Origin of the sequence: Sphingobacterium sp. UT-1RO-CII-1 (assembly GCF_026711005.1) — a bacterium.
Lineage (GTDB): Bacteria > Bacteroidota > Bacteroidia > Sphingobacteriales > Sphingobacteriaceae > Sphingobacterium.
The window spans coordinates 576,714-807,399 of sequence record NZ_JAPPVJ010000001.1 but is presented as its reverse complement, the minus strand read 5'-3'; the positions used below and the strand labels follow the sequence as shown (position 1 = coordinate 807,399).

Annotated in this window: 184 protein-coding genes, 3 tRNA genes and 1 riboswitch (2 of these 188 only partly in view); of the genes, 120 read left to right on the top strand and 67 right to left on the bottom strand. The window is 38.3% G+C overall.

Features of this window, described 5'->3' with window-relative positions; genetic code table 11:
* Nucleotides 1-876: the 3' portion of an ABC transporter permease gene (locus ORI89_RS03260; protein ID WP_268228993.1), read on the top strand. The gene continues 1,491 nt to the left of window position 1, outside the view; only the last 876 of its 2,367 coding nucleotides appear in the window; its start codon lies beyond the left edge, outside the window; its stop codon occupies nucleotides 874-876.
* Between the two features lie 56 nt (nucleotides 877-932).
* On the opposite strand, the gene ORI89_RS03255 is transcribed toward ORI89_RS03260, so the two are convergent.
* From ORI89_RS03255 to ORI89_RS03185, 15 genes are all read right to left on the bottom strand, one after another.
* Nucleotides 933-2,585, bottom strand: a complete 1,653-nt coding sequence (locus tag ORI89_RS03255; protein ID WP_268228992.1) for a hypothetical protein — start codon at nucleotides 2,583-2,585, stop codon at nucleotides 933-935.
* A gap of 35 nt (nucleotides 2,586-2,620) precedes the next feature.
* The gene (locus tag ORI89_RS03250) at nucleotides 2,621-2,800 is read right to left on the bottom strand and encodes a hypothetical protein (protein ID WP_268228991.1); all 180 of its coding nucleotides are present in this window, start codon (nucleotides 2,798-2,800) and stop codon (nucleotides 2,621-2,623) included.
* Between the two features lie 288 nt (nucleotides 2,801-3,088).
* Nucleotides 3,089-4,525, bottom strand: a complete 1,437-nt coding sequence (locus tag ORI89_RS03245) for a sulfatase-like hydrolase/transferase (RefSeq protein ID WP_268228990.1) — start codon at nucleotides 4,523-4,525, stop codon at nucleotides 3,089-3,091.
* A 4-nt stretch (nucleotides 4,526-4,529) separates the two neighbouring features.
* Complete coding sequence (locus ORI89_RS03240; protein ID WP_268228989.1) at nucleotides 4,530-6,995, bottom strand: glycoside hydrolase family 95 protein; 2,466 nt, start codon at nucleotides 6,993-6,995, stop codon at nucleotides 4,530-4,532.
* A 63-nt stretch (nucleotides 6,996-7,058) separates the two neighbouring features.
* Nucleotides 7,059-8,711, bottom strand: a complete 1,653-nt coding sequence (locus tag ORI89_RS03235) for a RagB/SusD family nutrient uptake outer membrane protein (protein WP_268228988.1) — start codon at nucleotides 8,709-8,711, stop codon at nucleotides 7,059-7,061.
* Nucleotides 8,712-8,716: 5 nt separating this feature from the next.
* On the bottom strand, nucleotides 8,717-11,797 hold the full coding sequence (locus tag ORI89_RS03230) for a SusC/RagA family TonB-linked outer membrane protein (protein ID WP_268228987.1): 3,081 nt from the start codon (nucleotides 11,795-11,797) through the stop codon (nucleotides 8,717-8,719).
* An 18-nt stretch (nucleotides 11,798-11,815) separates the two neighbouring features.
* Nucleotides 11,816-13,138, bottom strand: a complete 1,323-nt coding sequence (locus tag ORI89_RS03225; protein ID WP_268228986.1) for a FecR family protein — start codon at nucleotides 13,136-13,138, stop codon at nucleotides 11,816-11,818.
* Nucleotides 13,139-13,201: 63 nt separating this feature from the next.
* Nucleotides 13,202-13,759 (bottom strand): RNA polymerase sigma factor, encoded by a 558-nt coding sequence (locus ORI89_RS03220; protein WP_268228985.1) that lies wholly within the window; start codon nucleotides 13,757-13,759, stop codon nucleotides 13,202-13,204.
* 308 nt (nucleotides 13,760-14,067) lie between these two features.
* On the bottom strand, nucleotides 14,068-15,336 hold the full coding sequence (locus tag ORI89_RS03215) for a YeiH family protein (RefSeq protein ID WP_268228984.1): 1,269 nt from the start codon (nucleotides 15,334-15,336) through the stop codon (nucleotides 14,068-14,070).
* A gap of 43 nt (nucleotides 15,337-15,379) precedes the next feature.
* The gene (locus ORI89_RS03210; RefSeq protein ID WP_268228983.1) at nucleotides 15,380-16,186 is read right to left on the bottom strand and encodes a sulfite exporter TauE/SafE family protein; all 807 of its coding nucleotides are present in this window, start codon (nucleotides 16,184-16,186) and stop codon (nucleotides 15,380-15,382) included.
* 27 nt (nucleotides 16,187-16,213) lie between these two features.
* Complete coding sequence (locus tag ORI89_RS03205) at nucleotides 16,214-17,143, bottom strand: LysR substrate-binding domain-containing protein (RefSeq protein WP_268228982.1); 930 nt, start codon at nucleotides 17,141-17,143, stop codon at nucleotides 16,214-16,216.
* A 29-nt stretch (nucleotides 17,144-17,172) separates the two neighbouring features.
* Nucleotides 17,173-18,108, bottom strand: a complete 936-nt coding sequence (locus ORI89_RS03200) for a molybdate ABC transporter substrate-binding protein (RefSeq protein ID WP_268228981.1) — start codon at nucleotides 18,106-18,108, stop codon at nucleotides 17,173-17,175.
* Nucleotides 18,109-18,205: 97 nt separating this feature from the next.
* A complete protein-coding gene (locus ORI89_RS03195) occupies nucleotides 18,206-18,670 on the bottom strand; it encodes a DsrE family protein (protein ID WP_268228980.1) in 465 nt (154 codons plus the stop codon).
* A 26-nt stretch (nucleotides 18,671-18,696) separates the two neighbouring features.
* The gene (locus ORI89_RS03190) at nucleotides 18,697-19,719 is read right to left on the bottom strand and encodes a c-type cytochrome (RefSeq protein ID WP_268228979.1); all 1,023 of its coding nucleotides are present in this window, start codon (nucleotides 19,717-19,719) and stop codon (nucleotides 18,697-18,699) included.
* A gap of 225 nt (nucleotides 19,720-19,944) precedes the next feature.
* Nucleotides 19,945-20,997, bottom strand: coding sequence for an acyloxyacyl hydrolase (locus tag ORI89_RS03185; RefSeq protein ID WP_268228978.1), 1,053 nt, complete (start codon nucleotides 20,995-20,997; stop codon nucleotides 19,945-19,947).
* Nucleotides 20,998-21,396: 399 nt separating this feature from the next.
* On the opposite strand from ORI89_RS03185, the gene ORI89_RS03180 reads away from it, so the two are divergent.
* From ORI89_RS03180 to ORI89_RS03165, 4 genes are all read left to right on the top strand, one after another.
* Nucleotides 21,397-22,623 carry a glycosyltransferase gene (locus ORI89_RS03180; RefSeq protein ID WP_268228977.1) on the top strand — a complete coding sequence of 409 codons (1,227 nt, stop codon included), beginning with the start codon at nucleotides 21,397-21,399 and terminating at the stop codon, nucleotides 22,621-22,623.
* Between the two features lie 160 nt (nucleotides 22,624-22,783).
* Nucleotides 22,784-24,508: a GMC oxidoreductase gene (locus ORI89_RS03175; RefSeq protein ID WP_268228976.1), complete on the top strand. Its 1,725-nt coding sequence runs from the start codon at nucleotides 22,784-22,786 to the stop codon at nucleotides 24,506-24,508.
* Nucleotides 24,509-24,583: 75 nt separating this feature from the next.
* On the top strand, nucleotides 24,584-25,216 hold the full coding sequence (locus tag ORI89_RS03170; RefSeq protein ID WP_268228975.1) for a gluconate 2-dehydrogenase subunit 3 family protein: 633 nt from the start codon (nucleotides 24,584-24,586) through the stop codon (nucleotides 25,214-25,216).
* A 188-nt stretch (nucleotides 25,217-25,404) separates the two neighbouring features.
* Nucleotides 25,405-26,574, top strand: coding sequence for a dicarboxylate/amino acid:cation symporter (locus ORI89_RS03165; RefSeq protein ID WP_268228974.1), 1,170 nt, complete (start codon nucleotides 25,405-25,407; stop codon nucleotides 26,572-26,574).
* Nucleotides 26,575-26,654: 80 nt separating this feature from the next.
* Here the strand turns inward: ORI89_RS03165 and ORI89_RS03160 are convergent, their stop codons facing one another.
* Entirely contained in the window at nucleotides 26,655-27,692 is a 1,038-nt protein-coding gene (locus ORI89_RS03160; RefSeq protein WP_326494299.1) for an LLM class flavin-dependent oxidoreductase, read from the bottom strand.
* Nucleotides 27,693-27,783: 91 nt separating this feature from the next.
* Nucleotides 27,784-28,365: a tRNA-(ms[2]io[6]A)-hydroxylase gene (locus ORI89_RS03155; RefSeq protein WP_268229124.1), complete on the bottom strand. Its 582-nt coding sequence runs from the start codon at nucleotides 28,363-28,365 to the stop codon at nucleotides 27,784-27,786.
* Nucleotides 28,366-28,541: 176 nt separating this feature from the next.
* Here ORI89_RS03155 and rlmN point away from each other — a divergent pair, with 176 nt between their 5' ends.
* A complete protein-coding gene (gene rlmN / locus ORI89_RS03150; protein WP_268228973.1) occupies nucleotides 28,542-29,606 on the top strand; it encodes a 23S rRNA (adenine(2503)-C(2))-methyltransferase RlmN in 1,065 nt (354 codons plus the stop codon).
* Nucleotides 29,607-29,712: 106 nt separating this feature from the next.
* Entirely contained in the window at nucleotides 29,713-30,405 is a 693-nt protein-coding gene (locus ORI89_RS03145; protein ID WP_268228972.1) for a ComF family protein, read from the top strand.
* A gap of 132 nt (nucleotides 30,406-30,537) precedes the next feature.
* Here the strand turns inward: ORI89_RS03145 and ORI89_RS03140 are convergent, their stop codons facing one another.
* A complete protein-coding gene (locus ORI89_RS03140) occupies nucleotides 30,538-30,912 on the bottom strand; it encodes a VanZ family protein (RefSeq protein ID WP_268228971.1) in 375 nt (124 codons plus the stop codon).
* Nucleotides 30,913-31,093: 181 nt separating this feature from the next.
* Here ORI89_RS03140 and ORI89_RS03135 point away from each other — a divergent pair, with 181 nt between their 5' ends.
* The 3 genes from ORI89_RS03135 to ORI89_RS03125 all read left to right on the top strand — a co-directional run bounded on the left by ORI89_RS03135 (nucleotide 31,094) and on the right by ORI89_RS03125 (nucleotide 35,623).
* On the top strand, nucleotides 31,094-31,426 hold the full coding sequence (locus ORI89_RS03135; protein WP_268228970.1) for a PadR family transcriptional regulator: 333 nt from the start codon (nucleotides 31,094-31,096) through the stop codon (nucleotides 31,424-31,426).
* A 34-nt stretch (nucleotides 31,427-31,460) separates the two neighbouring features.
* Complete coding sequence (locus ORI89_RS03130) at nucleotides 31,461-33,137, top strand: PspC domain-containing protein (protein ID WP_268228969.1); 1,677 nt, start codon at nucleotides 31,461-31,463, stop codon at nucleotides 33,135-33,137.
* 65 nt (nucleotides 33,138-33,202) lie between these two features.
* The gene (locus tag ORI89_RS03125; protein ID WP_268228968.1) at nucleotides 33,203-35,623 is read left to right on the top strand and encodes an outer membrane beta-barrel family protein; all 2,421 of its coding nucleotides are present in this window, start codon (nucleotides 33,203-33,205) and stop codon (nucleotides 35,621-35,623) included.
* Nucleotides 35,624-35,702: 79 nt separating this feature from the next.
* Here the strand turns inward: ORI89_RS03125 and uxaC are convergent, their stop codons facing one another.
* Nucleotides 35,703-37,106, bottom strand: coding sequence for a glucuronate isomerase (gene uxaC / locus ORI89_RS03120; protein WP_268228967.1), 1,404 nt, complete (start codon nucleotides 37,104-37,106; stop codon nucleotides 35,703-35,705).
* A 410-nt stretch (nucleotides 37,107-37,516) separates the two neighbouring features.
* Here uxaC and ORI89_RS03115 point away from each other — a divergent pair, with 410 nt between their 5' ends.
* Nucleotides 37,517-38,389 (top strand): SMP-30/gluconolactonase/LRE family protein, encoded by an 873-nt coding sequence (locus tag ORI89_RS03115; RefSeq protein ID WP_268228966.1) that lies wholly within the window; start codon nucleotides 37,517-37,519, stop codon nucleotides 38,387-38,389.
* Between the two features lie 117 nt (nucleotides 38,390-38,506).
* Complete coding sequence (locus ORI89_RS03110) at nucleotides 38,507-39,808, top strand: UDP-N-acetylmuramoyl-tripeptide--D-alanyl-D-alanine ligase (protein ID WP_268228965.1); 1,302 nt, start codon at nucleotides 38,507-38,509, stop codon at nucleotides 39,806-39,808.
* Between the two features lie 81 nt (nucleotides 39,809-39,889).
* Here the strand turns inward: ORI89_RS03110 and ORI89_RS03105 are convergent, their stop codons facing one another.
* The 6 genes from ORI89_RS03105 to xseA all read right to left on the bottom strand — a co-directional run bounded on the left by ORI89_RS03105 (nucleotide 39,890) and on the right by xseA (nucleotide 47,262).
* Nucleotides 39,890-40,339, bottom strand: coding sequence for an RrF2 family transcriptional regulator (locus tag ORI89_RS03105; protein WP_268228964.1), 450 nt, complete (start codon nucleotides 40,337-40,339; stop codon nucleotides 39,890-39,892).
* Nucleotides 40,340-40,400: 61 nt separating this feature from the next.
* Complete coding sequence (gene pafA / locus ORI89_RS03100; RefSeq protein WP_268228963.1) at nucleotides 40,401-42,041, bottom strand: alkaline phosphatase PafA; 1,641 nt, start codon at nucleotides 42,039-42,041, stop codon at nucleotides 40,401-40,403.
* Nucleotides 42,042-42,054: 13 nt separating this feature from the next.
* Complete coding sequence (gene uvrA / locus ORI89_RS03095; protein ID WP_268228962.1) at nucleotides 42,055-44,868, bottom strand: excinuclease ABC subunit UvrA; 2,814 nt, start codon at nucleotides 44,866-44,868, stop codon at nucleotides 42,055-42,057.
* An 84-nt stretch (nucleotides 44,869-44,952) separates the two neighbouring features.
* Nucleotides 44,953-45,687 (bottom strand): YoaK family protein, encoded by a 735-nt coding sequence (locus ORI89_RS03090; RefSeq protein WP_268228961.1) that lies wholly within the window; start codon nucleotides 45,685-45,687, stop codon nucleotides 44,953-44,955.
* 76 nt (nucleotides 45,688-45,763) lie between these two features.
* Nucleotides 45,764-46,000: an exodeoxyribonuclease VII small subunit gene (gene xseB / locus ORI89_RS03085; protein WP_268228960.1), complete on the bottom strand. Its 237-nt coding sequence runs from the start codon at nucleotides 45,998-46,000 to the stop codon at nucleotides 45,764-45,766.
* The gene (gene xseA, locus ORI89_RS03080) at nucleotides 45,997-47,262 is read right to left on the bottom strand and encodes an exodeoxyribonuclease VII large subunit (RefSeq protein ID WP_268228959.1); all 1,266 of its coding nucleotides are present in this window, start codon (nucleotides 47,260-47,262) and stop codon (nucleotides 45,997-45,999) included. Before xseA ends, xseB begins: the two co-directional genes overlap by 4 nt.
* 69 nt (nucleotides 47,263-47,331) lie before the next feature.
* Between xseA and ORI89_RS03075 the strand changes: the two genes are divergently transcribed.
* On the top strand, nucleotides 47,332-49,089 hold the full coding sequence (locus ORI89_RS03075; protein ID WP_268228958.1) for a serine hydrolase domain-containing protein: 1,758 nt from the start codon (nucleotides 47,332-47,334) through the stop codon (nucleotides 49,087-49,089).
* On the opposite strand, the gene radA is transcribed toward ORI89_RS03075, so the two are convergent.
* Complete coding sequence (radA, locus tag ORI89_RS03070) at nucleotides 49,086-50,471, bottom strand: DNA repair protein RadA (RefSeq protein ID WP_268228957.1); 1,386 nt, start codon at nucleotides 50,469-50,471, stop codon at nucleotides 49,086-49,088. The genes ORI89_RS03075 and radA overlap by 4 nt on opposite strands.
* Nucleotides 50,472-50,555: 84 nt before the next feature.
* On the opposite strand from radA, the gene ORI89_RS03065 reads away from it, so the two are divergent.
* The 10 genes from ORI89_RS03065 (at nucleotide 50,556) to ORI89_RS03020 (ending at nucleotide 63,146) form a co-directional block, all read left to right on the top strand.
* Nucleotides 50,556-51,056, top strand: coding sequence for an RNA polymerase sigma factor (locus ORI89_RS03065; protein ID WP_268228956.1), 501 nt, complete (start codon nucleotides 50,556-50,558; stop codon nucleotides 51,054-51,056).
* Nucleotides 51,056-51,664 carry a hypothetical protein gene (locus ORI89_RS03060; RefSeq protein ID WP_268228955.1) on the top strand — a complete coding sequence of 203 codons (609 nt, stop codon included), beginning with the start codon at nucleotides 51,056-51,058 and terminating at the stop codon, nucleotides 51,662-51,664. The genes ORI89_RS03065 and ORI89_RS03060 overlap by 1 nt, the downstream gene beginning before the upstream one ends.
* Nucleotides 51,665-51,864: 200 nt before the next feature.
* Nucleotides 51,865-53,292 (top strand): L-serine ammonia-lyase, encoded by a 1,428-nt coding sequence (locus ORI89_RS03055; protein WP_268228954.1) that lies wholly within the window; start codon nucleotides 51,865-51,867, stop codon nucleotides 53,290-53,292.
* Nucleotides 53,293-53,346: 54 nt separating this feature from the next.
* Nucleotides 53,347-54,186: an MBL fold metallo-hydrolase gene (locus ORI89_RS03050; RefSeq protein WP_268228953.1), complete on the top strand. Its 840-nt coding sequence runs from the start codon at nucleotides 53,347-53,349 to the stop codon at nucleotides 54,184-54,186.
* 176 nt (nucleotides 54,187-54,362) lie between these two features.
* The gene (locus ORI89_RS03045; RefSeq protein WP_268228952.1) at nucleotides 54,363-54,806 is read left to right on the top strand and encodes a hypothetical protein; all 444 of its coding nucleotides are present in this window, start codon (nucleotides 54,363-54,365) and stop codon (nucleotides 54,804-54,806) included.
* Between the two features lie 67 nt (nucleotides 54,807-54,873).
* Nucleotides 54,874-56,154, top strand: coding sequence for a replication-associated recombination protein A (locus ORI89_RS03040; RefSeq protein ID WP_268228951.1), 1,281 nt, complete (start codon nucleotides 54,874-54,876; stop codon nucleotides 56,152-56,154).
* Between the two features lie 313 nt (nucleotides 56,155-56,467).
* Nucleotides 56,468-59,227 (top strand): DUF1553 domain-containing protein, encoded by a 2,760-nt coding sequence (locus ORI89_RS03035; RefSeq protein ID WP_268228950.1) that lies wholly within the window; start codon nucleotides 56,468-56,470, stop codon nucleotides 59,225-59,227.
* A gap of 11 nt (nucleotides 59,228-59,238) precedes the next feature.
* Complete coding sequence (locus ORI89_RS03030) at nucleotides 59,239-60,735, top strand: DUF1501 domain-containing protein (protein WP_268228949.1); 1,497 nt, start codon at nucleotides 59,239-59,241, stop codon at nucleotides 60,733-60,735.
* 94 nt (nucleotides 60,736-60,829) lie between these two features.
* Nucleotides 60,830-61,705, top strand: a complete 876-nt coding sequence (locus tag ORI89_RS03025; RefSeq protein WP_268228948.1) for a sugar phosphate isomerase/epimerase family protein — start codon at nucleotides 60,830-60,832, stop codon at nucleotides 61,703-61,705.
* Nucleotides 61,706-61,709: 4 nt separating this feature from the next.
* A complete protein-coding gene (locus tag ORI89_RS03020; protein WP_268228947.1) occupies nucleotides 61,710-63,146 on the top strand; it encodes a c-type cytochrome domain-containing protein in 1,437 nt (478 codons plus the stop codon).
* Between the two features lie 394 nt (nucleotides 63,147-63,540).
* On the opposite strand, the gene ORI89_RS03015 is transcribed toward ORI89_RS03020, so the two are convergent.
* Nucleotides 63,541-65,670 carry a carboxy terminal-processing peptidase gene (locus ORI89_RS03015; RefSeq protein ID WP_268228946.1) on the bottom strand — a complete coding sequence of 710 codons (2,130 nt, stop codon included), beginning with the start codon at nucleotides 65,668-65,670 and terminating at the stop codon, nucleotides 63,541-63,543.
* A 403-nt stretch (nucleotides 65,671-66,073) separates the two neighbouring features.
* Between ORI89_RS03015 and ORI89_RS03010 the strand changes: the two genes are divergently transcribed.
* The 6 genes from ORI89_RS03010 to ORI89_RS02985 all read left to right on the top strand — a co-directional run bounded on the left by ORI89_RS03010 (nucleotide 66,074) and on the right by ORI89_RS02985 (nucleotide 71,221).
* A complete protein-coding gene (locus ORI89_RS03010) occupies nucleotides 66,074-67,177 on the top strand; it encodes a tetratricopeptide repeat protein (protein WP_268228945.1) in 1,104 nt (367 codons plus the stop codon).
* A gap of 119 nt (nucleotides 67,178-67,296) precedes the next feature.
* The gene (gene hflX, locus ORI89_RS03005) at nucleotides 67,297-68,487 is read left to right on the top strand and encodes a GTPase HflX (RefSeq protein WP_268228944.1); all 1,191 of its coding nucleotides are present in this window, start codon (nucleotides 67,297-67,299) and stop codon (nucleotides 68,485-68,487) included.
* A gap of 50 nt (nucleotides 68,488-68,537) precedes the next feature.
* Nucleotides 68,538-69,260, top strand: coding sequence for a lipoyl(octanoyl) transferase LipB (gene lipB, locus ORI89_RS03000; protein WP_268228943.1), 723 nt, complete (start codon nucleotides 68,538-68,540; stop codon nucleotides 69,258-69,260).
* A gap of 69 nt (nucleotides 69,261-69,329) precedes the next feature.
* Nucleotides 69,330-69,683, top strand: a complete 354-nt coding sequence (locus ORI89_RS02995; protein WP_268228942.1) for a hypothetical protein — start codon at nucleotides 69,330-69,332, stop codon at nucleotides 69,681-69,683.
* 2 nt (nucleotides 69,684-69,685) lie between these two features.
* Entirely contained in the window at nucleotides 69,686-70,453 is a 768-nt protein-coding gene (locus tag ORI89_RS02990) for a peptidylprolyl isomerase (RefSeq protein WP_268228941.1), read from the top strand.
* Nucleotides 70,454-71,221 carry an exodeoxyribonuclease III gene (locus ORI89_RS02985; protein WP_268228940.1) on the top strand — a complete coding sequence of 256 codons (768 nt, stop codon included), beginning with the start codon at nucleotides 70,454-70,456 and terminating at the stop codon, nucleotides 71,219-71,221.
* Between the two features lie 65 nt (nucleotides 71,222-71,286).
* On the opposite strand, the gene ORI89_RS02980 is transcribed toward ORI89_RS02985, so the two are convergent.
* Nucleotides 71,287-73,419 (bottom strand): ATP-binding response regulator, encoded by a 2,133-nt coding sequence (locus tag ORI89_RS02980; RefSeq protein WP_268228939.1) that lies wholly within the window; start codon nucleotides 73,417-73,419, stop codon nucleotides 71,287-71,289.
* A gap of 511 nt (nucleotides 73,420-73,930) precedes the next feature.
* Between ORI89_RS02980 and ORI89_RS02975 the strand changes: the two genes are divergently transcribed.
* The 3 genes from ORI89_RS02975 to ORI89_RS02965 all read left to right on the top strand — a co-directional run bounded on the left by ORI89_RS02975 (nucleotide 73,931) and on the right by ORI89_RS02965 (nucleotide 77,646).
* On the top strand, nucleotides 73,931-75,229 hold the full coding sequence (locus ORI89_RS02975) for a cryptochrome/photolyase family protein (protein ID WP_268228938.1): 1,299 nt from the start codon (nucleotides 73,931-73,933) through the stop codon (nucleotides 75,227-75,229).
* A 462-nt stretch (nucleotides 75,230-75,691) separates the two neighbouring features.
* Entirely contained in the window at nucleotides 75,692-75,874 is a 183-nt protein-coding gene (locus ORI89_RS02970) for a hypothetical protein (protein WP_268228937.1), read from the top strand.
* Between the two features lie 35 nt (nucleotides 75,875-75,909).
* The gene (locus tag ORI89_RS02965; RefSeq protein WP_268228936.1) at nucleotides 75,910-77,646 is read left to right on the top strand and encodes a hypothetical protein; all 1,737 of its coding nucleotides are present in this window, start codon (nucleotides 75,910-75,912) and stop codon (nucleotides 77,644-77,646) included.
* A 110-nt stretch (nucleotides 77,647-77,756) separates the two neighbouring features.
* Here ORI89_RS02965 and ORI89_RS02960 read toward each other — a convergent pair whose 3' ends face one another.
* From ORI89_RS02960 to ORI89_RS02945, 4 genes are all read right to left on the bottom strand, one after another.
* On the bottom strand, nucleotides 77,757-79,757 hold the full coding sequence (locus ORI89_RS02960) for a hypothetical protein (RefSeq protein ID WP_268228935.1): 2,001 nt from the start codon (nucleotides 79,755-79,757) through the stop codon (nucleotides 77,757-77,759).
* 309 nt (nucleotides 79,758-80,066) lie between these two features.
* Nucleotides 80,067-82,061 (bottom strand): hypothetical protein, encoded by a 1,995-nt coding sequence (locus ORI89_RS02955; protein ID WP_268228934.1) that lies wholly within the window; start codon nucleotides 82,059-82,061, stop codon nucleotides 80,067-80,069.
* Between the two features lie 10 nt (nucleotides 82,062-82,071).
* Nucleotides 82,072-82,263: a hypothetical protein gene (locus tag ORI89_RS02950; protein ID WP_268228933.1), complete on the bottom strand. Its 192-nt coding sequence runs from the start codon at nucleotides 82,261-82,263 to the stop codon at nucleotides 82,072-82,074.
* Nucleotides 82,264-82,778: 515 nt separating this feature from the next.
* On the bottom strand, nucleotides 82,779-84,608 hold the full coding sequence (locus ORI89_RS02945) for an alpha-L-fucosidase (RefSeq protein ID WP_268228932.1): 1,830 nt from the start codon (nucleotides 84,606-84,608) through the stop codon (nucleotides 82,779-82,781).
* A 400-nt stretch (nucleotides 84,609-85,008) separates the two neighbouring features.
* Between ORI89_RS02945 and ORI89_RS02940 the strand changes: the two genes are divergently transcribed.
* From ORI89_RS02940 to ORI89_RS02890, 11 genes are all read left to right on the top strand, one after another.
* The gene (locus tag ORI89_RS02940) at nucleotides 85,009-85,602 is read left to right on the top strand and encodes an RNA polymerase sigma factor (protein WP_268228931.1); all 594 of its coding nucleotides are present in this window, start codon (nucleotides 85,009-85,011) and stop codon (nucleotides 85,600-85,602) included.
* A 50-nt stretch (nucleotides 85,603-85,652) separates the two neighbouring features.
* Nucleotides 85,653-86,801, top strand: a complete 1,149-nt coding sequence (locus ORI89_RS02935; RefSeq protein WP_268228930.1) for a FecR family protein — start codon at nucleotides 85,653-85,655, stop codon at nucleotides 86,799-86,801.
* 175 nt (nucleotides 86,802-86,976) lie between these two features.
* Nucleotides 86,977-90,291 carry a TonB-dependent receptor gene (locus ORI89_RS02930; protein WP_268228929.1) on the top strand — a complete coding sequence of 1,105 codons (3,315 nt, stop codon included), beginning with the start codon at nucleotides 86,977-86,979 and terminating at the stop codon, nucleotides 90,289-90,291.
* Between the two features lie 21 nt (nucleotides 90,292-90,312).
* Nucleotides 90,313-91,968 (top strand): RagB/SusD family nutrient uptake outer membrane protein, encoded by a 1,656-nt coding sequence (locus tag ORI89_RS02925; protein WP_268228928.1) that lies wholly within the window; start codon nucleotides 90,313-90,315, stop codon nucleotides 91,966-91,968.
* 79 nt (nucleotides 91,969-92,047) lie between these two features.
* A complete protein-coding gene (locus ORI89_RS02920; protein WP_268228927.1) occupies nucleotides 92,048-93,583 on the top strand; it encodes a sulfatase family protein in 1,536 nt (511 codons plus the stop codon).
* 61 nt (nucleotides 93,584-93,644) lie between these two features.
* A complete protein-coding gene (locus ORI89_RS02915; protein WP_268228926.1) occupies nucleotides 93,645-95,171 on the top strand; it encodes a sulfatase family protein in 1,527 nt (508 codons plus the stop codon).
* A 345-nt stretch (nucleotides 95,172-95,516) separates the two neighbouring features.
* Nucleotides 95,517-96,770, top strand: a complete 1,254-nt coding sequence (locus tag ORI89_RS02910; RefSeq protein WP_268228925.1) for an outer membrane protein assembly factor BamB family protein — start codon at nucleotides 95,517-95,519, stop codon at nucleotides 96,768-96,770.
* Between the two features lie 216 nt (nucleotides 96,771-96,986).
* Nucleotides 96,987-97,169: a hypothetical protein gene (locus tag ORI89_RS02905; RefSeq protein WP_268228924.1), complete on the top strand. Its 183-nt coding sequence runs from the start codon at nucleotides 96,987-96,989 to the stop codon at nucleotides 97,167-97,169.
* A 322-nt stretch (nucleotides 97,170-97,491) separates the two neighbouring features.
* Nucleotides 97,492-98,442, top strand: a complete 951-nt coding sequence (locus tag ORI89_RS02900) for an Rpn family recombination-promoting nuclease/putative transposase (protein WP_268228923.1) — start codon at nucleotides 97,492-97,494, stop codon at nucleotides 98,440-98,442.
* 319 nt (nucleotides 98,443-98,761) lie between these two features.
* Nucleotides 98,762-99,517, top strand: coding sequence for a hypothetical protein (locus tag ORI89_RS02895; protein WP_268228922.1), 756 nt, complete (start codon nucleotides 98,762-98,764; stop codon nucleotides 99,515-99,517).
* Nucleotides 99,518-99,592: 75 nt separating this feature from the next.
* On the top strand, nucleotides 99,593-99,772 hold the full coding sequence (locus tag ORI89_RS02890) for a hypothetical protein (protein WP_268228921.1): 180 nt from the start codon (nucleotides 99,593-99,595) through the stop codon (nucleotides 99,770-99,772).
* A gap of 121 nt (nucleotides 99,773-99,893) precedes the next feature.
* Here the strand turns inward: ORI89_RS02890 and ORI89_RS02885 are convergent, their stop codons facing one another.
* The 10 genes from ORI89_RS02885 to ORI89_RS02840 form a co-directional block, all read right to left on the bottom strand.
* Nucleotides 99,894-100,565, bottom strand: coding sequence for a hypothetical protein (locus ORI89_RS02885; RefSeq protein ID WP_268228920.1), 672 nt, complete (start codon nucleotides 100,563-100,565; stop codon nucleotides 99,894-99,896).
* A 260-nt stretch (nucleotides 100,566-100,825) separates the two neighbouring features.
* On the bottom strand, nucleotides 100,826-101,323 hold the full coding sequence (locus ORI89_RS02880; protein WP_268228919.1) for a cupin domain-containing protein: 498 nt from the start codon (nucleotides 101,321-101,323) through the stop codon (nucleotides 100,826-100,828).
* 10 nt (nucleotides 101,324-101,333) lie between these two features.
* On the bottom strand, nucleotides 101,334-102,395 hold the full coding sequence (locus ORI89_RS02875) for an alpha/beta hydrolase (protein ID WP_268228918.1): 1,062 nt from the start codon (nucleotides 102,393-102,395) through the stop codon (nucleotides 101,334-101,336).
* 3 nt (nucleotides 102,396-102,398) lie between these two features.
* Nucleotides 102,399-103,130 carry a carboxymuconolactone decarboxylase family protein gene (locus ORI89_RS02870; protein WP_268228917.1) on the bottom strand — a complete coding sequence of 244 codons (732 nt, stop codon included), beginning with the start codon at nucleotides 103,128-103,130 and terminating at the stop codon, nucleotides 102,399-102,401.
* Nucleotides 103,131-103,151: 21 nt separating this feature from the next.
* Complete coding sequence (locus ORI89_RS02865; protein WP_268228916.1) at nucleotides 103,152-103,595, bottom strand: nuclear transport factor 2 family protein; 444 nt, start codon at nucleotides 103,593-103,595, stop codon at nucleotides 103,152-103,154.
* A gap of 31 nt (nucleotides 103,596-103,626) precedes the next feature.
* Entirely contained in the window at nucleotides 103,627-104,742 is a 1,116-nt protein-coding gene (locus ORI89_RS02860; protein ID WP_268228915.1) for an alpha/beta hydrolase, read from the bottom strand.
* A 42-nt stretch (nucleotides 104,743-104,784) separates the two neighbouring features.
* On the bottom strand, nucleotides 104,785-105,234 hold the full coding sequence (locus tag ORI89_RS02855) for a cupin domain-containing protein (protein ID WP_268228914.1): 450 nt from the start codon (nucleotides 105,232-105,234) through the stop codon (nucleotides 104,785-104,787).
* A gap of 1 nt (nucleotide 105,235) precedes the next feature.
* Nucleotides 105,236-105,682, bottom strand: a complete 447-nt coding sequence (locus ORI89_RS02850; protein ID WP_268228913.1) for a helix-turn-helix domain-containing protein — start codon at nucleotides 105,680-105,682, stop codon at nucleotides 105,236-105,238.
* A 114-nt stretch (nucleotides 105,683-105,796) separates the two neighbouring features.
* Nucleotides 105,797-106,558, bottom strand: a complete 762-nt coding sequence (locus tag ORI89_RS02845) for a LytR/AlgR family response regulator transcription factor (RefSeq protein WP_268228912.1) — start codon at nucleotides 106,556-106,558, stop codon at nucleotides 105,797-105,799.
* Nucleotides 106,555-107,580: a sensor histidine kinase gene (locus ORI89_RS02840; protein ID WP_268228911.1), complete on the bottom strand. Its 1,026-nt coding sequence runs from the start codon at nucleotides 107,578-107,580 to the stop codon at nucleotides 106,555-106,557. The genes ORI89_RS02845 and ORI89_RS02840 overlap by 4 nt, the downstream gene beginning before the upstream one ends.
* A 282-nt stretch (nucleotides 107,581-107,862) precedes the next feature.
* On the opposite strand from ORI89_RS02840, the gene ORI89_RS02835 reads away from it, so the two are divergent.
* From ORI89_RS02835 to ORI89_RS02820, 4 genes are all read left to right on the top strand, one after another.
* The gene (locus tag ORI89_RS02835; RefSeq protein WP_268228910.1) at nucleotides 107,863-108,357 is read left to right on the top strand and encodes a hypothetical protein; all 495 of its coding nucleotides are present in this window, start codon (nucleotides 107,863-107,865) and stop codon (nucleotides 108,355-108,357) included.
* A gap of 43 nt (nucleotides 108,358-108,400) precedes the next feature.
* Complete coding sequence (locus ORI89_RS02830; protein ID WP_268228909.1) at nucleotides 108,401-109,651, top strand: DUF418 domain-containing protein; 1,251 nt, start codon at nucleotides 108,401-108,403, stop codon at nucleotides 109,649-109,651.
* 217 nt (nucleotides 109,652-109,868) lie between these two features.
* Entirely contained in the window at nucleotides 109,869-110,096 is a 228-nt protein-coding gene (locus ORI89_RS02825) for a hypothetical protein (RefSeq protein WP_268228908.1), read from the top strand.
* A gap of 209 nt (nucleotides 110,097-110,305) precedes the next feature.
* Nucleotides 110,306-111,274 (top strand): hypothetical protein, encoded by a 969-nt coding sequence (locus ORI89_RS02820; RefSeq protein ID WP_268228907.1) that lies wholly within the window; start codon nucleotides 110,306-110,308, stop codon nucleotides 111,272-111,274.
* A 291-nt stretch (nucleotides 111,275-111,565) separates the two neighbouring features.
* On the opposite strand, the gene ORI89_RS02815 is transcribed toward ORI89_RS02820, so the two are convergent.
* From ORI89_RS02815 to ORI89_RS02800, 4 genes are all read right to left on the bottom strand, one after another.
* Entirely contained in the window at nucleotides 111,566-112,111 is a 546-nt protein-coding gene (locus ORI89_RS02815; protein ID WP_268228906.1) for a PIN domain-containing protein, read from the bottom strand.
* Nucleotide 112,112: 1 nt separating this feature from the next.
* Nucleotides 112,113-112,463 (bottom strand): STAS-like domain-containing protein, encoded by a 351-nt coding sequence (locus ORI89_RS02810; protein WP_268228905.1) that lies wholly within the window; start codon nucleotides 112,461-112,463, stop codon nucleotides 112,113-112,115.
* A 5-nt stretch (nucleotides 112,464-112,468) separates the two neighbouring features.
* Entirely contained in the window at nucleotides 112,469-113,323 is an 855-nt protein-coding gene (locus tag ORI89_RS02805; RefSeq protein WP_268228904.1) for an ATP-binding protein, read from the bottom strand.
* A 177-nt stretch (nucleotides 113,324-113,500) separates the two neighbouring features.
* The gene (locus tag ORI89_RS02800) at nucleotides 113,501-113,836 is read right to left on the bottom strand and encodes a hypothetical protein (protein WP_268228903.1); all 336 of its coding nucleotides are present in this window, start codon (nucleotides 113,834-113,836) and stop codon (nucleotides 113,501-113,503) included.
* A gap of 636 nt (nucleotides 113,837-114,472) precedes the next feature.
* On the opposite strand from ORI89_RS02800, the gene ORI89_RS02795 reads away from it, so the two are divergent.
* The 3 genes from ORI89_RS02795 to ORI89_RS02785 are packed head-to-tail and all read left to right on the top strand — an operon-like array spanning nucleotide 114,473 to nucleotide 120,585.
* Nucleotides 114,473-117,979, top strand: a complete 3,507-nt coding sequence (locus tag ORI89_RS02795) for a SusC/RagA family TonB-linked outer membrane protein (RefSeq protein ID WP_268228902.1) — start codon at nucleotides 114,473-114,475, stop codon at nucleotides 117,977-117,979.
* A 4-nt stretch (nucleotides 117,980-117,983) separates the two neighbouring features.
* Nucleotides 117,984-119,339 carry a RagB/SusD family nutrient uptake outer membrane protein gene (locus ORI89_RS02790; RefSeq protein WP_268228901.1) on the top strand — a complete coding sequence of 452 codons (1,356 nt, stop codon included), beginning with the start codon at nucleotides 117,984-117,986 and terminating at the stop codon, nucleotides 119,337-119,339.
* A 4-nt stretch (nucleotides 119,340-119,343) separates the two neighbouring features.
* Nucleotides 119,344-120,585 carry a TlpA family protein disulfide reductase gene (locus tag ORI89_RS02785; RefSeq protein WP_268228900.1) on the top strand — a complete coding sequence of 414 codons (1,242 nt, stop codon included), beginning with the start codon at nucleotides 119,344-119,346 and terminating at the stop codon, nucleotides 120,583-120,585.
* 70 nt (nucleotides 120,586-120,655) lie between these two features.
* On the opposite strand, the gene ORI89_RS02780 is transcribed toward ORI89_RS02785, so the two are convergent.
* Both ORI89_RS02780 and ORI89_RS02775 read right to left on the bottom strand, forming a co-directional pair.
* Nucleotides 120,656-120,877 (bottom strand): hypothetical protein, encoded by a 222-nt coding sequence (locus ORI89_RS02780; protein ID WP_268228899.1) that lies wholly within the window; start codon nucleotides 120,875-120,877, stop codon nucleotides 120,656-120,658.
* Between the two features lie 443 nt (nucleotides 120,878-121,320).
* Nucleotides 121,321-121,764 carry a hypothetical protein gene (locus tag ORI89_RS02775; protein WP_268228898.1) on the bottom strand — a complete coding sequence of 148 codons (444 nt, stop codon included), beginning with the start codon at nucleotides 121,762-121,764 and terminating at the stop codon, nucleotides 121,321-121,323.
* 262 nt (nucleotides 121,765-122,026) lie between these two features.
* Here ORI89_RS02775 and ORI89_RS02770 point away from each other — a divergent pair, with 262 nt between their 5' ends.
* The 5 genes from ORI89_RS02770 (at nucleotide 122,027) to ORI89_RS02750 (ending at nucleotide 125,474) form a co-directional block, all read left to right on the top strand.
* Nucleotides 122,027-123,157, top strand: a complete 1,131-nt coding sequence (locus ORI89_RS02770; protein WP_268228897.1) for a hypothetical protein — start codon at nucleotides 122,027-122,029, stop codon at nucleotides 123,155-123,157.
* Between the two features lie 600 nt (nucleotides 123,158-123,757).
* On the top strand, nucleotides 123,758-124,516 hold the full coding sequence (locus tag ORI89_RS02765; RefSeq protein ID WP_268228896.1) for a hypothetical protein: 759 nt from the start codon (nucleotides 123,758-123,760) through the stop codon (nucleotides 124,514-124,516).
* Nucleotides 124,517-124,613: 97 nt separating this feature from the next.
* Nucleotides 124,614-125,018 carry a DUF5675 family protein gene (locus tag ORI89_RS02760; RefSeq protein ID WP_268228895.1) on the top strand — a complete coding sequence of 135 codons (405 nt, stop codon included), beginning with the start codon at nucleotides 124,614-124,616 and terminating at the stop codon, nucleotides 125,016-125,018.
* Between the two features lie 119 nt (nucleotides 125,019-125,137).
* Nucleotides 125,138-125,314 (top strand): hypothetical protein, encoded by a 177-nt coding sequence (locus ORI89_RS02755; RefSeq protein WP_268228894.1) that lies wholly within the window; start codon nucleotides 125,138-125,140, stop codon nucleotides 125,312-125,314.
* Nucleotides 125,301-125,474, top strand: coding sequence for a hypothetical protein (locus ORI89_RS02750; RefSeq protein WP_268228893.1), 174 nt, complete (start codon nucleotides 125,301-125,303; stop codon nucleotides 125,472-125,474). The genes ORI89_RS02755 and ORI89_RS02750 overlap by 14 nt, the downstream gene beginning before the upstream one ends.
* 359 nt (nucleotides 125,475-125,833) lie before the next feature.
* Here the strand turns inward: ORI89_RS02750 and ORI89_RS02745 are convergent, their stop codons facing one another.
* On the bottom strand, nucleotides 125,834-126,340 hold the full coding sequence (locus tag ORI89_RS02745; protein ID WP_268228892.1) for a hypothetical protein: 507 nt from the start codon (nucleotides 126,338-126,340) through the stop codon (nucleotides 125,834-125,836).
* A 979-nt stretch (nucleotides 126,341-127,319) separates the two neighbouring features.
* Here ORI89_RS02745 and ORI89_RS02740 point away from each other — a divergent pair.
* Genes ORI89_RS02740 through ORI89_RS02725 form a run of 4 tightly spaced genes read left to right on the top strand, consistent with a single transcriptional unit; the run spans nucleotide 127,320 to nucleotide 134,682 of the window.
* Nucleotides 127,320-128,657 (top strand): IPT/TIG domain-containing protein, encoded by a 1,338-nt coding sequence (locus ORI89_RS02740; RefSeq protein WP_268228891.1) that lies wholly within the window; start codon nucleotides 127,320-127,322, stop codon nucleotides 128,655-128,657.
* 18 nt (nucleotides 128,658-128,675) lie between these two features.
* Entirely contained in the window at nucleotides 128,676-131,759 is a 3,084-nt protein-coding gene (locus tag ORI89_RS02735; protein WP_268228890.1) for a SusC/RagA family TonB-linked outer membrane protein, read from the top strand.
* A gap of 9 nt (nucleotides 131,760-131,768) precedes the next feature.
* Complete coding sequence (locus tag ORI89_RS02730) at nucleotides 131,769-133,784, top strand: RagB/SusD family nutrient uptake outer membrane protein (protein ID WP_268228889.1); 2,016 nt, start codon at nucleotides 131,769-131,771, stop codon at nucleotides 133,782-133,784.
* Nucleotides 133,785-133,797: 13 nt separating this feature from the next.
* On the top strand, nucleotides 133,798-134,682 hold the full coding sequence (locus ORI89_RS02725; RefSeq protein WP_268228888.1) for a DUF1735 domain-containing protein: 885 nt from the start codon (nucleotides 133,798-133,800) through the stop codon (nucleotides 134,680-134,682).
* Nucleotides 134,683-135,256: 574 nt separating this feature from the next.
* Here ORI89_RS02725 and ORI89_RS02720 read toward each other — a convergent pair.
* Nucleotides 135,257-138,319 (bottom strand): amino acid adenylation domain-containing protein, encoded by a 3,063-nt coding sequence (locus ORI89_RS02720; RefSeq protein WP_268228887.1) that lies wholly within the window; start codon nucleotides 138,317-138,319, stop codon nucleotides 135,257-135,259.
* A gap of 698 nt (nucleotides 138,320-139,017) precedes the next feature.
* On the opposite strand from ORI89_RS02720, the gene ORI89_RS02715 reads away from it, so the two are divergent.
* The 26 genes from ORI89_RS02715 to ORI89_RS02590 all read left to right on the top strand — a co-directional run bounded on the left by ORI89_RS02715 (nucleotide 139,018) and on the right by ORI89_RS02590 (nucleotide 166,453).
* Entirely contained in the window at nucleotides 139,018-139,200 is a 183-nt protein-coding gene (locus tag ORI89_RS02715) for an IS630 transposase-related protein (protein ID WP_268228886.1), read from the top strand.
* A 505-nt stretch (nucleotides 139,201-139,705) separates the two neighbouring features.
* A complete protein-coding gene (locus ORI89_RS02710; RefSeq protein ID WP_268228885.1) occupies nucleotides 139,706-140,926 on the top strand; it encodes an OmpA family protein in 1,221 nt (406 codons plus the stop codon).
* A 247-nt stretch (nucleotides 140,927-141,173) separates the two neighbouring features.
* Nucleotides 141,174-142,106 carry a DUF5106 domain-containing protein gene (locus tag ORI89_RS02705; protein WP_268228884.1) on the top strand — a complete coding sequence of 311 codons (933 nt, stop codon included), beginning with the start codon at nucleotides 141,174-141,176 and terminating at the stop codon, nucleotides 142,104-142,106.
* A 38-nt stretch (nucleotides 142,107-142,144) separates the two neighbouring features.
* The gene (locus tag ORI89_RS02700; RefSeq protein ID WP_268228883.1) at nucleotides 142,145-143,299 is read left to right on the top strand and encodes an MraY family glycosyltransferase; all 1,155 of its coding nucleotides are present in this window, start codon (nucleotides 142,145-142,147) and stop codon (nucleotides 143,297-143,299) included.
* The gene (locus tag ORI89_RS02695; protein WP_268228882.1) at nucleotides 143,296-144,270 is read left to right on the top strand and encodes an NAD-dependent epimerase/dehydratase family protein; all 975 of its coding nucleotides are present in this window, start codon (nucleotides 143,296-143,298) and stop codon (nucleotides 144,268-144,270) included. Before ORI89_RS02700 ends, ORI89_RS02695 begins: the two co-directional genes overlap by 4 nt.
* A gap of 12 nt (nucleotides 144,271-144,282) precedes the next feature.
* Entirely contained in the window at nucleotides 144,283-145,179 is an 897-nt protein-coding gene (locus ORI89_RS02690) for a polysaccharide pyruvyl transferase family protein (RefSeq protein ID WP_268228881.1), read from the top strand.
* Between the two features lie 9 nt (nucleotides 145,180-145,188).
* Nucleotides 145,189-146,709, top strand: a complete 1,521-nt coding sequence (locus ORI89_RS02685) for a lipopolysaccharide biosynthesis protein (protein WP_268228880.1) — start codon at nucleotides 145,189-145,191, stop codon at nucleotides 146,707-146,709.
* A gap of 45 nt (nucleotides 146,710-146,754) precedes the next feature.
* Complete coding sequence (locus tag ORI89_RS02680; protein WP_268228879.1) at nucleotides 146,755-147,750, top strand: glycosyltransferase family 2 protein; 996 nt, start codon at nucleotides 146,755-146,757, stop codon at nucleotides 147,748-147,750.
* Nucleotides 147,751-147,780: 30 nt separating this feature from the next.
* Nucleotides 147,781-148,203 carry an adenylyltransferase/cytidyltransferase family protein gene (locus ORI89_RS02675; RefSeq protein WP_268228878.1) on the top strand — a complete coding sequence of 141 codons (423 nt, stop codon included), beginning with the start codon at nucleotides 147,781-147,783 and terminating at the stop codon, nucleotides 148,201-148,203.
* A gap of 2 nt (nucleotides 148,204-148,205) precedes the next feature.
* Nucleotides 148,206-148,640, top strand: a complete 435-nt coding sequence (locus tag ORI89_RS02670) for an HIT family protein (RefSeq protein WP_268228877.1) — start codon at nucleotides 148,206-148,208, stop codon at nucleotides 148,638-148,640.
* 45 nt (nucleotides 148,641-148,685) lie between these two features.
* Entirely contained in the window at nucleotides 148,686-149,570 is an 885-nt protein-coding gene (locus ORI89_RS02665) for a LicD family protein (RefSeq protein ID WP_268228876.1), read from the top strand.
* Nucleotides 149,571-149,573: 3 nt separating this feature from the next.
* Nucleotides 149,574-150,524 (top strand): glycosyltransferase family 8 protein, encoded by a 951-nt coding sequence (locus ORI89_RS02660; protein ID WP_268228875.1) that lies wholly within the window; start codon nucleotides 149,574-149,576, stop codon nucleotides 150,522-150,524.
* 22 nt (nucleotides 150,525-150,546) lie between these two features.
* Nucleotides 150,547-151,434, top strand: coding sequence for a beta-1,6-N-acetylglucosaminyltransferase (locus tag ORI89_RS02655; RefSeq protein ID WP_268228874.1), 888 nt, complete (start codon nucleotides 150,547-150,549; stop codon nucleotides 151,432-151,434).
* Nucleotides 151,424-152,404, top strand: coding sequence for a glycosyltransferase family 2 protein (locus ORI89_RS02650; RefSeq protein ID WP_268228873.1), 981 nt, complete (start codon nucleotides 151,424-151,426; stop codon nucleotides 152,402-152,404). The genes ORI89_RS02655 and ORI89_RS02650 overlap by 11 nt, the downstream gene beginning before the upstream one ends.
* 6 nt (nucleotides 152,405-152,410) lie before the next feature.
* Nucleotides 152,411-153,655, top strand: a complete 1,245-nt coding sequence (locus ORI89_RS02645) for a hypothetical protein (protein ID WP_268228872.1) — start codon at nucleotides 152,411-152,413, stop codon at nucleotides 153,653-153,655.
* Nucleotides 153,652-154,785: a glycosyltransferase family 4 protein gene (locus tag ORI89_RS02640; RefSeq protein ID WP_268228871.1), complete on the top strand. Its 1,134-nt coding sequence runs from the start codon at nucleotides 153,652-153,654 to the stop codon at nucleotides 154,783-154,785. The genes ORI89_RS02645 and ORI89_RS02640 overlap by 4 nt, the downstream gene beginning before the upstream one ends.
* Entirely contained in the window at nucleotides 154,785-155,918 is a 1,134-nt protein-coding gene (locus ORI89_RS02635; protein ID WP_268228870.1) for a glycosyltransferase, read from the top strand. Before ORI89_RS02640 ends, ORI89_RS02635 begins: the two co-directional genes overlap by 1 nt.
* Nucleotides 155,896-157,011 (top strand): glycosyltransferase, encoded by a 1,116-nt coding sequence (locus ORI89_RS02630; protein WP_268228869.1) that lies wholly within the window; start codon nucleotides 155,896-155,898, stop codon nucleotides 157,009-157,011. The genes ORI89_RS02635 and ORI89_RS02630 overlap by 23 nt, the downstream gene beginning before the upstream one ends.
* Nucleotides 157,012-157,022: 11 nt before the next feature.
* The gene (locus ORI89_RS02625; RefSeq protein WP_268228868.1) at nucleotides 157,023-157,487 is read left to right on the top strand and encodes a S24/S26 family peptidase; all 465 of its coding nucleotides are present in this window, start codon (nucleotides 157,023-157,025) and stop codon (nucleotides 157,485-157,487) included.
* Nucleotides 157,484-157,753: a PqqD family protein gene (locus tag ORI89_RS02620; protein ID WP_268228867.1), complete on the top strand. Its 270-nt coding sequence runs from the start codon at nucleotides 157,484-157,486 to the stop codon at nucleotides 157,751-157,753. Before ORI89_RS02625 ends, ORI89_RS02620 begins: the two co-directional genes overlap by 4 nt.
* Nucleotides 157,754-157,759: 6 nt before the next feature.
* Complete coding sequence (locus ORI89_RS02615) at nucleotides 157,760-158,860, top strand: nucleotidyltransferase domain-containing protein (protein WP_268228866.1); 1,101 nt, start codon at nucleotides 157,760-157,762, stop codon at nucleotides 158,858-158,860.
* 1 nt (nucleotide 158,861) lies between these two features.
* On the top strand, nucleotides 158,862-160,484 hold the full coding sequence (locus ORI89_RS02610) for an ABC transporter ATP-binding protein (RefSeq protein WP_268228865.1): 1,623 nt from the start codon (nucleotides 158,862-158,864) through the stop codon (nucleotides 160,482-160,484).
* Between the two features lie 4 nt (nucleotides 160,485-160,488).
* A complete protein-coding gene (locus tag ORI89_RS02605; RefSeq protein ID WP_268228864.1) occupies nucleotides 160,489-161,448 on the top strand; it encodes a hypothetical protein in 960 nt (319 codons plus the stop codon).
* Nucleotides 161,445-162,239 carry a polysaccharide biosynthesis/export family protein gene (locus ORI89_RS02600; RefSeq protein WP_268228863.1) on the top strand — a complete coding sequence of 265 codons (795 nt, stop codon included), beginning with the start codon at nucleotides 161,445-161,447 and terminating at the stop codon, nucleotides 162,237-162,239. The genes ORI89_RS02605 and ORI89_RS02600 overlap by 4 nt, the downstream gene beginning before the upstream one ends.
* Before the next feature lie 9 nt (nucleotides 162,240-162,248).
* Complete coding sequence (locus tag ORI89_RS02595; RefSeq protein ID WP_268228862.1) at nucleotides 162,249-164,624, top strand: GumC family protein; 2,376 nt, start codon at nucleotides 162,249-162,251, stop codon at nucleotides 164,622-164,624.
* Between the two features lie 344 nt (nucleotides 164,625-164,968).
* Nucleotides 164,969-166,453 (top strand): helix-turn-helix transcriptional regulator, encoded by a 1,485-nt coding sequence (locus ORI89_RS02590; protein ID WP_268228861.1) that lies wholly within the window; start codon nucleotides 164,969-164,971, stop codon nucleotides 166,451-166,453.
* Nucleotides 166,454-166,461: 8 nt separating this feature from the next.
* Here ORI89_RS02590 and ORI89_RS02585 read toward each other — a convergent pair whose 3' ends face one another.
* Both ORI89_RS02585 and recG read right to left on the bottom strand, forming a co-directional pair.
* The gene (locus ORI89_RS02585) at nucleotides 166,462-166,881 is read right to left on the bottom strand and encodes a 6-pyruvoyl trahydropterin synthase family protein (RefSeq protein ID WP_268228860.1); all 420 of its coding nucleotides are present in this window, start codon (nucleotides 166,879-166,881) and stop codon (nucleotides 166,462-166,464) included.
* A 123-nt stretch (nucleotides 166,882-167,004) separates the two neighbouring features.
* On the bottom strand, nucleotides 167,005-169,110 hold the full coding sequence (gene recG / locus ORI89_RS02580) for an ATP-dependent DNA helicase RecG (RefSeq protein WP_268228859.1): 2,106 nt from the start codon (nucleotides 169,108-169,110) through the stop codon (nucleotides 167,005-167,007).
* Nucleotides 169,111-169,287: 177 nt separating this feature from the next.
* Here recG and ORI89_RS02575 point away from each other — a divergent pair, with 177 nt between their 5' ends.
* Nucleotides 169,288-170,040 carry a tyrosine-protein phosphatase gene (locus tag ORI89_RS02575; protein ID WP_268228858.1) on the top strand — a complete coding sequence of 251 codons (753 nt, stop codon included), beginning with the start codon at nucleotides 169,288-169,290 and terminating at the stop codon, nucleotides 170,038-170,040.
* Nucleotides 170,041-170,259: 219 nt separating this feature from the next.
* Here the strand turns inward: ORI89_RS02575 and ORI89_RS02570 are convergent, their stop codons facing one another.
* The 3 genes from ORI89_RS02570 to ORI89_RS02560 all read right to left on the bottom strand — a co-directional run bounded on the left by ORI89_RS02570 (nucleotide 170,260) and on the right by ORI89_RS02560 (nucleotide 172,300).
* Nucleotides 170,260-171,177, bottom strand: a complete 918-nt coding sequence (locus tag ORI89_RS02570) for an EamA family transporter (protein WP_268228857.1) — start codon at nucleotides 171,175-171,177, stop codon at nucleotides 170,260-170,262.
* A 3-nt stretch (nucleotides 171,178-171,180) separates the two neighbouring features.
* Nucleotides 171,181-171,567: a RidA family protein gene (locus ORI89_RS02565; protein ID WP_268228856.1), complete on the bottom strand. Its 387-nt coding sequence runs from the start codon at nucleotides 171,565-171,567 to the stop codon at nucleotides 171,181-171,183.
* A gap of 274 nt (nucleotides 171,568-171,841) precedes the next feature.
* The gene (locus ORI89_RS02560; RefSeq protein ID WP_268228855.1) at nucleotides 171,842-172,300 is read right to left on the bottom strand and encodes an Lrp/AsnC family transcriptional regulator; all 459 of its coding nucleotides are present in this window, start codon (nucleotides 172,298-172,300) and stop codon (nucleotides 171,842-171,844) included.
* 228 nt (nucleotides 172,301-172,528) lie between these two features.
* Here ORI89_RS02560 and ORI89_RS02555 point away from each other — a divergent pair, with 228 nt between their 5' ends.
* Nucleotides 172,529-173,584 (top strand): PLP-dependent cysteine synthase family protein, encoded by a 1,056-nt coding sequence (locus ORI89_RS02555; RefSeq protein WP_268228854.1) that lies wholly within the window; start codon nucleotides 172,529-172,531, stop codon nucleotides 173,582-173,584.
* Between the two features lie 54 nt (nucleotides 173,585-173,638).
* Here ORI89_RS02555 and ORI89_RS02550 read toward each other — a convergent pair whose 3' ends face one another.
* Nucleotides 173,639-174,358 (bottom strand): 3-keto-disaccharide hydrolase, encoded by a 720-nt coding sequence (locus ORI89_RS02550; RefSeq protein WP_268228853.1) that lies wholly within the window; start codon nucleotides 174,356-174,358, stop codon nucleotides 173,639-173,641.
* A gap of 93 nt (nucleotides 174,359-174,451) precedes the next feature.
* Here ORI89_RS02550 and ORI89_RS02545 point away from each other — a divergent pair, with 93 nt between their 5' ends.
* Nucleotides 174,452-175,288 (top strand): UDP-2,3-diacylglucosamine diphosphatase, encoded by an 837-nt coding sequence (locus ORI89_RS02545; protein WP_268228852.1) that lies wholly within the window; start codon nucleotides 174,452-174,454, stop codon nucleotides 175,286-175,288.
* On the opposite strand, the gene ORI89_RS02540 is transcribed toward ORI89_RS02545, so the two are convergent.
* Nucleotides 175,285-175,806 (bottom strand): NADPH-dependent FMN reductase, encoded by a 522-nt coding sequence (locus tag ORI89_RS02540; RefSeq protein ID WP_268228851.1) that lies wholly within the window; start codon nucleotides 175,804-175,806, stop codon nucleotides 175,285-175,287. The two genes, ORI89_RS02545 and ORI89_RS02540, sit on opposite strands and share 4 nt — an antisense overlap.
* Before the next feature lie 216 nt (nucleotides 175,807-176,022).
* On the opposite strand from ORI89_RS02540, the gene ORI89_RS02535 reads away from it, so the two are divergent.
* From ORI89_RS02535 to lepB, 5 genes are all read left to right on the top strand, one after another.
* Nucleotides 176,023-176,820: a ParA family protein gene (locus tag ORI89_RS02535; protein ID WP_268228850.1), complete on the top strand. Its 798-nt coding sequence runs from the start codon at nucleotides 176,023-176,025 to the stop codon at nucleotides 176,818-176,820.
* 1 nt (nucleotide 176,821) lies between these two features.
* Nucleotides 176,822-177,736, top strand: a complete 915-nt coding sequence (locus tag ORI89_RS02530) for a ParB/RepB/Spo0J family partition protein (protein WP_268228849.1) — start codon at nucleotides 176,822-176,824, stop codon at nucleotides 177,734-177,736.
* Nucleotides 177,736-178,518 carry a DUF5683 domain-containing protein gene (locus ORI89_RS02525; protein ID WP_268228848.1) on the top strand — a complete coding sequence of 261 codons (783 nt, stop codon included), beginning with the start codon at nucleotides 177,736-177,738 and terminating at the stop codon, nucleotides 178,516-178,518. Before ORI89_RS02530 ends, ORI89_RS02525 begins: the two co-directional genes overlap by 1 nt.
* A 190-nt stretch (nucleotides 178,519-178,708) precedes the next feature.
* Complete coding sequence (gene dapB, locus ORI89_RS02520; RefSeq protein WP_268228847.1) at nucleotides 178,709-179,452, top strand: 4-hydroxy-tetrahydrodipicolinate reductase; 744 nt, start codon at nucleotides 178,709-178,711, stop codon at nucleotides 179,450-179,452.
* Between the two features lie 53 nt (nucleotides 179,453-179,505).
* Complete coding sequence (gene lepB, locus ORI89_RS02515) at nucleotides 179,506-181,005, top strand: signal peptidase I (RefSeq protein WP_268228846.1); 1,500 nt, start codon at nucleotides 179,506-179,508, stop codon at nucleotides 181,003-181,005.
* Nucleotides 181,006-181,065: 60 nt separating this feature from the next.
* Here the strand turns inward: lepB and ORI89_RS02510 are convergent, their stop codons facing one another.
* A complete protein-coding gene (locus ORI89_RS02510) occupies nucleotides 181,066-181,785 on the bottom strand; it encodes a pyridoxine 5'-phosphate synthase (RefSeq protein WP_268228845.1) in 720 nt (239 codons plus the stop codon).
* 111 nt (nucleotides 181,786-181,896) lie between these two features.
* Between ORI89_RS02510 and cdaA the strand changes: the two genes are divergently transcribed.
* From cdaA to ORI89_RS02495, 3 genes are all read left to right on the top strand, one after another.
* Entirely contained in the window at nucleotides 181,897-182,691 is a 795-nt protein-coding gene (cdaA, locus tag ORI89_RS02505) for a diadenylate cyclase CdaA (protein ID WP_268228844.1), read from the top strand.
* Between the two features lie 118 nt (nucleotides 182,692-182,809).
* Complete coding sequence (locus ORI89_RS02500; protein WP_268228843.1) at nucleotides 182,810-183,724, top strand: DUF1338 domain-containing protein; 915 nt, start codon at nucleotides 182,810-182,812, stop codon at nucleotides 183,722-183,724.
* Nucleotides 183,725-183,732: 8 nt separating this feature from the next.
* The gene (locus ORI89_RS02495; protein ID WP_268228842.1) at nucleotides 183,733-186,648 is read left to right on the top strand and encodes an FAD-binding and (Fe-S)-binding domain-containing protein; all 2,916 of its coding nucleotides are present in this window, start codon (nucleotides 183,733-183,735) and stop codon (nucleotides 186,646-186,648) included.
* A gap of 35 nt (nucleotides 186,649-186,683) precedes the next feature.
* On the opposite strand, the gene ORI89_RS02490 is transcribed toward ORI89_RS02495, so the two are convergent.
* From ORI89_RS02490 to ORI89_RS02470, 5 genes are all read right to left on the bottom strand, one after another.
* The gene (locus tag ORI89_RS02490; protein ID WP_268228841.1) at nucleotides 186,684-187,526 is read right to left on the bottom strand and encodes a DUF2911 domain-containing protein; all 843 of its coding nucleotides are present in this window, start codon (nucleotides 187,524-187,526) and stop codon (nucleotides 186,684-186,686) included.
* Nucleotides 187,527-187,727: 201 nt separating this feature from the next.
* Nucleotides 187,728-189,008 carry a sugar MFS transporter gene (locus tag ORI89_RS02485; protein WP_268228840.1) on the bottom strand — a complete coding sequence of 427 codons (1,281 nt, stop codon included), beginning with the start codon at nucleotides 189,006-189,008 and terminating at the stop codon, nucleotides 187,728-187,730.
* Nucleotides 189,009-189,240: 232 nt separating this feature from the next.
* Nucleotides 189,241-189,666 (bottom strand): hotdog fold thioesterase, encoded by a 426-nt coding sequence (locus tag ORI89_RS02480; RefSeq protein ID WP_268228839.1) that lies wholly within the window; start codon nucleotides 189,664-189,666, stop codon nucleotides 189,241-189,243.
* Nucleotide 189,667: 1 nt separating this feature from the next.
* The gene (locus ORI89_RS02475; protein WP_268228838.1) at nucleotides 189,668-190,189 is read right to left on the bottom strand and encodes a DinB family protein; all 522 of its coding nucleotides are present in this window, start codon (nucleotides 190,187-190,189) and stop codon (nucleotides 189,668-189,670) included.
* On the bottom strand, nucleotides 190,170-191,411 hold the full coding sequence (locus ORI89_RS02470) for a sensor histidine kinase (protein ID WP_268228837.1): 1,242 nt from the start codon (nucleotides 191,409-191,411) through the stop codon (nucleotides 190,170-190,172). Before ORI89_RS02470 ends, ORI89_RS02475 begins: the two co-directional genes overlap by 20 nt.
* Nucleotides 191,412-191,606: 195 nt before the next feature.
* On the opposite strand from ORI89_RS02470, the gene gltX reads away from it, so the two are divergent.
* The 7 genes from gltX (at nucleotide 191,607) to ORI89_RS02435 (ending at nucleotide 202,131) form a co-directional block, all read left to right on the top strand.
* Nucleotides 191,607-193,124, top strand: a complete 1,518-nt coding sequence (gltX, locus tag ORI89_RS02465) for a glutamate--tRNA ligase (RefSeq protein WP_268228836.1) — start codon at nucleotides 191,607-191,609, stop codon at nucleotides 193,122-193,124.
* Nucleotides 193,125-193,491: 367 nt separating this feature from the next.
* The gene (locus tag ORI89_RS02460; protein ID WP_268228835.1) at nucleotides 193,492-194,877 is read left to right on the top strand and encodes a 3-keto-disaccharide hydrolase; all 1,386 of its coding nucleotides are present in this window, start codon (nucleotides 193,492-193,494) and stop codon (nucleotides 194,875-194,877) included.
* Nucleotides 194,878-194,904: 27 nt separating this feature from the next.
* The gene (locus tag ORI89_RS02455) at nucleotides 194,905-196,320 is read left to right on the top strand and encodes a Gfo/Idh/MocA family oxidoreductase (protein WP_268228834.1); all 1,416 of its coding nucleotides are present in this window, start codon (nucleotides 194,905-194,907) and stop codon (nucleotides 196,318-196,320) included.
* A gap of 123 nt (nucleotides 196,321-196,443) precedes the next feature.
* Nucleotides 196,444-197,292 carry a sugar phosphate isomerase/epimerase family protein gene (locus tag ORI89_RS02450; RefSeq protein WP_268228833.1) on the top strand — a complete coding sequence of 283 codons (849 nt, stop codon included), beginning with the start codon at nucleotides 196,444-196,446 and terminating at the stop codon, nucleotides 197,290-197,292.
* Between the two features lie 455 nt (nucleotides 197,293-197,747).
* Nucleotides 197,748-200,279 carry a DUF5686 family protein gene (locus tag ORI89_RS02445; RefSeq protein WP_268228832.1) on the top strand — a complete coding sequence of 844 codons (2,532 nt, stop codon included), beginning with the start codon at nucleotides 197,748-197,750 and terminating at the stop codon, nucleotides 200,277-200,279.
* A gap of 8 nt (nucleotides 200,280-200,287) precedes the next feature.
* On the top strand, nucleotides 200,288-201,055 hold the full coding sequence (locus ORI89_RS02440; protein ID WP_268228831.1) for an enoyl-CoA hydratase-related protein: 768 nt from the start codon (nucleotides 200,288-200,290) through the stop codon (nucleotides 201,053-201,055).
* A 17-nt stretch (nucleotides 201,056-201,072) separates the two neighbouring features.
* Entirely contained in the window at nucleotides 201,073-202,131 is a 1,059-nt protein-coding gene (locus tag ORI89_RS02435; protein ID WP_268228830.1) for an AI-2E family transporter, read from the top strand.
* On the opposite strand, the gene ORI89_RS02430 is transcribed toward ORI89_RS02435, so the two are convergent.
* Complete coding sequence (locus ORI89_RS02430) at nucleotides 202,128-202,763, bottom strand: 4'-phosphopantetheinyl transferase family protein (RefSeq protein WP_268228829.1); 636 nt, start codon at nucleotides 202,761-202,763, stop codon at nucleotides 202,128-202,130. The two genes, ORI89_RS02435 and ORI89_RS02430, sit on opposite strands and share 4 nt — an antisense overlap.
* A gap of 147 nt (nucleotides 202,764-202,910) precedes the next feature.
* On the opposite strand from ORI89_RS02430, the gene prfB reads away from it, so the two are divergent.
* Nucleotides 202,911-203,994, top strand: a protein-coding gene (gene prfB, locus ORI89_RS02425) for a peptide chain release factor 2 (RefSeq protein WP_268228828.1) whose coding sequence is annotated in 2 segments (ribosomal slippage) — nucleotides 202,911-202,970 and nucleotides 202,972-203,994 — 1,083 coding nt in all. Because the reading frame shifts where the segments join, the coding sequence is not laid out codon by codon here.
* A 49-nt stretch (nucleotides 203,995-204,043) separates the two neighbouring features.
* Here prfB and dcd read toward each other — a convergent pair.
* Nucleotides 204,044-204,580 (bottom strand): dCTP deaminase, encoded by a 537-nt coding sequence (gene dcd / locus ORI89_RS02420; protein WP_268228827.1) that lies wholly within the window; start codon nucleotides 204,578-204,580, stop codon nucleotides 204,044-204,046.
* 315 nt (nucleotides 204,581-204,895) lie between these two features.
* On the opposite strand from dcd, the gene pgi reads away from it, so the two are divergent.
* A complete protein-coding gene (gene pgi / locus ORI89_RS02415) occupies nucleotides 204,896-206,542 on the top strand; it encodes a glucose-6-phosphate isomerase (protein WP_268228826.1) in 1,647 nt (548 codons plus the stop codon).
* 59 nt (nucleotides 206,543-206,601) lie between these two features.
* On the opposite strand, the gene ORI89_RS02410 is transcribed toward pgi, so the two are convergent.
* A complete protein-coding gene (locus ORI89_RS02410; RefSeq protein ID WP_268228825.1) occupies nucleotides 206,602-208,203 on the bottom strand; it encodes a M20/M25/M40 family metallo-hydrolase in 1,602 nt (533 codons plus the stop codon).
* Nucleotides 208,204-208,420: 217 nt separating this feature from the next.
* Here ORI89_RS02410 and ORI89_RS02405 point away from each other — a divergent pair, with 217 nt between their 5' ends.
* The 9 genes from ORI89_RS02405 (at nucleotide 208,421) to ORI89_RS02365 (ending at nucleotide 217,294) form a co-directional block, all read left to right on the top strand.
* Nucleotides 208,421-210,061 (top strand): glycoside hydrolase family 10 protein, encoded by a 1,641-nt coding sequence (locus tag ORI89_RS02405; RefSeq protein WP_268228824.1) that lies wholly within the window; start codon nucleotides 208,421-208,423, stop codon nucleotides 210,059-210,061.
* Between the two features lie 107 nt (nucleotides 210,062-210,168).
* Entirely contained in the window at nucleotides 210,169-211,383 is a 1,215-nt protein-coding gene (locus tag ORI89_RS02400; RefSeq protein ID WP_268228823.1) for an exo-beta-N-acetylmuramidase NamZ family protein, read from the top strand.
* Nucleotides 211,384-211,435: 52 nt separating this feature from the next.
* Nucleotides 211,436-212,242, top strand: coding sequence for an N-acetylmuramic acid 6-phosphate etherase (murQ, locus tag ORI89_RS02395; RefSeq protein ID WP_268228822.1), 807 nt, complete (start codon nucleotides 211,436-211,438; stop codon nucleotides 212,240-212,242).
* Nucleotides 212,243-212,263: 21 nt separating this feature from the next.
* On the top strand, nucleotides 212,264-213,751 hold the full coding sequence (locus tag ORI89_RS02390) for a sodium:solute symporter (RefSeq protein WP_268228821.1): 1,488 nt from the start codon (nucleotides 212,264-212,266) through the stop codon (nucleotides 213,749-213,751).
* Nucleotides 213,752-213,826: 75 nt separating this feature from the next.
* Nucleotides 213,827-213,901 (top strand) — tRNA-Val (locus ORI89_RS02385).
* A 206-nt stretch (nucleotides 213,902-214,107) separates the two neighbouring features.
* Nucleotides 214,108-214,923, top strand: coding sequence for a purine-nucleoside phosphorylase (locus ORI89_RS02380; protein ID WP_268228820.1), 816 nt, complete (start codon nucleotides 214,108-214,110; stop codon nucleotides 214,921-214,923).
* Nucleotides 214,924-214,972: 49 nt separating this feature from the next.
* Complete coding sequence (locus ORI89_RS02375; RefSeq protein WP_268228819.1) at nucleotides 214,973-216,973, top strand: putative porin; 2,001 nt, start codon at nucleotides 214,973-214,975, stop codon at nucleotides 216,971-216,973.
* 161 nt (nucleotides 216,974-217,134) lie between these two features.
* A tRNA-Val gene (locus ORI89_RS02370) sits at nucleotides 217,135-217,212 on the top strand.
* Between the two features lie 7 nt (nucleotides 217,213-217,219).
* Nucleotides 217,220-217,294, top strand: a tRNA-Val gene (locus tag ORI89_RS02365).
* Nucleotides 217,295-217,429: 135 nt separating this feature from the next.
* Here the strand turns inward: ORI89_RS02365 and ORI89_RS02360 are convergent.
* On the bottom strand, nucleotides 217,430-218,605 hold the full coding sequence (locus ORI89_RS02360) for an alpha-hydroxy acid oxidase (protein ID WP_268228818.1): 1,176 nt from the start codon (nucleotides 218,603-218,605) through the stop codon (nucleotides 217,430-217,432).
* Nucleotides 218,606-218,767: 162 nt separating this feature from the next.
* Nucleotides 218,768-218,870, top strand: a riboswitch (SAM riboswitch).
* 71 nt (nucleotides 218,871-218,941) lie between these two features.
* On the opposite strand from ORI89_RS02360, the gene metE reads away from it, so the two are divergent.
* The 6 genes from metE to ORI89_RS02330 form a co-directional block, all read left to right on the top strand.
* Nucleotides 218,942-221,254 (top strand): 5-methyltetrahydropteroyltriglutamate--homocysteine S-methyltransferase, encoded by a 2,313-nt coding sequence (gene metE, locus ORI89_RS02355; RefSeq protein ID WP_268228817.1) that lies wholly within the window; start codon nucleotides 218,942-218,944, stop codon nucleotides 221,252-221,254.
* A gap of 276 nt (nucleotides 221,255-221,530) precedes the next feature.
* On the top strand, nucleotides 221,531-221,707 hold the full coding sequence (locus tag ORI89_RS02350) for a hypothetical protein (RefSeq protein ID WP_268228816.1): 177 nt from the start codon (nucleotides 221,531-221,533) through the stop codon (nucleotides 221,705-221,707).
* Between the two features lie 149 nt (nucleotides 221,708-221,856).
* Complete coding sequence (locus tag ORI89_RS02345) at nucleotides 221,857-222,189, top strand: hypothetical protein (RefSeq protein WP_268228815.1); 333 nt, start codon at nucleotides 221,857-221,859, stop codon at nucleotides 222,187-222,189.
* 121 nt (nucleotides 222,190-222,310) lie between these two features.
* Nucleotides 222,311-223,414 (top strand): efflux RND transporter periplasmic adaptor subunit, encoded by a 1,104-nt coding sequence (locus ORI89_RS02340; RefSeq protein WP_268228814.1) that lies wholly within the window; start codon nucleotides 222,311-222,313, stop codon nucleotides 223,412-223,414.
* A gap of 19 nt (nucleotides 223,415-223,433) precedes the next feature.
* Entirely contained in the window at nucleotides 223,434-228,002 is a 4,569-nt protein-coding gene (locus tag ORI89_RS02335) for an efflux RND transporter permease subunit (protein ID WP_268228813.1), read from the top strand.
* 409 nt (nucleotides 228,003-228,411) lie between these two features.
* A protein-coding gene (locus ORI89_RS02330) for a DUF6797 domain-containing protein (protein ID WP_268228812.1) crosses the window boundary here: on the top strand, nucleotides 228,412-230,686 show its 5' portion. 497 nt of this gene lie beyond the right edge of the window; the window shows 2,275 of its 2,772 coding nt (coding positions 1-2,275); its start codon is at nucleotides 228,412-228,414; its stop codon lies off the right edge, out of view.

Sequence of the window (230,686 nt, the reverse complement as noted above, 5' to 3'; positions counted from 1 at the left end):
TGGAGTAGTAGCTGGGGCTTTGGTTGGGAAGGAAAATCTGTAGATGACAAGACTATATTTGATATGATTTCGGCAGATGACCAATTTGTGCACACTGCGGGATTGAAGCTGGTAGATGGGCGAGATTTTGATTTGGGTAAATATCCTACCGATTCGTTGGGTATACTTCTTAACGAATCTGCGGTTAAAGCGATGGGTTTTACAGATCCGATAGGGAAACGTATCCAGCAACATGGACAGGATTGGCATGTGATAGGGGTATTTGAAGATTTTATATTGAATTCTCCTTTCGAGAAAATTCCTCCCATGGTAGTTTTGGGCGCAAAGGGTTGGTTTAATATTATGCACATTAAGTTTAACCCTTCTGTGAATACGAAAGAGGGATTAAAAGAAACAGAAGCTATCTTCAAACGATACAATCCGCAGTATCCTTTTGAATATACTTTTGTAGATGAAGCTTACGCACAAAAATTTAAAGATACGCAGCGACATGGTGTATTGGCTGGTTTATTTACAGGAGTTTCTATTATTGTGTCTTGCTTGGGACTTTTTGCTTTATCTGCGTATATGGCGGAAAATCGTAAAAAAGAAATCGGTGTGCGCAAAGTATTGGGTGCGTCGGCTTTTTCAGTTGTTAAGTTATTTTCTCGTGAATTTGTTGTGCTAGTGCTTGTCGCATGTATTTTAGCTTTCCCTATCTCTTATTGGCTATCTGATCGTTTCTTCTTACAAATGTACGTCTATCGTATATCTGTAGGGTGGGGTGTTTTCATGCTATCAGGCGTAGGCATATTGTTATTAGCAATTGTAACCGTGAGTAGCCAAGCTATAAAAGCAGCTTTGTCTAATCCAGTTAATTCGCTAAGAGATGAATAGTTGCTTATTGCCAACAAAAGGTTCTTTAAAAAAACTTTTTGTTGGCAATAAGCTTCTTAAGCTTTGTTCCGTACACAGCGGATTTGCATGGCAGAGTTAGGGTTGATCGACGCTGCAATTTCGGCGGTATTGATATTATTTCCAAATTGCATCATTTTATAAGTGTTAGGCGAATTACTCTGGGTTGCTAAATAGTAACCGTTTGTACCGCGCTGTGAAACACTTGTGGCGTGCGCGTTATATGAACCTGCAAACGAAAAAAACATGTATAAGTTATAGGCGACTCCAGGATGTTCATATGTGTCAATATACATTCCTGTATTTGTGCCAGGGCCATCGTATGGACCTATATACCTTTTTCGAGGATTGAAATAACTACTCGATTGTACAAGAGACCTGTATTCTGCATCTTTGGGCAGTCTCCAAGCCCCCAATGGGAATACTTTTGCACAAGGATCTCCTGATTCGCCATTGGCGTTTACTGGATTGTTAGCGTTAGCGTTAGTGCCATCAAGTAGCTTAGGACGGTCATAACCGGGAAACCAATAGTCGCCATAGTCGCCACTTGTTTGAGCGAAGCTGTATATTCCGGTTGATGCGTCGTATTTTAAATTTCCGAGGGCCCAAGTGACGTCTCCGTAGTCAATATCTATATCACCGTCGGGTGTGAATTCTTTTACATTTAATGTTAAGGTATAGCGACCGCCCGGTATAATTTTAAGATCAGTTATGGGGGGGATGTGTGTACTGGTTTCGCCATCGATCGTAATGCTTGTAATGAGCAGGCTTCCGCCTCCATCGGAAGTTTGATCAGGAGCCGTGATGATAGTTGTGGCTTCAGTAGTGCGATCGTTGTTTGTATTGACAAAATTTACAGTTGCACCCGAAGCTGATATAATTCCATTATCATAGTCTGGAATTGAGCCGTCAACTTCAATGTCTACATTATTTAAATGGGGCCTCATGATAGCGCTGATGTCACTTATAGTTCCAGGTACAGCACTGCTTAAATTTATAATAGTTTTTATTTGACTAAATTGGTGTTTAAGGACAATATTTAAGGTCGTTAAACCTTCTGGATAGCTACTAGCAGGTTTTATATAGTACATGAAGTGCTGGTTGCCATTAACATTCTCAAACTTTGCACTGTTGAAATTTCCACTTGGCATGATATCATCTAAATCTGCGGTTGATGATGTACCTACAGAATAAGCGACGAATGTGTAGTTCTCGCCTGTAGGCACTCTAAAAGAATCATCGCTTGTTAATGTGCCACCTACCGAATAATCTTTATATTCAATAAAATTGCCCGAAGAATTATAGGCGAGTAGTCTATATTTTGTGCCTGTTGGGAGGTCTGACTGTGTATCACCTACTGCCTGAATTTTATTTTTAGGTGCAGTAGATGAAAATTTTTCAAACTCTAACGTATGTGCATTTGATTTCTCGCGGGTTAAAGTGGCAACTATTCTGTATTTGCTATTCAGTGGGACTTCTACGTGTTGGATATTGGGTAGAGCTGTTAGCGAATGATATTTGCTGGAAGTGGATAGTTTATTTTGGACTTTATTATCGATGTTTACTGCTTGTGTACCGGCAAACTTTATTTTAATTGTAGCCATACCGTCTCCGTAGTTTTCACTGTTTTTTGAGCAGGAGAACAAGAGTATAGAGATCATAATAAGGAATAAGTGATTTATTTTTGACATATATATGCTATATAAATGGTTGTGAAAAACTTAATCTACCAATCGACGTCTTCCATGACGTCACCTAATTCTTCCCATTGTTGTTTAACCTCTGATTGGTCGTTAACGGGTTGGACGGATGATACAGCAAAATTCTCTTCTGCTTCGATGTGCTCAACATGTAGAGTTGGTTTGATATATGGTTTTTTAGCGTTTAAGTTTAAACTAGGATTCATCTTTTTGTTGTGTATTCTTCTAATTAGTTACAAATTGTTATTTTATTTTGAGTATTAAATAAGACCTACTCAAAAGTGTACATGATATTATACAAATAGCTTGTTAGTTGCGGAGGAGTATGAGCAAAATCTATGCCGAGGAGTGAGTAATTTGATGTGCCTCAGTGCTTTATTTTTTTTAGTGCTGAGTTTAAGTATTTAGTGCTAAAAGCGACTGTAAAGCCGCTTTTAGCATTTTTAAAACCAACAGATGTATAATTATTCTGAGTTAACTTACAGGTTTTGACTTTATTTAAGTGTAGAATTAGAGCTGTTTAAAAGTAAAGGGTCGTGTAATATTTGCTGTTGCTTGGCTAGCCTTTTTTTCATATCGCTAACGATAGTATTGTATTCGGGTTTATCTGCTAAATTATTTTTTTCAAATGGATCTTTTTGTACGTCAAAAAGTAAGGTTGTATTAATTTTAGGATAGAATATTAGCTTGTAGCTGTCTGTAAGAACCATACGTTGTAAATCCATGTAACAGCCATATATTTCGTGGTAATGACTGTTTTGTGATTGATTTTTTAGAATATCAAGAAAGCTGTTGTAAAAAACATGTTTCGGCTTGTTTATATTTAACAGTTCAAGAGTTGTGGGCATAATGTCCTGTATATAGATCTGTTGGTTTTTAATGATTCCGGGAGGAATACCAGGACCATGAAGAACCATAGGTACCCGCAGACTATGATCGTACATGTTCTGCTTACCCATTAATCCGTGACTTCCAACAGCAAGGCCATGATCAGATGTAAGGATGATTAACGTGTTTTCAAAAAGTTCTGAGTTTTTTAAGGCTTGTGTTATTTTTCCGATCTGTGCGTCGAGATGAGTAATTAGAGCATAATATTCTTGAATATGTTTTTTTACTGCATACTGGGTTCTTGGCCAGGGAGCAAGCCGTTCATCTCGGAGATTTGTTCCACAGCCGATGTCTTCTTTATAAGGATAGTCGGTTAAGAAATTTTCGGGGATACTTATTGACTCGATTGGGTATAGATTAATATATTCTTCTGGAGCTTGCCGTGGGTCATGAGGTGCATTAAAAGCTAAATACATGAAAAAAGGAGAACGTTCTTTAGCGGCTTTGTCAATAAACCAGATGGCATCATCAGCTAAAACTTCACTCCAATGTTTTCCTCCGTTCCAATAACCACCATTGCTAGTGTCCCAAGGTAGCCAGGCAACATCGTTTTCAGATTGTGGCCGATTGTATCCGGCAGGACTGTCGGAAGCCATTCCCGGACGTAGATTGCCTACATAATCAAAAGATTGCGCTATATCAGCATTAATGTGCCATTTGCCAGTCATATAAGTTTTATAGCCTGCTTCTCGAAGTTGTTGACTCCAAAGATCCTTTGTTTTTACCAAGGAGTCTAGCTTAGGTTCTTTGCTTTTTGCATCCCAAACAGATAAACCGGTCAATAACATCGTCCGGCTAGCTACACAAACTGCGCCATGCCAAGCACCCATATTATAAGCATGTGAAAATGTCGTGCCTCCCTGGACCAATTCGTCCATATGGGGCGTGATAATATGCGTATTGCCAAGTGCTCTTATGGTATTATAGCTTTGATCATCAGTAAGAATAAATAGAATATTTGGCTTTTCTTTTTTCTCGAGAGCTTCTGCATTGGAAATAAAAAGAAATATAGAAATAATTGTTGCTGAAATAATTTTTTGCATCTTCTTATAAGCTTACTATTTTATAGGTTTTACCTTTTTCTGTAGAAAATTGATATTGATCGGTTATTATGTTTTTGACTGTTTTTGCTCCAATAATTTTAACAGTATTAGGTAAAACGACCGTACATTCTTTACCTCCATGAGATATGAGTTCAGCTTCTTTAAATTGCCCATTTTCCCAGTAAATATTGAGTTCAAAGTTTCCTCTTGCTTTGATACCCTTTATAGGACCTGTTTGCCAAGCTGTAGGGAGAGCAGGTAATATTCGAATAAAGCCTTCGTGACTTTGCATAAGCATTTCTACTATTCCAGCTGATATGCCAAAGTTTGCGTCAATTTGGAAGGGGGGATGCCCACTGAATAGGTTTGTATAGATGCCCCCGCCTGCGCGTCTTTGGACATTTTTCTTAGCTTCAGGCTCGATAAAAGCGAAAGATTTATTTAATATACTGTAGGCGCGGTTGCCATCATTCATTCTGGCCCACCAATTCATTTTCCAGGCCATGCTCCAGCCTGTACTAATGTCGCCACGATGTTCTAAAGTTTGCTTGGCAGCCTTAAAGAGTTCGTTGTTTTCGCCCGTAGTAATTTGTGTTCCCGGGAATAAGCCAAATAAATGCGATATGTGACGGTGAGAATCTTTAGGGTCGTCAAGATCTTGGGCCCATTCTTGAAGCTGGCCGTATTGTCCAACTTTAAAAGGGTATAAGCGGGACATGGAGTTTCTGACTTGATCTTGGAAAGTGCTGTCATAGTCAAGCTGTTGAGCAGCTGATAGAACAGCTTTGAAAAGCTCTCTTACGATGGATATGTCCATTGTTGTAGCTTTGCCTATACTGTACTTTTGTCCGTTAAAGTTATAAACATTTTCAGGAGACGTGGATGGGGCTGTGACTAAAAATCCTGATTGGGGATCTTCGACAAGCCAATTTAACATAAATTGGGCTGCTCCTTTCATAAGCGGATATGCTTTTTCACGTAAGAAAACGCGATCCTGTGTATATTGAAAATGCTCCCATAAATGTAAGCTTAACCAAGCTCCTCCCATTTGCCAGCAGAAAGCGCCAGGATAGTAGGTTTTGTCAGCTTCGAAATGTCCCACAGGTGATGTTTTGGCCCATAGGTCGGAATTATGATGTGCGACCCACCCTTCGTGTATGCCGTAATTTACTTTAGCTGTTTCAGCTCCATTAGTCGCTAATTCCTCTATAAATGAAAGTAAAGGCTGGTGACATTCAGAGAGGTTGGTGTTCTCTGCTAACCAATAGTTCATTTCAGTATTAATGTTAATGGTGTAATTACTTCCCCAAGGCGGCTGGACTTGGTCGTTCCATAAGCCCTGCAGGTTGGCGGGCCTGCTACCAGGTCGAGAACTGGATATTAGTAAGTAACGGCCATACTGAAAGTAAAGAGCTTGTAGGTGTAAATCTGTAGGGTCTTCTGCAAAGCCTTTCATACGCTGATCGGTCATAAGCTTTGATTTTGCAAGATCGCCTTCTAGCTGGAAGCTTACACGATCAAATAGGTGACGAAAATCTTTTGTGTGATCGGCAGTTAGTTTTTTGATGTCAGCTTTATAGGCATAAGTCATTTTCTGTTTTGCTTCTTTTGAAGCGTCTTTGCCAGCCGTTTTTGGCGATTGGTTGAAGCGGTTGAAGCTGGTGCTTTCCGTTAAATATAACGTTACTTCGTCCGCATTGATAACTTGTAGGTAATCTTCGCCCATATTAACTTTCCCACCTTTGTTTTTTATAGCTAAACGTGCTTCAAAATCTAGTCCTTTATTATCGTCATAAACAATTTGTTCAGTAAAATATGTGCGGTGCGCTACGTAGGAAGGTGCTTGTCCTTTAAGAATAAGCTCTTTCCCGTCGGTAAAGCTGTTAGCTTTTAATTTACTACTTAGCCTAGATTTAAAACTGATTTTTCCTTTTTGGTCTGCCTTAAGGTGTATAATTAAAGCTTTAGCTGGGTGGCTTACGAATGCTGTTCTTGTATATTGTACATTATTGATGCTATAGGTTGTTGTTTGTATAGCCTGTTGAATATCCAATGATCGTATATAGTTTTTGACCTGTTGTTCTGTATGATCAAAATCTAACCATAGGTCGCCTAAAGGGAGGTAGCGTGCAGAATATGGCCCCTGCATTTTTCTCCAAGTTTTTTCTGCCTCGGCATATTGATCCTCAAATATTTGCTTTCGCAATATAGGTAATAGAGTAGCGGCTTCTGGATTATTTCCGGGATTAGGGTAGCCCGACCATAGGGTATGATCATTTAACTGAAACCTTTCTTGATGTACGCCTCCAAAAGCCATGGCACCTGTTTGACCGTTTCCAAGAGGTAGGGCTTCTTCCCAATATTCGGCTGGCTGTGCATATTTGAGCTTTAGATCAATGCTGGTCTGCGCTTTAAGATTTAAAACTTGAAGAATAAAAAAACAGATAAAAATAACAGGAACTGATCGCATAGTACCTAATAAATTAAGATTTAAAAATGGAGTCCGATCATGTTATTGATCGGACTTTTAATATTAATGATAACCCGGGTTTTGATCAAGCACTTTCTCAGAGTTTGTCTCAATTTCACGTGTCGGAATAGGCCAAAGATTCTGATAGTCACCAATATTATTTCCGGTAATGGGGTTATGAGCTTTTACTCTTTCTACTAGCTTGTCTAATCTTAAGAGTGTAAACACTCTGGACTCTTCCCAATATAATTCTCTTGCCCGTTCGTCGAGAATAAAGTCAATAGAAATATCTGCGGCTTGAGCCATATAATCGGCTTTTGCCCGTATTCTTAGTTTATTTATATCATCTGCGGCTTTTTGCTGTTCGTTATTTCCTAGATATGCTTCTGCGCGTAACAAGTAGGTTTCGGCAAGACGAAAAATGTAAGAATCAGAAAAAGATGCTGCAGCCCCTGAATTTACGATTCCATTTTCAGTATCTATAATAAATTCTGAGGGGACAGTATTTATGGGTACATATTTTGTGAAATATACACTCCACCATCTGTTTAATGTATTGTTGAAGTTTTTAATAGCGCCGGACTCAACGATACCCTGTCCGTAATATGACGACTGCGGATTACTTGCTTTAATATCACGCATAATATTATTGGGCGAGTTGCGCATATCCTCCCAGTATTTGTCTTTCCATATCGTTTCGCGCATGTAATCTGTTGTGGAGAACCAGCCGATTGGACGTCCGCCCAGCTCCACGGTAGGGCCTAAGAACAGAGGTTTGTTATCTGCGCCTTGCAATTGTGAATAAAAGGGATTTATAGCCCAAGGAACGAGATTATGGCTGTTGCCTCCACCTGGTTTTTGGTATTCAAATTGATCAACCCAAAGACCTTCGTAATTGCCCATTTTTCTGTTTTGGTTGTTGCGTTGGAATAGGTCAAAATAGACATCCCCATCTTCCTGCGCTTTGTTGCCAAAACGTTCGGTCATTAAATGAAAATTCGGGTTGTTTATTACATTCGTGGCAGCTTCAATTGCTTTAGGCCATTCTTTTAAGCTAATGTAAACCTCAGAGAGTAGGTGGCTGGCGACTGCCTTAGAAATACGCCCTTCTTTTTTTATTTCTGTAATTTCAGGGAGGTTGGTTTGAGCAAAATTTAAGTCTTCGACACATTGGCGTAGCACTTCTTCTTTAGTTACACGTTCAAAATCGCGCTTTGAGGTGCTGATTTCTTGTAATACCAAAGGAACGCCTCCGTAGAAGCCAACTAAATAGCGGTAAGCAAATGCGCGGAAAAATTGCGCTTCTGCTCGAGCAATTTGTTTGTACTTATCTGAGACTTGAATTCCAGGAGTTTCTAAGCGGGAAATAATTACATTGGCATTAAAGATCATTTTGTAAAGCTTTTGCCACATAGCTAAAGCTTCTCCTGTCTCTGGAGTTAATTTATCTCTGTATTGATTGAGATCTTGGTTTGCTGCGATAGCTGAGTACGCAAGATCCGATGGATAGTGTAGTGCTCGACCTTCTGTAGAGGTGACGTTATAGAAACCACTGGTTTGTGCGTATAAATAGGTGATTGCCGATTCAAAGTCGTTTTCGTTATTGAAAGAGTTTGATGGTGAATAGAAACTATAAGGTGTTTCTTTCAGCCATTTATCTTCATTGCAACCCGCTAAGCTCAAAAATAGGGCTGATATTATTATAATTTTTTTCATAATTTTTACAGTTCAAAGTTTAATCCTACAGTATAGCTTTTCATAAGAGGTCGGTCAACAGCTATACCGATACCGAGTTCAGGGTCAAGACCATCCCATTTTGTGATCGTGAGTAAGTTTTTGCCACTCACAAATACCCGTGCTTTAGAAACACCGAGTCTATTAGATAGGCGGTCATTGAGTTTATAAGAGAGTGAAAGATCTTGAAGGCGAACAAAATTGCGTTGCATAATGGGTTGCCCGCCATAACTTGAACCTACGTCAAGTCTGCGATATTTGGCGTCTGGATTATGTGGTGTCCAGTAGTCCCAGCCCATAGCATTAGCATAAGACAATTGATCTCGTTTTGAAAAATTATGCTGATTTTCCGGTGCTGATTTTCCGTAATAATATTTACTTCCGCCTTGAATGCTGTTTACAAATAAGTATAAAGAGAAGTCTTTGTATTTAAAGGTAGAACCAAAGCCTAATCGGTAAGCTGGATCCCCATAACCTAATATTTTTCGGTCGTCAGCTGCTGAAATGATGTTATCACCATTTAAGTCGTTTAACTTGTAGGTTCCAGGGAAGAAACCGGTTGGAATTCGGCCAGCATCTTGATCTTCTAACTGCCACATTCCGATAACTTCATAGCCGTAAATAACGTTTTGTGGGTGTCCGATAAATAAATTGTTAGCTGTTAGATCATCCTCTCGACCGTCGCCGTTCATATCTCTCCCAAGAATAGAAACAATACTATTTCTATAGGCAGAGAAGTTGACCGAGGCGTCCCAAGTGAAGTCTTTATTTTCAATTACTTTTCCATTTAAGGTAAATTCAAAACCATGGTTTTTAACTTTACCAATATTTGTCATAATGTTGCCAAATCCAGTAAGGTAAGGTAGTTGTATAGAATAAAGGATATCTTTTGTGTTATTCTTGTAATATTCGAAATTTCCTGAAATTCTAGAGTTCAGCAAGGAGAAATCTAAACCTAAGTTAATACCGGTGGTTGATTCCCAGCTTAATTGATCATTGGCTAGCGAATTTATAAATTGACCAAGGGCAGGTGTACCGCCATCTCCCCAAACGCGGGAAGGCTCAGACTTGATTCGGGCTAATGTTTGGTATCTTGAAACTGCGCGTCTGGCCGTAGTGCCGTAAGAGCCCCTTAGTTTAAAGTAGTTGATAATGTCTTTGGCCGGAAAAAAATCTTCATCACTTACTACCCAACCTAACGCTAATGAAGGGAAAACACCTATTTTTTTGCTAGAACCAAAGCCGGAGAATCCATCTCTCCGGACTGTCCCTGTAAGCATATATTTGTCTTTAAAGCTGTAGAACAATCTGCCCATCATATAAAGACTGTTTTCGATTTCTCTAGAAGAGGTAACTATACGCTGGTCGGCACTACCTCCTTCTAGGTAGTGGTAGCCTAAGATGTCATTCTCAAAGTTCTCTGCTCCTGCATAAGTATTGTCGAGCATTCTTTTCTCGACGCCGTATACACCAGTAAAATCTATTCGGTGACTTGTGCCAAATTTGTTTGAATAGGAGAAGATATTATCTAAACTCCAATCATAGCCTATATTGTTCTCTTTACTGCCAGCACCTGTAAAGTTAGCTCCCCACGGGTTGAACTGGTTGGTATGTACCGTCCGGTAGTTGTGGGAGTAATTGACACGGTAGTTAAAACCTTTTAATTGTTTTATTTTAATATCGGCATGAAAGTTTCCGAATAGGTTAATTTGACGGTAATCGTAGTCAATCTGAGACTCTAAATATGGGTTTAAGCTTAAAGCATCTGGTTGCAATACATATTCATTGTTGCTATCATATACAGGTGCAAAAGGCTGCATATGATATATGTTTCCGTAGGAGGGCACTTTTGACGGGCGGTTTGTAGAGGCCATGAAGGATTCGGTACCTATATTTAACCAATCTGTTATGGTGAAGTCGAGGTTCGCACGAACATCATAGCGTTTGTACCGATCGTTTTTAATAAATCCGTCTTGATCTGTTAATCCGCTGGAAATGAAGTAGCCAGCATTGTCGTTTCTACCAGAAATACTCAAATTATGATTGTTAAGAGAACCGTTTCCTGTAAAAGCTTCATACCAATTGTTGTCTGTACCATTAAGATAACCTTCGCGCATTGCTGCGGTTTTTAAGCTGTTTTCGATATCAAATTTTGGATTCTCATTGATATAATCTGGGGCCAAATAGTATTGATCCCAAAAGACATCTTTTAGGAATGACCTATACGCCTCGCCTTGTAATGGTTTCATTTCTTTTGCCGGTGTTTCGATAGCGTATTGGCCATGGTAAGAAATAACAGGTTTTCCTGTGTTTACGCCCTTTTTTGTTGTAATTAAAAACACACCATTAGACGCCTGAGAGCCATAAATGGATGCGGCACTGGCATCCTTTAAAATTTCAACAGATTCAATGTTGGATGGGTTTATATCTGCAATACTCCCTCTATAAATGATACCATCTACTACGATTAGTGGAGCGTTTTCTCCAGCGTCGGTGGATAAGGTATTTTGACCTCTGATACTTACTGATGGCGTTCCGCCGGCAGAGTTTGTTGCTCCTATATTAAGTCCTGGTACAGCGCCTTTTAATGATTGTAAAACGTTTGTATTCGCTAAATCTCCTTGCTTTTCTAAGTCTACTTTTGTGACGGCGCCTGTAAGGTCTCGTTTTCTGGCGGTACCATAGCCGACGACTACAACTTCATCTAAACTGTTATCTTCTGCAATCATTTTGATCATAATGGAGTTGTTTTCCCCATCTTTGAGTATAAAATCCCTTATGGTTTGCGCATTATAACCTATATGTGAAAAGTTGAATACATAGGGCTGGTTTGTTTTTAGCTGACTAAAGATAAAGAGACCATTACTGTCGGTAGAAACCGTAGTTTTTTGTGTAGAGTCTAGTTTATTGACCGCAGTGACAGTAACGCCTGTTAGGGGTGCCATAAATTGGTCTAAAACTGTTCCTGTTACTTTGCTTGCTTGTTGAGCATAGGCTTTGTCAAGCAGAAAAAATAGCAATAGGAATCCAACTCCATAAATTCGGAGCGTTTTCATTTTCGTGTTCATAATTGTTATTTTAAGCTTTTACTGTGAATTTGTGTTAGTGGTGACTCTAAACGCATTGGACGTCTCCGAAAGTTTAAGTCCGTTCATTTGGGTTATTAATAATAAAAATTTAGATAAATCATTGTCAGGAGATACTTCTCCTGTAAAGAATTTGTTTTCAATGTCTTTTGGATCGAAAAGTATTTTTGTTTGATATCTGTGTTCTAGTATTGTAAATAGCTGCTTTAATGAAACTTGATTAAAGAAGATCTGTTCATTATAGGGGAGAATATCTTCAGGGTCTGTATCTATTGTTTCGCTTGTAGGTTTAGTTAATTCTTGATTTTTAAAGATGTTAATATCTGTGGGGTTAATTTTAATATCCAAACCGTTTATTCTAGTTATAGTCTGTAAAATACTTTCAAGAGACTCTTCTTCAGTGAACGTGCCGGTAAAGTATTTATCGTGAATATCTGTGTCTAAATATTTGATACGTATATTATACTCACTTTCTATCTGAGAGAATATTTCGGTCAAAGAGCTCTTAAAGAAAGTAAACGAGATTATATGTTTTGCTTTATTTATTTGAGGAGTAGGAACGATTGGGGCTTCTTTTTTCGTGTTTATTTTACCTACAAGGATGTGCGCAGTACGAACATCTACAAAGCATTGTTCTCCTGGTGTAAGGGTGATTTCTTTCATGTTTGTGCGCGGAAGGGTTGACTGAACAAGAACTTTACCTTCAAATAACTTTATGTTAATTTTTGGGTGTGAATAATCCACTAAAAACTCTGTTCCTAACGCTGTCGTTGAAATCATTCCAGAATGAACAACAAAGGGATGCAAGCTGTCTTTTGCAACTTTAAATATAGCCTTGCCTGTCAGGTGTATGTTTCTGTTATTTTTGAAATTCTCGACGTATGTGATTTGAGATTTGGGGTGAAGTATAACTTCTGAGCCATCAATTAAACAGTAATATTGAGTATGGTCTGAGGTGTTTGCTAATGTGCTATGCTTTATGCTCGTATGTGTAGTTTTAACTATTTTGTCTGAAGGAGAAAACTCGTTTAGTTTGATAAATAAACTGATGCCTAGTAGCATGATAATACTGGCAGCCCAGTAAATTATTGAGATTTTTTTAAAAGTATAAACAGGTTTAGTTTCTTTAGCTACAGTATTCCATATGTTGGCTTTTATAGCTTTATTAGTAGAGTTTTTTGGGTCAATAGCATCCCATTCGCTCTCACTTAGGACGAGATCAAGTAATTTTGCATCATCCTGAAGTATTTTGAACGCTTCAGATGCTTCGGCAACATTACACTGGTTACGGAAAAACTTATTTATTAACGCTATTTTATCCATTTTTTATGGTTCTCTGATAGCATGTACGTGACGAAAGTAAATTTCCCCTATTCACTCAAAAAATTATTTTATTAAATGTTCACCTAAAACGATGCATATAGATGCGCTCAGGATCTTGCGGAGCTGAATGTTTGCTTTTAGTAGTTGATTATCAACTGTTTTTACGGATATTCCTAAGTATTCTGCGATTTCTTTATAAGAGTAACCATAGATATGCTTGAGTTCAAATATTTGTTTTCTTTTTTTAGGAAGACTTTCTATGGCTTTTTCGAGGTCGTATTTTAGTGAGTATATACTTTCCGCATCGCTTGGATGTGGAACGTCATATGTTTCATCAATGCCGATTAGGTATTCTCTTTTTCTGGCTTCTTGACGTAGCCAATCGATATAAATCTGTCTACTTTTTCTAAACAGCTGTTTATCTAAAGGGATATCTTCAGATAAAGAGTCTTTATATCTCCAAAGTTTAATAAAAACTTGTTGGGTTAGTTCTATGGCATGATCAATATCTTTTGTGCGTGTAAGTAAGTAATAATAAACTTTATCCCAATGGGTATCAAATATCGCACTAAAGGTATCGTGACAACCATTTTGCAGAGATTTAATGTTGCTGACTTCCATTTTAGAAATGAATTAAAACTTATACGGTCATAATTTAGTTGCTTTATATTTTTTTAAATAAAACAATCTGCTATTCAAGCTAGGCAAGGTATAAAAAAAACAATTGAGTGAGAAAACAATTTACGAAAACGATTGAAAAAGTAGCGGGGGTACTTTTAATTACTAGCACAGCTTTAAGTTGTCTGGCTAATTAATGGGCGCTTTGACGAAGAAATATTTAATAGTAAGTTTTTTGTAGGGTGTTCATACAAAAGAGGGTTATCACCTATATGACAACCCTCTGCTTATTTTTAATTACTATCATTTCTTTACATACTTCCAAATAACCATAGGGCAATAAAGAGCGTTATTATTACATTGAATAATTGTGCTACTGTGAAAGCTAAAAAGGGCTTTAAACTATTGTTACTTATAAGATCTTTAAAGTTGGTTTCCATGCCAATACTTGTAAAAGCCAATGCAAACCAAACAACCTGGATTTCTTTGATTCCACTTTTAGCAGTACTGACGACCTCAGGAGCTAGGAAAAAAGAGAAAATAACAGATGCTGCTATAAAACCCAAAACAAATTTTGGGAAACGTTCCCAAATAATTCTGAGACTTGGTTTTTCGATATGGCTTCCTTTAGGTGCACCCCGATAGGTCCAGTAAATCGAGATTGCCAAGGCAGCAACACCTAGAAGCACATTTTGAGAAAATTTGACAATTGTGCTTATTTCAAGTGCTTTATCACCCACTAAGCTGCCGGATGCTACCACAGCACCAGAGGTGTCTATGCTACCTCCAAGCCATGCTCCTGTAACCTCTTGCGAAAGCCCCATTGCTTTAGCTAGATAGGGCATCCCTAGCATCATTGGAATTGCAGTTATCAGTACCATAGAGACCACATATGACAGTTTTTTTGAGTCTCCTTTAATAGCTCCAGAAGTTGCTATGGCAGCAGATACACCACATATAGAAACAGCACTTGAAATCATCATTGTAAGTTCTTCGTCTATTTTCCATTTTTTACATAGCCAAAATGCAAAATACCAAACCGAAAGAACCACGATCAGCGATTGGACAAGACCAAGTGTGCCTGCTTGAACTATATCCGAAAATATGACGCTGGTGCCTAATAGAACTAGTCCGATTTTTACGAAAACTTCTGCTTGAAGAGAATTACGGAGCCAAGCAGGTAATTTAAAGAAATTGCCTAAGATTAGACCTAGTAATAAGCTGAATATAACCGCTTCTAAACCTATGTCCTTAAGAAATGTATTGCCCGAAATGAATAAGGCGCAGACAGTTAGGATAAAGACTATAGGAAAACTTTTGGCGGCATGTATGATGGGCTTGCCCATGAGTATATTCCCGAAAATAACGATCGTATAAACTAGTAAAAACTGTTGAATAATATTAGAAAGGTTGTTGATGGATAAGATTCGTGAAAAATCATTTAACCCTTCCCATGTATATGTAGGAATAGTGATTGGGAAGCCTGAAACGGCTAACCCGATTAAGATAAAACCAAGGATGACTACAGTCCAATCTTCGGTGATTTGTAACTTAAAATTTGATGTTTTTGGTGTATTCATTTAGGTGCTTATTGTTAACAATTGAAAAAATAAAGAGTGTTATTTACATAATTTTTAAAATGGTTTCTTCAGCAATGATGCAAAAAGCAGTTAAGCCAATAAACCAGCCCAAAGCTACTTTTAATTTTTCAGCATTTACTCTTTTTGATAATAAAGAGCCAAGTATAACGCCTATTGATGCGACAGCTGTAATAGGAATAATTAATGACCAATCAACGTGATGAGAGAAATAATCGCTTATGAAGCCAACGATAGACTGGATGGCTATAATAGCCAACGAAGTGCCTACAGCTTGTTTTATATCTAGTTTGCAGAAAACTATGAGTGCAGGAATGATGAGAAAGCCGCCTCCTACACCAATCATTGCGCTAAGAAACCCTACAACTATGCCGTTAATTGTTAGTAATATATTTTGATTAGAATTGTTGTTGATGTTTGAGTTTTGATGATGTTTTGCTCGATGACTTACAATACGATAAGAAGATGTGAGCATAATAAGTGCCAAAAGACACATGAGAAAAGTGTCTTTTGTAAATAGCATATTGCCTATACGAAAAAGAATATCTGGGATAATCGGTGCAATAAATATTTTAGTTATTACCACTGAAATTAGCGAGGGAATCCCGAAGTCGATAGCGGCTTTTTTATTAAAAAAACCTTGATTTATGTAAGATAATGAGCCAATTAGGCTGATGGATCCAACAATGAATAATGAGTATGTTGTTGCTGTGGAAACATCGATACGAAATAAATACACGAGGATGGGTAGGGTAAGGATACTTCCTCCTGCTCCCATTAAACCAAAAAGAATACCGATTATTACCCATAGAAATAGGCCTATTAATTCCATAATGATAAGTGCGTATAGCGTGATAGATCAGCCGTCCGAATGGAAAAGTCCATTTTTGGAAAAATGCTGATATGCAAATTTTCTAAAAGCTTCTGGTAGGTGCCCGATGACACCATGTGGACGAACAAAATAGAAGTTTCTCTCCATGTTAAAGTTCTCTACTTCGACAATTTCAAGTTCGCCACTTTTTAATTCTTTAGCAATAGCATGAATAGAGAGAAACGAGAAACAGTCTGTTTTTAATAAAAAGTTTTTTATACTTTCTGTACTGGCTAAATATACCTTCGCGTAAAGTCCTCTCCAATCGATACCGGCTTCAGTAAAAGCTTTGTAAATAACTTCATTTGTTCCCGATCCCTGTTCCCTAAAGATATATTCAAATTCTAGGAGGTCTTCTGGTAAAACACTATCCTTCCCAATTATTTTGGGGTTGCCGGCTCGTGTAACCAATACTACTTCGTCTTTAACAAAGGTTTCGTATTTCATGGATAAATTATCCGATAAGCCCTCTACAACTCCTAGATCAATAGTTTGATCTAGGAGTAAATCTTCTATTTGTCTAGAGTTCCCGTGGAGCACTTTTATACCTATGTTTGGAAAGCTTAGGTGAAACGATGCTAATATTTCAGGTAATATAAAGTGCGATAATGTCGTACTGGCCCCTAATCTCAGTTCGCCGGAAAGTACGCCATCTAGCATGGCTAGCTCGCAATTTAAATCCTCATAAACTGACGTCAGTCTAGTAGCATGGTTGAGAAGCAAACGCCCTGCTTTAGTAAGAATTAAAGTATGGCCCCTTCGCTCAAATAGGTTGCGCCCTGCTTGTATTTCTAACTCTTGAATGTTTTTACTAACAGCAGGTTGGGAGACATTCATCTCCTTTGCCGCCCTTGTAAAATTAAGATGTCGTGCAGCCGATATAAAAACTAATATTTTGAAATCAACATTTATCATCATCAATTTTACTAAAAATTATGAATAGGTTGCTAATCAATTTCAAACCCATATTTTTTATAAATTGCTTTGGCTTCGTCAGAAATGAGGTATTCTATAAATAAGTCAGCAGCCTCTGGTCTTGGTGCATTTTTTAGTCTACCTGCCCGATATGTCGATTTGATATTATGCTCCTGAGGAACTTCTACTTCTTCAACTGGGTTGCCGATCATTTTTTGATAGACGACTTCCGAAGTCCATACGGGGGCAACGTCACTATTTCCAAGGAGTATTCTTAAGGGGCTCTCCCTGTGGTGTATACGTGTTAAGAACGTAGATCCGTCCGTTACTTTTTTTTGCATTACGGTCTGATGTAAGGCTTCTCCGCCTGCTTTTTTGTAAGCTACTTCTATCTGCCGGCCAATGCCTTCCCATACAGGATTAGGCATGCTAACTCTTACTTTCTTACTTTGTAGATCAGCTAAGCTTTTTATTTTTTTTGGATTTCCTTTTGGAACCATTAAGCTGAGTTTGTTATAAGCATAAGTTTCTATACGACTAAAGCGATTCGCCATAGAGTCTATTCGGGATTTACCTGCTGTATATACATCAGGTTTGTGTGTGATTCTTAAATTCCCTATAGTCAATGACTCGCCTTCAATTTGTTTGGCTAGTATACCTGGAGGCAATGTTTCTGCAAAAATGCGTTCTATGTGTGGATGCCTTTTTTTAAATCCTTCTAATAGGTCATCGATACACATGAATTGGTTGCCCGCAAAGAACACAACTAACTGGGGATCGACTATATCTCCGTATAAATCAGGTACGTTGTTAATACCCTTAATGGTAAACTCAACTGACGATTTGGGTGGAGTGTTCCAGGGAGGATCATATCTATGTAGGTCCTGTTGTGCCTTTATATTTGTTGTTGTACTCACAGTAATGAAAAGTAATACTATGGTATATCTTAAGCCGCTGACTATTTTCATATGTATATAATTATTTGTGTATTATTTATGTACATGCTATTTCACGGTTATGTCTACTTGTGTATACATTGAAATATGCATGTTTTATGGTATTAAGTTATGGTTTTACAATAGACCAGCCTTCACCAGCTCTGATGACTAACTCCCCATTTCCGGTTGGCACGTAAGCTAAAAAGTCATAGAGTTCGCTTTTTTCGATTTTACGCTCTTTAAGAGTGTTTAAACATTGGGCAACAAGTACTCCTTGTTCAACTAGCCCTCTGATACCCTCTTCATATCCACTGTCTTTTTTAAATGCAGCCGTTCCTCCTGAAAAAGCAACAAGTTCGACTTGGACTTTGCCTTTAAGTCTAGGGTCATTTAATAGATTGTTAATGTTACGGATTGTTTTTTTGATGATTTCATCAGAACCTTGGTCCATCTGGTAGATAACCTTGTAAAGAGGCGCAGTCGCTGTTGCTCCTGTGAATGTTTTATTCCTTTGCAATGCGTCTTGGGCATTCGCTTTTATTGTGGAAAGAGATAATGTAATTAGTGTTAAAAAGATTAATGAGTATTTCATATGTATATAATTTAAAGTGTTACTTGTTAAAAGTTAAATGGACCTATTTTGTGTTGTTCTTGTGATATTTCGTCAGCATAAGGTGGATAAGGGCTGTCTTTTGGTTTTTTAGATAAATCGGGGTAGTCCAATTCTTTATTTGCTTTAACTGGTCTGCTGTGACTGTTTATATAAGCTGCAACATCATAGGCTTCTTCATCGGTAAGTAAAGGAGCGTCATGGGTTACACCTAAAGGCATATTTCCTTTTATAAATTTTGCAGCTGTTAATAGGCGAGCCATGCCTGCGCCATCATTGTAAGTGTCTTCCCCCCACAATGGTGGGTACATATAGCCTCCTTCTTTGTTGCCTACAGTGCCTGCCAGACCTTGACCGTCAGTTGCATGGCAAGAAGCACAGGAATTCTTATAAATCAACCCTCCATTTTTTAAATCAGCAGCACGGTCAGGTATGTTAAAGTCAACAAAGCCTTGGCCTTTAATGCGTTTTCCGACAACAACGTCTTTGCTTAAGTGCTTGATGTATGCCATCATCGCTCGCATTTCGGTGCTGTTAACATCAATGGATTTTCCGTTCATACTGCGTTCTAAGCAACCGTTGATACGTTCTTCTAATGACTCTACTTTGTTTTCGCGCCCGATATATATAGGAAACAAACCACTTAATCCTATATATGGTGCGGCGAAAGCTTTTGTGCCACCGTTAAGATGGCAGCTTGAACAAGCTAGTTTATTACCTGTTATTGCTTTTTCTGTATTGGGGCCTATCAATGCGTACGTTTCGGTAATAAGACGATGTCCTAAAGCGGCCATTTCGCCTTCCGGACTATCATCAAAAGGAGCAATTTCAAAATTATCTGGAATAGATGTAAGAATTGGTGAGCTGTCTTCTGTTGCAATCTCACTGTTCGGTTGTTCACCTGCAGTTAGATGAAGGTATAACGGTAGAAAAGCTAATGATAGAAGGCAGACTACAGTTAATAATTTAATATAGCTTAACGTCTTTTTAAGCTCGGATAACGGATTGTTGTTTATTTGTGGTTGTTTCATAGAACAAACTTCTAAAAAAAAGTGATGACATCAGAATGACAATTTTTTATTAACTATAACTTTTAGTTATAGCAAGAAGGTTGTTTAACAACTTTATGTTAGGGTGATTTTGGTCTAATTATGTTGATTGTCTGGATGAGTGATGTTTTATTATTGACCATATGTTTGTAACAGCTTTATCTTATAATCTATAAATAGCCTATGATTTTGAAATAGTTGAGATAGTTAATGGAATATGGAAGGATATTTATTATTAAATCTGTAGCCGAAGCCTAGCATTAAAAAGTTGGGCTCTTTGAAGTCCTTTAAGCTGTATCCTATATTAATAAATGCATTTCGGCTGATAGCAGTTTTTAGATTAACAATCTGGTAAGAACTGTTTAGGTCTCCTTTTCCATATAGGATATTGTATCCATGGCCCAGCCCTAAATTAAAATAGGGCATTGCGTATTCAAGCCTAACCGACAGCCCAGCAGCTAACTGTTGAGAGATCGGAGGTTTTATAAACTCTTGTTCTGTGCCGATAATGTAGTCTTTAGCATAAACGTTGGCGCTTCCGTCATGTACTAGGTCGAGCGCTGCGCCTAGACGAATTTTGTAACCTACATTGTACATAGGGTTGAAACTTCCTCCTAAAACCATGTAGTGGTCGGGAGAGGCTATTGCTTGGTCGAGATAGTTTACTCCTTTACGGCGCCATGAGCCAAATAAAGTTATATCATAACTCACATGACGATTGAAAAGAGGAGTAGTATTGTTGCTTGTTGTTTGTATCGTGGTGGCATACCTATTAAGATTATATGTTAAACCAAGCTTGGCATCCAACATATTCATCCCAGCATTTGGATACTCGGTATTACCGTTTGAAAAATGGGTGACACCAAGGCCTGTAAGTAGATCTATTTTTTTTGAGAGAGTCCAGTTGAAGTACAATTTCGCATTTAGATAGGCATTAATTTTTGACCCTATCAGATGATTGAGATGATTTGTACTATAATGATACGGACGCCAGCCAGTAGATATACCGAAGTTCCACTCATAGTTTAAAGATATGCTGTGATTGAAACGTACTATCTGTGCACCTTGAAATAAATAGATAGCAGTTGGATTGCCTAATTCTGCTTTATTGCCAAAGTTGTAGTGCCCTAGTCCTACTCCTTGATAGGAGCCTTTATATATTTTATTGATATTACTTTCAGGGTTAAACTGAAGAGCGTACTTCAAATGTCCTGAAAAGGCATTATTTATCTTTTTGTTTGCGAAATTTTCCCCACGCATGAAAGGGACATTTTTTAATGTAAACCCTGTTTGAAATTCTGCTTCTATGCGGTGTATAAATTTTTTATCAGAACTGATAGTGTCGGTGAGTGTTAGATCGAGATCGTCTATATGATTAATTGTCGCGCTGAGATGTTTTGTAAATAGTATCAGGCAAAAAGTTATAGCTATACACTTTATGAAGGTACATTGTAAATAATGCATGGGAAAAGACCTGATTTATTGTGTTTTCGAAAACCGCTGTAGGTGTTTAAATAGAATGAGTTTATTCATGGTGTTTTAAAAAAAATAATTCATAAAATAGTCGTTAATTTTTGTATAGTATTCTCAAAAATAGTAAACTTTTTGAGAATGAGGAGAGTGTTGCTATTAAGCAGTTGAATTTTGTATTTTTGAGACATGCTTAAAGTGCTTTTTATAGGTTTAGTGTGGCCAGAACCTACTTCTTCTGCTGCGGGGACAAGAATTCTTCAATTGGTGCGTATGTTTCAGGAGGCAAACTTCAATGTGCATTTTGTTTCCGCTGCAGGTCGCTCTCCCCATAGTTATCCATTGCATAGAGATGGAGTGCAGGAGAAGGCTATTTTACTTAATGACAGGAGTTTTGATGATTATTTAAAAAAGCTGCAGCCCGAGATTGTTGTTTATGATCGTTTTATTGTAGAAGAACAATTTGGTTGGAGGATTCGGGAGTATTGCCCAGAAGCATTAACTATCTTGGACACGGAAGATTTGCATTTTTTAAGAAAGGCAAGGGAGGAAGCTATAAAAAAGGATCAAGCATTAGACTGTTTTAATGACTTGGCTAAAAGAGAATTAGCTTCTTTATATAGAACTGATCTTTCTTTGTTGATCAGTAAAGCAGAGATTGATATTTTAGTCGAGCGTTTTGCTATACCTGAAGGTCAGTTGTATTATTTACCTTTTCTAGAGCGTAGGGTAGAAGATGTAGATGTAGATGCTTGGAATACCTTTGACCAACGTGAACATATTATGTTTATTGGTAATTTCCTCCATGAACCGAATTGGAATACGGTACAATTCCTTAAAACAAAAATATGGCCTTTGCTTAGAAAAGAACTTCCAAATGTTGAATTACATATTTATGGAGCATATGCTACGCAGAAGGTTTATCAGTTGCATCAGCCTAAAGAGCGTTTTTTTATTAAAGACAGAGCAGAAGATGTGTTGTCGACTATGTCTTTATATCGTTTGTTAGTGGCACCTATTCGATTTGGGGCAGGTATAAAAGGAAAGTTTATAGATGCGATGCGATCTGGAACTCCTTCTGTTACAACAAGTATGGGGGCAGAATCTATGACCTTGGAGGGACGTTGGGGGGGCGTTATAGAAGATGATATTGCCAAGTTTGTGCAGCAGACAGTTCTATTATATCAAAATGAAAAAATGTGGAAAGAGTCGCAACGCGAAGGACAAAGATTATTAAACGATAGGTTTGACAAAGAATTATATGAAAGCGATTTTATAGAGCATTTGTCGTATATGAAAGCACACTTAGATTCTTTTCGGTCTAAAAACTATATAGGTCAGATATTATCCAGTCAGCAGTTTAATAGCACGAAGTATATGGCTTTGTGGATTGAAGAAAAAAATAGAAATCGGTAAACCTATAGCGATACATTCTGTGTAAAGTATCAAAAAAGATACAATACCGTTTTGTTAGAGAGATAATAATAAGTTTTATATTTAGTTGCCTAATTAAGACCTAGGTTGAAAATATTGTAAACAAATAAGAGCCGATAATCTAATTATCAGGAGAGAGATTATGTCAGAATATCAAATTAAAGAGAGTCCAGAAGTGTATGATGCGATTATTGTGGGGTCAGGTGCAGGAGGAGGAATGGCGGGATACATTATGGCAGAAGCCGGATTGAAAGTATTAATGTTGGAGGCGGGTCCCTTTTATGACCCAGCAGTAGACTCGCTGCAGTTAAGATGGCCATGGGAATCTCCTCGGCGAGGCGCTTCTACTACAAGACCTTTTGGTGATTTTGATGCGGCTTACGGTGGTTGGCAATTGGAAGGAGAGCCTTATACAAAAGTGGCTGGTACTGAGTTTGATTGGTTCCGCGCAAGGATGTTAGGAGGACGTACAAATCATTGGGGGCGAATATCGCTGAGAATGGGGCCGGACGACTTTAAGCCAACCGATGGGATGACGGAGGAATGGCCAATAGGCTATGAGGATGTTAAACCTTTTTACGACCGTGTTGATCGTATGATTGGTATATATGGAACTGTTGAGGGGATTAGAAACGAACCTGATGGTATTTTTATGAAACCACCTAAACCAAGGCTGAATGAATTGTACATTGCAAAAGGAGCAAAAAAAGCTGGGGTTCCTGTAATAGCAGGACGAGGAGCGGTCTTAACAGAGGCTTCTTCTGAAATTAAAGGGAGGGGTGTGTGTTTTTATTGTGGACAATGTGGAAGAGCTTGTAAGGTCTATGGTGACTTTTCGTCATCATCTTGTTTAGTCATACCGGCAATGAAAACAGGCAATCTAAAACTTATTGATAATGCGATGGTTAGAGAAGTGCTAACTAACGATGAAGGAATGGCAACAGGTGTTTCTTATGTGGATACTAAAACTTTACAGGAGTATAGTGTGCGGGGCAAAACAGTTATCTTAGGAGCAAGTGCTTGCGAAAGTGCACGAATAATGCTGAATTCTAAATCAGCCGCGCATCCCGGAGGCGTTGGCAACTCTTCTGGTTTGGTTGGACGTTATTTGCATGACTCTACAGGAGCTGGAGTGGGGGCCGTTATTCCACAACTGCTCGATCGTAAGAGGTATAATGAAGATGGTACCGGATCTGTACATATTTATTCACCATGGTGGGAAGATAATAAAAAACTGAATTTTCCGAGAGGTTATCATATAGAATATTCGGGAGGTTTGGGAATGCCTTCTTATGGTTCGCTGAATTGGGTGCCAAGTGTAAATGGTCATATTGGAGGACAGAAGGAGAGAGGTGGTTATGGTAAGGAATTAAAAGAAGATTACCGTAAATTTTATGGTGCTAATATATACTTATCAGGTAGAGGAACAGCGCTAGCGAGAAAAGATAATTACTGTGAGATTGACCCCTCCCGAGTGGATAAATATGGGATTCCTGTTTTAAGGTTTCATTATAAATGGCATAACGAGGAAATATTGCAAGCCAAACATATGCAAGAAACATTCCAGTCAATTATACATGAAATGGGGGCTGTTGTGACCTCTACTATACATGGTCCTGATACTATGTACGGGTTGGAAGCGCCAGGGAAAATTATACATGAAGGAGGAACAACCCGAATGGGAAATGATCCTAAAAGTTCCGTATTAAATAAATGGGGGCAGGCACATGATTGTAAAAACTTATATGTCGTTGATGCCGGTCCATTTGTACAGCAAGGAGATAAAAATTTGACATGGACTATATTGGCTCTGTCAATGCGTACGACAGAGTATATATTGGAAGAAAAGAAAAAATTAAATAGCTAAAACAAGTGTAAAATAGAGCTTGGGACTCTTAAATTAGTGAAGAGGAATAGGCTCACGGAGTAAATATACACACATATGAATAGAAGAGAATCGCTTAGAGCCCTTGGGTTGATAGCTGCAGGGACAGGTGTGTTGGCAACAGCATGTAAGACTGGTAATGATAAAGTAGAAACAGTAGAGCTTGGAGATAAACTTGCAGGGGTAGAAGATTGGGAGCATGAGCGCAATGCGAAGTTGTATGCAGAGAAGTTTTTTACTGATCATGAAATGGCGACTATAACTGTATTGGCTGATATAATTATTCCTAAAGATGATATCTCGGCTAGTGCTTCCGAAGCTGGAGTGCCAGATTTCATTGAATTTATAGTAAAGGATCTGCCTGATAATAAGGTGCCGATGCGCGGAGGGTTAAAGTGGATGGATTTGCAAGCACATAAAAGATATGACAATGTCTTTATTAAGTGTAATGTAGAGCAACAATTGGCTATTGTAGATGATATTGCTTATCCTGATAAAGTGAAGCCAGGTATGGAGCAAGGAGTTGCATTTTTTTCTTTGATGAGGAATTTAACTTCTTCAGGATTCTACACAAGTGAGATAGGGGTTAAAGATATTGGATATGTAGGAAATAAACCCGGTGTATGGACTGGTGTTCCAGAAGACGTATTGAAGGAGCATGGTTTTGATACAGAAGCATTTTTTGGATAATATATCCTCAACAGATTTATAAGATAGAGTAGTAAACTAATTTATTCAAAATGTTTTTAAGAGAACAGGTCACTTACTAATAATGTAAGTGACCTGTTCTCTTAAAAAACTTAGTTCCTAGGATATTTTAAGCAAGGTTTAGTCTATATATGTTCTTGTATTCTGGTCAAAAAATGTAATTTAGCTGGATGAAAAAAATTACCAATAACCTATTATTTCGCGTTATTGTGGCAATTGTTTTAGGCGTGGGATTGGGCACAATCATGCCTGATTGGCTAGGGCGCTTTTTTGCAACATTTAACGGCATTTTTGATCAGCTTCTAAAGTTTTTAATTCCTTTGATTATAGTGGGACTTATTGTTCCGGCTATTGCGAAGTTAGGTGATGCAGCAGGGAAGCTTTTGTTAGCTACTGTAGGTATTGCTTATGGCTCAACACTATTTGCCGGATTGTCTACTTACGGCATTAGTATGTCTGTTTTTCCTAAGCTATTGGAAAGTCAGATTAATGAGCCAATTAAAGAGAGTTCTAGTGCTGCTTTTGAGCCTTATTTTTCAATAGAGTTTCTTCCATTTTTTGATGTAATGCCTGCTTTGGTTTTTGCTTTTTTAGTAGGGATTGGGCTTGCAAGATTAGGAACTTCAACACTAGGTCAGGTTGCTGAAGATTTTGGTAATATTATATCGTTTTTGATTGAAAAACTAATAATCCCTTTATTACCACTTTTTATTTTTGGTATTTTCTTAGATATGACTCACGCAGGTAAGGTGACAGCTATATTGCATGTTTTTCTTAAAATAATTGGAGTTATTTTTCTTATGCATATCCTACTTCTAGTATTTCAGTTTATTATTGCAGGCGCCTTTGCTAAGAAAAACCCATTTAAATTATTAGGAACCATGATGCCTGCGTATTTTACGGCTTTAGGTACGCAGTCATCAGCTGCAACCATTCCCGTAACGTTGGCACAGGCAAAGAAAGCAGGTGTCCATGACGAGATCGCTGATTTTAGTGTTCCGCTTTGTGCGACTATACATTTAGCAGGTAGCACGCTTAAAATTGTTGCCTGTGTTATAGCGCTTATGTTGATGCAAGGAATGAGTGTTGAGTTCGTGCCTATGTTAGGATTTATAGCTATGCTCGGGGTTACAATGATTGCTGCTCCCGGAGTGCCAGGGGGGGCAATTATGGCGGCTATCGGTATTATTTCTTCTATGTTAGGTTTTGATGCAGAGAATCAGGCTTTGATGATTTCTTTATATATCGCAATGGATAGTTTTGGAACTGCTTGTAACGTGACTGGTGATGGTGCTATCGCTATTGTATTGAGCTCAATCTTTAAAAAGGTAGAAGAATAGGTGTTTGAAAAACAACTTTATTTTAAAAGACAAATGGAGGCCTACAGCTAATAAGTGGCCTCCATTTGTCTTTTAAAAGATTAATCTGCTAATGCTTTTTTTATTTGTGGGGCTATTTTTGTTCCATAAATTTCAATAGCCTTCATCATATCTTTATGATCCGGGCTACCCATGTCCATATGCGCAGAAAAGCGAGTTAAGCCAAACATCTCTATAATGTGTAATATCTTATCCGCAGATTCATTAGCATCACCTACCACGAGGTGTCCATGAATAGATCTGCCGAAATCATACTGTGCACGCTGATATGGCGGCCATCCACGTGAAACACCTATGCGGTTCATTTGAGCTTCATATATAGGGTAGTGTTTATCAGTAAGCTCTTTCGTGTTTTCACCGAAGAAAGAATGTATATGAACACCAACCTGTAGGTCTTTTATGTCATGTCCATGGTCTACCCAAGCTTGTTCATAGACTTCAAAAAGAGGTCTGAAATTTTCTGTCGTACCACCAATGATTGCGAACATAACTGGCAACCCTAGTTTTGCTGCACGAATAACAGAGGAGGTTGTGCCGCCAACAGCTACCCATATCGGCATAGACTTATTTACCGGACGCGGGAATATCTCTTGATTGATTAACGGTCTACGGAATTTGCCTGACCATGTAATAGTATCCATCTTATTTAAACGGGTAAGTAAATCCAGCTTTTCATCGAAAAGTTCTGCATAATCTTTTAGGTCATATCCAAATAATGGAAAAGATTCAATAAAAGACCCTCTTCCTGCCATAATTTCGGCGCGACCATTAGAAAGTATATCCACTGTAGTGAAGTCTTGAAATAACTTTACAGGGTCAGCAGAGCTTAATACAGAAACTGCACTACCTAATTTAATGTTTTTCGTAACAGTAGAGGCTGCTGCTAGTATGATTTCAGGCGAAGCCACAGCATAATCTGCTCGATGGTGTTCACCCATGCCAAAGAAATCTAAACCAACTTCGTCCATTAATTTAATTTCTTCGATAATTTCCCGCATACGTACAGCTGCAGGTTGTATTTGCCCTGTAGTCGGATCTACCTGTAGATCACCGAACATACCAATACCTAATTCTATCATATTTTTTTCCTTTCTATCACAAAGATATATTGTGTGAGATGATCGTACATTGATCTACATCAAGAAGTAATAAAAAAGTATATTGTTTTAATTAGCCGTGGATATATTCTTTTTTTCCATAATTTTGGATTAATTGCCCTTCAAAATCTAGCCATTCTTTCCATCTTTTGTCTACATCTACATCAATCGTATATTTTTTCGCGAAATTTAAAAAAGTAGTGTAATGGTTGGCTTCGGATACCATTAAGTCATAATAAAACTTGGATAGTTTTTCATCTTTTATATTTTGAGATAAGACGCGAAAACGCTCACAACTCCTAGCCTCTATCATTGCTGCAAATAATAGTCTGTCAATAAAAGCTTGATTACGCGAACCGTCTTTTTTAGAAAATTTCATGAGCTGGCCGACATAATCGTCCTTTTGTTCACGACCTAGAGTGTAACCTCTTTCTTTTATTAATTCAATAACCATTTTAAAGTGCTCCATTTCTTCGAGAGCAATTGCAGTTAACTCATGCACTAGATCTTCGTGCTCTGGATTTTGTGTGATTAGAGAAATAGCATTAGACGCTGCTTTTTGCTCGCACCATGCATGGTCTGTTAGAATTTCATCTAAGTTAGCCTCCGCTATATTTGCCCAACGTGGGTCTGTCAATAATTTTAAACCTAACATATACTTTGTTTTTACATCAATTTCAAACTTACGCAAATTCATTTTATATGCGTAATTCTGTTTGTTTGTGTATGATATTTGATCTAATGTAAAGTTATTATAGACTAGTGAAGCGTAAAATTATTTATAGGATAACAAGAAAGTGTTTTATTTTTTTGCTGTATCTTTGTGTCGTGGTGAATAAGAGTAAAACGATTGATATCAGAAGCTTAACTTTAGAACAGTTGAAGGGAAAGCTTGTAGAAATGGGGGAACAGGGTTTCCGAGCTAAACAAATATATGAATGGCTATGGGTTAAGTCTTGTACGAATTTTGATGAAATGAGCAATTTAAGTCTTGCACTTCGTGATAAGCTTAAAGAGAATTTTGCTATTAACGCTGTTCAGGTTCGTCAGTCTCAGGTAAGTAATGATAAAACAATTAAAAGTAGTTTTACCTTATTCGATGGAAATATTATTGAAGGAGTTTTAATACCTGCTCCTGAACGGATGACCGCTTGTGTGAGTTCGCAAGTTGGTTGTAGTTTAACTTGTAAATTTTGTGCAACAGGTTATATGGATCGCAAGCGTAATCTTAATGCGGATGAGATATATGATCAGGTTGTGCTTATTGCAGAACAAGCGCAGAAAAATTATGAGCAGCCGCTAACAAATATTGTTTATATGGGAATGGGAGAGCCATTATTAAATTATAGCAATATGATGCGGTCTATAGATCGGATAACCTCTGCAGACGGATTGAATATGGCAGCTAAGCGTATTACTGTTTCGACAGCAGGTATTGCAAAAATGATTAAGAAGCTAGGCGATGATGATGTGCGTTTTAATCTTGCATTGTCTTTACATGCAGCAAATGATGAAAAGAGAAATGAGATTATGCCGATCAATGAACAAAACTCATTGAAATCTTTAAGTGAAGCATTAAAGTATTATTATGCAAAAACAAAGAATCCAGTTACCTTTGAATACATTGTGTTTCATAATTTTAATGACGAACTGGAAGATGCTAAGGAGTTGGCCCGCTTCTGTAAGCATGTCCCTTGTAAAGTAAATATCATAGAATATAACCCAATTGCTTTAGCAGATTTTGTGAATGCCGAAGCAGATAAAATAGATCAATTTGCTGCATATTTGCGAACACAGGGAATAATTACCAATGTGCGGCGTAGTAGAGGAAAAGATATTGATGCTGCCTGTGGACAGTTAGCTATCAAGGAAAAAGGAGTAGAGTCGATTTCATAAGAGCAAGTTATGTACAAATCAGGCCCATATTGATAGCAAAAGATGGGTTATATTGTTCATAGATAATAATTTATGTAACTTTATAAACACCATCAGTAAACTTAAGATGCTAATAAAGCGAGCTTGGGACAGTTTTCTTTCTCTTTTATTCCCTGATATTTGTATAGCTTGTGAAAATGTCTTGATTAATCAAGAGTTTTTTATCTGCACAGCATGTAATTATCATTTGCCAATTAATGATCATCATGTGGTGCAACGTAATGCGGCTTATCAAAGGCTTTTAGGGAAATCTGAGATTGATATGGCGTGGTCATATCTTTCTTTTACGAAGAATTCCAGAACACAGAAGTTAATTCATAGCTTAAAGTATCATAGAGCGTTTAAAGTAGGGGAAATATTTGGAATAAAACTCGGAAAGCAAATACTAGCATCTCATTATTATACTGAAATTGATCTTATTGTGCCTATTCCTATCCATAAAAGTAAGCTGCGAAATCGAAGTTATAATCAAAGTGATTTTATAGCTCAGGGTTTAGCAATTGCGATTGGTAAACCTATAAATAATACAGATCTTGTCAGGCTTATAAATACTCAAAGTCAAACAGAAAAAGGGCGGTTAGATCGATATGACAATGTTTTAGATGTGTTTGGCTGTATAAATACAGAAAGTTTTAAGGGTAAACATATACTTTTGGTAGATGATGTTCTTACGACTGGCGCAACAATGGCAGCTGCAGCAAATACTCTTTTAGAAGCTTGTGATTGTAAGGTGTCAGTGGCTACTTTGGCTATCGCGTAGCTTAACTTTTTTTACCACCTAGAGCTGAAGGACAATCGCAACCTCGTTTAAAGGCTGAGCAAGATTGTAGGCATATATTGCTCATCGCAAGAGCTAATAATAAGAATAAAAAGATCTTTTTTGTCACGACTTTTATTTATTTCGAAAAAATATTAGGTAGCTAAATAATGCCATTCCGATACCAACGAAGTCTGCGAATATATCCCACCAGTCCGCTTGCCTACCTGTGTCTAAATAATATTGTAATAGCTCTGTGGCGAAGGCGAAAAAAGAAGTAATCAGAAGTGTATAAAAGAAGTTTTTTACTTTTGATATCGCCGTATTTGATTGTGTTGTGAAACCTTGTAATAAGAAAACAGTCAGCAAAAAAAACGAACCACAATGAGCCAGTTTATCAAAACCTTCAAAAAGACCTACGCTAGGGACATTATTTGAAGGCATGCCCATTAATATAAGCATAATAGTGGCCCAAACGATAGCCCAAATATAGTTGAATACGTACTTCATACTTTGTCCTGCAAATGTCGGATTAATCGTTGAATATACAAAAACCTATAGTTTAAAAATTACAATTGTTTTTTATTTTAAAAATATACAGCTGATAATGAGTGGCTTGATGTTCTATTCGTGTTTATTATAGTACTATGTATTGCATAGTACTATAATAAACATATATCTTTGTATAGTTATGATAGCAGAAAATACGCAAACCCAGATGAGGAAGGGAATACTAGATTATTGTATTCTTTCTATAATTTCCCGAGGAGAGATCTATGCATCAGATATAATAAGTGAATTAAAAGAAGCGCAACTTTTGGTTGTAGAAGGAACGCTGTATCCCTTGTTAAACCGATTAAAGAACAATGGTCTTTTAAGTTATAACTGGCAAGAATCTACAGGAGGTCCGCCTCGTAAATATTACCAGATTACAGATATGGGCAGAGAAGTTTTAGCCCGCTTGGATGTGACCTGGCGAGAGTTGGTGTTTGCTGTAGAAACATCATTAAAAGGAAAAAAATAATTATAAGTACTCAACTAATATATTAAATAAAGAAATGAACAGGACAATAATTATAAATATAAACAGTATCGTTTTTCATATCGAAGAAGATGCTTATGAGGCATTGCGGTCCTATATGATTGATATTAAAAGACATTTTGGGAACAGAGAAGGGAGTAAAGAGATTTTAGAAGATATCGAGAATCGAATTGCTGAAATGTTTAATGAGCGTATTGAGAGCGGACGAAAAGAAGTTATTAATATGCTAGATGTGCAAGAGGTTATTGGGCGTATGGGGCGAGTTAGTGATTTTGAAGGTGAAGAAGATATAGAGGAAAAAGAGCATGAATATTACTCTGCAGAGAAGCCTTTGGGATCAACTTTCGAGACCGGAAAAAAGCTAATGCGTGATTCTGAGGATAAAATACTAGGGGGGGTATGTAGTGGGCTGGGGCATTATTTTGGGATGGAAGCCCGTTGGATTCGTCTCTTAGTTATTTTATTTGTTTTGATTGGGGGATCTGGTGTATTAGTCTATATTGTTTTATGGATGGTTATGCCGGAGGCGGCAACCAGAGCTGATAGAATGTCGATGAGGGGCGAAGTTCCAAATTTACAAAACTTCAAAAAATCATTTGATGAGGAAGGTGGTTCTTTCGCAGATAAGTTATCAGGAGCGGGAGAGCATTTGAGTCGTGGAGCGAAAAGCGCAGGCGGTATGTTGGGGGGATGTCTTAGTTTGATTGGGAAATTAATTGCCTGGTGTATCTTGCTAGTTACAGGTCTGAGTATTGTGGGATTTGTTATTTTTTATGTGTTTAACATGATGAATCTTTTCGGGCTGGAGAATCCGATAGTATTCCCACCCTTGGAGGTTTTAGGAAGGGAAGATGCGGTTGTCGCTTTGACATTCGGATTTTTAGCTTTATTAATTCCTTTTGTAGCATTCTTTTTATTATTAGTTCGGATTCTTTTTAAAACAGAAAAATTAAACAATTATGCATCACTAACTATGTTTGCGGTTTGGATTGTTTCTGTGGTTGGCGTAATATACTATTGCATCTATGCAAATCAGGATTTTAGAGAGAAAAGTACAATTAATGTGCAGAAAGATATTGCCACAGAAGATATATATGTGTTTACGGAAAATGATATTCGCACATTGGATGCTAATGATAAAGATGCGCCAAAATCTAAGTTTTATAATAGATTTGAGGGGCAGGATTTAAGAAATTATATGCGTAGTGATATCGCTATTAATTTTGCCAGTTTAGATTCTTTGACTCAGCCATATATCCAGTATAGCTATTCGGCCAAAGGTAAAACTTATCAATTAGCAGCAGAGCGCGCAGGTAATATTAAATATTCAGCAATACAAGAAGGTAAGAAAATCTTATTTCCAAGTCATTTTATATTGGAAGGAAGCCCATTGTCTCGGGATCAGCAGGTGCGTGTAACTGTGTTTCTTCCGAAAGGAGCAAAAGTCGTTTTGAATAATGAAATTAGAAGCAAAACATGGTCTGTTAATTATGGAAACTGCTTGAATAATTATGGAGAAGGTGTAGAACCCAATTATACGGAATGGATTATGACTGATAAGGGGCTAATTTGTGCTGTAGAAGCTCCTTCTGTTAAGGAAAAGGAAGAAGCTGAAGAGAAAAAAGGCGAAGGAAACATTGAGTCAGAGGTGCGTGTAGGGGAAGGTATTGTTGTTGAAACGACAATTAATTAATTTTTTAAGTACTCTGTTCTATGTTATCATTACTCTAACAATATTATATATAACTAACTATACGAATGCGTAAAACCTACACACAAATATTAGTTGCCATTTTATTTCTTTTGGTAACAACAAATGCTTGGGCTCAAGATCGACTACAAGTGCAAGGTTTGGTTTACAATGAAGAGGGAAGACCTATTGAAAATGTTTCTATCTATTTATTATCGGCTAAAACCAAAGCTATTATTAAAACAACACTAACTGACAGGACAGGTGTTTATACTTTGCAAACTGTGCCTAAAGGTGAGTTTGTAATACAGGCAAGTTCCATTGGATATGCAGCGTATGTTTCGAATAGCTTTATAGTGAGCGAAAAAAGCTTAGTTATGGATACTTTTAAGCTGGCCATGGAAGCTAATATTATTAATGAGGTCACGGTTGAGGGTAAAGTTCCTTTAGTTCAACAGCGTGATGGGAAGTTGGTGTTAAATGTAGAGAACTCTACTTTATCAGCGGGTAATAATGCTTTAGATATTCTCCAACGCGCACCTGGGGTTAGTGTGGATAAGGATGAAAATGTTCTGTTAATGGGGCAACAAGGAGCAAATGTAACCATAGACGGTCGGCAGACTTATATGTCAGGGGATCAATTAGCATCTTTTCTTAAAGCGATGGATGGGAGTCAGATTAAGAGTGTAGAAGTAGGAACAGGGCGAATGGCGAAGGATGATGCAGAAGGATCCATAGGAACTATTAATATTGTTTTAAAGAAGAATAGATTAGAGGGGATTAATGGTACTTTTATTGCAAGTGCAGCACAGGGTAATCATGCGCGTGGAAACACTTCATTGAGTGTTAATTATAAGAAGAATAACACATCTTTTTTTGGGATGTACGGTTTTACTTCCGATAAAAGACAGTATGATTTGAATATTAATCGTGTTGTTAAATCGGACATTGTTAATCGTGTTTTTGATCAAAACACGGACATGATTGATGATGATAAGACGCACAATTATCGATTAGGTTTAGAGCATAAGACATCTGAACGGAACACTGTTTTTATGCAGTTTTCAGGTATGCGTTATGATGAGAAGTCTAGCAGTAATAGTTTGACTAAGATGGGGGCAGACGGAATAAAAGTAGATTCTATTTTGCATACTAGTACACAAACTGACGAACCTTTTAATCGTTATTCCTTGAACTTTAATAATGAATTTAAAATTGATTCAAGCGGAAGGAAATTGACATTTGATGTCGACTGGACTGCTTTCAGAAATGAAAACACTATGAATTTTGACTACCGTACGACTGATCCTACTGGGGTCCTTTTATATGAGCCTGAGCTTGAGCGTTCCAGTATGCCTTTGAAAATTGATATTTATGCGGCCAAAGCCGATTACGTGCAGTCAATAGGTAAAGGGAAAATGGAAGTGGGCTTGAAGTATAGCTATGTGAAGTCGGATAACAATCTGGGGTTTGAACATTTTGTAAATGGAGTCTGGCAGGAGTATGAAGGGAGACCTAATTATTTTATTTATAAGGAAAAAGTTTCTGCGGCTTATGTAGATTATAGTCGTGAATTTGGATCTTGGTCTTTAAAATTAGGTTTTAGAGGAGAGCACACAGATTCTGACGGCCACTCGATAACCTTAGGTCGCCGCGAAAAAACTGATTATTTTAAGCTTTTTCCGTCAGCCAATGTAGGTTACGTTGCTACTGAAAATCATGTGTTTTCGTTAAGTTATGCAAAGAAGGTTTCACGACCTAATTATCGTTTTTTAAACCCTTTTGAATATTTCATTGATAAGTTTACTTCACAGCGTGGTAACCCCTATTTAAAGCCTCAGTACACCGATGGGTTTGCTATGAATTATACACTTTATAAGATGTTTAATTTAAGCGTAGGAGCTGATTTTACAAAAGATGCTATGGTTGAGAGTTTAGGACAGGATTCTGAGAGTGGTAAAACCTGGATTACAAGAGATAATTTAGGTAAGAGTTCGACTTCTTATTTCAATGTGAATGCACCGGCACAAATCGGGAAAGTGTGGACGATGAATAACAATTTGACATTGGTGTATATGCATTTTAAAGGACCTATAGCTGGATCGTACCTAAATGATGGACAGGCATTTTTTCAAGGGCGAAGCACCAATAACTTTCGCTTGTCAAAAAGTTTATCAGCAGAGTTGTCTGCTAACTACAACAGTGCTTTTATATATAACGTCTATAAGATCCATGCGCGCTGGGGACTTGACTTAGGCTTTAATTATAATTTTAAAGATCAGAAAAGTTCCTTAAAATTAGCGGGTACTGATTTATTTAAAACACAAAAGAATAATATATCAACAAATTTTGGAGAGTTTGACTCTTTAATTAAGCAATATAATGATAATCGTACCGTACGATTGACATTTACCTATAAATTTGGAAGTTTAAAGCAACAATTGCGAAGAGTCAATACAGATTCTGAGGAGAAGTCAAGAGCGCAATAGGGAAGTGTTTTCTATCGAAGTGAAAATAAAGATAAGACATACGCTATCTTATCTTTATTTGACTGCTTTATTTTTAAGTCTATTTTTTGAAAGGAAAGTAGGCTTTTGCATTATGATAACAAATGTCTGCGAGCATTTGTCCAATAAAAGGAATATCGTTAGGTATAATACCTTGCTTGATATCCTCAGCAAAGATGTTGCATAATAGACGTCTAAAGTATTCATGGCGAGGGAAGGACAACAAGCTGCGCGAATCTGTAAGCATCCCAATGAATCGGCTTATAAGTCCTATGTTGGATAAAGAGTTGATTTGTTTTGTCATTCCATCTAATTGATCATGGAACCACCAGGCTGAACCATATTGTACTTTGCCAATAACAGTGCCATCATTAAAGTTACCTGTCATGGCAGCAAATAAGTCGTTATCTGCTGAGTTTAAATTGTAAATAATTGTTTTCGTAAGTTTTTCTTTCTTATCCAACCGGTCTAAAAATTTACATAATGCAGCTCCTTGTTTAAAATCACCTATACTGTCCCAGCCGCTATCAGCACCCATTTTTGAAAACATACGACTGTTTGTGTTTCTGAAAGCTCCTACATGATATTGTTGAACCCAGTTTTTTTCAAAATCCCATTCAGCGAAGTAAACTAACATAGCTGATTTGAATTTTAGCACTTCTAATTCTGAAAGACTTTTTTGATGTATTGCTCTTTCAAAAATGGCGACGATTTCGCTTTCTGTATATTCTTCAGCGTATACATGGGATAGTCCATGATCAGACACGCAACATCCTTGGCTAGCAAAAAAATCATGTCTTGCGTGTAATGCATCTAAGTAGCTCTGGAATGAGTTAATGGAGATGCCGCTAACCTTCTCTAGCTGCTCTAGATAGTTGTTAAAGTTGGTTAGGTTCTCAATAGCCATTGCTTTATCAGGTCGGAACGCTGGAAACATCTGAAAAGAAGCATTTTGCTTAGCGAATGCTTGATGATGTTCTAAAGAGTCTATAGGATCATCTGTAGTACATATTACTTCAACCTTCATCTGTTTCAGAAGGTTTTGACTACTGTGTGTATCTGCCTTTAATTGGGCGCTCGCATTTTCATAAATGCGTGCTGCAGAAGAAGGGGTGAGCAATTCGTCGATGCCGAAATAACGCTGTAGCTCTAGATGTGTCCAGTGATAAAGTGGGTTTCTCATCGTGTAAGGGATGGTCTCTGCCCATTTCATGAATTTTTCTTCATCTGAAGCATTGCCGGTAATGTAGTGCTCGTCAATACCGTTTGTACGCATTGCTCTCCATTTATAATGATCGCCATACAACCAAGCCTCTGTTAGGTTTTTGAAATTGATGTTGCCGGCAACATCAACTGGAGGTAAATGATTATGATAATCTATAATGGGCAAATCCTTTACATATGCATGGTATAATTCTTCGGCAATATCACTCTGTAATAAAAAGTTGTCTCCTAAAAATTTCATGTTTGCTAATCTTAATTGCGAATTTCTATCAAAACTTAAAATTATTTAACAATAATACTATAATTATGTAAAAATAATTTACGAAAACGATTGATGTTTAATACTTATATTGTATTTTTATTCTACTAATTTTATAGACAAACTGTTAAAAACCCTTCTTTGGTGTAAAAGAGATAGCTATGGAAGGTAATACTCTTTAATGGATGGTATGATTTTAAAGAACGATTTATTAGCGTTAAATGACTTATCCGGATAATATCGGTATCTCATAGGGTAGTTGAAAATTAAACCGCACTTATAAGCTCATGAAATAATTATATATATGAAATATCCATGTTTTTAAAACACAATAACAATAAATAAAAGAAACAGATATTCCATATAGTAGATGAAAATCAAATTTTATATATATGAAAAATTTATTTGTAGTGTGTCTGACACTCTCGATGGGTTTTACTTCTTGTATGCAAGGAGAGACTAAAAAAAAAGAAACCCCTGTACAGGCAAATGAACAAGGTACAAAATACCAATTAGAAGAAGTGTGGGAAACGAAAGATCTGCCGACTCCGGAGTCCGTTCTTTATTCGGCTAAAGATCAAGTTTTATATGTCTCGCTTATTGATGGCGATGCTATGGAGAGGGATGGCAAAGGCGGGATTGCTGTTTTAAATATAGATGGGAGTATAAAAAATAAAGAGTGGTTTACGGGAATGGATGCACCTAAAGGATTAGGGTTACATGAAAACCTGTTGTATGTGGCTGATTTGACCTCCGTTTCTGCGATTGACGTAAGTTCAGGAAAGGAGGTGAGCAAGGTGGAGGTGCCGGGAGCTGTTATGCTGAATGATATAACTGTGGATAATCAGGGGCGTGTTTTCGTTTCGGATACACGTACGAATAAAATACACCTTATTGAAAATGATAATGTTAGTTTATATATAGATAGTGCAGTAGCTGTAAATGGTCTGAAATTTTTAGATGGTAGCCTGTATGCTTTAGTAGGGCCCGAACTGTGGAAAATTGAAGCTGATAAAACGGTAAGTATTGTTGCTAAGGGATTAGAAGAGGGCGGTGATGGTCTTGAGCCTGTAGGTGAGGGAGACTTTTTAGTTACTTGTTGGGCAGGATTGATCTATTATGTTAAAGCCAATGGCGAGATAGAGAAGTTACAGGATACACGTGGAGTCATGAACACAGCTGATTTAGGTTTTAATGCTGAAGCAAACACACTGTACATACCTACATTTAATAGTAATAGTGTAAAAGCTTATAAATTGAAGTAATAGATTTTTTGGAGCTGTTAGAGAAAATAGAAGCTCGCATGTGACCGCATTCTTTTTTAGAGTGAAGTCTATGCGAGTTTTTTTATTACTTTTGAGCATACGGAATTGAGGTTAATCATGAACAATAACGAACTTTACAAGCTTTATAAAAAACACCCCGTTATTTCAACAGACACAAGAAATATAGCGCCTAATTCTATGTTTTTTGCTTTGAAAGGTGATCGGTTTAATGCTAATCAATTTGCTGATTTAGCTTTGGAAAAAGGAGCAAAAGTAGTTGTTATAGATGAAGAAGAATATGCGAAAGATGAGCGATATATCGTAGTAAGCAATGTGCTGCAATCTTTACAAGAGTTGGCCAAGGTGCATAGAAGTCAATTGCGTATCCCGATTATTGGAATTACCGGAACAAATGGGAAGACAACAACGAAAGAATTATTAAATTCTGTACTTTCTGTTCGGTTTAATACGTTTTCTACCGCTGGTAACTTAAATAATCATATAGGTGTTCCTTTAACATTATTAAGCATTGACGAGGAGGTAGAGATTGCGGTAATAGAAATGGGGGCAAATCATCCGGGAGAAATAGATTTTTTGTGCCGCATTGCCCAACCCAGTCATGGTTTGATTACAAATGTAGGTAAAGCGCATTTGGAAGGGTTTGGCTCTTTTGAAGGAGTAAAGAGTACAAAGGCTGAGTTGTATCACTATCTATCAAATCAGGGAGGAACTTTGTTTTTACAAGCGGATAATGAGCACTTACACCATATGCTGGGTGGTTTGTCGATGAAGGAAGTGGTAACTTACGGCTTAGGTTCCGGAAAAGATATAACGGGAACATTGATTTCTGCTGATCCAATGTTGTCTGTTTGTTGGCAAAAGAAAGGTGCTATTAATCAATATACAGCTGACACCCACCTTACCGGTACTTATAATCTGGAAAACATTTTAGCTTCAGTTGCTGTTGGAAATCATTTTGGACTGACAGCTGAACAAATAAATAAAGGCTTAAACATTTATAAACCAACAAATAATCGATCTCAAGTGATTCAAACTGCTACAAATCGAATTATTGCAGATTATTATAATGCGAATTCGAGTAGTATGTTAGCCGCGTTAGATAATTTATCTCATTTAAAGTCTACTTATAAAGTAGCTGTTTTAGGAGATATGTTTGAAATGGGAGAAGAATCAAAAGGTGAACACCAACGTGTTTTAGATAAAGCACTAAGTCTAGGATTGAGTAGAGTGATATTTGTTGGAGAGATGTTTTTTTCGCTACAGAATGAGAGAGCCGAATTCTATAGAGATATTAATGATGCTAAAAAGGGCTTGTCCAATTCTCCAATTAAGGATAGTACCGTGTTGTTAAAAGCATCGAGAGGAATGGCTTTTGAAAACCTTATTGACCTTTTATAAAGTTTTTTGTGTTTTAGTCAGGAAACTAAACTACCGTTTGTTTTTGAAAACAAACGGTAGTTTATACTAAATTAATACCTTTTATTCTTCTACTTCTAAGTTAAAAGACAATCTTTTTTCCTTATCAATAAGCTGAGCGATATTTGTGTCATTTAAAATTTGCAGCATAGCGTTTCTTACATCAATGAAAGTGTCACGAATACCACAGGCGTGTTCTTCAACGCATTCATCACACGGGCGATAAAAGTTTAAGCTCACGCAAGGAAGTAAGGCAATCGGGCCATCAATGAGTCGCATAACCTGTGATAGGTAAATGTCTTCGGGTGCTTTATTCAGACTATATCCCCCTCCAGCACCTTTCTTGGAATACAGAATACCAGCATTCCGCATTTCTAAAAGTATCTGCTCTAAGAACTTTTTGGGAATGCGCTCTTCCTCTGCTATCTTAACAATCTGCATAGGATCATTGCCATAATTACGACCTAACACCATTAAGGCCTTAATTGCATATTTTGTTTTCTTAGAAAGCATAAATTAGTTCTTAAAAATTCTGTACTTCCGCAAAGATACGCAAATAAGTTCTTTTAATAAACTATTGCCCAAGTACTTCAACAATAGGTTTTCCTATACTTCCATTGGGTTCGGTAATGTGTAGAAGTGCTGATATAGTCGGTGCGATATCGATAATTTGAACAGCTTTATTACTTACACCTTGTTTTATTCCCCAGCCCATAAAAACTAGAGGTATGTGGGAGTCGTATGGTGACCAAACACCGTGTGTGGTGCCAGTTGAACGAGGGCTACTGTCATACCATTGAGGGTCCGCTACGATCTGTATAGCGCCGCTGTTTCGGCGATTGTAACCGTTAATAATTTTCTCTTGAATTGGTGCTGGAATAAACATATTTTGGTTTCCTTCCATGTCCACCACATAGTTAACACCTTCTACTGTATAAAGATGTTTGATAATAGTTTCCTTCACCTTAGTCCGGTCTAACTTTAAAGAATCAATCACCGGGTAATTTAAATGAACTTGATAATTCATCAAACTACGAACAAGTTTGTCTGTGCCAAAATTTTCTTCCAATAAAGTGTTCAGGTCACGTTGTACTTGACGTGAAAAGAAATATCCTCCGTTTCCACGTTCATCTGTATAATACATAGGGTTGTAAGATACAGCATGGTCTGCGGTTAGGAATAGAGTATATTCACCTTTGCCTACATGTTCATCTAAATAGTTGAGGAACTCTTCGATTTCTTGATCAAGGCGTAGATAAGTATCTTCAATTTCTACAGATGATAGCGAATAACGGTGACCGATATAATCCGTGGAAGATAAGCTTACACATAAGAAATCTGTGTGTCCTGTAGGGTTGCTCCCTAATTGCTCTTGTTCAATAGCAGTTTTCGCGAAATCCAGTGTGAATTTATTTCCCTGTGGTGTTGTTTTTAAAAGTTCATAACCTATGTCTTTCATCAGCTCTGATGTTTTTCTAGGGAGTGTAGGGCTAGTTTCCCCGGGCCATTTTCCTTCGTAGGGGTTGTCGTCGTCAATACTTTGTGTGTATGTGTCTATAGGATACAAAGTAGCCCAATCTTCTTTTAGATAGCGCTCAGGAAGCTTCTTTTTGTTGAATCTATTTACCCACTCTGGTAGCTGCTCCATATAAAAACTACTACTTATCCAATTGCCAGATTTAGCTTCAAACCAGTAAGCTGCATTTGCAAAATGTCCTGCAGGTAAAATTCCGCCACGATCTTTGATGGAAATACCTATTACTTTTGACTGGAAGTTGGTTGCTAACTTTAGTTCATCTGTTACTGTAGATGTTAATAAATTTCGAGGCGATTGTTTGCCATCACGCTCATTAGTCCCCACGCCTTCTACGTAGTCATCTTGGGTGCAATACATGGGTTGTCCTGTTGCTTGTATGATCCAATCGTTACCCGCTATCCCGTGTATAGAGGGAACCGAGCCTGTGTAAACAGAACTGTGACCTATAGCTGTAAAAGTAGGAATATAATTTATTACGGTATTTTCACAGGAAAATCCATCATTTAATAAGCGTTTAAAACCACCCTCTCCATAACGATTAGCAAAACGATAAAGGTAATCCCACCGCATCTGGTCTACCATTAATCCAACCATTAGTTTAGGGCGTTTTGGTTGTGCATATGTTTGAAAAGAAAAAATTATCGCGAGTGCGCTAGTACAAAGAAATCTCCAATTCATAATGATTTGCGTTTTAGGAATGAGAGGTTAAAGATAAGTGATTTTTAAGGAATCTCCCTGTATAAGATTCGTTACAATTTATCAATTCTTCGGGTGTACCCGTAAAAACAACCTTTCCTCCTTTGTTTCCTCCCTCGGGACCAATGTCGATAACCCAATCTGCAGTTTTAATCATTTCCATATTGTGTTCTATGACTAAGATGCTGTTCCCCAGGTTAATCAAGGCATTAAAAGCGCTTAGTAATTTTTGAATGTCATGAAAATGCAAGCCTGTGGTCGGCTCGTCAAAAATAAAGAGGGTGCGTTTACTATTGTTCCCTTTTATTAAGAAAGAGGCAAGTTTGATACGTTGAGCTTCTCCGCCCGAAAGCGTGCTGGAACGTTGTCCTAACATAACATAGCCTAGACCAACATCCTGTAAAGGTTGTATTTTGGCAATTATTTTTGGCTGGTCGGCAAAGAAAACAATAGCTTCGTCCACGCTTAGTTCTAAAATGTCTGCTACAGATTTTTCGTTGTACGTTACGTCGAGTACATGTTGTTTGAAGCGTTTTCCATTACATGCTTCGCAAGGTAGAGAGATATCTGCCATAAATTGCATCTCTATTTTTACCTCACCATCTCCCTGGCAAATATCACAACGGCCTCCGTCAACATTAAACGAGAAAGCTGATGGTTTTAAGCCTGCTGCTTTTGCTGCTGGTAAAGCAGCAAAAACTGCTCGTATCTCATCCCAACCTTTTACATAGGTTACCGGGTTTGATCTCGATGATCGGCCGATTGGGTTTTGATCAATCATTTCAACTTGCTCGATGATATCTATGTCCCCCTCAAGACTATCAAATATCCCTGTTTGCTCTCCCGAATAACTGCCAATAGCTTTTTGTAGTGCAGGGTAAAGAATACGCTTTACTAAAGAGGTTTTTCCTGAACCTGAGACACCTGTTACCACAGTAAAAGTGTGAAGAGGAAATGTAACGTCAATGCCCTGTAGATTGTTTTCCCAAGCACCTTTGACCACAAGTTTTTCTGTCCATTTACGACGTTGGGTAGGTATTGGTATAAAGAGGTCACCATTTAGGTATTTGCCCGTTAAGCTTTTATTATCTTTCAAGATTTCATCATAAGTACCAGCAAATACAAGTTTTCCACCATTAACGCCAGCTTCCGGACCAATATCGATTAAATAATCAGCAGCTTCCATCATTTCTTGTTCATGCTCTACCACGATAACCGTATTGCCGATATCACGTAAAGACTTTAAAACGGTGATTAGCCGTTGCGTGTCTCGGGGATGTAAGCCAATACTAGGCTCGTCGAGTACATATATAGATCCTACTAAGGAACTTCCTAATGAAGTTGCTAAATTGATTCGTTGAGATTCCCCTCCAGATAGTGTGTTGCTTAGACGGTTTAGGGTCAGGTAGCTTAAGCCTACATCACATAAAAATTGAAGCCTATTTATAATTTCAGCTAGAAGACGTTTAGCAATTATTTGCTCATTGTCAGTAAGTGAAAGTGCTTTAAATATCGCCAAGGCCTCATCTAGGGGGAGAAGTACAATATCGATGATTGATTTCCCCTGTATTTTTACATACGTAGCATCTTTTCGTAGACGCGTGCCTAAGCAGTCCGGGCAAGTGGTTTTTCCTCGGTACCTCGACAGCATTACGCGGTATTGAATTTTGTAAGTCTGTTTTTCGAGATCGATAAAAAAGTCGTTCAGACCTTCAAAATATTTATTGCCGGTCCATAACAGCTCTTGTTGCTCTTTGGTTAAATCCGAATAGGAACGGTGTATAGGAAAATCAAACTTTAAAGCTGTTTTTATTAATTTGTCCAACCATTCGCCCATTTTTTCACCTCGCCAAGGGGCAATTGCACCATCATATACCGATTTGCTTTTATCAGGAATAACTAGGTCTGGGTCTATGCCCACCACTTTCCCATAGCCTTCACAGCGTTTACACGCTCCATAAGGATTATTAAAGCTGAAAAAGTTAGGAGTGGGCTCTTCAAAAGTGATCCCGTCCAACTCAAACTTATCTGAATAATGCTTTTTTTCTTCATTTACTTGAACAAAACACTCTCCTTTTCCTTCAAAAAATGCCGTTTGTAATGAATCCGCTATTCTACTATAAGTTTCTTCTTCTTTATCTAAGCGTATACGGTCAATAACAATTTGTATCTCCTCATCTTTGAAGCTACGATTTTTTATCGTTTTATCTTCTATAATATCCTCTATCTTCTGTATACTGTCTTCAAATAAAACACGAACAAAGCCTTTCTGTAGCAGTAAAGAAAGTTCTTCTTTCAGTTTTCTACCGCTTGAAGCGCTCAACCCAGCAAATAAGGTCACTGTACTGTCCTCTGGCTCTAGCATCAATTCATCAATGATACTGGAAACAGAGTCTTTTTTTACAATATCCCCTGATATAGGGGAGTATGTCTTACCTATACGTGCAAATAATAATTTTAAATAGTCGTATATTTCTGTTGATGTCCCCACCGTAGAACGGGGGTTTGATGTAATTACCTTTTGTTCAATAGCAATAGCAGGGGCAATGCCTTTTATATAATCCACTTCAGGTTTATGCATGCGCCCCATAAATTGACGAGCATAGGCCGATAAGCTTTCTACGTAGCGACGCTGTCCCTCCGCATAAAGTGTGTCGAAGGCGAGCGATGATTTGCCCGAACCGGACATACCCGTTATGACAATAAGTTTGTTTTTAGGGATATTAACATCAATATTTTTAAGGTTGTTCACACGCGCACCTTTAATTTGTATATAGGATTTGGCGTTTTCTTCCGATTTGTTTGACATACGCTACAAAGTTAAGTAAACTTTGAGTTATAAACTCAAAAACGTATGGGCTTATTATGTAATCGTAAGCTATGGTATGGTAAGTTATCTTCCTTGTAACTTTCTCAGTATACGTGTGTAACGGAACAAAATATTATCATACCATAATGTGAATGCCAATAATAAAGCCGGGAGAAAAAGTGTTTTTACTTTAAGGGAAGGATACGCAAAAGCGGCTAGTACTCCTCCTCCGAAGAAAAATAAAATAATAATAATTTTCAGTTTAGCGTCTTTACGGGTTGTGTGTAAAGCTACCTGTTCTTTCCGGAAAACTAAGCGAGATAAATCAAGGCCTAAATCTGTGAATAAACCTGTCAGATGTGTTGTCCTGACCACAGAGCGAGAAATCTTTGTAACTAGAGCATTTTGCAAGCCCATAGAAAACAGTAAAATGCATGATAAGAACAAAGGTGAAATATTGTAGTTAATATACTTGGTAAGGGGAGATAGAGCTACAAGAATTAGGAGGCATAACTCCATAGTGATAGGTGTAATGTAGGTATAACGTGGACCTCTTTGAGAAAAATGTTCCATTAATAAGCCAGATGTAAAAGCTCCGAGAAGGAAGCATAGTACATACATGAAGAAAATAAATGCTAAAGAATAATCTTCTAAATAAATTTCCTCAGATAACAGTGTGATGTGTCCGGTGACGTTTGTTGTTAATGTATTAAAAGATAATAGGCCGCATATATTTACCATCCCTGCAACGGCAGATAATAAAGATGCCAATCGGAGGTTGTGAGAGAAAGTACGTCGTGCGCCAACATGTTTAAACATAGATAGTGCTCGCTGATTAATGAGTCTTAAAGTTATCCAATAAAAATATGAAAAGCGAATGTTGTATTATTTGAAGCTATTCCTCTTCACTGAGAGCGTCCGTGTTACTTTTTTCGTTGTTAACCAATTGAGCAAGCAGCTTGTCCACCTCTTCTTCTGAGGCTGTGAGTTTAGTTTTACAGATGAGAATCAGCTCGGAGGCTCGGCGGATTTTTTCTGTTAATTCATCGACACTCGTTTCTCCTGTTTCAATAGCGTTAACTATGGCCTGAAGCTCTTCAAATGCATCGTTGTATGTGTATTCTTTTGTCATTGCTCGTCGTGTTTAGTAGTAATACGTGCTGTTATTTTTCCGGAGAACAGCTCTATTTCTATGGTGTCCTCAGGTTTTAATCTCTTTGTCTCTGTGATTGCTTTATTATTTATTCGACTGATACTGAAGCCACGTTTTAATAGTTCTTTCGGGTCAGCAAGTTTTAGCAATCGTTGGCTGTTCTCTAGGTGCATAAATTGTTCTTTCAAAAGTTGTTTGCCCCCGTTTTTTAGTGCCACTTCTGTCTGGGTAAGTATGTTATTGGCACGGGCTAAAAGAGACTTGCTGTTCCAGGATATAGTTTCTGAAAATTGTTTTAAAAGGAAATATTCCTTTTCAAATTTATTTTGCACAGCTTGTAATATGCGGCGCTGTGCCTCATCAATAGGTATGGCAAAGTTGTGAAATTTTTGAATTAAAAAATCGGCTAATTCACTGGGGGTAATGGCATTTTTATAAGCTACCATTTCACTAACGGTCTCATTGGTTGAGTGTCCAATTCCCGTAATAACGGGAATTGGAAAGATAGCTATTGCTTTTGCTAAAAGGTAGTTATTGTATGACGATAACCCCACCTCTCCTCCTCCTCCTCGAATAATAGCCACAGTGTCGTATTTATCTGTATGCTCTGCAATAACAGCTAACTGATTGATAATAGAAGGGATAGATTTGTCCCCTTGTAATAAGGCTGGGTATAGGGTATACTCAAAGTGATAGCCCCAAGGGTTATGTTTAATTATTTTAAAAAAATCAGATAAACCTTTGCTCGTTTCGACGGAAATGATGGCAAGCCTTTTTGCTAGGGTCGGAAATGGCAATTGACGGTTGGCGTCAAATAAACCTTCTTGTTTTAGTTTAGCAATACTCTCTTTTTTTTCTTTTTCAAGCTCCCCCAGAACAAACGTAGGATCAATATCTACTATTTTTAAACTTAGCCCGTACATAGGGTCATAAGATACACCAGCTTGAAATAGTATAGTAATACCTTCGCGTAAGGGCTCGCCAAGAAGGTCTAAGAATAATTTGTTAATACGCTGATAGTCCGATTTCCAGAGAACAGATCGTATTTCGGCGACAATTCTTCCATCTTTCTTTTCAACCAGTTCTGGGTAGCAATGCCCGGAGTGAGAATAATGATTGAGTTTGTTCATCTCGGCTTTAATCCAATAAAGACTCCTGTAGCGTTCGGCTATTGTTTTTTGAATGCTTCGAGAAACCTCTAAAAGAGAGAAAATAGTTTTATTATCTATAAGCTCTGGCATACATCAAAGATAGAATTAATCTGTTGTTTATCGATGACTTGTTCACTTTGAGATTTATTTTATAGATTTATGATATACATTGTAAACAGTATAGTTATGAGTTTATGTGCTACTTTTCGAAGCTTTATTTTTTTATGCATAGTGCTTTTTGGTCAAGCTGTTTTTGGTCAATACAAGCAAACGCTTGTTAATACTACTGTGTTGTTAGAAAATAAACAGAAAGGAATACCATTCGTCGGGCTTGATCAGTTGAAAATTGCAGTACTGGGATCGGATATGGAGAAGTACGAGCGTTTTGTGCAAGTGGCTAAGCTTTATACAGAGGTTGATAGTTATAGTTTCTTAGAGTATTTAAATAGTGAAAAGAAATATAATATGCTCATTGTGGTGGGAAGCATGGCAGAATTGAGCGATGCTTCTGACGGCCTGCTTAAAAGAGCAGTGGAGAAAAAGATTAATATAGTCTTTGTTGCTTTTGATGAAGTGGCTATTGTGAATCAAAGAAGGAAAGATCTGTCTTCACGTTTTGCTCTGCTTGCGCAACCAGACGCCCGAGAAGAAGGACAGTGTCATGCAGCAATGTCTCTGTTCGGCGGAGCTGCCATAACCCAGGGAAGCAACAAAACAGAACAGACCCGCATACAACAATACTCCTCGTTGTTGAATGACAATGCTAAGGCAATGCAAATGCTCTTAAAGATTGACGCTGTTGCAGAAGAAGCCATACATGCTCAGGCAACACCGGGAATGGTGGTACTTGCGCTTAAAGATGGGCAGGTTCTATTTAATAAAGCTTACGGTAAACATACTTATTCGGACAATGAACCTACTAAGGCCACTGATATTTTTGACTTGGCCTCCATTAGTAAAATTGTAGCGACAACCCCCATTATCATGCGTCTTTATGATGACAAACTCATCCAATTAGACACTCCTGTTTCACATTATATTCCCGCACTTAAAAACACCGATAAAGCATCCATTAGCTTACGTAGTGTATTGTTGCATGAAGCGGGTTTTACACCTTTTATTCCATTCTATCGTGCTCTTAAAGTGGGGGATTTGCAGCAAGAGGAAGATGAACACCATCTTGTTAAGGTCGCTGATAGTGCATATTTGCGTAATAACTACTATGAAGATATTATGTGGCCGGAAATGCTAAGGTCTAAACTAGGCAAGCAAGGTAGCTATCTGTATAGTGATATTAGTATGTATATGATGAAGGAACTTGCAGAGGCCTTGACCCATAGACCTATAGACAGTTATGCCGATGAACTTTTGTATAGACCTCTAGGTATGCAAACTACTGGTTTTAAGCCAAGGGAACGATTTGATAAAGAGCGTATCGTACCAACACAGCATGATACTTCTTTTCGTAAAGTATTATTGCAGGGATATGTGCACGATGAAGGGGCTGCTATGGCGGGCGGTGTAGCAGGCCATGCAGGTCTTTTTGCGTCAGCCAATGATTTAGCCATCTATGCGCAAATGCTATTAAATAGAGGGGCATATGGTGGCACTCGATACTTTCAACCGGAAACGGTTGATCTTTTCACCTCGAAGCAGTCGCAAACAAGCCGACGGGGTTTAGGGTTTGATCGAGCCGATACGACATCGAAAAGCGGGTATCCTTCCAAAAAAGCAGGGGCGTCCGTCTTTGGCCATACAGGCTATACAGGGACTGCCTTGTGGATTGATCCCGAAAATCAACTTATATACATTTTTTTATCCAATAGAGTACACCCTCAGGTTACAAACAAACTATTTGATCTTAATATAAGAAGTCGCATACAAGATGTGATTTACGATTTTGTAGCTGATTTTTAGCCGAACAAGGCTCGGAAAAGATCTTCTAAAGTTGCCATTGGTCGAATAGCAATGTTATATTTTTTTGCATCCAGACCTTTCGTATTATATTTAGAAATGAATATTCCTTCAAAGCCTAATTTTTCGGCTTCAGCTATACGTTGTTCAATACGGTTTACTGCTCTAATTTCTCCTGAAAGGCCTACTTCTCCTGCAAAAGCGAGTTGACTGGCTAGCGGAATATCTTGTTGTGAGGAAATAAGTGCGGCAATTACAGATAGGTCAATCGCTGGGTCTTCAACTCGGATGCCTCCTGCAATATTTAAGAACACATCTTGTGCACTGAGACGAAAGCCGAACCGTTTTTCTAATACAGCTAGTAACATGCTTAATCTTTTTGTGTCAAAGCCTGTTGATGTCCGTTGGGGTGTGCCGAAGGCAGAGTTGCTGACTAGCGCTTGCACTTCGATCATAATAGGGCGTACACCTTCTAACATCGCCGCAATAGCAACGCCGCTTACGGGTGCTTCTCGCTGGGAAAGCATAATTTCTGAGGGGTTTGAAACCTCCCGCAGGCCAGAGCCTTGCATCTCGTAAATTCCCAGCTCGGAAGAGGAGCCGAAACGATTTTTTACTGATCGTAGAATACGGTATACATGGTGTCTATCTCCTTCAAACTGCAACACAGTATCGACCATGTGTTCTAGGACCTTTGGTCCCGCTATGGATCCGTCTTTGGTGATGTGTCCGACAATTAACACCGGTGTTGATGTTTCTTTAGCGAATCTTAAAAGTTCGGCCGTACATTCTCGTACCTGTGACACAGAGCCCGGGGCAGATTCGATCTGCGAAGAGTGTAAGGTCTGTATAGAATCTATAACTACTAAATCAGGTTTGACAACTTCTATTTGTTTGAATATATTTTGTGTAGCAGTTTCTGTTAGAATATAACAGTTTGCCGTTGAGTTTTGTGATAGGCGTTCGGCACGCATTTTTATTTGTTGTTCACTTTCTTCTCCTGATATATAAAGCGTTTTAACAGCAGGAATAGACAGTGCAAGCTGAAGCATGAGTGTGGATTTGCCAATCCCCGGTTCTCCACCGATCAGGACCATAGATCCAGGTACTATACCGCCGCCAAGGACTCGGTTAAACTCTCGGTCTGGAGTTTGGATACGCTGTTCATCCTGATATACAATTTCATTAATAACGGCGGCTTTATTTGCTCGCTTCGTGCTGTTGGCAGATGTAGAGCTGCGCCACTCTGGTATTTTTGAGCCCGTTTTTTCCACCACCTCCTCTACCATCGTGTTCCATTGTTTACACGAGGGACATTGCCCGAGCCATTTTGCAGATTCGTAACCACACTCTTGGCAGAAATATGCCGATTTTGATTTTGCCATTTCACGAAATTAACAAAAAGAGAAGACTATTTTGTGAAATGTAAGTGTAACTAATTTACTTTCTTTACGACATATGGATTTAGTATGAACAAAAAGATCGAAGTAGCGTTTGTTAATCTGCTTGAAGAGAATCAGAATATTCTCCATAAAATATGCAGGCTCTATACTTTTGATGAGGAAACTCATAAAGATATGTTTCAAGAAATGGTTATACAGCTTTGGAAATCATATCCTACGTTTAAAGGGAATTCTAAGTTTTCGACATGGGCTTATCGGGTGGCGTTAAATACAGCGATATCTCTTTTTCGTACAAAAAAGCGAAATGTAGAAACTGTAGATTGGGATGTGGCAGTAAATTATATCAGCTACCCTGAGTATGATAACCGAGAAGATGAGCAGTTAAATCGCATATATGCTACAGTTCGACAGCTCAATGATATTGAAAAAGCACTTGTATACTTGTACTTAGAAGATAAAAGTTATGTAGAGATAGCCGAGACTTTAGGTATTAGCGAAGGGAATGCAAGAGTAAGAATGAATCGTGTGAAGACTAAAATTAAGAACAGATTAAATGGAGGTAGATAATGGATGAGCTAGATAAATTAAAAACCACATGGAGTGGAATAAGTGAACCAAAACAGTTTAGTAAACAGGAGATTAATAAAATGCTGCATGGTAAATCTCGGTCAATTATTAAATGGGTATTTATAATTAGTGTTATTGAGCTGCTGGTTGGTGTTTGTTTTTCTATCGCTATTCCACTGAAAGTAGAGGACGAGTATAGTGTAATGTATAGCGTAGCTTTATGGGGAATGGAAATTATAAGTTATTGTGGAATTGTCTACTTTGTTTATGGTTTTTTTGTCAATTATAGGCATGTTAAAAACACAAGTAATGTTAATGATCATATTGAATCCATAGTAAAAACAAGGAGACTGGTCGAACTTTATATTAAGTTTAATATTTACCTTTTCGGAATAAGTACTTTATTTTTTGGATTTGAGAAAGTTTTGAAAGTTTTTCAAGAAAAACCTTTTAGCTATGGTATTTTTTATGCTATATTTTTTTCCATCGTATTGTTTTTTGTTTTTAAGCTTATTTTGCGTGTTATGAAGTTTTATTATCGCATTATTTATCAGCGGTTAGTGTCTAAATTACAGCGGAATAAAGAGGAGCTAATCGAGATAGAATGATAGGCTATCATAAAGAGCCTTGTTCAGTTCACAGAATATCTTAGGGTGATATTAACAGTAATAGAAAATTAAAATGTAAAATCCTTAATTTAAGATGGTGTTACTTATGATTTTCTTAAGCTAAGTGTCTAAAAATTGATATTAAAAACTGTGTATATTTGAGTTTTAACAATAGCTTTGTGAAGCTTAAATTTTGGTGAATGGCACAGGAGCAAATCTCTATTTTTGATATGTTTAAAATCGGTATCGGGCCGTCCAGCTCGCATACTTTAGGACCTTGGCGTGCGGCACAACGTTTCGTTGAATTGCTAAACAATAAAGGAACATTAGAGCGTGTAAGGGAAGTTAAAATATTACTATATGGATCTTTAGCTAAAACTGGTGTAGGGCACGGAACAGACATTGCTGTCCTGCTCGGATTGAGTGGTGATGACCCAGTTACTTTTGATGTGCAGCAGGTAATGCCAAAGGTGGCGCATATCAAAGCTGCCAAAGAGATTGTTCTGGGTGGTCATAAGAAGGTGGCATTCAGTTATGAAGAAGATCTTTTGTTTTTGTTTGCCGAGAGTTTACCGTTTCACCCCAATGCGCTTACTTTTCAGGCTTTTTTTGAGGATGGTACGGCTCATAGTGAAACCTATTATTCTATAGGTGGAGGTTTTGTACAGCAGGAAAACGATAATAAAAGCGTGTTAAGTGAGGTTGATATGAGGTTTCCCGTGGAAAATGCACAAGAACTGATGGTGTGGTGTATGAAAACAGGTTTAAAAATATCGGAGTTAGTGCTGGAAAATGAATGTGCGTGGCGTGGAGAGGAAGAAACTAAAGCTGGTGTTTTAGATATTTTTACAGCGATAAAAGATTGTGTTTATAGAGGCTGTCACACAGCAGGCGTATTGCCTGGAGGGCTAAATGTAGAGCGGCGAGCCGCCAAAATGAACAATCGTCTTTTGAAGGAACGCTCTTATACTGATTATGATACATGGATTACTGCTATTCGTGAAGGAGGTCGCGACTTTGGTTATATTTTAGATTGGGTCAGTTGTTTTGCATTAGCTGTTAATGAAGAAAATGCATCTTTTGGTCGTGTGGTTACAGCACCGACAAATGGCGCAGCAGGTGTTATACCTGCCGTTCTTCAGTATTTTATAACTTTTCATGACGCTTATAACGATAAGCAGATTATTCAGTTTATCGCAACAGCTTCCGAAATTGGTTCTATCTTTAAAAAGGGAGCTACTATATCAGCAGCAATGGGTGGTTGTCAGGCCGAAATCGGCGTCTCGTCAGCGATGGCTGCAGGAGCGTTGACCGAGTGTTTGGGCGGTTCGCAGCGCCAGGTTTTGATGGCAGCTGAAATAGCAATGGAGCATCATTTAGGGCTTACTTGTGACCCCATAGGCGGATTAGTACAGATACCTTGTATTGAAAGAAATACTATGGGAGCGATCAAAGCCATTACTGCAGCACAGTTAGCGTTAAAATCAAACCCAGATAAAGCCAAAGTTAGTTTAGATGCTGTCGTTAGTACGATGTGGGAAACGGCACAGGATATGAATGTCAAATATAAAGAAACTGCAGATGGCGGTTTAGCTATTAAGGTGCCTTTAAGTTTACCAGAGTGTTAGTTTTTGATCATATTCCAGGTCAATTAGAGAAGTTCATGTATATTTGTCTACTATATGAATTATTGTGCACTGGCTTCGGGAAGTAATGGGAACTGCTATTATATCGCAAAAGGAAATGATGCAATATTAATAGATATCGGTATTAATACCAAGCATGTACTACTTCGTATGGCTAGTGTCGGCATTGATCCGGCTTCGATTAAAGCCATATTTATTACGCATGAGCATGGTGATCATATCCGCGGACTTTCTGTGTTTGCCAAGCGTTATCAGGTGCCGGTATACATTACAGCGGGCTCTTACAAAGGGTCACGACTGCATATGCCGGAACATCTTATCCATATTATCGAACCCAATGCTAAAACATCTATCGGCGGGCTTACAATTTATGGAGTTCCCAAATATCATGACGCCAAAGAGCCTTGTAGTTTTATCGTGAGCGATGGTTCTATAAATATAGGCATCGTTACAGATATTGGTAAAGTTTGTGATAATGTAAAACGTGTTATACAACATTCTGATGTGCTATTGCTCGAGTCCAATTATGATGAAGATATGTTGGAAAATGGTCGATATTCTTATTATTTAAAAAATAGGATAAGGGGCGGTTTAGGGCATATTTCGAATAAGCAGGCTTTAGCAGCATTTTTAGAAAACAAGACGAACCGGCTTAAGCATTTGATTTTAGGTCACTTATCTGGTCAAAATAATAGAGTAGAGCTTGTGCAAGAGCTTTTTGAGCCTCACTGTGCAGATATTCTCTTGTCCGTAGCTACACGTTATCAAGAAACAGATTTGTTTCAGGTCGATATACCGACTAAGAAAATAGACGTATTATTCCGTAAAACTAGTGTTGTCTATCAGCAAACATCTGTAATTATTCACGAGTCATAATCTTATTATACTTTAATTCAGCAGAACGCCTGCTGGCGTTCCCTCTTAACTTCTTGCTTAAACAGTAAAAATGTTTTGCTTTCTATTTCTTTTTCGTATTTTCATTTTAAACTATGCTAGTCTAAGCTTTTTTAGATAACTGTATGACTAGTTTATTATGATATAATTTTACGTACATGAGTTCGGTTATAGAAAGAGTCAAATTGATTGCTGATGCTGAAAGGATAAGTTTAACAGCTTTTGAAGCTAGCATAGGCGCAAGTAAAGGCGTTTTTTCGCGCGCTTTGAATAACGGCACTGACGTTCAAAGCAAATGGTTGGTAAAAGTCATTGAGGAATATCCTGATTATTCGGCCCATTGGTTAATGACAGGGGAAGGTGCTATGTTGCGTAACGTATATTCTCAGGGGGGCGCAAACACTTCTCGGCTTTTTCACGATGCAGAAATTAACTACGAGACCTTGTTTGAAGATCTATCGGTCTCTGACCAACTCAAAGTAGTGAAAGATCTTTTGCAAACTAGTTTGCAAAACCATAGCTTGGATATCAGTGTGCTTAAGCAGGAGATATTTGACCTCAAAAAAGAAATTATATCCCTCAGGGGGCGAACAATGCGATAAGTCTATTCTGTACATATAGTCTGCTCAATTTCACAACCTTCCTGTCGGTTTTTATTACCTTTGTAGTATGGCAGCAGCAATTCCTTTAGCAGAGCGTATGCGTCCCAAACGTATCGCAGATTACATCGGTCAAGAACATGTTATGGGAGAGGGGGCTGTGTTGCGTAATGCTATAGAGCAAGGCAATATCCCTTCAATGATATTTTGGGGGCCTCCCGGAGTGGGCAAGACTAGCTTAGCTTTACTTATATCAGCAGAATTAGATCGTCCTTTTTTCTCGCTTAGCGCTATTCAGTCAGGTGTAAAAGATATTCGTGAAGTAATCGATAAGGCAGAGAAATTACGCAATTTTAATCAGCAACAATCTATTCTTTTTATCGACGAGATTCATCGTTTCTCTAAGTCCCAACAAGACTCATTATTAGGTGCTGTAGAGCGCGGATTAGTCACATTAATCGGAGCAACAACCGAAAACCCTTCGTTTGAGGTTATCTCTGCTTTGCTATCTCGTTGTCAGGTCTATGTGTTGCAGCATTTAGAAGAGCAGCATCTGCATGCTATACTAAAGCAGGCATTAGAAGAAGATAGTTACCTGCAACAAAACCCAGTTCAGATTGAAGAGTATGAAGCTTTATTTAGAATATCGGGGGGGGATGCGCGCAAACTTTTAAATGTGTTCGAATTGGTTGTGCAGGCTGCTATTGTGCAGAAGAAAACCATTACCAACGAATTTGTTTTGCGGCAGGTTCAACAAAATATGGCGTTGTATGATAAAACAGGAGAGCAGCACTATGATATTATTTCTGCGTTTATTAAATCTATTCGGGGGAGCGACCCTAATGCAGCGGTTTACTGGCTTGCACGCATGATCGAGGGAGGGGAAGACCCTTCTTTTATCGCAAGAAGATTACTGATACTTGCATCAGAAGATATTGGAAATGCCAATCCCAATGCTTTATTATTGGCAAATAATTGCTTTCAGGCGGTGAATGTTATCGGGTGGCCCGAGTCGCGTATTATCTTATCACAAACAGTGACCTACATGGCTTCTTCACCGAAAAGTAACGCAGCTTATGAGGCTATAAATAAAGCACAGGCGCTTGTTAAACAAACAGGCGACCTTCCGGTCCCTTTACACCTGCGCAATGCACCCACTAAGCTGATGAAGCAGCTGGATTACGGAGCAGAATATAAGTACTCGCACGCTTATCCCGGCAATTTTATAGCACAGGAGTTTATGCCTGATAAGTTAAAAGGAGCATTACTGTATGAGCCTGGCAGTAATCCTGCCGAGAATAAACTCCGTGAAAGCCTGAAATCAAAATGGAAAGATAAGTACGGCTACTGATAGTTTTTTAACTAAACATGTGTTTTTCATGAAATTTGCACATTCCTTCGGGTAATATAGTTGTGCTATCGGGTAATTTAGTTGGTTTTTTGCTGCCTTCCTTTGGCTACTTTTGTCTTAGTAGCTTTTAGTTGCCTATTGTTTATTTCTTCTAGTTAGATTTAATTTTTTTTATAGATCGGATATGTATAAAAGAATATAATACATCTATTTGATGTTTTTGTACATATTACTGTAGTTTTTTTGATGTTATATTTGAATTAGAATAATTCCGTCATTGATAATTAGAGGGTTTTTAGCCAGTTATAGTAAAATGAATAAAAGATTAGCCGTTATAGGAGCCATATTAGTAGTTGTTGTCGCTGTTGGTTTTTTTGCTTTTAAGAAAGAAGACAGTGCTATAGACTTTAGCGCTGATGTTAAGCCTATTTTAAATAAACATTGTATTTCTTGTCATGGAGGGGTGAAGAAAAGCGGAGGGTTCAGTTTGCTTTTCGAAGAAGAGGCTTTTGCCGTTGCAGAATCGGGTAAGCAAGCGATCATCCCGGGAGACGCTCTTAATAGTGAGTTTATCAGTCGCTTAACTATAGAGGATGACGAGTTGCGTATGCCCTACAATGCACCTAAACTTAGTGAAGAGGAAATTGACATTCTCACCCGTTGGATAGACGAGGGTGCCAAGTGGGGAGAACATTGGGCTTATGTTTTGCCAGAAAAAGTAGAAGTGCCAAAACCTTTTTCTTTTTCAAGTCTATTTGGTAAAAAACCCGGAGATATATCAAATGATATCGATTACTTCGTGCTTGATAAATTCAAAGAAAATGGGTTGTCCTTTTCGAAAGAAGCAGATAAGGAAACCCTATTGCGAAGAGTTTTTTTGGATATTGTTGGTGTGCCACCGAGTTTAGAACAAGTTCAAGAATTTATTAACGATAAGCGAGATGATGCATATGAGATCCGGGTAGATAGTTTGCTAACATCGGTACAATACGGTGAAAAATGGGCCTCTTGGTGGTTAGATATGGCGAGATATGCAGATACTAAAGGCTATGAGAAAGATGGTTCACGACAGATTTGGACTTACCGTGATTGGGTAATCAAAGCTTTAAATGATGATATGCCTTTCGATCAGTTTACTATCGAACAATTAGCTGGGGATCTTCTTCCGGAGCCTACCAAAGAACAATTGATTGCAACAGCATTTCATCGTAACACGATGAATAATGATGAAGGGGGAACAGATAGTGAAGAGTTTCGTGTAGCCGCTGTAATGGATAGGGTGAATACTACATATCAAGTATGGTTAAGCACGACTTTTGAATGTGTTCAGTGTCATAGTCATACCTACGATCCTTTTAAATTTGAGGAATACTATAACTCTTTGGCATTCTTTAATAATACCAGAGACGAAGATACAGAGGGGGACCATCCTAGGTTGAGATTTTATGAAAAAGCAGATGCACTTAAAGTCGATAGTATTAAACATTGGCTTGCTAATAATGGCGCTGCTGATTTAGTAAAATCAGCGGATTTATTTCTACATACATTAGAACCAAAAATTCATGCGCATTATAGCGATGAATTAAACAACGGAGCATTGTATGATACGAAGTGGTTAGGAATAAGGCACGGAGGGCATGCAAGGTTGAAAAATATAACCTTGGATGGTAAACGACAACTCTACATGAATTTTTGGACCTCCCTACAAGGTGGGCAGATGGAGATTAGGAAAGGAAGTGTCAGTGGTCCGCTATTGGCGAATGTTTCTTTGCCAGCAACAGGGGGAAGGCGTGTTATTGTTTCCGAAATAAAAGAAGAATCTGGCGTACATGATCTGTATTTAGTATTTAAGAACAGTGCGGCAGCTAAAGATCAGCCCATCTGTATGATTGAGTGGTTTGCTTTTAGGGAAGCTTTCCCAGAAGCTGGTCCTGGTGGAGGCTTCAACGTGCAGGACAAGTTTTTACAGTTAGTTAATACACATCCGCAGAGTGTGCCTGTCATGATTGAAAACCCTAAAGACATGCGTCGTAAAACACATGTCTTTGAAGGAGGAAATTGGTTAGCACATGGTGACGAGGTGCAGCCAATGGTTCCCGAGGTTCTGAATCCTTTCCCGACAAATGCACCGAAAAATAGATTAGGCTTTAGCCAATGGATCGTTAGTAAAGAAAACCCATTGACTGCTCGAACCCTTGTAAATCGTGTTTGGGCGCAATTTTTTGGAAGAGGTTTAGTTGAGCCTTTAGGCGATATGGGTACACAGAGTACACCTCCTATACACAAAGAGCTATTAGACTACTTGGCTTTAGATTTGATGCATCAGAAAGATTGGAGTATTAAGAAGCTAATGAAGTATATAGTGATGTCTTCAACCTACAAACAGTCGTCATCTTTGAATAATAAACAAGTTGAAAAGGATCCTGAAAACTATTATCTATCAAGGGGACCTCGTTTTAGGCTATCTGCAGAGCAGATCAGAGATCAGACCTTAAAAGTAAGCGGGCTGTTGAGCAATAAGATGTATGGACCTAGTGTCATGCCTTATCAACCTGATGGTGTATGGATGACTGTTTATAGCGGCGAGTCTTGGCGGAAAAGTGAAGGCGAAGACCAATTTAGAAGAGGTGTGTATACTTTCTTGAAGCGGACGAGCCCATATCCATCATTTATTTCTTTTGATGCTTCCAGTCGCGAGGTGTGTTTGGTAGATAGAATACGGACAAACACACCACTGCAGGCATTGACTACACTCAATGACCCTGTTTATATAGAAGCAGCTAAGCATTTGGCAGAAATTATGGAAAGCGATGGAAAAGGAGATCGCCAAAAAATTATAGCTGCTGGCTATAAACGTATCATGTATAAAGATCCGACGAAAGACAAAATAATTGCACTCGAGAAACTCTACGAGCAAGCGGTAGATAATTTTAAGGCTAAACCTAGGGAGGCAGCAAAGTTTATGGGCTTAAATTCGGAAGATCAGCAAAAAGCAGATGTGGTTTCAAAAGCAGCTTATATGGTTGTGGCTAATGCGCTACTGAATTTAGATGAGTTTTTAACCAAATCTTAAATTAAAAGAGAATGAAAGACTTTAATAGGTTAATGAAAGAAGTGGAGCAGCAGCAGTTACAAGCTGTTACGCGTAGACACTTTTTAAAGGATTGCGTTGCAGGAATCGGGGGCATCGCATTAGGGAGTTTATTAGCGAGCTGTGGAAGTAGTGGCGCTACTGAAGCGGGCGGGTTTGATTTAAATGCCTTAAACCCGCTGATCCCGAAAGCCCCCCATTTTCCAGGAAAAGCAAAAAGTGTTATATACTTACATATGGCCGGAGCGCCCTCACAGTTAGAGTTATTCGATTATAAGCCGGCTTTACATAAGTTGCATAACCAAGCTTGCCCGCCTTCATTTATTGAAGGCAAGAAGTTCGCTTTTATACGTGGTACCCCTAAAATGCTTGGCCCACAAGCAACATTTGCACAATATGGTGAAAGTGGAGCGTGGGTGTCTGACCATTTGCCACATTTTACAAAAGTTGTCGATGAGGTTAGTTTTTTAAAGGCGGTCCATACAGATCAGTTTAATCATGGTCCTGCTCAATTATTTATGCATACAGGAAGTGCGCGTTTAGGAAGGCCTAGTATTGGTTCTTGGGTAACATATGGGCTGGGTTCTGAAAATAGTAATTTACCAGGTTTTGTTGTCTTAACCTCAGGGGGAAAAACTCCTGATGCTGGTAAAAGTGTTTGGGGTTCCGGCTTTTTGCCTTCTGTTTATCAGGGGGTACAATGCCGCTCAAAAGGAGATCCTGTATTGTTTATTGCCGACCCTGACGGCATGGACAGAGGTTTAAAAAGACATGCTATCGATGCGATAAATGAAGTAAATAAAGAAGAGTATAACACCTTCAAAGACCCTGAAACTCTTTCGCGGATTGCGCAGTATGAAATGGCCTATAAGATGCAGGCAGAAGTACCAGAAGTGATGGATATCAGCTCTGAACCCGAGTATATTCATGAATTGTATGGAACAGAGCCTGGGAAAGAGTCTTTTGCAAACAACTGTCTATTAGCACGTAAGTTGGTAGAACAAGGTGTGCGTTTTGTACAGCTTTTTGATTGGGGGTGGGATAGTCATGGTACAAATGCTGCAGATTCTATAGATTTGGGTTTCCGTAATAAATGCCGTGAGATTGATAGGCCAATGACGGCTTTAATTATGGATCTTAAACAACGTGGATTGTTAGATGATACATTGGTCGTTTGGGGCGGAGAGTTCGGGCGTACACCAATGCAGGAGAATAGAGACAATAGCGAAATGGCGTTTTTAGGACGTGACCACCACACCGACGCTTACACAATATGGATGGCAGGCGGAGGTGTTAGAAATGGTATTTCTTACGGAGAGACGGACGAAATAGGGTTTGAAGGCGTTAGCGGAAGAGCTTCAGTGCATGATGTGCATGCGACTATGCTACATTTGCTTGGCTTCGATCATGAAAAATTCACATACGAATTTCAAGGTCGACCATTCAGACTGACAGACGTACATGGCGAACTGATCTCTGCCATCGTGTAATAAGAGAATATTTTTTTGAAGGGAAAATTAACAATATAAAAAAGACACTCCAACAGTTTAGGGGTATGAGATATACAAACACAATTATTAAATAATGAATCGATTATATACGATAATAATTTTACTTTTTGCAACAATGGTGCTAAGTGCGCAGGAGAATAAGGATTTTAAACTGAAGTTTTATGCTACAAACTGGGGAATGTCAGGCTCTTGGGATAGTTTTTGTGCAAAAGTAAAAGCCGCAGGCTATGATGGTGTAGAGACATGGTTGCCGGGGTCAAAAGAAGAGCAGGAAGCTTTGACAGAGGCATTACATAAATATGATCTGTCTTTGGGTTTACTAAGTGGGGGAGGCGGAGGAACTTTTGAGCAGTATTACGAAAGTTTTGTCAGCAATGTTCAAAACGCAACTCGATTTAAACCTGATTATATCAACTGCCATACGGGTAAAGATTATTATACCTTTGAGCAAAACAGCAAGTTGGTTGAGGCTGGCCAACAAATAAGTACAAATAGTGGAATACCTGTATATCATGAGACTCATCGAGGCCGTTTTACTTTTGCTGCGCATTTGACCGCAGATTTCTTAAAGGCAATACCTCATTTGACCTTAGCGCTCGATATCTCCCACTGGTGTAATGTACATGAGTCGATGTTAGGCGATCAAAAAGAAGCTGTAGCATTGGCAATATCACGTACAGGGCATATTCATGCGCGTGTAGGGCAGCCTCAGGCCCCACAGGTTAATGATCCTGCGGCGCCTGAGTGGAAAAGTGTCGTAGATCAACACTTAATCTGGTGGGATGAGGTTATACGTCTTCACAAGGAAAAAGGAGCTAAACACATGACTATTACTCCAGAGTTTGGACCAGCCGATTATATGCCCACACTTCCTTATACGAGGCAGCCAGTTGCCAGTCAGTGGGATATCAATGTGTATATGATGAACCTCATTAAAGCTAGACACTAAACCAATGGAATTTCTTAATGAGTTATTGGGGTTCATAGGAAGGTGGCATCCGCTGTTTGTGCATTTACCAATTGGCATGTTGGTTGTCGGTTTTATGATGGCCTGTGTAGCAAGGTTTGAAAAAAATAAACAGTTGGTGCCAGCTATTCCTTTTGTCCTACTGACTGGAAGTATAGCTGCGGTTTTTGCAGGTGTTACGGGCTATCTATTGTCGTTAAATGGCGGCTACGAGCAAGAGACGCTTGATTACCATCAGTGGTTAGGAATAGCAGTGGCAGTTATTAGTTTACTGACTTTTACATTATATAATGAAAAGATACAAAATCGCTTTGTCCTGAAAATCAGAAACTATAAGTTTATCGTCTTTGTGGTTGTCATGTTGTTATTGGGCTTTACAGGCCATTATGGTGGAACACTGACTCATGGTAAAGGCTATCTGAAAGAGGCGCTGCCCACGGTAATAAAAAATGCCGTAGGCATGCAATCAGAAATTGAAACATTGCCCCTGCTAGCCGATGCGCAGGAAGCTGAGGTTTATGAAGGTATTATTCAGCCTATTTTGGCACAACGCTGCCAAAGTTGCCATGGTGATAAAAAACAGGAAGGAGATTTTGCTTTGCACGATATGCCCAGCCTATTAAAGGGGGGTAAAGAGGGGCTTGCATTAAAAGCTGGTGATTTAGATAATAGTCCGCTGTATGCCCGTCTTATATTACCTGAAGGGCACGAAGGGCGTATGCCGCCCAAAGGGCGCACACCTATTACAAACGATCAAATAAAATTAATAGGTTGGTGGATTAGTACGGGGGCCAATTTTGAAAGTAAAGCTAGAGAGTTGGAGCAGTCTGACGAAATAGCTGCAATATTGAAGCGGTTGGAAGAAGGGGGAAGTGAAGAGGCTCAGTCCGAATATGCAAATTTACCTGAGGCTGCTAAGTTACCAGAAGATTTGATCGATGCGCTTCAGGCAAAAGGCATTAAAGTGTTGCCCATTGCTGACGGCAATAGTTACGTTGCTATTAATACTGTTAATTATCCTGATTTTTCTGATGCAGACATGAAGGACTTGCTCAAGTTCAAAGACAATATTGTTCAATTAAAAATTGGAAATAGTGCGTTATCTGATGAAGGACTCAAAGATATCGCTACTTTTTCTAATCTGCTCAAGCTGCATATTGAACACACGAAAATTACTGATGCTGGGCTAGCACATTTAAAAGGGCATCAGAAGTTAAATTATATCAATCTGTTTGGGGTCGGAGTTTCTGATCAAGGTATACGATCTTTAGCCGACATTCCCTCATTAAAACATATTTATACTTACCAAACTAACGTAACTGCTGAGGGTGTGCAGTATGTACGAGAGAAATTGGCAGAGTCAAATGTAGATACAGGTAAATATTTATTACCTTTTTTAGAGACAGATACAATTAAGTTTTAAAAAGCTTGCTTAGTGTAGAAATTACACGTATATTTGTGGTATCATAATTTAGGTTTATAATTGGTTAGCAAAGGTTTTCATTCTCCCCGTTTGAAAACCTTTCTTTTTTATCAAACCTTTGTTTTAAACGTACAATCTGTCTTTTATTTTACGTTAATTTCTTTTTGCCTTTCTAAATCACTGTAAGTTTTCATTACTGCCTCAGAATACGTTTTACCTTATCGTGATTATGTTTTTAGGTATTAATAAGTCGGAATATAGGGTAGTTTAAAAGTAGCCTATTGGCAAAGAAAAAGCTTTAGGTTGTGGTAGAAATGTCCGTATAAAAAAGGTCGAATAAATTATAAGATTTATTCGACCTTTTATGATTTGAAAATATTTATCTATGTTTTGCTTATTGTTTTGTGCGTTGAATATAATCTGCCATTACCTGTAGGCTTTCATCTAAAATAAAGTCAAAGTCCGTTTTAGGTTGTGGCTCTCCTTCTTTCCAAAGCGGTAAGCCCCGTAGCTCTAAGCCTTTATTCACGCGTGCTCTGTTTTTCTTTTTATTCTCTTCACGCTCTTTTTGTAATTCTGATTGTTTAAGAGATATTTTTTGTACGGTATCAAACTTTTTAAACTCTTCGATATCTTCCAATAAATAAGCAAACTCTGGCGATTTGTCCATCCGTGCAGCATGTATCTTTTGTAGGTCAGCCGTGATGTTGCTCATATCTGCTACCTTAGTAAAGGTCGTGGGTTTTATTTGATCCCAAGGTAAAGCTGAAGGTTCAGAACTTTCTCCAAACTTTTCTGCGCTATATTGCGTAGGGAAAACAATATCAGGTTCTACACCTTTATGTTGGGTGCTGCTACCTGTCACGCGATAAAATTTACCCATCGTAATATTTATCTGTCCAAATTCAGGCGCTCCGTTAGGTGTGTCTGGGTCTTTATTTTCTCCTTTAGCTTTCAATAAAAGTTTGTTTGTCGCACTTATAAAGCGAGACATATCAATAGCTGATTGAACAGTTCCTTTACCGAATGATTGTGATCCTAGGACTAATCCACGTCCATAGTCTTGTATAGCTCCGGCAAAAATTTCCGATGCGGAAGCCGAGAATCGGTTGATTAATACACCGAATGGGCCATCCCAAGATACGCCGGCCTCTTGGTCGCTATCCACCTCTACGCGGTTTCGTACGTCACGAACTTGTACCACAGGGCCTTTATCTATAAACAAACCTGTAAGTTCAATAGCCTCCTGTAGGGAGCCTCCTCCGTTATTGCGTAAATCTAAAACCACTGCATCTACATTCTCTTGGCGTAAGCTATCCAGTATTAGGCGCACGTCTCTGGTTGTGCTTTTGTAGTTAGGGTCCCGCTTACGGTAGGCTTCAAAGTCAATATAAAATTTAGGAAGTTTTATTAATCCTACTTTATACATTTTACCATCCTCGCCTTTTATCTGCTTAACTTCTTTTTTGGCAGATTCCTCGGAGATGACAATTTTCTCGCGTTTTAACTCTATAATTTTAGGCTGAGCGGTCAGTTCCTGGCCAGCGGGAATCACTTTCAAACGCACAACAGTGCCTTGCGGACCTTTTATCTTCGCTACAGCAACATCGATTCGCCAGCCCACTATATCTTCAAACTCACCGTCTGTACCTTGCGCCACCCCTATAATCTTGTCTTCTACATTTATACTTTTATCTTTAAAAGCAGGTCCTCCTGCGATAACCTCTTTAACGGTCAGCATTTCATTGTCCATTTGCAGTCGCGCACCTATGCCTTCTAACGTGTTGGACATGCCTTCGTTAAATGCTTGAGCAAAGGACGGGTTGTAATATGTAGTATGTGGATCTACAGCGTCTGTTAGTGCTGTTATAATGAGCTGAAAAGCATCGTTTGAATTCGTCTTTTTAGCCTGTGATATCAAATTTTTATACCTTTTACGTAGATTTTCTTTATTTTTTTCAGTGTTTGTTTCTACAGAATCTTTGTCTGTTGAAGCTAGACGTAAATTTAATAAATCATATTTAACGCGTTTGCGCCATTGATCTTTCAGTTCGTCGTCATTTTTAAAATAAGGAAGCTTCTCGCGGTATGCCGCATACTTTTCATCTACATCAAAATTATGTTCTACATCTACTTGACTGAGGGCATATTCTAAACATTCTAAATACCGCTTAGAATATATATTAAACATGTAAAACGGGGCAGATAGATCGCCTTTCTTAAAATCTTGACTGATGGTTTTACGAAATTGCTGGAAATCCTCCAGGTCAGACGCTAGCAAATAATTGCGTCCTTGATCCATTGATTTCACTAGATTGTCAAAAACAATAGCCGACACAGAGTCATTCATCGGAACCTTCTTATAGCTGTAATTTTCAAGGAGATTCGTAACCTCTGTGGCAATTACTTCATGTTGCGCAGAAGGTTTAAGCTCCAAGGTCCCCTCTTCTAAATTTACTCGGGGTTTTGATCCACAGGCAACTATAGAAATTAATGCCAGACCAATTACAAAATTCTTAAACATATAAGATAGATTTTTTAAATACATTTATCATTCTCTTTTTCTCAAGCTAAATTTATTATTAAAATTTAAGATGCGCTAAAAATACTGAAAACGAAGCACAAAAGGATACTTACAGAGAAAAATTAGAATTAATTTACTTTTTTCGGTAATAAACCTTGTATATATAACAGATAAAGCCGTTAAATGTTGTGTAAAGAATCTGTGTCTAAAGCAATTTTAGCTTTCACATTAGATAGTAACATCAAGGGGGTAAAGTAATTATTATTGTACATAAAACTGAATTTATGTAAGTTTGACTGTCTTATCTGTCCAAAAAGAATAATGAACTGCTGTGTTTCTATAGTTTCAGAACAGCAGTGAAAAATGTAGATTGGATATGTAAAACACCACAAAGACAAAATATATGCAGTATAGTAAATTGACAAAATATATAGCCCTACTTCTTGTAGGCTTCTTTTCTCTGACAAAGTTTGCATGGGCACAAGAAAGTATAGATACTATTCGTGCAATTGAAAAATACGATAAAACATTTGATGGCATTGGACCAAAAGTCTATATATTACCTCCTCCGCGAACTCTTGCAGAAATATTGGTAGATCGCTATAGTGAAAAGGCCCATTTTCGAGACAGTATAACTAGAGCTTTAGAATTACAACATCTTACAGAGCGGTTCAACTTTACAGCAAATACAGCTCATATCCAATATTTTTTATTGCCTAAGCCCGAAAATGATGAGCAATGGGAGCAGCGTATACAGCAACAGGTCGATGAGGAAAATCATTACGCAGTTTATGGTCTGTTGCAAAGTTTTGCAGAGGAGGCCTTAAGAAAGGGGGCTGTAGACAGGGCGCTTACATTGTTACATTCGGCATTGCAAGCAGCTTTACAAACTCATGAACTGTCTGATATCGCTGCAATACAGAACAACTTGGCAAGTATCTATTTGTATAAAAGAGATGTAGAGCAGGCTATGTTATTTCAGCAAGCCTATTATCAAGAAACTCTGCGGCAGAAAAATGTTGTCGATCAGGCTGTTGCTTTGACTAAAATAGCACATATACAAGCCGAAAGTAAAGACTTTAATACAGCTGAGAATACCATCATACGTAAGGTTATTCCTATGTTAAATAGAGCCAAAGCTTACGGACGAAAGGTTGCTGCCTGGGAGGTTTTAGCTAAAATATACCACCTGCAGGATAAACACACAGAAGCGCAATGGTTTCTTATTCAAGCACGAGACTTAGCGCTTAAAAATAATTTGACGGCAGATTTGGCAGAAATTGAATACATGCTTGCTTTTTCAAAGTTTGCGCAGCAAAATTTTAAAGTAGCGCAGCAAGAGTTCTTAAATGCTGATAAGCTTGCAAAATCTGAAGATAATAAGTTATTGCAGCTAGCTATCGTCGATCGTTTAGGGCAAATTTATATGGACGAAAACCAATTTGTCGAGGCGCAGATTGCATTGGATCATTATCTTTTATTGCGGTTAGAACTGTTCAATCTCTAGCGGTAAGCTTTTCCCATATCCGTTAAAATAAATTATCTTTGTATGTTATACCATAGTCTGGTTTAGATGGCATGCCTGTTGTGCTTTTAAAGGCAGATACATAAAAAATAAAACAATAGATGGCGATACCAAAAATATACGATACAGCATTAAAGCAGGAAACCGCTCTTTTAGTTGGGGTCATTACACAGCACACTACAGAAGAGAAGGAACGTGAATATCTGGAAGAATTACAGTTTTTGGTAGAAACTGCAGGGGCAGAAACCAAAGCTATTTATACACAGAAGTTGGCTACCCCGGATCGTGCGACATTTGTCGGGAGTGGTAAGCTGGAGGAAATCAAAGCACATGTTATTGCAGAAGAGATTGATATGGTTGTTTTTGATGACGAGCTGACTCCTTCTCAGTTAAGAAATATTGAGAAAGAGCTTGAGGTTAAAATTTTAGATCGATCTAACTTAATCTTGGACATTTTTGCGCAACATGCTAAGACAGCACAGGCAAAAACGCAGGTCGAACTTGCGCAATTACAGTATGTATTGCCTCGTTTGACACGAATGTGGACTCACTTAGAGCGTCAACGCGGAGGTATCGGTATGCGTGGCCCGGGAGAGACACAAATAGAGTCGGATAGAAGGATGATTTTGGATAAGATATCCTTGTTAAAAGCACGATTGAAAGCCATTGATAGGCAAAACGAAACACAACGTAGAAATAGGGGCGAGTTTATACGAGTATCTCTAGTGGGGTACACCAACGTAGGAAAATCAACAATCATGAATTTGATTTCTAAATCAGAGGTTTTTGTTGAAAACAAATTGTTTGCTACACTCGACACCACCGTTAGAAAAGTGGTTATCGATAATCTTCCTTTTTTGATGTCTGACACGGTTGGTTTTATTCGCAAGTTACCACATCATCTGGTCGAGTGTTTTAAGTCTACGCTCGACGAAGTGCGTGAAGCAGATGTTCTTATACATGTGGTTGATATATCACATCCTAACTTTGAGGATCATATCAATGCCGTTAATGAAACTCTAAAGGAACTTGACTCTCTGGATAAGCCTATTATTACGGTGTTTAATAAGATTGATGCTTATAAACCTCCTGTTGAAGAAAATGAAGAGGGAGAAGAGGTGAAAGTAACTCTGGATGATTTCAAAAATTCGTGGATGGCGAAAAACTCTGATCCGGCCATTTTCATTTCAGCTACAGATAAAATTAATGTTGAAGAGCTCAAAGATAAACTATACGAGATCGTTGTCAAGCTGCATAATGAGCGATATCCTTATAATAATCTGCTCTACTAAATAGGATAAGGTGTAGAGCCGTATATATGCGTGTGGGAGGAGATATTTAAATGCAAAATAAGAAAGTACAATTCATTGATTGGGGCCTAGTCGATTATCAGGAAGCCTGGGATAAGCAGGAGGCGATATTTAGCGAAACATTGGCAGTTAAGCAGCGCAATCGCTCGCAGGAGCAGCAAGAGCCCACACCGAATCATCTCATTTTTACAGAACATCCTCATGTCTATACTTTGGGTAAGAGCGGGCATGAAGAATATCTTCTTCTTGACGAGATCGGGCTTCGGGAAAAAGAAGCTACTTTCTATAAAATAAATAGAGGAGGGGATATTACTTATCATGGCCCAGGTCAGGTTGTAGGGTATCCTATATTGGATCTAGATAATTTTTTTACTGATATCCACCTCTATCTGCGTAAATTAGAAGACGCTGTTATTATGACCTGCGCAGACTATGGCATCATAGCAGGTCGTTATCCTGGTTTTACAGGTGTTTGGTTAGAAGCAGATACTCCAAAAGCGCGAAAGATATGTGCAATGGGGGTGCGGGCATCTCGGTGGGTAACTATGCACGGTTTTGCATTTAATGTAAACACCGATTTAAACTATTTTGGCAATATTGTACCTTGTGGTATAGAAGATAAAGACGTCACTTCACTAGAGGTAGAAGTTGGACGCAAATTAAATATAGAAGATGTCAAACAGCGATTAAAAGAACATATTGCTACTTTATTTGAAATGGAGTTATTCTCAGCTCCGCAAAAAATAAAGAATTAAAGTATTTGTTCCTTAAGCCCTCTTGTTTTGTGATCTTTTTTGAGTAATCTAAAACAGTAAAATGTAAAAATGAAAGCATCTGAAGTAAATAAACGATGGGCAGTATTGCAAAGCACCATATCGAAAGAGTTTGATATGGATCTGCCCGATATAAAAGTTATGCTGTTTTTAATCGGTGTACAAGAATTGGGGCGTGGACCTCAAAAGTTCTCCAAGCGCGAGAAAGAAGAATTAATGCATATTGCCAATTGCAGATTATTTAGTGCAATGGGTTTTTACGAACTTGACGGCCTGGATGAAGAGGGGTGGCCACACTGGAATTTAGTGAAGCCTATACCTAACTATACGCTATTAGAGCAAGAGCTAATTATGAAATCCCTAATAGTAGATTATTTTGAGTCAACCTATACATTGTCTGAATAAATATGATGTCATTTTTAAGAAAAGTAACCCTTATTGCTATTTGTCTATTAGTTACAGGCGAATTAATGGCCGCAAAGAAGCCACTTTATTATTATGTGCAACTTAAAACGGATAAAGGCGAAGGCCTTTTACGCCTATATAATGAGACACCTTTGCACCGGGATAACTTTGTAAAACTTGTTAAAGAAAGCTACTACGATAGCTTACTTTTTCACCGCGTGATTCAGCACTTTATGGTGCAAGGTGGAGACCCTAACTCGAAAGATGCCGTAGCCGGACAAATGCTCGGCACAGGTGGGCCTGATTATAAAGTTGACGCCGAAATTCGGGAGGGACTTTTTCATAAACGAGGAACACTAGCCGCTGCGCGGGATAATAACCCCGAGAAAAAATCATCAGCATCACAGTTTTATTTGGTTCAGGGAAAAGTATTTACAGATGCTTCGCTTGATTCTTTAGAGCAGATGAGAATGGGGGGTAAGAAATTCTCCGATCAGCAGCGTGAAGCCTATAAAACTGTTGGAGGTGTGCCACATTTAGATGGTAATTACACTGTGTTTGGCGAGTTAATGGTCGGAGACCAACTTATTGATGCTATCGCTGCTGTAGAGACAGACGATCGTGATCGGCCAATAGAAGACGTGAGAATGTCTATGACATTATTAACAAGGCGTGAAGCATTGAACTTGGAGCGTGAAGCTGCTGGCCTAAAGGCTAAAAAGGGGGTGTTCACTAAATTTATTGACCTGTTTTCAAGTAAGTACTATTAAATGAAAATCGTTACGTATAATGTCAATGGGCTACGTGCCGCTTTAAAAAAAGATTGGTTGCTATGGCTTTCAGCATTAGCGCCCGATGTTGTTTGTTTGCAGGAGATTAAAGCCACGCCAGATCAATTGCCTGAACTGCATTTATTGGAAGAGCTCGGATACGAGCACTATTGGTATCCGGCACAAAAAAAAGGATATAGTGGGACTGCTATTTTTACAAAAATTACGCCTAAGCATGTAGAGTATGGTTGCGGCCATGAAGATTATGATTTTGAAGGAAGGATGATCCGTGCAGATTTTGATAACATATCGGTTATTAGTGCTTATTTTCCATCTGGTACTACCGGAGATGTAAGGCAAGACTTTAAATACCGGTTTTTAGCAGATTTTCAGGAGTATAGTGATAAGCTTTTACAAGAAAAGCCCAATTTGGTCGTTAGTGGCGATTTTAATATCTGCCACCGTGCAATTGATATACACAACCCCAAGACAAATGCAAAAAGCTCTGGTTTTTTACCAGAAGAACGGGAGTGGATGGAGAATTTTATACAGTCGGGCTATATAGATTCTTTTAGAGCACTTAACCCTGATCCGCATCACTACAGCTGGTGGAGCTATAGAGCGGGTGCAAGAGCCAAAAACTTAGGCTGGCGTATCGACTATAATATGGTGTCGAAGTCTTTAGAAGGCAAAATAAAAGGAGCCTCTATGTTACCCTCTGCTCTGCATTCCGATCACTGTCCAGTTTTGTTAGAACTCGATTTGTAAAGAAAATCTAAAAAAGATTGTATCATTAAAAACCCCTATCTAATCAAACAGAGAGGGGTTTTTAATTAAGCTTTAGTTCCGGCTAATATATGCGAAACAAGCTCGTTTTCGTCTAGGGGTTTGGTTAGTACAGCATCAAACTTATATTGCTGTTCGCCTTTATTGTCCAGTAACATAGTTTCTGCTGTAAAAACAAACACCTGTATTTCCTTGTGCTTTTTGTCTTCTCTTATTTGTTGGAGAATCTCCCATCCATTAATATCCGGCATCAATAAATCCGTAATGACCACATCTACGGGGTTGGTCTTAATGTATGCCAACGCTTCTGTTCCATTGTTAAATGTGCGCACTCCGGGGTGATCTTTAAAATAATGTTTCAAATAGAGGATATTAATCTGATTATCATCTATAAGCACCATATTCAATTCTTTTGGTAGGTCTGCAGTCGTATAGTTGATAACAAGATCTTCTTTTACCGCCTTCTCTATTATTGGTGTTTTCAAGGTAAAAGTGGAACCCTTGTTCACGCTGCTTTTTAAACTTATTGTGCCATTAAGTTGTTCAGCTAAAAGTTTAGAGATATATAAACCAAGTCCAAAACTACCCACCTTTGGTTTATTGTCTGTCATATAATATTGGCGAAAAATATATTTTTGGTCTTCGTTCGAAATACCTTTCCCGGTATCGCTTACCGAAATCAGCAAATTGTCTTGTCCATTTATGCTTGTTATTTCCGCAGTCAGTAAAACTTCTCCATTGTCAGTATATTTAATAGCATTACTGATCAAATTTGATACAATCTGTTTTATGCGAAAGGGGCTACTATGAATATACAGTTTAGGGTCAATTTTTATGTTATGTTTGAATTGTAACTTCTTCTTTTGTGCCTGATATACATGGAGGCTGAACACTTCTAGCAATATCCGTTGTATCGCAAAATCTTCATATTTGATGTCCAGTGCGCCGGCTTCCAGTTTGCTTAAGTTTAAGATATCAGTAACAGAGTTATTGATCAATGTTATTTCATGCGCAACAGAGTCTAGGTACTCTTTGTTTATAGCGTTTTGACTGTCATTCTTTTTTAAGATATCAATTACTCCCATCAACGATTGTATTGGCGAACGAACCTCGTGACTTATATTTGCCAATATGCTGGTTTTCTCTTCCGCCACACGGGCTGCATATTCTTTTTCTTCTTTTAAGCGACTTTCGTATGATTCTGCGTTACGCTGGTAATAAAGTAAAAAAAGGAGCATCAACAGCATAATACATAGTGCTATAATTAACTGGTCTCCAAATTTTTTAGCGTTTTCTTTATGCAGGTTTAAGTCAGCGGCTTCTGCTTCACCAATACGTGCCCGTTCGAGCTCCATCAGGTTGTCTATACCTGCGCGTAAGTCGTGCAATAAGCGGTAGTTTGATTGCAGCAAAGCCCGTTCTTTTTGTTGCAAGCCTTTGAAGTGGTTCCTTAGGTTGTTGACAGTGCGTATATAGGTACGTTCGTTTTGTATGATAATAGACTCTATACTTTTTTGTATTACGTCAAGCTGGTTACTATTTAGTACCTCTGTAGTATTACTTGATACAAGTGTATCATTTTTAGCATTAAAAATACGTTTGAACAAACCTTGTTTCTTTTGCACCACTGTGTCGGTATTAACCTTTACAAAAGAGGTGTCACTTAAAATCTTACTGATGACGGAGTCTGAAACTGGCGATTGAGGTTTTGTTATTCGGCTTATCGACTCTGGCTTGAAAACAGCAAGAGAGTCTTCTGCCAGCATAATCAAATTGTCAATACTTTTCTTCAGTTCGACATATTGCCCTGCCAAGTTGTCTCGTTCCTCTAGCGCAGAAATACCGCTTCCCATGGGGTTGTTTTCTATAGGTAGGGCTGAAATTGAATCGATAAAATACTTTATGGTATCAATTTTAGATTTATAGTCGATGTAATTTTTTTTGTCAAAATCAATAGTATACAATCGAAATTGATTTTCAGCCTCTCCGTATATAGAAAAAAGTTTATACAGAGCGGATGATTTGGTCTTGCCAGAAGCATAGGCCGTGTTTAGCTGTTCTTTGACTTTCTGATATTCTAAGAACTGATAAACGAAAATGATACTTATGTAAGCAAAGGAGATGACTACGGCTGCAATTAAAAACCTACGTAGTAAAAGTGTATTTTTTTCTTTTTTCACTATTTTATATTTAGTGTTACTATTGGCATGTATACCAATTATGTTTTATTTAAATCCAATGATGCCTGTTTATTTTGAATATTCATATGACGCATGTCACATAATATAAACTATGTACTTCCTTTATGCGGTCCTCATGCTCTTATTGGATAATAGTGCATACTTGTCGAATATTTAAAGAGTAGATATAAATGTTGTTATCCGATATAAAAACAGTTTAGTTCTTGAAAATAGGCTAAAAACGTGCCCAAAGATACACAAAAGCTTATGCTTAATCAGGTGTGTTTTGTAAATTTTTTACTATAAGTAATTGACAGTCTTATTATATGGTATATTTTCTTTACTTTTAAAGTAGTGTTATTGTTCGAATAGAATTAAGGGTGCTGTTAAACCTAATGTTGCGAGACGTACATTATTATCGCGAAGTGTTTTTGTTGATTAATAATAAAATATGATAATCGTTTTTTACCATGTAAATTAGCTTGATTAAGTGTTGTATTAATGAAAATTTATGGTAGATAATATTTCTGTGTTTTGGTTCCGACGGGATCTGCGCATTCGTGATAATAGGGGGTTGGCAGCTGCACTTCGTTCTGGTTATTGCACGTTGCCAATTTTTATATTCGACACTAATATTCTTTCTGAGTTAGCTGATACGGCTGATCGGCGGGTCGATTATATACTGCAAGCTTTAAAAGCTGTACAAAAAGAACTTCAGGCTTATGGGTCCGATCTGCGGGTCTATATCGGCGATCCGTTAATTGTGTGGAAGCAGCTACTTACTGATTATCATGTGAAGTCGGTATACTGTAATACCGATTATGAACCTGCGGCTATCAGGCGGGATGCGGCGGTTGTTGCTTTATTACAAAAGCATAGTATTCCTTTTTATTCGTTTAAAGATCACGTGATTTTTGATAAGGCTGAAGTCGTAAAGCAAGACGGTAGCCCTTATACTGTTTTTACACCTTACAGTCGTAAATGGAAGTCATTGCTTTCTGCACAAGATTATGCAGCTGTACAGCCGCATTATAATAGCTTGAAGCGTCTAGAACCTATAGCGCTTCCCACTTTGTCTGCCATTGGTTTTACACCTACTCGTATAAAATACTCCAAGCCCGTTCTCGACTCCCATTTGGTCAAGGAATATGCTTTAAAGCGCGACTATCCCAGTCTTGATGCTGGGAGTGGTTTAGGTATAGCGCTCCGTTTCGGTACGCTCTCGGTTAGAGAGGCTGTTGCCTTTGCTACGTTGCATAGCGAAACCTGGTTGAACCAATTGATCTGGCGAGAGTTTTTTATGCAAATATTGTATCATTATCCTTTGGTTCAGCAACATTGCTTCAAAGCGAAATACGAAAATATTCCTTGGCAGAATAATGAAGATGAATTTCAACTTTGGTGCTCTGGCAATACGGGCTATCCTCTGGTCGACGCTGGAATGAACCAACTAAACCAAACCGGTTTTATGCATAATCGGGTACGCATGGTTGTAGCGAGTTTCTTAACCAAGCATTTACTGATTGACTGGCGCTGGGGCGAAGCTTATTTTGCTCAAAAGCTTAATGATTACGATTTGGCTTTAAACAATGGCAATTGGCAGTGGGCGGCAGGATGTGGTTGCGATGCTGTGCCTTATTTTCGAGTCTTTAATCCGAGCGAGCAGAGTCGAAAATTTGACCCTCATCAGGAGTATATCAAGCGTTGGAACCCGACTGCTTATACAAACCCTATCGCTCCAATTGTAGATCACTCATGGGCTCGGGAGCGGGCTTTACGCGTTTATAAACTTGCGCTTCACGAAGGGTAAGCCTATGATAAGTTGAATACTTAACATACTCGAATGCACTCAAAACTTGTCTCTGCTAATACTTGTTTCTCTTTTTTATATACCTTGATGTAGCCTTTTGTGACCGAAGTCATATTATTTTGTGATGTTGTCGTTTTGTTTTGACAGAATTTTATTCTGATTTATTCATTTTATTTTCAATAATATTCTGAAAACACCAGCATAAGTAAGGATGAGTATATTTTTTATCGCTCCTGTTATACCCTCTATTTAACTTTGCGTATGGGATATATTATGGTCTTGTACCCGAAATTGTAAAGGCATCATAATACTTAAACAGCCTAATTGAATTTTGAGATAGCAGTGTTTTTACTGCAGTTTCTGAGCAAATGTTTTCGTTTATCTTTTGTGTGTATAACTGAGCAAAATATCCTAAGTAAAGAAAAATAGAGTTTGTAAGCAGGCTTATCAAAATAGTTAATTATGAATGAGAAGAAAATATATGTTGCCCCTTCAGTTGAGGTGCAATACGTAAAGCTTGAAGAGAGCATTGCTGCCAGTTCGGCGCAGGTCACAGGAGGTGAAAATAACAATAGTCTGCATACACCAGGAGTTGAGTTATGGGGTGATGAGATTGACGGTGGGACACAGCGTGGAGATTATTAATAAAATATTTCATAACAGATTAATTTTGAGAAGATATGTATTTCACATCTATTTATAAAAGTTGCTTATTGTTAGGGGTTGTTGTTTTATTTTTTCATAGCTGCTCGAAGGATACTGATAGTGGTGTGGGCGATATTGCTGGAAATGCTATTCTTGCCGTTTCTGTAGCGGGTATAGAAGATGGTATGTTACGAGCTAAAATAGGTAAAATTGCCGGACTATCAGGAATGAAAACAAGTAATGCCAGTCATGCTGACAACTTTTCAGAGGTCGAACTAGTGACCCATACAGATTTTGATGCCGTATTATCGGTAGAGGCAAGCGGAAGTGGAGAGGATAATCCATTTCAACTTTCAAAACAGGCTTCCGCTGGGGCTGTTAAGCCTTCCAATTTGTTGAACGCAGCTACAAAGCCCATGGTACAGGGTGTAAAGTACCATCTGATATTAAGACAGAAAGATAACGGTCAGGTTGTTTATAATGGAGGGATGACCGCTGGTACAGATTTTAAGATAGACGTTGTAAAAGGGCAGACTTACGAGTGGGTGGCTTATTCTTACAATAATGATGAAGTTGTGCCGGCACCATCATCTTCTAACTTGTCCAATGCAACTATCCCTACTGGTGAAGGTGTAGATTTGCTACATGCTGCTGGCGAGGTTACAGTCAGTAATCCTGCTAACCCTTCTGCAGCAATTGTAATGCCTCTTGGTATTGTATTTAAACATAAATTACGCCGCATTATGGTTGAGCTGAATACGATGGGAATGTTTGCTGATTTAATGACTGCCGAAATAGAGCTCGCAGACGATTATTTTAGGAAAGGCACCATGACGGTTTGGTCCGGGGCTGTTACAGATAGTCAAATAATCACTGGTCAGCGAACACATACGGCACATAAAGCAATTGAAGGCCATAGCTATGGCGACCGCCGGGCATTCTATTTCTATACCACAAGAACGGCTGATATAAATAATTTTAAGGTGAATTTAAAACGGTTCAAAATTCAGTTAGACGAGCCTGGTCTGACACGCGAGTTTACAGCGCCTGTCACTTATACATTTGCTAAACTTCCTGCTGGGGCATTGGGGCAATCTGTTGCTGCTAAGATTGATTTAGTCGAGTCCGCTTTGACAGTTCAGGGTATAAGATGGGCTAGGTCAAATCTGTATTATCAAGCGGGGCATAATCCTTACAGGTATGGGCATATGAACAGGTTAACGGACAATCAAAATAGTTTTTTCGGTTTTAAAGATGTGCTTCCTGCCAGTGAAAACACGAATCGTCAAGGTGGAGACCCTTGCATGTTAGTTTATCCTGAAAAATTATGGCGTTACCCTACACCTCAGGAGATACAAAGTATGGTAAATGCAACTTACTCGAATAGTAATGCCGCTAATGATCAGAAGATGATGTATGATTTAGATGTGCCTTCCACAAGTACACTTTACCCAGACGCAAAGCTAACATTTAAATTTAATGGTCAGTGGGAGCAGCTTTTAGATTTAGGCCCTCTTGGAGGTTTAGGCTGGCCTGTATATAGAAATAAAGGTACACGCTTCGAAATATGGTCTACAGATAAATTTTTAGACCTAGGCTGGTTGCTTGATTTGGGCTCACATCATTTAAGAGGAAGTTATGAGTGGCAGCTCATTGGTGGTACGGTCCCCAGAGTTAACTATAATACTAAAATACTTAATGAGGTCACAATATTAGGTATAAGTTTATTAAATGGTGGCTTCAAGAACGTTCGATGCGTCAGGAATGACTAATTATTTATATGTGCCTATTTATCGTGTTCGCAAGTAGGTTTAAGAGATTTTTTGATAAGTAAAGTAAAGCCTGGGTTTCTTAAGCCCAGGCTTTTTTAATGGTTTATGTTTTAAGGTGTATTTACTCCGTCCACTTGCGACTGCATGAGCAACCAGGAAATGATATTGCCAAATAGTATGGAGTTTTGCGCATGCCAAGTGAGTCCATCTCTGTTTGGCTCTACAGCCCCTGTTAGTGGCGAACGCCCGTAATGTTTTCTTTCTATGGGGTAATAATTGTCGTCAATGGTAAAGGGTGCCGCTGTGTTGCTAGGACCAGCGGCAGTGACCGTTGTCATATGGTTGGCTAAAAAGCCTTCGTCGCCTACATAAAAGAAATTTAGCTTCTTATGTCGGAACATGGATATACTGTTCAATCGGTGCTCTTGATAGTTGTTGGTCCCAACGGTATATACTTCGATATCTGCGAGGTCGGTCGCCGAAAGATCATCTAAGTATAAGTTGCCCGCATTATGCCCCCCTCGATATTTACCGCGGACGTCGCCAAAGGGCCATGTTAGAATATTAGGGTCTACGTCTTTGAGCATAAACATTCCTCCAGGTTCACTATATTTATTTAAAGATAGATTGGGGCTGTTGGGAAATATAAGCGGAAAAAAGGATTCTTCTAAGGTACGGCCACCATCGGTGCTCACCATAAACAATACAGCCCCTTTACGGTTGATATACCTTGCTAAAGCGCCGTAATCCTTAGCGTTGAAACTGCCTGTAGGGCTTAGTATGATAATATCAGGATCTACTCCTGTCGCATTGCGGCCTTCTAGTCGATCGTATAAAGTTTCCGAAGATATTCTGTCAATCACTTCGTGCACAATGGGTTCGGTGCGCATATGACTGTTTACGTCGGGGCCGAAATTGGTGGTGTTTCTAAAAAAGAATGCTCCAGATGCGCGGTTGGCATTTGATGCTGTAGTGCCATTAAGGGCGTCTGATTCGAAATGTAATACCCGTTTTTGAGTTATATGCCGCCATACGTCAATCTGTGCCGAGTGTATCTTTCCTTTGCTGTCAGAAGCAAAATCAAAAGTTTCCTCTCGGCCTTCAGGAAAAGCTTGCAGAATATCCATCGGGCTACCGCTAGGAAGGGTTACGGTTAGCGTGGTAAACTTGACGGTGTAGCTGTTCTGGTTTAGATCGGCACTGTAAAAAGACGTGCTTTTTGCTCGACTCGAGCCCTCCACCACATCCTCGAGAGTTAAAGTCGTCGTAGGCACTTTGGCGAGCCCTGTGATGGCACGGCTAGTAATGTTAAAGGATCCCGTTTTTACATAGCTATCCTCTGCAAATTCTGCAGCATGGTTAGTGATATCTCCAAATATACCTCGTGTGTCGATTTGCACTTGAATCTGCTTCAGCTGATGTTCAAAACTGATCTTCACAGCGTTGTTGCCACTAGAGGTCGCTTTGACTACCCCTGTTGCATAGAGTAGCGGCTTGTCTATGTAAGTCTGTATTTGTGGATTGTTTGTATGCAGCGCAGGAATATCTTCCTCATTGTCGTACGAATAGGCATACCAATCGTAGTTCTGGTCTTTTACAATATCCAGTTGTAGCTCTGTTCCTGATATTGCTTGCACATCTTGTTCGAAAGCCTGGGTCGATTGGTTGCGGAGCACAAAGCGATATTTTACCCCCGTTTTCATCGGAATCGGATCGGCTGCAGCAAAACGGGGGAGAGACGTGTTGCTTGCCATTTTATATACACTGGCTTGTTTTACTCTACTTAAAGATATTGATGAGCTGCTTTTACCAAGAGACAGGTCATATTCTTCTATTGCAGAAAAACTCATTTCTACATCGCCTTTCTTTAGTAATTTGCGGTGGGGCGTGTTGTTGTTTTTAGCAGTATGCAGCGCAGTAGACATGTTTTTTACTTTGTCAAGCCTCCCTGTGGGTTCTATGGCTTGCATGCCTGCTACACTGATTGTTAATGTTACAGAGTCTTTGTAGCTTTCTGCATCATTTTTTTCTTTAGAGCAGGCAGAAAATACGATAATAGTTGTTGCTACTATCGTCAAAAAACGGAGCATCCTAGATGCTTTTCTTTTCATATTTACATATGTTTTACTCATGTCCAATTTTTGTTTTTTTTAGGTGTCTTATCTTTTGTATGGGTCTATATTTATTTTGTCAAGTTATTTTATGGTTTTTTAGGTGTCTTTTATTGCTATATGGTTAGTAAAATAATAATAAGAAAAGTTCACTTATTATCCTAATAACTTTCTTGTTTAAGGCTTTGCGTTTCGCTTCAAAGCAGTATTTATATTATTATCATTTTTCTGTACATACTAATAAAACATGAAAACAGCGAAGCTGATATCAGTTTCGCTGTTTTCATGTTTTATATAGTTGTAATCTTACTATTGAATGGGTGACCTATCGAGCTCCATATAATGTGCCTGTGCAATTAAATAGGCAAACACATTGCCGAATATGGCCGAGTTGTGCACGTGCCATCCTCGATCAGGAGTGCCTGCTTCTGGCGAGTTTGATTGGGCTGCGCGTCCATATGCCGTATGCGGAACTGGAAAGTTCTGTTCATTGGTTGCATAAGGCTCAATTGTATAGCTAGTATACTGCCCCCATTGTTTTTCATTTGATAAAAACCCCGTGTCGCCAACATAAAACAAATTAAACGTTTTATGGCGGAACATCGACACGCTTCCTGGCTGTTGGTTGTTCCTATTTACGGAAGATTCGCTATAAATAAAAATATTCTCTTTTTCACCTGCAGGTATATTCTCAATATAAAAGGTTGACGAACCATCCTGTCCCCAATATTTTCCGCGTGTATCGTCAAATGGCCATCCTAAAACATCCGAGTCCACGTTGTTTAACTTGTAAATAGAACCACTTATATCATAAAGCTTCATGGTCACTGCTTGTGAGTTAAATATTCTTTGGAAGAATACTTCTGGGCGGCCCAGGTTTGCGTTTTCTATCATTAAAAACACAACGCCTCCTCTTCTTACATATAACTCTAAGATGTCATAGTCAGCTTGCGTAAAGCCAGAAAACATTCCTGCTATAATGATGTCCGGCCAAGTTGCCGGATTGGCTAGGGCATTTCTTAATTTATTTGCTCCTGATGTTTGTACATCATGTTCAAATCCTCTTACGCGTACATAGGGGCTTACAGAACTGAAATTTCTAACATCCCTTAAAAATGCGCCCGAGGCTTTCGCTGGGTTAGAGGCCGCATAGCTATAAACAGAGTTCCCCTCAATGTGCAATATTTTTTTTGTAGGTATTACTTTATAGACTTCGACTTTGACATAATGTACTTTCCCTTTACCACCCGTAGTAAATGAAAATGTTCTCTCCTGAACGCTCAGGTCCTGTACTGGTAAGCTTTCGGAGGCGCCGTTTGGTAATATCACCGCTAGTTGGTCAACATCAATGGTATAAGTCCGGTTAGAAAGCTCAGCTGTATAGTAGCGGGCTTCCAGCTGACGGTCAGAGTCTGATTCTACATTTGTAAATATTAAATTACTTATTGGCGCCGTATTAAGGGAGCCCGTCATATTACCGGTTTTAATATTGAAGGCAGTGGTCTTTATGTTGGTGTTTTGGGCAAATTTTGCTAATAACGACGTAATATTACCAAACACACCGCGTGTGTCTATGCGTATTTTTACCTGTTGCAGTTGGTGTTTGAAAACAATCACTAGCGGTGTACTTCCCGTTTCAGTAGCCGTTATTGTACCTCTGGCGTATAAAAACGGTTTGTCAATTTTCGTTTCAATTTCTGGGTTATTGGCATTTAAAGGGGGAATATTGTCTTCACTATCATAGGAGTACGCATACCATTCGTACTCCTGGTTTTTTACCACGTCCAATTCAACTTTAGTCCCCGATGTAGCTTGTAAAGAGTGTTCAAACTGTTGGCTTGCTTTGTTATAGAGCACCAGCCAATATTTCACGCCCACCTCCATTGGTATGTCCGCAGCTAAAGGCGCAATACCCGATCTGCTCATTTGTTTTGCAATAGCAGGTCTATTTGCCCTATTTATTGCCCTATAAGGTGTGTTTTCGCCAAATGAAAGATCTTTTCCTATTGCTGTTGTGATATCTATTTCTATATCCTCTCCTCGTTTAACCACTTCTTTTTTTAAGATCGTTTCTCCAGTCTTCATGAAAGTACTAGCTGACATGCTTTTGCCCTTAGGTGTCGTCACATCTTCACTAGTTATGCTACCAATGCTTACGCTTATTTTGGTCGATCCGTCCGGTAGTATTACTTTCTTATCCTCTTTGGAGCAGGATAAGAAAGTAATAGCCCCTAGTATGCTTATAATAAAAGAAATTCGCAATCTAAATCCCGTTTTTTTAACAATTGTATTTATCTTGTTCATACTCGATGAATTAGTCTTCAAAAATCCAGTCTTTCTCAATGGTTTCCACCTCTTCTTCTGTTATCCAAGGCTGATGGTTGTTACTTCCCCCTCCTCCTGGACTAACAGTTGTTGATGAAGCTGCTATGCTATACTCCAATTCTATTTCCGTTTTTTTTAAAGAGGGAGGCTGATATTTTATTCTTGTTTTTTTTGTATTCATTTTCAATTATTTTTTACTGAATTTTTAGGAGTCGAGGATGTATTCTTCCATACGAATAGCATTATCTCTCTTTCAATGCTCGTTGTGTATCTGTGAAATTTGTTAATATTCTCATTAATAATTGTTTTCATTATATTCAATTCCAGACAGGGAAATTTAAACAAGTACTATTCCTGACTGTGTGTGTGCAGGTGTTTTTTTCTACTCAAAAACACTCAACTCTCTTTTTGTAATGTGTGAGTTTGATTTTTTCTCTGTTTTTACTTGTAGCTCTCGTTCCTTTATGTAGTTCTGGCTTGCTTTTGAGTATGTATTAGTTGTTTACTGAAGAGGTATTGTGTGATAAATCAAAGAATTACGTCTGTTTTTTTATTAAAAGCTAATATTTATCTTTTATTTAAATATTATAATATCTTTTTGTAAAGCTTTAAACAGTCTCCCTTCAAATCTAGATAAACAAAAAAAGCCCGACATATGCATGCCGGGCTCCTGGTTTAATCTGTTTTTATAATAGGTTACTTACTCACAGGGATTAGTGTTATTGAGCTGATTTCTGGGAGTGCTTCACCCTGAATGTTGTCAGCATGCAATTGTATCTGTAGCGCAGCGTCACCTATATCCTGTTGCGTGACTTCAAAATACCCCACTTTTTTGTCTGTAAAACTATTTCCTGTTTCGGTTGAAAAAACTTGATTTAGTGTCTGCGATCCCATTTTAATAGTTATCGTTCCTGTATGTTTTTCATTAGGGAGGTAATTTAGTATTACTTCATATTGCCCTGGTCTTTGAATCTTGATATCCCATATTACATGATCGTTCTTGTTTGTCCATGAGCCTACTGCGTTGGGCCTGTTAGGGTTATGTGTGGTTGCGCCAATCAGTTTTATCCCGTTGTTGCCTACTAGCTGCGCATTGTTTGCTGTTAGCACAATGCGTCCGTCTTTCTGGCTCTGCACTTGGCTTTGTATAACTTGTGGCTCACCTTCAATATCCGCAACGATTACCAAAGGCATTTGTCCGCCAAATCCCTCTGGTAGCTGAATTATCTTTCCCGCCAAATCACTGTCTATTTGTAGCTTCTGTTTAGGGGCTCCTAGGATATGAGCCTGTTTAATAGCGCTTGATAAAGGTACTGTTATGTTGCCGTCAGCGGGTATGTCAAATACATGAAAATACAGTTTTCCTTTCTTTTGTGTCGAATAGCCCCAGTCTACTGTTTGAAACGGACTGGCTGTTGTGCCGTATATCGCTTCCGAATTAACGCTCATCCATGTACCAATATCTTTCAGTAGTTTTTTTGCTTCGTCTGGTATTGCGCCTTCTGCGTCGGGCCCTACGTTCAGTAAAAAGTTACCACCTTTACTTACTGTTTCTATAAAAAGTCGCATTGTTTTATCAAAAGACTTCCAATTCTTATCATGGGCACTGTAACCGTAACTTTCGTTCATCGTGTGGCTCACTTCCCAGTCCATTCCTGGCAGACCAGTTGGTGGAATATACTTTTCTGGTGTTCCTATATCTCCGTTTTTATTTTCCAGTCCGTCCCAAAATCTATTATTAACGAGTATATTGGGCTGCCATTTGATGAGATCCTTCAGAATCCGCTTTGTTCCCCAGCTCTCTCCTTGATGTTTTTTGCTGCTAAAGTCTAGCCACAAAACATCTAAAGCATCATAATTGGTTGCCAGTTCTTTAACCTGCTCGTACAAAAAGTTCTTATAGCTTTCATGATTTGGCTGGTACCCCGTCGGGTTTGAGTTGAGGTAGCTTACTCCTTCGTACGAATCAGGGTGCTGCCAGTCTAACAGCGAGTAGTAAGCGCCTGCTTTAAGCCCTTTTTTATGAAAGGCAGTTATTATTTCTCCGTATAGGTCTCTGCCGTCCGGAGAGATGTTCGTCCCGCCTGTGATGTCATTGTTTAGTGCAAAAGGCTGCTTGCTATTAAAAATTGAAAATCCTTCATGGTGGCGGGATGTAATAATCATATATTTCATACCAGCATCATCAGCCAACTTAGCCCATTCGTCGGCATTAAATTTTGAAGCGGTAAACTTTGGCTTTAAAACCTCTGCATATGGCTTGCTGGGTACTTTGGCCCATGCTTGTATCCATTCCGCATAATGTTGGGGGTATTGTTTGCCGTCCCAACTGCCTGCTGCTGCACTATACAAGCCCCAGTGTATAAACATGCCAAATCGAGCTTCTCTGAACCACTCCATGCGTTTGTCTTTTGTTTCTTCCCACCCGGCCACCCCTTCATAAGGGAGAGAGGCTTCTTGAGCTTTTGTTGAAAGGCTGGTTGCGGCAAGAATACCGATTAGGCTGATTTTCTTTATAATGTTCATTTATGTTTATGTTGAATTTTATATATCGAGGTGAATTTAGTAAAATCTTTCACAAAACAGCTTTGGTTAATGAAAGATTTGGGTTTTTAGTTGTTCTTGCATATATCAGTTGTTGATATCAGAGTCCGAGCAAAACCCTGTTTGGCTGTATGTGGGATGCGTGTCTCTATGTAAAGTTAAAGAGATAAGTGGAAAAATAGTTGCAAAATCAGGTCAGTGGTAGTATGGTTGCGCACCCCTTAGTATTTTATTAACTTTTTATTTTTTACACAATGAGTTATTGCTTTAAGTAGATTCTGTAGTGCATTTTTACGATTGGTTTACGAAGAACAAGACGTTAAATAAATAAAATAAGTAGGTTTGTATGTTTTGTGCTACCAACTTAATATATTTTTAATCTTTGAATAATTTAAGGGCTATATTAATTCAGTTTTCTAAAGGAAATCAACTGGCTTTCCGTAGACTTTACGACATTTACAGTGCCGATGTCTATCGGGTTGCTTTTTATATCTTGAAAATTGAAAAGTATGCAGAAGAGGTGGTTCAGGACAGTTTTTTAAAACTCTGGGACAATCGTGAGGTTATCGATGTCAATACGAGCCTGAATACTTATCTGTATGTCATCTGCAGGAATTTGAGCTTTAATAAACTAAAGCAGGTTAAACGGGAGCAAAAACTATTCAGAACTATACAGCAGGAAGACGAATATGTACACCATGATTCGGATCATTTTCTAACGATAAAAGAGTTTCATGAATCTTTTGAAGCTATCTTAGACTTACTTCCTGAGCGGCAGCGCTTGATTTTGCGGCTTAGCCGTCTGGACGGTTTTTCGCACAAAGAAATAGCCGAGCAATTGTCTATTTCTACAAATACCGTTAAAAATCACGTGGTACAGGCTCTTAAAACCATTAAAAACCATCTAGAAAATCAAAAACCAAACGCTTCATTATCTCTTATTTTATTTTTATTTACTTTTTTTTTCAACGACTAGTCCTTCTTGCCTTCGAATCTTGTTCTTACAGTAAGGAACAATTATAAATAATGCAAAAAGAAGAGATAGAAAGCTTAATTGCGCTATATTTTGAAGATAAGCTTGATGCTGCCGGCGAAGAGCAGCTGATCAATTTACTGAATGACGAACCCTCAGAAGATGTGTTAAAGATTTTCGATCGTTATGTCGGGCGTAGTGGCAGGCCTGTCGAGTTTTCCGACATGCAAAGTCGTAAGGTGTGGCAGGCTGTGGTTGCGCAGCAAAAGTTGCCAACGCAGCGTAAGCGTCAAAGCTATCTGCGTTTTGCAGGTTTTTTATTGGCTTTTTTCTCTGCTGCACTATTAATATATCAATTTGCTTTGCGTAAGGATGATTTGTCTCCTTCTTTATCGAATAAGACTGACGACGTATCTTTGCATCAAGATGGCGCACTTAGTCTTCAGGTTCAAATGTCGAGCGGAGCCCTTCGCCCTCTAAGCCATACCGAGTATACGGCCTATGTAGAGCAGAGCGATAGTCAAACAACGAAACTGAAATTATCATCATTTGGCCCTTTGCAACAAGAGGCTGTCGCTTTGGTGTTGCGCACAGATAAAGGGCAAATACACACTTTATTATTGCCAGATGGCACAAAAGCATGCTTAAATAGCCGAACGGAAGTCACTATCCCTTTAGATTTTAATAAACAAAATAGGGATCTTGCTTTAAATGGAGAAGCTTATTTTGAAGTGTTTCCACAACCAGATAAACATTTTCGCGTACAAGGTAAATACAACCGTACGGAGGTATTAGGTACACACTTTAATGTCTATGCCTACGCGGATGAGGTCGAAAGAACCACATTGGTTGAAGGTAAAGTAAAAGTGTCCAATCAGGCAGGAGAAGCCTTGCTAAAAGTAGGCGAACAATCTTACGGTAACATGGACAAGCCGATGGTGCTAGAAGTAGATACTAGCTTAGCACGCATGTGGCAGCAGGGATACTTTGTTTTTAATAATCTTGACATTAAAGAGTTAATGGCGCGTATCGACGATTGGTACGACATACATTCTGTAGATATCGCTTATAAAGGTACAGCTCGTTTTTCAGGAACTTTCAAGAAAAGTGATAGTTTAAAGGAGCTCTTGAACCATTTGGAGGAAGTTTCGGATATTAAGTTTAACATCAAACAGGGAGGAGTGTATGTTATGAATCGATAACTACTAATATAAAAGAAGAAGCGGGAATGCGGCAACATCCCCGCTAGCGATATGACCAATAAACAATCAAATTTTATCAATCAATTTATCTATCTAAATGTATAAAAAAAATAACGCATTGCGGCGCTTTTTTAATAAAGAGACCGTAAAAATTGTGGTATATATGAAACTGGTTATGATATTCCTAACCATTGCTTCTGTGCAGGTTGCTGCCAATAGTTATGGACAAAATGTTTCAATCGATGTGCACCGTACATCTTTTAAAATGGTACTAGGAGAAATTCGAAAACAAACAGGTAAAGATTTTATTTATAACTCTTCTGTTATCAATGAGTACAAGAAGGTCAACCTTACTGTCGATAATATGCATTGGTCCGAAGCTCTAGAAGCACTTCTTCACGATCAAGGCTTAACGTATACGACAAAAGGGAATACTGTGCTTTTAAAGAAGGGCTCCATGAGTAGATCGTCGCTTAATAATTCAGATCGAAATGTACAAACAGGTTTAAAAGGCGCTGTCATTGGCGTTGACGGGCAGCCTGTAGTTGGCGCTACGGTTTCTTTGGTAGGTTCTTCGAGAAGCACAGCCACCAACGAGCTAGGTGTTTTTTCTTTTGATAATGTTCCAGCATCTGGGCAACTATCTGTGCAGAGCTTGGGCTATCAGTCGGTCACGGTTGCTTATCAAGACTATTTGGTTCCTGATATTGTGTTGGTGTCTATGGTCGAAGCTATGGACGAAGTGGTTGTTGTAGGCTATGGTGTACAAAAAAAATCAGAAATGATCGGTTCGGTCTCCGAAGTCAAAGGCGATGCTATCGCCAAGCGTAGTGTTCCCCAGCTTTCTCAAGCACTAGCCGGTCAGATGCCGGGTGTCACGGTTATCCAGCGTTCGGGCCAGCCTGGTGCCTCTGGGGGCAACATACAGATTAGGGGTGTGGGCTCTTTTGGTGCCGGTACAGGAGCGTTGATCTTGGTGGACGGCATCCCGACAAACTCTTTTAATGATATTGACCCCAATGATGTGGCTTCTATTTCTGTATTAAAAGACGCTTCTTCAGCAGCTATTTATGGAGCGCGTGCAGCCAATGGTGTTATTTTAGTCACTACTAAAACCGGAGCCACGAAAGATAAGCTTAGCATCGGCTACTCGGGCTATACCGGTATACAAAAGCCAACAGCCTATCCCGAGTTTGTCAACTCTTGGGAGTATGCTACAGCAATGAACGAAACCACGGGCGGTGGAGGCGGTTATTCGGATGAGGAGATCCAGAAGTTTAAGGACGGCTCCGACCCCGACAACTATCCCAACAGTGATTTCTTGGGCGGATTCTTCAAAGGCAGCGCCATGCAAACTGGCCATAACTTTAACCTTTCAAATAATACCGAGCGTATGCAGTATAGTTTTTCGTTGGGTTATTTAAATCAGCAAGGAATTGTAAAGAAAAACAGCTACGACCGCTATAATACACGTCTAAACCTCGTCACAAATATTCGAGAGAACCTAAAATTAACTACTAGATTGTCCGCTATTCAAACGCTTGATAAGCAGCCGGCGCCACCGGCAACTTTAGACTTTAACGATATGATCGGTATGATTTCTAATGTTGTTCGTTTTCCGGCAATTTATCCTATTCAATTAGCCAATGGCGATTGGGGCACCGGAAATAACCAAAAGGGAACGCCGATATCATTTTTAGAAAGCGATTCATTTTTTAAAGACCGCTACTCTAATATGGGGGGTAATATCCGGTTAGACTGGACTGTCTTATCAGGTTTAACTTTGTCTGCCATAGGAGGCTATACGCAAGAGTCTAATCGCTCAAAGCGGTTCTTAGCAACGCAAAGACTGAACGATAGAATTAATTTAGGCCCGGCTACGTTAAATCAAAACAACCCTTATAACGATTATAAAACATTCCAGGCATTAGCCGAGTACAACAAGAGCTTTGGCAAACACGACATTAAAGTTTTAGGAGGATACTCTTATGAAGAAGGCTATAACGAATACTTAACGGCTTTCCGTCAAAACTTTCCAACAAACTCCTTAACAGAACTGAATGTCGGCTCGCCCGAGGGCCAGCAAAATTCAGGGTATGCTTCGGAATGGGGCTTAGAATCTCTTTTTGCCCGCTTACAGTATAATTTTAATCGTCGCTACCTGCTGGAAGGGGTTGTCCGCTACGACGGTTCCTCCCGCTTCCCGACTAGTAAAAAATATGCCGTTTTCCCTTCTGTTGCGGCAGGCTGGTTGCTCACCGAAGAAGAGTTCCTTAAGGGCAGATTCCAATGGCTTAACGAACTAAAGCTTAAAGGGTCTTTTGGTGTCTTGGGTAATCAAAATATTGGCAACTATCCTTACCAAAGTATTTTAAATAGTGGTTATAATTACCCATTTGGAGGGGCTATCAGCCCGGGGGTTGCGCAGAAAGCAATTGTTGACCCCAATTTGAAATGGGAGTCCACCCGCACAGCAGATGTCGGCCTAGAAGGAAGCTTCTTAAACCGTGCATTAACCTTTAGCGCCACCTATTACGACCGCTATACTTATGATATTTTAGTTAGCCCGGGAGGTAGTGTGTCTGACGTATTGGGCTTTGACGTTGGCCTGCAAAACTCCGGAAAATTAAAAAACAAAGGATGGGAGTTTATGCTAGGGTACAACAAGAGGGTGAACGACTGGTCTTATGGTGCAACAGTCAATTACTCCACAGTTAGTAACGAAGTGATTGATTTGGGCGTTGGTAATGTCACGCAGCCCAACGGTTTAGTAGGCAATGGCTCTACTTTATTTATTGGCTATCCTATACAAATGTATTATGGGTATAAAACAGATGGTTTATTTGTTGATGAGGCAGATGTTAGCTCTTGGGCTAATATGAATGCGATAAACCCGAATGCTAAACCCGGCGATATTCGCTACTTAGATATCAGCGGCCCTGACGGTGTGCCGGACGGCAAGGTCGACCCCGTGTATGACCGCACTGTTTTGGGCTCTCAAATTCCGAAACATACCTATGGTCTGAACTTAAATGTAAGCTATAAAAACATCGATTTTAGCGCTTTGCTACAGGGTGTCTCCGGTGTGACAGGGCAGCTCAATGGTTTTGCCGGCACAGCGCTGCATAATTTAGGTAATATCCAGAGATGGCAGTACGAAGGACGCTGGACAACAGCTAACCCCGATCGAAATGCCTTACACCCACGGATGGAGCAAATCCCTAGTTCAGGTACGCCTAATACGTTAAGCTCTGATTTTTGGTTGCTAAATGCTTCTTACCTACGCTTAAAAAATATTCAGGTGGGTTATACCTTACCTAAAACATTAACAAATAACTGGAAAATAGATGGCTTAAGAATACACGCCAGTGCGGAGAATTTATTTACCAAACATTCTTATCGTCAAGGATGGGATCCAGAGATCAACTCCGGAGGTGGTTATTATCCAATCATGCGCACGTTTACTTTTGGTGTTAACCTTAATTTCTAACTACTTAATTCATCGCAGAATATGTTGAACTTAAATTTTAAATATAAAAATATATACGCTGGTTTGTTGGGGATTAGCCTACTCTTTGTTAGCTGCCAAGACCAGTTAGAAACAAACCCTTTAGATCAGTTTGCAAACGAATCATTTTGGAAAAGTGAAAACGATGCTTTGCTAGCGATTACCGGCCTGTACCGCGGGGAAATACAAATGAATAATGGCGCCGAGTACACGCTTTCTGACTGGTGGTCTTATTACGGGCTTTTGTATCTGGAGTTTGCCTCCGATAATGCTTATGATCGAAGAGGCGATAACGCCGATCTGACAAAACTTTCCGACGGCACATTGACCTCCAGTGTTGGTGTTTTGAGAAACTTTTGGCGCAACTCCTATAAGCGTATTGCGAGAGCCAATTTCTTTTTAGAAAACATCAGTAAAGCTCCTCTTGATGAAGCAACGCGTAATCGTTATGTAGCTGAGGCCCGTTTTATTCGAGCTGCTCAATACTACTACTTATCGCAGCACTTTGGTTCTGTGCCGTTAGTAACAAAAGTTTTAACGCTACATGAAGCCAATAATGTTGATAAGGCGAGTAAGGAAGAAATTGTTGCTTTCGTTCATAAAGAATTTACTGAAGCAATTGAAGCATTGCCGAGCCACGCAAATCTTACTACGCAAGAGCGTGGGCGCATTACAAAGCAGGGGGTGTGGGCTTTTTTAGGACGTCTGCAATTGTCAGAAAAAGACTATCGCGGTGCAATTAACAGCTATCAGTCTATTATAAGCGCCAACGAGAACAGCATTGATGCTAATTATAGCAGCTTATTCGATGGAACAAACGAGACTAGCAACGAAATATTATTTGCAACACAATATTTAACCGATTTAGCGAGTAACGCTATGTTACAGCATCAATATCCGGCAACAGCCGGTGGGTGGCACCTGCACAATCCGTTGGGTAGTCTGGTCGAGGCTTATGGGTTTAACGACGGAACGATGTTTAGCTATGAGGATATGCGTTATGACGCAACCGACTTAACAAAAGGCCGCGATCCTCGTTTAAGTTATACCATTATTACCAATGGCGATAAGTTTAAAGACTTCGAGTATCAGAGCCACCCGGACTTAACTTCTTCTAAAGATCAGCTAACAACAACCAAGCAAGCGACCCGTACAGGATATGGGCTGCGTAAATTTAACAATGAAAAATTCACCGGCGATCTACAAAACTCAGGCATAGATCTGCCTGTTATACGTTATGCGGAAGTTTTGCTTAGCTATTTAGAGGCCAAGTTGGAAAATGGCGATGCTATCGATCAGGCACTATTAGATGCTACCATCAATAAAGTAAGGGCTAGAGCGTCCGTCAACATGCCTGCCATACAGGTGACCGATGCAGCAACCCTTCGGCCAATCCTGCGCAATGAGCGTCGCGTTGAGTTGGCGCTCGAGGGTATCCGCTATTGGGATTTGTTGCGTTGGGACATTGCTCACGATGTGCTGCAAGGCGAGTTTTATGGAGCGCCATTTCCCGATGCCAATAATTTACGGGTGAACCCTAGCGGTGTCAAAGATCAGTACAGCAGGTGGTATGTCACGAGCAAAAAGTTCAGGAAAGGACAGGATCGCTATTGGCCTGTGCCACAGAGCGAGGTTAACGTTAATCCGAAGCTTAAATAGTTATGTATAATCTTATGTTGCAGGCTACTCACTATGTGATAATGCCTGCAGCATAAATTTGGTCAAAGACGAAATAGATATGAGATGTAAAAGACCTATGCTTTTTGAGGTGTTATGTGTTTGTGTGCTGCTTACTTTAACTCTAAAAACAGTCAAAGCACAAGGCCAACAAAATAAGCCCAATGTCATCTTGATTTATGCAGATGACTTGGGTTACGGCGACGTCAGCAGCTATGGCGCTACGAAGTTGAGCACCCCGCATATTGATGCGCTTGCCGCGCAGGGTGTTCGTTTCACCAATGCGCATAGTTCGTCCGCTACGTGTACGCCCTCACGTTTTTCTTTACTTACTGGGGTATATCCCTGGCGACAAGAGGGGACGGGCATATTACCCGGGGATGCAAAGCTTATTATCCCTACAGATAAAACCACCCTACCTAAAGTATTTCAGCAGTCAGGTTATAAGACGGCAGTCGTCGGCAAGTGGCATTTAGGATTGGGCGGCGACGGCGAAAAAAACTGGAACGAACGTATAAAGCTGGGGCCTAATGATGTTGGGTTCGATTTTTCGTTTATCTTTCCGGCTACAAATGATAGGACACCGACCGTATTTCTAGAAAATCAACGAGTTATAGGTCTGGATCCTGCCGATCCGTTGGAGGTAAACTACAAAGAGAAAATTGGCAATGACCCTACGGCCGCAGAGAACCCTGAATTGTTGAAAATACACGCCAATTTTGGTCATAAGAATACGATAGTTAATGGTTTAGGCCGTATCGGGTTTATGAAAGGGGGGCATCAAGCACGTTGGGTAGATGAGGAAATTACACCAACTTTTCTGCATGTAAGTAAAAAATTTATACGTGAAAATGCGGAGAGTCCTTTCTTTTTGTTTTTTTCGCTTAACGATCCGCATGCGCCTCGTGTTCCTGCCACTTTTTTTAAAGGGAAAAGCGGTTTAGGCCCTCGTGGTGATGCTATCTTACAGCTGGATTGGACTGTTGGCGAAATCATGCGTGAGCTGCGGTATTTAGGTATTGACGAGCATACGATTGTTATCTTCTCTAGTGATAATGGAGCTGTCTTGATCGACGATTATGAAGACGGGTCAGTTGCCATGTTAAACGGGCATACGCCTTCGGGGAGTTTGCGTGGGGGCAAATATAGTGTTTTTGAAGGCGGAACAAGGGTTCCTTTTATAGTGCGTGGGCCAGGGGCTGAGCAGGGCAAAGTGTCGCATGCACTTATCGGACAAATGGATCTGTTGGCCTCTATGGCTCAGATGCTAGGGCTATCTGTCCCTCAAGAAGCAGTTGATAGCGAGCCGCTAATGAGCGCTTTATTGGGGCAAAGTGTGACAGGTAGAGATCATTTGATCGAGCATGCAGGAACCTTATCGGTGCTAAAAGGCAAGTGGAAATATATCGCGCCAAGTAAAGGACCTGCTAAAAGCTCGTTTACAGATACTGAATTAGGTAATTTAGCCACAGCTCAACTTTATGATTTGAGTGTAGATTTGGGTGAACAACACAATATTGCTGAAAAGCATCCAGAGGTAGTGCAAGAATTAGAAACGATTTTACGTCAAGAAAGAGAGAAAACTTACAACAAATAATGCAATGAAAACACAGTACAACTGATGTACTCAATTGAATAACAAAACAATAAATTTATAGATGAAGAAAAAAGTAATCAATCTCTTGGTCATGGGCTGCCTGTTGTCAGGTTTATCCACAGGTAAACTTTGGGCACAGAACGCACCAGCCAAGCCCAATGTAATTTTGATTTATGCTGATGATTTAGGCTATGGTGATTTAGGCAGCTATGGTGCCGATAAAATACACACCCCAAATTTGGATAGGCTAGCGGCAAGTGGTGTGCGTTTTACCAATGCGCATAGTTCTTCCGCTACGTGTACGCCTTCTCGTTTTGCTTTGATGACGGGTGTTTACCCTTGGCGACAATCCGGCACAGGCGTGTTGCCTGGCGACGCTAAACTTATTGTGCCTACTGATAAGCCTACATTGGCTACAGTATTTAAAGATGCAGGCTATCGCACGGCAGTTGTTGGCAAATGGCATTTGGGTCTGGGGACTCAGGTCGAGAAAAACTGGAACGATGTTGTTGCGCCTGGGCCCAATCAGGTAGGGTTCGATTATTCTTTTATTTTCCCGGCCACAGCTGATCGTGTGCCTACCGTTTTCATGGAAAATCAGCGAGTCGTAGGTTTAGACCCGAACGATCCTATCGAAGTGAATTATAAAACAAAGATAGGAAATGATCCTACCGGTAAAGAAAACCCAGAATTATTGAAAATGCCGGCTTCACCTAACCATGGGCACGACAATACCATTGTCAACGGGATAGGTCGCATCGGTTATATGACTGGTGGGCATCAGGCCCGTTGGGTCGATGAGGAAGTCTCTACCACCTTTTTAGATGTCGCTCAGGGGTTTATCCGTGACAATAAAAGCAACCCTTTTTTTCTGTTTTTCGCCTTAACCGAGCCGCATGTTCCACGTATGCCGGCAACTTATTTTAAGGGAAAGAGCGATTTAGGCTACCGCGGTGATGCTATTTTACAATTAGATTGGACAGTAGGCGAAGTGATGCGCGAATTGGATTATCTAGGGCTAACAGAGAATACGATTATCGTTTTTTCAAGCGATAATGGTCCCGTTCTGGATGATGGCTATGTTGACGGGGCGGTAACACAGCGTAACGGGCACAACCCCGCAGGGCCTTTAAGAGGAGGTAAGTACAGCATTTTCGAGGGTGGCACACGTGTACCTTTTATTGTAAGTGGAAAGGGTATACAGCAGAATGCTGTTTCTGATGCGTTATTGGGGCAGATAGATCTGTTGGCTTCTTTCTCTACTATGCTAGGACAGAAAGTTCCTGCGTCGGCTATTGATAGCGAGCCACTTTATGAAGCACTTCAAGGCAATACTTCTCAGGGAAGAGCGATTATGGTCGAGCATGCCGGAACGCTGGCTATTGTGAAAGGCAACTGGAAATATATAGCACCGAGCAATGGAGCTGCTTACAGTAAACTGACCGATACGGAGTATGGAAATAATCCGGAAGATCAGCTTTACGATCTGAGCGCCGATATTGGCGAGAAAGTAAATCTTGCCGGTAAACATCCACAGCTTGTCAAAGAGTTAAAGGCGCTTCTGCAGGCGGAGCGTGACAAGCAGTAAATTTCTTAAAAATATAAAATATCAACCGTGTAGTCTATAACTGGGCTACACGGTTTTTTACAAGTATATATTGTCAGTTATTCCGTTATTAACTGTGTTTTTTAACATTAGTAAATGTTAATCTCTTTCCTTTTTTTAGTTTGCCACAGGTTTTTTATTTTAAAATAAAGATTTAGCCCAAACACTTGCCGCTGGTTTATTGTTCTATAGGCAAATTATTTATGAAGTATGCATGTGGTAAATTCTATAAATACGGATGTATTTAAATGCTCATTATATGATTACTAGTTATTTATGCATCTTTTTTGGTATATAAAAAAATAAAACACGAATAATTATACATAGATGAAAAACAATCTCTTCAAGCCTTGTCTCTTTGCATTTTATGTTATGTTAATATCCTGTAGCAAAGACGACTCCTCAGGTGCAGGCAACACCCCGACATTTGATAATCTGGGCACCAATAAGTCAATCCTCACGAGTAGTAACGGGAAAGTCTATCGTGTAAATGCTACTGATGGTAAGGCGGATATGCTATTTGATTTCGGTAAGCAAAACGATGTGTCGGGGCTGGATTCGGACGGCACGGCTGTTTATACCGGAGATGAGAGCAACACCATTAATTCAATTAACTTGTCGAGCAAACAGCTTTTATGGCGTAAGACTTTTTTTAAGGAAGAATCTATAACTGCGAGTGAGGTGCAAACAGCTGTGAAAGATGGCATTTGCTATACCATAGGGCATTCTGGAATAGCTGTAGCTCTTAAAGCAGACGGCACTCCATTATGGTCGCGTACCTTAGATCCTGATTTTGACGGCACGCGCAACAGCTTTTACCCTACCTATCTGAGCGTGCAGGATCAATATGTGATCGTAGGCTCCAGCAGTACGGTTTTTTGGGGCGACGAAAGAAATAAGGTGCATCTATTGGATAAAGCGACTGGCAAGTCTATACAGACATTTAGCCTTCCTGCAGAAACAGCAGTAACGGGTAGGGTTAAAATTTCAGGAGGCAAACTGCTTGTGCCCATGAATGACCTGGTCGCGCTGGAGCTTTCCAGTGGTAAGGAGCTGTGGCGTTTAGCTATGCCTGATGCGAGCCTGGGCGCCGGAACTCCTACTGTTGCGGGAGGTAAAGTGCTTTTGCACGGTAGCCGTACTGTAGGTATGGGTGGGAAGCTTTTTTGCCTAGATATTAATAACGGGCAGGTGCTTTGGGAGGTAGATAGCGGAGGGGATATGGTATGGTACTATACGCCAACTGTTATCGACAATAGGTATGTCTTAGGCGTTTACGAAGAGGGAAGCACCGTCAACGCTGATGGTAGGCCTTATTTGGTTCGGTTAGAAGATGGCGCTAAGGTATGGCAAAACGATAATATTGGCCTAGATGCTTCAGCTACTTATGCTAATGGCCATTTGTATGCATATGGGAATAATTTGTTAGGGCAAGGCGAATCAGTGGGATTAATGGCTTTGAACGCAGCTAATGGTACCCTTGAGTGGCTTAATGCCGATTTAAATGGCATCAGTAATGCAGATCCTGTAATACTGGCCGATAATGGAATTTTCAAGAGCCCGTCTGCTCCTGATAAGTAGTGTGGCAGGTGTGAATAAAACATTCGTCTTTTAAGAAATAAGTTAAATGTTTAAAAAAAAATGTTTATATTTATCTGTTATTTGAATGAAAACAATTTTAGGAGAAAGCCCTTACTATTTATGTAAGAGCTTTCTTTTTTTTTTATTGCTACCTAGAGTTGTCTGAACAAATGCAACATGCTTTCTAGCGGCTATTGCCAGTGTAGTGCAGCCCTTATGCCAATTATTAATTTAAAACTCGTTGAGGACGGGGAAGACGAAAATCAGGGTGGCTATCATACTACAGGTACCTATGAACTTACTAAAGATGAATTGGTGCTTAAACAGACCATCATTGATATGTATGAAGAGAAAAAAGCAACATTTGGCTATACCGAGAAACTAAGACGTAAAAAATAAGCACTTTACGTCAAGAAATAAGTTTGCGCATACGTTATATATAAAAGCCACTTGTAAAAGTGGTTTTTTTATGCCCACTGCTCTTTATCGAGGGTAGCACCAAGCCTATGATAGGGCCTTCGCCGTTGCCACCGCTCATATTCCTTTTTACTTTTTAGCTTCTTTTGGTTTCTTTATGTTGTTTCGCTGTCTTCCTCTTGTTTCAGTCGGAGCACAGCCTTGCCAGCTTCGGTCTTATAGCAGCTTTGTGGACTTGCGTGCTAATTATTTTAGTTTTAATTGGTTTTTTTGTATATTTGTTTAATAATCAATTATAAACGATATGGCTACATCAAAAAAACACCTTGGTAAATACGTCGATCCACGAACCGACTTTGGTATAAAGTTTTATTTTGGGCGAGAAGAGAATAAAATCTTATTGATCGAATTTCTTAACAGTCTGTTTGAAGGTGAAAAAGTAATTGTCGATCTAAAGTATAAGACCGTAGAGCATGATGGAGATCAGGAGGATATGCGTCGCGTTGTTTTCGACTTACACTGCATAGGTAGTGATGGTGAAATTTTTATAGTCGAATTTCAACAATTATTTCAGGAGTTTTTTAAAGACCGTGCTGTGTTCTATACCTCGCGGTTGATTAATAAGCAGCTTGCCAAAGGGAAGAAAGGGAATGATTATCATTTGCCAGAAGTTTACTTCGTTGGTATTTTGGAGTTCGATATGAATGGGGGCTCGAATGTTGCACTCTCCCGGGAGACCGATCGTCCCTATTTCTATGACGTAGCCTTATGTGATAAACATACCCATGAGGTTTTTTATGACAAGCTGGGTTATAAGATGGTATCCCTTCCTGTTTTTAATAAGCAGCCAAAGGAATTGGAGACGATAATGGATCAATGGCTCTATCTTCTTAAGCATCTGAGTACCATGGATAAGCTGCCTTCATTTTTGGACAAACGGATATTTGGTCGTATCTTTGCTATAGGAGAGATAGGAAAATTAAAAGAGGAGGATCTAATGTCATATGAGGCAAGTTTAAAACAAAGACGGGACGCTGAAAGCGTTTTTAATTCTGCGTTACGCTCTGGTCATGCCAAGGGTAAGGCTGAAGGTCGAGCTGAAGGTCGAGCTGAAGGTTTGGCTGAAGGTTTGGCTGAAGGCGAGCATAAAAAAGCTATTGAATCTGCTACTAAGATGTTGAAAAATGGATTCGAGGTCAAGATGATCTCTGAAATACTTGGATTGACGATTGAAGAGGTAGAAAAATTGAAATAGTTTATAAAAGATAATTATAGAGAAGCCATTTGGAAATACCAGATGGCTTTTTTATGCCTTCTGCTCATTATCGAGGGCAGCACCAAGCCTATGAGAGGGAGTTGGTCATTGCCGCCGCTCATATTCCCCTTTTACTTTTTAGCTTCTTTTGCTTTTTACCTTCTTTTGGTTTCTTTATGTTGTTTCGCTGTCTTCCTCTTGTTTTAGTTGGAGTGCAGCCTTGCCACTAGAATAAGTAGTGGTTAAAAAAAAGCTAAAATAATTAGTTTTTTAGCTATTTGTTTACTATCTTTGCCTAGTAACCATTTGATAAACAGTTATGAGTAGAAGAGTAAGGCGGGTCGACGATCTTCTTTGGAAATCTATATTGGAGCAGACCTTTTCCCATTTTTTGCAGTTTATGTTTCCGAATGCGGATACTGAGTTTGATCTGAGCAAACCTTTCGATTATCTAGATAAGGAATTTGAAACGTTATTCCCTCCACAGGCCAATGGGGCTGGGGTGCGCTTTGTTGACAAGCTTGTTAAAGTTCACCTTAAACATGGTGGTGAGCAGTATATCCTATGTCATATTGAGGTGCAGAGTAGCAAGGGAAAGGGCGATCTTGCCGAGCGTATGTTTCAATACTACTATAAGATATACGATCGATATAAGGTGCCAGTTACAGCAATCGCTATTCTTGCAGATAGTAATAAGAGCTATCGTCCCAAGGTGTATATACGTGAGTTCATGTCTACCAAGATTCGGTACGATTTCAACAGCTATAAAATCTTGGATCAGGATGAGGCCGATCTTCGCTGCAATAGCAATCCATTTTCGGTAGTTGTATTAACGGCGTTACTGGCTATATTGCATAAAAACATAACAGACGATCAGCTTAAAGACATCAAGCACGATCTTTATGATGAAATGATGAAGCGTAAGATGGAAAAGAAGACACGTCAAGGGCTCTATGATTTTTTAACATATTATGTTAATTTTGATAACCAGCAGGTTTTGAGTATGTTTCCTCTAAATAATAGTTTTATAGGAGGAGGAGAGCTAAAAAACCATTTTATGAGATGTGTTTTTTAGGTTTGAATCAGAAATAGAAGACAAAATAGGAAGGAGTATTAGTATGGGCACTCGAGAATATTAGACAAGGCAAAAATGGAAGGAATCCAGACTGGAATAGAAAAAGGAATTAAGACTGGAATGGAAAAGGGAAAAGCCGATGGTGAGCGTAAAAAAGCCATTGCCATAGCTTTAGAGTTTAAGAAAATGGGCCTACCTATTGCAGATATTGCTAAGGGCACAGGCCTTTCTATAGAAGAGGTAGAAAACCTCTAGATAATAGATATTATATTTATAAGTTTTTAAGCCGTCCTGATGTAAATTGGGGACGGCTTTTTGTCAACCTAAAGTTATGTTATCATAAATTTTGCTTGTAACAGTAAACTATGTTATTTTACTATTTCCAAACAGAAATTTTTGTGTGTGATGTTTTAAAAGCTTTGAATGTTAAGTAGCCACATACCGCCACTATCACTATAGCCAAAACAATAGATCCTACAACGCCCAACTGCTCCGCAACAGTTGCTAAAATTTTCTTCACACCGGATCTTCTACCACTCAAATCCAGTACTTTTCCGGCTTCAATTTCTTTGGACATCATGACTAAGGAGTAGCCGAAGAACCCCGCAACAAAAGTGTATAGCAGATTGCGCACCCACGATTTATCCTTCGTTATCTCTATATGCTCTTTCAATCCACTTTGCCGTGTTATTTGCAAAACAGCTTCGTCCATTTGTTCATTCGATATGAAATCCGCTACTACAGCCTGGTACTTTTCAGGCTCTTTTACGTCAATATCAAGTAAAAATTGTTGATTCTCACTAATAGGTGTTAAGCTCTCTATTTGTGCATACGGAATGAAAATAATATCTTTTTCAAACTCTTTAGGGTTGCCTTCAAAACGCATCAATACTGATTCCTCAAGTTCTTTTTCCGAAAAGTACAATCCATTATCCGTTATCCAGCGAGTTTTGAATACTAAACTAGAATTTTGGTAATATTTAATCATAAAAATTATTTTGTCGGGCAAAGGTAGTAGATTATATGAATCTAGATATATCGAGTTCATAAAATTTGTTTTTTTGTCCGTTTGTCGATCTTTAACTTTTTTACATTCTCCTTCCTTTTTTATGTTGTTTCGCTGTCTTCCTCTTGTTTCAGTCGGAGCACAGTCTTTCTATTAATATTTATTTTTCTCTGATGCGTAGGGTACTAAAGATAGTACTGCTTGGAGAGCAATTGTTAAAAATTAGTCAAAGGTTAGTTTTACTTGAATTAGGAGAGGATTTATCTTGGCAATTTCACTCTTAACAGACACTATATAAAAAATTATTCATCATGCATGGCATTAAACTCTTCATCGGTTACAGGCTCTAGCCATACTGCACTGCCAATTTGCGTATTGGTACCTATAGCGATGTGTGTCATTGGTTCAGTCTGTGTAGCGCCATGCCAATGCGCTATATTAGGAGGGCATTTGACAACTTCTCCTGCTCGAATCACTTCTATAGGTTTTCCTCTTTCTTGGTATAGCCCTTTGCCATCAGTTACCAGTAGTATCTGTCCGCCCTCATGGTAATGCCAATTTGTTCTTGCTCCTGGCTCAAAAGTTACAGAGCCGATATTGACATGGTGGGTAGTATCGGTTTCTACAAGATGATTTAACCATACCGTTCCTACAAAATTAGCACTTACTATCTTTTCTCCCTTCACGAAAGGCGTTTTGCTTTTCTTAGGCTCTTTAGTAAACATACAGGCTGTTATAGTTAGTCCAATGGCTGTTAGCCCTGCAAATAAAAGCAGTCTTTTTATTTTTATAAATACCATTTTTTAATTTTTATAAATTTATGTTGTAAAAATCGACTAGTTTTTTTACTGCTTTTTTCACAACCTCTGGTTTCCAATATGTTTCTATATGTGTCGCTCCTTCTAGGATAAACAGCTCTTTTTTTTGCGTATTATTAGCTTTAACAATAGCTTCATCAGTCATGTATTTTGTATCTGCTTCGCTTCCTGCAATCATTAGGAGAGGTTGCTCAATAAGCTCCATATTACTGGTCGCATCAAAAGTCATCAGATCTAATAAACTACTTAACGTATATCGAAAGGTCGAGTTTGGGTGTTTATGTGTCCTGTAGTAATATATATAGCCTTCGCGGTACAAGTCTGTTGGTATCGTAGCTATTTCTTCATCAGTAGGGTTCATTGTCCCAGTATAAATTACTTCACCTCCTGCAGCTTCTTGCGCGCGGGCTTCGCTAGCTTGTATCAAGCGGTCTTGTATCGTGTTTATCTGCGATTTTTGAAAACCATTGCGTCTTACCTCTCCCGAGTTGAACATGCTTAAAGTTGCGACACTCGCAAAACGTTTGTCGGCCTGTGCTGCTTTTAAAGCATAGCCACCTCCGCCACAGATACCCAATAAGCCTATTTTCCCTAAATCAACACCATCAAATTGTGAGATAAAATCAGCCATTGCATGTATATCCTCAACTCTATTGGCCGGCTTATCTGTATTTCTAGGTAGTCCGCCGCTAGCTCCTTGATACGCAGCATCTGCCACAATCGTTATATAGCCTGCTTCGGCCAAACGTTGTGCATATAAACCTGACACCTGTTCTTTGACCCCACCATTGGGGTGTGCTACCACAATTGCGGGATACTTTTTAGACCGGTCAAAACCAGCTGGTGTATACACATTAGCGGCGATGTCAACGTCTTTAATTTTGTAAGCTACTGGCGTAATATTTACTTTGCCCGTCTCATTTTTATCAATAGCTCCATCATATACAAGCGTATATAGGTTTTTTGGCTTCGGTTCTTGCCCTGATTGTGCTTTGACTATTTTATTACTTGTCACAAGCATTGCAAAAATAAATAGTGGTGTAAATCTCTTCATATCCTATTTTTTTGACAGTAGTACTTCATTCAAAACTTCGTGGGCTTGCTCTGCTTCTTTTTCTCCCACGCTTGTTGCAATTATATCTACACATTGTTGTAGTTGTTCGGACGTAAGGCCTAGATGCAGGCAAATATTTAAATGCGATCGAAGCATAGGTTCTACTCCGCCTATGCTACTCAGTACGGCTACAGTCACTAGTTCCCGTTCGCTATAGTTTAGTACATCTCTTTCGAATATATCGGCAAAAAGATGTTCTTTTAGAAAAACTTCTATTATAGGAGCAAATGCTGCGTAGCCTGTTTTTGTTTCATTTTCTCTTACACCTGTAAGCTTCTTCAATACCTCTTTTCCACGTTCATACTTTTCTTCTGTTGTATCAATCGTTGATGCCACTATGCCGTCTGCATCAACAATGCCTCTTGCCTTTCGCTCATCTATCACCGTCATGAAAGTCTGTAGAGCCCGTATACTTCGTGGAAAACCTGCGTAAGCATAAACGTGTATCAAACTTTCTTTAATCTGGTTCACTGTCAAACCTGCATTAAGTCCCTTTTCCAGTTGGCTTTTTAAACGCTGTAAATCACCTTTTGCAGCCAGCCCGCCAATACTAACCAAATTTTGTTCTTTCGCATTTAACCTCATAACGGGAGCCGTTTGGCTGTAACTATTTTGCATACTTAGTAGCATATTAAATATTAATGCTAAGCCTACAATAATTTTTGTTTTCTTCATCAGCTCTTAAAGTCTTTAAATTTAGTTGTTTGGTGTAAGCAGTCGGGTAAACGACATCGCTGACAACTTCCAGTCGCCTTGCTGTTTAACATATACTTCTGTTACCATAAAAAGGTTGGTTACTTCGTTACCACCCACCACTGCCAATAAATCGATCCTATTCAGTAGAATTGCAGTGTCGTTTATTCTATTTACCGAGACTTCGTGGATGTCTGCTTTTTTGTACCATATATTACCATTTTTTATCACACTTATTTCTTGCTCTTTCCCCCATGTACCTCCCATGTGCACAAACATTGATTTCTCATGAAAAAGTTTAGTTAGAGGCTCTGTATCTTTTTCAGACATCCAAGTCCATTTTTCTTTAGAAAGCTCTATGATTTTCTGGGTTTCGGCATCCTGTTGTGCAAATGATACTTTTAAGCCAAGTAAGGCTATAATAAACCCTGTGGTAATTGTTTTCATAATATTTTCTCTATGCTTTTTTAAAGATGATTTATTTGTCTAGCCCTTTTTTCTTAAGCCATGCTGACATATGATCTGCCACCTCTATGTTGTTTAGGTCTGACATCGGAAAGTGTGTATTACCCTTGATGCCAACTTCGGGCAACCTTACAAGTGTTGCGTCTCCGCCATGTTTATTAATTGTGTCTGCCCATTTTTTAGCCATCTGATAAGCTGCACGCCATTGTTCTTGTCCTGGTATATCTACTGGTTCATCCGGAATAAAGTCTCCATAGTACATTACTATTGGTATGCTTGTCAGTTTCTTAAAATCCGTTATAGAAACTGTTATTGCTCCCAATTGTCCACCCAAATAAGCTATAGGGTCAGGTGTTTCTCCTTCTGGAAAGACAAAATTGCTCATGGGTTCATACGAAACAATAGCTTGTATCTTGCTGTTTTTCAAAGCTGTCAGCCAGCCCATTCCACCACTTTGTGAGTGGGTTACCAAAATACCCTGTCCAATTTTATTAAACAGCTCAGATACAGCTTCTGTATTTAGGTCTATATCCAATGGTCCGGTATCCGGTGTAATCTGCCTGAAGAACTGTTGTAGTGCTTCCGGGCTTTTAGAAAACTGGACATCGGGGTAAAACTCTGTTCCTACACCCAGACGAAAAATTCCAAACCACAATTGGTCATCTGGCGTTGCTGTTAGAGTTATTGGCTTTGTGCTACGTCCAGCTTTGCCTCTTCGCGGCTGATCGAGGTTATATACACTGAATTGACGTCTTAAAAAAATATCCTGAAAACCTTCACGTCCATCCGGTGTGGTTTGCCATGTTTTCATCGATTGTCCGTAGCCGTGCCAGAAAATTAAGGGAAGCTTACGTGCGTTCACAGGGCGCTGGTAAAATACAAATGCATGGTCGCCGTGTAAAGTTTGGCCTTCACTACTCTGATTGCTAGGATTGAATGCTCCATGTGCTATTGGGTCAAAGTTGCCAGGGGCGGTTATTACTGTCCCGCCTATGGCAAAGCTACCTTGTTCCTCAATTGTTATATACCCGTTCTCTCTATTCTCTTTGCCGCATTGGCATGCGACTACGAAAGCTATGGTTATGCCCAACAACAGCGCTTGTACTATTTTGTTTATATTTAATTTCATGTGTGTGTTATAACTTTGTACTATCAGAAAGTAAAATCATCACTATTTTATTTTTTGATATTCTTCTTCATGCACAGGGGCAAGCCATGTGGTTTTGCTTTTTGGCGATATGGCAATGTATGTAACCCCTGTTGTCGGTGTAGAGCCGTGCCAGTGCTCAACATCCGGGAGGCATTTAACAACATCGCCTTTGCGTACTATCTGTACAGGTTTGCCTTTTTCTTGGTAGTAGCCTACGCCTTCCGTTATCAGTAAAATCTGCCCTGCAGAGTGTCTATGCCAGTTTAATTTAGCATTTGGTGCAAATACAGCGAGTGAAACCTGACTATTCACGCTACTATCTGCTTGGTTCAGTTCGCTTAACCATACATCGCCTGTATGGTTCACATTCTTAGCTTTTTCTCCCAACGGGAAAATAGATTGCTCTTGACCCAACGCACTTGTAGCAATACTTAATAAGGCGAAAATTGTACAATAAATTATCTTTTTCATGTTACTTCTTTTGTAGGTTTAATTCCTTTGCGGAAACATTCTTAAAATTTATTCTATAAGCCATTGCTGTGCAGTTAAGGTGTTTTTTAAATAGCCGCATAAAGTGTTGCGGATAGGTAAACCCCAGCTCATAAGCGATCTCGTTTATGGATTGATCTGTCGATATGATTTTGCATTTGGCTAAATCAATAATCGTGTTCTGTATATATTGCCGGGGAGTTTTTCCTGTCTTTTTCCGCATGAGATCACCGAAATAATTAGCAGATAAGTTTAATTTTTTTGCAAAATATGCAACGTCTGGCAAGCCTCTTTTCTGTGCCTCCCCATTTAGGAAGTAACTATCCAATAAATCTTGGAAATTGTTCGTGATATCGTTTTGGTTTTTTGCAGCGGTAATCGTTCGACGATCGTAAAATCTAAAAATGTTGTGCTGTTCTAATGTTTGCATAAAATCATTTTATTGTTGATTCTTACACAAAGATCAAGCATTTAATCTGTCAGACAGCTTGTTAAGCCTGCAAAGCGAAAAATTGGGGTGTAAAGACGAAAATAAACTATTCTCTCAGGAGGAGGGTCGGTTGATAAACCAATCTTTAAACTCAGCAGCTTTATTCTTGCTGATATAAATACGTTCGGGAGTATCATGATCAAGCGCGATCAATAAGCGACTGTCAAACCAAACCGTAATGTTGTCTACGGCTCTTCGAGCAATGATAAACTGTTTATTTGCTCGGTAAAAGTCAGCAGGGTTTAGAGAAGAAAAAATCACATCTAAACTTTTAGAGTAGGGGAGGCGCTCTCCATTATTTAGTCCTATGCTGGTTGTTTTATCTGTTGTATAGAAAAAAGACACATCTTTCAAATCAATGGGCAGGAGTTTGTCCTTCGCTGGAATCAAAAGTTTGTCTTGATAAGTCGAAGCGCTCGATAGTTGTGTTATTCTTTCTAAGTATGCTGTAATAGCATTGTTCGATAATTTTTTGAACTTAGCAAGTGCTTGCTCAAGCTCAGTTTTCTTTATAGGTTTAAGCAAATAATCTATACTATTTACTTTAAAGGCATCGATAGCATAAGCATCATAAGCTGTCGTGAAAATTATAGGCACTTCAACTTCAATATGGTCAAATGTTAAAAACGCCGACCCGTCCGACAAATGGATATCCATCAGAATCAGATCTAGCAACGGCTTTTTATTTATCCACTGAATAGTCTGTGCTACACTTTCTGTATTTCCCACAATGTTTATTGTGGGGTCTATTTCATGTAGCAGGTGTACTAAGCTATCATATGCTGCGGTTTCATCTTCAACGATCAATACTTTCATACCAATTGTTTTAACGGTAAATAGACATTAAATGTATCTTCTTTATTTTCTACTCGCACTTCTTTGCCCATCAGTAAAAGAAAACGATTCTCCAAGTTTTTAAGTCCTGTTCCGTTTGTCACAGGGGCAAATAGTTTAGGGTATACAGGGTTCGAGATAACCAATTCTTTCTCTCTATTCAAATATATACTTACGTTCATTTTATGTTCGCTATCTATCATATTATGAACAACGATGTTGTCCAATATCGGAAGAATAGATAGTACCGGAAGTTGGTAAGCTGTGCTTTCTTCCGGAATATTGATCTCAAAGCTCAGTTTGTTTGCAAAGCGTACCTCCATCATGAAACGAAAGGCATCAACAAAAGCAAGTTCTTCACCCAATGTCACTATTCCTTTTTTATCACTTTGCAGGATATACCGAAATACGTCAGATAGTTTATTAATGTAGGTTAACGTTTTTTCGTTATCCTGCTTGTGTATAAGCGCAGTTAGCCCATTCAATGAGTTAAAGAAAAAATGCGGATTTATCTGGTTTGTCAGGGCGTCATACTGGCTTTGCAGATTCTGTATTTTCAGCTCTTCAATCTCTGTCTCTCGTTTTCTTTTTTCGGTATAGAGCAAAAGTATATGCCCCATCAATGTACTTAGTGTCGCAATTATGGCAAACTGAAATAACACTAAACTTCCAAAATGCTTGATTTTTGCATATAGTATAAAAGAAATAATACCATAAAGGATATAAGCCAGAATTGTAATTCCGATATTATACAGTAAGCGCTTCTTAAATACTGGGGTCACTATGTTTGCGAGGTTGAGCTTAACCAACGAAAATATTAAACCAACAAAATACAGGTATCTAAATAAGAAAAAAACGATATAATTTCCTTTAGCCACATCTGTTAGTTTCTCCAGGTCATAAGGTAGCCACGTGATGTCCGGGTAAATCACAAATAGCGCTGCTATAAAGCTTATGACATGAAGTTGATATGCCTTGTAGTTGTTTGCCAATGTTTTCTGCATTTATATACTGTTCCATTGTTCGACCTATATACTTAATGTATAAGTAGTTTCGGTATGCTACAAAAATAACTATTCTAGTTTAGTATATCTCTGTATCCGTAAAAAGGGTAGTAAAATCTATGCTAGCCTTTTTTATTGGGCTTTAAGTCAATTTTGTGTTTCGTCTTTACGCTGTTTTTTTTCGTTTTGCCCCCCAAGCCGTTACGGCAGCGGCTTATTTGTAAGATATTCGAATCGTTTAGCGATTTAAAAAAGTATACATGTATTTCAAAACCATCATTAATGGACAAACGAAACCATATAAAATGCATCATCATTCTTACATTTTTATTTTTCACCAACCTTATTCTGGCTACACCTGTGCAAGGAGTAGCTATGCCTAAGCCCGATGAGACAGAGAATATTCCTGTTGTTATAAGCAATAAAACAATAGAAGAGCAGATTGTCCAATTATCTAAGAATAAATGGCAGTGGATAGAAAAAAGACAAACGGACTCTTTAAATATCTTATTTCATATTGACCTTATTTCTTTAGCACCTGGGGTTCGCATGGATAAAGCGGGATATATTGATGTTATCAAAAACGACATTAGTAAGTACAGCGAGGCAAATATTCTTGAAACAGAAATTCAGTTGATGGATGATGTATCGGTATTGCATACGAAAGTCGTATTTACCCAAGTTGAACGCAAAATATTCATGAGCGTCACAGAGATTTATAAAAAACATAAAAACAGTTGGCAGCTCATTCGCCTGCAGGTTCAGCCTGCTGACTAAGTTTTCTCAAATTGAATTATATATATAGCATATAAATACCATAATGGAACAAAACACAACACTTTCAACCCCGCTTAACCGCATAACCTTATTAGATGCTTTAAGAGGCTTTTCTTTATTGGGCGTTATTTTGATGCACATGTTACAGCAATTCAGTATTTTTTCATTCTCCCCAGATATGCGTCGGCCTCTATTCCCCGAGTTTGATGCGACTATTCAATGGATAGGGGAAAACATTATTATGGGGCGTTTTATCAATATTTTTGCTTTTCTCTTTGGTTTAAGTTTTTTTATTCAACTCGATCGTGCAGCAAAAAAAGGCATTGATTTTAGACAGCGCTTCATCTGGCGAATGGTCGTTATGTTAGCAATAGGGTTAGTGGGTAATATGTTTTATGGTGGCGAAATAATTTCGCTTTACGCTGTTTTCGGTGGCATTTTGGTGTTGCTTTATCGGGTTAAATCTGGTGTTTTAATCATTGTCGTAACGCTACTGCTTATAGGCACTCCTCGCATTATACAAGTGAGTTATACCAACTATATTAAAACAGAGCAAGTTGATAATTCTTCTCAAAAAGTAACCACGCAGACACAAGCTGCCCAACGAGCTACAGAAGTTACTAAACCTTCATTCATAAATGCTGTAAAGCATAATTTTACACAAGGTTTGGCTGGTAAGCTTAACTATCAATTTGGGTTATTCGGGCGTGGATATCTTACTTTTGCGCTATTTTTAGTGGGTTTAATTGTTGGGCGTTCCGGTTTTTTCGAAAGACAACAATCTACCGGCAAGTTATTAGCTTTTTTTATCAGCTTTGTGGCCATTGTTTTACTAATCAACTATATAGCTAGTTTGTTTCCCAATTTTAGTTACCGGTCATTAGCAAGAGGCGAAACGATAAACATATGGACAGGCTTAAGTCTTATGACTTTAAATGATATAAAAATTGTTGCATTCTCGGGGGCAATAGTTATGGGGTTTACACTTTTGTATCAGCATCATGCTTTCTCTAAATATTTAGACATTTTTTCACCCTATGGCCGTATGGGGCTGACAAACTATGAAATGCAGAGTGTAATTGGCTGTTTAATATTTTCAATGTGGGCTTTTGGGCCATTTTTTCAAACATGGGGCACTACCGAGCTGTTTTTCTTAGGAATTTTTATTTATATAGCCCAGTTGCTTTTTAGCGCCTTTTGGCTAAATAAATATTTATATGGGCCGCTAGAATGGTTCCTCCGGACGGCTACTTACTTAAAGATGCAGCCTTTTAAGAGAAAAAAGTTAGATTAAGGTATGGCTTACGCTCTTCCTCATTTTTTATTGTTTTGTCTCGTTGTCGTCCCAAAGTATATGTACGTGAGTTTATGTCTATTTAACATATTATGTTAATTTTGATAACCAGCAGGTTTTGAGTATATCTGAATCAGAAATAGAAGACAACCCCGAAGGGCTCTTGATGGCGATATAAAACCAACATTATCATCAAAAAATAGGAAGGAGTATTAGTATGGGCACTCGAGAATATTTATTAGATAAGGCAAAAAAGGAAGGAATCCAAGCCGGAATCCAGACTGGAATAGAAAAAGGAATTAAGACTGGAATGGAAAAGGGAAAAGCCGATGGTGAGCGTAAAAAAGCCATTGCCATAGCTTTAGAGTTTAAGAAAATGGGTCTACCTATTGCAGATATTGCTAAGGGCACAGGCCTTTCTATAGAAGAGGTAGAAAACCTCTAGATAATAGATATTATATTTATAGGTATTTAAGCCGTCCTGATGTAAATTGGGGCGGCTTTTTTTATGTTGTTTCGCTGTCTTCCTCTTGTTTCAGTCGGAGCACAGCCTTGCCACTAGAATAAGTAGTGCTTTAAAAAAGAAAGCTAAAATAATTAGCTTTTCAGTTATTTGTTTAATATCTTTGCTTAGTAACCATTTGATAAACAGTTATGAGTAAAAGAGTAAGGCGGGTCGACGATCTTCTTTGGAAATCTATATTGGAGCAGACCTTTTCCCATTTTTTGCAGTTTATGTTTCCTAATGCGGATACTGAGTTTGATCTGAGCAAACCTTTCGATTATCTAGATAAGGAATTTGAAACGTTATTCCCTCCGCAGGCCAATGGGGCTGGGGTGCGCTTTGTTGACAAGCTTGTTAAGGTTCACCTTAAACATGGTGGTGAGCAATATATCCTGTGTCATATTGAGGTGCAGAGTAGCAAGGGAAAGGGCGATCTAGCTGAGCGTATGTTTCAGTACTACTATAAGATATACGATCGATATAAGGTGCCAGTTACAGCAATCGCTATTCTTGCAGATGGTAATAAGAGCTATCGTCCCAAAGTATATATACGTGAGTTTATGTCTACCAAGATTCGGTACGATTTCAACAGCTATAAAATCTTGGATCAGGATGAGGCGGATCTTCGGGCCAATAGCAATCCATTTTCGGTAGTCGTATTAACGGCTTTACTGGCTATATTACATAAAAACATAACGGACGAGCAGCTTAAAGACATCAAGCACGATCTTTATGATGAGATGATGAAGCGTAAGATGGAAAAGAAGACGCGACAGGGTTTGTATGACTTTTTAACATATTATGTTAATTTTGATAACCAACAGGTTTTGAGTATATTTGAATCAGAAATAGAAGACAAAATAGGAAGGAGTATTAGTATGGGCACTCGAGAATATTTATTAGATAAGGCAAAAAAGGAAGGAATCCAGACTGGAATAGAAAAAGGAATTAAGACTGGAATAGAAAAAGGAATTAAGACTGGAATGGAAAAAGGAAAAGCCGATGGTGAGCGTAAAAAAGCCATTGCCATAGCTTTAGAGTTTAAGAAAATGGGTCTACCTATTGCAGATATTGCTAAGGGCACAGGCCTTTCTATAGAAGAGGTAGAAAACCTCTAGATAATAGATATTATGTTTATAAGTTTTTAAGCCGTCCTGATGTAAATTGGGGGCGGCTTTTTATGCCCACTGCTCTTTATCGAGGGCAGCACCAAGCCTATGATAGGGTCTTCGCCGTTGCCATCGCTTATATTCCCTTTTACTTTTTAGCTTCTTTTGGTTTTTTTATGTTGTTTCGCTGTCTTTTTTCAAAAGCCCAACAATATGACTACGAAATCCGGATCCCCTACGACATTTAAGATATATTTTTGAAAACTTACTCATTTTGATAATAGATATTGTTTTCCGTTTTTATGCTCTAAAAATATGTTTGTTGCAGCTGAGTATATCAATATTAGTGTCTTTGAAATCTTTGTCGTTAGTCAGAAGTACAAAATTGTTTTCCCGGCATATGTCCACAATTGATTTGTCAACAAAATCTAGATCATCTACAATCAATAACTTTTTAAGAGTATCCACGGTATATGTTTTTCCTTTTACTTTAAAGCGATTTAGGATCTGCTGTTCTACAATAAGGTAAATATCCTTTAGTGCTTCTTGGCCATCTGCGCTTTTACGATAGTCTTTGTATTTGAATTTGTTTTTATTTAAGGAATGAGTCAGAAGATATTTGCTGTACTCAGTCTGTATTGCTCTGTTAATGATCTCAGAAATTACTGAAAAATCTACGAAAAAAGTGTTCTGTTGTCTTAATAGGCGCGCAAATGCATTTGCGTAATTAGTTTCAAATGTTTGACGGCCAGTTGGCCAAAATAAATATATTAGCACATTCGCATCAAAAAAAACAGACCGATCTTTCAAGTCACTAACTTCTGCTAACTTAAACTTCTTTGCCATATTATTCACCTAATATATCGTCTATGCTGTTGCGGAGGGCTTCCGGATTCTTGTAAAAAAGTTTTGCTGTGTCGACAACACGTTTTAAGGCTACTTTGCCTGACTCTGAAATGTCTGTTATCTGTAAGCTAGCTTTTATTTCTTGTTCTGAATAATCTTTGTAAAGCTGGCCAATAGCAGTATTTAAAAAAGCCGTAGTTAACATCTCGATATTCAGAAAAGACAAAGTTACTTTATACCCGGCATCAATAGCCTTTTTTATTAATTCAAAAACCTTTTGACCGTCCTCTGCTTCTACGCCATATGCATCTCCAATAGTGTTTTTAATGCTTATTGTTGTACGTTCTTCCATAACTTTTAAAAAATATTGTTAATATCTATCTCGCTAGCCAAGCAATAATTACTATTATCATTGGTTGAAAATTGCAAATTTACTATTGTTCCTGGAAACTTTCCTGTAAATGAAGCCGTTTTTTCACCATTTTTGTTAAATTCATAGAATCCATCACCACTAACAATCTGCATGTACCCATTGTTCTTATGGACGAATTCTTTTAAAACTGCTAAACCAATTCCCCCTGTAATATCTTTGGTTGTGTTCCGATCCTGTACCGCCCATTTTATCGCTTGACAAGCATGTAAATTTACATTAAATTTTTTATCGACGTTTGCCTTGAATCCAATACCAGTATCTACTATAGTAAACTCAATCTTATTTTTCGCAGGAAAGAACTGCCCGCACGTATATATAACGTTTGATTTACTATGTATTTGGGCATTTACAAATATTTCGTAGATGGCCTCTACCATTTTTTCTTTAAGAGGATCAGACATAGATGGAAGCTCGGATCGGCCTATCAGCTCATCTATCACATATGCTTTAAAGTATTTTCCATCTGTTGGTTTTAATTTTTGGTATTTTATGGTAGTGTGATTGATATCCGCCTTGCCTTCTTTACCATAAAAAGTTAAGAATCCATTTTTTAAGAGTATATCTTCTGTTTTTGGAGGTATATGATCAAAATGTATGCTGTTGATATTGTCTATAAAAAGGTCCAAAACTGCGCCTAAGGAAGCACTCATATTTGCAGAGAACCAGCTTTTTATTGAGATATGAATGTCGTCAAAAAGTAGGTCCTTGTTTTGTTGATAGAAGGAAATGATTTTTTGATAGCTCTCATAAGAGTTGTTAATATGAAATAATTCGCTCATCTTTCACTAAGATAATGAAACCCATCTTCAAATAATAATATAAAAACATATCTTTTAATGTTGTTGTTCTAATTTGGTAATATTCTTCTGATAACAGATTTCATTGTTCTCTAAAATTCTTTTACCAATCAGCAAGTATGCTTCAAGCATAGAGATGTTGATTAGCTGAAAGGCTAATTAACCTCTTTTTTCCAGAAGATCGTTGTATTTCTCTAAAAGGTCGTAATATTTGGTGCGCCATTTATCTCGGTCTAATTGTATTTCAGTAATTGATTGTGTATTGTTTTGTTTTTCAAAAAGATAGTTTTTCAATTCTGGAAATTCCAATGTGAAATCATAAGGAATGGCATTTGTGTATTGTGCCAAGATAGAATAATCTAGATCCGCTTGCTTAATATGGGTATAATATGTGGTTCGGTGATATCCCATTCGCTCCATTAATTTTCCCACATTCGAACCCATTCGAGTGACAATCTTGCTTAAAAATTCACCTCTATGTTTTTCTTCAGACATGCGCGATTACTTTGTCCCTGAATATATTCAATATAGATTGTCGAAAAAAGGTTGTAATTATACAAAATTCAGTTGTTTATTATACATTTTTGTATATATTTGTATAATAAAGAGTTTTTCCACAGACCATTTTTTAGAAATATTGGTCTTTGTGTGGAGGAATTATTAAAATTTTACCAAGTTTCTTGTTCCTCCCAGGCAAAATGAGTGATGCAAGAGATGGCAGTGAAGCCCGTTTTTGGATTTGTATTATTTTAAATATAAATTTGAGCGGGCGCTCACTCGCTATATCCAAACATGCCTGGGAGGAGTAGTGAGCAGAGGCCCGCTTTTTTATCCCTCAGCTCACAATTTAAACAGTGAGTTATGATAAAACAGTTATTACAAAACATTTTTTGCCCGCCAGAGTAGCTTTGGTATAGTTTGGTAGACTATTGTCTTAAAAAGGGTGTTCCAATTATAAACCGGTGTCATTCTAATAATTCCCATACGCAGGAACTTCCTTTACTTAAGAATCAATTATTTTTTTAACCGTGTGGCTAAGTCTAAGGGTTTAATTTGGCGGGATATTGATCGATCATATTTCCCAACCTCACTTCCATTAGTTCACACGTAATCAATTTAAAATCTTGAAAAATGAAACATTTTTACGAGGGTGGCAGTGCTTTGCCTGATGTGGAGCAACGGCGAACCTTTAGAATACAAAGAAAATTAAAGACTTTTCTAAATAGCTTTCAATGTTTGTTGCTGTCTCTCAGCACAATTTATTATCAGTTTAGTTGTAATGTTCAGAAGTCCCGCGCCCGCGGGACAACTGGCTATGCTGTGGACAGAGATAATGGGGGGATTTCAGTTCTAAAAGAGAGACTGCTTCGCATTGCTCGCAGTGACGAAAGAAGTAGTGTTGCGCTGCTATTAACGATATTTTGTGTGTTGTTTAGTTCGCTTGCGCATACGCAGGCGACCGCTCAGACGCAGACCGAGCTTATGCTTCGTGGCGAGGTGCGCTCGGCTGCCGACGGGCAGGCGATAGAGGGGGCTTCGATCATCGTGGACAAGAAGTATACACGCACCGATAAGGAGGGGAAGTTTACCATCAACGTAAACAAACCCACAGGCGTACTCACCGTAAAACATATAGGCTATCGCGAGCAGAACGTTGATTATGAAAATACTGCTACATTATTGAAAATTAACCTAAAGATCAGCGAGAAGCAGATCGAAGAAGTCGAGGTCTTGTCTACAGGATACCAAAAGATACCCAAGGAACGGGCAACGGGGAGCTTTGAGTTTATCGACTCGGCATTATTTAACAGAAAGGTGTCTACCGACTTTGTCTCTCGGTTAGAGGATGTAGTGCCGGGGATATCTTCAACAAGGGTATTTCCAGAAAACAAAGGGAGGCTGTTAGGAATAAATGTTAGGGGCATAAGCACATTAGGCTCTAATGCCTGGCCATTGGTTGTTGTCGATGGTGTGCCTTATACTAATAATTATGACTTGCTTAACGGGTACTTTATGAATATCAACCCTAATGATGTGGAAAGCGTCACTGTATTAAAAGATGCCGCTGCATCATCAATTTGGGGTGCGCAATCAGGCAATGGTGTGATAGTAGTCACTACAAAGCGAGCAAAGTACAATCAGCCTTTTCAGTTGTCTTTTAATAGTAGCCTAACAGTTGGTGCAAAACCAGACTTGTATTATTACCCACAAATGGCAAGTGCAGATTATATAGAAGCCGAACGCTTTTTGTTTGATAAGGGTTACTGGAATAGCCGGATTAATAGGTACAACTCGGGTCTAACACCCGTGATACAGCTATTAAAGAAGCACAAGAATAATGAAATTGACGATGCTGAGTTGAAGCGGGAGCTCGATTATTTGGGTACCATAGATCTGCGTGACGATTTTCTAAAGTATATCTATCGTAATTCTACCAAGCAGCAGTACAGTGTGCAGCTTAGGGGTGGTTCGGAAAAGATAAATACCTCTTTCTCGTTAGGCTATGATAAGAACCTTAATGAAGTGGTGACCTCTTCTTATAATCGATTAACGGTGAAAAATAATACACAGCTGCGACCTATTAAAAATTTAACGGTAGATGTAGGCATTACGTATACCGAGTCAAAACGAAAAGAGAGTGAGAGGCCAATGGGTTTTAACTTAATGGCTCGAGGTCCTGGTAATTATCCCTATATGCGACTGGCTGATGATAATGGAAATCCGCTTATTGTGCATGCTGTACCCTATAACCCGACATTTAGGGATACGGTAGCAGGAGGGAGGCTTTTGGACTGGCAATACAGGCCTTTAGAGGAACTCTACGAAACACACGAGATGGCAGATATCAAAGAGACATTCCTCAATATGCAGGCAGCATATCAGATATTACCTTCTATCAAGGTCTCTGGCTTATATGCTTATCAGTTTGCTAGTCAGTCTACTGAGGTGTGGAAGGGCATGGGGTCGTTTTATCATAGGCAATATATTAATTATAGAGCTGGATGGAATGAGGATGAGGTAATATGGAATGTACCTGTGGGGGATATGATGAATACACTCTATCGAACGAATAAGATGCACCAAGGGCGTCTTCAGCTAGATTACAATAAAGATTGGTCTGATAAACATAGTTTAAACGGTATAGCAGGTGGGGAAATACGGCAGGTTGGTAGCAATATGCAGAGTGCGGTATTCTTTGGCTATGACCCCGAGACACTGACGCATACACCGGTAGAGTATGGAAAGGAGATTCGTACCCTTAATGGTATTGGGGGCTCAACAAGGTTGGAAGATTTCTCACAAATGGAATCCTATACCAATCGCTATGTGTCCTATTTTGCTAATGCCTCTTACACCTATAATGGTCGTTATACATTGAGCGGTAGTGCTAGGCAAGATGCTTCCAATTTATTTGGCGTAAAAACAAATGATAAATTTCAACCATTTTGGTCAATGGGGCTAGCTTGGTCACTATCAAAAGAAGATTTTATAGATGATTCGGTTTTTCCATCACTGAAATTACGAGCAACCTACGGTTATAATGGCAATGTCAACAACAATACGGCTGCTTACCCGATCATTAGAGTGGAATCCACACCACACTATATCACAGGCGAACCTTATGCGCAGATGCAGTCGCCCCCAAACCCGTCACTACGTTGGGAACGAGTAGGCATGCTCAATATGGGGTTAGATTTTAACTTTAAAAACCGTATTACGGGAGCGGTCGAATACTATATCAAGCGACCAAAAGACCTGATTGCAGGAGCAAAACTGGACCCTTCTACAGGATATTCTACTCTAGCTATCAATTCGGCTGATTTAGACGGTAGAGGGGTGGATGTGGCGCTTAATACAATAAATATCCAAAAGCAGAACTTCACATGGAACTCCAATCTCGTCTTTGCTTACAATAGGACTAAAGTTACCAAATCGTATAATTATGACCGTAGGTCAGATAGTTTTCGATCAGGATCTTTTGATGCCCCGATGACTCCGATCGAGGGATATGACTTATTTAGCTTGTTAACCTACAAATGGGCTGGGCTTGATCCAGAGAAGGGGATGCCTTTAGGATATTTAGATGGAGAGGTTTCCAATGATCATTTTGCACTTGTTTATAGTTCGAAGGTAGATGATCTGGACAATCATGGATCTTCTAGGCCAACTTACTTCGGTTCATTGCGCAATAGCTTTACATACAGAAATCTAGAGCTATCCTTTAATATCTCGTATCAGCTAGGCTATAAGTTTGTGCGCACCTCATTTTACAATAGTTTTTTTATCAATAATGACGTAGGTCATGCCGATTATGCTAAGAGGTGGCAAAAGCCAGGCGATGAACAATGGACTAATGTGCCTGCCTTTGTGTATCCCAATAGCAGTGCTGCATCCGATATGTACTTGTACTCATCGGCTTTGGTAGAGCGTGGAGATCAGATCAAACTGCGCGATATACAGCTGAGCTATAGCTTAACAAAGCTCAAACAGATCGGCTTAAAGAATGCCCGAGTATATGCCTATATACAGAATGTAGGGACAATATGGCGTGCCAATAAACGAGGGATTGATCCTGAATATGGGAGTAATATTCCAGACCCGAGGTACACTTCTTTTGGTGTAAACTTTAATTTATAAAACCATGAAAAAAATAATACACTATATCTTTCTGTTGGCATTGGTTTTTGGTGGCTGTACAGATTATTTAGACCTTAAGCCAGATGCTAAACTGGCGGTTCCTAAAACATTGGAGCATGCCGATCTCTTGTTAAATGATTATAGCACGATGAATACAGGTTATACCAATTTAGGCGAAATAGCAAGCGATGACTATTATTTAACGGATGCGGACTGGGGGGCTCTTTATGAAGAAGATGAACGCAGTACCTATACGTGGTCGTCTCAGATTATTACAGCGACTACCCAATGGCAAAACCCTTACAAAGTAGTATATATGGCGAATCAGGTTTTGGATATTTTAAACGGAGTGGACAAAAGCCAAGATAAAGTCAAGTATGATAAAGTATGGGGTGGAGCACATTTTTATAGAGCCTTCGCCTTTCATCAAGTAGCTCGTAATTTTACTTTACCTTATAAGGCGGAGACGGCAAGACAAGAAATGGGTATTCCTTTGCGGTTAAGTCCGGGCCTAGACTATAAGTCGGTAAGAAGTTCGCTAGAAGAAACATATCAGCAGATTATAGCCGATTATAAAGAAGCATTACAATATTTGCCCACTAGAGAGGTAATGGCAGCTAGACCGCATAAAGCAGCTGCTTACGCAGGGCTTGCACGAGTCTACTTGGATATGCAAGATTATGAAAAGGCCTACGGGTGTGCCGAAGAATGTTTGAAACTGTATAACAAGCTTATTTTGTATGAGAGTTTGGATTCGGAGCAAGCTTTTCCGTTTGTACGATTTAATGACGAAGTATTATTTCCTGCCACAGTAATGCTTAGTAATGCAATAAGTCAATATTATGCAAAAGTATCGGATGAATTACTTGATATGTATGCTGATGGAGATTTACGCCGAGATCTCTATTTCCAATCTAATGGGGATAATGAGGCAACTTATGGTTTTAAAGGCTCATATGACAATACAGGAGGGCAACCTTTTGTAGGACTAACCACAAGCGAGGTCTATCTGATAAAAGCAGAAGTAGGCGTTAGATTAGGGAAAGTAGAAGAAGCATTGTCTGCTATCAACACGTTGCTTAAAAATAGGATAGATGCGGATTACTTCACTCCAGTTACGGAGTTTGATGGTGAGCGCTTGCTTAAGTTAATACTGGATGAGCGGAGAAAAGAATTGCTCTTCCGCGGGAGCCGTTGGGCAGATTTGAAAAGGCTGAATCAAGATGAACGTTTTAAAAAGACACTAACCCGTACATTGGATGGTAGAACATATAGTCTCGAGCCAAATAGTTTGAAATATGCACATTTGATACCCGATCTTGTGATGTCAGAATCGGATATGCCACAAAATAAACGCTAAGAACATGCACAAGATTATAATAGTCATCGTAGCCTATCTCTTTTTGGTAGGTACAGGCAAAGGACAAACTACGATAGACCGTAGTATGGAGTTAAAGGTGGGGCAAATGATACCTACGCTCGCATTAATGCCTATTTTGAACTACGATAAGCAAGAGTTAGATTTGGAGGAGTATCGAGAGAAAGTAGTGATATTGGATTTCTTTGATACCTATTGTGTTAATTGTATTGCGGCTATGCCTAAGCTTCAACAGTTGCAGGATGAACTGAGCGACAAGTTGCAAATACTACTTGTGACGTGGCAGGATAAAGAAACAATAGAAAAGTTTTATGCTAATAATGCATATTTAAAAAAGAACAAGGTGCATTTGCCTACAATTTATGGAGATACCTTATTAAAATCGTACTTCCCGCATAAAGGAGTACCTCACACGGCTTGGCTTTTTCAGAATAAAGTACGGGCGATTACTTTTTCTGATTTTGTGCAACGCCAAAACATAGCGGAACTTTATACCAAAGGCGCTATAAAACTCCCTTTAAAAGCTGATTTTGCGACGGAAGAGAATATCTCAGAAGTTGATACTTCTGATTCTAACCTGATCACATCGTTACAGATTACTGGTTATAAGGATGGGTCAACATGGGGAGGAATCAAGATGGAGTGGGATAGCCTCCACAATATGGGGAAATCTTACTTTCATAATGCGGATATATTTGGAGCTTATGTAGCCGCATGGGGGAAAATCAAAAAACCTTCTTTTTTACTAAAAGAGCAACGTGTCGTTTGGAAAGTAAAAGATCCCGGTAAATACCGTTATCTAGGGAAAGGTGGGAAAAACGAGTGGCTTTTGGATAATGGGATTAGTTATCAGCGGGTTTACTCTCGCCAAAAAGATCCATCCAAATTGGCTGAAATCGTGATCAGCGATTTGAATGCAGCACTTGGCCTTCGTGTCTACTGGTCTGAAAAAGAAATACCTTGCCTTGTATTGAAGCGATTGTCTAAAAAGAAGAATGGGATAGCTACAGATGAAGGTGAGTTGGGTGGCACGTCGGTATTGGCTTTTATGATAGATTATCAGGGTGGTTTTCCGCCTGTAGTGGACGAGGTTAATTCGGATGTGAGAATGAATATAGTTGACTTCTCTACACTTGAAAACCTGAATGAGCAACTGAAAAAGTACGGTATGGTATTAGAAGAAGGGGTAAGGAAGGTAGAGGTACTTGTGTTTGAAGACCTGGAATAATAAATAATAAACAATAAGGGGTGGATGAAGAGTCCACCCCTTTCACTAAAAACTTATATCGGTCTCTAGACTATCTGTCCCGTAACTTTACATTCGTAGACTCTACGCCATCGTGTAAGGCTGTGATCATTTCATCTTTCAATGCTTCAGTTAATTGCGGTTTACTGCTTGTATCCGCATTAGCCTGTATAGCACAGATTTGATCTTGCCCCCCACATGAGGGTGGTGAGGTACGTAATGTATAGTTGCTAGGAGCGATAGGGCTAGAGCCGGTTAATTCAAACCACGCCATTGTACCTTCGATCTTATCACTATAATCAATTCAGTTTACTATTGGCAGCAAGTGCGCACCGCTCTCTAGAATAGCTGTACGTCTTGGCCTGTTGTGCTCCACAATTTGTGGTATGGCTTTCTTTACAGCACACACAGCAGGACTTTAAATCTTGTCCCCTTGTCTGCGGGGGAATACCGCAAACTTACGCCTATACCGCGCTACGGTGAGGCCGGCGGCATGACATAGCACAGCGAGCACTTTTCTAGTAGGCTCTAGTCTGCATCGCATGGCGATGGTGTGGGCAGCAACGAGTATATGATAGTTGCTAGCCCGGCTGCGTATGTCTAGAGATAAGCTAGGAGTCGCTCGATATGTTAGGTATGCCTTCGTTTTCATGTTGTTATTATTTACCTAAAAAAGATGCTGTAGCGATGGGAGAGGGTACACCGCTGCTTGATCTTTTAGTCAGCGTCTATATCGGGGTAGCTGATACGAAAGTGAAGCCTGGCTTTTTGCGTAAAAGCCTGGCTGTTTTGTGACCTAACGCTTTCGGATTTCTCTTTTGTCTCATTCTGTTTTTCCTTCCATACGACCTTCGGGTTCTGTGCTTTGGCATTTTGGATATTGCCGGAATGTGCCGGCGCCTCTTCTTTGTCGAGGCTAATGGGGCCACGCAATTGCAAGGTGTTCTGTATGTCTGTGCTGTACGACTCATGTACAAGCTCGCCTAACGCGATCAAAAAATCTATCTGATCAGGCGAAAGACTGAAACGGTAGCTGACCCACCCGACAAAGTCGTGTGCGATATAAGTACATTCTTCAGCTATGCGCTGCTCGCCGCCTTCGTAGACATATGCTAACCATTCCTGGACACCGATACCCGTCAATTTGAATTGTCTGTTCATCAGCTGTTATTTTAAGTTTATAAAAAGATGCTCATACGGCACCGTGCTTTGTTCTTAACAAAATTAGAAGCTTTTTTAGACGAAATGAACAAAACTAGCGGCAAAGGGAGGGAAGGGGTTCCCGATGTCGGGAGGTGTAGGAAAACGGGCGTAAGGAATGAATAATCGGACAGGAGAAGTCGTGATTAGACTACATTTAAGTTTTTATGTATTGAAGTAATGGTTATAATTCATTAGAATTGAGTTAACTAAAACTGAAATTATGAACAAAAAGCATTCTTCCAGTCCTCAAAATTGGGGGCTGAGTTTTAGCGTTAAGCGAATATTTTCACGAGCATTGGACTTTCTTCGATCGCCTTATTATAATTGGCGTATAGGGTTGATATGGCCCATGTTTTTGGGCTATGCGTATGCAATGTTTCCTTTTGAAGATATGTCACTCGGGTACGCAATACGGCCGGCAGTGTTTGCGACAGCCATAGAGTCAATGTTGATTATTGCGGCTATTATCTGCTGGATAATGTTTGTATCCTATACGTTAGATCGTCGGCATGATTGGCACAATCAGTTGAGCCGAAGATTGGTCATGCAGATATGTTTGGGAGGCCTGATTCCTTTTAGTCTGCTCCTGATTTATCTCTGGCGGATTTACGGTTTGGACATGATGTTGGGCGACTACATGCACTTTGTGTATGCGCTGTTCTTGGTGTTTTTGGTCATCTTGAATCGGCAGGGTTATATTGTGTACCTCTTGAATAAAGTGGCGACATTGAAGAGTAAGCTACAAAGTAAAGAACAAGAATTGCTAGCGGCAGAGGAGTCTGTTCAAGAGTTGATGACTGAACAGCGTTTGGCGAAACAAATGGATATCGGATTGCGAGAACAAATGGAGTTTATGCAATTGGAAAATACAGGCTTAAGGATGCAACTGGAAGCATTCAGAGAGCGAGAGTTGGTATTAGTCGCTGATTTAGCCGATAGAACCGCACAGCTTGAAAATAAACTCGCTGCAGAACCTAAAGAAATATATGAACTATCTTACCCCGAAAAAGAAAGTCTGTTTTTTAAACAGGAAGAGATCGCAAGATTCTATATACAGGACAGTATCAACAAGAAGCCGATCATCTATCTGGTAACGAATACGGGAGAAGAATTTTTAATAACGGAAAACAGCTTGACTGGCTTGGCTTTGCGGTTTACAGAGATGATACATGTGAGCCGTACGCTACTGATCGGTGCGCATACATTGCTTGGCTTGACCAAACTAAAGGAAGGTGCTGTCGAGCTGATGGTAGATTATCAGGATGATCCGATTACCGTTGCGGTAGAGCGATGGAAAAAGATAGAGCAACAGGTGGCCCAGGCGCTCGCTGCACGAAGTAAAGGCATCTAACTCCTCCCTCCAGATGCCTTGTAGTTATTGTTATCGACATTGTTTTCTTATCTCCTCAGGCGCTAGGCCCGTGTACTCGGCAAATTCTTCTATGCTGACATATTGTTTGTCGCTTTTGCCGTAGGCATCACGGATGCAGGCCAGTATGCGTCTCGACTGTGAGAGGCTTTTGCCTAGGATGTTACTGACATCCTGGGCGTAGATACATATTCTTTGTGGCTTCATAATGCTGTTTTTTTGTCGAGCTCGCTCCGCATGATGTGCTATAAGGGTGCTAAAGATAGCCTCGTAATAAGTAATGAAAAAGTAAGCGTAGTGTATGGCGTTTTAATACACTCCTTATACACTGTTAATACTTCACGTATACTTAGGCAATACTTATGCTATACACCCCGCATACAATACGCTCCCTCTCCCGAACGTGCTCCTGTTTATTGAACATGACTAATGTAGCCAATAATGAAAGGGGCGGCAAATGCCATTTGTGCTCATTTCACGCATCTTTTACAAGTTGTAATCATTTCGTTCGTTTAGCTCCGTATTGAACAGGGGTCTGGATAGGCTGTGCCATCTTTGTGCTGTCTACAAGATGTATTTGTTATGGCAAGATTAGAAGGATTAATTAAGATGAAAGGGCAGATCGGGGATCTGACTTTCTTCAAAACCAGGGATGGTAGTTATCAGGTGCGCATGAAAGGCGGTGTGTCTGCCGAGCGTATCGCAACGGATCCCAGATTTCAGCGTACACGGGAGAATGGTGCCGAGTTTGGCCGAGCGGCATCGGCTTCGAAGAAACTTCGAGACCAGCTGCGTGACCTGTTTGAGCAGAATGTGGATAACCGTATTTCGCAGCGGTTATCTTCGCGTTTTTCTGCTGTGGTAAAGGCAGATTCTCTCAATGAGCGTGGCGAGCGCAGGGTGTTGGCAGAGAACTTACCGATGTTGAACGGATTGGAGTGCAATAAGACGGCTTCGCTGACTTCGATTTTCTACGGTAAGTTGCAGTATGCTTATGACCGGGCATCGGGAGAGGGCACACTAGCTACGGGCCAATTCTCGCCCCGTAATAAGATTGCTATGCTGCAAGGAGCAACCCACGTGCGTTTTACGCTGGCACTGCAGGAGTTTGATGCCGATTCGGAAGATCAGCCAATCGTGATGGAGAGTTCGCCGTATATCGATGTGAGCTTGATGGCAGAGCAACAAGTAGCATTATTGGCCGAGCTAATCGCAGATCCAAGCAAAGCGGTGATTGTATTGGTGGGTATCGGATATTTCCAGGAAGTCAATAACGCATACTATCCACTGGCTAATGGCTTGTACAATGCGCTGACTTTTGCGGAGGTGGATGTGCCGTAGGTAAGGGGTAATGGTTAAGGAGGTTGATAGAGATGATAAGGTTAATAGATCTGTATGAACTTTATCTAACCTTCTTAATCTTATTTAACTAAAAAAAATGAAAAATCAAGCAACTCTTCTTCTCCGGCGGATTTACGGAGAAGAGGGAACCAACGGAACTATTAGCTATCAAGGGCAAAAGATTTGCCACACCATCGAGCTGCCCTGGCGCAATAATATGCGCAGGTTAAGCTGTATCCCTACAGGGAGATACAAGCTGATGGAGCGTACCTACCCCAGGCATGGCGTGCAGATTGGGATACCCCATGTATTGCAACGGGAGGCTATTCTTATACACGCAGCAAACGATGCACAGAAAGAGCTCTTGGGCTGTATTGCCCCTGTGACAACACTGACAGGGGAGGGCAAAGGCACAGAAAGCCGAAAAGCCCTGGCCGAGCTTAAAGCCTTGGTGTATAGCCTGTGGGATAGCGGACAGGAAGTGTTTTTACACATTCAGTAGCCTTTTGGGTTGGTTTACCAGCGCAAGCTGATGAGCGGCCGGCGAGGTTTGTGAAAAGCCAGCCGCTCATTATTAAGCAAAACGTTCAGTTTATAAACAGCAGATTAAAAATTAAAAAAATGAACAAAATTATCAGAAAAATGCGCGAAGCGGTACAGGTCGTACTGCTGGCGCCTATAAAATTGCCTGTCAAAATAATACAGGCAGCACGCTATGTGGCTTTGGCGCTTGGGGTGCTCGAAGCCGTCACCGATAATACTACTAAAGGAAAGGAGCAGGGCGATGAACACGAATAATCAGGTGATGTCGGGCACGCTGGGCGGCAGCCTATGTTCGATATGGGCAAACTTTGCTTTGGGCGATGTGCTGCACACTTTGCTTATGGCAGTGATGGGCACAGTAGTGTCTTACCTCCTCAGCGAGCAGCTCCATAAACGTAAAAAGCAGGATGAATAAAGCCTTGAACAGGATAGTTGAATAGGGTTTTAAGCTAAAAAAGAAAGGTTTTCAAACGGGGAGAATGAAAACCTTTGCTAACCAATTATAAACCTAAATTATGATAGTACAAATATAAGTGTAATTTGTACACTAAGCAAATGTTTTTTCAACTTTTTTATACCTATATAACTGTCTAGTAGTATTATGTCCAGGGAAGGGTGTTTTTGAAGTATAGAGCTTATGTTGTATAGTTTATAGTAAACCCCAAACGGTGGTTTATAAAAATGTAACACAGCAAAATATTTTAAGCTTTATGGGTGCGTTGACAGAGTTGGGAGGGTTAATTTAATAATTGAGTTTTGTTTATCATGGTTGTTTTACTCGACTAAGAAGTTTATAGACCCAATTATAGGGCGCTTACCGTTGCCATAAAAATACTCGAAAAGCAGGTGTGGTTCGATACCAAATGAAATTGCAATTGCATATACTTCGTAAGCATATATGCGATGAAATTTATTGTCAAAAAGTTCATTTAGGGTTGTTTCTTTTAATCCGGAAGCTATTACAAGTTCTCGTTTGGAGTTGAAATAGGGGCCTAATAAATCTTCAAGCCTATTTTCTGACCTCTTTATTTTTTTTAATCTTGTTGACGGAATGTTTGCGAAAAAGAGGTCGCAAAGTTCTTTTAGATTTAATTGTAATGCTTTGATAACATGAAAGAAGGTTTTTGCGGTTAGGCGCGATTTTTCACTTGTTAAAAGTGAATCCATCTTTTCTAATTGTGTTTCTAATGTTATCAAGTTTTGGTGGGTATTACGAAGTTGTCCTTTTAAGAATTCACGGAATGAAGCTGTATTGTAAAGCTTATAATCTACTTTATTCATATTTGTTTTTAAAAACGAGTATTTGCTTGTTTTTATAATTTGTATTCTTATATTTGTTTTACAATCAGTTAGCTGATTTGAGTCTTGACATCTAAACAGCAAATTTTTAAAAGATGCGAGGCGACAGAGTTTGCGAGGCTCTTTTATTTTATACTTTATTTAGTGAAAGGATCTCTCTTTATTTGAAACTGTGTTTTAAGCTCATGTCGTGTAGCTGTTCATGTAAAATTGAGAAGCTAGCCTTTTCAACTTCTTTATGTTTTAAGTCAAGATTCTTAAAAACGAGTAACCAATACTTAATAAAATATGATAAGAAAAGAGTCATTCATTGTATTTAACAATCTTCTGTTTCTGCAACAGAGATTTGTTTACACATTATCCTTATTAATAAAGAACGTTCTTAGTCCACCTTGATTTAATGTGGACAAAAAATAAACAGATACAAAAAGAGCTGTTTATCGAATATTTTATTCGAAATGAGAAAAGCCTTAGGTTTTATTCTCATAGTACAGTTAATGCAGAGGCTTTAAAAAAAACCTCTGCACATCTTTTACATCTGTTACCGACTTTCCTATTCAAAAACTATATAGCTTTTATAAACAGGATTATAAAAATCGGTGAATTCTATTTTTGCACAATAAATATAGCCTGATTTTTTATTATTCCCAATTTATATGTGTTTGCCCCATGCGCATGCTCGGGGAGGAAGGTCGGTTTTGTTTTATTTTTAGGAGAAATAACAATTAAAAAAACCGATGTTTTATGTTGCTATTTTGATGCAAAAGGGAATGTTATGTCCCTAATAAACCTAGATTAAAAATTTATTATCAGCCAAAAACGATATATAAAAAGACATATATTTTTTACTGAGATACACTCGTGTCAGCTTCATGTTTACGTGTTTAAAAGAGCAAACATGTTGATATGTAGGTTTTTATCGGGTAGTTGTTCTGTTCTTAACACTTTTAATAAATAAATTATGATAAGATTTACTTTTAGCATAATGATCTTGTTGCTATTGTCTTGTAAAAAAGAGAGTGATAGTGATCAAAAAGATGCTGCTTTTGACCCAAGCTCACCTGTTAGGGTTACTGATTTTGCTCCTTTACAAGGAGGACTGGGAAGTCCAATTGTAATAAATGGAGAAAACTTTGGAAATGATACTTCTAAAGTAGAGGTATATTTCAATAATAAAAAGGCTCTGATTTTAAATCTAAAACAAAATAATATCTATGCTTTAGTTCCGAAACAGCCAGGAGATTCTTCAATTATTAAGGTCGTTGTGAAGCACGGACAGAATGAAGAAGCTTTTAAAGAAGGGGCTTTAGAAACAAAAAAGTTTGCATATAATATTCGTGCAACTGTGACCACGGTTGCTGGCGTTTTTAACGAACAGGGGACAAATGACGGCTCAGCCTTGGAAGCTAAATTTACCAGACCGTCAATGCTTACTGTTACCGATGACGGAAATGTTTTTATCTCTGATGATAATGCCGGACGTGTTGCTTTACTATCCCTTGTGGATAATAAAGTTGTAACGTTAACAAACACATTTAATTACCCCTGGCAATCGGCCACTTCAATTGATCAAAATACGATTTATGTGACAGATAGGAACTCAGGGTCACGGCCTAATATTTTTAAAGCTTTTTACAGAGAAGACAATTGGTTAAGCCCAGATGTTTTTTATGATCAGAAAGATGCGTCTTCGAATTTTATAATGGGAAGTACTACTATCACCGGGCTGGCCGCCAGTGATAAATATGTTTATCAGATATCTCAGAACGGTAGTAAACTAATAAGGACAGACCTCGAGTCAAGAGAGGTGAAATTGATTGGGCAGAATTTAAATTTATCATCATGGAATTATCTAGCCTATAATAAGAAAGATGGTTGTGTTTATATCGCGGCGGAAGAATGGGCTAGAGTGTATAAATTCAATACTAAAAATGCTGCGGGAGAATATAAATCTTCTATCTCTAACGAGGACCTCGAGTTGGTTGCAGGTTTGGGAAGGGGAAGTGTTAAAGAGGGGGTCGGTAGCCAAGCCCAATTTGGATATCTATCGGGAATAGCCTGCGATGGTGACGGTAATATTTATACATGTGACTACCAGAATCATGTTATCTGGAAGATTACAAATGATGAACACAGAGCAACTGTTTTTGCCGGGAAACCAGGGGTTAGCGGCTATAAAGATGGGGCGCCTAAAGAGTCTGAGTTCAATTCTCCTTACAGTGTTACGTCCACAAGCGATGGCATATTGTATGTTGCAGATATGCAGAATAGGGTTATTCGTAGTATAGCAGTTCAATAGAAAATGATTATTAGCATTATGAAAAAAATAATTTTTAACCTTATAGTCGTCTGTTTTTTTCCTTGTGTACTTTTAGCTCAAAAAAACATTACGGGTATTGTTGTAGATACAGAGACGAAAGAACCTTTAGCAGGTGTGACCGTGTTTTTAAAGGATGAACCAGCAAAAGCATTAAGTACTGATATTGAGGGGAAATATGAAGTTACGACCACGGCTAAAGGGCCATTGATATTTCAGATTTTGGGATATTCCACGCAGGAGGTAGAGATATCAAGCTCTGCGAAACAAATAATCAATGTAGAATTGACACAGACGGACGGAGATATTGAAGAAGTCCAAGTAGTGGGGTTTGGTACCCAACGGAAAATAAGTGTTACAGGTGCGATATCAACGGTTAAAGCAGAAGATCTTGCGCGCGGATCAGTAACTTCGATATCAAATGCCTTGGCAGGTAGAGTTGCGGGGTTAGTGGGGGTGCAGTCCAGCGGCGAGCCCGGCAGTGATGTGTCTGAATTCTGGATACGAGGTATAAGTACTTTCGGAGCCAATAGTAGTGCATTGGTGTTAATTGATGGGGTAGATAGGGGGCCTAATAGTTTAAATGATATTTCACCTGAAGATATTGAGAGCTTTTCCATTTTGAAGGATGCTTCTGCTACTGCTGTTTACGGAGCCAGAGGTGCTAATGGTGTGGTGTTGATTAATACAAAACGAGGTGTAGAAGGTCGAATGGCGATCAATGCAAATGTTAAGACGATGTTGGAGAAGCTTCCGCGACTCCCCAAATATGTTAATGCTCATGAATATGCTTTGTTGGCAAATGAGGCAAGGGCAGCCCGTGGACAAGAAGAAGTTTATTCTAAAGAAATTTTTAATATTCTGAAATATAACATGGATCCGGATCTGTATCCGGATGTTAACTGGCAGAACGAGATTTTAAAAGATTATACTTACGGGACGTATGCTAACTTAAGTGTAACTGGAGGGAGCAAGTTAGCAAACTATTATATGAGTGGCTCTTATAGAACCAACGATGCGATTTATAAACAAAGTGGAATGGAAAAGTATAATTCCAATGTTAATAGAAATCAGTATGGTTTTCGGTCAAATATAGATGTTAATGTTACCAAAACAACAAGTATAGCACTCACACTGTCGGCTAAGTTAATTGATATGAACAGGCCTGGTATCGGAACTACCTCTCAGATATGGGCAGCTCAGTCTAACTTAACCCCTTTAAGTGTGCCTGTGGTTTTTTCAAATGGTATGTTGCCAGCATATGGGAAAGATGAAAATCAGACATCTCCGTCTGTATTGCTGAATGAAACAGGTTTTGTTACAGAAAGGAGTAATGCATTAGAGTCTATCGTTAATTTAAAGCAAAAACTAGACTTTATTACAGAAGGACTCTCATTTAGTGGTTTAGTATCATTCGATAACGCTAATTACTATACAACATCACGTCGAAAAATGCCCGATTTATATAAGGCAGTAGGAAGAGATTGGAATACAGGTAATTTATTGACCCAAAAAACGGTCGTGTCAACCCCGCCTTCTTTTAGTAGTGAGCAGTATGGGATACGAACGATTTATATTGAGGGAAAGATGGATTATAGTAAAAATTTTTTAGAGGATAGATTGAGATTTGGCACGATGGCCCTGTATACACAGCGCGATTATCAAAGAACCGATGCAGGAACATCCCTGTCGGCGATACCAAAAAGAAATCAAGGGGTGGCAGCTAGAGGGACTTTATCTTTTGATGATGTATACTTTTTAGAAGGAAATTTTGGTTATAACGGTTCGGAGAATTTCCCAAAAGGCGAGCGCTTTGGTTTTTTCCCGTCTTTATCGCTTGGTTATGTCCTTTCTAATAATAAATTTTTCTCTGAAAGAGTGCCTTTTATAGATTTTTTAAAGTTTAGGTATTCCTATGGTTTAGTGGGTAATGACCAGATTAGTAATGATGTTAGATTTCCGTATTTATCCACTATTGATGTGGATGCTGCAGGGTATTCGTTTGGAGATCAGGGGCAAAACTATATGAGCGGTGTGATTGAATCGAAATTGGGATCTTCTGGTTTGGTATGGGAAAAAGCTATTAAACAAAATTTCGGATTGGATTTAACAGCATTTTCTACTCTTGAAATAAATATTGATGCTTTTTTAGATCATCGTAATAATATTTTTATGCAAAGGGTGACTTTGCCTGGAACAATGGGAACAAGCACTGTACCGTGGGGAAATGTAGGGAAAATGAAAAGCTGGGGGACAGACGGTACTATCTCTTATAAACATGATATCGGAGAGTTTTCACTGGAGGGAAGGGGCAATTTTACTTTGACGCGAGATAAAATATTAGATTATGACGAGGTTTCTCCATTGTATCCTTATTTGGGAAAAAAAGGCACAAGTAATAATGTAACAAGGGGGCTCGTGGCTTTAGGATTATTTCGAGATGAGCTTGATGTAGAAAGTAGTCCGAAACAATTTGGGAGTGTTATGCCGGGAGATATTAAGTATTTGGATATTAATGGAGATGGTGTGATTGATGATTATGATATCGTTCCGATCGGGAACTCTAATATTCCGAAATTTCAATATGGATTTGCTTTAGCAGCTTCATGGCGGAGTTTTGATGTGAATATATTTTTTAGAGGAGCTAGTCAGGTTGATTATTTTATGGGAGGTTCAGGATACTATCCTTTTGCTGGAGGAGAGACGGGAAATGTTTTAACAATTGTTAATAATCCGGATAATAGGTGGATTCCTGCTGAGGTATCAGGTGATAAATCTACAGAAAACCCAAATGCTAGATTTCCAAGATTATCTTATGAAAATAATACAAATAATAATAGAGCTTCTTCGTTTTGGTTGGCAGATGCTAGCTACCTCCGTCTTAAAACCTTAGAAGTAGGCTATACCCTTCCTAAGCGATTGACAGAAAGAATGCGAATTAAAAGTTTGAGACTTTCTATGATCGGAGATAATTTACACCTATGGGATAAAGTGAAATTGTGGGATCCTGAGCAAGCTTCTTCAAATGGAGCTGTTTACCCCCTAACGAGGTCGTATACAATGGTTTTACAACTATCTTTTTAAATCATTATTATGAAAGCATATATATATAGAATATTAACTTGGTTGATAGCCGTGCCGACTGTGTTTTTGTCATCGTGCAATTTTTTGGATATCGACCCCTATTTAAGCGATGAATTTACTGTAGATTCTGTTTTTATTAAAAAAGAGTATACGGAGAAATATTTGCGAAATATTTATTCTGAACTTCCAACTTACTCATTGTCTAATTATTATGTTGGAAAGTCTATGCCCTATTCGGTGATCTCGGATGAAGGCTTATCTACTTTGAGTAAATCTGGAACACACCAATATAATTTGTATTCTAATGATTTACTTACTCCTGCCGATTTTGGTAGAGATAGGTTTGGAGAGAAGTGGAATACGTTTTATAGAGGAATAAGAAAAGCTAATGTCTTTATTAATAATGTGAAAAAAACTCAGGGAATTTCAGAGTTGATGAAATCAGAATGGACAGGGGAAGCTTTATTTCTTAAAGCTAATTTTTATTTTGAATTAATGCTTGCTTTTGGTCCAGTACCCATAGTCCCAGATGATCCTGTCACTTTTGATACACCTATTGATCAATTGATGCTTGAAAGAAATACTTGGGATGAGTGTAGTGAGTATGTTACGAAGTTATTAGAAGAGGCACATACCAAATTACCTGATCAGTTACGAGATCGCTCTGAATTTGGAAAGCCGACAAAGAATGCAGCTTTAGCGGTTCTTTCCCGTTTATCATTGTATACGGCAAGCCCTCTCTATAATGGCGATAATGCTGAGTTTGCAGATTTAAAAAAGAAAGATGGTACACCTTTATTGAACGTAGTAAAAGATATGAATAAGTGGGCAGTTGCAGCTGTACAAGCTAAAAGGTTAGTAGACAAAAAACCAAATGATTTACATATTGTTCCCAAAATGAGTAATACACCTTATTTTCCTGTTCCAGATAATGAGCAGATGGATTATCCAAATGGTGTAGGTGGTATTGATCCATACCATTCTTATAAAGACATGTTTGATGGGGAGTCGGCTTTACCTTCAGAAAATCCGGAGATTTTATTTTGTCAGGTTAGTGCAGATTTTCAAGAACGCTACCTTTTGCCCCGGATGCTAGATGGGTGGGGGGATCAGATTATCCCTCAAAATTTAGTAGATGCGTATTATATGGCTGATGGTAGGACTATCCAAGACGCCAGTGCAGCGTATCCTTATACTTCAGGGTTCACGACAAATGAAGTGGTTTTTTCGGGTAGTCGAGAATCTAATGGTTTTACAATTCTTTCGAGCACACATAATTGGTATGCCAATAGGGAAATGCGTTTTTATGCTACAATAGGATATAATAATTCCTATTATCCATCAACCTCAACCCCCCCGCATTTAGTGGATCCACAGGACAATAAGGTAGCTAAATTCTATCGAGATTCAAAAAGCGGGAAAGACTTCGCGTTGACTAACTCTAATGCTGATCCTGAAGATTATCCCATGAGTGGATATTTGAATAAAAAATTCATTCATTATGAAGATTCATTTATTTCTGGAGGAAGAAGAAGAAAGAAAATAGCAATCTCGTATCGGATGGCTGAAGTTTATTTAAATTATGTGGAAGCATTAAATGAGTTGGATAATACGTATACTATTAATGATATATCAGTATCTCGAAATGCACAGGAAATAAAATATTACTTTAATCTTATTAGGTATAGGGCTGGGTTGCCAGGCATTACAGATGCGGATGTCGGCAACGTGGCGAGGATGAGAGATCTTATAGAGAAAGAAAGAAGAATTGAGTTTGCATGGGAGCAGAGACGGTATCATGATCTGCGGAGAACGAAAAAGGCAAGCTATTATGAAAATCAGCCATTAACAGGTGTTAATGTGGATGCTCTAGAATCAAAAAGAGAAGATTTTTACTCTATTGTTAGGTTGACTATGCATAGACCTTACCTGTTTGTGAAGTTTACGGATAGAAGGACATTTCTACCAATCCCAAAAGCAGAGATTGATAAGAACAGAAATTTACAACAGAATCTTGGATATTAAAATCAAATTGAAAATGAATAATTTCTTGAGAGCTCTTATTTTATCGGTATTTATACTGATGGTGGGCTGTAAAAAAACTGCGTTTGTAGATTATGGTGAACAATATAAAAAGACATTATATATCGTTAATTCGAAAGATTTTTTTTATACCAAAGATCATAATTATTCTGTGAATGAAGACACCTTAATAGTTTCAGTTTATTGTGCTTCCTCGCAGGCTATAAAAGAAGATGTAGAAGTTAAACTTGCATTTAATTTTAATAAATTCGACTCGGTAAATAATACAAGGGCAGAGCATGATAAACAATATGAGCTGCGTTCTTTATTGCCAGAGTCAAATTATATGAAGCCTGATATGTCCGTTGTTATTAAGGCGGGACAGCAATATGGTTTATTGAAAGTTCCGTTAAAATTACTAGAATTGTCGCCTGAAGAGAGATATGTGCTGCCTTTTTCTATAATTTCCAATAATGCAGGATATGAGGTGAATGAAAAGTTGAATAGCTTGTTTTATGAGCTAAATATGGTTAACTCTTATTCCGGATTATATTATGGAACATCAAAAAAAGATCAAAATGCATCGAATACGATTTCGGTTGATTTGAAGGCCTTATCAAACAATGAAATTAGAATGCCTATACATAATCTGCCTTCTGCAAAAGAAGACTTAGCGACGAATTATATGAGGTTAGTCATTGTTGATAGTGACGATCCGGAAGTGAAATCGGTGAAGATTTATCCTTGGGCGGATGCGACAGTCATAGACTCAGGAAATAGTACTTTTAATGTTAAAGAGCAGCGGTTTAATTTATATTATTCTTATGAGGTTGATGGTGAAAGATATGATGTCGTAGCTGAAATTACTAATTCTCTTGTTGCTAGAGAGAAGAAAGACTAAAAAATACAAACACCGCTGAGTTTACTTTTGCGGTGTTTGTATTCTATTTATAATAAGAATTTTTTATAGACTCAAATATCTGTTAACGTATAATATTGGGGGCGCCATTAAATATCAATTCTGTAGGCTCTTGTTCATTAGTCTTTATCGTTGACTTCATTAAGTGCCCCTAGGGGCATTTTTTATGGGTTAAATTTTTTTTAATATCTCAATTTATGATCAGATACTAGCTCTGTTTTAGATCAATTGAGGTTATGTTCCTGTAACTTTGCCCATGGCAGTGATGGGCACAGTAGTGTCTTACCTCCTCAGCGAGCAGCTCCATAAACGTAAAAAGCAGGATGAATAAAGCCTTGAACAGGATAGTTGAATAGGGTTTTAAGCTAAAAAAGAAAGGTTTTCAAACGGGGAGAATGAAAACCTTTGCTAACCAATTATAAACCTAAATTATGATAGTACAAATATAAGTGTAATTTGTACACTAAGCAAATGTTCTTTCAACTTTTTTATGCTTAAACTAATCTTCAATTATACATCGCGAAGCAAATATATTTATATATGTTTTTTTATTTAATTAAACATTTATTCTCAAGTAATTTAAGTAATTGTCAAGTAGTTGCTTGTCAAAAATGGGTTCTGTGATGCCAGAGCCTTTCAGAAATTCCGTAACATTTGAACAATCCCATATATACGTGTGTTGGTAAAGCTCAACAGTAGATAGGCCTTCGTGCATATTATCTTTGAACAAGCTGGTTAAAGGATATAAGCGGTTTCGAGTGTCGTTTTCCCACTGCATACGCCAGCTTTTATATGTTAAGGGCTTTAGGTCTGCTTTGTAATATGTGTTTAATTTCTCGAAAAAATCGATCAGTGTTAAGTTTGTCTCGGGTTTGGCAATAAGATTAAACTTTTTACCAATAGCTTCGGGGTTCGTGGAAATATGGCAGATTGTTTTTGTCATATAATCTACTGTTATTAGTCCCTCTCTTAGGTCATTCAAAGCAGGGTAACTTTTAAAATCAAAACAATTCTTAACTAAACCTGACCACCACTGATACGGTGCGCTAGCGCCTGTTACGCTATGGCACATTGCGTAACCAAGTCTATAGGTAATTAACGGTAAACCTTTTTTCTCTGCAAGGTCAGCTATAGCTTCCATCACCCATTTGCTTCTCACATATCCGATGTCCTTACTCACCGACAATAAGTTTTGACTAATATCATCATCTTCCCTCATTATTTGTTTTCCCGTAAAAACATGTCCCCAGCTATAAACTGAAATGGTAGAAAGTAAAGCGAGGCACTTTGTCTTGTTTATACTGGCAAAATGAATAATTTCTCTCAAGCCTTCTACATTGGGCTGTTTCATGTAAGAATAAGGTTCTATAAAGTTAACGGAGCTTGCTGAGTGATATATAATATCTATTTCAGAAGTTAAGTTATCATATATTTCGCTAGCAATCCCTAGCCTATCTTTGTTAAGGTCGCCCAAGACAGGAATGATTCGTTTAATATCGTCTTCATCATAGGATATCAAATATTTTTTAAAACAATCTCTAATTTTTTCTAATGCCTTGAAAGAATCTTCCGCACGTATAAGGCAGTAAATTAAAGCTTTGCTGTTGCTTTTGATTAGGTCTTTTACTAAATGAATACCTACAAATCCCGTGATGCCTGTTAAAAAAATGTTTTCCGGATTAATAATTTGCTTGCTATCAAAAGGTTGGTCAAAAACAGTCTCCTTCTTTAGATAGACATCATTTTGTAATTCTACAAAAGGTTCTACATCTTCTACGGGTATTTCAGATTTTTTAGACCTTGCGATAAGAATATCTGACAGATCTTTAAGTATGGGATACTGGTATATATCTCTAATATACACTTTTGTATTTAGCTTTTCTTCAATTGCTACTGTCACGACGGCAACTAAAAAAGAGTCTCCACCGATATCAAAAAAGTTATCTGTAATATTAATTATGGGTCTTTCTAGTTCTTCGCTCCAGATATGGGCAATTACTTCCTCAGTAAAGTTTTGAGGTGGTTCTAAGAGTAGTGAATTTTCAGCATCTTTATCTGCTAAGTCGTATAGTTTATTAATATCAGTCTTGCCATTGACAGTAAGAGGTATTTTTGAAATCTGGATCAGCTGAGCGGGAATCATATAGCTAGGAAGGTGTTTTTTGAGCCTTTGACGTATGCTGTTAAGATCCATTGACATAAGATTTGTACTTACGATAAAACCAATAAGATATTGGTTGCCGGCTTTATTCTCTCGCGATATAACGGTGGCCTGTTCGATGCCTGGGTATTGTGTTAAAGTGTTTTCAATTTCTGAAAGTTCAATCCGATATCCTCTGATTTTAACTTGATTATCTTTTCTTCCGAAAAATACAAGTGTGCCATCTGTATTCCATGTTGCAAGATCACCGGTACAGTAAATCTTTTCATTCGGAATAAATGGGTTATTAATGAATTTCTCATCTGTTAATGTCTTATTGTTAAGATATCCATCTGCCAAAGCTATACCTCCAATATGTAATTCGCCAATTACACCAATAGGAACAGGTTTTTTGTCTTTGTCCAGGACATATGCTTTCGTGTTAGCAATAGGGCGGCCAATACTAGCAACATACTTATTATTTATATCTACAACAGTCCTAAAAGTAGAAAATACGGTGCACTCGGTAGGGCCATAATAATCTATTAATTCGTAGGGTAAATCGCTAGTTAAAGTAGGTTTTAGTTTTTCTCCAGCGGTAAATAAATACTTTAATTTTAAAGTAGAATGATCGCGAGATAATCGCACTACATCAGGAACTAATACTGTTGGAGCAAAACCATGAGAGATATGGTTTTTTGCAAAATATTCTGTAAGAGCTGTTGCATTTGTTCTTTCTTCGTCCGTAGCAATAAAGAGTTCTGCTCCCGAGCATAGGCCAGACCATAGTTCCCAAACACAAATGTCAAATGCCAAGCCTGCTGTTAAACTTAATTTTGAAGTGGGGCCGACTTTAAAATAGGTGTTATGCCATGTGATTAGATGTTGGATGCTTTTGTGCTTTATCTGTACGCCCTTTGGTTTACCTGTTGATCCTGAAGTGAAAATCGTATATGCGAGATCTTCTGATGTAATTAAACGATCAGGGTATTTGGAAATATAGTTGTCAATGTGAGGCACACTGATTGGATCAATATGTTTTATTTTTGGATTCACTTGGGGTGAAAATAAGTCTGAATTGGTAATCAGAATATGGCAATCGGTATCCTTTAAGATATCATTAACTCTTTGTTCTGGAAAACTTGGATCAATAGGGACATAAGCTGCTCCAGTCTTAATCACAGCGACAACACTCACTAGCCATTCGATTGATCTATTGAGCAGAATAGGAATATAAGGGCTATCATCGGTATTGTTTGTTAAAAGAACGTCTCTCAATATATTGCTTTGTATATCAAGTTCTTGGTAGGTTATTTTCTGATTTCCACAGCTCGCAGCGGTATGTCTAGGGAAAGTTTTACAAACATTTTGGAAGAGAGATAGCAATGTCGCTTTTTCATCGAACTGCCAGCTTGTTTGGTTAAATAAGTTGAGATGTGTGTTCTCATCTACATCTAAGTTAGTTTTTGAATTCGTCATAATTTTTTTGAAGAAATTGTTTATTAAGGCTTGTTGTGATGTTTTTCAATAATCTAAATTGTTAATTAATAGTTATAACAATCAAGTTCGCTTTTCTGTTTTTTTTATATTGAAATCGTCACGCTTTAATTGGGGAGGACGAATATTTAAGTCGCTTTTGTTTAAAATAAAGGTGCTTAAAAACTGGTCTGTTTAGTTTGTAGCCTTCAAACATATAAGTGATACACAAACCGAGAAAGTGTGTCCATAAAATGTTAAGTGATGTACTAATGATTTTGCCGGAATAAATAGTAAGGTATGCAGTTTTGAGTATTAAACTTTCATTAAGAGAGACAACGTGTTTTCTTTTATTAAATAAAATATAGTGTATAAATATAAGGTAGTTTAAAATGAAAAATATCATTTAATTCTATTTGTAGCTTTCTCAGTATGACGAGTAGTTATGGCGAAATCTTTAAAGCTAAGTATTTTTGAGTGTCTTTATTATTAGGGTTTTAGTTTTTAATATGTCATATTTGCTCTACATCGAAGGAATAACTTCAAGTTTTCTATTCGATGAGCATACCTATGAAAGATGATGGGAATTGAAATTTCTTATCCTGCTCGTGATTAAACTAGTAGAAAAATAAAATAAGTGTTTGGCTGATTTGAATAGCTGATATTATTATATAAATATAAACCATAATTAAGATTTTGACATGAAATACGAAGCAAAATTAAGAGAAAAGGTAGTGTTGGAAATTGTAGACCAAGGAATATTTATAGAAGAAATCATGCAAAAGTATGATATTAAAACACGGTCAACTATCGTTCGTTGGTTGAAAGATCATCTGGCAGTCTGTAAAGATAAAGCCACAGATAAGAGTAGTAAAAAGGATTAAATTGCCTGTACATCTGCAATTGTCTGCCTACTCAAATCAATAAAAAACAACCTTTTGCTGTGTTTTGTATACTCAAAACTATAAACACAGCATGTTTTACTGATTTTTTATCGAAAATATTATTTCAGTTTAATCCCTTTGTGATACGGCTATTGATTTAGCCGTAGTTTATTTTCATAACATAGTATAAAGTGCGTTTTAGCTTCTTAAATGAGTTTTTTTTACTTTGTCCCCCTGCCGAAGACAAAGTGAAAGAATGCAGAGGAAAATAACTTCGAAGGGTGAATTTCAGTCTGTTTTCTGGGTTGAGTGTATGTGAGTATTGGTTTTTCATCATTTTTTGCGCTTTAATTGTAAACTTTGTTAGAGATGAATTACTGTTTTGAGATAAAAACTTGCTTTATCGAGGTCGATTAAAGCTAAACTGAAGCAGTAGACTCAGATTACTTATGAATTGTAAAAGGCGTGTTGATAATATGACAGCACACCATAGAAAACGACCATTATGCAAAAATTCTTATCTAGGAAAATTATTTTCCTATTTTTCACATTGAGTGTTCTAAGCTTTTCGGCTTACTCTCAAGCGACCTCTTCTGAACAGGTTAAGCGGGATACTGTCGTTATTGTTGATGAAAACAAGTTTCGGGTAAGCACAAATCCATTCTGGGATAATTGGTTTATTGGCGCTTCGGGCGGAGGAGAAATTTATTTCGGAGACCACAATAAACAAATGAAATTTGGAGAACGTATTGGCCCTGTTGCTTCGCTATATACAGGTAAGTGGTTTACGCCCGGTATTGGCGCCCGTTTATTGGGGTATTATGGGCAGGTAAAAGGAGCAACGCAAAACCATAGCTATAGTACAGGTGAAATTTATGATGCCAGCCAGTGGCTAGAAAAACAAAAGTTCTCCTATTATCAGGTGCGTGCAGACGTTATGTTTGATTTTATGAATCTGTTTGGCGGCTATAATGAAGATAGAGTATACGCTTTAGTGCCTTACGTAGGATTGGGCTTCTCGGGAATTACAGATAAACCCAAAAGAACAGAAGTAACAGCAACAGGAGGCTTCTTGAATAGGTTCAGGGTGAGTAGAGCGGTAGACTTTACTTTAGAGGTGCAAGGAACTCTTTTTGATGACGCGTTTGATGGAGAGTTAGGTGGTCGTAAAAAAGAAGGAGCAGTAGCTGCTATGCTGGGTATAGCTTATAAGTTTAATAGAAATAATTGGGATAAACCCCAAACAACAGTCATCAGAGAAAGCTATGATGATGCGGTCTTAAATAGGCTGAGAGAGCAGGTCGCAGCTTTGTCTAAAGATAATGATGCGCTGAGAAATCAGCTGGCTAATGCGAAGTCCGAAACAGTAACAGAATTGGTTGTTGAAAATAAAATATTGGCGGCGCCGCTTTTGGTTACTTTCCCTATCAACAGCAGTAAGCTGAGTAATGAGGCTAGAGTAAACTTAGGTTTCTTTGCCAAAATTATAAATTCAGGAGCTAGTGAAGTCGTTTACAATATAACTGGCTATGCTGATCAGGGAACAGGAAATGATAAGATTAATACACGTCTATCTAAAGAACGGGCAGAGGCAGTATATAAAACTTTGGCTAAAGAGTTTGGTGTTTCTGAAAAACAGCTGCGCATTGATTACAAAGGTGGGGTAGGGAATATGTACTACGACGATCCGAAATTAAGTAGAGCGGTGCTGACAATTGCTGATTAAATTAATTAATAGTAAAACTGTTTTAATTATTTGTTTTTAGTATACAACAATCTTCCTTGGGAACTGGGGACCAAGGAAGATAATTAAAGACCCAAAACATACATTAGGTAACATTTTGCCTATTGTATTGATAAACAATTATTACGGCTTCTCGCAGATTCAACGGGAGAGGAAATGGAATCTTGATAAGGTGCAGTGTTATCTTATCGAGCTAGCAATTATGTTTAACCATTAAGATTAGTAGCGGATGAGAACTAGCTTATGTAATAGACGGATGTATTGGCCTAAATTTTTTCTAGCAATAGGATTTATTGGGGGCTTAAGCCTATTGTCGTGCGATAACCACAGCTTTAATGGTCGTAAAGCTATGTCGCAACATACCAATACGGACGTAAGTAGGGAGGAAGGAGAGTCGGTTGCTGCTAGGTTTTGGAATGGTTTTGATTTTGAACATGTTGATCTGAAAAATAATGAAGAAGAGGTAACGGAGCTCATCGTAGATTTTATCATTTTATTAGATGATATCCCTTTAGAAGAAGTAACTCCTGCTATATACGGAATGTTGGATCAGGCAAAAAATAACCCTCTCGCTTTTAAATTTTTTGTTGAAAAATTGTATGACAGGCTTTATGATCCTAACTCTATTCTAAGAAATGATTTTTATTACAGTAAGGTGCTTAATTATCTGATTTCTTCCGATAAAGTAGATGAAACAGATAAAGTAAAATATAGAACACATTTAACACTTGTGCGGCAAAATCTGCCGGGAGCAGTGGCCAATAATTTTAATTTTCAACAGTCAACAGGCGAGCAAGGCGACTTACATAATGTAAAAGGAGCATATAAGCTTGTGGTGTTTTATGATCCATCATGTAATGTTTGTAAGGCACAGATGATCGATCTGAAGGCAATAGACAACCTCGTGCAAAGAACAAAAGAAAGTAAGGTGACAATGTTAACGGTATGTGCGGTAGGAGAGAAAGAAGATTGGCTTGAATATGAAGCAGAGCTACCTCCCGACTGGATAAACGGTTACAATAGTGAAGAAGAAATTATACGTAAAGGCTTATACGATTTGAAAGCATTCCCAACTTTTTATTTGATCGGTGAAAATAATAGAGTGCTTTTAAAAGATGTCAATGTAGAGCGTATAGTAGGGTATATAAGTAGTTTGACTTAACAAAAGTCAGTTTTTATATTGTTGAATAGGAGAGTATTATGGATGCTACAGGTGTTTTGTTGTTGATGGTTCCGGCGTTGTTGGCGGTGGTGCTGGGGGCTTTGTTTATCCCCAGGATTTTACTGGTCGCCTATAGGAAGCGGCTGTTTGACCCTGTTAGCGACAGAAAGTTGCACACAAGGGTTATTCCCCGTTTAGGAGGAATATCTTTTGTGCCTATACAGTGTTGCCTATTTGCTTTAACCGTTGTTTTGGTCTTTAAATTCGGGATTGGAAGCTGGGGTGTGCAGTCATGGGCGCTTATTCCTCATTTTGCCCTGCTGTTTTGTGGGCTGCTCGTTTTGTATATGCTTGGCCTTGGAGATGACCTGATTGGGATAAGCTTTAAGTGGAAATTTTTCTTTCAGGTAGTCGTGGCTTCTTTTTTTCCGCTTTCAGGGCTTTGGATAAACGACTTCTATGGCCTGTTTTCTATTGAAAGCGTGCCGGCATGGTTCGGTATGCCGCTCACAGTTTTTATAGTAGTGCTCATCATTAACGCCATAAACTTAATGGATGGTCTGGACGGCTTGTGTGCAGGTTTAGTGGGGATCGGATGTTTGGTTTTTGGCCTGTTATTCTATTTCGCAGGGGCATATGTCCATGCACTTTTTGCGTTTATAACAACAGGTGCTGTAATTCCCTTTTTCTACTATAATGTGTTTGGAGTCGGGCATAAAAAAAGAAAGATATTTATGGGCGATATTGGCAGCACGACGTTGGGCTACTCGATCGCATTTTTAGCCATAAGTTTCATTATGAATAATTCATTTATAAAGCCCTATTATAACAATTCTATTGTAGTGGCTTATTCTGTTTTATTATTACCGGTATTGGATGTGGCCCGAGTGATGTTTATACGATGGAGAAGCGGAAAGCCGCTTTATTGTGCCGACCAAAACCACTTGCACCACCTTCTGCTGCGCTCGGGTATGCCGAGGAAGGGCGTCATGCTTTTTATGTTTGCTATCAACTTATTCTATATCATATTTAACGTGTTGGCAGTTCAGGTTATGAACAATAATTTGATATTGATTTTGAATCTACTGATGTGGGGAGGCTTTTATTTTGTCTTCTCAAAGATTGATAAACACCAAATGGTAGAGCAAGAGGAGGTAGGCGTATTGGATCCAGGTATTAAAGAAACAAGATGAAAGTAGCAATAATAGGCGGTTCAGGATTTATTGGCACGAATGTAATTCGATTGCTTCAAAAGGATGAAGGGTATGACCTGCAGAATCTGGATAAACGGCAAAGTGCTGCGTGCCCTGAGATAACAAGGCTGGTTGATGTGACAGATAGAGATCAATTGCTAGAAGGCTTAGTTGGCGTGGACGTAGTGGTGTTGTTAGCTGCTGAACATCAGGATAATGTGCAGCCCATCTCTCTTTATTATGAGGTGAATGTAGAAGGTATGAAAAATGTGCTGTATGCCATGAATCAAAATGGAATTAAAAGACTGGTGTTTACAAGCTCTGTAGCTATCTATGGTTTGGATAAAGACAACCCCGACGAATCTTTCCCCGCCGATCCTTTCAATCATTACGGAAAAAGCAAGTGGGAAGCAGAATTGGTATTGCAGGAATGGTATGCCAAGCATGCGGATTGGAATATCAATATCATCAGGCCGACAGTTGTGTTTGGAGAGGGAAATAGAGGAAATGTTTTCAACCTATTGAACCAAATAGCTTCCAGTCGTTTTATGATGATAGGAAAAGGCAGGAATGAAAAGTCTATGTCCTATGTAGGAAATATTGCGGCTTTTGTTGCTTTTTTGTTAAAAATAAAGGTTAGTGAGAGTGAATATGAGGTGTATAATTATGTAGATAAACCCGATCTTACAACAAATGATATTGTTTATAATACTGGGAAAGTATTGAAGAAGCCTATTTCAGGCCTGCGCATTCCTTACTGGATCGGGATGTTGGGTGGTTATGCTTTCGATGTATTAGCTTTTATGACACGAAAGAAGTTTGCAATCAGTTCGGTGCGTGTGCGTAAGTTTTGTGCAGTAACAAAATATGATGCTAAAAAAGTAGCTGCATCGGGTTTTGTTCCACCTTTTGCATTAGAGGAAGGTTTAAAAAGGACCTTGTTGGCAGAGTTTGGCGGTGATGATTTATAGTTTTTTGTGAAGATGAGTACTATTAGAGTAGCTTATAAAAAGATAATGAATTTTGGCGATGCGCTTAGTCCGGTTTTAGTTTCGGAGCTGAGTGGCTGCGAGGTGGTTAACTTTAAAGGAAGTGAGTCTGTGACAAAAAAAATACCCCTTTTGGATAGAATATTTTCTAATACCGACCAAGAGCAGCAGAGTAAAGAAACTATTCTCCCAGCTAAAACACTAGTTGGCTTAGGCTCGGTGATGGCGCTGACAGACAAATATTCTTGTATATGGGGGACAGGTTTTTTAAACTACAATGAAAAGTTTAAAGGGGGAAAGACTTTTGCGGTGAGGGGGAGGCTGACACATGAAAAGTTGGAAAGAGACGGCTTTGAAGGATGTAAAGTATGGGGAGACCCTACACTTTTACTTCCTTTCTGGATAAGTAATGACGAGCCTGTTATCTATAAATTGGGTATCGTTCCACATTGGTCGGAAGTAGAGTATTTTCAGTCAAAGTATGGCGAAAAATATAAAGTGATAGATGTAAGGACATTGGATGTGGAAGGGGTGGTAAAAGAAATAAGACAATGTTCGTTTATATTGTCGAGTTCTTTAAAAGGTCTGATTGTGGCACACGCTTATGAGATACCTGCCTTATGGATAAAAAAAGGATATACAGGAACGGATGACTTTAAGTTTCATGATTACTTCAGTACTGTTGATATTCCTTCATATAGAGGTTTTTCCAATTGGAAAGAAATATTAGAGAGTGAGGAAGAATTAAATATGTTTTTTATAGAAAATAGAGATAAATATAAAATCAATAATTCACTCCGTGAAATACAGTGCCAATTATTGAAAGCAGCACCCTTTGAACTGAAGGAAAAGTATAAATTGATAAGCAATGAACGAGTGAAAAATACGTGATTAAGTAATATGCATTCAAATAAAAGTCAAACAATAGCGAAGAATACTGGTTTCCTTTATTTTAGGATGTTATTTAATCTCGCTGTGACATTGTATACTTCAAGGGTAGTATTGGAGGTTTTAGGAGTTGAGGATTTTGGTATATATAATGTGACAGGAGGGGTGATTGCGATGTTTTTCTTTTTGACGACTTCACTGTCCAGTTCTACACAGCGCTTTCTCACCTTTGAAATGGGCCGAGAAGGAGAAGGAAAACTGGAGCGGGTTTTTAACGTCAGTTTCTCCATTCATATGATAATAGCTGGTTTAATTATTATATTAGGAGAAACAATTGGGTTGTGGTTTGTACAGAATAAACTTGTGATACCTGAAGGTAGGATGCATGCGGCTTTGGCAGTCTACCACCTCTCGATTGTTATGGCGGTTCTAGGGATAATCAATGTTCCATTTACAGCTCTTATCATAGCAAGAGAGCGAATGAATGTATTTGCTATTGTCTCTATTGTAGAGACATGTTTGCGGTTGCTGATTGTATTTGTCCTTCTTGTGATCGCCTATGATAAGCTGATATTATATGCGGTTTTGTCTGGCCTGGTCAGTTTCCTAATATTCCTAATTTATCAAGTGGTATGCCGTAAGAATTTCTCTGAATCCCGATTGAAGAAATTGATTTGGGACAAGGACCTATTTAAGCAAATCGGGGGATTTGCGGTTTGGGTAATGAATGGAAACTTGGCGGTAATGGGGTATACGCAAGGATTAAATATATTGTTGAACCTTTTTTTTGGACCAAGTGTAAATGCCGCAAGAGGAATCGGGGTACAGGTCCAAAATGCGGTTACAGGGTTCTCTTCCAATTTTCAGACTTCGATCAACCCACAGATTACAAAAAGCTATGCCTCGGGCGACCTGGCATACATGCATAAATTGATCATCACAGGGTCGAAGCTTTCTTTTTTGCTCTTGTTCATGATTTCTTTGCCGATTGTAATAGAAGCCAACTTTGTCTTGAATCAGTGGTTGGTCAGTGTACCAGAGTATAGTGTGAGCTTTGTTCGTCTGACATTGGTGATTGCATTGATAACCACATTGAGCCATTCTCTAATTGTTTCTGTGCATGCTACCGGCAAATTGAGAAAATTTCAATTGATAGAAGGAACAATATTGTTGCTTATCGTACCGATAGCCTATTGGTGTCTGAAGCTGGGCTATCCGCCCGAGTGCGTTTATGTCATACACCTATTGGTTGCGGTTGTGGCACAGATTGCAAGGATTGTGATCGTATTACCGATGATAAATATGTCCATCATGGATTATATTAACAAAATCGTATTACGGATTATTCCTAGCTTCTTTTTAGCAGTGCTTATTACCGTAATTCCATTTTATTATATGGATGAAAACTGGCTTAGGCTATTTATGGTATGTCTGGCAGCTGGGTTTTCTGTGGTAGCATTATCATATACTACGGCGCTGGATACAAGAGAAAGGGACGTTTTAACGGGCTTGGTGAAGTCATTTATTAAATAATCATTAGAAATATTGTCTGATGAAGTTAAAAAAGAGTAGCGGTTTATGAAGGATTTTTCTGTTAGTGTAATTGTTCCATTCTATAATGCGGAATCGTATATCGAGAAATGTGCACATAGTCTGTTTAGTCAGACGCTAGAAGGTATACAGTTTGTCTTTGTAAATGATAAAAGTACGGATGGAAGTGTAGAACGATTGAATAATGTGATAAAGCAATACCCATCTAGGGCGATGGATGTTGTAATAATTAATCATGAGAAGAATAAGGGAGCTGCAACATCTAGAAATACGGGAATTGAGCACGTACAAGGAGAGTACATTGGTTGGGTTGATGCGGATGATTGGGTGGAGCAAGATATGTTTGAAATGATGTATAACCAAGCTGTAACAAAAGATTTGGATATCGTTTGGATAGATTTTTATAATAGTTATGGAGAGAAAGAGAGGTTGATTAGTCAGGAGTGTGATGGTAATAATCTGGAATATATTAAAAAAATGCTTAATGGACGACTTAGTGGAGTAATGTGGAATAAGCTAACAAAAAGAAGTATTTATATAGAAAATGATATCCGTTTTCAAGATGGATTGGATATGGGAGAGGATTTGAGAGTGAATGTACAATTATTTTATTATTCACGTAAGATAGAGTATTTAAAAGGTGTGTTTTATCATCATTTTAAAATGAAAATAGATTCCATTACAAGAATATCTTTTTTTAAGCCAAAGATAAACCTGGATTGGTTAGAGAATACAAAGGCGATTATTGCTTTTGCGCAAGATTGTGGGATCGAATTAAGTGAGACAGAAGTTGGCTTAATGAAATTGGGCCCTAAGGTGAACTTATTAGTTAGAGGTGTTGATATAAATACTTTTAAAACCTGGCGTATTATTTTTCCTGAAGCGAATAGGTTTATTTGGAAAACAAGTCTCCCTTTTCATTATAAAATAATAGGTTGTTGTGCAGATAAGGAATATTGGTTTTTATTGAATTTGTGGATAAAGTTAAAAAGGTTGTTCAAAAGAAATGAAATAGGAAGTTAGATCGCATATAATTACTAAAAAGAGCTTATCATGAGGAAAATAATAGGATATACTACAGGTGTTTTTGATTTGTTTCATATGGGGCACTTAAATATATTGAGAAAGGCAAAAGAACATTGTGATTATTTGATAGTTGGAGTTACTACTGATGAAATTGCTTTTGAGATGAAACGAAAAGCACCCGTTATACCTTTTGAAGAAAGGTTGTCAATTGTTGCAAATATCAAATGTGTTGACCAAGTTGTGGCTAAAGAAGAAATAGATAATGTAATTGCGTGGAAGAACCTGAGATTTAATGTATTTTTTAAGGGTGATGATTGGAAGGGCACAGAGAAAGGAAATGCATTAGAAAAAAGCTTTAATAGTCTGGGCGTTAAAGTTGTTTATTTTCCATATACAGAGGGCACCTCTTCCACCCATTTGCAGGAAGTATTAAAAAAAATGTTAGGTTAATTATGGAAGGATTTAAAAATAAATTTCAGACAGATAGGTATACTGTATTTCAAGTCGGTAATTGGATTATTAGTTTACGTCCGCAGCAAGTGACAATCGGATCATTAATTGTGTTTTTAAATAGACCCTGTACGGATTTAAGTAATCTTACAGAGGAGGAGTCTCTGCATTTAGGTGAAGTGTTTAAGTTTGTCAATAAGCTATTAAAAAGCTCGTTTTTGCCTGATAAAATCAATTATTTAGCTTTAATGATGGTGGATGACCAAGTTCATTTTCATGTTATCCCGCGCTATAAAACCAGTGTTGTTTTTGAAGGAAAACAATATGAAGATATAGCTTGGCCTAAACCTCCTAATCTTATGGAAGCTTTATCTTTGTCAGATGATGTGGTCGAGAGTATCTGTGAGTATTTGAAGATAAGTCCTAAAAGTGAATAAAAAAATCTTCTGAAGTTATTGTAAAAGGTAAAAAAAATGGTCCAAATGAATAAAGAGGAAGTGTTAGTAGGTCAAATCTATAAAATAAAAATACTTGATATATTTAAAGCCTTTATAGAAATCTGCGAAAAACATGACTTACAATATTTTTGTCATGGAGGTACAGCCATAGGTGTTGTGCGGCATCAAGGATTCATACCTTGGGATGATGACATCGATGTTTTGATGCCTCGACCAGATTATGAGAAGTTTTTAAGATTGTTTCCCGCTCTTGACCAATCCAGATATGAACTTATGGTTCCAGGCGAAGAATTTTCATATTATCTGCCTTTTACCAAAATGTGTAATTGTAATACAACTCTTATGGAGTTTGAGCATATACCTTGTGTTTTTGGTGCCTTTATTGATATTTTCCCATTAGATGGAGCCTCCTTTAATGAGGGAGTTAGAGAAAAAGATTGGTTGAACTTTAGAAGGACAGCTAATAAACTTATGATTTTACCTAAAACCAGATATTCAAATATTAAATGGTTTTTTGATCGCTTATTTAAGTTACAATTTAGAACGGCATTGAACGAAATTCGTTGTTCCTTTAATAAAAAGTCTACTTATAAGGATGTGCATCATATATTAAGAAAAATAATGACTCGAAATACATATGAAAAATCGAAATATGTGGGAAGTTATGGTAGTCAATTTGGTGTAAAAGCTTTTTGGCCTAAGGAATGGTTTGAAAGCTATGAAATTATGTCTTTTGAGGGATTAGAAGTTAGAATTCCTGCTGCATATAATTTGATTTTAGCTCAAGTGTATGGAAATTATATGGAATTGCCTCCTATAGAAAAGAGAGTTTCTCAGCATCATGTAGCCTACTTAAATTTAGAAAAAAGGATAAATATTGATGAAGTTTTGATATTAATTAAAAAGTAAAAAATGATGATTACTATACCACTAGTTTTTTGCTTTGATGATAATTGGTTGCTGGCAGCAGGCGTATGCTTGACTTCATTATTGGAGAATGCTAAAAAAGACACCTTTTATGATGTATTCATCTTGCATGCAACTGACGCAACTTTCCAAAAAAGTGGTACACTGGAAAAGTTAACCTCTATTTATGATAATTTCAAGTTAAGCTATCGTTCTGTAGGTTCACAGTTTAAAGAGGGGTTTGAGATCCGGGGAATCACAAACTCTACGTATTTCCGATTGTTAATCCCTGAAGTGGTGCCCGAATATGATAAGATCATGTATCATGATGTAGACGTTATTTTTCAGGATGATTTATCTGAAATATTCTTAAAGACTGATATGAGTAATTCTTATGTAGCAGGTGTTGTTTCTCCAGGGGGATTAGTTAAGCATACGAGAGAAAAGAGAGAAAAGTTGGGGTTGAATTGGAAGGAATATATTTTGGCAGGTAATATTATCATGAATGCTAAAATGATGCGGAATGATGGAATAGTGGATTTATTTAAAAAGGAAGTCGCAACCTCTCAGTATGAATATCAGGATATGGATATTTTAAATATTGTTTGTAAAGGAAAAATAAAAACATTGTCGCCTGTTTTTTGTGGAACAATAGAGGTGTTTAAGTTAGCCGCCAAAAAAGAAAATCAACCTTTATATGCTCTGTCTGAGTTGGGAAAAATACACAATAAGGGCGTAATACATTATAACGGGCCGAAACCATGGGATGGTTGGTGCCCTAATTTTGACATTTGGTGGGAGTATTACAGGAGATCCGTGTTTTTTGACCCAACATATTATTTTGATTTTTACACTTCGAAGTATGATGAGCTGGATAGATTGGGAGAGGCAAAGCTGATGAAGTTATTGCTACGTAGGATAGCCAAACGTCTTAATGTTTTAAAAATAAAAAAATGATATCGATTTGAATGCATCTAAAATGAAACACGCTTATCTGATACTGACACATGATGAACCAGAGGTTTTGCAATTATTACTACAGGCTCTGGATGACTATCGCAACGATGTGTTTATTCATTTTGATCGTAAGTGTGAGGTTGTGCCTGAGATTATAACGGATAAATCTAAGGTTTTTATTTTGGAGGATCGTCTAGATGTGCGTTGGGGAGATCAATCGCTAGTTGAAGTAGAGATGCTTTTGTTTGAGCGAGCTTACCAACGACAAGAATATAGTTACTACCATTTGCTTTCGGGAGTGGATATGCCTATAAAATCGCAGGATTATATCCATAGTTTTTTTGAAGAACATAAGGGAAAAGAATTCATCGGTTTTACACAAGGGGATACGGATGCGGAGATAACACGTAAAGTGAGACGTTATCACGCTTTTCCTAAAGAATTTCGTTTAAAAAATGGAGTAAGAGCTTTTTTTATGAAAGCGATACGTAAGATTTTTTTAGAACTACAGGTTGTTTTTCGAATTAAGAGACACAGTAGTATAGTGTTTAAAAAGGGGACAAACTGGGTAAGCGTAAGTAATGATTTAGTTGAATTGCTGTTATCGAAGAAAAGGGAAATTCAGAAAATGTACACCTATTCTTTTTGTGCAGATGAGATTTTTATACAGACTATATGTTGGAATTCTAAGTTCAAAGATCGGGTATATGATTTAGAAAATTCAAGAAACAGTAGTAAACGAATGATTCGATGGAAAAATAATGAGATAAAAGACTGGAATAAAGAAGATGTGGTTTTTTTATTAAAGTCGACCGGTCTTTTTGCACGAAAATTCTCAAAAAGAACGATAGAGGTTGTGCATGCAATACAGCAAGGTATTCAATTAGAAGAGGAGGATTATGACTGTTAGCATAATTATACCTATCTATAATGTGGAACGTTACATAGAAAAATGTGTGTGTAGCCTGATGGAGCAGACGTATGAAGATATACAGTATATTTTTGTGGATGATGCTTCACCCGACGGAAGTATTGCGTTATTGAAGAAGGTACTAAAAGATTATCCTTTACGTAGTACAGAGGTGAAACTACTGGTGCATGAAAAAAATAAAGGATTACCAGCTGCAAGAAATACAGGCGTAGCACACGCAGAGGGAGACTATATATATCATTGCGATAGTGATGATTGGATGGATGAAGATTGTATTCAAGAAATGTTGTCAACAGCGGTGGAGCAGAATGCTGATATTGTATACACGGATTGGTACCTGACATTTTATAAAAATGAACGTTATATGCGGCAACCATATTGTACAGATCCCAAGCAAGCATTAAGTGCAATGTTGGATGGTTCTATGAAGTACAATGTGTGGAACAAGTTGATCAAGCGGGATCTGTATGTTAAGAATTCAATCTGTTTTCCGGAAGGAAAAGGAATGGGCGAAGATATGACAATGATCAAACTCTTTGCACACGCGCAAAAAGTAGCCCATATACCGAAAGCTTACTATCATTACATGCAGACGAACTCTACAGCATTTACCAAAAAATTTAAAGAGAGTCATTTAAACGATATTTTAGAGAATACGCAGAATACTATAGCCTATTTAGATGAAGTGTTCGGCAAAGATATCTTTTTAAAAGAGTGCTTTTTTTTCCAATTAAATGCAAAGCTCCCACTTTTATTTAGCGAAGATAAGAATATGTTTTCAGTATGGCGTTCTTTGTTTACCGAGGCACATCCCTATATTAAGATGAACCCATCATTTTCGAATCGAACTAAATTTATTCAATATGCGGCTACAAAGAAACAAGATTGGGTGATCCGTATCTATAATCTGATTTTGTTTCGATTTGTATATGGTTTCCTCTATAAGTAGTTATTTATGAGGTTGATCAAGTATTTCTTATTAGGCACTATTGTAAGCATGTATTTCTTCTCTTTTGGCTTTACTTTTTTGCCAGAACAGATAAATACTAAACTTATTTTTGCTGTTTTAGGGGTTTGTTTAGCCGTCTTTAGGTCAATACAAGCGGGTGTTGTAGAAATAAATAGTAAGTTAATAGCTGCAATTTGTTTTGCTGTTGTGTTCTCTGCTATAGGCTATTTCTCGATGGATTATAATTATTCATCAGACTCCTCTTACGCAACTTATATTATCAGCTTTTCGGTATGGATGTTTGCTGGATATTTTGTAATTATTTGTCTAGGGACAGTACATGATAAAGTTGATTTTGTTCTCCTAACCTATTATTTAGTCGCTGCTTGTGTTGCACAATGTTTTTTGGCATTAGTAATTGACAATAGTCCAATTGTAAAAACAGTTGTAGATCGATATATAGAACAAGGACAGACTTTCTTAAATGATATAGGGAGATTGTACGGAGTAGGCGCTTCATTGGATAATGCGGGTGTACGTTTCTCTATTGTATTGCTGATGCTTTCCGCGGTTTTAATAAATAGCTGGAAAGTGCAGAAGGACACCCTGATGTTACTTTTATTTTTGAGTGCTTTTATTGTGATTATTACTGTGGGGAATATAATTGCAAGAACTACCAGTGCAGGAGCAGCACTTGCTTTAATTTATCTATTTTTTGGTACAGGAGTATGGCGGTTTCTAATGAAGAAACAACTTGTGAAATTGTATCTTTTTTTTGTTCTTATTCTTGTAATCGTCGCTTTTTTAGCAAATTATCTTTACAAGACTAATGATGTTTTTCACGATTATATGCGTTTCGCATTCGAAGGCTTTTTTAATTGGATGGAGAAAGGTGAATGGAAAACGAGTTCTACAGATCGTCTAAACTCAGTGATGTGGATATGGCCCGATGCTAATGATTATAAAACCTGGTTGATTGGGAAAGCAACTTTTGATGATTGGCACGCGGTAGGAACGGATATTGGATATTGTCGTTTTGTGTTTTATAACGGCCTATTGGGGCTGTTCACATTCTCTTTGTTTTTTGTTTACAATGCTTGGGCGTGTAGTCAGTTGTTACCAGGCTATGCATTATTTTTCCTCTTTTTGTTGGCATTGGGTTTCGTCATCTGGCTTAAAGTAGCTACGGATTTGTTTTTAATATATGCACTGTTTTATAACATAGGTAATAGAGAAAGGAGTACGAGATGAAAATTATCTATAACATAGCAGGCTTATTTAATGCTGGAGGAATGGAGAGGGTACTGACCAATAAAGCGAATTATTTAGCAGATCTGGGGCATGAAGTGATGATTGTGACAACCGATCAGAAAAATAGAGAGCCATATTTTGAATTAAATAAAGCAATAAAGCATATTGATCTGGGAGTTGATTATCAGGAAATACAAGGATTAGGCTTGGTTTCAAAAATTATGGCCTACAGGCGAAAGCAGCATATACATAAAAACAAGCTGAAGGTTGTACTGGAGGAACTAAAAGCAGATATCGTGATAAGCATGTTCGATCATGACGTGTCTTTTTTATATAAGGTGGGAGATGGCAGTAAAAAAATAGTAGAGATACACTTTTCTCGTTTTAAAAGATTGCAATATGGGAGAAAGGGATGGTGGCGCATTATTGATAAGTTGAGAAGTGACCGAGATATGCAGGTGGCAAAAAAATATGATCGGTTTGTCGTACTAACAGAAGAAGATAAAGGTTATTGGGGCGACTTAGATAATATGGAGGTGATACCAAATGCAAATAGTTTCGTGCCTACTACCTTAGCAGAATTGAATAATAAAGTAGCTATTGCGGTAGGGCGATACGATTACCAGAAGGGTTTTGACGACCTGATAAAAATATGGGCGATGGTGCAGCCAGGATTCCAGGACTGGGAATTGAAGGTGTATGGAACAGGCGATATGGAGGCGGAGTTAAAAAGCATGATAAAAGACTTAGACTTAGACCGAAATGTACAGTTGTGTGAGCCTATCAAAAATATTGAAGAAGCTTACCTAAACAGTTCTATTTATTTAATGACCTCGCGCTACGAGGGCTTGCCCATGGCGCTGTTGGAAGCACAGGCCTGTGGGCTTCCACTGCTTTCTTACGCATGCAAATGCGGACCCCGTGATATTATAGAAGATGGGCGCAATGGCTATTTAGTACCGCAAGGTAATAAGGTGGACTTTGTAGGCAGGTTGCGCGAAATGTTGAGTAATGATGCGCTGAGAAGAGAGATGGGAAAGGAAGGGAGGCTTCGTTCGCAGCGTTTTTCGGAAGAAGTAGTTATGCAGCAGTGGACTAAATTATTTGACGATGTTTTAAACCAGAGCTAATGAAGACAATAGTTATATCAGCAGTTAATATTGTGGAAGCGGGGCCATTGGCTATTTTGCGTGATTGTTTGCATTACCTGTCGCAGTTGGCTGCTAGTGGAGGTTATCGTGTGGTTGCTGTAGTGTATAAAAAAGAATTGGCAGACTTTCCTAACATTGAGTATATAGAAACACAGTGGCCTAAAAAAAGGTGGATTAACCGCTTGTGGTATGAATATGTATCCATGAAGAAATTAAGTGAAGAGATTGGGCAGGTATACCTTTGGTTCTCTTTACATGATACCAGTCCGCGGGTGAAGGCTGTACGTCAGGTGGTTTATTGTCATAATTCTTTTTCGTTTTATAAATGGAGCTGGAGGGATATTCGTTTTGCTCCAAAAATTGTGTTGTTCTCAATCTTTACAAAATATATTTATGCATTGAATATTTCTGCCAATAAATATTTAGTTGTGCAGCAAGATTGGTTTAGGGAAGCAATGATCAGAAATTTTAATTTTTGCGCTGAAGATGTGATAGTGGCTAAGCCTGAGCAAAGGGCTTTTGTAAAACCAGAATTGGGGGAAGATGAAGTAGATAGTTATTCGTTTCTGTTTCCAGCATCACCAAATAGTCATAAGAATTTTGAGTGTTTATGCGAAGCAGTAGCATTATTGGAAAGCAGGGAAGATGTTCCTGAGTTTAAGGTCTATATCACGATTAGTGGATACGAAAATGCATATACCCAATGGCTTTATAAAAAATGGAGCAATAAAGGTTCATCATTGCAATGGATAGGCTTTCAAAAGCGAGATGAATTATTCCAGCTTTATAAGAAGGTAAACTGCTTGGTTTTTCCATCAAAATCGGAAAGTTGGGGTTTGCCGATATCAGAGTTTGCGAACTATGACAAACCAATGCTATTGGCAGACATGCCTTACGCGCGGGAAACAGCGACAGGCAGTAAGTTGACCGCATTTTTTAACCCAGATAGACCCGATTGGCTAGCCGAGCACATGAGACGGCTGATTAAAGGTGAAAAAACATGTTTAGCAGAAATAGAATCTGTAGAAATAAAGCAGCCCGTCGTGACGGAATGGTCAGCTTTGTTTGATATACTATTAAAAGAGCGAGATGAAAATATTGCAGGTAGGTAAATTTTATCCAATACGGGGAGGAGTAGAGAAAGTGATGTACGATTTGATGTTGGGGCTTTCGGAGGAAAGGGTACACTGCGATATGTTGTGTGCTTCGACAGAGAACTTTCCTGCTGGCGTGGTAAAATTAAATGAATTTGCGAATTTGATAATAGTGGATACTAAAATAAAATTAGCAGCCACTATGTTAGCACCGGCCATGATAAGCCGATTGCGCAAGATTGCGACAGCTTACGATGTAGTGCATGTGCACCACCCGGACCCTATGGCGGCTTTAGCTCTATTTTTGTCGGGCTACAAGGGAAAGGTAGTGCTGCATTGGCACAGTGATATTTTAAAGCAAAAGAGATTAATGAAGCTTTATGCCCCACTACAATCTTGGTTAATACGTAGAGCGGATTTAATATTAGGCACTACACCGGTGTATGTGAGAGAATCGCCGTTTTTGGAAAAAGTACAGTCGAAATGTGACTACGTTCCCATAGGGGTAGATGATTTTTATAGGCAGGATGAAAAAGCCAGCACAATACGGGAACGGTATCATGGTAAGAAAATTGTTTTTGCTCTAGGCAGATTGGTAGAGTACAAAGGATATGAATATTTAGTTAAAGCAGCAGCCCTATTGGATAATGAAATCCAAATCGTGATTGGGGGAACAGGCCCATTAATGGAGAGTTTAAAGGTGTTGAGTGAGCATTTGGGAGTGACAGATAGAATAGATTTTCTAGGGTTTGTGGCCGATGAAGATGTAGCCGCATATTACCAAGCTTGTGATTGTTTTTGCTTAAGTTCTATTTTGAAGACGGAAGCTTTTGCTATTGTACAGCTAGAAGCGATGGCTTTTGGGAAGCCGATTATATCGACGGCAATTCCAGGGTCGGGCGTGAGTTGGGTAAATCAGCATTTACAGTCAGGGCTTATTGTGCCTGTAGAAGATGAAGTAAGTCTGGCTCGAGCGGTAACAAAGTTAATGACAGATGAAGTATTGTACGAGCAATTGGCGAAGGGTAGCAGAATGCGCTACGAGCAATTCTTTCGGCGAGAGAAGATGGTAGAAAACGCTAAAGAAATATATAGCAAACTTTTATCGTAAAGCAATGTTTAATGAGTAGTGATAAGCTGAAGAAACACGCAGGAGAAAAAATTGTTTGGAAAAATAACAGTTTTTTTAAGGAAGTAGAGGAAGTGCTACACCAGGGAAAGAAAGTGAAGATTGCAGTGAGGGGAAGCAGTATGAACCCGGTGTTGAGGGAAGGAGATGTTGTGGTTTTAGAAACAGAAAAACTACCAATAAAAAAAGACATAGTATTAGCTAAGTATGAGGGAAGTTATATTTTACATCGTATAGTAGGGATCACGGCAAACTACTTTTTTTTGGCAGGTGATGGTAATAAATTGCAGGTAGAAAGAGTGAAAAAGAGCCAGGTTTTGGCAGTTGTTGCTGAAGCTTTTCGTGGAGAGGAAAGTCTGGCTTTGAGGGTGATGGGGACTAACATACAACAATTTAAACAATGTTTGCTTAGGTTCTTTTGGTATATAATCTACAGTATTAAAAAAAGGTTTCTATGAAGTTAAGAAAAGATTTGATTTTAAGAACGATAGGAGATTACCACGTAGTGGTAGACCCCGGGCAAGAAATGGTAGATATGTCTACAGTTTTTACGCTAAATAGTACGTCGGCTTTTTTATGGCAAGAGTTGGAAAATAGCAGTTTTACTGTAGAAGCGATAGCAGAGTTGCTTTGCCAGCATTATGAAGTTACTGAAGAGACGGCCAGAAAGGATGCAGAAACTATATTTATTGCTTTTCGAGAGCATGGCTTACTAGTGGATTAAAAGGGAATGAAAGAAGAACGCATTTATATCGTATTTTTTAGTTTGTTGCGATCAGGTTTATGGTCAAAACCGATAGATGCGCCAGAAAGCTTCCCGCTATCGGCTAGCGAATGGGAGGAAGTGTATAGCATTGCTGTGGAACAAACGGTGGAAGGAATAGTGTTTGAAGCAATTGAAAGATTGAGCCCGAATTTTCTGCCTCCGCAAAAATTGTGGATGAAGTGGTTAGTGCGCGTAACGAAAATTGAACAGCATAACCTATACATGAATAAATGTATTAGCAAGCAAGTTGAAAGTTTTGAAAAGTTAAATATTTATCCTGTTTTGCTGAAGGGACAGGCGCTAGCTGCGCATTATGACGCGCCGTTGAGAAGAGTAAGTGGAGATATTGACTGGTATTTCTATACAGAAGAAGAATATAATAAAGCAAATAGTTGGGCGGAAAAGTACAGTAAGGAAGTATGGTATGTGCCCGGACAAAGTATGTGTTATAGCTATAAGGGGGTAGACGTTGACCATCATCGGAAGATGATTGATATATATAACCCCTTTGCGAAGCCATTTTTAAAAAAAATGATAAGCAAAGAGTTTGGTACTGGGAGAAGTTTAAATATAGAAGGAGTAGATTGTAGAGTGTTATCGCCACTTTTGAATGTGGTGCAGGTGGTAACACATGTTTTGAAGCATCTTCTTTCATTTGGGCTCGGCTTGAGACAGCTGTGTGATGTGGTAAAATTATACAGCGGCTATGGTAAAGAAATTGACGGAATATATTTAAAACATATATATGCAAAATTGGGCATAGCCAAGTGGGTAGCAGTATTGCATGAAGCATTGGTGACTTATTTGGGGATGGAAAGAGATTGCCTGCCATATAGGGAGGAGAAGAAGGTGGTAGCCGATTGGATGATGGAAGATGTGTTGAGAGCAGGTAATTTTGGTTTTTTTGATAAACAATATGCAGGAAATGCGGAACAGCAGATTGGGGGAAGAAAAAACACGGTTCTGCGCGTTAGTAAAAGTCTCTGGAGATATGGGCCTTATGCTCCGATGGAGTCTGTTTTTTTTCCGTTAACACAGTTGTATACACGCATTTTTAAGACGTAATATGCAGAGAGGACTGGTAGAACATATGAGATGGATGTGGTGTTTAACCGAAGGATTTCGGTTGAGGCTGTTTCTGTATGTGGCTCTCGAAGTGACAAGTATATGCCTAGGGGTGGTTTTTGTGTTGTGGACAAAGAAAGTAGTGGATATGGCGGTGATGGGCTCGGGGGCTTTTTTTTCAAATGATCTGCAGATTATGTTGTTGTCGTTGTTGCTTTCGGTCGTTTTGAGAGTGTTTGCAGGGTGGCTAAATGACAGGACAAAGGTTGAGATGTTGTTGAAAACACAACGAAATTTGTTGAGTAGACAATTGCGAGCTACATGGCGGTTTATGAATAAATGGACTTCAGGTGATGTGCAGGTGCGTATACAGAATGATGTGCAAGAAGTGGTGTTGATGGCCGGATATAGCATATGGTCGGCGATTGTGACAGCCATTAGTTTAATTACATTTTTTTTAGTGTTGGCCTGGTTTGACATTCGACTTGCAGTTTTAATGCTCATGGTTTCGTTAATGTTTGGTTTGGCAAAGGTGTATTTTAAAAAGTCAAAAGCGCTGAATGAAAGGTTGAAAAAAGCGCAAAGCGAATTTGGGCATGTCGTGCAGGAAAGCATACAGTATAAGTTGTTGATAAGGGCATTGTCTATATATGCAGCACGATGGGCGAGAGTAGAAGACAGTATTAAAAAGGTAGGGAGCTTGCAAAAGGAGTTGATCAATTTTACGACGTTCTCGCATGGTTTGATTCGTCTGTTAGGAGCAATAGGCTTTTTACTCGCTTTCTGTTGGGGGCTGTATCGTTTGCATTTGGGCCTGATTACTTTTGGGTCGTTAACAGCTTTCTTACAATTGGTGAGCAGGATACAAACGCCTGTTTTGTCGCTTATGGCTTTTGTGCCTTTTATGATACGGTCAAGAGTAGCGGCAGATCGTGTGATGGATTTAATGGATGTGGAGGTAGAGCTTGAGAAGGAAGATATAAAAATAAAAAAATTGAAGGCTTTGCATGTTAAGGATGTCAGCTTTAAGTATGAAGACCAACTGATTATAGAGGGATTGAGTTTGTCCGTCGCGAAAGGAGAGTCTGTGGCCATTATGGGAGCAAGCGGAAAGGGAAAGACAACGTTTGTGCGATTGTTGTTAGGCTTGTTGGTGCCAACAGAGGGAGACATTTTTATAGAATGTGAAAACGGAAAAAAGATATTGAAAGATCAATATCGTATAAACATGGCATATGTACCGCAGGGCGGTAAGCTATTTCGAGGGACAGTTCGTCAAAATCTGGAAGTGATGGGCGATAAGATAACCTTAGAAGAAATGGATAAGGCTATATATTTAGGATGTGCAGAGTTTATTTACGAATTGCCGAAAGGCTTGGATACAGAAATAGGAGAAGAAGGCTATGGACTATCAGAAGGACAGGCGCAGCGAATAGCTATTGCTAGAGCGATGCTGAGAGATTCGCCGATTTGGCTTCTAGACGAATTAACTTCAGCATTGGATGCCAAAACCGCGCAGATGTTGATGACACGTCTGTTAGCGGCAGCTGAAGATAAAATAATATTGGTTATTACGCATGATATGGAAATTGCAAAGCGTTGTGGCAAAATTATAAATGTATAGGGCTATGGATAAAATAGGCACGAAAGCAACGAACATAGACCAGGTGGGAAATGATATAACTTCTAGTCAGACTATATACTTTGCTGTGGCTGATATGGGGATAAAAATGACTGTTCCGCACCATATCGACACAGACACATGTTTGTCGAATTTTAAAACATTTATTGTAGAAGGGATGGGCAGGGCCGAGCTTGTGATGAGCGTGAGCCTGACAGAAGAGCAAGCTCCTGAGATGGAAGAGGGCGCAAAATTGCTGACGGATGAATCGCTAACATGGGACGGACGGTTCGCTTTATGGGAAATAAACGGCGGATATGTAGCTGTATTGGCAACAAAAGAAAAAACGGGAAGGTGGCATATGTATGCAAGTCGTTGCTTTTCGGAGGTAGCTATATACGTGGCTCCTTCCGAACTGTATAATACTTCGGTACTGAGTTGGTTATTGATGATGGCCTACGGGCAGGCGATATTAAGAAGAAATAGTTTAATGCTGCATGCATCCGTAATAGAGAGAAATGGAGAAGCGTATGCTTTTTTAGGTAAAAGCGGTACAGGGAAAAGTACGCATAGTCAACTGTGGTTAACACATATTGAAGGAACCTCGTTATTGAATGATGATAACCCGATTTTATCTGTAGAAGATAATGGAGAAGTGGGTATATACGGGACGCCATGGAGTGGGAAAACACATTGCTATGTCAATAAAAGAGCGAAGCTGAGTGCCATTGTTCGGTTGAAACAGGCTCCGCATAATAATATGACATGGAAAGAAGGAGTTGCCTCCTTAATTGCGGTGATGCCAAGTTGCACAGCAATGCGTTGGAATAGAGAGTTGTTTGATAGTATGGTTGGTACCGTTGAAAAAGTAATAGGAAAAGTAAAAATAGGCGAATTGGAGTGCCTGCCGAACAAGGCTGCTGCATTATGCTGTTATAATGAAATTATGCAAACTGAATATATATGAACAGAGTTATTTTTGGATTAATGATCCTATGTCTAGCAGTAATGAATGCTTGTGTGGTAGGTAAAAAAGTTGTCTATGTGAAAGATATGGATGCAAACGAGCAATATAGAGTTTTAGAGAGGGAGCCGATGAAAATACAAAAAGGCGACCGCCTGAGGATAACAGTGCATGCTAAAAGCCCCGAACTGGCCGCTCCTTTTAACGGAAGTTCAGGAGCCTATAGAATAGATGCTAGCGGTAATGTAGATGCGGTAGCGGAACATACAAAAGATGCAAATAGTTACGTAATAAGCAGTGAAGGAGAGATTGAGTTTCCGGTTTTGGGACGTATAGGTTTGGAAGGTTTGTCGTTAGAGCAGGCGAAGGACAGAATAACGGGAAGGTTAAAAGAAGGCGGATTAATTGTTGACCCCTTAGTAAAAGTAGATATGCTGAGCTTTAAAGTGAGTGTATTGGGGGCTGTTTTGCGTCAGGATGTTCTGCAGGCTGAAAATGCACAGATGACTTTGCTGGAGGCAATAGCGCTATCAGGAGGATTGAAGCCTAATGCAGCGCCGGATCAGATAAGTGTGATTAGAGAAGAAGCAGGTGTACGAAGAGTGATTGTAAATGATATACAGTCAAAAAGGATTTTTGAGTCGCCTGCTTACCAATTGAGACAAAATGATATTGTGTACGTAGCTCCTCGATCAGCAGAGGATACCCCAAGAGAGAATAGAAGTTGGCGTTTTTGGACAACAGCGATGGGGGTAGTATCGATAGTTTTAGCAGCGTTAACACTAGCAAAATAAAAACTGGATATGGGGAATCAGGAACAAACAAGGACGGGCTTGCAGGAACAGCGGGAGCAATCGTTAAATGTGCTGGATATATTAAAGTACTTAGGGTCGTATTGGCCTTGGTTTTTTGTTTCAGTTTTACTGTTCGGAGGCTATTACTATTATGACTATAGTAAAACACCATTTATGTATGGGAGGTCGCAGACAGTATTGATAAAAACTCCAGCAAACACCCCAGCAACAGCAAGGTTTACAAGGGCCAATGCCGGATATAATACGGTGAGTGTGGCAAGTGAGATCTTGCAATTGAGGTCTAAAGAGTTAATGCGACAGGCAGTCGAACAACTGGGGGCAGATATTAGTTATTCAGTAAAAGTGGGGTTGCGGGTGTATGAACTGTATGATAATTCGCCGGTAAAAGTGAAAATATTGACCGGAAAGCCAGAGAGCGCATGGAATTTTGAGATAACCCCCATAAGTAAGGATAGTGTGCGCTTAGGGGGCTGGAAGGGAGGTCATGGACACCGAGCTGTGAATGTAGCCCTGGGGCAAGCAGTAAGAACACCCTTAGGTGATATACAGCTAGATTCGACGGCATACTATTCGGAAAAAAGTTTCGGAAAAACAATACGGGTGCAAAAGTATGCGAGAGAGCATATGGCAAATTTCTTCTTGAGTAATCTGAAAATTAAGCAGATGGAAGATGATGCTTTTTTGCTGCAGATGTATCTAGAGGATCGTTCGGGGCAACGTGCTAGTGATATATTGACCGAGCTGATTACTGTGTATAACAGGACAGCTCTAGAAGATTTGAATCAAACTGCGGTGAATACAGCCGACTTTATAAAAAATAGACTGGAGATAATAGAGGAGGAGTTAGGAAAGGTAGAAACAGATATTGAGCAGCTGAAGGTAAAGAATCAAGGCGTCGACGTGAATATAGCTGGACAAATGTATTTGGCAGAAAGTAGACAGTTTCAAATGGATCGGGCTAAAGTGGAGACGGATAAGAGACTGGTGGAAATGATGCGTGAATATTTGACAAGTGAGGGTAGAGGAAATCAATTGATACCAAATAATACAGGGCTGGTGGATGCAAATGTGGAAGGGCAGATAGTAGAGTATAATAAAAGCTTGTTAAGACGGAATCGTCTGGAGGAGGGAAGTAGCGAAGCTAATCCTGTGGTGCAGGACTTAGACCAAGGGCTAGTGGCAATGCGTGCTAATATAGAGCGTGCAATTGATAACACCTTGTCAGGGCTGCAGGTGAAAATTGATAATATACGCAAAGAAGAAAACCAAGCGAGAGGACAAGTATTGCAGATACCAACACAGCAGCGGGTGATGCTTGCGGTAGAACGCCAACATAAAGTGAAAGAAGATCTGTACCTGTTTTTATTAAATAAACGAGAAGAAAATGCATTGAACCAGGCCATGAGAGAGGACAATATAAGGATTGTTGATCCGGCTTATGGAGCGGCAGGCGCGATGTATCCTAAAAAATTGAAAAAGGTAGGCTTAGGGATTGCGATAGGTTTGGTACTGCCCACAGTGATTTTGCTATTGATGTTGATTCTGGATACAGGAGTAAGGAGCAGAAAAGATATTGAAAAAGTAGTGACAGCACCATTTTTGGGTGAAATTCCTTTAGAGAAGAAAAATAACGAACAGGGATTGGCAGTATCTAAAGCTGGAAGGGACCCACTGACCGAGGCCTTTCGAATTTTACGGACCAATATTAATTTTATGGCCGTAGATGGAATGCAACCTCAAGTAATAACTTTTAGTTCCTTTACGATTGGAGCGGGAAAGACATTTAATGTGATGAATTTAGCAGCAACAGTTTCTTATTTGAGTAAAAAGGTGGTAATACTTGATTTAGATTTAAGGAAAGGAACATTGACCAAGCGGCTGGGGATACGACAGAAAAAAGGGGTAACACATTATTTATCGAATACGACAGTAGGTATTGATGATATTATACACAGTAGTGGCTTGGCGGAAAGTATTGATTGTATTCCTATTGGTGTGCTAGCACCGAACCCAGTAGAGTTGCTGTTGAGCCAACGATTGGACCTTTTGCTCCAAGAGTTGAAAGAACGATATGATTATATTATTGTAGATGGAGTGCCTGTGGGTATTGTTGCTGATGCAAGTATTATTAGCCGAATATCCGATTTGACTCTATTCGTGATAAGAGCAGGAAAGATGGATAGAAGGCAATTGCCAGAATTGGAAAAGATTTATAAGTCTGAAGAGCTGTCTAGGTTAGGAATTGTTTTAAATGGTGTGAAGTTAGGCAGAGGCGGATATGGATATGGTGCTTATGGGTATGGAGCGTATGGTTATGGATATGGGAACGAAAAAAAATCAATATGGAAAAGAATTTTTACATAGTTTTTTTCTTCTTAGAGGAAGATGGTAAGGTTAAGCGTTTGTCTTCTTGATAGTTAGTTGTTGTTGATAATAATTTGTTGTTAAAATAAAAAAAGGAGGTTTTATGAAGTTAATAAATGAGTTACTTTTGTGAAAATAAAAAGCCTGTGGAAGTAATGTTTTTTATCGCATTTCGATATGTTTAATGGTTTTATTTATTATTTTTATTGTGATCAATCATTGATGTAAGCCTACAGATATCATGTAGGTAATTTTAAACTTTTTTGTCAGATGTTAACGTACACTTTTGTATTTATTACGAGGGTGATATGCAGAGTGTTTGGCAAGTTTTGCTCTACCTTGAAATGAATTTATTATTTACCGGATATCTTTTACAGTTACTGGTCTATGTTTCATTTTGTTCTATAAATGAAGTGAAGGCATATGAAAACTATATATATAACCTGGACTCTATTGGACAAGAAGAGGCGAATTTTAATATAACAGATACTTTGTTACCATCGTCAGGACAAATGGAGGAGGAAACGTTTGACTTATTGTTTGATGTCGGGAGGAATAGAGGTTTATTAAAATCTCAAAAATTTCGAACAGCACTGGCCAAGACGCTGGTTTATGATGGAAAAATAAAAGAGTTTGTGGCTATTGATAGTTATATTTTTCACCAAACAGGATTAGAAAATGATCTGATCCAGGTTTTAGAAGAGGCGTCAAGGCTTGCCTCCAGGTTGCCAGATAATAACAATAAGTTTTTTTATCTGTGTTTAATAGACGCTTCTATTGCAGGGTTAAAAACTTCGATAACCGACCAAATGCTGTGGTATGCTAGCGCATATAGACACCATACATTGATAGAGGAAGATGTTGAAGAATTTAAAAGAACAAAGCTCGTAGGCGTCGTTAGTCACGCAATGACGTTCTCTTTATCTAACAAAATTGAGCAGGCCAATGAAAGGTTTTTATATGGAGTCTCGCACATAGACCATGACGAAGTACGGGAAGATGATTACTATTTGTTATTTAAGTATATTAACTTTCTGATAGAGCTAAAGTCTTACGACGATGTGGAAAAATGGTTGCGCTATACATTGTCGTTGGCGCATAAACATGATGATGAATATTATAAAGCATTATCGTATTATCATTTGATGTTGCTAAAAACAAAGCAAGGGGCCCCCGATGCCGCAGCTAAATATCAAGCGTATTATCAGGATTCTAAAAAGAAACTTAATGTAAAAGATCTCATCAAAATAACCTTTACAGAAAATAGCTATTATGAGGTGACAAATAGCATGTTTAAATATGGAGGGAATGGAGTGATTATCTTTGCGATTTTGACGGTATTATTAGTAGGAGGTTTGTTGGGAGCATCTGTATATGTACATTATAATACGAAGCGCTCAAAAATAGCTTTAGCAAACGAGGAGGGCACAGTCGAATTAGTGCAAGCTGAAGCGGAGCAACAAAAAGAAAGAGATGAAGGAGAGGGGCCAATTGATAAGAAAGAAAAAATAGTAGAGGCTCATGTGGTGACGATAGAAGACATTAATTATTTGAAAAAGTTGGCAGAAAGTAATGATCCACTATTTATAAAAAAGTTTAAGGAGTGTTTTGTAGATTTTGCGGGATGCTTGGATGAGAAAAGTGAAACACCATTAAACCTGGCAGAACTTGAAGTTTGTGCTTACACAAAATTGGGATATACGACAAAAGAAGTAGCATACTATCGGGGAGACTCTATACGATCGGTAGAAAATAGAAAATATAGAATCCGGCGGAAATTAAACTTACCGAGTGATATAGACTTTACCGATTGGTTTTTAAGTATGTGAATCAGTCGTTATAGGCGATAGCTAGCCGAACACTTCGCTGTTTCCTCCACTTTACAGGAAATGAGCTCAACAGGGTAGTCTTTGAGTTGTGCAGGACCAATTACCTCTACTAAATATTTTGCTATATTTTCCGCAGTCGGATTAAAAGGTACAACAACTAGACTTTCGGGAGTAAGTGTACGTAACTGATCAAGCAGTTCGTCTTTCTCCCATATTAAAAATTTATGATCGAAGTTTTCTTCTAGCCACTCACAAAGCTGTGATTTAATAACAGAAAAATCTACTACACGACCAACATCATCTAGTGATGCTGAAGAAACAGTAAAGTGGATGCGGTAGTTATGCCCATGTAAAAAACGACATTTACCCTCATGGCCAACAACACGGTGTCCGCACGAAATATCATGGTATCTTTCAGCAATTATCATATATAACAAAAATAAGTATACCCTGTGGCATAATAAAATTTATTAAATGAAATATCTATGCCTGGAAAAATATGAAGACCAACGACCGAAAAGCAATATAGATGCGAATAGGGATAATATATATTAAGATATTTTATCCCAAGAAATTCCTGGAGTCTGTTGGTTGATTTGGGTGAGCAGAAGCTGGTTTTTTTCAAGGGTAAGGTGTGGATCTTCTTTGAAAATTTTGATGACCAATTCTCGAGCCTGAGCTAACAGAGCTTGATCAGTTGCGAGGTTGGCTATTTTCATATCCAATACGCCCGATTGCTGAGTGCCAGAGATATCGCCTGGGCCGCGTAATTGTAGGTCTACTTCGGCTATCTCAAAACCATCTGATGTGCGAACCATGGTCTGTAGGCGAGTTTTGCCTTCTTTGCTGAGTTTGTTGCCCGACATAAGTATACAGTAAGACTGCTCAGCGCCCCGACCAACTCGACCTCGAAGCTGATGGAGCTGAGATAGACCAAAACGCTCGGAGTTTTCAATAATCATAACAGAGGCATTAGGGACATTAACGCCAACTTCAATAACAGTAGTAGCGACCATAATTTGAGTTTCGCCTTTTACAAATCGTTGCATTTCAAAGTCTTTGTCTTTGACAGACATTTTTCCATGAACGATGCTGATATGATATTGAGGTAGCGGAAATTCTTTTTGTAGGTTTTCAAGGCCTGCTTCTAGATAAAGAAGATCCATTTTTTCACTTTCTTTTATCAGTGGATAAACAACATATACTTGTCGGCCTTTTGAAATTTCATCACGCATAAAGCCAAATACCCGAAGCCGCTGGTTTTCAAAAAAATGAACCGTTTTTATAGGCTTCCTACCAGCAGGAAGCTCGTCAATAACAGATATGTCAAGGTCGCCGTAAAGTGTCATGGCTAATGTACGGGGGATGGGGGTGGCCGTCATGACGAGCATATGAGGGGGGATGACATTTTTGCGCCAAAGCTTAGCTCTTTGCTCTACACCAAAGCGATGTTGTTCGTCGATAACAACGAAGCCTATATTTTTGAATTGTACTTTGTCTTCTATTAATGCATGGGTGCCGATTAAAATATCAAGAGAACCTTCCTCAAGCTCCTTGTGTATGATGCGACGATCTTTAGTAGATGTTGAGCCTGTAAGGAGCTTCACATTACATAATCCGGTGCCGAGAAGGTCTGAAATACCAGCAAAGTGTTGTTGGGCAAGTATTTCTGTAGGTGCCATCATACATGCTTGATAACCATTGTCTATGGCTAGAAGCATTGACATTAAGGCGACTACCGTTTTTCCGGAACCAACATCTCCCTGAACGAGACGGTTCATTTGAGCACCTGTGTTAGTGTCAGAGCGTATCTCACGGATGACACGCTTTTGTGCATTAGTGAGCGGAAATGGAAGCTGTTCGTTAAAAAATGTATTAAAACGATCGCCTACTTGACCAAAACGGTGTCCTTTGTATTTTAAAGTGTTTAATTGTTTGTTGCGTAGTAGCCGCATTTGGATGAAGAAAAGCTCTTCAAATTTAAGCCGTTTTATAGCGGCGTTTAAGTCGTTGATATGCTCTGGGAAATGTATGGACAGCATGGCTTTTTGATAGCTCATGAGCTGCTGTTGTTCAAGGATATAAGGGGGGAGGGTTTCTTGTAATGTGCGGTAAATGGTTTCTAAAGCCGTTTCCTGCAAACGTTGTATTCCTTTACTGTCTAAATTGAATTTTTTTAGCTTCTCGGTAGAAGAGTAAACCGGCTGCATAGTTAAGTTTCCGATACGTTTTTCCTGCGCATTGTACAAATCCATTTCAGGATGGGTGATGGAAAGCTGCCCTTTAAACTCATTGGGTTTTCCGTAAGCAATATAGACAGAACCGACTTTTAGACTCTTTTTTAACCACGCAATACTTTGGAACCAGACGAGTTCTAGTATGCCTGTTTCGTCTTTGAATTGCCCGACTAGTCGCTTTGCACGCTTTTCGCCTACTTCTTGCAGGCCGGTAAGACGCCCCAAAACCTGGGCACCTATCAGGTCAGGATGGAGGTCTTTGATCTTATTGAATTGTGTGCGGTCGATGTAGCGAAAAGGATAATATTCAAGCAGATCACCGATGGTAAAGACCTGTAGCTCTTTTTTGAGTACATCTGCCTTTTGTGGGCCTACACCTTTAAGGTATTCAATAGGAGTGATTGCTGATAAAGTAGCCATAAAATATCGAATGGCTAATTTAATAAATATTTTAGAGGACTAATAATAGCATTGCGCATGCAATATGTTCAAAAGGAAGTAAGAGGTGGTGTTGCGACAGTGTCAAAAAATTATTATTATTATTGACTTTTAAGGAGATAAGGCTTTTGGTAAAAAACATCGCTAATAGTATAAAGTATGTCATTGTGGACTAAACTTTTCGGAGAAAAAAAGGAGTTAAGCTCAGCAGGTAAGTTAGAGTGGTTAACTTGGGATATGCATAGCCATCTCCTCCCGGGAATAGATGATGGCGCTAAAACGATACAAGATTCTCTCTTGTTAATCAAGGGCTTGAAAGATTTAGGTATACATAAATGTATAACGACACCACACGTTATTTTTGGAGTGTATGATAACTCGAAGGAAGAGATAATGGAGACTACAGAAAAGTTGAGAAAGGAACTGCTTGCTTCGAATATTGAATTTGACTTGAAGTGCTCGGCCGAATATATGATAGATGATGGACTTTTACAGGTTTTGGATAAGAAAGCTTTGTGCCTCATGCCCAATAATTATGTGTTGATAGAAATGTCTTATTTGGCGGAATCTAATATGCTTATGGAAGTTATTTATAGCTTGCAAAGCGAGGGTTACTATCCTGTTTTAGCACACCCGGAACGTTATAACTATTACCATGGAAACTTCGAAATGTATAAAGCAATAAAGGAAGCAGGCTGCTTATTACAATTGAATATTTTAGCTATATCCGGGTATTATGGAGAGCGCGTAAAGGATACAGCGCACAAACTTATAAAAGAAAGAATGTATGATTTTGTAGGGACGGATATGCACCATGAAAGACATTTAAATGCGATAAAGAAGCTGCTGGAACGCTATGATGTAAAAGATTTATTAAAGAATAATCCGATAAGAAATGCTACTGCGTTTTAATTAAGCAATAGCGGCTTAATCATAAAAAAAGGTTTTCAAACGGGGAGAATGAAAACCTTTTACTAACCAATTATAAACCTAAATTATGATACCACAAATATAAGTGTATTGCGAACATTGTGCAAATGATTTTAAAGAAACAGACTTCATTCTGACGATAAGATGATAGAGCTGTAGCCGTAGAGCTACAGTTTGATTATTGTGGGATGTATATGCGCTTTAAAAAGCTTTTTTCAAGCTTTTTAAAGCAGGACTGTTGAAAAGGATGATAGCAACTAAAAGGAGACCATAGGCAAAATATTGATAACCGCTTACGCTTTCTTTGAAAATGAAGACACCAAGTAGAAAAGCAATAATAGGGTTTGCATATAATAAAACTCCAGCGGTGCTGGAGGAAATTCTTGTTAAAGAATACATGCTTAAAAACAGAGGGGCAATCGTAAATATAGTGCCCACTAATGTTATGATGACCCAGAAAAAAACATCGGTAGGGATGCTGCGTTCTTGGTACAGCATAATAGGAAGAATCGTTAAACTACAAAACAGAAGTTGGAAAGCTAGGAGATTTAGTTTGCTGAAGCCCTGAGTCACCCTTTGGGTGATAATGTAAAAAGCATATAAGGTCGCGATTAATACGGACCAGAGAACATGATAGATGGAGCCTTGCGAAAGTAGAATGACACTGCCCAGAGCTAAAAATAAAGCGACCCATTGTGTTCGAGATAACTGTTCTCTTAGAAGGAAAAATGCTCCTAAAGTGGTTATTAATGGGCAAATCATGTAAGCAAAAGCTGCCGACTGTATGCTAATGCTATTTACGGCGTAGATGTAGGTATACCAATTGCTGACCAAAAGAAACGAGGCACTGATTGTTAGCCAAATGATATGCTTTCGATTTTTAGAAGGTAGACTTTTAAATTTTTTAACGTCATGATGGAGATCACCCCGACGAAAGAATAGAATGATAAGCCAAGATATGACCGTGGCTGATAAAACGCGGTAGTTGAGAATATCAGCTGCATCCCAGGCTTGTAGCCAGCGGAATGGTAAAATCATAAAGCCCCAAATGACGGGAGCTAAAAAAGCCGCAAAAAAATGGTTCCGGCGGCTTGTTGTAAGCTGTGTTGTGTCAGGCATTGATTAAGCTTTCCAAGCAATGACGGACATCTCTACATTGACGTTACGAGGTAAAGTTTTTACGGCAACACATTCGCGGGCAGGCTGGTTTTCGGTGAAATACTGTGCGTAAATATCGTTGATGACTCCGAAGTCTTGCATATCACTAATGAAAATAGAAACTTTTACAACATCGGTAAAAGTATAACCAGCATTTTCTAAGATGGCAGAAATGTTTTTTAAAACTTGGTGAGTTTCATCGGCCACCCCTGTAGTAACCAGCTCCATGCTGGATGGAATTAAAGGGATTTGACCCGAAACATATAATGTATTGCCAGCTAAAATAGCTTGATTGTAAGGACCGATAGCCGCTGGTGCATGAGGAGTGTTCAAAATTTGTTTTTGGGACATATGTGAAAAATTAATTCTTTTTATGATGAAAATACTACTTCGAAAACCAGATTTTATAAATAATCGCTAATATAAATATAGTTATAGCGGTTATATTCATTAAAATCATTGCTTTTTTATTAAAACGTGATGATTTTGAAATATTTGATGCTGTGTCTTTTTCTTTCATTAGACGAATTTACAATGCATATTTTATAAAGTCAAACAAAGGATGAAAAACAATAATCAATGACGCATGCAGGTCTGTTATTCTGTCAGAGGTTTGATACACGTATTAAAGTGGATAGGCAGTCTCGCTTTTGGCTTCTGATAGTACAAAATATGTTTGAACAGTATTAACTTGAGGTAAAACAGCTAGTTTGTGGCGTAAAAACATATGGTATGCTTCCATATCTTTTGTTGCAATGCGTAACATAAAATCATACGACCCAGCCATCTGGTAGCATTCCATAACTTCAGGAAATTTAATGACTTCACGTTCAAAATCTCCTAAAACTTCTGCTGTATGTGCTTTTAGAAAGACCTGAGAGAAAGAAATTAGGTCAATACCTACTTTCTTACGATCGAGAATAGCAACAGTTTTTTTAATGAATCCATTAGCTTTTAATTTTTTTATGCGTTCATGTATAGCTGCTATAGATTTGCCAAGCTGATAAGACATTTCTTTGTTGCTTAAGGAAGCATCTGTCTGTAATATTTTGAGAAGTTTATGATCTGTGCTATCTAGTTTCATCGCAATTGAATTGTTTAGTGCCGCTATCTTAAATTATTGGATATGAATATATATTGTTTGGAGTACTGGTTTTGCGGGTGTGATCTTTTTCCGTTTTTATCAAATTATTATATCTGTTTTTGTAAAAATAACTGAATTTTTTATTTAAACGGCTATTATTTTTGTTTTATAGTGTTTGTGTTGAATATTTTATTGTAAATAGTGATTATTGCAGTAATATTAAGAGTTATGGAGCAAGTTTTAAGTGCATGTCTATCTCCGGAGTTGGAGAGCAAGTTTAAACACTTATGGTGTTTGGTTGGAAATACACCAATGTTGGAGCTTCAGTATACCTATAAAGGGAGACCAGGAGTTATTTATGTGAAGTGTGAGAATTACAATCTTACAGGGAGTATTAAGGATCGTATGGCTTTGTATATTTTGTACAAAGCTTATATGAATTGTGCAATACGCCCCGCAGACATGATTGTGGAAGCGACAAGCGGAAATACAGGTATAGCATTCTCCGCGATAGGAAAAGCTTTGGGGCACCAAGTGAAGATTATTATGCCTAATTGGCTAAGTAAAGAGCGTATAGATATTATTAAGAGTATGGGGGCTGATATACAATTAGTCAGTAAAGAGGAAGGTGGCTTTTTAGGAAGTATACGTTTAAGCGAAGACCTAGCGAAAAAAGGAGGGGTGTTTTTGCCATGCCAATTTGAGAATGAATATAACGCAGAAGCTCATGAATTGACAACAGGAAGGGAAATTGTACTTCAAATGGACTCAATAGGGAAAAATGTAGACGCTTTTGTAGCCGGAGTGGGGACAGGAGGAACGGTGATGGGTGTGGGGAAATATTTGAGAACTATTAACCCGGCCACCAAAGTGCACCCTTTAGAGCCGGCAGAAAGCCCAACGTTAACGACAGGATATAAAGTAGGAGCTCATCGGATTCAAGGTATTTCAGACGAGTTCATTCCGGCTATTGTAAAATTGGATCAACTGGATGAGGTGGTACAAGCATCGGATGGAGATTCGATATTGATGGCGCAAAAACTGGCTAAGCAGTTAGGGTTAGCGGTAGGTATTTCTTCAGGGGCCAACGTGATCGGGGCAATAAAACTGAAAGAACAAATGGGAGATGATGCGGTGGTCGTCACGCTATTGTGTGATGATAATAAAAAATATTTGAGTACAGATCTTGTTTGTGAAGAGCCAATAAGAGATTTGTACCTATCAACCGATGTTGACTTCAGTGGGTTTCATCCGATAAGCCGTTTGAAGCAGCCATTGATTTAATAAAAAACAAATATTAAACTATAATTTCGGCGGATCAAAATTCGCCGAAATTATTTATAACCTTTTTATTTTGATGTTGCGAAAGGAAACAGAGTCGGTGTGGTTTTGTAAGGCAATGCGACCAAGCTGGAGTTTACCAAAGTCGGGGTAAGCTTTCATGGGGCTTTTAGCGATCATCATTTTAAATTCCTCCGTGTCGGTTTGTTTTTCAAAAGTGGGTTTGCCATTTAACCAGAAGCTGACCTTTCCATTCTGTTGAATGATTCGGCTGTGATTCCAATTATTGTAGGTTCTAGGGGCAGAGTTTTGAGAAAGACAATCTACAGCATATAAACAGCCGGCCCAGTGGGTGGAGTCTATTTTATGCCTATGCTCTGCATTGTCATTGTCAAGAAGTTGCATTTCTAAACCTGTAGCAAATGCTGCCGCATAATTGTCGTGTTCGTTTACGTTGATAAAAACACCACTATTTCCACCTTTGAAAACTTTCCACTCGAGCTCTAATTCGAAGTTTTGATAGACGCTGTCGGTGGTTAAATCGCCAAATATCCCCGATTTTTTATGAGGGTCACAGGTTAACTCGCCGTCGTTGACAGTCCATTTGGAGTCGATATTACCCTTGTTGTATATATGCCAACCTTGAAGTGTTTCTCCGTCAAATAAGAGTTGCCAGCCTTCAGCCTTTTCTTGTGCTGTGAGGGTGTTTGGTTGTTTCGTGGGACGCTGGCAAGCGGTGGCAATTAAGAAAAAAGTAATATATAGTATGTGTTTCATGCGAAGTCAGTTGATCTGCTAAAGTAGAAAAAATTTATAATTTATTGACCTCTGGGTAATAAATACGTAATAGTGTATCAGTTTCTTTGAGTAATGAAAGAAAGGCGTAAGGTAGAGGTTGTTGTGATCTCAGATGTTCATTTGGGTACATATGGATGTCGTTCAATTGAATTATTGAAGTATCTTTCTTCGATAGAACCTAAAAAACTTATTCTGAATGGCGATATTATAGATATATGGCAGTTCCGAAAAAGTTATTTTCCAGAGTCGCATTTGCGTGTTTTAAAGTGTATTCTTGACATGGCTTATCAAGGTTGTGAGGTGGTGTATATCACGGGGAACCATGATGAGATGTTGCGTAAGTTTGGAAAGATGAGTTTTGGGCAAATTAGCCTTACAAATCGATTGTTATTAAACTTGAATGGGAAAAAGGTCTGGATATTTCATGGAGATGTGTTTGACGCGTCAATCCAACATACTAAATGGCTAGCTAAACTAGGAGGCTGGGGGTATGATAGACTTATTCAGTTTAATAATATAATTAATTGGGTGTTGAATAAAATGGGAAGAGAAAAGTATTCTCTTTCTAAACGTATAAAAAATTCTGTTAAAAAGGCAATACGCTTTATAACTGATTTTGAGGAAACAGCTTCGCATCTTGCGATAGAAAATAACTATGATTATGTGGTCTGTGGACACATACATCAGCCACAAATCAGAACGGTGGAAAGTAAGAAGGGGAAGTGTATCTATATGAATTCTGGAGACTGGGTGGAAAACCTAACAGCATTGGAATACAATGAAGGGAAATGGGAACTGTTCTATTATGAAGAAAATAGAAATGTCTTAAATCAATATCCACAAGATGAGATCCAGTTTCGAAAAAACATGGACGAATTGTTGAATAATATTATAAAAGGAGTTTTCTAAAACGCTACGATTTCAGAAAGCTGCTCGTCAATAAATTTAATTGTTAAACTGTCTTTAAACTCGCCTTCCCCGTTCATTTCATCTTGTATTTTTGCAATATGTATTTTTAAAGGCAATACATGCATACGCATATAGTTGCATACACCGGTAAAATGATCGACACCTCTAATATTTCCGTATTTACCAGATGATAGACCGACTAGCGCTACTTTCTTATGGAAGAAGGAAGAGGGAAAAGAACAAGCATCTATAAATGTTTTTAATACTCCTGGAAAGCTGCCATTATACTCTGGTATAATAAAAATAAACTTTTCGGCACTTGATATTAAGTTTTGTATAGGTTTGAATTCTTCGCTTCTTTTTCCGTAAAGATCTGATTGAGTGATGTCGGAGGGTAGTGTGGCTAAAGATAGTATAGTCCAGTCCTCGCCTTGTTGTAGTAGTTTTTTTTGATAATAATGAGCTACTTTTAATGAATTGCTATGTTCTCTATTCGTTCCAGATATAATTAAATTCATGCTGAAAATTCTGATGTTAAAAAGCGACTTTCTATGTAAAGTGATAAAGCTATTTTTTGTATCTTAGCGACTTTAGTTGATAGGTTGAGCTTTTTTCAAAAATACTAATTTTAACATCATTTAAGCATTATGTTTATCTTGCATGTGTAAATTTGATTTATTTTGAGAAAATATTTAAGCTGTTAGCTTTTAGATTAATGAAAGGATTTCAATCTCATGGGAAAAATTATAGCAATTGCTAATCAAAAAGGCGGTGTAGGGAAAACAACAACCTCGATTAACTTAGCGGCAAGTTTAGCTGTTTTAGAACATAAGACGTTGTTGGTAGACGCCGATCCACAAGCAAACTCAACCTCGGGAATAGGTTTCGATCCTCGGACTATTAGGTCTAGTGTTTACGAGTGTTTAGTGAATGACTTGAATCCAAGAGAGGCTATTGTGCAAACAGATACTCCTAATTTGGACTTATTGCCAGCTCATATTGACCTGGTAGGTGCCGAAATAGAGATGATTAATATGCATGAGCGAGAGTTCAAAATGTTGAGGATGATTGAGCAAGTGAAAGATGATTATGACTTTATTATTGTCGATTGCTCGCCATCATTGGGGCTGATTACAATTAATGCCCTTACGGCTTCAGACTCTGTAATTATTCCTGTGCAATGTGAATACTTTGCTCTAGAAGGGCTAGGGAAATTGTTGAATACAATAAAAATTGTGCAGACACGATTGAACACAGCTTTAGAAATTGAAGGAATTTTATTGACAATGTATGATGTACGACTGCGCCTGTCAAACCAGGTTGTGGAAGAAGTACGTACACATTTTAGTGAATTAGTGTTTGATACGATTATTCAACGTAATACACGATTGAGTGAGGCACCAAGTTTTGGTATCTCGGTTATCATGCATGATGCATCTTGTAAAGGGGCAATTAATTATCTGAATTTAGCAAGAGAAATCTTGCAAAAGAATGGTTTAACGACAGAAAGTCCGCAAATAGCAACAGTATAGTATGGCATTACAAAGAAAGACAGGTTTAGGGAAGGGATTAGGAGCATTATTGCAGAATGAGGATATACAGGTTTCTCGGAATACGCCGGAACAGACGCCCGGAGGGACAGAAAACGTAAATTCGGCAGGAAGCATTAACTTTGTAAAAGTTAGTCAAATAGCCGTTAATCCCTTTCAGCCACGTACAGATTTTGACGAGCAGGCATTACAAGAATTGGCCGAATCGATCATCTTACAGGGATTGATACAGCCGATAACAGTCCGTCAGGTTAGTAAAAACGAATATCAGCTGATTAGTGGTGAACGGAGGTTAAGAGCCTCTAAAATTGCGGGAATAGAAGAAGTACCGGCTTATGTACGGACTGCCAATGACCAGCAAATGCTGGAAATGGCATTGATTGAAAATATTCAGCGTGAAAATTTAAATGCAATAGAAGTAGCTTTAAGTTTTCAGCGTATGATAGAAGAATGTAACCTAAAACAAGAAGAATTAGGAGAAAGAGTTAGTAAAAACAGGTCAACTGTAACAAATTATCTCCGTTTACTAAAATTACCGCCAGCAATTCAAGCAGGAATTCGAGATGGACAAGTATCGATGGGGCATGCAAGAGCATTGATAAATGTGGGTGAGGTCGATAAGCAGTTGTTTGTTTTTCAGGAGATTATAGATAAAGGCTTGTCTGTCCGTATGACAGAAATTCTTGTTCGTAATATTCAGGAGCAAAATAAACCTAAAAAACACCCAGTAGGTAAGCAGATGGATTTTCAATATCAAAAGATAGAAGATGATTTAGCATCTCGATTTTCTACGCGTGTACGATTGAATTTAAAGAATAGTAAAGGTAAAGGTGCTATAGAAATACCTTTTGAAAGTGAGGACGATTTAAGTAGAATATTAGAATTATTAGATTGGTAATGCGGCATAGCCTCCCATTTTTGTTTTTATTTTTGTTCTTTTTTGTGGGGCGTGCACAACAGACCGATACGACAAAAGTTATTGATAGTGCGGTGACAGATACGCTGGCAAGGAAAGTATTGAAGTCTGATTCTACCAAAATAATAGCAGTAACTGATACACTCGTAGAAGCACAGGATACTGTTAAAAAAGAAACGAGAAAAGAGCGAAGAGAAAGGGAAAGAGCAGAGGCGGAAAGAGAAAAATATTATTATAAAGGAATCAAAAAGGATTCAACACGATTAGAAATAGAGTGGCTGTCCAAAGTAGCGTGGAAGAGATCATTGATGGTGCCAGGGTGGGGACAGTATACGAATAAAGGGTTGTGGTGGGTAAAGGTTCCGGTTATTTATGGCGGCTTTGTAGGAGCCTATTTGGTATTTGATTATTGGCAATGGTATTATAAAAAGTTTTTAACAGAACTGGACATTAGAATTGCTAATGATGATGAACGAGATAGGGACCCTGATCTAGTGAATTGGACTACTGAGGGCTTGGTAAGGCAGAAAGATTATGCCAGAAGAAATAGAGACCTGACTATATTGGTGACAGTAGGGTGGTGGGGCTTGAACGTAGTCGAGGCATATGTGGATTCTATGTTGAAGTATAGGTGGGATATTGGTTCGCAAATGAGTATGAAGGTAAGTCCTACATTTGTTCCTGCACAAGGCTATGCAAATAACGGTTTTTTGCGAGGTTACGGCGTAACCCCAGGGGTAAAACTAACAATGAACCTGTATTAAATATTGAAAGTATTGTTGCTAAGAATGAATAGAAACAGCGTATTGTGCTGACGTTAAATAAGCGTAATATAAGTTGTTGAAAGTTTGAGATAAAAATATTTAAGATAATTACATAGAAAATTCTCATGTCTGAGAAACACAGAAATCCATGGGAACTCTATATGGTAGTTGAAAATAAAATCATATACATATGAATATAGTTCTTCTAGGATACGGTAAAATGGGGCAACTCATTGAGAAGTTCGCTATAAAACGGGGACATCAGGTCGTATTGGTTGTAGATAAAGATAATCGTGATAAAATTACGGCAGAGGATATAAAAGTAGGCGATGTCGCAATAGACTTTAGTGAGCCGGCAGCGGCTATCGATAATATTACACTTTGTTTTGAAGCAGGATTACCTATCGTTGTTGGGACTACCGGATGGTATGAGCATCTTGAAGAAATTAAGGCAGTGTGTTTAGAAACAGAACAATCTTTATTGTATGGCTCAAATTTCAGTATAGGGGTGAATGTGTTTTTTTATATTAATAGGATGTTGGCAAAAGCAATGGCACCTTATAAACAGTATGAAGCACAAGTGGAAGAAATTCATCATATTCATAAATTGGATTCGCCAAGTGGTACTGCGATAACAATTGCTGAAGGAATTATAGATGGTATTGCAGAAAAGACTAAGTGGGTGAATGAATTGATAGGCGAAGGAGAAGGAGTTGTTCCAAAAGCTGATGAGTTATTGATAGAAAGTCATCGGATAGAGGAGGTGCCTGGTACGCATACTGTTTTATACAGCTCTGAGGTTGATCAGATCGAGTTTAAACATACGGCACACAATAGAGCAGGTTTTGCATTGGGAGCTGTCGCTGCAGCTGAGTGGCTGGTTGGAAAGAAAGGGTTTTATCAAGTGACAGAAATGTTTGATTTTAATAAATAAATAAAATAGCTTAGAGAAGGATGTTCTAAGCTTTTTACTTTTAAAATAACTTTATGTGGTATATAATATTTACACTCCTGACTTTAGTATCCTTTTATGGCTTAGGATTACTGTTTAAGAAAGCAGGAAGAAGAGAATGGGAGGCGTTTGTACCTTTCTATAATAGTTATGTAATGACAAGACTAACAGAGCGCCCTACATGGTGGGTGGCTTTGTTGTTTATCCCCATTGTTAATCTTTTTATTTTTTACGGCCTTTATTTTGACTTGCTGAAAAGCTTCGGTAAGAGGAGGTTTTGGGAAACCGTAGTGGCAGTATTGTTGCCATTTATTTTTTTGATTTTATGGGGAAGAGATGCAACTGTTAAGTATTTGGGGCCTTCCAATACGGAGGAGTTTCATAAGAAATATCCGTATAAAAAATCGGTAGCCAGAGAATGGGCAGATGCGATTATATTTGCCACAATAGCGGCCTCTTTGATAAGAGGATTTCTAATCGAGGCATATATGATACCGACAGGCTCTATGGAGCGCACGCTATTGGTAGGAGATTTTCTTTTTGTAAGTAAATTAAATTATGGGCCACGTATTCCCATAACGCCTATTGCCTTTCCTTTTGCACATCATACAATGCCGATAACGGGGGGGAAAGCTTATTCGGAAGCTATTCAGTTGCCGTATAAAAGGTTGCCTGGATTTCAAAAAATTGAAAGAAATGACGTTGTAGTATTTAACTTTCCTGCAGGGGATACTGTGATTTTAGAAAATCAGAGTGAAACGTATGCTGATGTTGTTAGACATATAGGGAAGGATGTGGTACACAATCAATTTACAGTAGTAACTAGGCCTATAGATAAACGAGAGAATTATATTAAGCGTTGTGTAGGTTTGCCTGGAGATAAGATAGCAATGAATGAAGGCGAGCTTATCATAAATGGTGAGCCGGGCTTCGTACCTCCTGAAATGCAAATGGACTATTATGTGTATACTGATGGGACAGGATTGAATATGGAACGTATGAAAGATTTACGTATTGAGACATTTCAGGGACCGCAGCCGGATATCTATAGATTATTTATGACAGCAGATGAAGCAGAGTTGGTAAAGTCGTGGGGAAATGTGAAAGCTGTAGAAATGTTAATCGCCGAACCGGGATATGGGGCAGATACCTACCCTAATAATGAGAAGTTCACGTGGAACTTTGATAATTTTGGGCCGTTCACTATACCGGCAAAAGGATGGACAGTAGAGCTTGATTCGCTGACAGTCCCGTTATACACGAGAGCAATTCGGGATTACGAGGGAAATAGTTTTGAGAAAAAAGCAGATGGATATTACATTAATGGAGAAAAAACAACTTCATATACCTTTAAGCAAGATTATTTTTGGATGGTAGGTGATAATAGACACAATTCCTTGGATTCGAGAGCTTGGGGGTTTGTCCCAGAGGATCATATTGTAGGAAAAGCCTTGTTTACTTGGTTGAGCTGGGACGAACAAGGGTCGTTTTTAAGTAAGATACGCTGGAGTAGAATATTTAAGGGAATTAATTAACATACAAGAGAAACGGATAGCAATTTGCTATCCGTTTCTCTTGTATGTTAGATTTTGTAATTAAACTTTTAGTGCAGCTAAATAGCGTTTTATAGTTTCTTCCAAACCTAAATATAAAGCATCGGAGATAAGCGCATGACCTATGCTAACTTCTAGTAAATTAGGGATGTGCTCGTTGAAGTATTTTAAGTTGTTTAAATCTAAGTCATGTCCTGCATTTAAACCTAAGCCGACTTCTTGGGCTTTTTTAGCAGCTTTGTAGTAGGGAGCTATTGCCTTTTGTGGGTCAAAGCCATGTTGTATAGCATAATCTTCGGTGTAAAGTTCGACCCGATCGGTGCCGGTCTCTGCTGCTGCTTCTACCATTTCCTCATTAGGCTCAACAAAAATAGAGACACGAATGCCTTGATCTTGAAAAAGTTTGACCATGTCTTTGAGGTACTCTCTGTTTTTGATGGTATCCCAGCCGTGGTTAGAAGTTATTTGATTAAGACTGTCAGGAACTAAGGTGACTTGTGTAGGCTTGTTGGCAATGACTAAATCGATGAATTTTTGCTCTTGGCAATTGCCTTCAATATTAAACTCTGTGCTGATTTCAGCTTTTAGGTCATAAACATCTTGGTAACGAATGTGTCGTTCGTCGGGGCGTGGGTGAACTGTAATTCCTTGTGCTCCGAACCGCTCACAAGCTAGTGCTGCTGCAAGTACGTTAGGTGTGTTGCCCCCACGAGAGTTGCGGATTGTTGCTATTTTATTAATGTTAACGGATAACTTTGTCATAATCTTATGTCGTAAACTACAAATGTATTCAAAATAGTAGAGAGAACCGAACTGATTTTTTAGTGCTTTTGAACAATTCATAATATTATTTTTATAAATTGCATAACATACATGAAGGGGCTAGATCAAGATATATTAAGTGGCTTTCGGCTATTAGATGTAATAGATATTTTATTGGTAGCAATAATTATTTATTATATCTATAGTTTGATTAAGGGAACTATAGCTGTTAACATCTTAATAGGTGTGGCTTTATTTTATGGGGTTTACCTTGTCGTAAAACAAATGCAAATGCGCCTGTTAACAGAGATATTTGGAGGGTTTATATCGGTAGGTTCAATTGTGTTGATTGTTGTGTTTCAACAAGAGATAAGACGCTTTCTAACACATATAGGTAAGAATATTTCATTACGTCGTAAAAAGTTTTTATGGTCTTTTTTGAATAGTAAAAAGACGTCTCAAGTAGATAATAATGAACAATTAAGACCAATTATAGATGCTTGTCGTAGCATGTCTAAGTCTAAGACTGGAGCACTTTTGGTTTTTTCAAGACATTTTGATGAGGAATATTACCAATCTAGTGGTGTGTATATTGATGCTCCTGCATCAAAAAGGCTCTTGGAAAGTATTTTTTTTAAAAATAGTCCGCTACATGATGGCGCCGTGATTATAGTTGATTTTAGAATTATGACGGCTAGTAGTGTTCTTCCGCTTTCTGATAGTGAGGACTTGCCTCCGCAATTGGGGCTAAGACATCGTGCTGCTATCGGTGTAACAGAGGTCTCGGAAGCCATTGCTGTCATTGTTTCTGAAGAAACAGGTGAAATATCGTTGGCGAAAGATGGACATATCAATATGAATTTAAGTGCTGAAGAGCTAGAGAAAATATTGAGAGAGGAACTGTGATATTTTCTGATTAATATTCATGTATTTTGCTTGAATGTAGAATATTATTCTCTTGTCTGTTTGATTATTGAGAGTTATTGATTAATTTCATGCTCATGTAAACCTTAAAAAGTAGATTATGTACTTTGATCAAACATCTCCACTGGATATTGTTTTAAACAATTTATTTGAGCATTATAAAACACATGTAGCCGATGTGTCAAAAATTACAACGAAACTTTTAGAAAAAGGTGTAATTGAATCGCAAGATGATATAGTAAATGATCATATTGCTTTCCGTACTTTAGGCGTCTCTAATTTAGGAATAAAGTCGTTCGAAAAGATATTCCTTGCATATGGATATGAAAGGCGTGATTATTATTATTTTGAAGGGAAAAAGTTAAATGCTTATTGGTATGCCCCGCCTAATGAAAACTATCCAAGAATATTTGTGTCCGAACTGATAGTATCGGAGCTGAGTAAAGAAAGCCAACAAATAATAGAGAAATATACGAAAGCTATTGTAATAGACCCTGTTGACGGTTTAGATCTACAAGATGGGATGCAGGTAGCTGATTTTTTACATAAACCTCTTTGGGGTTTGCCAACGTCTATGGAATATAAAAAATTGCTGGAGGAAAGTGAGTACGCAGCGTGGGTAATTTATAATAGATATTACTTAAATCATTATACGATCAGTATTCATGAGCTACGAGAGGGATATAACACTTTAGAGGCTTTTAATGAGTTTTTAGAGATGATCGGAGTGAAATTGAATTCGGCCGGGGGGAAAATTAAAATCAGCAATGATGGATTATTGAGACAGAGTAGTACGGTGTCAGCAGTTTATGAAGCAGAATTTGCTGATGGAGAAGTTTTGCCGATTGCAGGAAGTTATGTGGAGTTTGCACAAAGGGAGGTTCTACCAGAGTATGCCGATTTAGATTTGAAAAAGGTAGAGTCAAAACATAGGAGAGATGGTTTTGAAGCAAATAATGCAGACAAAATTTTTGAAAGTACATATACTTCTCAAATAGAAGGTTTGAAAGAATAAAAACAGTAATGAAGACCCTTTTGTTGAAGTTAAAGGATAGTCTCGCAGGAGAGTTGTTTACCGATAAGCTTGAGCGGATCATGTATGCGACAGATGCATCGGTTTATAGAGAGCTGCCCTTGGCTGTAGCTATTCCAAAAGATAAAAAAGACCTAATTCAATTAATAGATTTTGCAAAAGCGAATAATATACCTTTGGTGCCGAGGGCTGCAGGTACATCACTAGCTGGGCAAGTGATAGGTGGAGGAATTATTGTCGATATTTCTAAATATTTTACCCAGATTATCGAAATTAATAAAGAGGAAAAATGGGTTAAGCTTCAGCCAGGGGTTGTACGAGATGAGTTGAATATGGCTTTGAAAGAATATGGCCTTTATTTTGGACCGGAAACTTCTACAGCTAATAGGGCGATGATAGGGGGAATGGTCGGTAATAACTCTTGTGGTGCAAACTCTTTGATTTATGGAAGTGTACGAGAGCATACGCTAGAAATTGAAGCCCTGCTTAGCGATGGCACTGAAGTAATCTTTAAAGCGCTTACGTTTGAAGAGTTTTGTGAAAAATGTGAACAGGAAGATTTAGAAGGTGTCATTTATAGACATATACGAACAGTATTAAGTGATTATGATAATCAAGTAGAAATTAGAAAAGAGTTCCCTAAACAGGCTATTACACGGCGCAATACAGGTTATGCGATAGATATGTTATTGGAAACTGATCCCTTCGTAGCAGGAGCAGAGTTGTTTAATTTTTGTAAAATTATTTGTGGCTCTGAGGGAACTCTTGCGTTGATTACAGCGGTGAAATTGAACGTGTCGGATCTATTCTCAAAGCCTACAGCATTGATGTGTATACACTTTGATAGTTTGGAAGATGCATTGCAAGCGAATATTATAGCGTTAAATTATGAACTCCGATCATCAGAACTGATAGACCATTATATTTTAGAGCGTACTAAAAATAATGTGGAGCAAAATAAGAATCGATTCTTTGTCAAAGGAGACCCTAAAGCAATTCTAGTCGTTGAACTTGATGGTGATAATGAAAAGGAGCTGGAGAGCCGCTGTGCAAAGGTAGAAGAGGCTCTAAGAGAGAGAAAGTTAGGCTATTATTTTTCTGTCGTTTTGGGGGAAGACAAGAAAAGAGTTTGGAGCCTACGTAAGGCGGGTTTGGGCTTATTAAGTAATGTTGTAGGCGATGCAAAACCGGTAGCTGTGGTAGAGGATACTGCAGTAGATGTTGAGGACCTACCTGCATATATTCGTGACTTTAATGCATTATTGTCAAAACATGGCTTATACTCTGTTCATTATGCGCATGCAGCTACTGGAGAACTGCATTTGAGACCAATCTTAAATCTAAAAAATGTAGATGGACAAGAAAAATTTCGTGAAGTCGCTTTGGACGTCGCAAAGCTAGTAAAAAGGTATCGAGGCTCGCTGAGTGGCGAACATGGAGATGGGCGGTTAAGAGGAGAATTTATACCTTTTATGATAGGTGGGAAAAACTATAAAATTTTAGAGGATATAAAAAATACATGGGATCCTGTTGGGATATTTAACCCAGGGAAGATAGTTAATACTCCATCTATGAACACGCATCTACGTTATACAATGGAAACGACGAGAAAGAAGTTCCCGTCTGTTTTTAGGTATAACGGACAAAATATATTGCAACATGCCGAACAATGTAATGGCTCTGGGGATTGTAGAAAAACACACCTTTCGGGAGGAACAATGTGCCCGTCTTATATGGCAACTAGGAATGAGCGAGATACTACCCGAGCGCGAGCGAATGTGCTAAGAGAGATGTTGACAACGTCAGATAAAGAAAATCCATTTGATCATCAGGAGATTAAAGACGTGATGGATTTGTGTTTAAGTTGTAAAGCTTGTAAGATAGAGTGTCCGTCGGGGGTTGATATGTCAAAACTGAAGGCTGATTTCCTTCAAGCTTATCACGATGCAAATGGGGTGCCTTGGAGAAGTTGGCTAATTGGACATAATTATAAATTAATGCTTCTAGCCTCTAATTTTTCCGGATTGTACAATTGGACTGTACGCAATAAATGGACAGGTGCACTATTGAAAAAATCTTTAGGTTTTGCTCAAGAAAGGAATTTACCACTGATTGCTACAAAGTCGTTGAAAAAATGGTTTTTAAGCAGAAATAAATTAGTTGATAAGCGTAAAGGGAGAATAGCTTATTTTTTCTTTGATGAGTTTACGAATTTTCAGGATGTCGAAATTGGTAAAAAGGCAATACTACTTTTAGAGGGCTTGGGTTATAGGGTGCGTGTAGCCCCAATTGAAGAGAGCGGCAGAGCATTGGTTTCAAAGGGCTTTCTCCGAAAAGCTAAGAGATTGGCAAATAAAAATGTAAGACAATTATCGGGAGTCTTTAGGGGAGAAGTATGTATGGTGGGGATAGAACCATCTGCTATATTGATGTTTAGAGATGAATATGTCGATTTGGTAGATGAACAGCTTCTAGAGGAAGCTAAATGTATAGCAAAGCGAGCACGTTGTATAGAGGAGTTTTTGGCTGAAGAGATGCGGGCTGGACATATTAAGAAAGAGAGCTTTAAAGATGAACGGAAAGATATTGTAGTACATACGCATTGCCAGCAAAAGGCTTGGGGAATAGGAACTGTTGTAGTAGATATGTTGTCTTGTCTTGAGAACTTTCAAGTAAAGCTAATAGATGCAGGTTGTTGTGGAATGGCTGGAGCTTTTGGTATGGAACAAGAGCATTATAAATTATCGCAAGATATTGCTGAGCTATCGTTGCTCCCGGCTATAAGGAGAGTAAAGGAAACTTCTTTAGTTGTCGCTCCGGGAACTTCATGTAGACAGCAGATTAAAGAAGGAGCCGTTGTCAATGTATTGCACCCTGTTGAGGTGCTGTATGATGTTTTAAGATAAAGGAAGCGCTGTTAAAAAAGCGCTTCCTTTATTTGCTATTTAATAGATTTGAGGACCTGTGTGTTTAAACGAACATATTCTTCGTTATTTAGTGATTTGGCCATTTCTATTCCTTCATTTGCAGTTTTTGTAGCACCCGGTTTATCACCAGCTTTTAGTTGCATGACTGCTTTCCAGTATTTGATATAAGGTGCATCGACATTGTTTTTGTCCGCTTCAGAGATCCATTCAACAGCTTGATTAATATCTAAACCATTATTGTAGTAATATTGAGCAGCCTGAAAATAAGGCTTTTTTTCGCCTTTCATTGCTTCATTAATGGAAGCTAAAATTTCATTATGTTGGTCGACTGCAATATGGAACTTTACCTTTGTGTTTTCCCAAGCCAAACTTAGATCAGTCCCTGTCGGAGTAACATTTTCAAAAGCCATCGTAAAGGATTCTATTTTTTCTTTTGTTTTTTGAGACTTCACTTGAAAGCGTAGAAGATCTTCGTCTTGCTTATAGTCATAAGCTCCCCATTGATTAGGGTTTTTAGAGAAAATAATGGTCCAGTTTGTTTTAGTAGGGATGGTGAAAATACCATAAGTACCAGCAGGGACTTTATTGCCTTCTATTGTTACTTCCTCTTCAAATGTTATACTAGGTATAAGGTTAGCTCCTGTGCGCCAAACTTCATTGTAAGGTTCTCGGTCGCCAAAAATAGTACGATTATTTACATTGGGTCTTTGGTAGGTTAACGTTACTTTGTTAATACCTAGCCCTTGCTCGATTTTCGTACTGCTACTTGCAGGAGGAAATTTAGCTTGCCCCAGAACCTGTTGGGAGCCGAACAACAAGAGTGTTGCTGTAAATATTGATAATAGTTTTGTTTGCATATAGATATAAATTACTTTGTAATACCTGTTTTCATTTATGATATGAGCCTTTGTACAGCACTAAAGATACTAAGTTTTTGGTGAGTTCAGATGTCGTTTCCTTTTCACTGACGAATAGAGGATCTCCTAAGAAAGAGTTAGGGATAAAACAACATGGGCGCTACCTAGTGGAGCGCCCATGTTGTTTTTAAGATTAAAATATTATTTTTTACCCGCTTTATGTCCTGAGATACTGTAATAAAGTATAAAAAGATAACAAGGTAAGGCTATCCAATATGCCGACTGTGGACCAATAGAGTGAGAAATTTGGCCGTAAAGCAAAGGAATAACTGCTCCACCGGCAATACCCATAACAAGAAGACCAGACGCTGCACTGGTGAATTTACCAACACCTTTCAGAGCTAGTGGCCAGATGGCAGGAAAGATTAACGAGTTAGCAAAGCCTAAGGCAGCAACGAAGTAAAGGGATGTCATTCCAGAGGTATACACGATACCGAATGTGAACAAAATACCTAAAATAGCACATAGCTTCATAGCGGTATCTTGTTTCATGATTTTTGGAATACTAACAATACCTACAATGTAACCAATAACCATAGCAATCATGACTAGGCCTGTGAAAAATTTAGCATCTTCTAGACTAATACCTAAAGAAACACCATAAGCAATAATAGTATCACCCGCTAGTACTTCAACCCCTACATAAACAAACAGCGTAACAAATCCTAATATAACGTGAGGGAACTGCCAAATGCTTGTTTTATCTTCGGAAACAGTATGATGATCTGCTGTTTCTTCTTCGTCACCTTGTACTTCAGGTAAATTAGCTCTCGAGATCCAGAACGCTAAAATTAACAGGACAATAACAATAGCGATATAAGGGTTAACAACTTGTAAGGCTATTTTATCAAGTGCTGCAGTGTATTCGTCTGCCGACATGGACTCAACTTGTTTTGCAATACTATCTGCTTCACCTAAGTTTAGGAATAGTCCTAAAATAATAGGGGCTACCGCTCCTGCTACCTTATTACAGATACCCATGATACTGATACGCTTTGCAGCACTCTCGACAGGGCCTAATATGGTAATGTAAGGATTGGATGCCGTCTGTAAAATAGCAAGACCCCCACCCATTATAAATAGGCCTGTTAAAAAGGTAAGATATGTACGGGTATATGCTGCAGGGATAAATAGGAGAGCTCCTAAAGCCATTATACCTAGTGAAATAGACATTCCGCGCTTGAAACCGTACTTGTTTAATACCCACGTTGATACAGGGGCCATAACAAGATAAGCGATATAAAAAGCAAATGTTACAAGGTAAGACTGTACTTCTGTTAGGTCACACGCAATTCTTAGGTAAGGTATAAGAAGAGAGTTTAACCATGTCACGAAACCGAAAATGAAAAATAAGGCGGCAATAATGATCATAGGACCTACGGGAGACTGGCCATTTTGCTGCAAAGAGTTTTTAGAATCCATGTTTAAGCTATGTTTAGATTTTATAGTGATTGATTACAATAATAAACGTAGATGCAAGACTAAGAAAATAATTTGGTATAAAAAAAATAAGATAAAAAAACAAACGATTGCGTCTGTGTAAAAATATGGAGAGACTACGTTGGGCATAGTCTCTCCAAACCTAAACCGTATCATATAACCACCTTGAATGGCTTATAGTAATAATACAATGATTAGGGTAGTTTTGTTTTTTTTATTCTTTATTTTTTCTTACGATGGCTACTGTTAATCTAGAGATACAGATCAAGATACCTTCCTCATTTTTTATTTTAATATCCCAAACGTGAGTTTTTTGTCCGATATGTAAAGGAGTGCATGTGGCATAGACGGTCCCCGAGTGAACGGAACGAAGATGATTAGCATTAATCTCCATACCTACACCTACAAACAGTTCAGGATCTATAATAAGGTTGGAAGCAATACTCCCTACTGATTCTGCTAGGACTACAGAAGCACCGCCATGAAGAAGCTCGATAGGTTGTTTTACTTTACTTGTTACGGGCATGGCAGCTACTAGAAAATCTTTATTTATTTCCGTGGCATGAATATCTAGATACCCTGTCATGTTTTTTGCGAAAATCTTGTTAATCTCTTCAAGAGAGTAATCTTTAAACCACATATTAATTAGATTTATTGTTTAAATAGCGTTCTTGTAAAATGAGCTGATGATGTATTAAGTGCCCCGCTATAACATATAGGAAGGCTTTTACAGAAATTAAACGTCCTGAAGCCATGCCTTTTCTTTCTAACTCTATATCATCAAAAGATTCGAACATCGCTAAGTTGGATTGACGTAGATGTATGAATTCCTTTATAATACTTTCAAAACTACGCTCGTTATGTCGTGCATTTTGTACGAAAATTTCCTGCTCAAAAGCTGCAAGTTCAGTCATATCATTTCGTGCAAAGCGCAAAGCCCGGTAAGCCATAATGCGCTCAGTATCTAAGATATGGCATAGGACTTCTTTGATAGACCACTTCTCTTCATCATAGGTATATTCGCCCTGGTCTGCCGGGATTGTGCGGATAAAGTCTGGAAAGCTTTCTAATTGATTGTGAAGCTTATCGAAGACAGGACCCACTATATGCTCTATATAATCGGTGTAAATAGCTGGATATTCTTCAGATTTCAGTGGGTTCATAGCGTAGTGTGCTTTTAAGTATTATCCTAAATGTTGTTCCTTTTTCTAGTTCGGACTCTTTTACGAAAATTTGCCCGTTATGGTAATCGACCATGCGTTTTGTTAAACTTAAACCTAACCCCCAACCACGCTTACGAGTAGTGAAGCCCGGTTGGAAGATACTCTCGAAATTTGCTTTTTGAATACCGTTGCCCGTATCACTAATGTCTATAAAAATTTCTTCTTTTGCAATATTATCGGTTATATTAACGGTTATTCTACCTTCAGAGTCAATAGCATTTACAGCATTTTTTAATAAATTTTCAATGATCCAATCGAATAAAGGGATATTGATTTTAGCAGAAGCAGATTGATCTCCAGTTAGCTCGAAAGTGATGCGTTCGCTGGTTCGAACTTTAAAGTAAGTTATAAATTCATTAATTGTCTGGTATATATTGTGGGGAGTGAGTGTAGGGACAGATCCGATTTTTGAGAAACGATCTGCTACAATTTCAAGTCGGCTGATATCGCGTCCCATCTCGTTGAGAATAGAATCATCTTCGGCATTATATTTAGAACGAACTAATTCTAACCATCCCATTAATGAGGAAATAGGAGTCCCCAGTTGATGAGCAGCTTCTTTAGCCATACCCACCCAAACTAGGTTTTCTTCAGATTTTTTTATAGAATTAAAAACAGTATAGGCTATGATAAGAAAGAAGGCAATGAGAGACAATTGTAAATAGGGAAATATACGCAGTTGACGTAATGCTTCCGAGTCTTTGTAATGAACGGCCCAGGTGTTACCGTCGTCAAGGTCAAGTATTATTGGAGGATGACTGCCCTTCATAATATTCAGTTGTTTGCGAAAGTAGTTCGGATCATAATCTATCTTCCCAAAAGAACTGTCGGCCTGTGATTTGGTGTTGGTTTTGGTGGGGTCAAGATCACGCCAAAAGATAATGTTGTCGCGACCATCCGTAATAATAGCGGGAGTAGTAAGGCTGTCTCGAACAGCATAAATAAAACTTATAAAATCATCATCTAAATCGGGCATTGTAACAATGCTTTTAGTACTCATTGCCCAAACTTCAGCTTTAGTGCGCTCGGAAATTGATAAATTCTGAACTAAATAGTTCGTATAGATAAGAGAGCCCGCAGCAATTAATGCTGCAAATAGGAATAAAATAGCTTTCCAACGGCGCTTCGTGTTATATTGGAATAAACGATCTTTTTTTCTCATAATAAGGTTGCAAAATACTGTTTTTATGTCAATGTAATTTCGGAGTACTTTAATTTATTGAAGTTACTAAGGATAATTGTGTCTTTTTTAGTGCGGTTATTGTAATATTCAGTGGTGTAGATTATTCTAAATAAAAAACACACGCATAGATGATCTGTTATAACTTTTACACGATAAAAACGTAGTTTTGTAGTTATGAGTTTGCAGAAAAAAGTTAGGGTGCGTTTTGCACCAAGTCCGACTGGCGGCTTACACCTTGGAGGTGTGCGTACAGCATTATTTAATTATCTTTTTGCACGTCATCATGAAGGTGATTTTATATTACGGATTGAAGATACGGATCAAACACGTTTTGTGGAGGTAGCCGAAGAATATATAACAGAGTGTTTGGAGTGGTGTGGAATAAAGGTAGATGAGAGTCCTCTGAAACCAGGGAAGTATGGACCATATAGGCAGAGCGAGAGAAAACCATCGTATAGGAAGTATGCTGAACAGCTGATAAAAGATGGATATGCTTATTATGCCTTTGATACAGCAGAAGAGTTAGCAGAAAGGCGGGTAAATGAGCCTAATTTTAGGTATTCGCATGAAAATCGCATGAGCTTAAGAAATTCATTAAGTTTGAGTGAAGAAGAAACTGCAAAATTGTTGGCAGAAGGTCATGCACATACGATAAGGATTAAAGTTCCAGAAGGGGAGCTAGTTGTTTTTGATGACATGATCAGAGAGAGAGTTTCATTTGAGACGAATTTGGTGGACGATAAAGTGTTATTAAAAGCAGATGGGATGCCAACCTATCATTTGGCTGTTGTGGTTGATGATCATGCAATGGAAATCTCTCATGTTTTTAGAGGAGAAGAGTGGTTGCCTTCAGCGCCAGTGCATATTTTATTGTGGAAATATTTGGGATGGGAACAAGAAATGCCAGAATGGGCGCATCTGCCCTTAATTTTAAAACCGGATGGAAATGGAAAATTAAGTAAACGAGATGGCGATCGTCTAGGTTTCCCTGTATATGCGATGAATTGGAAAGACGCTAAAACACAGGAATTGACCAAGGGCTTTCGCGAAATGGGTTTTTTGCCCGAGGCTTTTGTCAATATGCTGGCTGTGTTGGGATGGAACGATGGGACCGATCAAGAGATTTTTTCAATGAAAGAATTGATCGCTAAATTTTCTGTGGATCGGATTAATAAAGCAGGGGCAAAGTTTGATTTTGAAAAAGCCAAGTGGTTTAATCATGAATGGATAAAGAAAACCAACAACACAAATCTGTTGCCGGAGATAAAAATGGTGTTAGCGGATCATGATATTCGTAATAATGATGAAGACTACCTTGATAAGGTTCTCTCGTTGGTTAAGGAAAGAATGGTTTTTGTCGAAGACTTTTGGGGGCAGGCGTCTTTTTTCTTTCATACGCCGGAAAGTTATGATATAGATGCAGTTAAGCCTAAGTGGAACGAGAATAAAACTCGCTTTTTTCAAAACTTGATAACAGATTTGCATGAAGTAGGAGTATGGGATGCTGTAACAATAGAGGAGTTGTTTAAAAAGAAAGTAACAGAATCAGGCATGAAAGTAGGTGAGTTGATGATGCCTTATAGGATTATGCTAGTGGGAGGGAAGTTCGGTCCTGATGTTTTCAAGATAACTGAGCTACTGGGGAGAGAAGAGGTTGTTTTAAGGATTAATAGAGCTTTGGTTCACTTCTAATAAAAGAGAGCAATATTGATTTTTTGAGTAGGCGAAACCTGGAGAAGGTTTCGCCTTTTTTATGATGAAATTTTACTACAATGGTAGATGTAGTCGCTTTAAGGTGATGTTTTAGCCATTTTGTATTGGGTTAATTCAAACGTTTTCGTAAATAAAAGCTATGGATATTTAGTAGTTTAGTTTGATTATTAATATTATTGTAAGAGGTAGTTTGGCAGTTAACCAGTAATAAATCAATCCGCTAATTTATGGGATTGGAAGTGATATAGGGCTATTTATTAAAGAAGAAAGCTGTATGTTTTAAATAAAGTAATTATTGCCAAGTTTTTAGTTAACCAGATAAATAGAATTGATAGTAAATAAACGTATGATAAGGAAAAAGATTATAAACTATATTGTAATAGGCTGTATAGCTGGATTGACAGGCACATGTGGTTTGGCAAATGCGCAAACTAATGAAAAGGGGTGGGTTGATTTATTTGATGGAAAAACGCTGAATGGCTGGAAGAGCTTAGGAGGGAATGCGCCATATGAAGTGGAAGACGGAACTATTATCGGTACAATGACAAAGGGAACACCTAATTCTTTTCTGGTAACAGAAAAAGAGTATGGCGACTTTATTTTAGAATTGGAAGTTAAGTTAGAAGGAAATCAAACGAATTCTGGAATTCAGACACGTAGTCATTTTGACCCTAATGCAAACAATGGGAAAGGGAGAGTATATGGCAGACAAATAGAAATAGATCCTTCAGAGCGTGCGTGGACAGGAGGTGTGTATGATGAGGCGAGAAGGGGGTGGATATATCCGTTAGACTTGAATGAAGCCGCGAAAGGAGCCTATAAGCAAGAAGAGTTTAATCATATCAGAATAGAAGCTATTGGAGATGAGTTGCGCACATGGGTCAATAATATACCAGTTTCTCATGTGATAGATACTTTAGATAAAGAGGGGTTTATAGGTTTGCAAGTACATAGCATTAAAGACGCACTACACGGCAAAAAGGTGTATTTTAAGAATATAAGAATACAAACTGATAATTTGAAGCCCAAAAAGACACCAAAGGATTTATATGTCGTGAATTTGAAACCTAACGATATTTCTTCTGCAGAGAAAAGTTCAGGCTGGAAGTTGCTTTTTAATGGAAAGGATGCTACAGGCTGGACAAGTGTACATGGTGGAGGTTTTCCAACTAAGGGGTGGGAAATACAGAATGGTATGATAACCGTCCATAAATCAGATGGAGGCGAGTCTACGAATGGGGGAGATATTGTGACAAAAGAGCAATATGCTGTTTTCGATCTTTCATTCGAGTTTAAACTAACAGAAGGAGCTAATAGTGGTGTCAAGTATTTTGTAACATTGAAAGAGAAGGCAAAAGGATCGTCTATAGGACCAGAGTTTCAGATTTTGGACGATGCAAAGCATCCAGATGCTAAAATGGGAAGAGATGGTAACCGTACTTTGGCGTCTCTATACGATTTAATAACTTCTAATCGTGATGGGAGAGCAAGAAGACCTATTGGAGAGTGGAATCGTGGACGTATTGTAGTGACTGCTGATAATCAAGTGACGCATTATTTGAATGGTATTAAGATGGTTACTTATAAGCGCGGGTCTAAAGAGTATAGGGATTTGGTAGCCATAAGCAAGTATAAAGATTGGGATAGGTTTGGAGAAGCAAAGAAAGGACATATTCTTTTGCAGGATCATGGAGATAAAGTGTCCTTTAGAAGCATAAAAATTAAGAAATAAAATAAGTTAATCATATAAATCAGAGATATGAACCATTATTTGTCACGCCGTAGTTTTATTAAAAAGTCGGCAATGGCTGGCGGGGCTGTTGCCTTTTCAAATAGTCTATTAGGTAATGTTAATTTAGCAAAGCCGAATGAAAGAGTGAACCTAGCTTGTATAGGTATTGGAAATAGAGGGGGAGAGATTATCAGGGATCTCTATAAAACAGGATTGTGTAATGTGGTGGCCTTATGTGATGTAGACATGGGGGGAAAGCATACCCAAGATATTATGAAGACTTTCCCCGATGTTCCACGTTTTCAGGATTTCAGGAAAATGTTTGACCAAATGGGAGGACAAATTGATGCGGTGTCTATCGGTACGCCAGATTTTGCGCACTTTGCTATAGCAATGCTCGCAATGGATCTTGGGATACATGTGTATGTAGAAAAACCAATGGCACAAACGTTTTGGGAAATTGAGTTAATGACAGACAAAGCAAGAAGATCTCCAAAAGTTGTAACCCAGATGGGGAACCAAGGACACTCCGAAGCTAATTACTTTCAATTTAAGACATGGAAAGACGCTGGAATTATCAAAGACGTAAACCGAATAGATGCACATATGAATATGCCTAGAAGATGGCATGGATGGGATACAAACATTAAAGGTTTTCCGTATCCGGAAAGAACACCGGAAACGCTGGACTGGGATTTATGGCAGATGCAAACATTGGGGCATGATTATAATAAGGATTTTGTAAATGGACAATGGCGTTGCTGGTATGACTTTGGAATGGGAGCTTTGGGCGATTGGGGAGCACATTTACTAGATACTGCCCATGAATTTTTGGAACTAGGTCTGCCAACGGAGATAGAGGCAGTTCGACTAGATGGACACAATTCATTTTTCTTCCCAATGTCTTCTACTTTACGTTTCCACTTCCCTAAACGGAAAAACATGCCTGCTGTTGATGTTAATTGGTATGATGGTATAGATAATTTGCCACCTATACCGGAGGGATATGGAGTTTCTGGTTTAGACCCTAATATACCACCACCGAGCACAGGAAAAATCGAGCCAGTGAAGTTAAATCCAGGGAAAATAATTTATTCGAAAGATCTTATTTTTAAAGGAGGATCACATGCGAGCACCTTGCAAATTATTCCTGAAAATAAAGCGAAAGATATGGCAAATAAATTGCCAGAAGTGCCGAAGACCCCTTCTAATCACTTTGCTAACTTTTTAAAGGCTTGTAAAGGTGAAGAAAAAACAAGGTCTTCTTTTGAAGTTGCAGGACAATTAAGTCAAGTGTTCTCTTTAGGGGTTATAGCACAACGCTTAAATAGTAAGTTTACGTTTGATCCTCAGAAAAAAGAAATCGTAGATGATAAGTTTGCGAATGCTTTGTTAGCGGGACCTGCACCAGCAAAAGGGTGGGAGCAGTTTTATAAAATGTAGCACGCGAAAAGTATTTCAGGGCTGGTCGGAAAATACTAGCCTTGAAATATGATGTGGTATTTTGTTAAGTTCGGGTTTAATTTATACTTTTAATAATATTATATTTCTAGACCTTATAATTATATGATGAATAAAAAGAACTTTTCAATATGGATGGTATGTTTTCTGGTTATAACAGGAGGACTAATATCACAGGTTAACGCTCAGCAGTTTCCGGAAGAAAAATTAGGCTGGCAGTTAGGCTCGCAAGCTTATACTTTTCGTCTTTTTACTTTTGCAGAAGCATTAAATAAAATAAATAGTGCAGGGTTAAAGTATGTTGAGGCGTTTCCTGGACAGAAAATAGGGGCGGGTAGTGATGAAAAAATGGGACCTGGATTATCAAATGAAGGAAGAGCTTTAGTAAAGAGGTTGTTGAAGGAAAATAATATTACCTTACAAGCTTTTGGCGTAACAAATGGTAAAGATAAACAGGAATGGGAACAGATTTTTGCTTTCGCTAAAGATATGGGAATTAAAGTAATTACCTGCGAGCCAAAAATAGAGCATTTAGATATTGTTTCTGAACTGTGTGAAAAATATAATGTTAAAGCAGCCTTGCATAACCACCCCGAACCTTCTTATTATTGGAACCCTGAAGTTGTGTTGAAAGCATTAGAAGGACGGAGTTCTAAGATGGGCGCAGCGGCAGACGTGGGACACTGGATGCGATCGGGGCTGGATCCTGTAGACTGTCTGAAAAAACTTGATGGAAAGGTATTCCACTCTCATTTTAAAGATTTAAACGAGTTTGGTGACAAAAAGGCTCATGATGTGCACTGGGGAACAGGTAAGTTGCCAATTAAAGAGGTGATTCAAGAGCTCAAAAGACAAAACTTTAAAGGGATGCTTTCTGCCGAGTATGAGTATAATTGGGAGAATAACACAGACGATGTGAAACAAAGTGTATATAACCTGAGAAGCTTGCTGTAGTGAACAGGTTGCAACTAAAGTAAGCATCGGTTTATGATTGAATTTATAGAAAGCACAAAGATTTTAATCTTTGTGCTTTTTTTGTTACGAATCATCAATATTATATTTGATAGCTAAAATATAAGCTACACAGATGAACAACTATCTATATATGAAGTGTCTGTGTAGCAATAATGAGGCAGAATACGTATGTGTTTGAAGTACTGTGAGTTCTAGTGAAAAGTTTAATAATATGGTTTTGATTTTTTATAAAAAAAGAGCACCAAATTCGATGGCTTGGGAAAAGTAAAAAAATAATTACTAGATTGCCATACAGCAGGGTAGGGATTTTGTTGAGTGTCAGAAACTATTATTGTGGATTGTTTGTTAAGTCTATGGCTTTAATTGAGGCGTAACTGTCTTTAAACGCACTTAAGCTTGTTGCAGGATATTTTAATGAGGAGCTATATTTGATTATGACAATACCTTTAGCGTTAAGAACCTTTTTGTGGTTAGTGTCTTTTTCTATACTTGCTTTCGAAGCAGTGGGGCAGGTTAAAATTGAGGGGAAAGTGATAGATGGAATGACAGGAAATGGGGTGCCTCATGCGAGTGTATTAGTGGAAGGAGGGCTTGAAGGAACTTCATGTGATGCAGAAGGATATTTTTCTATCCTTTTGGGAAAGAGTAGCACGCCGTTGTATATACGTGTTAGTGCGGTAGGATATGAAGGTTTTAGAGAATTATATGCAGAGTTTGATGAGTCATTAGTCATAGAGCTAAAGCCTAAAAGTGGAGTATTAGATGTAATAGAAGTCGGCGCGAAGCAGAAATATAATAACAAAAACCCGGCGGTCGAATTAATTAGAGAAGTAATTCGGCACAAAAAATATAATAGACTAACTAACCAACCTAAACTATCTTTTAAGCAATATGATAAATTGCAATTAGGTATGGTAAACCCATCAGAAAAATATGGTAAAGGTCTTGGGGGGATGGGTTTTTTCTTTAAAAATATAGATACATTGTCTTCTCCTGGAAATAGATTGTTGACTGTATTTATGCAGGAACAAATAAGCGATGTTTACACACAAAATCAGCCAAAGTCATATAAGAAAATTGTAAATACAAGTAAGCAAACCGAGTTCGATGAACGTTATGTAAATAACCATAATATACAAACCTATATGGATTTCCTATTTCAGGAGATTGAACTTTATGATGATAATGTTTTTCTAATAAATAAGTTGTTCTTAAGCCCTATTGCAAATAATGCTCCGCTGTTTTATAAGTATTATCTTGTTGATACTATAGAAATGAAAGAGGGTAAGTTTGTAGAGCTTAAGTATGAACCTAGAAATAAAGCAGATCTTTTACTAAGTGGAAAACTATTGATTTCTATGGATGGACGCTATGCGGTGCGTACAGCAGAATTGAAAGCTAATAAAGAAGCAAATTTAAATTGGGTAAATAACATTGCTATTCAGTTGCATTATAAACCAAATGACGAGGGCTTTTTGTTTCTACAAAGAAGCGATGTGAATATTTCTTTTGGAGTAGGGAAAAAAGAAGCGCTATTTGGTTCTAAAACCAGTTTAAATTATGAATATAATTTTAAAGGCGACTTTTCGGATTCTGTTTTTTCAGGAGCTCCTATAGAGGTTCTAGAGCAGGCAAAAGAGAATGCAATTTTACTTGAACATACGAGACCAATTGATTTAAATACGGTTGAAAGCAAAGTGTATTCAAATTTTGATTCCTTAAATCGGAATAAAACATTTAAAACGATACTCGCAGTAGGCTATTTAGCTGCGCAAGGATATCATAATGTAGGAGCATTTGAATTTGGGCCATTAGAATATCTTTATTCTAAAAATACAATTCAGGGAGATAGGTTGAGAATAGGTGGGAGGACAACGAATGCTTTTTCTGAAAAGGTCTTTATTGAAAGTTATTTAGCTTATGGATTTGGAAATAATAGTCTTAGTTATTATTTGAGACCCGCTTTCTCTTTAAATGGGAAGTCAGTAGCAACATACCCTGCTCACTATTTAGAGCTTGCAGTTCAGCATGATGTTTTTGAACCAGGTAGAAGGGTAGGCTTTCGTAAAGGAGATAGCTTTTTTCAATCGCTAAGGAGTAATAAGCCAACTAAATTTATGGATACTTATGTGTACCAGATTAAACATGTGATAGAGTTTGGAAACCATATGAGCGTAGCAACTTCTTTTCTCCATCAAGCACGAAAACCTATTGGTGATTTAAACTTTACATCTTCGGGTGATATGAATAATAAGTTATATGCCCTGAATAATAATGAGGTGGAAATTGCTCTACGGTGGGCTCCGATGGAAAAGTTTTTTTATAGAAACCTAACACGTACAACTGTAAAAGAAAATTACCCCGTCATGAACTTACATTACCGTAAAGGCATAAAAGGTTTTTGGGGAGCCGATTATGGTTATGATGCCGTACGAGCATCAATTTCTAAACGATTTTTTTTGAGACAGATCGGAATAGCTGATGCAACGTTGATTGGCGGGAAAATATGGGGTACATTGCCATACCCACTGCTGGAAATGCCAGGAGTATATATGGAAGATGATAGGCATAGTTTTGATTATTACCTGATGCGAAATATGGAGTTTGTTGCAGATAAGTTTATTCATTTTGCATTTGAACATCAGCTTAACGGCTTTGTTCTAAATAAAATACCTGTTCTGAATAAATTGAAGCTTAGAGAGATTTGGGGAGTAAAAATGTTTTATGGGAAGCTGTCTGAGCATAATAACCCGTATATCAGCAATGCTGTTATTAATTTTGATGAAGATAAGACAGGAAATGTTATGACCCATGTTTTAGGGAGCAAACCATATTATGAAGCTAAAGTAGGGCTGGATAATGTACTTAGAATTTTGCGAGTAGAGTATGCACGAAGATTATCTTATGAAGGCTTGCCGAATGTTGGTAAAGATACTTATAGAGTGTTTTTAAATATTAATTTTTAATAAAAGGTATGGAAAATTTTACTTTAAAAATAGAAGAAAAAACGGCTTATATAACAATAAATAGACCGGATAAAATGAATGCTTTAAATCGTGCCACGTTGTCTGAGCTTTCTCTTCTTCTTAAAAAAATGAAAAAGGACAAAGAAGTCAGAGGGGTAATTATAACGGGAGCAGGAGATAAAGCTTTTGTTGCTGGCGCCGATATTTCAGAGTTTAAAGGTTTGTCTGAGCGAGAAGCTTTTGAATTATCTTCTTGGGGGCATAAGGAGGTGATGGATGAAATTTATAATTTTCCAAAACCCGTTATTGCAGCTATAAATGGTTATGCTTTAGGAGGCGGGTTAGAACTGGCTATGGCCTGCCATATAAGAGTGGCTGTGGAAGAGGCTAAGTTGGGATTGCCAGAGGTTTCTTTAGGCTTAATACCTGGATATGGAGGGACACAACGATTACCAGCTTTGATTGGCAGAGGTCGTGCTTTGGAAATGATCTTGACCGGAGATATGGTTTCGGCAACAAATGCGTATGAATGGGGCTTGGTTAATCATATTGTAGAAAAAGAAAATTTATTGGACAAGTGCCTTTCTATATTGAAAAAGATGTATACAAGATCTCCTTTGGCATTGACTTCTGCCATTCATGTCGTTAATTATGGCCTGATGAATCCTGCTAAAGGAGCGGATGAGGAAATGAAAGTATTTTCAAAAGCTTACCTAACGGAAGATTTTAAAGAAGGTGTGGCTGCATTTTTGGAAAAGAGAAAGCCTGATTTTTAAGAGCATAGTTTTTACAAATGATAGATAGAGCAGTCTTTTCACAAAAAGAACGGAATATAATTATTCTGCTTATTATTATTGCTTTAGGAGGTGTTATTTTATATGCTACTAAGGGGATTTTCGGTGCAATGTTGGGGACATTGGTTATGTATACCTTGTTCAGAAAATTAAATATGTTTTTGATCGAAAGATGGCGTTGGCCGAAACCATTTTCTTCGGTGGTAGTTATTATCTTATCGATTTTTATTATTGTTTTACCTTTCGTCGGTATAGGTAGTATGCTGGTGAAAAAAGCGATCGAGCTGCAGAAAGATCCAGAATGGATAAGAGAGCTTATTCAGGCTGTGAATAAATTTTCAGGAGACAAGTTGGGAAAACCAGACTGGCTTAAAGAACAATTGGAGTCAAGTGCGTCTTATTTAGGAGGGCTTTTGACTAGTGTGTTAGGAGGGGCGGCAAATCTTTTTTTAGAAATAACAGTAATGTATTTTGTTCTCTACTTTATGTTTGTTCATTACAAAACTTTTGAGAAAGGGGTGATTCATTACCTGCCTTTTGATGAAAATCAAGCTGTTGTATTTGGGCAGGAACTTAAAAATATTACTTATTCTAATATTATTGGTCAAACATTTATCGCTATTGTACAAGGTTTTTTTTTAGCATTGGGCTTTGTGATTTTTGGTGTCGAAGATGCACTTTTCTGGGGCGTAATATGTGCTATATTATCATTTATTCCACTTTTAGGACCTCCTCTTATTTTTGTGCCGGCAGCACTGATTTTGTTTTCGCAGGGCAACTCCTGGCAAGCAATAGGCCTTTTAGTATGGGGCTTTGGGCTTGTAATAAATATTGATAATGTGCTTCGCTTAGTTATTGCTAAAAAAGTAGGAGATATACACCCGATTATAACAGTCGTGGGGGTCATCATAGGTATCCCTTTGTTTGGTATTATGGGCTTGGTGTATGGGCCTTTATTGTTAGCTTATTTCTTGATAGCCGTGAAAATTTATAAAGCCAATAAAAGATTATCACTTTTAAAAGATCGGTTGGAGACTAAAGATAATAGTGCTGTTTAGACTACGTATCCAAGCATATAATTTTCGAACTTTTCATAATAAACAGTATACGGGGTAGAAGTATCATTTTTATGAAGGACTAATGTTAATGAACCATTTTGAGCGCTATAGCTGAAAGGCAGTATAGACATATTGTTTAAAAAGGAAACTCCTTTTTTGCCCTGTAGTTTGTATACAGCCTCTTTTGCACACCAACAAGCGTAAAGTTGTTCAATATTTTTTTCATCAATGCCTTGAAGTTCTGAAGGCTTCATGAATTTTTCTTTTATACGGAGGATTTTGTTATGAATAAGTTCTAAGTCTATTCCACATTCCTTTTGTTTACTCATCATAATACCAGCATAATCAAACGAATGTGTAAATGAAATTTTATAAGGGTAATCTGGTAGATAAGGTTTCCCATTTTCATCTGATGGACAATAGATAGGAGCTTTTGTTTGTAGTAAATGTCGTAATAAGGCCCTGCTTGCTAACCAATGTAAGGTTCTTTTCCCTTTCTTTAATTTTGGTAAAAGAGAAAGTTCGCTTTCATTCAATTGTAATTGAGCCACAAGTTCATCTGAACTTTCTTCAATTTTCCAAATTGCAATTTTGGTCATTTCATCTATTTGACGAAGAAGTATAAGTGCCATGATCAAATGTAGAAAGTATCTTGGTTAATAGCAAAATCAGACAAGCTAAAGTCTATATATAGTGTGTGACGTTAAGTGATAAAAGGAAACATTGAATATTTAAAATGTATTTGAGGGAATTACGATATTAAGTTTTTATTTTTGAGGATGACCAAAGAACAAATACAGGATTTAAGGGATAGAATAATTTCCCTAAGGAGGCATCTTTGACATTGACGTCAAAAAGAACAGTATAGAAGAAAAAACAGCGACTTCAATGCAGCCCGATTTTTGGGATGATTCAAAAAAGGCAGAAAGCTTATTGTTGGAAATAAAGAACCTGAAAATTTGGACAGAGCATTTTGACGACGTTAACGAAGCGGTAGACGACCTGTCTGTTATATATGAGTTTTTTCAATTAGGCGAGGCGACTGAGCAAGAGGTAGAAGAGCAATATCAACACGCTCTAGTTGAATTGGAAGAGCTAGAGTTTAAAAATATGCTGAGTGCAGAGGAAGATCAATTAGATGCCATTTTGCAAATTACAGCCGGAGCGGGAGGTACAGAGTCGTGTGATTGGGCCTCTATGTTGATGCGTATGTATATTATGTGGGGTGAAAAGCATGGCTATAAAGTTACTGAACAAGATTTTCAGGAGGGTGAGGTAGCGGGCATTAAAACTGTAACTTTACGTATCTCGGGGAATTTTACTTATGGGTACCTTAAGGGAGAGAACGGCGTGCATAGACTCGTGCGCATATCACCTTTTGATTCTAATGCGAAGAGGCACACCTCTTTTGCTTCTGTATATGTGTATCCACTGGTTGATGATAGTATAGAAATAGAAGTAAAAGATGCTGAAATTGATTGGGATACATTTCGTGCAGGAGGCTCTGGAGGTCAGAATGTCAATAAAGTAGAAACGGCAGTTCGACTACACCACAAACCAACTGGTATTATCATTAAGAACCAGGAATCGAGGTCCCAATTGCAGAATAAAGAGAATGCTATACGGCTTTTAAAGTCTCAGCTTTATGAGATAGAAATGCGAAAACGGCAGGAAGCAATGTCGGCTATCGAAGGATCAAAGAAAAAGATTGAATGGGGATCGCAAATAAGAAACTATGTGTTGCATCCATATAAGTTAATTAAAGATTTAAGAACAAATGTTGAAACGTCAAATACGCAAGGGGTATTGGACGGGGATTTAGACGAGTTCTTAAAGGCTTATTTGATGGAATTTGGCGATTAATGTGTGTGATTTTTCGACTTTCGTAAGAAAAGTCGAAAAATAACACTATTTAAAAAGCGTTTTTCCACATCATACTTTCTACTGGGCGAATAGTCTTGTTGTTGTACTTAGCGTTGCCTTTGCTGTTATACAGTGTCTCAATATCTCCTTCCACCACAAAGTATATCAGTTGTCCGATTGGCATGCCCGCATATACACGAACAGGATGGGCAACAGATATCTCTAAGGTCCAAGTATTACAAAAACCGACATCACCTTTTCCGGCAGTAGCGTGAATATCTATACCTAAACGGCCGGTGCTTGACTTTCCTTCTAAGAAAGGAACATGATTATGTGATTCTGTATATTCCAATGTAACACCCAAATATAAAGTGCCCGGTTGTAATACATAACCTTCCTCGGGAATTTCGAAGTGTATTATTTCGTTGTGTTTTTTTGCATCTAAAACACTGTCTTTATACGTCGCTAAATATTTGCCTAAATGGACATCATAGGAGTTTGTTCCAAGACACTTTCTATCAAATGGCTCAATGACAATAGACCCATTATCAATTTCTTCTAAAATTCTTTTATCTGATAATATCATTTTTTTTAAAAAATGGTCATTACGATAAGTTTCGTGTTAAGACCGTCTCAAAAATACAGTATTGTCTGTATTCAAACAACTTTTACTGCGTAACTAATATAGATAAAAGTAGGTAGAAGTATTTTATCGGTCAAGAATCTGCTGTGGACAGGTGAAATTACTAATAAAGTATTATGAGGTAGTTATTTTTTGAGGTGGTGTGCTTGTATATGAGCTTGCTAGGTATGGTCTGTTGTTTTTTAACAAACATTTAAAGAGGAAAGCTTCGCTTATTTCGTGCTTTGCGTATATTTGAAAAAATAAATAATACAATGTATGTTCCCAAATACTGATTTTACTACAACCCCGGCCTATGCTTATCTGGTTGACCATTACATCAAAGTTAACGAGAAGTCGATTAAAGAACTGTTTGCAGAAGATGAAGAGAGATTCGCGAAATTTTCTATTCGTTTTAATGATATTTTACTAGATTTCTCTAAAAATATAATTACAGAAGAAACTGTTGCACTGTTAGTTCAGTTGGCTAAAGAGTGCAATTTAGATGATGCTGTAAAGGCTATGTTTGATGGAGAGAAAATAAACGTAACAGAGGGGCGGCAAGTATTGCATACAGCACTTAGAGATAGAGGTGACAAAGCAATAATTGTTGAAGGAGAAGATATAAAATTGAAAATTCAATCTGTTCTGGCACACATGAAAGAATTCTCTTCTCGAGTAATAAATGGTGATTGGAAAGGGTATACTGGTAAGGAAATAACTGATATTGTCAATATTGGGATAGGTGGTTCAGATTTAGGCCCCGTAATGGTTACTGAAGCACTAAAACCTTATAAAACTAGGTTAAATGTTCACTTTGTTTCGAATGTTGACGGTACACATATCGTAGAAACTCTAAAGAACTTAAATGCCGAAACCACACTCTTTTTAGTTGCATCTAAGACTTTTACGACGCAAGAAACTATGGCTAATGCGCATTCAGCTAAAGCATGGTTATTGTCGAAAGGAGCTACTCAGGCAGATGTGTCAAAGCATTTTGTTGCATTGAGCACAAATGAAGAGGCTGTTTCTTCATTTGGGATTGATACTCAAAATATGTTTCAATTTTGGGATTGGGTAGGAGGTCGTTATTCCTTATGGTCAGCGATTGGGTTGTCAATAGCATTAAGTATCGGTTTTGATAACTTTGAAGAGCTTTTAGAAGGTGCTTTTGAAGCTGACGAACACTTCAGAACTACAGAGTTGGAACAGAATATTCCTGTTATGTTAGCGCTATTAGGAGTTTGGTATAATAACTTTTTTGATGCCCAAAGTCATGCTATTTTACCTTATGATCAATATTTACATAGATTTGCTGCATATTTTCAACAAGGAGATATGGAAAGTAATGGTAAATCTATTTCCCGGACAGGAGAACGGATAGATTATCAAACAGGGCCTATTATTTGGGGAGAACCTGGTACCAATGGTCAACATGCCTTTTATCAGCTTATACACCAAGGGACAAAAATGATTCCCTGTGATTTTATAGCTCCAGCAATATCACACAATATTATAGGAAATCACCATCAGTTACTTTTGTCTAACTATTTTGCACAAACGGAAGCGTTAATGAATGGGAAAACAGAAACAGAAGTAGAACGTGAGCTTAGAGCAGAAGGGAAGTCTGAAGAAGATATCTTAAAAATAAAAAAATTCAAAGTTTTTGAAGGCAATAGACCGACAAATTCATTTTTAATAAAAAAGATAACACCAAAGACTCTAGGAACCTTAATTGCTTTTTATGAGCATAAAATATTCGTTCAGGGAGTTGTATGGAACATTTATAGTTTTGATCAGTGGGGAGTAGAGTTAGGGAAGCAATTGGCTGGCCGGATATTGCCTGAGTTGGCGGGAGAGGAAATGGTAGTTACGCACGACTCGTCGACAAATGGATTAATTAATCAATATAAAGAATGGCGGTAAATATCGGTGGTTATTAAAACTATAAAGCCTCTTACAATATTGTAAGAGGCTTTATAGTTTTAATAACCTGCGCCACTCCGTCTCGGTTGATTCATGCGAGGCCAACTTCCTTGTTCACCGTTAGGCATTGCTGGAAGTATACGTTTTTCTCTATTGACTAATTCAGCTTCTTCGGAAGCCATATACGCCATAGTCGCCGTTAAAATAACATTGTATTTTATGTCATCGAAAACAATTTTATCATAGGTGTCAAGGTTTGTATGCCACGTGTTCGTGAAATAACCCCATGATAATGAACTTAACATAAAAGCGGGTATACCTGCAGCTACGAATGATGCATGGTCAGAAGCCCCTCCACCAGGACTCCCTGGAAATGTCGTCTTTATATCTTTTGTAATATTATTGGGTACAGCAGATAGCCACCGGCCTACGTAATCATATGAATGTAAAAAACCAGAACCATTAATGTTCTCTACCCGGCCTGTTCCATTGTCTAAGTTGAATACTGCTTGAGTTTTTTCGATGATCTCTGGATTGTCAAGTACAAATGATCTAGAACCATTTAAACCTTGTTCTTCACTGCCCCACAAGCCTATTAAAATAGTGCGGCGTGGATTGGGGAGGAGCTTTTTTAAAATTCGAGCGGCTTCCATCATGGCTATAGTACCTGTCCCATTGTCTGTTGCACCTGAACCGCCTTCCCAAGAGTCTAAGTGGGCAGAAAGTATAACATATTCATCAGGAAATTCGGTTCCTTTTATTTCAGCGATTGTGTTGAAAGATGGAACATTTCCTAAAGATTTAGAACTTGTTTGTATTTGTACTTTTGGTGCAAGTTCGTTTTGAGCTAAACGGTAAAGCATGCCATAGTCCTCTAAGGAGACATCGACTGAAGGGATAGTCTGTGTGCGTGCACCAAATATTTTGTTAGCGCCAAACTCTTTTGACCAAAAGCTTGATATTACACCTGCTGCTCCGGCCTCTTCAAGCTGCATAGGAATCGAATTTGCAGACAGTCCTGTATTTTTAATGTTGTCAGCAAAGGCTTTGGTTAGTGAGTCCCGTTGTCTCTTCATAGATTCAAATGATTCTTCCCGAGCATATTGTTTCCATTCATGATCTGGACGACCAGTGGGCTGATACATGGAAATTAGGACATGTTTACCCTTTACTTTTGGAAGCCAAGCCTTAAAGTCTGAAGAGTTTTTAAATTCTGGTAATACAATTACTTCGGCCTCGATTGCCTTGCCATCAGTACTCGGGCTCCAAGCTAATTGTGTGCCTGCAAGAGTCTTTAAACGTGGATAGGTCATGTCAATATATGAAATGCCTCTTTCCCAGCCGTGCCATTCGCCAAATTGTTGGTTTTTTGCGTCTATTCCCCACGATTCAAATGTCTTAAGGGCCCATTCATTCGCTTTGGTCATTTGTGGTGTTCCTACTAATCTTGGTCCTACTACATCAAGAAGTTCGAAGGCTAATTTTTCAAGCTGAGAGTTATTGTTTGCTTCTTGTACAATCTGTTCAACTATAGGGTCGAGCTTTTGTTCTCTATTTGGTGAGAATTGTGAAAAAGCATGAAGACTAGACGTGCTTAAAATTGTAAAGAAAAATGCTTTACGATACAGACGCCACAAGGTTTTTGAATTGTTAGTTATCATAAGGGAATTTATTGTTTATGTTAAAAATCGGTAATTTTAATTTAATAAGCGAATAAGCTTTGCTCTTAGTAGTTGTTTACCCTATAAAACTTCTGTTATTTGTGCTTTTTTTGTGCAAACAACAGAAGTTTTGATCTGCTGATTTTGTTGTGTTTTTAGCTATTTTACAGTGCTTTCTAGCCGTAAATCTATTTCTAAATTTGTAGTTTTGTAGGCTATGAACGTAAAATTCGTATTACAGTTAGCACTTGGCATATTTATTTGTTTGGGGCTTATGATGTCATGTGGCTCTAGAAAGAATAGAATCGCAACAAGAGAGTTGAAATCACCTGAGTTGGTATCTGCGAAACCCGTAGAACAGGTTGAGACAGTAGTGATTGATGTTGTGGATAAACCCGTTGAAAAAGAGCAGCCTGTGATTAAAGAAAAGGTTGAAAAGCCTTTACGTGTTGAACTCCCTGAAGTGTCGCGTGAATTTAGAGGTGCGTGGATAGCAACGGTGGCTAATATCAATTGGCCAACAAAAAATAACTTTGATTCTGAATCTCAGAAAAAAGAAGCGATTGTCTTATTGGACATGTTAAAAGCAAATAATTTTAATGCAGTTGTTTTTCAGGTCAGGCCTTCGGCAGATGCATTGTATAATAGTCCACATGAACCTTGGTCTTATTTTTTAACAGGACAGATTGGTAAGCGGCCTAATCCGTATTATGACCCCTTAGAGTTTTGGGTTGAGGAAGCGCATAAAAGAGGACTGGAATTGCATGTTTGGTTGAACCCTTATCGTGCGCACCACTCGGCAGGAGGTGCAGTAACGGAAGGATCGATGGTTCATAAAACCTCAGATTTGGTGGTGCGCTTGAAAAATGGAATGTATTGGTTTGACCCTGCAAATCCTAAAACACAAGATCATGCTTCAAAAGTTGTTTTAGATATAGTGAAACGATATGATATTGATGGTGTTCACTTTGATGATTATTTTTATCCGTATGCAAGCTATAATGGAGGTGCTGATTTTCCGGATAATACTACATGGAATGCCTATAAGAAAAGTGGAGGCAACATGTCAAGAGCAGATTGGAGAAGAGATAATGTTAATCGCTTTATTGAACGGGTTTACAAAGAAATAAAAGCTGAAAAACATACCGTTAAATTTGGACTAAGTCCTTTTGGTATTTGGAAGCCTGGTTACCCGGCCGGAGTTACAGGATCTTCGCAATACGACGAGCTGTATGCAGATGCTAAGCTATGGTTGAATAAAGGGTGGATTGATTATTTCACGCCTCAGCTATATTGGCCCATAGAGCCAGCAAAACAAAGTTTTACTGCTTTGTTGAAATGGTGGGAGGGTGAAAATACGCATGGTAGACACTTATGGCCTGGACTTAATACTGTAGAGGTACGTTCGGCAAATAGACCACAGGAAATTGTAAATCAAATAAAGGAAACACGTAAGCTGATTCCGAAAAGCGTTGGTGCGGTACATTGGAGTATTGCTGGCTTGACGAAAAGTCCTGCTATGGTTGAAGCGATTAAGAATAGTGTTTACCAAAATAAAGTTTTGGTGCCGAGAACACCGTGGCTTCAAGCGAACCCACTTTTAGCACCTACTTTATTATTAACGCCAGAAACAAGTAGCGTGTTTGCAAAATGGTTGCATAAGCAGCCAGAGCAAGTGTTTCATTGGATTGTTTACGCTAAATATGGCGACTCTTGGGACTATGAAATCGTTGAGGCAGCACAAATGGAGAAAAGCTTCCCTAAGGTGAAAAATGGTAAGCAATTGAAAGTTATTGCTATTAGTGCTGTGGATCGCCTGAGCAATGAGAGTGATTATATTGCCAAGGAAGTAAAATGAGATGGCCATAAAAGAGAGTTTTGATTTTAACGCAGCTATATAAAATAGCTGCGTTTTTATTAAGTATATTTGGATATTAGGTGATTACCGTTAAAGATCAATTGTAAATGAAAAAACTGTGTGCCATTTTGACGTTAGGTTTACTGATGTTTAAGACTTTTGGAAACAACTTTAATAATGAGGTGAAAGCGGTGCAGGGAATTGAAGGTGAAGACAAAGTAATCGTTGGGGCAGATCGCCTGACAGAATATATTCCTTTATTGAAAGGAAAAGCTGTAGGGATAATGGGAAATCAAACGTCTGTTGTAGGAAAAGATAGAACACACCTAGTTGATGTATTAATTCGAGAAGGCGTCGATTTGAAGTTTGTGTTGACACCAGAACATGGCTTTAGAGGGCAAATTGAGCGAGGAGAGAAGGTTGTGAATGATATAGATAAGAATACTGGGTTACCTTTATTTAGTTTATATGGAAAGAATGATAAACAAGATTCCATTGTGAAATCTGTTGATGTAATGCTATTTGATCTGCAAGATGTCGGAGCACGTTTTTATACATATATCACATCTTTGCACCGTGTTATGGAACTTTCTGTAAAACATGATAAAGAATTGATTGTTTTAGATCGGCCTAACCCTTGTGGAGATCAAGTAGATGGTCCAGTAAGAAAGAGTGATAGGTTCAAGTCTGATGTCTCTTTCCATAAAATTGCTATGATACATGGATTGACAGTAGGGGAGTTGGCAGAAATGATCAATGGAGAAGGGTGGTTACAGGATGGAAAAAAATGTAACCTAACAGTTGTTCGTGTTCTTAATTGGGATCATGCGACGAAATATCGACTTCCTGTTATTCCTTCTCCGAGTTTGCCTAATTATTTGTCAGTAAGACTGTATTCGTCATTATGCTTGTTTGAGGCTACTGATATATCTGTAGGAAGAGGTACGGACTGGCCTTTTCAAATTATTGGTTATGAAAAAGAGTTTTATGGAGATTTTACTTTTATACCGCAAGAAAAAAAAGGGATGCAAAAGCATGTGGAAGGAAAGGGTAAAATGATGTATGGGGTAGATCTGAGAAGTCTTGATCCAAGTAAGCAGACGTTTACACTGTCTTATTTTTTAGATTTTTATAATAAAACACCAGATAAATCAAAATTCTTTGCGCGACCTGAGTTTTTTGATAAATTGGCTGGTACGGATTTGCTGCGAAAGCAAATACTAGCTGGGCTGTCTGAGGAGGAAATTCGTGAAAGTTGGCAGGATGATCTGAATGAATATAAGAAAATGAGAGCAAAATACTTATTATATAATGACTTTTAAACACTTGTAATAAGGGTGTTTTGATTTGTTTAAGTTTATATGTTGTGAAAATATGATTAGAGTAACAGAAGCAGAGTCTCATTATGAAAAATTAGAAGATATGTCTGTGAGAGAACTATTGGTTAATATCAATAGAGAAGATCAGAAAATCGCTGATGCAGTAGAGAAAGTCATTCCACAATTAGAACCTTTAGTCACTGCTGTTGTTGATAGAATGAAGAGAGGGGGGCGTTTGTTTTATATCGGGGCCGGGACCAGTGGTCGTTTGGGAATTCTTGACGCATCGGAATGTCCTCCAACTTTTGGAGTCCCGTTTGATTGGGTGATAGGGATAATTGCAGGAGGAGATTCTGCAATACGGAAGGCGGTTGAATTTGCTGAAGATGATGAGAAGCAAGCGTGGCTTGACTTGAAAGAGTTTGATGTGAACCCAAATGATGTAGTAGTAGGAATAGCTGCTTCGGGCACTACACCATATGTTATAGGAGGTCTGAAAAAAGCAAATGAAATGGGATTAGCGACTGCTTGCATCGTATGTAACTCGAATTCGCCGATAGCTCAGGAAGCGGACTTTCCCGTTGAGGTAATAGTCGGGCCTGAATTTGTTACGGGGTCGACTCGAATGAAAGCGGGAACAGCACAAAAGTTAGTGTTGAATATGCTGAGTACTTCAGTTATGATTCAGCTCGGAAGAGTCAAGGGAAATAAAATGATAGATATGCAGCTGTCAAATGTGAAGTTGGTTGATCGGGCAGTTCGAATGGTGATGGAGGAGCTTTCTGTAAGTGAGGGTGTCGCTACCAGCTTGATTAAAGAGTTTGGTACGATACGAGAAGCTATAGAAAATTATAAATCTTAAACGTCATAATTACAATAGTCTATGTCGCCGATTTTGTTGCTTTTGTTTTTAGTCGTCTATTTTGGAATCCTTTTAGGCGTATCGTATTTTACAACGAAAAAAACAGCTGATAACGCTACCTTCTTCGTTGCGAATAGAGACTCGAAGTGGTATATGGTAGCATTCGGGATGATTGGGACAGCCTTGTCGGGGGTTACTTTTATTTCTGTGCCAGGAGCGGTGGGTGTTTCAAACTTTAGTTATTTTCAGTTTGTGATTGGTAATGCGTTGGGGTTCTTAGTAATCGCTTATGTCCTTTTGCCCTTATACTATCGACTGAATCTGACCTCAATCTATACCTACTTAGAACAAAGACTTGGCTATAGAAGTTACAAGACAGGGGCTATGATTTTTTTGGTTTCACGTACAATAGGTTCTGCCTTTAGGTTGTATCTTGTAGCTATTATTCTGCAGAGATTTATTTTCGACGCTTGGAATATTCCTTTTAGTGTAACAGTAGCAGGGTGTTTAGTGTTGATATGGATGTATACCAATAAAGGAGGATTAAAAACTATTATAATAACTGATGCTTTACAGACATTCTGCTTGTTGCTGGCTGTAGTTTTGTCGATTTATTTTATGGCTGATGGTTTGGGCTTGTCTGTATTCGAGGCCTTTGAGCGGGTTAAAGAAAGCTCCTATTCAAGTGTATTGGTTTGGGATGATTTTTTAGGCAGTAAAAATCATTTTTGGAAACACGTGCTAGGTGGAGCATTTGTTACGATTGCTATGACCGGACTGGACCAAGACTTAATGCAAAAAAATCTCAGCATGAAAACTATCTCGGAAGCGCAAAAGAATATGTTAACTTTTACGGGTATTTTCGTAATCATTAATCTGTTCTTTTTAGCTGTTGGAGCATTACTTTATATCTATGTTGAGGAAAAAGGTATCGATATAAGCGGGTTGCTAACACCTGATTATTTGTATCCTGAAGTAGCGTTAAAACACTTGTCTTTAGCTGCTGGTTTGATTTTTATGATGGGGTTGACTGCGGCCACTTTCGCAACGACAGATTCGGCATTGACAGCGTTGACTACATCATATTGTATAGACTTTCTAAACTTTAATAAAAGAAAAGATCCAAATGACCAGTCATTAGTAAGAAAAAGAAATGTGGTGCACTTTGCTTTTTCTGTTGTAATGCTTCTAGTTATTTTAATATTTAAGCTTTTGAATGACGACTCTGTAGTGACAGCTATATTTACTGCAGCTAGTTATACGTATGGTCCATTATTAGGGCTTTTTGCTTTTGGGATTTTGACAAAGTATGAGGTAAATGATAGTTTAGTACCATATTTCTGCTTGATATCTCCTGTAATATGGTATTTGATAAATACATACTTAATTATTCCTTATACAGAATACCGCATTGGTTTTGAATTGATTGTTTATAATGGAGGGACAATTTTCTTAATGTTATTGTTTACTGCAACTGGCAGAGTGAAAGATGAGAAAGTATTGTTCTGAAATCTTTGTTATAATCTTATTGGAACGATAAAGCAAAAAACGTATATTTGTGCTCTTCAATCCGACCATAATTTAGGGAAATTAGCTCAGTTGGTTTAGAGCACTACCTCGACAAGGTAGGGGTCACTGGTTCGAGCCCAGTATTTCCCACTTTTAAGTCCTTAGAAAAGCCATTCATTTATATAAGTGAATGGCTTTTTCTGTTTTTAGTAATAAACTGTTCTCTCTATATTTTGTAATGAAGATTAACCGACTATTATTTTATCAGTTGAAGAGGTAATCCGTTATATATCTGCTCTTATACTGTTGTAAGAAAGAGAAAAATAAAGTAAGTTTGATGCTAAAGAATGTGGTGTATGTATGATCTAATTACAGAGACAGTTGTGGCTATTCAGCGTAAAATTGGAGATTTTGTTCCTGATTTTGGTATTGTGTTAGGCACAGGTTTAGGTGGCTTAACTGATGATATAGATATAGAACATCAGCTTATGTATGCCAATATCCCGAATTTTCCGATCTCTACGGTAGAGTTCCATACGGGTAAGCTTATTTTTGGTGTTTTAAACGGGCGTAAGGTTGTTGCAATGCAAGGACGTCTTCATTATTATGAAGGCTATGATATGAAGGAAATAACTTTTCCTATTCGAGTATTGAAAGCACTAGGTATTAAAAAATTGTTTGTTTCTAACGCGTCGGGTTCATTGAATCCGGCTATTTTAAAGGGTACTATTGGTATTATTGAAGATCATATTAATTTATTGCCAGATAACCCTTTGAGAGGCGTGAATAATGAGCACATGGGGCCTCGGTTTCCAGATATGAGTCAACCATATTGTAGAAAAATGATTGGTCAAGCTGTGTTAATTGCTGAAAAAAACAATATCCCTGTGCATCGAAGTGTCTATGTAGCAGTACCAGGGCCAAACCTAGAAACAAAAGCTGAATACCGTTATATGCGGTTAATTGGCGGAGATATTGTTGGAATGAGCACCGTGCCCGAAGTAATTGTGGCAAATCATATGAGTTTACCCGTTTTTGCTATTTCGGTTATTACAGATGAGGGTTTTCATGTGGATTTAGCGCCTGTTGCTCTACAGGACATCGTGAATGTAGCTATGGAGGCTGAACCGAAAATGACCCATATATTAAAAGAGTTAATAGGATTGCAATAAATGTGAATTTAGCCGTACTTTTGATAAAAATAAAAAGAAGTATACGTTAATGAGGAGTCCCCTAAAGCAGATATTTTTATTTCTGATACTATTTTTTTGTCTGGGATCTAACCTTTCGGCACAGACAGAAGATGAATTTAGCAGCGCCTTGGATTCAGCAAGAGCGTTAGAGGATAATAAAAAGGACTCTGTTATTTTTAATGCTAAATATATTCGTTATACCACGCTAGACATCTTGAAGCAGTCTACACGAACAGTTCAACTGGATACTACGCATGTTAACTTTCAGTATTATAATAAGCAAAATCTACCATGGAATCCGACAATTAACTTAGGGTCTTACGGGTTAGCTTCACGAGATCTGCTGTTTAACCCAAATAAGTCTATTGGATTTCAAGCTGGCTTTCATGCTTTAGAACGATATTTATTAAATGCAGATTCTGTTCAGTATTTTAGAGCTCGAGCTCGATTTTCAGAGCTATATGCAGTAGGTTTCTTTTTCGATGATCAGGTCTTTCGCGTGCGACTAGCGCAAAATATTCACCCCAGACTAAATATAGGTGCAGAATACCATGCCACTAATACAGAAGGGTACTATATGAATCAGGATTATGATGACAGAAAAGCAACTGTTTTCACATGGTATGAATCGAAAAATAACCGTTATAATCTTTTGCTTAATGCCACTATTAATTCGTTGAACTCTTCTGAGAATGGATCTATAGTAGATGATCATTTGTATGGCAAGGATGTATTCAAAGATACTTCGAGTACGTCTAATATGGGATATATGCCACGTCTACGTGGAAGTCAGAAAAATAGACCCTTGAACAAATGGAAAGATAATAGTTTTTTCATTCGTCAATCGTATTATATCGGTAGGTTGGACACCATTAAAGTGGGAACGCCTGGAATGGAGGTGCATCCTACGAATAGTATTGCACACAACACATCTATTAGGCAGCGTAAATTCGTTTTTTATAAAAATGAAGAGGATAGAGAAGGAGCTTTTCCTTTCGGAGATGCGGTGTTAGTAGACGATACAACCAAAATTACGACAATCACTAATGAGTTTAATTATGGGTTTTATCTTAGAGGGAAAGGCGTGTTTAAAAATGAGGCCAAGCTTGATCTAGGCTTTCAAAATGATTTAATTTGGTATTCCGATAGTTTGACATCCGATTTTTATCAAAATAGTATGTTAAAGGGCCAGCTAGGGTATAAATTTAGTGATCGTATCGATGTGCAAGCAAAGGTTAATCAGATTGTGGTAGGGAAAAATTCTGGAGACTTTTTGTATGAGACTTATGCAAATGTCTTATTGAGCGAGAAATTGGGGGTGTTAACTATAGGAGCTTATTCACAGAATAAGTCTCCAGAGATGGTTTACGAGCGGATGAATTACACCTATCATCAGTGGAATTATGAATGGAATAAATCAAAAACACAAAATTTATCTTTTTCATACAGAAATGCTAAACTAGGGTTTAAAGCAAAGGTTGATTATTTTTTGATGGATAATTATCTTTATTTTAAAGAAGTGGATAATCCATCAAATGATGAGTTGTTATTACGCCAAATTAAACCCGAACAACATGGGAGTATGAATTTATTAAAGGCTACGGTGGGGCAAAACTTTAGATTAGGACGCTTTCATTTAGATAATTTAATTGTATATCAGAAAACCGACGCCGCAGCTATTTTAGCTATTCCCGAATTGTATACATGGCATAGCTTCTATTATGCGGATATATTGTATAAAGTGATGGACTTTAGGTTAGGATTTGATGTTAGGTTTAATACACCTTTTCGTTCTCCATCTTATGCTATTAATGCAGGACAGTTCTATAATGATAACGTAGGAATTGAATACTCTACTTATCCGATTATGGATTTGTGGGCTACGGGAAATATAAAAAGAGTTAATTTATTTATTTCGTATAATTTCGCAAATCAAATGGTAAGTCCAAAAGGTTATTATACGGTGAGAAGATATCCTATGCAGGACGCAAACCTTCGTTTTGGTGTGTCTTGGAAGTTTTATGATTAATTTTTTTTATTGCGCTGGTAATTAGGTTGTTGTTTGTAGAGTAGAAAAAAAGGAGGAAAATAATTTTTAAAATCGAAATTAACCTCTATATTTGCACACGCAATAAGCAATAAGGCGCGTTTATAAAGCTGGCTTATTTGCAGTTCTTAAAGAATAAAAAAGGAGAATTAGCTCAGCTGGTTCAGAGCATCTGCCTTACAAGCAGAGGGTCACTGGTTCGAATCCAGTATTCTCCACCATTTATTCGGAGGCTTAGCTCAGCTGGTTCAGAGCATCTGCCTTACAAGCAGAGGGTCACTGGTTCGAATCCAGTAGCCTCCACTTTAAAAAGCCTCTTTCAAATGAAGAGGCTTTTTTGTTTCCTATATTTTGCAGAAACACTATCTATATAGTGTAGTGGGGTGATTTCGAAAAAGGGAAGAGCGTATGTTTTCATACGCTCTTCCTTTTTTTAGATTATTTGATAGTAAGAAGGCGTTCGGGAAACCTGTCAATTTTGTCAATTGATAATTGTTGCATTACTTGATAAAGTTGTGCTTTAAATAAGTTCATCGTATGCTCACCACCTTCGTTACCTAGTGCTCCAACACCATACATGAATGGTCGACCCATGAAGTTGAAGGTAGAGCCTACAGCGTGAGCACGAGCTAAATCTACACCTGAGCGAATCCCCCCATCTAACATTATCTTCATTTTTTCATTGTAGTTAGGGTTTGCAGCTAGTCTGATAAGTGAATCTATAGAAGACTCTCCTGCATCTATCTGTCGACCACCATGGTTGGATATGATGACACCGTCTGCACCTAAAGCGATTGCGTCATTCATATCCGCATCAGTAGCTATGCCTTTAAGCACTAGTGGGCCTTTCCATATATCTCTAATTGCTTTTACTTTTTCAAAAGTCACTTTTCCCGTAAAAGTTTTGTTCATAAACTGTCCAAGTTGACTTAAGTCTAGACCTTTTTCCATGTAAGGTTTCAGCGTCGCAAAAGACGGAATGCCGTGGCTAAGTGTTTTTATTCCCCAGGTAGGACGAATCATCGCCTGTATAACATTGGAAATATTCATTTTTGGAGGCATGGAAAGGCCACTCTTTATTTCTCTATAACGTAGTCCGAAAGAAGGTACGTCAACCAAAACAACTAGTACAGGGCATTCTACATCTTTTAAACGCTGGAGTATGTCATTACGTAAGCGATCCTCCGTAGGGTGATAAAGCTGAAACCATGCGGTGCCTTCTGAAACTTGAGCAATCCGCTCAATACTACTTGTTGATACTGTACTCAATATATAGGGCAGCTTTTCTTTAGCGGCAGCTTTGGCAAGTATTTCTGGCGCATTTGGCCACATGAGGCCTTGTAGTCCAATAGGTGATACGCCAAAAGGGGCGCTGTATTCTATGCCAAATAGTTTTGTTGACATATCTATTTCTCCGATTTTTTCTAAATATCGAGGTTGTAGATATATTTTATCGAAATCAGACTCATTGCGCGCTAGATTTAACTCCTCATTTACACCTCCCTCGAGATAATCGAAAGCAAATTTTGGTATCCGTGACTTAGCTTTGTTTTTTAAATCAGCAATTGACGGATATTTTTGATTATAGGGGAATCGTATTATTTTACTGCCCATAATATTTGTAGAATTAGATTTTAGTTGTGCGAATATACTGACAACTACTGAAACTACTGTCCTGATGTATATTTTTTATATATTATAATAATAGAGAAATACCTTTTTAAGGTAACTCATATAAATATTAGTGATTTTAATATTTATTACATATCTTAGCAGCGCTTATAGAGAAAGGCCGAGGGAATAGACCCAATGAAGCCTTAGCAACCTGTCACTTGACAAGGTGCTGCATTCTACTCCGAAAAAAGGAGAAAGATAAGCTGTGATCACTACTTCTGGTGTCCTTTTTCTTCAAGCGATTTTTTTATTGTAAAACAGTTTAATAAAAGAACTATGTTATTAACAAACAATTTAGGCTACCCTCGTGTGGGGGCTTTTCGCGAATTGAAAAAGGCGAATGAAGCGTATTGGGCTAAGAAGATTAGTGCTGATGAGCTATTGGAAGTTGGGGTTAACCTAAGGAAAGAAAATTGGGAAACTCAGAGGTCTGCAGGAATAGACTTGATCCCTTCAAATGATTTTTCTTTTTATGATCAAATCTTAGATTTGACATTAACAGTTGGAGCTATACCAGCGCGTTACCAGTCTTTGTTGGATAAAGCTGACCGTAAGTATAATTTAGACTTATATTTTGCCATGGCCCGTGGCTTTCAGGAAGATGGGGTAGATGTAACAGCAATGGAAATGACAAAGTGGTTTGATACAAATTACCACTATTTAGTTCCTGAGTTCGTTAAAGATCAAGAGTTCAGCTTAACGTCGGAGAAATTTTTGCATGAGTATGAAGAGGCTAAAACATTAGGATTTGAAACAAAACCTGTCTTAGTAGGGCCAATTACCTATTTATTATTAGGGAAAGAAAAAGAAACGGGTTTTGATAGAATTGATCTGATTGATAGATTGCTACCTGTTTATGAGGGGATTTTATCCAAGTTAGCAAGCGCAGGAGCTCAGTATGTACAGATTGACGAACCATTTTTGACATTAGATATTGATCAAAAAACACAAGATCTCTATAAACGAGTATATGCTAGGCTGGCCAAAGTTTCTGATCAATTAAAGTTGATTGTTACAACATATTTTGAGGCACTAAGCAATAATGAAGAAACAGCATTGAACCTACCTGTTCATGCTTTGCACCTAGATCTTGTGCGTGGGGAAAATCAGTTAGATACGGTATTGCCAAAGGTGCCACAGTCTTTAATATTGTCATTAGGCGTAGTGGAGGGTAGGAATATATGGAAGAATGACTATGAGAAATCTTTAACCCAAATAGCGCAAGCGGTAGAAGTGTTGGGTAAGGATCGTGTTTGGGTAGGACCATCCTCATCATTGTTGCATGTTCCTTTTGATTTGGATAATGAGGATAATGAAGAATCTCTTCCTAAGGAAGTGAAAAATTGGTTGGCATTTGCTAAACAAAAGCTACAAGAGATAAAGGATTTGGCAACATTGGCAAATGGAGATGTGGATGAAAAAACGAAACAACGTTTTGAGGCTAATAAACTTGCTGCCGAAAATCGTCGTACATCGACATTGATTCATAAGCCCGCAGTTAAGCAAAGAGTTAGCAATATTACAGATAACGATGCAAAACGTACGTCTGTTTTCGCTCTTCGGAAAGCTGCGCAACAAGCTAAGTTTAATTTGCCAGCATTTGCAACAACTACGATTGGTTCTTTTCCACAAACTAAGGATGTCCGTAAATGGAGAGCAGATCTGAAAAAAGGTAAGATTACGCAAGAAGAATATGATAAAGAAATAGCTGAGGAAACTGAACGTACTATTCGCTTGCAGGAAGACCTCGATATAGATGTATTGGTGCATGGTGAGTTTGAGCGTAATGATATGGTGGAGTATTTTGGAGAACAATTGGCAGGTTATGCATTTACTAAGAATGGATGGGTGCAGTCGTATGGTTCTCGTTGTGTGAAGCCGCCGATTATATATGGAGACGTGTATCGTCCTGCTGATATGACTGTTCGTTGGTCTGCTTATGCGCAATCCTTGACTGAAAGACCGGTAAAAGGAATGTTAACGGGACCCGTTACTATTTTACAATGGTCGTTTGTTCGTAATGATCAACCTCGTGAAACGACAACTTATCAGATTGCCCTAGCTATTTTAGATGAAGTGCAATCATTGGAGAAGGCAGGAATAAAAATTATTCAAATAGATGAACCAGCTATTCGTGAAGGCTTACCGTTGCGGAAAGCAGATCAGAAAAAATACCTTAATTGGGCAGTAAGAGCATTCCGCGTTTCTTCATCAAATGTAGAAGATGATACACAGATTCATACGCATATGTGTTATTCGGAATTTAATGATGTTATAGAGGATATTGCAGCAATGGATGCTGATGTTATTACAATTGAAACATCTCGTTCACAGATGGAGTTGTTAGAGGCTTTTGCTGGAGATTTTAAATATCCAAATGATATAGGTCCTGGTGTCTATGATATACACTCGCCTCGCGTCCCAAGCACAGAAGAAATGGTTAATCTGTTGCGTAAAGCAAAGGAGGTGGTTCCTGCAGAGCAATTGTGGGTTAATCCGGATTGTGGGCTAAAAACCAGAGCATGGCCAGAAACAAAGGCTGCGCTAGAATCTATGGTTGAAGCTGCTAAAATCTTAAGGGCAGATTAAAAATAAAAGAAGCCGGAGAATTTATTCCCCGGCTTCTTTTTGAAAGTGTATGTCACTTAAAGCCGTCAAGAGTTTAGTGTCTGTTTGGTGGAGAGTGTTTTTAATTGTGCTTCTGGGCTTGTTTTAGGGGAGTTACGATAGTTTTATCTGTAGTATTATTATTCCATGAACAAAAAAGAGAAAACGTTGTTTTATTATAAATACGTAGGCAATAAACTGAAAATGTCCAGTAGTCTAAACCTACTATAATAATAGTTGTTAATTAGTTTTGTGTTTATGAAAAAAGCATTCTTTATAACTCTATCTACGTTATTACTTTTAATGTTGACTGGATGCCAAGTTATTGGTGGTATTTTTAAAGCAGGTATGTGGACCGGTTTTATCTTGGTGGCTGCCGTTATAGCAGTGCTTCTTTGGATTCTTCTAAAGATTAGAAAGCGACCACAAGATTAGCAAATAGTGATTATTTTGAAATATTGTGTCGTTTAAAAAATTAATTAACATTTTTTTTACAAAAATGCATTGTTTAGGCAAGTAATGCTTAGTAGCTTTACTGCGGAATGATGCTTAAACTGATTCACTTTTTTGTGTTGCTTTGCTACATGAACATTCTTGCCTATGAAGCAGGAGGGAATACGTATGTAGTGGATCAGGATTCTATTTTGAATGGTGAGTCTATTTTAGAGTTTGTTTTAGACGATGTTTTAGATTTACCGATAAATAAAGAAACCCAAGATGTTGAGATTTTATACGAGGAGTACCGTAGTCATTCCTATCAACATCCTCACTTAGTTCCTGTATTTATTATAGTCTTTGGATTATTACTTGTTTTTAAGTATTTGTCTAATGATCGTAAACACCCATTTTACGATAATAATAAAAAGCAGGTGCTGCTGGGCTATGATACTTTTCTGCATAGGTTCAAACTTTTTTAGAATTTTTCCTAAGAGTTTCCTAATTCATAGGATACTTTCGTTATGTGTAATCAGCTTTTATTAGGTCTATCTTAAGCTGGTTATTTTACTTTTAATCATTTTATTTTAAATAATATAGTGCATGAAATCTATTTCATTGATGTTCGGAGTAGTAGCAATTGGGCTATTTGTGAGCAATTGTACTGTCAAAAGTACGGAGACTAAGGTAGAGACAGCTAGGCAAGTTCCTATTGTAGGTTTAACAGTTATGGATACAACCATATATAAAGAGTATATAGCTGATATACAGGCTTCAAAAAATGTCGAGTTAAGATCTCGCTTAAGTGGTTTTTTAGAGAGAATATATGTAGATGAAGGAGCGACAGTTAGAGCGGGGCAGACGCTATTTAAGCTAAATGATGAAGAATATAAAGCTGATTTTGCTAAAGCAGAAGCGGCATTAAATATTGCTATTGCAGAAGCAAAAAAAGTTGAATTAGAAAAAGAAAGAACAAAGAAGTTAGTAGAGAAGAATATTGTATCAACTACAGAACGCGATTTGATTCAAGTGCAGTATACTGCAGCTTTGTCCAAAGTGGAAGAGGCAAAGGCAGTGCTCAATCAAGCGCGAACAAAACTTGGGCAAACTTCTATTAAGGCACCTTTTGATGGCCGTATTGACCGTATTTTACTAAAAGAAGGATCGTTATTAGAAGAAGGAGCTTTGATTACAAGTATATCTGATTTAAATGCATTGAATGTATATTTTGATATTTCTGAGGCCGAGTATTTGGCTTTAGCAACAGATTCGAATTTCAATGGAAATAGTTTTACAAGAGAGGTCAAGTTAATTTTGGCGAACGGACAGGAGTATGCCCATAAAGCAATTGCTCAAGTCGTAGAAAGTGAATTTCAGCCTACTACTGGTTCTATTTCTTTGCGAGCAAAATTCCCTAATGAATCAAGTTTATTAAAACATGGCGGATCGGGTAAAATCGGCGTTCCTGTTTCTACGGGCAACACGAAGTTTGTTCATCAGAAATCTGTAGTTGAAGTACAGGATAAGGCTTATGTGTATGTTTTAAATGCAGATCAGACAGTCAAGATGCAACCGTTTCGTGCAGGACAACGTGTAGGGCATTATTATATTGTTGAGGATGGTCTTAATGAAAACGATAAGATAGTTTTTGAAGGAGTTCAAGGACTCCGTGATGGAATGAAAGTAACACCAAAGACTCAGAATTAAAAAATTAGGAATTTAGATAATGTTCGAAACATATATTAAAAGACCAGTTTTATCCTTGGTGATTTCTTTATTTATCACCTTGCTAGGACTACTGGCGCTATTTACACTGCCTATTACGCAGTTTCCAGATATTGTGCCGCCTTCAGTTGTCGTTACAGCAAATTATACAGGAGCAAACGCAGAGGTTAGTACGAATGCGGTAGCTATACCTTTAGAACGGGCAATAAATGGTGTTGCTGGCATGACTTCAATGAATACGGTTACAACGAATAACGGTAATACCTTGATTCAGGTTTCATTTAATGTGGGGGTTGACCCCGATATTGCTGCGGTGAACGTACAAAATAGGGTCACTACCGTATTAGATGAGTTGCCAGAAGAAGTGATAAGAGCGGGGGTAACAACCGAAAAAGAGGTGAATAGTATGTTGATGTACTTAAACGTATATACGACAGACGAAACAGCCGATGAACGATTCATCTATAACTTCACGGATATCAACATTCTTAAAGAGTTAAAAAGGATTGAGGGTGTAGGTTTTGCACAAATAATGGGTATGCGTGATTATGCTATGCGTGTTTGGCTGAAGCCCGATAGATTAGCAGCTTATCAAATATCTACTGATGAAGTTATAGAATCTCTACGTCGTCAAAATATAGAGGCTGCACCTGGACAAACAGGTATTAGCTCAGATAAAACAGTTAATATGCAGCAATATGTGTTGCGTTATCCCGGTAAGTTTTCGGAGCCTGACGAATATGCTAACGTACCTATTCGTGCAAATGCGGACGGGTCAATCATTCGGATACGTGATATAGCTGATGTTGAATTTGGTTCGTTGGATTATGAAATGGTGTCTAAAACAGATGGGAGACCTTCTGCATCTATCATGTTGAAACAGTTACCTGGTTCAAACGCACAGGAAGTTATTCAACGGGTGAAAGATCGAATGAACGAGCTAAGTGTTGAAACATTCCCTCCGGGGATGACGTATACTATGGGATACGATGTTTCTCGCTTTTTAGATGCATCTATTTCAAGTGTTGTTATTACGCTTATAGAAGCTTTTATTTTAGTTTTTCTTGTTGTTTTTATTTTCTTACAGGATTTTCGAGCCACTATTATTCCAATTTTAGCAGTGCCTGTAAGTTTGATAGGAGCCTTATTCTTTATGCAGATGATGGGCTTTTCAATTAATCTATTAACGTTATTTGCACTAGTCCTTGCAATTGGTATCGTCGTAGATAATGGTATTGTGGTGGTGGAAGCAGTGTATGCTAAGATGGAAGAAGAACATCTCCCTCCTATGGAAGCAACCCTAGCGGCTATTAAAGAAGTCGGTGCAGCTGTTATTGCCATCACTTTAGTGATGTCTGCCGTATTTGTGCCAGTCGCTTTTTTATCGGGGCCAGTAGGTATTTTTTATCGTCAGTTTTCACTTACACTAGCGTCCGCTATTGTAATATCGGGTATTAATGCATTGACATTAACTCCTGCATTATGTGCGTTAATATTACGATCTCCGCATGATAAGAAAGAATCCAACAGTTGGCTGAGTAAATTTTTTAAGAAATTTAATAGCTCCTACGACAGGACAGCAAATAAATACCGTACTTTCCTAGCGAAAATTGTAGGACGTAGAGTTGTTACTTTGGGATTACTGGCTGTGTTTTTTATAGCCACATGGGGGACAAGCTCCGTTCTGCCTTCAGGATTTATTCCCACTGAGGACCAAGGTATGATTTATGTCAGCGTGACTGCGCCTCCAGGCGCTACAGTAGATCGTACAGAGCGCGTTTTAGATGAGGTGGATGAAATTTCAAGAGGTTTAGAGCCTGTCGAGACTGTCTCTACTTTAGCAGGCTATAGTATTATGACGGAAGTTTCAGGGGCATCCTATGGAATGGGGATGATCAACTTGAAAGCTTGGAATGAGCGTTCACAGAGTGCTGACGATATAATGAACGATCTACGTGAGAAAACGGCACATATTGCTGATGCTGAGATAGAGTTTTTTCTTCCACCTACAGTGCCAGGATTTGGAAACGCTTCAGGTTTTGAACTGAGGTTGTTAGACAGGACAGGAAGTGAAGATTTAAATCAAACTGCAGCTGTTCTGCAGCAGTTCATGGACGATTTAAATAATTCGGAAGCAATTGAGAGTGTTTCTTCAAGTTTCGACGTCAGTTTTCCTCAGTATATGCTGGAAATAGACTACGATATGGCCGCAAAGAAAGGAGTATCGGTTGAAAATGCAATGAATACTTTGCAAACATTGATGGGGAGTTTTTATGCGACGAATTTTATACGTTATGGGCAAATGTATAAAGTGATGGTGCAGGCAGATCCACATTATCGACAGAAACCTGAAGATGTCTTGAATCTTTTTGTGAAAACTAAAGAGGGAGAGATGATTCCGTATTCATCATTTATACAAATGAAACGTATATACGGCCCTGAACAAATCACACGTTATAATATGTTTACATCTGCGATGCTTAATGGACAACCGGCTCTTGGTTACAGTACAGGACAGGCTATCGAGACTGTTCAAAAATTAGCTGAAAATTTACCGCAAGGTTATGCAATTGAATGGGCAGGGATGACAAGAGAACAGGTGATCTCTGGAAATCAAGCAATTTATATTTTTGCATTGTGTTTGGTCTTTGTATATCTTTTGTTAGCAGCGCAGTATGAAAGTTTCTTGTTGCCGTTGCCAGTAATCTTATGTTTACCGGCAGGAGTTTTTGGTTCTTTTTTATTCTTAAAGCTATTTGGTTTAGAGAATAATATCTACGCACAGGTAGCGTTGGTTATGCTTATCGGCTTACTAGGTAAAAATGCTATTTTGATTGTTGAGTATGCTGTCTTAAAGCAAAAGCAAGGTATGAACATTGTTCAGGCATCTATAGAAGGAGCATATGCGCGACTACGTCCTATTTTAATGACCTCTTTTGCCTTTATCGCAGGTTTAATACCTTTAATGTTAGCATCTGGTGCAGGCGCTATTGGGAATAGAACAATTGGTACAGCATCTGTAGGAGGAATGTTGATAGGTACTATATTAGGTGTAATTATTATTCCAGGACTTTATGTGCTGTTCTCAAAACAAAATAATAAAAAAGGGAGTAAAGGTGTAAAAGTTGTTGCTTCTCTACTGTTATTGTCTACAGTCGTATCGTGTAGCGTACCGAAGAAATTAGAAAAACAGCAACACAAGGCCTTACCAGATAATTTTGTTAATAATCAAACAGCTCATGAGCAAGAAAGTGTTTCACTGGCAAATCAAAAGTGGCAAGATTTGTTTACCGACCCAGGATTAAGGTTGTTGGTAGATTCTGCATTAATTTATAATTATGACTTGCAACAGGCTGTTAAACGGATTGAAATAGCCCAGGCTAGCTTTAAACAGCGAAAAGCAGCCTTGTTACCTAACTTGGATTTAGCTGCGGAGGCTGGCTTGCAAAAATATGGTTTTTATACAGAATCAGGAATCGGGAATTATGACGCCAAATTTTCGGAGAATTTAAAAGAAGATGAACGTATTCCTGACCCTGCTATCCCTGACTATTTTGTCGGAGTTAGAGCGTCATGGGAATTAGACTTATGGGGGAAAATTAAAAGTCAACGTAATGCAGCTTTCAATACTTTGCTAGCAGAGAATGAGGCAAGGCGGTTAATCGAGACGGAATTGGTTAGTAATATTGCGTCTGCTTATTATGAGTTAATTAGCTTGGATGCAAAGATTAAAGTGTTTGATAATAATATAACTCTAAACGAGAGGGCTCTTGAAATTACAGAATTACAGAAAGAAGCAGGTCGATCTTCTCAATTGGGAGTCCAACAATTTAAGGGATTGTTAGCAAATGCAAAAGCGGAACGGGAAAAAGTAAAACAAGAGATCAGTATACTAGAACAGCATATTAATTTTTTGACTGGAAAATTTGACGGAGATATTGAACGAACCAGTGTTGATAACTTTGAGCATACTGTTTTGTTTAATAAATTAGAGTTGGGGACGCCTTTTGAAATGTTAGGACTTCGTCCCGATGTGCGGCAAGCTTCTTTTAACCTTATCGCAGCAGAACAAGATGTAAAGGCATCACGCGCCTCTTTTTTACCATCGATTGTTCTTTCACCATATTTAGGTCTGCAAAGCTTTAGTTTCGATAAGTTAGTTAATTTAGATAAATCTGTAACTTATGGTGTATTGGGAGGCGTAACTGCGCCGATACTAAATCAGCGTCAACTGAAGTCACAACATGAAACGTATAAAGCAATGTATGGACTGAATTTTCTTGCTTATGAAAAGGCAGTTCTTAATGCGTACAGTGAGGTGACAAGTGCAGTTAAAACGCAAGAACATATTAGCAATAGGGCACAGTTTATTGCTGAACAAGTAGATGCATTGAGCGGTGCTGTTGATGCGGCAAGTGAATTGTTTATAGCGGGAAGGGTGTCGTACTTGGAGATAATTACCGCGCAAAAGGATGCGGTAGCAGCTCAAATTGATGAAGTCGAAATACAAAAAGAACGCTTGATTAATCAAATCGTAATTTATAAAGCTCTGGGGGGAGGCTGGAATTAGGTTTTTAACTATTTAGCAATAGATTTGTTGTCAAATTGATAGGGTAAAAGGATCGAAGTCTTAATGATTTTGGTCCTTTTATTTTAAAAGGATAGATTCGAAAAACTACTTGATTTTTTAGGATACTACGACGCTAGTTTCTGGAAAAACTCTATGTTTAAGTGCATGTTGAATATAAAAAGCTCAAACGTTTTCGCTTATTGTGCAAACGTTTGTTTGCTTTTTACTTTATATTTACAGATTAAATATTTGCATTTTTAAATAATTAACCCAACAGCTGGGTTCCCTAGATAAGTTGGTACCCTTGTGATTTATTTTAAGCTTTAAGAAGATCTATTAATGTTTTAAGTAGTTAAAAAATAATAGAATCTTGAAACTTGTATAGATTTAATATTTTAATCAAATTGTAATGATAGCAAAATGTCGTTTTGTTTTTTTGAGTTTTTTGTTTTTCTTACTGATACAGAGCTGTCAAGAAGAAATAAATATAATAAGCTCGGTTGATTATGACAGTTTAGAGTTTAACGACTTTGTGGAACCGGAATTTCCTTTTATTAATACATCACTTGACCTGCGTAATCTTGGAGAACAGTTTCCTAAGATAAACTATTCTTCTAGAGCAACTGCGATACAGTTAGGTAATCAATCTTATATGGCTTTTGATCCAGATTTACTTCGCTGGTCGGCTGTATGGACAGGAGGCTTTGTAAGTATGACAGGTGTAGCCCAAGTATCGTATAAAGATTTTTTCAACAAAAATGATAGCTTTCCCCGTATATTAGGTGAGCCGATGGTTGTTTCGGGGTTGTATCCAGGTTGGACTTCTTATTTTCCAAATTTTAAAGATGTAAGAACAGAAATCACAGAAGCTGACTCCTTGATTTGGGGACCTTTAAATAAAGAGTATGGTCGTTATCAGGGAATGTATACAGTTGATGATAGAGTAGTGGTTAGTTATTTAGTGAATGAAACACAAGTTTATGATTCGCCCACAAGTAAAGTGTTGGATGGTGACACAGTGCTCACAAGAACAATTCGGATAGAAAACCATAAAGACACTTTGTACACTGTTTTAGCAGAGATGTCTGATAAACATTTTTTAAAGGAGGAGGATGGAGTTGTTTATATTCATAATCCAAATAAGAAAAATGAAGTAACTGCTATCAGTTCAAATTCTTTGAAAATGAACACACATAAAGTTCATATTGTAAAGGAGAGATTTGTTGTTCTATCTGCTTACCCTACAGATGAGACTTCAGATATGCAAGTTTCTTTTTGGAAAGGTGATTCAGAGAAAAGTGAAAAAATTATTGCTAAAACAAGAATCCAAAAGATAGAGTTCCCAAATTTTAAAAAAGGAGGGAATAAATATTGGAAGGATGTGGTTTATACAAAAGGAATGAAAGCTCCTGATTCAGCAGCTTATGTGGTAGACCAATTAACACTGCCGATGCCAAACCCTTGGAAAAGGAATGTGAGAGCCGCTGATATTGCGTTTTTCAAAGATGGACGAGCAGCTTTGTTGACTTTTTCTGGAGACGTGTGGATTATTGATAATATCAATGATGATCTTAGTAAATTAAAGTGGACACGATATGCATCAGGATTTTATGAAGCTATGAGTGTGAAAGTTCATGAAGAGCAGGTATACGTTTTTGGAAGAGAAGGAATTGTTCGTTTGCTTGATTTGAATAATGATGGAAATGCTGATTATTATGAGAATGTTTCTGCTGGTATTATTCAGTCAATGGACTCAAGAGAATGGGCCGCCGACATGGTTATAGCTAAGGATGGTTCTATGTATTTGGCGAAAGGTGGGGGAACTTTAGCTCCAGCTTTTAAATCAATAGCTGAAAAGTCGCCGAAAGGATATAGAGCTAGTACAGTACAGGCAGGAACTATTTTGAAAATTAGTCCTGATGGCGAAACAACGGAAGTGTATGCGACAGGACTAAGGGCTCCTTATATAGGCTTTGATGTAGAAAGTGAATTTTTAACAGCTTCAGACCAACAGGGTAATTATGTTCCTGCTACCCCGATCTATCATATCGAAAAAGACGATTATTTTGGGGTGCCACCTGCTGCTCACGGCCACCCGGTCGATTATATTAAACGACCTTTAGTTTGGATACCGCATCGTATAGATCGCTCGAGCATAAGTCAACTGTGGTTACGTACAGAAAAAATGGGACCTCTTAATAATTCCATGATTCATTTTTCTTTTGGTAGACCTGGGCTTTTCTCTGTATTATTAGATAAACATTCTAAAGTAGGGCAGGCAGGGGTGTCATTAATTGAAGCTGATTACCCTTCGCCAGTATTAAAAGGAGCTGTTCATCCCAAAGATGGTCAGGTTTATATTGCAGGTTTTAATTTATGGGGCTCTAATTCTCAGGGTATCAGTTCAGTTACAAGGATGAGATACACCGGTAAACCATATCTGAAGCCTATAAGCTTTCAAGTAGGGGAACAAGGGCTTGTGCTTTCTTTTACAGAAAAGCTAGATAGAAAAGCAGTTGTTGATTTGGCCAGTTTTAAGGTGAAAAGATGGAACTATGAACGTACGGATAAATATGGTTCAGGGCATTTTAAGCTTGATGGTACGGCAGGAGAGGAAAGCTTACCTGTGCTTAAAAGCTACTTAAGTAAAGATGAGAAGTCTGTACTATTAATTTTGCCTAATA

Bases quoted from the DNA above. Each gene is read 5' to 3' on its own strand.
- ORI89_RS03255 (WP_268228992.1), bottom strand. From the start codon at position 2,585: ATGTCAAAAATAAATCACTTATTCCTTATTATGATCTCTATACTCTTG.
- ORI89_RS03250 (WP_268228991.1), bottom strand. From the start codon at position 2,800: ATGAATCCTAGTTTAAACTTAAACGCTAAAAAACCATATATCAAACCA.
- ORI89_RS03245 (WP_268228990.1), bottom strand. From the start codon at position 4,525: ATGCAAAAAATTATTTCAGCAACAATTATTTCTATATTTCTTTTTATT.
- ORI89_RS03240 (WP_268228989.1), bottom strand. From the start codon at position 6,995: ATGCGATCAGTTCCTGTTATTTTTATCTGTTTTTTTATTCTTCAAGTT.
- ORI89_RS03235 (WP_268228988.1), bottom strand. From the start codon at position 8,711: ATGAAAAAAATTATAATAATATCAGCCCTATTTTTGAGCTTAGCGGGT.
- ORI89_RS03230 (WP_268228987.1), bottom strand. From the start codon at position 11,797: ATGAACACGAAAATGAAAACGCTCCGAATTTATGGAGTTGGATTCCTA.
- ORI89_RS03225 (WP_268228986.1), bottom strand. From the start codon at position 13,138: ATGGATAAAATAGCGTTAATAAATAAGTTTTTCCGTAACCAGTGTAAT.
- ORI89_RS03220 (WP_268228985.1), bottom strand. From the start codon at position 13,759: ATGGAAGTCAGCAACATTAAATCTCTGCAAAATGGTTGTCACGATACC.
- ORI89_RS03215 (WP_268228984.1), bottom strand. From the start codon at position 15,336: ATGAATACACCAAAAACATCAAATTTTAAGTTACAAATCACCGAAGAT.
- ORI89_RS03210 (WP_268228983.1), bottom strand. From the start codon at position 16,186: ATGGAATTAATAGGCCTATTTCTATGGGTAATAATCGGTATTCTTTTT.
- ORI89_RS03205 (WP_268228982.1), bottom strand. From the start codon at position 17,143: ATGATGATAAATGTTGATTTCAAAATATTAGTTTTTATATCGGCTGCA.
- ORI89_RS03200 (WP_268228981.1), bottom strand. From the start codon at position 18,108: ATGAAAATAGTCAGCGGCTTAAGATATACCATAGTATTACTTTTCATT.
- ORI89_RS03195 (WP_268228980.1), bottom strand. From the start codon at position 18,670: ATGAAATACTCATTAATCTTTTTAACACTAATTACATTATCTCTTTCC.
- ORI89_RS03190 (WP_268228979.1), bottom strand. From the start codon at position 19,719: ATGAAACAACCACAAATAAACAACAATCCGTTATCCGAGCTTAAAAAG.
- ORI89_RS03185 (WP_268228978.1), bottom strand. From the start codon at position 20,997: ATGCGTGGGGAAAATTTCGCAAACAAAAAGATAAATAATGCCTTTTCA.
- ORI89_RS03180 (WP_268228977.1), top strand. From the start codon at position 21,397: ATGCTTAAAGTGCTTTTTATAGGTTTAGTGTGGCCAGAACCTACTTCT.
- ORI89_RS03175 (WP_268228976.1), top strand. From the start codon at position 22,784: ATGTCAGAATATCAAATTAAAGAGAGTCCAGAAGTGTATGATGCGATT.
- ORI89_RS03170 (WP_268228975.1), top strand. From the start codon at position 24,584: ATGAATAGAAGAGAATCGCTTAGAGCCCTTGGGTTGATAGCTGCAGGG.
- ORI89_RS03165 (WP_268228974.1), top strand. From the start codon at position 25,405: ATGAAAAAAATTACCAATAACCTATTATTTCGCGTTATTGTGGCAATT.
- ORI89_RS03160 (WP_326494299.1), bottom strand. From the start codon at position 27,692: ATGATAGAATTAGGTATTGGTATGTTCGGTGATCTACAGGTAGATCCG.
- ORI89_RS03155 (WP_268229124.1), bottom strand. From the start codon at position 28,365: ATGTTAGGTTTAAAATTATTGACAGACCCACGTTGGGCAAATATAGCG.
- ORI89_RS03145 (WP_268228972.1), top strand. From the start codon at position 29,713: ATGCTAATAAAGCGAGCTTGGGACAGTTTTCTTTCTCTTTTATTCCCT.
- ORI89_RS03140 (WP_268228971.1), bottom strand. From the start codon at position 30,912: ATGAAGTACGTATTCAACTATATTTGGGCTATCGTTTGGGCCACTATT.
- ORI89_RS03135 (WP_268228970.1), top strand. From the start codon at position 31,094: ATGATAGCAGAAAATACGCAAACCCAGATGAGGAAGGGAATACTAGAT.
- ORI89_RS03130 (WP_268228969.1), top strand. From the start codon at position 31,461: ATGAACAGGACAATAATTATAAATATAAACAGTATCGTTTTTCATATC.
- ORI89_RS03125 (WP_268228968.1), top strand. From the start codon at position 33,203: ATGCGTAAAACCTACACACAAATATTAGTTGCCATTTTATTTCTTTTG.
- uxaC (WP_268228967.1), bottom strand. From the start codon at position 37,106: ATGAAATTTTTAGGAGACAACTTTTTATTACAGAGTGATATTGCCGAA.
- ORI89_RS03115 (WP_268228966.1), top strand. From the start codon at position 37,517: ATGAAAAATTTATTTGTAGTGTGTCTGACACTCTCGATGGGTTTTACT.
- ORI89_RS03110 (WP_268228965.1), top strand. From the start codon at position 38,507: ATGAACAATAACGAACTTTACAAGCTTTATAAAAAACACCCCGTTATT.
- ORI89_RS03105 (WP_268228964.1), bottom strand. From the start codon at position 40,339: ATGCTTTCTAAGAAAACAAAATATGCAATTAAGGCCTTAATGGTGTTA.
- pafA (WP_268228963.1), bottom strand. From the start codon at position 42,041: ATGAATTGGAGATTTCTTTGTACTAGCGCACTCGCGATAATTTTTTCT.
- uvrA (WP_268228962.1), bottom strand. From the start codon at position 44,868: ATGTCAAACAAATCGGAAGAAAACGCCAAATCCTATATACAAATTAAA.
- ORI89_RS03090 (WP_268228961.1), bottom strand. From the start codon at position 45,687: ATGTTTAAACATGTTGGCGCACGACGTACTTTCTCTCACAACCTCCGA.
- xseB (WP_268228960.1), bottom strand. From the start codon at position 46,000: ATGACAAAAGAATACACATACAACGATGCATTTGAAGAGCTTCAGGCC.
- xseA (WP_268228959.1), bottom strand. From the start codon at position 47,262: ATGCCAGAGCTTATAGATAATAAAACTATTTTCTCTCTTTTAGAGGTT.
- ORI89_RS03075 (WP_268228958.1), top strand. From the start codon at position 47,332: ATGATATACATTGTAAACAGTATAGTTATGAGTTTATGTGCTACTTTT.
- radA (WP_268228957.1), bottom strand. From the start codon at position 50,471: ATGGCAAAATCAAAATCGGCATATTTCTGCCAAGAGTGTGGTTACGAA.
- ORI89_RS03065 (WP_268228956.1), top strand. From the start codon at position 50,556: ATGAACAAAAAGATCGAAGTAGCGTTTGTTAATCTGCTTGAAGAGAAT.
- ORI89_RS03060 (WP_268228955.1), top strand. From the start codon at position 51,056: ATGGATGAGCTAGATAAATTAAAAACCACATGGAGTGGAATAAGTGAA.
- ORI89_RS03055 (WP_268228954.1), top strand. From the start codon at position 51,865: ATGGCACAGGAGCAAATCTCTATTTTTGATATGTTTAAAATCGGTATC.
- ORI89_RS03050 (WP_268228953.1), top strand. From the start codon at position 53,347: ATGAATTATTGTGCACTGGCTTCGGGAAGTAATGGGAACTGCTATTAT.
- ORI89_RS03045 (WP_268228952.1), top strand. From the start codon at position 54,363: ATGAGTTCGGTTATAGAAAGAGTCAAATTGATTGCTGATGCTGAAAGG.
- ORI89_RS03040 (WP_268228951.1), top strand. From the start codon at position 54,874: ATGGCAGCAGCAATTCCTTTAGCAGAGCGTATGCGTCCCAAACGTATC.
- ORI89_RS03035 (WP_268228950.1), top strand. From the start codon at position 56,468: ATGAATAAAAGATTAGCCGTTATAGGAGCCATATTAGTAGTTGTTGTC.
- ORI89_RS03030 (WP_268228949.1), top strand. From the start codon at position 59,239: ATGAAAGACTTTAATAGGTTAATGAAAGAAGTGGAGCAGCAGCAGTTA.
- ORI89_RS03025 (WP_268228948.1), top strand. From the start codon at position 60,830: ATGAATCGATTATATACGATAATAATTTTACTTTTTGCAACAATGGTG.
- ORI89_RS03020 (WP_268228947.1), top strand. From the start codon at position 61,710: ATGGAATTTCTTAATGAGTTATTGGGGTTCATAGGAAGGTGGCATCCG.
- ORI89_RS03015 (WP_268228946.1), bottom strand. From the start codon at position 65,670: ATGTTTAAGAATTTTGTAATTGGTCTGGCATTAATTTCTATAGTTGCC.
- ORI89_RS03010 (WP_268228945.1), top strand. From the start codon at position 66,074: ATGCAGTATAGTAAATTGACAAAATATATAGCCCTACTTCTTGTAGGC.
- hflX (WP_268228944.1), top strand. From the start codon at position 67,297: ATGGCGATACCAAAAATATACGATACAGCATTAAAGCAGGAAACCGCT.
- lipB (WP_268228943.1), top strand. From the start codon at position 68,538: ATGCAAAATAAGAAAGTACAATTCATTGATTGGGGCCTAGTCGATTAT.
- ORI89_RS02995 (WP_268228942.1), top strand. From the start codon at position 69,330: ATGAAAGCATCTGAAGTAAATAAACGATGGGCAGTATTGCAAAGCACC.
- ORI89_RS02990 (WP_268228941.1), top strand. From the start codon at position 69,686: ATGATGTCATTTTTAAGAAAAGTAACCCTTATTGCTATTTGTCTATTA.
- ORI89_RS02985 (WP_268228940.1), top strand. From the start codon at position 70,454: ATGAAAATCGTTACGTATAATGTCAATGGGCTACGTGCCGCTTTAAAA.
- ORI89_RS02975 (WP_268228938.1), top strand. From the start codon at position 73,931: ATGGTAGATAATATTTCTGTGTTTTGGTTCCGACGGGATCTGCGCATT.
- ORI89_RS02970 (WP_268228937.1), top strand. From the start codon at position 75,692: ATGAATGAGAAGAAAATATATGTTGCCCCTTCAGTTGAGGTGCAATAC.
- ORI89_RS02965 (WP_268228936.1), top strand. From the start codon at position 75,910: ATGTATTTCACATCTATTTATAAAAGTTGCTTATTGTTAGGGGTTGTT.
- ORI89_RS02960 (WP_268228935.1), bottom strand. From the start codon at position 79,757: ATGAAAAGAAAAGCATCTAGGATGCTCCGTTTTTTGACGATAGTAGCA.
- ORI89_RS02955 (WP_268228934.1), bottom strand. From the start codon at position 82,061: ATGAACAAGATAAATACAATTGTTAAAAAAACGGGATTTAGATTGCGA.
- ORI89_RS02950 (WP_268228933.1), bottom strand. From the start codon at position 82,263: ATGAATACAAAAAAAACAAGAATAAAATATCAGCCTCCCTCTTTAAAA.
- ORI89_RS02945 (WP_268228932.1), bottom strand. From the start codon at position 84,608: ATGAACATTATAAAGAAAATCAGCCTAATCGGTATTCTTGCCGCAACC.
- ORI89_RS02935 (WP_268228930.1), top strand. From the start codon at position 85,653: ATGCAAAAAGAAGAGATAGAAAGCTTAATTGCGCTATATTTTGAAGAT.
- ORI89_RS02930 (WP_268228929.1), top strand. From the start codon at position 86,977: ATGATATTCCTAACCATTGCTTCTGTGCAGGTTGCTGCCAATAGTTAT.
- ORI89_RS02925 (WP_268228928.1), top strand. From the start codon at position 90,313: ATGTTGAACTTAAATTTTAAATATAAAAATATATACGCTGGTTTGTTG.
- ORI89_RS02920 (WP_268228927.1), top strand. From the start codon at position 92,048: ATGAGATGTAAAAGACCTATGCTTTTTGAGGTGTTATGTGTTTGTGTG.
- ORI89_RS02915 (WP_268228926.1), top strand. From the start codon at position 93,645: ATGAAGAAAAAAGTAATCAATCTCTTGGTCATGGGCTGCCTGTTGTCA.
- ORI89_RS02910 (WP_268228925.1), top strand. From the start codon at position 95,517: ATGAAAAACAATCTCTTCAAGCCTTGTCTCTTTGCATTTTATGTTATG.
- ORI89_RS02905 (WP_268228924.1), top strand. From the start codon at position 96,987: ATGCCAATTATTAATTTAAAACTCGTTGAGGACGGGGAAGACGAAAAT.
- ORI89_RS02900 (WP_268228923.1), top strand. From the start codon at position 97,492: ATGGCTACATCAAAAAAACACCTTGGTAAATACGTCGATCCACGAACC.
- ORI89_RS02895 (WP_268228922.1), top strand. From the start codon at position 98,762: ATGAGTAGAAGAGTAAGGCGGGTCGACGATCTTCTTTGGAAATCTATA.
- ORI89_RS02890 (WP_268228921.1), top strand. From the start codon at position 99,593: ATGGAAGGAATCCAGACTGGAATAGAAAAAGGAATTAAGACTGGAATG.
- ORI89_RS02885 (WP_268228920.1), bottom strand. From the start codon at position 100,565: ATGAACTCGATATATCTAGATTCATATAATCTACTACCTTTGCCCGAC.
- ORI89_RS02880 (WP_268228919.1), bottom strand. From the start codon at position 101,323: ATGGTATTTATAAAAATAAAAAGACTGCTTTTATTTGCAGGGCTAACA.
- ORI89_RS02875 (WP_268228918.1), bottom strand. From the start codon at position 102,395: ATGAAGAGATTTACACCACTATTTATTTTTGCAATGCTTGTGACAAGT.
- ORI89_RS02870 (WP_268228917.1), bottom strand. From the start codon at position 103,130: ATGAAGAAAACAAAAATTATTGTAGGCTTAGCATTAATATTTAATATG.
- ORI89_RS02865 (WP_268228916.1), bottom strand. From the start codon at position 103,595: ATGAAAACAATTACCACAGGGTTTATTATAGCCTTACTTGGCTTAAAA.
- ORI89_RS02860 (WP_268228915.1), bottom strand. From the start codon at position 104,742: ATGAAATTAAATATAAACAAAATAGTACAAGCGCTGTTGTTGGGCATA.
- ORI89_RS02855 (WP_268228914.1), bottom strand. From the start codon at position 105,234: ATGAAAAAGATAATTTATTGTACAATTTTCGCCTTATTAAGTATTGCT.
- ORI89_RS02850 (WP_268228913.1), bottom strand. From the start codon at position 105,682: ATGCAAACATTAGAACAGCACAACATTTTTAGATTTTACGATCGTCGA.
- ORI89_RS02845 (WP_268228912.1), bottom strand. From the start codon at position 106,558: ATGAAAGTATTGATCGTTGAAGATGAAACCGCAGCATATGATAGCTTA.
- ORI89_RS02840 (WP_268228911.1), bottom strand. From the start codon at position 107,580: ATGCAGAAAACATTGGCAAACAACTACAAGGCATATCAACTTCATGTC.
- ORI89_RS02835 (WP_268228910.1), top strand. From the start codon at position 107,863: ATGGACAAACGAAACCATATAAAATGCATCATCATTCTTACATTTTTA.
- ORI89_RS02830 (WP_268228909.1), top strand. From the start codon at position 108,401: ATGGAACAAAACACAACACTTTCAACCCCGCTTAACCGCATAACCTTA.
- ORI89_RS02825 (WP_268228908.1), top strand. From the start codon at position 109,869: ATGGGCACTCGAGAATATTTATTAGATAAGGCAAAAAAGGAAGGAATC.
- ORI89_RS02820 (WP_268228907.1), top strand. From the start codon at position 110,306: ATGAGTAAAAGAGTAAGGCGGGTCGACGATCTTCTTTGGAAATCTATA.
- ORI89_RS02815 (WP_268228906.1), bottom strand. From the start codon at position 112,111: ATGGCAAAGAAGTTTAAGTTAGCAGAAGTTAGTGACTTGAAAGATCGG.
- ORI89_RS02810 (WP_268228905.1), bottom strand. From the start codon at position 112,463: ATGGAAGAACGTACAACAATAAGCATTAAAAACACTATTGGAGATGCA.
- ORI89_RS02805 (WP_268228904.1), bottom strand. From the start codon at position 113,323: ATGAGCGAATTATTTCATATTAACAACTCTTATGAGAGCTATCAAAAA.
- ORI89_RS02800 (WP_268228903.1), bottom strand. From the start codon at position 113,836: ATGTCTGAAGAAAAACATAGAGGTGAATTTTTAAGCAAGATTGTCACT.
- ORI89_RS02795 (WP_268228902.1), top strand. From the start codon at position 114,473: ATGAAACATTTTTACGAGGGTGGCAGTGCTTTGCCTGATGTGGAGCAA.
- ORI89_RS02790 (WP_268228901.1), top strand. From the start codon at position 117,984: ATGAAAAAAATAATACACTATATCTTTCTGTTGGCATTGGTTTTTGGT.
- ORI89_RS02785 (WP_268228900.1), top strand. From the start codon at position 119,344: ATGCACAAGATTATAATAGTCATCGTAGCCTATCTCTTTTTGGTAGGT.
- ORI89_RS02780 (WP_268228899.1), bottom strand. From the start codon at position 120,877: ATGGCGTGGTTTGAATTAACCGGCTCTAGCCCTATCGCTCCTAGCAAC.
- ORI89_RS02775 (WP_268228898.1), bottom strand. From the start codon at position 121,764: ATGAACAGACAATTCAAATTGACGGGTATCGGTGTCCAGGAATGGTTA.
- ORI89_RS02770 (WP_268228897.1), top strand. From the start codon at position 122,027: ATGAACAAAAAGCATTCTTCCAGTCCTCAAAATTGGGGGCTGAGTTTT.
- ORI89_RS02765 (WP_268228896.1), top strand. From the start codon at position 123,758: ATGGCAAGATTAGAAGGATTAATTAAGATGAAAGGGCAGATCGGGGAT.
- ORI89_RS02760 (WP_268228895.1), top strand. From the start codon at position 124,614: ATGAAAAATCAAGCAACTCTTCTTCTCCGGCGGATTTACGGAGAAGAG.
- ORI89_RS02755 (WP_268228894.1), top strand. From the start codon at position 125,138: ATGAACAAAATTATCAGAAAAATGCGCGAAGCGGTACAGGTCGTACTG.
- ORI89_RS02750 (WP_268228893.1), top strand. From the start codon at position 125,301: ATGAACACGAATAATCAGGTGATGTCGGGCACGCTGGGCGGCAGCCTA.
- ORI89_RS02745 (WP_268228892.1), bottom strand. From the start codon at position 126,340: ATGAATAAAGTAGATTATAAGCTTTACAATACAGCTTCATTCCGTGAA.
- ORI89_RS02740 (WP_268228891.1), top strand. From the start codon at position 127,320: ATGATAAGATTTACTTTTAGCATAATGATCTTGTTGCTATTGTCTTGT.
- ORI89_RS02735 (WP_268228890.1), top strand. From the start codon at position 128,676: ATGAAAAAAATAATTTTTAACCTTATAGTCGTCTGTTTTTTTCCTTGT.
- ORI89_RS02730 (WP_268228889.1), top strand. From the start codon at position 131,769: ATGAAAGCATATATATATAGAATATTAACTTGGTTGATAGCCGTGCCG.
- ORI89_RS02725 (WP_268228888.1), top strand. From the start codon at position 133,798: ATGAATAATTTCTTGAGAGCTCTTATTTTATCGGTATTTATACTGATG.
- ORI89_RS02720 (WP_268228887.1), bottom strand. From the start codon at position 138,319: ATGACGAATTCAAAAACTAACTTAGATGTAGATGAGAACACACATCTC.
- ORI89_RS02715 (WP_268228886.1), top strand. From the start codon at position 139,018: ATGAAATACGAAGCAAAATTAAGAGAAAAGGTAGTGTTGGAAATTGTA.
- ORI89_RS02710 (WP_268228885.1), top strand. From the start codon at position 139,706: ATGCAAAAATTCTTATCTAGGAAAATTATTTTCCTATTTTTCACATTG.
- ORI89_RS02705 (WP_268228884.1), top strand. From the start codon at position 141,174: ATGAGAACTAGCTTATGTAATAGACGGATGTATTGGCCTAAATTTTTT.
- ORI89_RS02700 (WP_268228883.1), top strand. From the start codon at position 142,145: ATGGATGCTACAGGTGTTTTGTTGTTGATGGTTCCGGCGTTGTTGGCG.
- ORI89_RS02695 (WP_268228882.1), top strand. From the start codon at position 143,296: ATGAAAGTAGCAATAATAGGCGGTTCAGGATTTATTGGCACGAATGTA.
- ORI89_RS02690 (WP_268228881.1), top strand. From the start codon at position 144,283: ATGAGTACTATTAGAGTAGCTTATAAAAAGATAATGAATTTTGGCGAT.
- ORI89_RS02685 (WP_268228880.1), top strand. From the start codon at position 145,189: ATGCATTCAAATAAAAGTCAAACAATAGCGAAGAATACTGGTTTCCTT.
- ORI89_RS02680 (WP_268228879.1), top strand. From the start codon at position 146,755: ATGAAGGATTTTTCTGTTAGTGTAATTGTTCCATTCTATAATGCGGAA.
- ORI89_RS02675 (WP_268228878.1), top strand. From the start codon at position 147,781: ATGAGGAAAATAATAGGATATACTACAGGTGTTTTTGATTTGTTTCAT.
- ORI89_RS02670 (WP_268228877.1), top strand. From the start codon at position 148,206: ATGGAAGGATTTAAAAATAAATTTCAGACAGATAGGTATACTGTATTT.
- ORI89_RS02665 (WP_268228876.1), top strand. From the start codon at position 148,686: ATGAATAAAGAGGAAGTGTTAGTAGGTCAAATCTATAAAATAAAAATA.
- ORI89_RS02660 (WP_268228875.1), top strand. From the start codon at position 149,574: ATGATGATTACTATACCACTAGTTTTTTGCTTTGATGATAATTGGTTG.
- ORI89_RS02655 (WP_268228874.1), top strand. From the start codon at position 150,547: ATGAAACACGCTTATCTGATACTGACACATGATGAACCAGAGGTTTTG.
- ORI89_RS02650 (WP_268228873.1), top strand. From the start codon at position 151,424: ATGACTGTTAGCATAATTATACCTATCTATAATGTGGAACGTTACATA.
- ORI89_RS02645 (WP_268228872.1), top strand. From the start codon at position 152,411: ATGAGGTTGATCAAGTATTTCTTATTAGGCACTATTGTAAGCATGTAT.
- ORI89_RS02640 (WP_268228871.1), top strand. From the start codon at position 153,652: ATGAAAATTATCTATAACATAGCAGGCTTATTTAATGCTGGAGGAATG.
- ORI89_RS02635 (WP_268228870.1), top strand. From the start codon at position 154,785: ATGAAGACAATAGTTATATCAGCAGTTAATATTGTGGAAGCGGGGCCA.
- ORI89_RS02630 (WP_268228869.1), top strand. From the start codon at position 155,896: ATGAAAATATTGCAGGTAGGTAAATTTTATCCAATACGGGGAGGAGTA.
- ORI89_RS02625 (WP_268228868.1), top strand. From the start codon at position 157,023: ATGAGTAGTGATAAGCTGAAGAAACACGCAGGAGAAAAAATTGTTTGG.
- ORI89_RS02620 (WP_268228867.1), top strand. From the start codon at position 157,484: ATGAAGTTAAGAAAAGATTTGATTTTAAGAACGATAGGAGATTACCAC.
- ORI89_RS02615 (WP_268228866.1), top strand. From the start codon at position 157,760: ATGAAAGAAGAACGCATTTATATCGTATTTTTTAGTTTGTTGCGATCA.
- ORI89_RS02610 (WP_268228865.1), top strand. From the start codon at position 158,862: ATGCAGAGAGGACTGGTAGAACATATGAGATGGATGTGGTGTTTAACC.
- ORI89_RS02605 (WP_268228864.1), top strand. From the start codon at position 160,489: ATGGATAAAATAGGCACGAAAGCAACGAACATAGACCAGGTGGGAAAT.
- ORI89_RS02600 (WP_268228863.1), top strand. From the start codon at position 161,445: ATGAACAGAGTTATTTTTGGATTAATGATCCTATGTCTAGCAGTAATG.
- ORI89_RS02595 (WP_268228862.1), top strand. From the start codon at position 162,249: ATGGGGAATCAGGAACAAACAAGGACGGGCTTGCAGGAACAGCGGGAG.
- ORI89_RS02590 (WP_268228861.1), top strand. From the start codon at position 164,969: ATGAATTTATTATTTACCGGATATCTTTTACAGTTACTGGTCTATGTT.
- ORI89_RS02585 (WP_268228860.1), bottom strand. From the start codon at position 166,881: ATGATAATTGCTGAAAGATACCATGATATTTCGTGCGGACACCGTGTT.
- recG (WP_268228859.1), bottom strand. From the start codon at position 169,110: ATGGCTACTTTATCAGCAATCACTCCTATTGAATACCTTAAAGGTGTA.
- ORI89_RS02575 (WP_268228858.1), top strand. From the start codon at position 169,288: ATGTCATTGTGGACTAAACTTTTCGGAGAAAAAAAGGAGTTAAGCTCA.
- ORI89_RS02570 (WP_268228857.1), bottom strand. From the start codon at position 171,177: ATGCCTGACACAACACAGCTTACAACAAGCCGCCGGAACCATTTTTTT.
- ORI89_RS02565 (WP_268228856.1), bottom strand. From the start codon at position 171,567: ATGTCCCAAAAACAAATTTTGAACACTCCTCATGCACCAGCGGCTATC.
- ORI89_RS02560 (WP_268228855.1), bottom strand. From the start codon at position 172,300: ATGAAACTAGATAGCACAGATCATAAACTTCTCAAAATATTACAGACA.
- ORI89_RS02555 (WP_268228854.1), top strand. From the start codon at position 172,529: ATGGAGCAAGTTTTAAGTGCATGTCTATCTCCGGAGTTGGAGAGCAAG.
- ORI89_RS02550 (WP_268228853.1), bottom strand. From the start codon at position 174,358: ATGAAACACATACTATATATTACTTTTTTCTTAATTGCCACCGCTTGC.
- ORI89_RS02545 (WP_268228852.1), top strand. From the start codon at position 174,452: ATGAAAGAAAGGCGTAAGGTAGAGGTTGTTGTGATCTCAGATGTTCAT.
- ORI89_RS02540 (WP_268228851.1), bottom strand. From the start codon at position 175,806: ATGAATTTAATTATATCTGGAACGAATAGAGAACATAGCAATTCATTA.
- ORI89_RS02535 (WP_268228850.1), top strand. From the start codon at position 176,023: ATGGGAAAAATTATAGCAATTGCTAATCAAAAAGGCGGTGTAGGGAAA.
- ORI89_RS02530 (WP_268228849.1), top strand. From the start codon at position 176,822: ATGGCATTACAAAGAAAGACAGGTTTAGGGAAGGGATTAGGAGCATTA.
- ORI89_RS02525 (WP_268228848.1), top strand. From the start codon at position 177,736: ATGCGGCATAGCCTCCCATTTTTGTTTTTATTTTTGTTCTTTTTTGTG.
- dapB (WP_268228847.1), top strand. From the start codon at position 178,709: ATGAATATAGTTCTTCTAGGATACGGTAAAATGGGGCAACTCATTGAG.
- lepB (WP_268228846.1), top strand. From the start codon at position 179,506: ATGTGGTATATAATATTTACACTCCTGACTTTAGTATCCTTTTATGGC.
- ORI89_RS02510 (WP_268228845.1), bottom strand. From the start codon at position 181,785: ATGACAAAGTTATCCGTTAACATTAATAAAATAGCAACAATCCGCAAC.
- cdaA (WP_268228844.1), top strand. From the start codon at position 181,897: ATGAAGGGGCTAGATCAAGATATATTAAGTGGCTTTCGGCTATTAGAT.
- ORI89_RS02500 (WP_268228843.1), top strand. From the start codon at position 182,810: ATGTACTTTGATCAAACATCTCCACTGGATATTGTTTTAAACAATTTA.
- ORI89_RS02495 (WP_268228842.1), top strand. From the start codon at position 183,733: ATGAAGACCCTTTTGTTGAAGTTAAAGGATAGTCTCGCAGGAGAGTTG.
- ORI89_RS02490 (WP_268228841.1), bottom strand. From the start codon at position 187,526: ATGCAAACAAAACTATTATCAATATTTACAGCAACACTCTTGTTGTTC.
- ORI89_RS02485 (WP_268228840.1), bottom strand. From the start codon at position 189,008: ATGGATTCTAAAAACTCTTTGCAGCAAAATGGCCAGTCTCCCGTAGGT.
- ORI89_RS02480 (WP_268228839.1), bottom strand. From the start codon at position 189,666: ATGTGGTTTAAAGATTACTCTCTTGAAGAGATTAACAAGATTTTCGCA.
- ORI89_RS02475 (WP_268228838.1), bottom strand. From the start codon at position 190,189: ATGAACCCACTGAAATCTGAAGAATATCCAGCTATTTACACCGATTAT.
- ORI89_RS02470 (WP_268228837.1), bottom strand. From the start codon at position 191,411: ATGAGAAAAAAAGATCGTTTATTCCAATATAACACGAAGCGCCGTTGG.
- gltX (WP_268228836.1), top strand. From the start codon at position 191,607: ATGAGTTTGCAGAAAAAAGTTAGGGTGCGTTTTGCACCAAGTCCGACT.
- ORI89_RS02460 (WP_268228835.1), top strand. From the start codon at position 193,492: ATGATAAGGAAAAAGATTATAAACTATATTGTAATAGGCTGTATAGCT.
- ORI89_RS02455 (WP_268228834.1), top strand. From the start codon at position 194,905: ATGAACCATTATTTGTCACGCCGTAGTTTTATTAAAAAGTCGGCAATG.
- ORI89_RS02450 (WP_268228833.1), top strand. From the start codon at position 196,444: ATGATGAATAAAAAGAACTTTTCAATATGGATGGTATGTTTTCTGGTT.
- ORI89_RS02445 (WP_268228832.1), top strand. From the start codon at position 197,748: ATGACAATACCTTTAGCGTTAAGAACCTTTTTGTGGTTAGTGTCTTTT.
- ORI89_RS02440 (WP_268228831.1), top strand. From the start codon at position 200,288: ATGGAAAATTTTACTTTAAAAATAGAAGAAAAAACGGCTTATATAACA.
- ORI89_RS02435 (WP_268228830.1), top strand. From the start codon at position 201,073: ATGATAGATAGAGCAGTCTTTTCACAAAAAGAACGGAATATAATTATT.
- ORI89_RS02430 (WP_268228829.1), bottom strand. From the start codon at position 202,763: ATGGCACTTATACTTCTTCGTCAAATAGATGAAATGACCAAAATTGCA.
- dcd (WP_268228827.1), bottom strand. From the start codon at position 204,580: ATGATATTATCAGATAAAAGAATTTTAGAAGAAATTGATAATGGGTCT.
- pgi (WP_268228826.1), top strand. From the start codon at position 204,896: ATGTTCCCAAATACTGATTTTACTACAACCCCGGCCTATGCTTATCTG.
- ORI89_RS02410 (WP_268228825.1), bottom strand. From the start codon at position 208,203: ATGATAACTAACAATTCAAAAACCTTGTGGCGTCTGTATCGTAAAGCA.
- ORI89_RS02405 (WP_268228824.1), top strand. From the start codon at position 208,421: ATGAACGTAAAATTCGTATTACAGTTAGCACTTGGCATATTTATTTGT.
- ORI89_RS02400 (WP_268228823.1), top strand. From the start codon at position 210,169: ATGAAAAAACTGTGTGCCATTTTGACGTTAGGTTTACTGATGTTTAAG.
- murQ (WP_268228822.1), top strand. From the start codon at position 211,436: ATGATTAGAGTAACAGAAGCAGAGTCTCATTATGAAAAATTAGAAGAT.
- ORI89_RS02390 (WP_268228821.1), top strand. From the start codon at position 212,264: ATGTCGCCGATTTTGTTGCTTTTGTTTTTAGTCGTCTATTTTGGAATC.
- ORI89_RS02380 (WP_268228820.1), top strand. From the start codon at position 214,108: ATGTATGATCTAATTACAGAGACAGTTGTGGCTATTCAGCGTAAAATT.
- ORI89_RS02375 (WP_268228819.1), top strand. From the start codon at position 214,973: ATGAGGAGTCCCCTAAAGCAGATATTTTTATTTCTGATACTATTTTTT.
- ORI89_RS02360 (WP_268228818.1), bottom strand. From the start codon at position 218,605: ATGGGCAGTAAAATAATACGATTCCCCTATAATCAAAAATATCCGTCA.
- metE (WP_268228817.1), top strand. From the start codon at position 218,942: ATGTTATTAACAAACAATTTAGGCTACCCTCGTGTGGGGGCTTTTCGC.
- ORI89_RS02350 (WP_268228816.1), top strand. From the start codon at position 221,531: ATGAAAAAAGCATTCTTTATAACTCTATCTACGTTATTACTTTTAATG.
- ORI89_RS02345 (WP_268228815.1), top strand. From the start codon at position 221,857: ATGAACATTCTTGCCTATGAAGCAGGAGGGAATACGTATGTAGTGGAT.
- ORI89_RS02340 (WP_268228814.1), top strand. From the start codon at position 222,311: ATGAAATCTATTTCATTGATGTTCGGAGTAGTAGCAATTGGGCTATTT.
- ORI89_RS02335 (WP_268228813.1), top strand. From the start codon at position 223,434: ATGTTCGAAACATATATTAAAAGACCAGTTTTATCCTTGGTGATTTCT.